At 64.6% G+C, this 183,055-nt stretch carries 187 protein-coding genes, 2 tRNA genes, 1 pseudogene and 1 riboswitch; of the genes and pseudogenes, 86 read left to right on the top strand and 104 right to left on the bottom strand.

All coding sequences use genetic code 11. The features are described 5' to 3' along the window. Positions 1-118: 118 nt before the first annotated feature. Positions 119-195, bottom strand: a tRNA-Pro gene (locus tag RFM41_RS27250). An 82-nt stretch (positions 196-277) separates the two neighbouring features. Here RFM41_RS27250 and RFM41_RS27245 point away from each other — a divergent pair. Then, a complete protein-coding gene (locus RFM41_RS27245) occupies positions 278-412 on the top strand; it encodes a hypothetical protein (RefSeq protein WP_320252308.1) in 135 nt (44 codons plus the stop codon). 9 nt (positions 413-421) lie between these two features. Here the strand turns inward: RFM41_RS27245 and RFM41_RS27240 are convergent, their stop codons facing one another. Continuing rightward, positions 422-1,597 (bottom strand): flavin-containing monooxygenase, encoded by a 1,176-nt coding sequence (locus RFM41_RS27240; RefSeq protein ID WP_320319315.1) that lies wholly within the window; start codon positions 1,595-1,597, stop codon positions 422-424. Between the two features lie 137 nt (positions 1,598-1,734). Then, positions 1,735-2,703 carry an NAD(P)H-dependent oxidoreductase gene (locus RFM41_RS27235; RefSeq protein ID WP_320252310.1) on the bottom strand — a complete coding sequence of 323 codons (969 nt, stop codon included), beginning with the start codon at positions 2,701-2,703 and terminating at the stop codon, positions 1,735-1,737. Between the two features lie 251 nt (positions 2,704-2,954). Here RFM41_RS27235 and RFM41_RS27230 point away from each other — a divergent pair, with 251 nt between their 5' ends. After that, entirely contained in the window at positions 2,955-3,260 is a 306-nt protein-coding gene (locus RFM41_RS27230) for an ETC complex I subunit (protein ID WP_112101520.1), read from the top strand. Positions 3,261-3,314: 54 nt separating this feature from the next. Then, a tRNA-Arg gene (locus RFM41_RS27225) sits at positions 3,315-3,391 on the top strand. Between the two features lie 78 nt (positions 3,392-3,469). Here RFM41_RS27225 and RFM41_RS27220 read toward each other — a convergent pair. After that, positions 3,470-4,396 carry a hypothetical protein gene (locus RFM41_RS27220; protein WP_320252311.1) on the bottom strand — a complete coding sequence of 309 codons (927 nt, stop codon included), beginning with the start codon at positions 4,394-4,396 and terminating at the stop codon, positions 3,470-3,472. Between the two features lie 28 nt (positions 4,397-4,424). Here RFM41_RS27220 and RFM41_RS27215 point away from each other — a divergent pair, with 28 nt between their 5' ends. Then, positions 4,425-4,628 carry a hypothetical protein gene (locus RFM41_RS27215; protein WP_320252312.1) on the top strand — a complete coding sequence of 68 codons (204 nt, stop codon included), beginning with the start codon at positions 4,425-4,427 and terminating at the stop codon, positions 4,626-4,628. Between the two features lie 10 nt (positions 4,629-4,638). Further along, on the top strand, positions 4,639-5,610 hold the full coding sequence (locus tag RFM41_RS27210) for a glycosyltransferase family 8 protein (RefSeq protein WP_320252313.1): 972 nt from the start codon (positions 4,639-4,641) through the stop codon (positions 5,608-5,610). Between the two features lie 286 nt (positions 5,611-5,896). Here RFM41_RS27210 and RFM41_RS27205 read toward each other — a convergent pair whose 3' ends face one another. After that, positions 5,897-6,139 carry a DUF982 domain-containing protein gene (locus RFM41_RS27205; protein ID WP_320252314.1) on the bottom strand — a complete coding sequence of 81 codons (243 nt, stop codon included), beginning with the start codon at positions 6,137-6,139 and terminating at the stop codon, positions 5,897-5,899. A 397-nt stretch (positions 6,140-6,536) separates the two neighbouring features. Here RFM41_RS27205 and RFM41_RS27200 point away from each other — a divergent pair, with 397 nt between their 5' ends. Further along, positions 6,537-6,701 (top strand): hypothetical protein, encoded by a 165-nt coding sequence (locus RFM41_RS27200; RefSeq protein WP_320252315.1) that lies wholly within the window; start codon positions 6,537-6,539, stop codon positions 6,699-6,701. A gap of 154 nt (positions 6,702-6,855) precedes the next feature. Here the strand turns inward: RFM41_RS27200 and RFM41_RS27195 are convergent, their stop codons facing one another. After that, positions 6,856-7,101 (bottom strand): DUF982 domain-containing protein, encoded by a 246-nt coding sequence (locus RFM41_RS27195; RefSeq protein WP_320252316.1) that lies wholly within the window; start codon positions 7,099-7,101, stop codon positions 6,856-6,858. Positions 7,102-7,209: 108 nt separating this feature from the next. Then, a complete protein-coding gene (locus RFM41_RS27190; RefSeq protein WP_320252317.1) occupies positions 7,210-7,404 on the bottom strand; it encodes a hypothetical protein in 195 nt (64 codons plus the stop codon). Positions 7,405-7,827: 423 nt separating this feature from the next. Here RFM41_RS27190 and RFM41_RS27185 point away from each other — a divergent pair, with 423 nt between their 5' ends. The 3 genes from RFM41_RS27185 (at position 7,828) to RFM41_RS27175 (ending at position 10,201) form a co-directional block, all read left to right on the top strand. Continuing rightward, complete coding sequence (locus RFM41_RS27185) at positions 7,828-8,187, top strand: ArsR/SmtB family transcription factor (RefSeq protein WP_320252318.1); 360 nt, start codon at positions 7,828-7,830, stop codon at positions 8,185-8,187. A gap of 207 nt (positions 8,188-8,394) precedes the next feature. Further along, complete coding sequence (locus RFM41_RS27180; protein WP_320252319.1) at positions 8,395-8,937, top strand: cytochrome b; 543 nt, start codon at positions 8,395-8,397, stop codon at positions 8,935-8,937. Between the two features lie 475 nt (positions 8,938-9,412). After that, positions 9,413-10,201, top strand: a complete 789-nt coding sequence (locus RFM41_RS27175; protein WP_320252320.1) for a 2-keto-4-pentenoate hydratase — start codon at positions 9,413-9,415, stop codon at positions 10,199-10,201. Here the strand turns inward: RFM41_RS27175 and RFM41_RS27170 are convergent, their stop codons facing one another. The 5 genes from RFM41_RS27170 to RFM41_RS27150 all read right to left on the bottom strand — a co-directional run bounded on the left by RFM41_RS27170 (position 10,202) and on the right by RFM41_RS27150 (position 15,397). After that, a complete protein-coding gene (locus RFM41_RS27170) occupies positions 10,202-11,011 on the bottom strand; it encodes an ABC transporter permease (protein WP_320252321.1) in 810 nt (269 codons plus the stop codon). Between the two features lie 5 nt (positions 11,012-11,016). After that, positions 11,017-11,850 carry an ABC transporter permease gene (locus tag RFM41_RS27165; protein WP_320252322.1) on the bottom strand — a complete coding sequence of 278 codons (834 nt, stop codon included), beginning with the start codon at positions 11,848-11,850 and terminating at the stop codon, positions 11,017-11,019. A gap of 118 nt (positions 11,851-11,968) precedes the next feature. Continuing rightward, complete coding sequence (locus RFM41_RS27160) at positions 11,969-13,081, bottom strand: ABC transporter substrate-binding protein (RefSeq protein WP_320252323.1); 1,113 nt, start codon at positions 13,079-13,081, stop codon at positions 11,969-11,971. A 72-nt stretch (positions 13,082-13,153) separates the two neighbouring features. Beyond that, positions 13,154-14,248: an ABC transporter ATP-binding protein gene (locus tag RFM41_RS27155; protein WP_320252324.1), complete on the bottom strand. Its 1,095-nt coding sequence runs from the start codon at positions 14,246-14,248 to the stop codon at positions 13,154-13,156. Positions 14,249-14,509: 261 nt separating this feature from the next. Further along, complete coding sequence (locus tag RFM41_RS27150) at positions 14,510-15,397, bottom strand: LysR substrate-binding domain-containing protein (protein WP_320252325.1); 888 nt, start codon at positions 15,395-15,397, stop codon at positions 14,510-14,512. An 82-nt stretch (positions 15,398-15,479) separates the two neighbouring features. Between RFM41_RS27150 and RFM41_RS27145 the strand changes: the two genes are divergently transcribed. The 3 genes from RFM41_RS27145 (at position 15,480) to RFM41_RS27135 (ending at position 18,931) form a co-directional block, all read left to right on the top strand. Then, a complete protein-coding gene (locus RFM41_RS27145; protein ID WP_320252326.1) occupies positions 15,480-17,072 on the top strand; it encodes a zinc-binding metallopeptidase family protein in 1,593 nt (530 codons plus the stop codon). Between the two features lie 32 nt (positions 17,073-17,104). Beyond that, on the top strand, positions 17,105-18,037 hold the full coding sequence (locus tag RFM41_RS27140) for a dimethylarginine dimethylaminohydrolase family protein (protein ID WP_320252327.1): 933 nt from the start codon (positions 17,105-17,107) through the stop codon (positions 18,035-18,037). 171 nt (positions 18,038-18,208) lie between these two features. Continuing rightward, positions 18,209-18,931, top strand: a complete 723-nt coding sequence (locus RFM41_RS27135; RefSeq protein WP_320252328.1) for a 3-keto-5-aminohexanoate cleavage protein — start codon at positions 18,209-18,211, stop codon at positions 18,929-18,931. A 213-nt stretch (positions 18,932-19,144) separates the two neighbouring features. Here RFM41_RS27135 and RFM41_RS27130 read toward each other — a convergent pair whose 3' ends face one another. From RFM41_RS27130 to RFM41_RS27095, 8 genes and pseudogenes are all read right to left on the bottom strand, one after another. Then, positions 19,145-20,203 carry a Gfo/Idh/MocA family protein gene (locus tag RFM41_RS27130; protein ID WP_320252329.1) on the bottom strand — a complete coding sequence of 353 codons (1,059 nt, stop codon included), beginning with the start codon at positions 20,201-20,203 and terminating at the stop codon, positions 19,145-19,147. 101 nt (positions 20,204-20,304) lie between these two features. Continuing rightward, a pseudogene (locus RFM41_RS27125) lies at positions 20,305-20,397 on the bottom strand (ThuA domain-containing protein); the annotation flags it as partial. A gap of 95 nt (positions 20,398-20,492) precedes the next feature. Further along, entirely contained in the window at positions 20,493-21,740 is a 1,248-nt protein-coding gene (locus tag RFM41_RS27120; protein WP_320252330.1) for a glycosyltransferase, read from the bottom strand. 244 nt (positions 21,741-21,984) lie between these two features. Continuing rightward, positions 21,985-23,517, bottom strand: coding sequence for a tlde1 domain-containing protein (locus RFM41_RS27115; RefSeq protein ID WP_320252331.1), 1,533 nt, complete (start codon positions 23,515-23,517; stop codon positions 21,985-21,987). Positions 23,518-24,192: 675 nt separating this feature from the next. Next, positions 24,193-25,428, bottom strand: coding sequence for an NAD(P)/FAD-dependent oxidoreductase (locus RFM41_RS27110; RefSeq protein ID WP_320252332.1), 1,236 nt, complete (start codon positions 25,426-25,428; stop codon positions 24,193-24,195). After that, the gene (locus RFM41_RS27105; RefSeq protein ID WP_320252333.1) at positions 25,425-26,147 is read right to left on the bottom strand and encodes a methyltransferase domain-containing protein; all 723 of its coding nucleotides are present in this window, start codon (positions 26,145-26,147) and stop codon (positions 25,425-25,427) included. Before RFM41_RS27105 ends, RFM41_RS27110 begins: the two co-directional genes overlap by 4 nt. Beyond that, a complete protein-coding gene (locus RFM41_RS27100) occupies positions 26,144-27,211 on the bottom strand; it encodes a type III polyketide synthase (RefSeq protein WP_320252334.1) in 1,068 nt (355 codons plus the stop codon). The genes RFM41_RS27105 and RFM41_RS27100 overlap by 4 nt, the downstream gene beginning before the upstream one ends. A 398-nt stretch (positions 27,212-27,609) precedes the next feature. Further along, on the bottom strand, positions 27,610-28,092 hold the full coding sequence (locus tag RFM41_RS27095) for a DUF2127 domain-containing protein (RefSeq protein WP_320252335.1): 483 nt from the start codon (positions 28,090-28,092) through the stop codon (positions 27,610-27,612). Positions 28,093-28,142: 50 nt separating this feature from the next. Here RFM41_RS27095 and RFM41_RS27090 point away from each other — a divergent pair, with 50 nt between their 5' ends. The 4 genes from RFM41_RS27090 (at position 28,143) to RFM41_RS27075 (ending at position 30,033) form a co-directional block, all read left to right on the top strand. Further along, a complete protein-coding gene (locus RFM41_RS27090) occupies positions 28,143-28,685 on the top strand; it encodes a phosphatase PAP2 family protein (protein ID WP_320252336.1) in 543 nt (180 codons plus the stop codon). Between the two features lie 161 nt (positions 28,686-28,846). After that, positions 28,847-29,041: a hypothetical protein gene (locus RFM41_RS27085; RefSeq protein WP_318014052.1), complete on the top strand. Its 195-nt coding sequence runs from the start codon at positions 28,847-28,849 to the stop codon at positions 29,039-29,041. Positions 29,042-29,140: 99 nt separating this feature from the next. After that, entirely contained in the window at positions 29,141-29,287 is a 147-nt protein-coding gene (locus tag RFM41_RS27080) for a hypothetical protein (protein WP_320252337.1), read from the top strand. Positions 29,288-29,817: 530 nt separating this feature from the next. After that, a complete protein-coding gene (locus RFM41_RS27075) occupies positions 29,818-30,033 on the top strand; it encodes a hypothetical protein (RefSeq protein ID WP_320252338.1) in 216 nt (71 codons plus the stop codon). Positions 30,034-30,151: 118 nt separating this feature from the next. On the opposite strand, the gene RFM41_RS27070 is transcribed toward RFM41_RS27075, so the two are convergent. Next, positions 30,152-30,568 carry a winged helix-turn-helix transcriptional regulator gene (locus tag RFM41_RS27070; protein ID WP_320252339.1) on the bottom strand — a complete coding sequence of 139 codons (417 nt, stop codon included), beginning with the start codon at positions 30,566-30,568 and terminating at the stop codon, positions 30,152-30,154. A 101-nt stretch (positions 30,569-30,669) separates the two neighbouring features. On the opposite strand from RFM41_RS27070, the gene RFM41_RS27065 reads away from it, so the two are divergent. Continuing rightward, on the top strand, positions 30,670-31,257 hold the full coding sequence (locus tag RFM41_RS27065) for a dihydrofolate reductase family protein (RefSeq protein WP_320252340.1): 588 nt from the start codon (positions 30,670-30,672) through the stop codon (positions 31,255-31,257). Positions 31,258-31,308: 51 nt separating this feature from the next. Here RFM41_RS27065 and RFM41_RS27060 read toward each other — a convergent pair whose 3' ends face one another. Together RFM41_RS27060 and RFM41_RS27055 are read right to left on the bottom strand one after the other, a co-directional pair. Next, positions 31,309-31,560, bottom strand: a complete 252-nt coding sequence (locus tag RFM41_RS27060) for a hypothetical protein (protein ID WP_320252341.1) — start codon at positions 31,558-31,560, stop codon at positions 31,309-31,311. A 150-nt stretch (positions 31,561-31,710) separates the two neighbouring features. Next, positions 31,711-32,949: a cytochrome-c peroxidase gene (locus RFM41_RS27055; protein WP_320252342.1), complete on the bottom strand. Its 1,239-nt coding sequence runs from the start codon at positions 32,947-32,949 to the stop codon at positions 31,711-31,713. Between the two features lie 167 nt (positions 32,950-33,116). Here RFM41_RS27055 and RFM41_RS27050 point away from each other — a divergent pair, with 167 nt between their 5' ends. The 5 genes from RFM41_RS27050 to RFM41_RS27030 all read left to right on the top strand — a co-directional run bounded on the left by RFM41_RS27050 (position 33,117) and on the right by RFM41_RS27030 (position 38,768). Then, entirely contained in the window at positions 33,117-34,649 is a 1,533-nt protein-coding gene (locus RFM41_RS27050) for an acid phosphatase (protein ID WP_320252343.1), read from the top strand. 232 nt (positions 34,650-34,881) lie between these two features. Further along, a complete protein-coding gene (locus RFM41_RS27045) occupies positions 34,882-35,304 on the top strand; it encodes an OsmC family protein (protein WP_320252344.1) in 423 nt (140 codons plus the stop codon). 6 nt (positions 35,305-35,310) lie between these two features. Continuing rightward, the gene (locus RFM41_RS27040; protein ID WP_320252345.1) at positions 35,311-35,838 is read left to right on the top strand and encodes a carboxymuconolactone decarboxylase family protein; all 528 of its coding nucleotides are present in this window, start codon (positions 35,311-35,313) and stop codon (positions 35,836-35,838) included. 267 nt (positions 35,839-36,105) lie between these two features. Further along, complete coding sequence (locus RFM41_RS27035; protein WP_320252346.1) at positions 36,106-36,849, top strand: 2OG-Fe(II) oxygenase; 744 nt, start codon at positions 36,106-36,108, stop codon at positions 36,847-36,849. 296 nt (positions 36,850-37,145) lie between these two features. Beyond that, a complete protein-coding gene (locus tag RFM41_RS27030; RefSeq protein ID WP_320252347.1) occupies positions 37,146-38,768 on the top strand; it encodes an ABC-F family ATP-binding cassette domain-containing protein in 1,623 nt (540 codons plus the stop codon). Positions 38,769-38,873: 105 nt separating this feature from the next. Here the strand turns inward: RFM41_RS27030 and RFM41_RS27025 are convergent, their stop codons facing one another. Further along, positions 38,874-39,554 carry a type 1 glutamine amidotransferase gene (locus tag RFM41_RS27025; protein WP_320252348.1) on the bottom strand — a complete coding sequence of 227 codons (681 nt, stop codon included), beginning with the start codon at positions 39,552-39,554 and terminating at the stop codon, positions 38,874-38,876. Between the two features lie 549 nt (positions 39,555-40,103). After that, complete coding sequence (htpG, locus tag RFM41_RS27020) at positions 40,104-41,990, bottom strand: molecular chaperone HtpG (protein ID WP_320252349.1); 1,887 nt, start codon at positions 41,988-41,990, stop codon at positions 40,104-40,106. Positions 41,991-42,516: 526 nt separating this feature from the next. Between htpG and RFM41_RS27015 the strand changes: the two genes are divergently transcribed. Beyond that, the gene (locus RFM41_RS27015; RefSeq protein ID WP_320252350.1) at positions 42,517-43,941 is read left to right on the top strand and encodes a coiled-coil domain-containing protein; all 1,425 of its coding nucleotides are present in this window, start codon (positions 42,517-42,519) and stop codon (positions 43,939-43,941) included. A 20-nt stretch (positions 43,942-43,961) separates the two neighbouring features. On the opposite strand, the gene RFM41_RS27010 is transcribed toward RFM41_RS27015, so the two are convergent. The 3 genes from RFM41_RS27010 to RFM41_RS27000 all read right to left on the bottom strand — a co-directional run bounded on the left by RFM41_RS27010 (position 43,962) and on the right by RFM41_RS27000 (position 47,368). Further along, the gene (locus RFM41_RS27010) at positions 43,962-44,540 is read right to left on the bottom strand and encodes a flagellar basal body-associated protein FliL (protein ID WP_320252351.1); all 579 of its coding nucleotides are present in this window, start codon (positions 44,538-44,540) and stop codon (positions 43,962-43,964) included. A gap of 187 nt (positions 44,541-44,727) precedes the next feature. Next, positions 44,728-45,609, bottom strand: a complete 882-nt coding sequence (locus RFM41_RS27005; RefSeq protein ID WP_320319314.1) for a hypothetical protein — start codon at positions 45,607-45,609, stop codon at positions 44,728-44,730. Between the two features lie 88 nt (positions 45,610-45,697). Beyond that, a complete protein-coding gene (locus RFM41_RS27000; RefSeq protein WP_320252353.1) occupies positions 45,698-47,368 on the bottom strand; it encodes an acyl-CoA synthetase in 1,671 nt (556 codons plus the stop codon). Positions 47,369-47,529: 161 nt separating this feature from the next. Here RFM41_RS27000 and RFM41_RS26995 point away from each other — a divergent pair, with 161 nt between their 5' ends. Next, positions 47,530-49,086: a serine hydrolase gene (locus tag RFM41_RS26995; RefSeq protein ID WP_320252354.1), complete on the top strand. Its 1,557-nt coding sequence runs from the start codon at positions 47,530-47,532 to the stop codon at positions 49,084-49,086. 14 nt (positions 49,087-49,100) lie between these two features. Here the strand turns inward: RFM41_RS26995 and RFM41_RS26990 are convergent, their stop codons facing one another. Continuing rightward, positions 49,101-50,036, bottom strand: coding sequence for a hypothetical protein (locus tag RFM41_RS26990; protein ID WP_320252355.1), 936 nt, complete (start codon positions 50,034-50,036; stop codon positions 49,101-49,103). A gap of 249 nt (positions 50,037-50,285) precedes the next feature. Here RFM41_RS26990 and RFM41_RS26985 point away from each other — a divergent pair, with 249 nt between their 5' ends. Next, the gene (locus RFM41_RS26985; protein ID WP_320252356.1) at positions 50,286-51,431 is read left to right on the top strand and encodes a KamA family radical SAM protein; all 1,146 of its coding nucleotides are present in this window, start codon (positions 50,286-50,288) and stop codon (positions 51,429-51,431) included. A 393-nt stretch (positions 51,432-51,824) separates the two neighbouring features. After that, entirely contained in the window at positions 51,825-52,688 is an 864-nt protein-coding gene (locus RFM41_RS26980; protein ID WP_320252357.1) for a BA14K family protein, read from the top strand. A gap of 194 nt (positions 52,689-52,882) precedes the next feature. Here RFM41_RS26980 and RFM41_RS26975 read toward each other — a convergent pair whose 3' ends face one another. The 3 genes from RFM41_RS26975 to RFM41_RS26965 all read right to left on the bottom strand — a co-directional run bounded on the left by RFM41_RS26975 (position 52,883) and on the right by RFM41_RS26965 (position 56,237). Further along, complete coding sequence (locus RFM41_RS26975; RefSeq protein WP_320252358.1) at positions 52,883-54,010, bottom strand: acyltransferase family protein; 1,128 nt, start codon at positions 54,008-54,010, stop codon at positions 52,883-52,885. Between the two features lie 294 nt (positions 54,011-54,304). After that, the gene (locus tag RFM41_RS26970) at positions 54,305-55,690 is read right to left on the bottom strand and encodes an FAD-binding oxidoreductase (RefSeq protein WP_320252359.1); all 1,386 of its coding nucleotides are present in this window, start codon (positions 55,688-55,690) and stop codon (positions 54,305-54,307) included. Positions 55,691-55,802: 112 nt separating this feature from the next. Continuing rightward, entirely contained in the window at positions 55,803-56,237 is a 435-nt protein-coding gene (locus tag RFM41_RS26965) for a hypothetical protein (RefSeq protein WP_320252360.1), read from the bottom strand. Between the two features lie 260 nt (positions 56,238-56,497). Between RFM41_RS26965 and minC the strand changes: the two genes are divergently transcribed. The 3 genes from minC to minE all read left to right on the top strand — a co-directional run bounded on the left by minC (position 56,498) and on the right by minE (position 58,601). Beyond that, positions 56,498-57,412 carry a septum site-determining protein MinC gene (gene minC, locus RFM41_RS26960; protein WP_320252361.1) on the top strand — a complete coding sequence of 305 codons (915 nt, stop codon included), beginning with the start codon at positions 56,498-56,500 and terminating at the stop codon, positions 57,410-57,412. A 104-nt stretch (positions 57,413-57,516) separates the two neighbouring features. Then, positions 57,517-58,332 carry a septum site-determining protein MinD gene (gene minD / locus RFM41_RS26955; RefSeq protein WP_201414581.1) on the top strand — a complete coding sequence of 272 codons (816 nt, stop codon included), beginning with the start codon at positions 57,517-57,519 and terminating at the stop codon, positions 58,330-58,332. Beyond that, the gene (gene minE, locus RFM41_RS26950) at positions 58,329-58,601 is read left to right on the top strand and encodes a cell division topological specificity factor MinE (RefSeq protein WP_042638296.1); all 273 of its coding nucleotides are present in this window, start codon (positions 58,329-58,331) and stop codon (positions 58,599-58,601) included. Before minD ends, minE begins: the two co-directional genes overlap by 4 nt. 178 nt (positions 58,602-58,779) lie before the next feature. Here minE and RFM41_RS26945 read toward each other — a convergent pair whose 3' ends face one another. The 4 genes from RFM41_RS26945 to RFM41_RS26930 all read right to left on the bottom strand — a co-directional run bounded on the left by RFM41_RS26945 (position 58,780) and on the right by RFM41_RS26930 (position 63,869). Further along, positions 58,780-60,552: an ABC transporter ATP-binding protein gene (locus tag RFM41_RS26945; RefSeq protein WP_320252362.1), complete on the bottom strand. Its 1,773-nt coding sequence runs from the start codon at positions 60,550-60,552 to the stop codon at positions 58,780-58,782. Continuing rightward, positions 60,549-61,559, bottom strand: a complete 1,011-nt coding sequence (locus RFM41_RS26940; protein WP_430691565.1) for a glycosyltransferase family 2 protein — start codon at positions 61,557-61,559, stop codon at positions 60,549-60,551. The genes RFM41_RS26945 and RFM41_RS26940 overlap by 4 nt, the downstream gene beginning before the upstream one ends. 61 nt (positions 61,560-61,620) lie before the next feature. Next, on the bottom strand, positions 61,621-62,730 hold the full coding sequence (locus tag RFM41_RS26935; RefSeq protein WP_320252363.1) for a glycosyltransferase family 2 protein: 1,110 nt from the start codon (positions 62,728-62,730) through the stop codon (positions 61,621-61,623). Then, a complete protein-coding gene (locus RFM41_RS26930; protein WP_320252364.1) occupies positions 62,727-63,869 on the bottom strand; it encodes an acyltransferase family protein in 1,143 nt (380 codons plus the stop codon). Before RFM41_RS26930 ends, RFM41_RS26935 begins: the two co-directional genes overlap by 4 nt. Positions 63,870-64,451: 582 nt before the next feature. On the opposite strand from RFM41_RS26930, the gene RFM41_RS26925 reads away from it, so the two are divergent. The 3 genes from RFM41_RS26925 to RFM41_RS26915 all read left to right on the top strand — a co-directional run bounded on the left by RFM41_RS26925 (position 64,452) and on the right by RFM41_RS26915 (position 67,125). Further along, complete coding sequence (locus tag RFM41_RS26925) at positions 64,452-65,339, top strand: EamA family transporter (protein ID WP_320252365.1); 888 nt, start codon at positions 64,452-64,454, stop codon at positions 65,337-65,339. 266 nt (positions 65,340-65,605) lie between these two features. Next, positions 65,606-66,211 (top strand): hypothetical protein, encoded by a 606-nt coding sequence (locus RFM41_RS26920; RefSeq protein ID WP_320319313.1) that lies wholly within the window; start codon positions 65,606-65,608, stop codon positions 66,209-66,211. A 398-nt stretch (positions 66,212-66,609) separates the two neighbouring features. Then, a complete protein-coding gene (locus tag RFM41_RS26915) occupies positions 66,610-67,125 on the top strand; it encodes a hypothetical protein (protein WP_320252367.1) in 516 nt (171 codons plus the stop codon). Between the two features lie 105 nt (positions 67,126-67,230). Here the strand turns inward: RFM41_RS26915 and RFM41_RS26910 are convergent, their stop codons facing one another. Beyond that, the gene (locus RFM41_RS26910) at positions 67,231-67,875 is read right to left on the bottom strand and encodes a response regulator (RefSeq protein ID WP_320252368.1); all 645 of its coding nucleotides are present in this window, start codon (positions 67,873-67,875) and stop codon (positions 67,231-67,233) included. After that, on the bottom strand, positions 67,872-69,269 hold the full coding sequence (locus RFM41_RS26905) for a sensor histidine kinase (protein ID WP_320252369.1): 1,398 nt from the start codon (positions 69,267-69,269) through the stop codon (positions 67,872-67,874). The genes RFM41_RS26910 and RFM41_RS26905 overlap by 4 nt, the downstream gene beginning before the upstream one ends. A gap of 559 nt (positions 69,270-69,828) precedes the next feature. On the opposite strand from RFM41_RS26905, the gene RFM41_RS26900 reads away from it, so the two are divergent. Further along, a complete protein-coding gene (locus tag RFM41_RS26900) occupies positions 69,829-70,014 on the top strand; it encodes a hypothetical protein (RefSeq protein ID WP_320252370.1) in 186 nt (61 codons plus the stop codon). 298 nt (positions 70,015-70,312) lie between these two features. Here RFM41_RS26900 and RFM41_RS26895 read toward each other — a convergent pair whose 3' ends face one another. Both RFM41_RS26895 and RFM41_RS26890 read right to left on the bottom strand, forming a co-directional pair. Next, positions 70,313-70,693, bottom strand: coding sequence for a YkvA family protein (locus RFM41_RS26895; RefSeq protein WP_320252371.1), 381 nt, complete (start codon positions 70,691-70,693; stop codon positions 70,313-70,315). Positions 70,694-70,751: 58 nt separating this feature from the next. Then, positions 70,752-70,934, bottom strand: a complete 183-nt coding sequence (locus RFM41_RS26890; RefSeq protein WP_041010878.1) for a hypothetical protein — start codon at positions 70,932-70,934, stop codon at positions 70,752-70,754. A 246-nt stretch (positions 70,935-71,180) separates the two neighbouring features. Here RFM41_RS26890 and RFM41_RS26885 point away from each other — a divergent pair, with 246 nt between their 5' ends. After that, positions 71,181-71,330 carry a hypothetical protein gene (locus RFM41_RS26885; protein WP_140831573.1) on the top strand — a complete coding sequence of 50 codons (150 nt, stop codon included), beginning with the start codon at positions 71,181-71,183 and terminating at the stop codon, positions 71,328-71,330. Between the two features lie 55 nt (positions 71,331-71,385). Here RFM41_RS26885 and RFM41_RS26880 read toward each other — a convergent pair whose 3' ends face one another. Next, a complete protein-coding gene (locus tag RFM41_RS26880) occupies positions 71,386-71,721 on the bottom strand; it encodes a hypothetical protein (protein WP_320252372.1) in 336 nt (111 codons plus the stop codon). A gap of 406 nt (positions 71,722-72,127) precedes the next feature. On the opposite strand from RFM41_RS26880, the gene RFM41_RS26875 reads away from it, so the two are divergent. After that, positions 72,128-72,385 (top strand): metal-sensing transcriptional repressor, encoded by a 258-nt coding sequence (locus RFM41_RS26875; protein ID WP_040973109.1) that lies wholly within the window; start codon positions 72,128-72,130, stop codon positions 72,383-72,385. A gap of 8 nt (positions 72,386-72,393) precedes the next feature. After that, positions 72,394-73,719, top strand: a complete 1,326-nt coding sequence (locus tag RFM41_RS26870) for a cation diffusion facilitator family transporter (RefSeq protein WP_320252373.1) — start codon at positions 72,394-72,396, stop codon at positions 73,717-73,719. A 162-nt stretch (positions 73,720-73,881) separates the two neighbouring features. Here RFM41_RS26870 and RFM41_RS26865 read toward each other — a convergent pair whose 3' ends face one another. The 4 genes from RFM41_RS26865 to RFM41_RS26850 form a co-directional block, all read right to left on the bottom strand. After that, on the bottom strand, positions 73,882-74,829 hold the full coding sequence (locus RFM41_RS26865) for an EamA family transporter (protein ID WP_320252374.1): 948 nt from the start codon (positions 74,827-74,829) through the stop codon (positions 73,882-73,884). A 69-nt stretch (positions 74,830-74,898) separates the two neighbouring features. Next, on the bottom strand, positions 74,899-75,480 hold the full coding sequence (locus RFM41_RS26860) for a hypothetical protein (RefSeq protein ID WP_320252375.1): 582 nt from the start codon (positions 75,478-75,480) through the stop codon (positions 74,899-74,901). Between the two features lie 51 nt (positions 75,481-75,531). Further along, positions 75,532-76,272 carry a CbtA family protein gene (locus tag RFM41_RS26855; RefSeq protein ID WP_320252376.1) on the bottom strand — a complete coding sequence of 247 codons (741 nt, stop codon included), beginning with the start codon at positions 76,270-76,272 and terminating at the stop codon, positions 75,532-75,534. A gap of 46 nt (positions 76,273-76,318) precedes the next feature. Continuing rightward, positions 76,319-76,528 (bottom strand): CbtB domain-containing protein, encoded by a 210-nt coding sequence (locus tag RFM41_RS26850; protein ID WP_320252377.1) that lies wholly within the window; start codon positions 76,526-76,528, stop codon positions 76,319-76,321. Further along, a riboswitch (adenosylcobalamin (AdoCbl) riboswitch) is annotated at positions 76,529-76,672 on the bottom strand. An 85-nt stretch (positions 76,673-76,757) separates the two neighbouring features. On the opposite strand from RFM41_RS26850, the gene RFM41_RS26845 reads away from it, so the two are divergent. Continuing rightward, entirely contained in the window at positions 76,758-77,327 is a 570-nt protein-coding gene (locus tag RFM41_RS26845; protein ID WP_320252378.1) for a histidine phosphatase family protein, read from the top strand. Between the two features lie 23 nt (positions 77,328-77,350). Here RFM41_RS26845 and RFM41_RS26840 read toward each other — a convergent pair whose 3' ends face one another. Then, positions 77,351-78,229, bottom strand: coding sequence for an arginase family protein (locus tag RFM41_RS26840; RefSeq protein WP_320252379.1), 879 nt, complete (start codon positions 78,227-78,229; stop codon positions 77,351-77,353). A 215-nt stretch (positions 78,230-78,444) separates the two neighbouring features. On the opposite strand from RFM41_RS26840, the gene RFM41_RS26835 reads away from it, so the two are divergent. Then, positions 78,445-78,717: a PilZ domain-containing protein gene (locus RFM41_RS26835; RefSeq protein WP_320252380.1), complete on the top strand. Its 273-nt coding sequence runs from the start codon at positions 78,445-78,447 to the stop codon at positions 78,715-78,717. A gap of 3 nt (positions 78,718-78,720) precedes the next feature. Here the strand turns inward: RFM41_RS26835 and RFM41_RS26830 are convergent, their stop codons facing one another. Together RFM41_RS26830 and RFM41_RS26825 are read right to left on the bottom strand one after the other, a co-directional pair. Next, positions 78,721-79,188, bottom strand: coding sequence for a methyltransferase family protein (locus tag RFM41_RS26830; RefSeq protein ID WP_320252381.1), 468 nt, complete (start codon positions 79,186-79,188; stop codon positions 78,721-78,723). Positions 79,189-79,459: 271 nt separating this feature from the next. Then, a complete protein-coding gene (locus tag RFM41_RS26825) occupies positions 79,460-79,987 on the bottom strand; it encodes a DUF6428 family protein (protein WP_320252382.1) in 528 nt (175 codons plus the stop codon). Positions 79,988-80,029: 42 nt separating this feature from the next. Here RFM41_RS26825 and RFM41_RS26820 point away from each other — a divergent pair, with 42 nt between their 5' ends. The 5 genes from RFM41_RS26820 to RFM41_RS26800 all read left to right on the top strand — a co-directional run bounded on the left by RFM41_RS26820 (position 80,030) and on the right by RFM41_RS26800 (position 83,112). Further along, on the top strand, positions 80,030-80,380 hold the full coding sequence (locus RFM41_RS26820) for an ArsR/SmtB family transcription factor (protein WP_320252383.1): 351 nt from the start codon (positions 80,030-80,032) through the stop codon (positions 80,378-80,380). 49 nt (positions 80,381-80,429) lie between these two features. Beyond that, positions 80,430-81,128 (top strand): MIP/aquaporin family protein, encoded by a 699-nt coding sequence (locus tag RFM41_RS26815; RefSeq protein WP_320252384.1) that lies wholly within the window; start codon positions 80,430-80,432, stop codon positions 81,126-81,128. Further along, positions 81,125-81,538, top strand: coding sequence for an arsenate reductase (glutaredoxin) (gene arsC / locus RFM41_RS26810; RefSeq protein ID WP_320252385.1), 414 nt, complete (start codon positions 81,125-81,127; stop codon positions 81,536-81,538). Before RFM41_RS26815 ends, arsC begins: the two co-directional genes overlap by 4 nt. After that, complete coding sequence (locus RFM41_RS26805) at positions 81,539-82,726, top strand: MFS transporter (RefSeq protein ID WP_320252386.1); 1,188 nt, start codon at positions 81,539-81,541, stop codon at positions 82,724-82,726. It begins immediately after the preceding gene. Between the two features lie 164 nt (positions 82,727-82,890). Beyond that, positions 82,891-83,112, top strand: a complete 222-nt coding sequence (locus RFM41_RS26800) for a hypothetical protein (RefSeq protein WP_224669944.1) — start codon at positions 82,891-82,893, stop codon at positions 83,110-83,112. Positions 83,113-83,226: 114 nt separating this feature from the next. Here RFM41_RS26800 and RFM41_RS26795 read toward each other — a convergent pair whose 3' ends face one another. From RFM41_RS26795 to RFM41_RS26755, 9 genes are all read right to left on the bottom strand, one after another. Continuing rightward, positions 83,227-84,174 (bottom strand): S1/P1 nuclease, encoded by a 948-nt coding sequence (locus RFM41_RS26795; protein ID WP_320252387.1) that lies wholly within the window; start codon positions 84,172-84,174, stop codon positions 83,227-83,229. A gap of 217 nt (positions 84,175-84,391) precedes the next feature. Further along, the gene (locus RFM41_RS26790; protein WP_320252388.1) at positions 84,392-84,805 is read right to left on the bottom strand and encodes an MAPEG family protein; all 414 of its coding nucleotides are present in this window, start codon (positions 84,803-84,805) and stop codon (positions 84,392-84,394) included. A gap of 59 nt (positions 84,806-84,864) precedes the next feature. After that, on the bottom strand, positions 84,865-85,350 hold the full coding sequence (locus tag RFM41_RS26785; protein WP_320252389.1) for an SRPBCC family protein: 486 nt from the start codon (positions 85,348-85,350) through the stop codon (positions 84,865-84,867). Continuing rightward, entirely contained in the window at positions 85,347-85,664 is a 318-nt protein-coding gene (locus RFM41_RS26780; RefSeq protein ID WP_320252390.1) for an ArsR/SmtB family transcription factor, read from the bottom strand. The genes RFM41_RS26785 and RFM41_RS26780 overlap by 4 nt, the downstream gene beginning before the upstream one ends. Positions 85,665-85,790: 126 nt before the next feature. After that, positions 85,791-86,114, bottom strand: a complete 324-nt coding sequence (locus tag RFM41_RS26775) for a DUF2934 domain-containing protein (RefSeq protein ID WP_320252391.1) — start codon at positions 86,112-86,114, stop codon at positions 85,791-85,793. Positions 86,115-86,231: 117 nt separating this feature from the next. After that, a complete protein-coding gene (locus RFM41_RS26770; protein WP_320252392.1) occupies positions 86,232-87,341 on the bottom strand; it encodes a mandelate racemase/muconate lactonizing enzyme family protein in 1,110 nt (369 codons plus the stop codon). 39 nt (positions 87,342-87,380) lie between these two features. Continuing rightward, positions 87,381-89,819: a GcvT family protein gene (locus RFM41_RS26765; protein ID WP_320252393.1), complete on the bottom strand. Its 2,439-nt coding sequence runs from the start codon at positions 89,817-89,819 to the stop codon at positions 87,381-87,383. 148 nt (positions 89,820-89,967) lie between these two features. Beyond that, entirely contained in the window at positions 89,968-90,966 is a 999-nt protein-coding gene (locus tag RFM41_RS26760; protein ID WP_320252394.1) for a L,D-transpeptidase family protein, read from the bottom strand. Positions 90,967-91,285: 319 nt separating this feature from the next. Next, a complete protein-coding gene (locus RFM41_RS26755; protein ID WP_320252395.1) occupies positions 91,286-92,173 on the bottom strand; it encodes a transcriptional regulator GcvA in 888 nt (295 codons plus the stop codon). 122 nt (positions 92,174-92,295) lie between these two features. Between RFM41_RS26755 and RFM41_RS26750 the strand changes: the two genes are divergently transcribed. Both RFM41_RS26750 and RFM41_RS26745 read left to right on the top strand, forming a co-directional pair. Further along, positions 92,296-92,781: a VOC family protein gene (locus RFM41_RS26750; RefSeq protein WP_320252396.1), complete on the top strand. Its 486-nt coding sequence runs from the start codon at positions 92,296-92,298 to the stop codon at positions 92,779-92,781. A 35-nt stretch (positions 92,782-92,816) separates the two neighbouring features. After that, the gene (locus RFM41_RS26745) at positions 92,817-93,548 is read left to right on the top strand and encodes an SDR family oxidoreductase (protein ID WP_320252397.1); all 732 of its coding nucleotides are present in this window, start codon (positions 92,817-92,819) and stop codon (positions 93,546-93,548) included. A 27-nt stretch (positions 93,549-93,575) separates the two neighbouring features. On the opposite strand, the gene RFM41_RS26740 is transcribed toward RFM41_RS26745, so the two are convergent. After that, on the bottom strand, positions 93,576-94,451 hold the full coding sequence (locus RFM41_RS26740; protein ID WP_320252481.1) for a DMT family transporter: 876 nt from the start codon (positions 94,449-94,451) through the stop codon (positions 93,576-93,578). Between the two features lie 208 nt (positions 94,452-94,659). Between RFM41_RS26740 and gcvA the strand changes: the two genes are divergently transcribed. The 3 genes from gcvA (at position 94,660) to RFM41_RS26725 (ending at position 102,395) form a co-directional block, all read left to right on the top strand. Further along, positions 94,660-95,571, top strand: coding sequence for a transcriptional regulator GcvA (gcvA, locus tag RFM41_RS26735; RefSeq protein WP_320252398.1), 912 nt, complete (start codon positions 94,660-94,662; stop codon positions 95,569-95,571). A 79-nt stretch (positions 95,572-95,650) separates the two neighbouring features. Beyond that, positions 95,651-96,016, top strand: coding sequence for a hypothetical protein (locus tag RFM41_RS26730; protein ID WP_320252399.1), 366 nt, complete (start codon positions 95,651-95,653; stop codon positions 96,014-96,016). 331 nt (positions 96,017-96,347) lie between these two features. Then, the gene (locus RFM41_RS26725; protein WP_320252400.1) at positions 96,348-102,395 is read left to right on the top strand and encodes an autotransporter domain-containing protein; all 6,048 of its coding nucleotides are present in this window, start codon (positions 96,348-96,350) and stop codon (positions 102,393-102,395) included. Between the two features lie 105 nt (positions 102,396-102,500). Here RFM41_RS26725 and RFM41_RS26720 read toward each other — a convergent pair whose 3' ends face one another. Next, on the bottom strand, positions 102,501-103,232 hold the full coding sequence (locus RFM41_RS26720; RefSeq protein WP_320252401.1) for a GntR family transcriptional regulator: 732 nt from the start codon (positions 103,230-103,232) through the stop codon (positions 102,501-102,503). Between the two features lie 185 nt (positions 103,233-103,417). On the opposite strand from RFM41_RS26720, the gene RFM41_RS26715 reads away from it, so the two are divergent. Beyond that, a complete protein-coding gene (locus RFM41_RS26715; protein ID WP_320252402.1) occupies positions 103,418-104,431 on the top strand; it encodes an SIS domain-containing protein in 1,014 nt (337 codons plus the stop codon). A 35-nt stretch (positions 104,432-104,466) separates the two neighbouring features. Beyond that, complete coding sequence (locus RFM41_RS26710) at positions 104,467-105,279, top strand: PfkB family carbohydrate kinase (protein WP_320252403.1); 813 nt, start codon at positions 104,467-104,469, stop codon at positions 105,277-105,279. Between the two features lie 3 nt (positions 105,280-105,282). On the opposite strand, the gene RFM41_RS26705 is transcribed toward RFM41_RS26710, so the two are convergent. The 4 genes from RFM41_RS26705 to RFM41_RS26690 form a co-directional block, all read right to left on the bottom strand. Then, on the bottom strand, positions 105,283-106,254 hold the full coding sequence (locus tag RFM41_RS26705) for an amino acid ABC transporter permease (RefSeq protein WP_320252404.1): 972 nt from the start codon (positions 106,252-106,254) through the stop codon (positions 105,283-105,285). 18 nt (positions 106,255-106,272) lie between these two features. Continuing rightward, on the bottom strand, positions 106,273-107,553 hold the full coding sequence (locus RFM41_RS26700) for an NAD(P)/FAD-dependent oxidoreductase (protein WP_320252405.1): 1,281 nt from the start codon (positions 107,551-107,553) through the stop codon (positions 106,273-106,275). 51 nt (positions 107,554-107,604) lie between these two features. Then, a complete protein-coding gene (locus RFM41_RS26695; protein ID WP_320252406.1) occupies positions 107,605-108,432 on the bottom strand; it encodes a transporter substrate-binding domain-containing protein in 828 nt (275 codons plus the stop codon). A 150-nt stretch (positions 108,433-108,582) separates the two neighbouring features. Next, entirely contained in the window at positions 108,583-109,476 is an 894-nt protein-coding gene (locus RFM41_RS26690) for a LysR family transcriptional regulator (RefSeq protein ID WP_320252482.1), read from the bottom strand. Positions 109,477-109,655: 179 nt separating this feature from the next. On the opposite strand from RFM41_RS26690, the gene RFM41_RS26685 reads away from it, so the two are divergent. From RFM41_RS26685 to RFM41_RS26670, 4 genes are read left to right on the top strand one after another with little or no spacing between them, the layout of a single operon-like run. Next, positions 109,656-110,855, top strand: coding sequence for an MFS transporter (locus tag RFM41_RS26685; RefSeq protein WP_320319312.1), 1,200 nt, complete (start codon positions 109,656-109,658; stop codon positions 110,853-110,855). Beyond that, a complete protein-coding gene (locus RFM41_RS26680) occupies positions 110,855-111,319 on the top strand; it encodes a cyclophilin-like fold protein (protein WP_320252408.1) in 465 nt (154 codons plus the stop codon). Before RFM41_RS26685 ends, RFM41_RS26680 begins: the two co-directional genes overlap by 1 nt. Before the next feature lie 19 nt (positions 111,320-111,338). Next, positions 111,339-111,734 carry a (R)-mandelonitrile lyase gene (locus RFM41_RS26675; protein ID WP_320252409.1) on the top strand — a complete coding sequence of 132 codons (396 nt, stop codon included), beginning with the start codon at positions 111,339-111,341 and terminating at the stop codon, positions 111,732-111,734. A gap of 29 nt (positions 111,735-111,763) precedes the next feature. Beyond that, entirely contained in the window at positions 111,764-112,780 is a 1,017-nt protein-coding gene (locus RFM41_RS26670; protein ID WP_320252410.1) for a zinc-dependent alcohol dehydrogenase family protein, read from the top strand. Positions 112,781-112,851: 71 nt separating this feature from the next. On the opposite strand, the gene RFM41_RS26665 is transcribed toward RFM41_RS26670, so the two are convergent. Both RFM41_RS26665 and RFM41_RS26660 read right to left on the bottom strand, forming a co-directional pair. Continuing rightward, entirely contained in the window at positions 112,852-113,409 is a 558-nt protein-coding gene (locus tag RFM41_RS26665; protein WP_320252411.1) for a hypothetical protein, read from the bottom strand. A gap of 12 nt (positions 113,410-113,421) precedes the next feature. Next, a complete protein-coding gene (locus RFM41_RS26660) occupies positions 113,422-113,934 on the bottom strand; it encodes a hypothetical protein (RefSeq protein ID WP_320252412.1) in 513 nt (170 codons plus the stop codon). Positions 113,935-114,091: 157 nt separating this feature from the next. On the opposite strand from RFM41_RS26660, the gene RFM41_RS26655 reads away from it, so the two are divergent. From RFM41_RS26655 to RFM41_RS26640, 4 genes are read left to right on the top strand one after another with little or no spacing between them, the layout of a single operon-like run. Beyond that, the gene (locus tag RFM41_RS26655; RefSeq protein WP_430691564.1) at positions 114,092-114,532 is read left to right on the top strand and encodes a metalloregulator ArsR/SmtB family transcription factor; all 441 of its coding nucleotides are present in this window, start codon (positions 114,092-114,094) and stop codon (positions 114,530-114,532) included. Positions 114,533-114,592: 60 nt separating this feature from the next. After that, positions 114,593-115,036, top strand: a complete 444-nt coding sequence (locus tag RFM41_RS26650; RefSeq protein WP_320252413.1) for a hypothetical protein — start codon at positions 114,593-114,595, stop codon at positions 115,034-115,036. Between the two features lie 59 nt (positions 115,037-115,095). After that, on the top strand, positions 115,096-115,626 hold the full coding sequence (locus RFM41_RS26645; RefSeq protein ID WP_320252414.1) for a cupin: 531 nt from the start codon (positions 115,096-115,098) through the stop codon (positions 115,624-115,626). A gap of 1 nt (position 115,627) precedes the next feature. Further along, on the top strand, positions 115,628-116,239 hold the full coding sequence (locus RFM41_RS26640; RefSeq protein WP_320252415.1) for a dihydrofolate reductase family protein: 612 nt from the start codon (positions 115,628-115,630) through the stop codon (positions 116,237-116,239). 21 nt (positions 116,240-116,260) lie between these two features. Here RFM41_RS26640 and RFM41_RS26635 read toward each other — a convergent pair whose 3' ends face one another. Beyond that, the gene (locus RFM41_RS26635) at positions 116,261-116,620 is read right to left on the bottom strand and encodes a hypothetical protein (RefSeq protein WP_320252416.1); all 360 of its coding nucleotides are present in this window, start codon (positions 116,618-116,620) and stop codon (positions 116,261-116,263) included. A gap of 201 nt (positions 116,621-116,821) precedes the next feature. Between RFM41_RS26635 and RFM41_RS26630 the strand changes: the two genes are divergently transcribed. Continuing rightward, positions 116,822-117,136, top strand: coding sequence for an EthD family reductase (locus RFM41_RS26630; protein WP_320252417.1), 315 nt, complete (start codon positions 116,822-116,824; stop codon positions 117,134-117,136). A gap of 14 nt (positions 117,137-117,150) precedes the next feature. Here RFM41_RS26630 and RFM41_RS26625 read toward each other — a convergent pair whose 3' ends face one another. The 4 genes from RFM41_RS26625 to RFM41_RS26610 form a co-directional block, all read right to left on the bottom strand. Next, a complete protein-coding gene (locus RFM41_RS26625) occupies positions 117,151-117,708 on the bottom strand; it encodes a DNA-3-methyladenine glycosylase (protein ID WP_320252418.1) in 558 nt (185 codons plus the stop codon). A 41-nt stretch (positions 117,709-117,749) separates the two neighbouring features. Further along, on the bottom strand, positions 117,750-118,898 hold the full coding sequence (locus tag RFM41_RS26620; RefSeq protein ID WP_320252419.1) for an amidohydrolase: 1,149 nt from the start codon (positions 118,896-118,898) through the stop codon (positions 117,750-117,752). Between the two features lie 104 nt (positions 118,899-119,002). Beyond that, positions 119,003-119,917 (bottom strand): GNAT family N-acetyltransferase, encoded by a 915-nt coding sequence (locus tag RFM41_RS26615; RefSeq protein ID WP_320252420.1) that lies wholly within the window; start codon positions 119,915-119,917, stop codon positions 119,003-119,005. 209 nt (positions 119,918-120,126) lie between these two features. Beyond that, on the bottom strand, positions 120,127-120,294 hold the full coding sequence (locus tag RFM41_RS26610; protein ID WP_320252421.1) for a hypothetical protein: 168 nt from the start codon (positions 120,292-120,294) through the stop codon (positions 120,127-120,129). Between the two features lie 334 nt (positions 120,295-120,628). Between RFM41_RS26610 and RFM41_RS26605 the strand changes: the two genes are divergently transcribed. The 3 genes from RFM41_RS26605 (at position 120,629) to RFM41_RS26595 (ending at position 126,331) form a co-directional block, all read left to right on the top strand. After that, positions 120,629-122,542: a putative bifunctional diguanylate cyclase/phosphodiesterase gene (locus tag RFM41_RS26605; RefSeq protein WP_320319311.1), complete on the top strand. Its 1,914-nt coding sequence runs from the start codon at positions 120,629-120,631 to the stop codon at positions 122,540-122,542. Between the two features lie 390 nt (positions 122,543-122,932). Then, a complete protein-coding gene (locus RFM41_RS26600; protein ID WP_320252423.1) occupies positions 122,933-125,035 on the top strand; it encodes an ABC transporter ATP-binding protein/permease in 2,103 nt (700 codons plus the stop codon). Positions 125,036-125,353: 318 nt separating this feature from the next. After that, positions 125,354-126,331, top strand: a complete 978-nt coding sequence (locus RFM41_RS26595) for a nucleoside hydrolase (protein WP_320252424.1) — start codon at positions 125,354-125,356, stop codon at positions 126,329-126,331. A gap of 25 nt (positions 126,332-126,356) precedes the next feature. Here the strand turns inward: RFM41_RS26595 and RFM41_RS26590 are convergent, their stop codons facing one another. From RFM41_RS26590 to RFM41_RS26580, 3 genes are all read right to left on the bottom strand, one after another. Continuing rightward, the gene (locus RFM41_RS26590) at positions 126,357-126,893 is read right to left on the bottom strand and encodes a hypothetical protein (RefSeq protein ID WP_320252425.1); all 537 of its coding nucleotides are present in this window, start codon (positions 126,891-126,893) and stop codon (positions 126,357-126,359) included. Then, positions 126,890-127,723, bottom strand: a complete 834-nt coding sequence (locus RFM41_RS26585; protein WP_112125397.1) for an SPFH domain-containing protein — start codon at positions 127,721-127,723, stop codon at positions 126,890-126,892. Before RFM41_RS26585 ends, RFM41_RS26590 begins: the two co-directional genes overlap by 4 nt. Before the next feature lie 106 nt (positions 127,724-127,829). Beyond that, positions 127,830-128,378 (bottom strand): hypothetical protein, encoded by a 549-nt coding sequence (locus tag RFM41_RS26580; protein ID WP_320252426.1) that lies wholly within the window; start codon positions 128,376-128,378, stop codon positions 127,830-127,832. A gap of 775 nt (positions 128,379-129,153) precedes the next feature. Here RFM41_RS26580 and RFM41_RS26575 point away from each other — a divergent pair. After that, complete coding sequence (locus tag RFM41_RS26575; RefSeq protein WP_320252427.1) at positions 129,154-129,576, top strand: DOPA 4,5-dioxygenase family protein; 423 nt, start codon at positions 129,154-129,156, stop codon at positions 129,574-129,576. 115 nt (positions 129,577-129,691) lie between these two features. Here the strand turns inward: RFM41_RS26575 and RFM41_RS26570 are convergent, their stop codons facing one another. From RFM41_RS26570 to RFM41_RS26560, 3 genes are all read right to left on the bottom strand, one after another. Then, on the bottom strand, positions 129,692-130,900 hold the full coding sequence (locus tag RFM41_RS26570; protein ID WP_320252428.1) for a M48 family metalloprotease: 1,209 nt from the start codon (positions 130,898-130,900) through the stop codon (positions 129,692-129,694). Positions 130,901-130,990: 90 nt separating this feature from the next. Next, positions 130,991-132,328 (bottom strand): AlbA family DNA-binding domain-containing protein, encoded by a 1,338-nt coding sequence (locus RFM41_RS26565; protein WP_320252429.1) that lies wholly within the window; start codon positions 132,326-132,328, stop codon positions 130,991-130,993. A gap of 139 nt (positions 132,329-132,467) precedes the next feature. Beyond that, on the bottom strand, positions 132,468-133,196 hold the full coding sequence (locus tag RFM41_RS26560) for a hypothetical protein (RefSeq protein WP_320252430.1): 729 nt from the start codon (positions 133,194-133,196) through the stop codon (positions 132,468-132,470). A 74-nt stretch (positions 133,197-133,270) separates the two neighbouring features. Here RFM41_RS26560 and RFM41_RS26555 point away from each other — a divergent pair, with 74 nt between their 5' ends. Continuing rightward, the gene (locus tag RFM41_RS26555; protein ID WP_320252431.1) at positions 133,271-133,447 is read left to right on the top strand and encodes a hypothetical protein; all 177 of its coding nucleotides are present in this window, start codon (positions 133,271-133,273) and stop codon (positions 133,445-133,447) included. Positions 133,448-134,092: 645 nt separating this feature from the next. On the opposite strand, the gene RFM41_RS26550 is transcribed toward RFM41_RS26555, so the two are convergent. The 3 genes from RFM41_RS26550 to RFM41_RS26540 are packed head-to-tail and all read right to left on the bottom strand — an operon-like array spanning position 134,093 to position 134,767. Beyond that, positions 134,093-134,281: a hypothetical protein gene (locus RFM41_RS26550; protein WP_320252432.1), complete on the bottom strand. Its 189-nt coding sequence runs from the start codon at positions 134,279-134,281 to the stop codon at positions 134,093-134,095. A gap of 11 nt (positions 134,282-134,292) precedes the next feature. Further along, positions 134,293-134,553, bottom strand: a complete 261-nt coding sequence (locus tag RFM41_RS26545) for a hypothetical protein (RefSeq protein ID WP_320252433.1) — start codon at positions 134,551-134,553, stop codon at positions 134,293-134,295. Positions 134,554-134,563: 10 nt separating this feature from the next. Further along, positions 134,564-134,767, bottom strand: a complete 204-nt coding sequence (locus tag RFM41_RS26540) for a hypothetical protein (protein WP_320252434.1) — start codon at positions 134,765-134,767, stop codon at positions 134,564-134,566. Positions 134,768-135,090: 323 nt separating this feature from the next. On the opposite strand from RFM41_RS26540, the gene RFM41_RS26535 reads away from it, so the two are divergent. Next, positions 135,091-135,222, top strand: a complete 132-nt coding sequence (locus tag RFM41_RS26535; protein WP_320252435.1) for a hypothetical protein — start codon at positions 135,091-135,093, stop codon at positions 135,220-135,222. A gap of 215 nt (positions 135,223-135,437) precedes the next feature. Here the strand turns inward: RFM41_RS26535 and RFM41_RS26530 are convergent, their stop codons facing one another. From RFM41_RS26530 to RFM41_RS26510, 5 genes are all read right to left on the bottom strand, one after another. Continuing rightward, the gene (locus RFM41_RS26530) at positions 135,438-135,683 is read right to left on the bottom strand and encodes a MoaD/ThiS family protein (protein ID WP_320252436.1); all 246 of its coding nucleotides are present in this window, start codon (positions 135,681-135,683) and stop codon (positions 135,438-135,440) included. Positions 135,684-135,744: 61 nt separating this feature from the next. Continuing rightward, positions 135,745-138,009 carry a xanthine dehydrogenase family protein molybdopterin-binding subunit gene (locus RFM41_RS26525; RefSeq protein ID WP_320252437.1) on the bottom strand — a complete coding sequence of 755 codons (2,265 nt, stop codon included), beginning with the start codon at positions 138,007-138,009 and terminating at the stop codon, positions 135,745-135,747. A gap of 2 nt (positions 138,010-138,011) precedes the next feature. Continuing rightward, on the bottom strand, positions 138,012-138,488 hold the full coding sequence (locus tag RFM41_RS26520) for a (2Fe-2S)-binding protein (protein WP_127865144.1): 477 nt from the start codon (positions 138,486-138,488) through the stop codon (positions 138,012-138,014). Then, a complete protein-coding gene (locus RFM41_RS26515; protein WP_320252438.1) occupies positions 138,488-139,348 on the bottom strand; it encodes an FAD binding domain-containing protein in 861 nt (286 codons plus the stop codon). Before RFM41_RS26515 ends, RFM41_RS26520 begins: the two co-directional genes overlap by 1 nt. A gap of 169 nt (positions 139,349-139,517) precedes the next feature. Continuing rightward, a complete protein-coding gene (locus RFM41_RS26510; protein ID WP_320252439.1) occupies positions 139,518-140,045 on the bottom strand; it encodes an imm11 family protein in 528 nt (175 codons plus the stop codon). 218 nt (positions 140,046-140,263) lie between these two features. On the opposite strand from RFM41_RS26510, the gene RFM41_RS26505 reads away from it, so the two are divergent. The 3 genes from RFM41_RS26505 to RFM41_RS26495 all read left to right on the top strand — a co-directional run bounded on the left by RFM41_RS26505 (position 140,264) and on the right by RFM41_RS26495 (position 143,845). Next, positions 140,264-141,238, top strand: coding sequence for a GlxA family transcriptional regulator (locus RFM41_RS26505; RefSeq protein WP_320252440.1), 975 nt, complete (start codon positions 140,264-140,266; stop codon positions 141,236-141,238). Positions 141,239-141,356: 118 nt separating this feature from the next. Next, entirely contained in the window at positions 141,357-142,676 is a 1,320-nt protein-coding gene (locus RFM41_RS26500; protein ID WP_320252441.1) for an aspartate aminotransferase family protein, read from the top strand. A 17-nt stretch (positions 142,677-142,693) separates the two neighbouring features. Beyond that, positions 142,694-143,845, top strand: a complete 1,152-nt coding sequence (locus RFM41_RS26495; protein ID WP_320252442.1) for an NAD(P)/FAD-dependent oxidoreductase — start codon at positions 142,694-142,696, stop codon at positions 143,843-143,845. Between the two features lie 12 nt (positions 143,846-143,857). On the opposite strand, the gene RFM41_RS26490 is transcribed toward RFM41_RS26495, so the two are convergent. Continuing rightward, positions 143,858-144,472 carry a cadmium resistance transporter gene (locus RFM41_RS26490; RefSeq protein WP_320252443.1) on the bottom strand — a complete coding sequence of 205 codons (615 nt, stop codon included), beginning with the start codon at positions 144,470-144,472 and terminating at the stop codon, positions 143,858-143,860. 348 nt (positions 144,473-144,820) lie between these two features. Here RFM41_RS26490 and RFM41_RS26485 point away from each other — a divergent pair, with 348 nt between their 5' ends. The 3 genes from RFM41_RS26485 to RFM41_RS26475 all read left to right on the top strand — a co-directional run bounded on the left by RFM41_RS26485 (position 144,821) and on the right by RFM41_RS26475 (position 147,888). Then, positions 144,821-145,102 carry a hypothetical protein gene (locus RFM41_RS26485; RefSeq protein ID WP_320252444.1) on the top strand — a complete coding sequence of 94 codons (282 nt, stop codon included), beginning with the start codon at positions 144,821-144,823 and terminating at the stop codon, positions 145,100-145,102. Positions 145,103-145,205: 103 nt separating this feature from the next. Continuing rightward, on the top strand, positions 145,206-146,162 hold the full coding sequence (locus tag RFM41_RS26480) for a DMT family transporter (protein WP_320252445.1): 957 nt from the start codon (positions 145,206-145,208) through the stop codon (positions 146,160-146,162). Positions 146,163-146,355: 193 nt separating this feature from the next. Then, the gene (locus tag RFM41_RS26475) at positions 146,356-147,888 is read left to right on the top strand and encodes a bifunctional AfsR/SARP family transcriptional regulator/alpha/beta hydrolase (protein WP_320252446.1); all 1,533 of its coding nucleotides are present in this window, start codon (positions 146,356-146,358) and stop codon (positions 147,886-147,888) included. Between the two features lie 18 nt (positions 147,889-147,906). Here the strand turns inward: RFM41_RS26475 and RFM41_RS26470 are convergent, their stop codons facing one another. The 11 genes from RFM41_RS26470 to RFM41_RS26420 all read right to left on the bottom strand — a co-directional run bounded on the left by RFM41_RS26470 (position 147,907) and on the right by RFM41_RS26420 (position 158,827). Beyond that, complete coding sequence (locus RFM41_RS26470; RefSeq protein WP_320252447.1) at positions 147,907-148,362, bottom strand: MaoC family dehydratase; 456 nt, start codon at positions 148,360-148,362, stop codon at positions 147,907-147,909. Further along, positions 148,359-149,654, bottom strand: coding sequence for an NAD(P)/FAD-dependent oxidoreductase (locus RFM41_RS26465; RefSeq protein WP_320252448.1), 1,296 nt, complete (start codon positions 149,652-149,654; stop codon positions 148,359-148,361). Before RFM41_RS26465 ends, RFM41_RS26470 begins: the two co-directional genes overlap by 4 nt. An 11-nt stretch (positions 149,655-149,665) precedes the next feature. Then, positions 149,666-150,892 carry a flavin-containing monooxygenase gene (locus RFM41_RS26460; protein WP_320252449.1) on the bottom strand — a complete coding sequence of 409 codons (1,227 nt, stop codon included), beginning with the start codon at positions 150,890-150,892 and terminating at the stop codon, positions 149,666-149,668. A gap of 60 nt (positions 150,893-150,952) precedes the next feature. Further along, on the bottom strand, positions 150,953-151,531 hold the full coding sequence (locus tag RFM41_RS26455; RefSeq protein ID WP_320252450.1) for an OsmC family protein: 579 nt from the start codon (positions 151,529-151,531) through the stop codon (positions 150,953-150,955). Positions 151,532-151,773: 242 nt separating this feature from the next. After that, complete coding sequence (locus tag RFM41_RS26450; protein WP_320252451.1) at positions 151,774-152,022, bottom strand: YjiS-like domain-containing protein; 249 nt, start codon at positions 152,020-152,022, stop codon at positions 151,774-151,776. 192 nt (positions 152,023-152,214) lie between these two features. Further along, positions 152,215-153,372: an ABC transporter ATP-binding protein gene (locus RFM41_RS26445; protein ID WP_320252452.1), complete on the bottom strand. Its 1,158-nt coding sequence runs from the start codon at positions 153,370-153,372 to the stop codon at positions 152,215-152,217. Beyond that, positions 153,365-154,507 (bottom strand): ABC transporter substrate-binding protein, encoded by a 1,143-nt coding sequence (locus RFM41_RS26440; RefSeq protein WP_320252453.1) that lies wholly within the window; start codon positions 154,505-154,507, stop codon positions 153,365-153,367. Before RFM41_RS26440 ends, RFM41_RS26445 begins: the two co-directional genes overlap by 8 nt. Beyond that, positions 154,504-155,346, bottom strand: coding sequence for an ABC transporter permease (locus tag RFM41_RS26435; protein WP_320252454.1), 843 nt, complete (start codon positions 155,344-155,346; stop codon positions 154,504-154,506). Before RFM41_RS26435 ends, RFM41_RS26440 begins: the two co-directional genes overlap by 4 nt. Beyond that, entirely contained in the window at positions 155,343-156,221 is an 879-nt protein-coding gene (locus RFM41_RS26430) for an ABC transporter permease (protein WP_320252455.1), read from the bottom strand. Before RFM41_RS26430 ends, RFM41_RS26435 begins: the two co-directional genes overlap by 4 nt. A 183-nt stretch (positions 156,222-156,404) precedes the next feature. Then, positions 156,405-157,382 carry a membrane dipeptidase gene (locus tag RFM41_RS26425; RefSeq protein WP_320252456.1) on the bottom strand — a complete coding sequence of 326 codons (978 nt, stop codon included), beginning with the start codon at positions 157,380-157,382 and terminating at the stop codon, positions 156,405-156,407. After that, a complete protein-coding gene (locus tag RFM41_RS26420; RefSeq protein WP_320252457.1) occupies positions 157,379-158,827 on the bottom strand; it encodes an aldehyde dehydrogenase family protein in 1,449 nt (482 codons plus the stop codon). Before RFM41_RS26420 ends, RFM41_RS26425 begins: the two co-directional genes overlap by 4 nt. A gap of 100 nt (positions 158,828-158,927) precedes the next feature. On the opposite strand from RFM41_RS26420, the gene RFM41_RS26415 reads away from it, so the two are divergent. From RFM41_RS26415 to RFM41_RS26395, 5 genes are read left to right on the top strand one after another with little or no spacing between them, the layout of a single operon-like run. Continuing rightward, positions 158,928-159,836, top strand: a complete 909-nt coding sequence (locus RFM41_RS26415) for a LysR family transcriptional regulator (RefSeq protein WP_320252458.1) — start codon at positions 158,928-158,930, stop codon at positions 159,834-159,836. A gap of 15 nt (positions 159,837-159,851) precedes the next feature. Next, positions 159,852-160,853 carry an Ldh family oxidoreductase gene (locus tag RFM41_RS26410; protein ID WP_320252459.1) on the top strand — a complete coding sequence of 334 codons (1,002 nt, stop codon included), beginning with the start codon at positions 159,852-159,854 and terminating at the stop codon, positions 160,851-160,853. Beyond that, positions 160,850-162,502: a hypothetical protein gene (locus tag RFM41_RS26405; protein ID WP_320252460.1), complete on the top strand. Its 1,653-nt coding sequence runs from the start codon at positions 160,850-160,852 to the stop codon at positions 162,500-162,502. The genes RFM41_RS26410 and RFM41_RS26405 overlap by 4 nt, the downstream gene beginning before the upstream one ends. Beyond that, entirely contained in the window at positions 162,499-163,080 is a 582-nt protein-coding gene (locus RFM41_RS26400) for a DUF3726 domain-containing protein (protein WP_320252461.1), read from the top strand. Before RFM41_RS26405 ends, RFM41_RS26400 begins: the two co-directional genes overlap by 4 nt. A 15-nt stretch (positions 163,081-163,095) precedes the next feature. Then, positions 163,096-164,202: a class I SAM-dependent methyltransferase gene (locus tag RFM41_RS26395; protein ID WP_320252462.1), complete on the top strand. Its 1,107-nt coding sequence runs from the start codon at positions 163,096-163,098 to the stop codon at positions 164,200-164,202. A 146-nt stretch (positions 164,203-164,348) separates the two neighbouring features. Here RFM41_RS26395 and RFM41_RS26390 read toward each other — a convergent pair whose 3' ends face one another. The 6 genes from RFM41_RS26390 to RFM41_RS26365 form a co-directional block, all read right to left on the bottom strand. Beyond that, positions 164,349-165,971: an alpha/beta hydrolase gene (locus RFM41_RS26390; protein WP_320252483.1), complete on the bottom strand. Its 1,623-nt coding sequence runs from the start codon at positions 165,969-165,971 to the stop codon at positions 164,349-164,351. A 221-nt stretch (positions 165,972-166,192) separates the two neighbouring features. After that, the gene (locus RFM41_RS26385) at positions 166,193-166,690 is read right to left on the bottom strand and encodes a hypothetical protein (RefSeq protein WP_320252463.1); all 498 of its coding nucleotides are present in this window, start codon (positions 166,688-166,690) and stop codon (positions 166,193-166,195) included. A gap of 156 nt (positions 166,691-166,846) precedes the next feature. Next, positions 166,847-168,163 carry an HlyD family type I secretion periplasmic adaptor subunit gene (locus RFM41_RS26380; RefSeq protein ID WP_320252464.1) on the bottom strand — a complete coding sequence of 439 codons (1,317 nt, stop codon included), beginning with the start codon at positions 168,161-168,163 and terminating at the stop codon, positions 166,847-166,849. A gap of 3 nt (positions 168,164-168,166) precedes the next feature. After that, positions 168,167-169,888, bottom strand: a complete 1,722-nt coding sequence (locus RFM41_RS26375; protein ID WP_320252465.1) for a type I secretion system permease/ATPase — start codon at positions 169,886-169,888, stop codon at positions 168,167-168,169. A gap of 53 nt (positions 169,889-169,941) precedes the next feature. Beyond that, on the bottom strand, positions 169,942-171,408 hold the full coding sequence (eglC, locus tag RFM41_RS26370; RefSeq protein WP_320252466.1) for an endo-1,3-1,4-beta-glycanase EglC: 1,467 nt from the start codon (positions 171,406-171,408) through the stop codon (positions 169,942-169,944). A gap of 398 nt (positions 171,409-171,806) precedes the next feature. Then, positions 171,807-172,598, bottom strand: coding sequence for a pyrroline-5-carboxylate reductase family protein (locus RFM41_RS26365; protein ID WP_320252467.1), 792 nt, complete (start codon positions 172,596-172,598; stop codon positions 171,807-171,809). Between the two features lie 466 nt (positions 172,599-173,064). On the opposite strand from RFM41_RS26365, the gene RFM41_RS26360 reads away from it, so the two are divergent. The 3 genes from RFM41_RS26360 (at position 173,065) to RFM41_RS26350 (ending at position 174,563) form a co-directional block, all read left to right on the top strand. Then, a complete protein-coding gene (locus RFM41_RS26360) occupies positions 173,065-173,508 on the top strand; it encodes a hypothetical protein (protein WP_320252468.1) in 444 nt (147 codons plus the stop codon). 294 nt (positions 173,509-173,802) lie between these two features. Further along, entirely contained in the window at positions 173,803-174,246 is a 444-nt protein-coding gene (locus RFM41_RS26355) for an SRPBCC family protein (RefSeq protein WP_320252469.1), read from the top strand. Between the two features lie 89 nt (positions 174,247-174,335). Beyond that, positions 174,336-174,563, top strand: coding sequence for a hypothetical protein (locus RFM41_RS26350; RefSeq protein WP_320252470.1), 228 nt, complete (start codon positions 174,336-174,338; stop codon positions 174,561-174,563). 51 nt (positions 174,564-174,614) lie between these two features. Here the strand turns inward: RFM41_RS26350 and RFM41_RS26345 are convergent, their stop codons facing one another. Together RFM41_RS26345 and RFM41_RS26340 are read right to left on the bottom strand one after the other, a co-directional pair. Then, complete coding sequence (locus RFM41_RS26345; RefSeq protein WP_320252471.1) at positions 174,615-175,319, bottom strand: SDR family oxidoreductase; 705 nt, start codon at positions 175,317-175,319, stop codon at positions 174,615-174,617. Positions 175,320-175,538: 219 nt separating this feature from the next. Next, positions 175,539-176,438 (bottom strand): SMP-30/gluconolactonase/LRE family protein, encoded by a 900-nt coding sequence (locus RFM41_RS26340; protein WP_320252472.1) that lies wholly within the window; start codon positions 176,436-176,438, stop codon positions 175,539-175,541. Positions 176,439-176,538: 100 nt separating this feature from the next. Between RFM41_RS26340 and RFM41_RS26335 the strand changes: the two genes are divergently transcribed. The 7 genes from RFM41_RS26335 (at position 176,539) to RFM41_RS26305 (ending at position 182,914) form a co-directional block, all read left to right on the top strand. Next, positions 176,539-177,258: a FadR/GntR family transcriptional regulator gene (locus RFM41_RS26335; protein ID WP_320252473.1), complete on the top strand. Its 720-nt coding sequence runs from the start codon at positions 176,539-176,541 to the stop codon at positions 177,256-177,258. 15 nt (positions 177,259-177,273) lie between these two features. Continuing rightward, a complete protein-coding gene (locus RFM41_RS26330; RefSeq protein ID WP_320252474.1) occupies positions 177,274-178,476 on the top strand; it encodes a mandelate racemase/muconate lactonizing enzyme family protein in 1,203 nt (400 codons plus the stop codon). Positions 178,477-178,499: 23 nt separating this feature from the next. Beyond that, positions 178,500-179,477 carry a sugar ABC transporter substrate-binding protein gene (locus tag RFM41_RS26325; protein WP_320252475.1) on the top strand — a complete coding sequence of 326 codons (978 nt, stop codon included), beginning with the start codon at positions 178,500-178,502 and terminating at the stop codon, positions 179,475-179,477. An 80-nt stretch (positions 179,478-179,557) separates the two neighbouring features. Then, entirely contained in the window at positions 179,558-180,535 is a 978-nt protein-coding gene (locus tag RFM41_RS26320) for an ABC transporter permease (protein ID WP_320252476.1), read from the top strand. 4 nt (positions 180,536-180,539) lie between these two features. Then, entirely contained in the window at positions 180,540-181,271 is a 732-nt protein-coding gene (locus tag RFM41_RS26315) for an ATP-binding cassette domain-containing protein (protein WP_320252477.1), read from the top strand. A gap of 10 nt (positions 181,272-181,281) precedes the next feature. Further along, entirely contained in the window at positions 181,282-182,037 is a 756-nt protein-coding gene (locus RFM41_RS26310; RefSeq protein ID WP_320252478.1) for an SDR family oxidoreductase, read from the top strand. Between the two features lie 4 nt (positions 182,038-182,041). After that, positions 182,042-182,914: an aldose 1-epimerase gene (locus RFM41_RS26305; protein ID WP_320252479.1), complete on the top strand. Its 873-nt coding sequence runs from the start codon at positions 182,042-182,044 to the stop codon at positions 182,912-182,914. The last annotated feature ends 141 nt before the right edge of the window (positions 182,915-183,055 follow it).

The following is a 183,055-nucleotide window of genomic DNA, read 5'->3' as shown; positions in this document are numbered from 1 at the left end:
TCGCTACATCAACATGGACGACCTGCGCGAGCACAAGAAGCTCGCCCTACGCCAAGCCGCATGACCAGCAACAGGGCCGCCCCTTTTTGCTGAACTTGACGCACACAACCTTTTAAGTTGGTCGGAGTGGCAGGATTTGAACCTGCGACCCCCTGATCCCAAATCAGGTGCGCTACCAGGCTGCGCTACACTCCGACGTCCCGCGGCGTATAGGGGGCGGACGCCCGGAAGGCAACACAAAAACGGAGGTCTTCCGATCCGGGCAGGTGCCGCTGCATTGACGAGAGCCCTGGGCCTCGATTTCGACAACGGTGCCCGGATCGCCACGATGACCCGCAAGGCGTGGCTGCAAGCAGCGCTTGAGGACTTCGCCGCCTCGGCCGGCACGTTCGCGGCTTTTATGCAGAAGTGACTGTTCAGCTCAGCGCTTCTGGCCGGCGATCTTCCTGGCGATCGCGGTGCCCTGGATTATTGCGTTGGCAAAGCAGCCGCGAATGCTCGGCCGCATGCCGGTGAACCATAGTCCGGGCAGCTTCGGATCGTTCGCGGCGCCGTTGAACAGCGGCACGCCCTTGGCGTCGAGCACGCCAAGCCCATCCAGCATCGTCTCCAGCCCGGTGCGATAGCCGGTGGCCGCAATGACGACGTCGGGCGCGATCGTCTGGCCATTGTCGAGCACGACGCCGTCGGGCCTGAATTCGCGCAGCTGCGGCACGACGATGATACGCCCGGCCTTGATGGCTTCGACCGCGCCGTCATCCGCGGCAATTGCCGTATAGTCGGAGCCGAGCCGGCTGGCGCCGCCAGCCGGGGCAGGGGGCAGGCCGTATTTCGTCAGATCGCCGAACACCAGTCGCTGCGTCGCCGCCATGACCGCGTCAGCGAGCCTTGTCGGCAGGTTGGCCATGAGCGGCGATATGCGGTGCACGGCGATCTTGCCGACGCGTTTGGGCAGCAGCGAAGGTCCGTTGCGCGCCGAAAGCCACATCTGGCCCGTCTCGACACGGGCAAGATGGTTGAGCGCGTCGAAGCCGGAATTGCCGGCGCCGACCACCAGCACCTTCTTGCCGGCATAGTCGCCCGCCTTGCCGAAATCGGCCGAGTGGATGATCGATCCCGAAAAATCCCCCATGCCCTTCCAGGCCGGAATGAAGGGCTGCCGGTCCCGTCCGGTGGCGATCACCACATACCGCGCCGCCTTCAGGCCCGCATTCGTCCGCAGCAGCCAGTGGTCGTTGCGAAATTCGATCCCCTCGACCACGACACCGAAGGAGATAGGCAGCCGGTGCGTTTTGGCGAAATCGTTGAGGTGGCGGATGACGGCGCTGCGATGCGGGAAGGCCGGCGTCCCTGCCGGATAGGAAACGCCGGGCAATGAGGAGAGGTCGCGATGCGTGTTGAGATGCAGATTGTCGTGACGGCGATGCCAGGGCTCGGCCAGCCGCCCCTCGCGTTCCAGCATTTGCACCGTCACACCGGCCCCGGCCAGCGCATGCGCGACGGCAAGCCCGGCGGCGCCCGCGCCGATGACAATCGCTCCGTCCAGTATTGCTGGCTCGCCGACCCCCGACGGCAAGGCTTTCGCTTCCGCGCCCATTCGTGTCTTTATCGTCGTCATCATGCCTTCAAGTGGCACGATCATGTATCTGACATATGCCGCCCACCGGACAAAAGGAATAGCTGGCTGTTGCAAAAACCTCCGGCATTGTGTCGCGGATTTTTTACAAGCGCTGGCTAATGAACCGGGTCGGCGTGGCGATGCACCAGCTTGAACGCGCCGTCCTCCAGCCGAAACACTTCCGTCACCCGCAAGGTCATCTCGGTCGCCTCGCCGTTCCTGCCCATGCGCGTCTTGGCATGCTGCAGGCCGGTCCAGAAGGCCAGATCGCCGCTCGCCGAAGCCTGCAGCACCTCGAGGTCGGTGCTGCCGCCCTTGTGGAAGCTCGCGGCGTCGCGTTCGTAGCGGCCCGCAACCGCCTCGGCGCCTTCGAGATGGTCGCCGCGCGGCGAAAAGAATGTCGCCGGCCCGGCATGGGTGACGATCGCCTTCAGTGAGGTGGCGTCGCCGTTGACATAGTCCTCGGCGATCTTCTCGCGCTGCTTCATGAAGGCATCGAAGGACGAGCCGCCGGGATGCACCCTCCTGATCCAGGTTTCCAGGCCGGCCATGAAATTCTCGAGGAAGGCGGCGGTGTCGGCATTGGTAACGGCGCCCTTGTCGTCGAGCAGCTCCGCGGCATTGCCGATATAAGCCTCCGGCTGCTGCATCGCCGGCATGTCGAGGAAGACGAAGGTCTGCCGAAGCGCCTGGTTGGAGCCGAAGGCGCCGATCTTGCTCGGGCTGACGCTGACGACCCCGGCGGGCAAGCCCTTGAACACGCTCTTGCCCGGCGGACGCGAGCCGACATCGAGCGCATTCTTCAGGCAGCCCGGGATCGAGCGGTTGTATTCCGGAGTGACGAACAGCACCGCGTCGCATTCGCGTATCGCCGCGCGGAAGGCCCACCACGCCGCCGGCGGGCTTTCGCCGTCGAGATCCTCGTTGTAGAGGGGCAGCTCGCCGATCTCGATGAAGCGGCAGCGCACCGAATCCGGCGCGCGGGCGGCCAGCGCCTTGGCGATCTTGCGGCTGAAGGATTGGGCGCGCAGGCTGCCGACAAGCACGGCGAGCTGCAGGACGGCATGTTCGGTTGCATCGGTCATGGCGAAACGTCCGTTTTGGTGGTGGCTCACAGGGAAGGCCGGCACGGCTCGGCCCGCCCGACGTTTCGATAATGTCGGCGGCGGAGCGAGGTTCCCCGCGCCGGCGCGGGCGCCCCCCGGCGCTTGCGGCCTTGCCGCCGCGGTGATTGCACAGTAATGACGGGTTGGCGCGAGGTTTCAGGCTCCCGATGAGGCCCTGGGACATGGCGCTGAACAAGAGTGCCCGGTCTTCGGGCGGCAAAGAGGTGGTCATGTCCGCGCGCATTTTCAGTCCAGCCAAAACCGCGATGCAGTCCGGCAAGGCCAAGACCGGACATTGGGTGCTGGAATTCGATCCCGCCCAGCGCAAGAAGATCGACCCGCTGATGGGCTACACCACCTCGGGCGACATGCTGAGCCAGGTGAAGCTCACCTTCGACACGAAGGAAGAGGCGGTCGCCTATGCCGAGAAGGAAAAGATCGCCTACCGCGTCGAAGAGCCGAAGGAAGCCAAGCGCCGGCAGATTTCCTATTCGGACAATTTCCGCTATGACCGCAGGACGCCCTGGACGCACTGACTTTCGAGTCTTGCCTCACTCGGTATGACGTATCAGCCGGCCTGGCCGGCCGACGGTCCCGTAGCTCAGCTGGATAGAGCACCGGCCTTCTAAGCCGATGGTCGCAGGTTCGAATCCTGCCGGGATCGCCAGTTTATTCAATGGTTTACGAAATCTGGCTGACCCTGGATCTAACCTTCGCCAACGGCTCGGTCGCGAAAAAAGCTCGCTCAGAAATCGCTCACGGCCCGCCCGGCCGGGCCGCCAAGATAAGTGTTCCACACATAATCCCGAAGCATTTCCCGGTGCTCCACCGTTCGATGATGACGGCTCGGTCTTTCAGGGTAAGACACGCCGGCCAAGTGAAAAAAGGCGCCGTCGATGAATTCGTGTTGTCCCACAGCGCCCGCCATCGTCATCGGCCGCTGTTCCAAAGTTGCGACGGCGACATCCGTCTCAGCGAGTTTGGAGTAGAGGATCGCCCAGTTGGCGCCGCCAGTGTCGAGGCCAAGGTTAATGCGGGGTTCGAAATTCAGTTTGTAGGCGGCTACCGCGGAGAACCGGTAGAAGCAGTAGCCTGCCCATAAATTCCAGTGCCGGTCGTCCGGCTTGGCCTTGTAGACGTGATTTTCGGTGCCGTACGCCCTGCGGCCATACACGGCTTTGCCGTTCAGCCTGGACGGGATGTCGAACGGCACGACCGGGAAGCAGTCGTGGTCGATGAAGCCGAAGAGTTCCGGCTTGAGGGGACGCACGATGTTGTGGAAGGCCCAGGTGATCGCCGTTCCGTGCGATCTCGACAGGTGCTTTTCGACCCGCATCGGCAAGGCAAGGTAGGGCACGCCGCGCATCTTGCAGATGCAGGCGATCGCCTCTCTCGCCGCAACCTTCGTCGAGTTGTCGACGACGGCCAGCGTCATTCCCGGCGGCCGCATCTCCCACGCTTTCGTCAAGGCGTCGATCACCCACGGCACATTGAAGGCGACCGTGATGCACACGCGCGACACCCCGGCGTCCTGCAGTTCCTTCGCAAAAAGGCGACCGGATGCGCGTCCCCGATATTCGAAGACCTTGTAGACGGCCTGGTTCCTGAGCGCCCTTATCCGGATCACCGTCCGGCTTCGGCTCAGTCTGTCAACCAGCGGTTTGAATGCCAAGGCTGCCTCGCGTCAGTCACAGCCCCCGATGATCTCTTTGCCCGGCGCCGCCGGAAAATCAAGCGGTCGAATTTCGCTCGCCGGCCCAAAGCACCACCGATGTCCAGTCGCTTACGTCAACTCGACGTGGCATTGGGACAATGACAAGGTCAAACGCGAGGCGGCGATGCTCACTGGTCTGATCGAGCCTTTTGTCGAGAAGCATTTTGTGGCAGGCAACGCGCCAAAATAGCAGGGGGCAGATGGCGCGAATGACGAAGTCGTGTTTCTTCCTGGCGACGGATGCCAATTATTTTGCGTATGCCTGCCTGGTCGCGCGCCGCATAATCGATGTCTCTACGCCGATCGATGGCTACCTGCTCTACACCGGTGCGCGCCATCCGGATCTTGAAGTCGGCCGCCGCCTGTTGAAGGACAGGGTTGCGCTGGTCGATGTTTCGCAATTCATGACAGATTCGCGATTTTCTCCCGGATCATACAGCATTGCCGCTTACATCCGACTCTTTACCGATCAGCTTCCAATTTTCGCACAATATGACCGCATCGCGTATACGGATTCCGATGTCCTCTTCAACAGAGACATCAATGACTTGGCTGGACAACCGCTGCGCGCTCCGCTGCTCGCCGCGCATGACGACTACATGTATTTCAGGCCTTCGTATCGACAGAAGCTCAACCTGGCCCCGGGCGCGCCATACTTCAATTCCGGTGTCGTTGTCTTCGACATGAACGCCGTCCGGGGGGACGCCCTCCTGGAGCGCACGAGACAGACCGCCATCCGCGGCAAGATGAATGACCAAAATGCCCTCAACATCGTCTTCGAGGGCAAATGGCAGACGATGCACCCGAACTGGAACCTGCAATCGCTCGGAACGAGGGAATTTCGCTTCTCCCAGGCCTGGGCCAGGCATTTCGCCGGCGGCAAGCCGTGGGGCAACCAGGTCGGGGTCGAGCTGGAAGCGCTGAGCATCTGGCGCGACCTGGCAAAGGACACGCCCTGGCGCAAGCCGTTCGAGCAGCGCATACCCTTCGAGCGCGGCGTGATGAAGCGCTTCTTCCGCCGCTTCGACGCCGTCGCGGGCCTTTTCGGCAAGGATATCCAGCGCCGCCGCGCCCGATATGACGGCGCGAAGATGCATCAGATCTACGCCCGGCAAGCGGAAGAAGGCGCGATGGCGGTCCAGTTCCCGGAAGTGCTTGGCGGCTTCGGCTGAACCATCCGTCGCCACGGCCTGTGGATAGCAACCGCCCGTTTACCATGCGCGGGCGCACGCGTTGCGGCCGGGCATCCGACTCGCCGAAATGGAGCGGCCTGAACCCGTCAGGCACCCCCGAAGCCCTGCGGCCGGCGTTTTCATGTATCCCACGGGACGCGTGCGTGAACGCGTTCCAAGTATGCGTCGGCCGTCACTGCGCCTGCATTGAAAAGCCCGCCGCGGCAATGGGAAACCGCGACGGGCTTGATGGCGTCCCTCATAGGACGCCATGGGAAAATCGGAGCTACGCCAGCAGGCCGGCGACCTTGGCGGCCTTGCGCAGCGTCTTGCGGGCCTCCACCGGGCTGCGCAGACCATCGAGCGCGTCGCGGCAGACGCGGTTCGCCGAGCGCCAGGCGCCGTCGCGCGCCTGTCCAGGCCAGCGTTGGTCGAGGCATTCCATCGCCTCGAAACAGCTTGATACCTTGCGCTGGCCGTTTGGCTGGAAATCGATCACGACCGGTTCGGAAAACCAGACATCGTTCATCACTCTCTCCATTCTTATGATTGTATTGGGGCAAGCAAGCGGCGCCGGATGGCGACGTTGCAGGCCTAGGGCGATTGCCGACCCGCGCGTTAACCAACCACCGTGCATTAGGTTCCGAAGAATTTCAGGGCCAGCGCAATTCCAGGAAAGTGTGAGCGGTCAGGCTCGACGCTTTCGCCGTAGCCTTCCGTCCGGAATTGCGTAGAAACAAAGAGATAGGCCAATGCGCCGTCTCTGTGAAACGGTGAGGCGGCCCAGGACGGGCCGCGACAGGGTCATGGGCCGGCCAACCCGCGATTGCGGACGGCTGAAAAATCGCGTGACCAAAGTCACTGCCGCACCCTCGCGGGCGGCGCTAATGAATCCGGCAGGCTGATGAAACGCGGGAAGACCTCTCATGCTTATCGCCGTGCTCGCATCCTCCATGACCGTTGCCACCTTGATGGCGACCGCTTTCGGGCTCTACGAGGAAGCGCGACTGAACCGCTCGCACACTGAGGCGGACCGTGCGCGCGCGTTTCGAACGGAGCGCCGCTTTCCCGTCAATTGGCGCGATCGGTAGGCCCGACACCGCCAGGCATGTTCACCCCGCTTCAGTTGGCCATGTTCATCTTTCGGGCCGGAATCCTGCTTTCTCCGGCGGCGTTCGCGATGCTGGTGCTTTTATGGCTTTACTATCGATAGGCAGGCCTGTGGAACGCCAGGCCCGCCATGCTCTATTCCACCAGCACATGCGCCTCGCGCGCGGCGACGACGAAGGCCTCCCTGGCATTGTCCGCCGCGACGTCGCCGCGGATCGCCCGGCGGCAGGCGCGCAGCGCCGCGCCATGCAACGCGCTGCCAGCATCGCGCCATTGGCCGGTCAGCAGTTCGACCGCCTGCTCGGCGTTGGATATGTGGCGGATCGAGCCGGAAAGCCCGACCGCCACTTCCACCGGCCTGGAAAACCATCCTTGGATCATCGCTAAAACCTCCCGAAGTATATCGTAACACGATATATTTTATCGTAGAGTTGCGTCGCGAAACGTCAACTTAACGTGAAGCCGTTTCATGAAGGTGGCGCAGGTTGCTCATCTTCCAAGCGGTCTCCGTGAAAGCTCGATCAATTCCGCCTCGTCGGTGATGCCCGCCATGTAATTGGCGATGATGCGCGAGGCGCGCGCTTCCTTCTGCTCGGCAGTCTCGCCTTCGAAATTGCCGGTTTTGTAGACACGGCCAAGCATGGCCGTCTCGTCGGGGTTGAACGTGTTGCGTATGACGGACATGGCTTCCTCCTGCCCGGCCTCTTTGCCCGGCTAATATTAGCACGAGATTGGGAGTGAGTCGCGGCAACATCGTGGCCGAGGTCCCTTCAGCCGGACACGCCGGTTGCTGCGCTTCCTTGCCTGCGCGGCTGGCCGCTGTTTTGCCGGGCTCGTTATATTCTTGCCGAATGAGCGCTGCGCTGATACGCATTAGCAGCGTGGAATTTTTCCGAGTCTGCATTGACTTGAGCACAGAAAAGCGCCGCGCGTTCTGTCCGAGACCAGCAACTCCGGCGTGGTGGCAACCGGGTTACGAAGGGGTTCTGGTCGACAAAGAAGCAGGGCAGGTCCCGCGTCCAAAACGGGGCAGGCTCGTCAACGCTCTGGAACTCTGAAGCCATTGCCCCCATGGCCTTCGGAAGAGCATGAAGCATGGGGAAATCGATGGCTACCAAGAAACTTACCGCCAACGCAGAAAGCGCGGCAGCCTTTCTTGCGGTGATGGGCAACGAGAAGCGTTTGCTCATCATGAACTACCTCGCCGAGGGCGAACTCTCGGTCGGCGTGCTCGCCGACAAGGTCGAACTCAGCCAGTCAGCGCTGTCGCAACACCTGGCCAAACTGCGCAGGTTTGGCCTGGTCGAAACCCGCCGTGATCGTCAGATGGTCTATTATTCCTGCAAGTCTTCGGCAGCGCGCGAGCTTCTGGCGCTGCTCGATGGCCTGTTGGCCATGGACAAGCCGCTTGCCGGACCGGCAAGGCAGGCCTTTGTCGAGAGGATGCGGCGGCCGCAGGCTGCTTGAACTGCCTGCCACGCACGGACGAGGCCGGGGGGCCTTCGTCCGGTGCGGCGCCTCGATGGCACGGATGCAAAGAGACGGCAATCCAAGGGCGCCATGGCGGGCATCTCGTCCCTTCGTCGAAGTCTTACGAATTCTTAATTTAGCGGTCACACGTCTGCCAGGAAAGCGTTCGAAAGGGGGAAACCTGTCAAACCGGAGCCGCGCAGCATGGCCGTCGCCACGACCTACACGTCCGCCCAGAAATTCCTTCACTGGACCCTATTCGTCCTCGTCGTCCTGCTTTATGCCCTGACCTACGGCGACGCCTTCTATTCCCGCGGGGACCCGGCGGTCGCATTGTTCTGGCGATTGCACATTTCGTTTGGCCTTCTGTTGGCCGCTCTCGTGTTCTGGCGCGTGGTGCTGCGCGGCCTTCGGGGAGCACCTGGCCTTCCGTCGGAAATGTCCGCTCCCGAGCGGGCCGCGGCGAAGGTCGGGCATCTCATCCTTTATGTCCTGCTGGTCGCAATTCCCGTCCTTGGCATTTTGTTGACCTGGTTCCGAGGCGATGCGTTGAGCTTCTTCGGCCTGTTCACGATTCCTGCGCCCTTCGCTCCGGACAGGACGACCGCGCGAACCATTCGCGAGCTTCATTCGCTATGCGCGAACGGCATACTGATCGTGGCCGGCCTGCACGCCTTGGCTGCGCTCTATCACCACTTGATTCGCCGGGACGCGATCCTGACCAGAATGCTGCCGGGAAATCGCTAGCCGGCGGGTTCCGCGCGGCGGCGGACTGGTTTTGGTCTCGCCAGTGCCCCATCACTTTTGATTGAAGGGTAATGCGCCGGCGTGGCCGCGGACGTTCGCAAGGCAATGATAATATGCCTTTTTTGCCGACGCCGATCGATCCTGCCGGCACGAAGTTTACGGATTTGTAAGTCGCCCGGCCGGGCTCCGTTGGCTAAACTTCAAAGCGATCCACACCCCCGGATCATGACGGCGCTGAACTTCCACTTCGGCTCCGTAAGAGGCTCGCCGCTCCCGGCGGGCCTCTTTCGTTTTGAGGTCCGGTGCCTTGCGGGCTCAACAGGGCGATCCCGGCTTGGTTTCGTCGGGAAGCTTCTGCCTGGCAATCTGGACTCCCGATTCCCCGTCACCTATCACATCGCGCAATGGTTCCATGCCGGGTTCCCGATCCGCGAAGCGGCGGGTAGCGTGGCATTTTTGATCTTCGGTGCTGACGATGTTCGATACGCAAAAAGCCAGGGCCGCTTCGCGCCTGTTGGTGACCCACTGGGACAATGGCACCCGTCTCGATGCAATACCCGAGACGATGCGGCCGCTGACACGCTCGGAAGGCTATGCCGTCCAGTCGCATGTGATGGACCGCTCGGCGGCGCCGCTTTTCGGCTGGAAAATTGCCGCAACCAGCCTGGCCGGGCAAAGGCATATCAACGTTGACGGTCCGATGGCGGGGCGCCTGCTGGCGGAGAAGGCGGTCGAGGTCGGCGGAGCCGTTTCGCTGGCGACGAGCAGGATGCGCGTGGCCGAGATCGAATTTGCCTTTCGCTTCGGCCGCGCCCTGAAGCCACGCGCCGAACCCTACAAGATCGCCGAAGTGATGGATGCCGTGGCGACCCTGCATCCGGCGATCGAGATACCGGACTCGCGATATGACGATTTCTGCGCGGTCGGCGCGGCGCAACTCATCGCGGACAATGCCTGCGCCAATATGTTCGTCATCGGCGAGGCCGTTGAGGACGATTGGCGCGATGTGGATCTGGCGAAGCACTCGGTGGTCGGGTTCGTCACCGGGAAGTCGCGTCATGACGGATCGGGAGCGGCCGTGCTGGGCGATCCCCGGATTGCCCTTCAATGGATCGTCAACGAATTGTCGGGCCTGGGCATCGCGCTGGAGCCGGAGCAGGTGGTGATAACCGGCACCTGCGTCAAGCCGATAGAAGTCGAGCCCGGGGATGAAGTCACCGGCGACCTGGGCAGGTTCGGCCGCGTCTCGGTCAGGTTCGTGTGATCAGGCCTTTGCGCCGCGCTGCCTTGTGATGACGCTGCGCGCGATGAGCACCAGAACGGTGATGATGATCAGGATCACCGAGAGCGCCGCGATCGCCGGATCGATGTTGTCGCGCAGGCCCATCCACATCAGCCGGGGCAGGGTGATGGCGTTCACCGAGGTGATGAACAAAGTCACGCCGATCTCTTCCCATGACAGCACGAAGGAAAGCAGCGCCGCGGTGACGATGCCGAACTTGATGTTGGGCATGATGACGCGCGTCGCGCGTTCCCACACGCTTGCGCCGAGGCCGCGCGCGGCAAGGTCGATACGCCGGTCAAGCTGGCTGAGCGACACCAGGATGAGCACCGTGGCGAAGGGCACGGTCATCACCGAATGCGCCATGGCGACGCCGAGCCAGGTATCGTAGCCGAAGAACGAGGTCAGGCCGGAGACAGAGGTGAGCAGGAAATAGAGCGTCACCGCCGAGACCACCGGCGGCACCACCATCGGCAGCAGCACGAAGCCCACGAGAGCAGCGGTAAAGCGCGGCTGGAACATCCACACGCCGAGGCTGAAGGTCAGCGCAAGCGCGGTGGAAAGGATGCTGCTGACGACGCCGATCCTGAGCGAGAGCAGGATCGAATCCAGCCATCGCGGATCCTCGATCAGCGAGCGGTAGTGGCGCAGCGACAATTCGCCCGTCGGCATGGTCAGCATGCGGCTCGGCGTCAGCGACACCGGGATGACGGCAAGCAGCGGCATCAAAAGGAAAAGCGCCACCAGCACGGCGAGGATGAGCGAGACGGGCCCGGGGCGATAAGTCGGCATCTTGGCTACACCAATTGCTTCGGTTTGACGTAGCGGAACAGAAGCGCCATCAGCGCGCCGACGAACACCACCAGCACGACGCTGATCGCCGCCCCCAACCCCCAGTCAGGGCTCTGGAAGATGCGCAGATAGATCAGCTCCGCGATCATCACGCTGCGGCCGCCGCCGAGGATCGCAGGGGTGACGAAGAAGCCGAGCGAAAAGACGAAGGTGATCAGCGCCGAGCCGATGATGCCGGAGCGCGTCATCGGCACGAATACCGTCCAGAAGGTGCGCATGCGGCTGGAGCCTAGCCCGCGCGCCGCAAGCAGCACGCGCTCGTCCAGGCTGCGCATGGCGGAAGCCAGCGGGAACACCGCGAAGGGGATCAAGAAGTGCGACATGCCGACGATGACGCCGAACTCGTTGCGCACCAAAGTCAGCGGCTCAGAGATGAAGCCGATCGATTGCAGCCAGGTGTTGATCAGACCGCGATTGGAGAGCAGCGCCACCCAGCCGAAGGCGCGCGTCAGAACCGAGATCCAGAACGGCACCAGGATGCAGAATTCGGCAAGCACGCGCTGCACCGGACTGCCGCGCACCCATACCACGGTGATGGCATAGGCGGCAGTGACCGAGACGATCGTGACGATCGCCGCGATGCGCAGCGTGCGTATGAACACCGACTGCACCAGATCGTCGGTAAGCAAGGCATGGTACTGGCCGAGCCCGGGCGTCGGCAGGGTGAAGCTCCACTTCACCACGCCCAGGAACGGCCAGGCATAGGCAAGCACGAGGAACAGGAGCAGCGGCGCCATCAACAGCGCCGCGCCCATCCTGTCGGAGAGGGGGCCTCTCATCGCCAAGAAGCTCTCGGCAGAGCATTTTGCAGCCAAGTGAAATCACTTGGCGTCGCATAAATGCGACCAACAAAAAGACAGAGCGGGATGCCCCAATCCATCAAAATGCATCCCGCTCTCAGGCCGAGATGATCTTGGTGTATTCGTCGAGCGCGGCGCCGTAGTTCTTGGCGTACCACTCCATGTCGAGCGGGATCTGCTTGGCCATGTTCGCCGGATCGACAGGGTTGATGCGCTTCTTGTCGGCCGGGATCAGCGCGTCGGCGGCCGGATTAGCCGGACCCTGTCCAAGCTTGTCGAACATGATGAGCTGCTTTTGCGGATCTTGTGCGCTGGCGATGAACTTCATCGCCGCGTCCTTGCCGCCGGGGTTGTTCTTCAGGACCGCCAGCGCGCCGGGCGAGATCAGGCCCTGGTCCCAGATGAACTTGATCTGGCCACCGGAGTCCTGCTCGATCAGCGAGGCGCGGGTCGACCACACGATCGCCATCGAGGCCTCGCCGTTGAGCAGCACGCTCTGGCTTTCGGCGCCGCCGCCCCAATATGAGACCACGTTTTCCTTGAAGGCGGCGATCTTGTCATGCGCGCGCTTCAGGTCGAGCGGGTAAAGCGAGGCCGGCGCCACGCCGTCGGCGAGAAGAGCGGCCTCCCAGCTCGACACGCCCCATTTGTAGAGCGACCGCTTGCCGGGGAACTTCTTGACGTCGAAGAAGTCGGCCATGCCGGTCGGCGCGTTGGAGCCGAACTTCTGCGAGTCGTAGGCGATCACATAGGAAAAGAAGTAGGTGGACGCCGCATACTCCCAGCCGAAGCCCGGCCGCATCTTGCTCTTGTCGACGATCTTGTAGTCGATCGGCTCGAGCATGCCCTGGCCGCCGAGCGTGATGGCCGAGAACGGATCGACGTCGACCAGATCCCAGGTCGGCGCGCCGCTCTTGAACTGCGCGGCGATCGCGCCTTCGGTCGGGCCCGAGCCGTCCATCTTGACCGGGATGCCTGTTTCCTTGGTGAAGGCCTGGCCGTAGGCCGCGTCGTAAGCGGTGATGGCGTCGCCGCCCCAGTTCACCAGCACCAGCCCTTTGGTCTCGGCTTGAGCGCCGGTCGAGCGCAACAGCATCGGCGTGCCGGCGAGCACGAGGCCAGCGAGCTGCGCGAACTGCCGGCGCGAGATTTCGCCGCGCTTGGTCCGCTCGGCGAGGGATTCGATCGTCTGTTTCTTGGTATCGCTCATGTCAGTTCCCCTTGTTGTCGTTGATTTGAACCAGAAGCCGGCGCGGCGAATTCAGGCCGCGGCGGCAGGTGCTTACTGTCCTCCGTCCGGAAGGAGGAAACCCTTTTCGGCCGGCCATGTCAGCCAGACGGAATTGCCTTTGCTCAGAGCTGCGGCGGCCACCTCGTTCGGCACCGAGACGGTGACCTTGGCGCCCTGGCGCGTGGTGAGGTCGAGCTTGGTCGCCGCGCCCAGATAGGTCGAGGCGACAGCGGTCGCGGCGATGCCGTTCTCATTGACCGACGCTTCCGGCGCGATCGACATGTCCTCTGGCCGGATGGCGAGAATGGCGTCGCCCTTTATCGCTTCCGCCTTGCAGCGCATGTTGACCGCGCGGTCCTCGCAGAGCCCGGTGGCGCCATTGTCGGCGGGGCGCACGCCCTTTACCGGCAGCATGTTGATCTCGCCGAGGAACTCGGCGACGAAGCGGTTGGCGGGCCGATCATAGACCTCGTCCGGCCTGCCCACCTGCAAGAGCTTGCCGTGATTGAAGATTGCGACGCGCGACGACAGCGCCAGCGCCTCGCTCTGGTCATGGGTGACGAAGACGAAGGTGGTGCCGGTCTCCTGGTGCAGCCGCTTCATCTCGGCCTGCATCTGGCCGCGCAGGCTCTTGTCCAGCGCCGAGAACGGCTCGTCGAGGAGCAGCACGCCCGGCTCGAACACCAGCGCGCGCGCCAGCGCCACGCGCTGCTGCTGGCCGCCCGAAAGCTGCGCCGGCAGCTTCTTCTCATGCCCCTTGAGGCCGACGCGCTCGACCATCTCGCCGACACGTTGCTTGATCTCGGAAGCGGATTTCTTGCGCACCTTGAGCGGGAAGGCGATGTTCTGCTCCACGCTCATATGCGGAAAGAGCGCATAACCCTGGAACACCATGCCGGCGGCACGCTGCTCGGCCGGCCGGTTGGTGATGTCAACGCCGTCGCTGAAAAGCTTGCCTTCGCTCGGCTGCACGAAGCCGGCCAAAATCATCAGGAAAGTGGTCTTGCCGGAGCCGGAGGGCCCGAGCAGCGTCAGGAACTCGCCGCGGCCGATATCGAGCGTGAGATTGTCCAGCGCCCGGAACGAGCCGAAGCTCTTACCGATCCCGTTCGCCTTGATTTCTGCGGCCCGGCCGGGTTGTTGCATCCTGGCTCTTTCCTCAGTTCCCAATGAAATCGTAGGCATGGCTGCGGCTCACCGCAACCGAATAGTTTTCGCCTGACCGGCAAATTTGATTCACGGGTGGCGCCAAATCTCCCCCCTTGAGGGGGAGATGTCGCCGAACGCGACAGGGGGGTCGCTGCGCGTGAAGCGCCGACGGCCAGCGCGACACCGATGGTGCTGGCGCTCTACGTGAGACGACCCCCTCTGACCGCTTCGCGGCCATCTCCCCCTCAAGGGGGGAGATTAGAGCCTGCTCTCCGACAACTTCGCCCTCAACCAGTCGCTGAAGGCGTTGAGCACCGGGTGCCCCGCCTTGGCATGCTCGAAGACCAGGAAATAGGCGCGGGGCGAGGGCACGGTCGCCTCGAATGGCTTGACCAGGCGGCCTTCGCTCAGCGCCCGGCGGCCGGTAAGCTCGTCGCCGAGGGCAATTCCCTGGCCGGCGATCGCCGCCGAGAAGACAAGGTTCATGTCGGAAAAGAAGATGCCGCCTTCGGTATCCGGATTTTCTACCTTGGACAGCGCCAGCCAGCGCGCCCAGTCCTCGGTGTCGCTGAGATGGAGCAGATTGGCGCGCAGCACGTCGGCGGGTTTGGAAAATCCGCCGATCTTGTTGAGCAGCGTCGGGCTGCACAGCGGCGTGAAGGAGACCTCGCACAGCAGCTCCACCGCCCGGTTCGGCCAGTTGCCGACGCCGAAGGCGATGAAGGCATCGGCCTCCGGATTGCTGACATCGTCGAGCCGCCTTGGCGTCAGCACGGAGAGGGCCACATCCGGATACATCTGCTGGAACTCGCCGATATGCGTGCACAGGAACATCGAGGCGAAGCCCGGCGGACAGGAGATGGCGAAGGAGCCGCCGACGCCGGTGCCGCCGCCCTGCGTCACCGCGTCGCCAAGCACGGTCAGCGCCTTCCTGACATCGGCCGCGTAGCGCTGGCCGCGCGGTGTCAGTGCCACGCCCTTGCCGATGCGCTGGAGGAGATCGAAGCCGAGGTCGCGTTCGAGCAGCCGTAGCTGATGCGAGACGGCGCTGCGGGTGAGGTGAAGCTCGTCGGCGGCGCGCCAGACGCTGCCGTGACGGGCAAAACTGTCGAGGGCGCGCAGCGCCTGCGTGGACGGTATTCGCAAGAGGCCTCAGGTGAACCGAATTTGCACGAGCCGGGAAAACATATCACTTTTTGATGAGCCGCTTCACTGCTTTCTTTGAGCCATGGACAAACCGGTGACGACCTCGGCGCAAGAAACCGCGCTTGCCTGCATCGACAGCATCCAGCCGCTGCTCTCGGCCTGGACGCGCAGCATCTTCGATTTCGGCGAAACCGCCTGGCGCGAGTACCAGTCGGCTGCCTGGTATGTGGATCGGCTGAAGCGCGAAGGCTTTTCGGTCGAGGAAGGCTCGGGCGGCATGCCGACCGCCTTCTGCGCCCACTGGACCAATGGTGACGGACCCACGATCGGCATGTATGGCGAATATGACGCCGTGCCGGGCAACTGCCAGGATGCAGCGACGGTAAAGCGGCCGCGAGAGGGCCTGGGATTCCAGGCTGGCGGCCATACCGATCCGCATTCTGGGCTCGGCATAGGCAGCCTCGGCGGGCTTTTAGCCACCAAGGCTGCGATGCTCGAGCACGGCATCAAGGGCACGCTGCGCTTCACCGGCGAGCCGGCCGAGAAGGTGAGGGGATCGAAACCGATCCATGCGGCCAAGGGCTATTATGACGGCCTAGCCGGCATGATCTCCTTCCATCCCTTCTACATGCTGCCGCTTTGCAATACCGCGCGCTGGGACACGCATTGCGGCGCCGCTTATTCGATGATCTACCGTTTCGTGTGTGACGAACCCGAAAATTGGGTTCGCGCCAGCGACGGCGCGCCGATCCCGCAGGCGCATTCGGCGGTGAGGGCGCCCGGCGCCAACGACGCGCTGATGATGATGTACATGGCCTCCAAGGCGCTGCGCGACTCCATGCTGACGCACCAGGGCGGCTGGTCGATCAGCGAGGCGATCCTGACGGCGGGGCAGGCGACCGCCGACAATCTCCCGGCCGGGCTGGCTGAAATCCAATACATGATCCGCGTGCCGACCATTGCCATGGCCGAGCAGGTGACCGCGGTGCTGGATCGCAACGCGGAAGCTGCCGCGACGATGAGCGGCTGCCGTTACGAGCGTCATTGGGTGTCGAAGTCGCGGCCCGGTCTTGCCAACCACGCCATGGCCGACATCACCTATCAGGCGCTTTCCGCCGTCGGTGCGCCACGCTGGAGCGAAGAGGCGAGGGCGATCGCCCGCGAGGTCCAGGTCAATGCCGGCGGCGTGGCGACCGAGAACCCCTTCATCGACGAGCTGGAGCGGCTGATCACGCCGCAGGAGGCCGAGGCGATCCTGCGCCGCGACCTGCCGCCGTCGCAGGTGAATTCCACCTCCGACGACTACACCGACATGAGCTGGCACGCGCCGACGTCGCGCTTCTATGTCGCGCGACCGGCGCTGCGCGCCGAGAACGGCCATGTGTATCCGTCCTGGGTGATGAACGCGCTGGGCGGCATTCCCGCCACCATCGATCCGATGGTGACTTGCGCCGCGAAGACCGTGGCGCTGACGGCACTGCGTCTGCTCGAGGACAAGGCCGCGCGCAATGCCGCCATGGACGAGTTCGTCAAGCGGACCGGCGGCGGCGTCGGCGGCTCGAACTGGATCGCGCCGCTCTGTGACTACGAACCGCCGATCAATTTCCGCTGGCCGGAATATGTCACCACGCCGCGTGGGCGCGACTGGTGGATCCCGGCCGCTTCCACCGCATGACCGATCAACAGAACAGTCCAGAGGAGAACTCCATGACCGTCCATGACCGCATCGTCGCCGAGCCGTTCTCGCTGCAGCGCCGCAATCCCAACGGCGGCACCAAGCCGTTGACCGCCTGGGGCTTCGCCAACGAAACCGATGTCTTGACCGACGTGCTGCTCGGCTCGCCCAATTTCCTGCGCCATCTCTCGACTAGCTCGCTGTCGCGGAAGCATCTGCGCGAGGCGCCCTGCAACGTCCAGATCGCGCAGGCGCAGCACAAGGACCTTGTCGCGGCCTACGAGCATTTCGGCGTTAACATCCACTGGCACGAGCCGACGCCGGAACTGCCGATGCAGGTCTATTCGCGCGACTCCAGCGTCATGACGCCTTACGGCGCCTTCATCACCGCCATGGCCAACTGGTGGCGGCGCGGTGAGAATTACGCCGCCATCCGCACCTATGAGAAGCTCGGCATCCCGATCTACGACATGGTGACCGCCGGCACTTTCGAGGGCGGCGACTTCAACGTCATCGAGGACGGCGTGGTGCTGATCGGCTGCGGCGGCGCCCGCACGCAGGAAGAGGGCGCGCGCCAGGTGCAGTCCTGGTTCGACAAGGAAGGCTGGGAGACGCGTCTTGCCTTCATCGACGAGTATTACGTGCATATCGACCTGATGGTGGTGCCGATCGCCGAAAAGCTCACCGCCGTGTGCCTCGCCTGCACCGAGCCCGGCATTGTCGACTGGCTGAAAGACAAGGGCCACGAGATCATCGACGTGCCCTTCCAGGACACGATGGCGCTCGGCTGCAACTTCATGTCGCTCGGCAAGGACAGGGTGATCGCGCCGACCTCCAGCAAGACGCTGATCGAGAAGCTCAAGGCTCAAGGCTTCGAGGTCGCCGCTGTCGACATGAGCGAGATCTCCAAGACCGGCGGCGGCATCCACTGCATGGCGCAGGCGCTGAAGCGCGTGCCGGCGTAACGGGCTTTCGAAGTTCGGTAACCACCAAAGGGAACGCCCATCCCTCTGGCCGATAGGCCGGGGGGATATTTCTATTTGGCGCCTTGGCCTGTCAGGAGATTTCGCCCGCTCCGGTTCCGACCAGTCTGATCCTGCGCTAGGCTCCCTAGCCGAAACAGGATTGCCGCAAAGATGATCGTCCAGGCCTGCATCAACGGTGCCCGACCCGCCGACTTCCGCTCCGCATTGCCGCTCGACCCCGAGGCCATGGCGCGCGACGCCACAGCCTCGATCGCGGCGGGCGCGGCCGAGATGCATGTCCATGCGCGCGGCGCCGACGGCCGGGAGAGCCTGGCGCCGGAGGCGATGGACAGGACGGTCTCCGCCCTGCGCCTTGCCTGTCCCGGCACGCTGATCGGCGTCTCCACCGGCGCCTGGATCGAGAAGGACGACCTTCGCACCCAGGTCGCCATCTCCGGCTGGCGCGAATTGCCCGACTATGCCTCGGTCAATCTCAGCGAGACGGCGGCACCCGTCGTCATGGAAAGCCTGCGCCAGCGCGGCATCGGCATCGAGGCTGGCCTAGCGTCGGTCGCCGACGCGGAACGGCTGGTCGGCCTCGATCATGGCGGTCGGGTGCTGCGCGTGCTGATCGAGATTTCCGAGCAGGCGCTGGACGAAGCCTTTGCCGTGGCCGACGGTATCGAGAAGGTGCTGGCACGCGCCGGCATCCGCCGCTCGATCCTGCTGCATGGCGAGAATGCGACCGTGTGGCCGTTTGTCGAGCGGGCGGCGGCAAGGAAGTTTTCGACGCGGGTCGGGCTGGAGGATGGCAAGGAATTGCCGGACGGCAATGTCGCGGAGGGCAATGCGGCGCTGGTGGCCGCGGCGGTGAAGATTTATCGCTCTCGGTGAAAGTGCTGGCTGGCGGGACAGCGCCCCCCTCTGGCCTGCCGGCCATCTCCCCCACAAGGAGGGAGATCAATGTCGCGCCAGCTTTCGCTATTATCAGCGTTTAGGGAAGAGCGCAGCCGCCAAGCTGCCAATCTCCCCCCAAGTGGGGGAGATGTCCGGCAGGACAGAGGGGGGCGCCGTAGAGCGCACCGCTTCCCTGGTTCCCCGCGAACCTCACTGCGTATCCGCGTTGGCCCTCAACTCCGTCCGCTTCTCGTCCGACACCACGGCGAGGTCCAGCACCTTCTGCAAACCGGCCGCGTGGCGGAAAGTCGGCTCGGTCTGCACGCCGCTCTTCACCGCCTCGACGAAGCGCTGGTAGTTGGTCGGCACTGTGCCGGCGTCGAGCTCTTCCCATTTGGCGTTCTCGACATTGCTGCCAACGCAGGCCTTCAGCAGCGAGCCGTCGAGATTGTGCACCACCTCGATGCCGCCCTTGTCGCCATAAATGCGCAGGCGCAGTTCATTGATATGGCCGGTAGCCCAGCGGCTGGCATGCACCACGCCGAAGGCACCGTTGGCGAAGTCGAGCGCCATGGTGAAGCTGTCATTGGCGTCGAGCTGGTATTCGCCGATGCGGTTGTCCGGCGCCTTGTCGAAGGCGCGCAACCGGCAGAAGACGTGGTCGATGCCGAGCGCCGCACCGTAGCTGGCGAAATCGAGGATGTGGATGCCGACATCGCCGAGCACGCCGTTGGAGCCATGGCCGCGTGACAGCCGCCATAGCCATTTCGGGTCGGTGCGCCAGTCGCCCCAGAATTTCGACACCAGCCAGCTCTGCAGATAGGACGCCTCGACATGGCGCACCGTGCCGATCTCGCCTGCCTGCACCATCTGGCGCGCCTTCTGCAGCGCGGCGACATTGCGATAGGTGAGGTTGACCATGTTGACGATGCCGGCGGCTTCCGCGGCATCGGCCATCTCATTGGCCTTGCCGAAATTTTCCGCCAGCGGCTTCTCGCACAGCACCGGTTTGCCGGCGGCGACCAGCGCCATGGTGGTCGGGTGGTGGATGCGGTCGGGCGTGACATTGGCGACCGCGTCGAAATCACCCCAGTCGAGCGCCGCCTCCAGCGAGGTGAAGCGCTTCGGGATCTTGTAGGAGTCGGCGTATTCGCCGACGCGGGCCGCATCGACATCGACCGCGCCGACGATGTCGACGCCCTCGATCGCGCTGAAGCGGCGGGCATGTTCCTGCGCCATCCAGCCGGTGCCCAGTATCAAAAGCCGCATTTTCTGCTCCTCCGAGCAAGTTGGTTCGATTCAATAATGAGGTGTGAATGTGACCCAGGCGCTGTTTCCGCGCAATCCCAACCGAAGCGGAGAGGCGCTTTTTAGCGGAAGCCGGCCTCGCCATGCGCATGCAGCTTGGGCCCGCGCTCCTCGATCGGCTACAGCGCCTTCTCCACCGGCACGTTCGGCGCGTCGGGGCTTGTAGGACATGGACAGTCCTTCTCTGGGCCGATCCAGGTCTCGCCGGCGCCTTTGCAAAGGGCGCTGGCGGAACTGACGGCGCAGTAAGTTACCTGCCGGATTGGCCCAGCAATTCGATCAGCAGCCGCGCCGCCGCCTCGGCGCCGTCGGTGCGGATCATGCCGGCGTGAGCCCTCGCGCGGGCGCTGGTCTCAGGCAGCAACGCCACCTCCAGCGCCGCCGATAATGACTTCTCCGTCGGAACCGGACCGTCATGCGCGGCCCCGATGCCCAGCTCCGCCACCCGCTTCGCCCAATAAGGTTGGTCGCCGATCTGCGGCACGATCACCTGCGGCGCTCCCGCCCGTGCCGCGGCGACGGTCGTGCCGGCCCCGCCATGGTGAATGACGGCGGCGACGCGGGTAAACAGCGCCTGCTGGTTGACCTCGCCGACGGCGAAGCAGTCGTCGCCATCGTCGGTCGGGCCGAGCTCGGCCCAGCCACGCGCGATCACCGTGCGGAGGCCTTTGGCTCGGATCGCCGCGATGGCGGCGCTACCGGCTTCGCTCGCGACCGATATCGAGCCGAAGCCGACATAGACCGGCGGCGGGCCGGCATCGAGGAAGGCTTCGAGCCCGCCGGGGAGGGGCCTATCGTCCGGCAGGATGAAGGCGCCGGTCTGCACCGCTTCGATCAGGTCCGAGCCCGGCCACGGCCCCAGTATCGGGTCGCAGGCGAGCAGGACCCTTTTCCCGTAGACATAGTCGCGGGCATCTGCCACCGGGGACAATCCCAGCGATGCGCGCTGGCCGTTGATCGCCTCGCCGAAGAGGGCGTTCTTGGTTCGGATGTCCATCTCCCACAAGAGCCGGTTGTCGGTCACGCCGGCCGGCAGCGGATGGCTTGGATATTCATGCGGCCGGTTGTGCGGCGAGGGTAGCCAGATGGGGCAGAAGGTGCCGAGCATGTAGCGCATGCCGCGCTTGTCCGCGACCATCCGCGCGGCGGCGCAGGACGGGAAGAGGCCAAATGCCACCACGGCGTCGCAGCCTTCGGCGGCCGCGCTCAGCGCCTCATATTGCCTGGCGACGATCTCGGCCGCCTGACCGGAAATGAGCCTGCCACGGTCCGCGGGCGAGGCCGATCGCGACCGGTTGATCATTTCCTTCGCCCATGCGCGCACCGGCGCGAAGGCCGGCGCTAGCGGCACGCCGGCGCGGGCCAGAAGCGCGGCAAACTCCGCGTCGGCCGGCGCGCTGACCCTGGCCTCGACGCCATATGCCTGCAAGGCCGCGCCCAGCGCCGCCAATGGCTCGACGTCGCCACGCGAGCCGTAAGTCGATAACAAGATCCGCATTCCATGCTCCGTCGTCGTTTTTCGGAGCAGCGTTGATACGCCATGGTCGGGGTCTTGCCGCAAGCCCGGGCTGCGCCATATCTACATCCTGGGAAGGGTTGCTAAGCCTCCCGGCCATGATTGTCGCCATGCCTTGATGCGGCGGCGGTATGCGACGTGACCCGGGTGCGTTGGGCGCCCGGGCTATTTGATCAGCAAGTGGGGATGACAAACGCCGGCGACCCGTTCGCCGGCCGCGTAGGATTTAACCCTGGCGGCCTTCCTGGGCCACCTGGGTGGGGGACCTTGTGAGCCGCGGCACGACGACAAGACGCTTGATCTTACCGTTCTTGTAGGCGGCAAGGAAGCGGCGATAGTCCTTGAAGACGACGCAGCCATTGGATTCCGCGCGGCCGCCGCGCAGCATGTAGGTATGCGCAAGCAGGCCGTTGCGGCCATATTTGTTGCTGCCGCTGGTCGGCGTCAGCCTGATTGCCTCGACGCCGTGGAAGCGCGATTCACGCAGCGACAGATTGTAGGTGTCAGGAGGCGTTGGACCGGTATTCTTTCGGTTGACGAAGCGCGGCTGGTCGACCATCGAGCCCAATCCCGAATGCGCCTCGAGCCTGGAGCCATCCGGCATGTAAACGGTCCTCGCCGAAATATCGTAGACGGCGACGCCATTGCCCGTGGAGGGACCGTTGAAAAGATTGCGGAAGGCGCTGCCGAGGCCGCCGCGCTCCGGCGTGTCGGGCTTAGCATAGGCGAGCATCTCGGATGCCCGTGCCTTGCGCTTGGCGGGTTGTGACTCGGCAACCATCGGCTTCGAGCCCGCCACGCCCGGCAGAGCCTGGTCGCCGGTTCTGGGCGAGGCCGCCGTCGGCGTGCTTTCCGCGGTGTCGGCCGCGGCCGGCTGCGGCTTGGCCTTGACGGTCTGCGGCCTGGCGCTGGTCTCCGGCTTCTGCGGCCTGGCCGCGTTCTGTTCGGGCGCCTCAGTAGCGCGCTCGAGCGTTGTGCGCGGGCGAAGGCCGGGCACGGCAATCGTGTCGGGCAAATCGTCTTGCGGCGGCAGCGAGGCGACCTGGTACTCGCCGTCCTGGCCATTTTGCGCATTGCCGGCGACATCAGGCGCGTTGCTGTTTTGCAGCGCGACGGCGGTCGGAACGTCGGCCGTCTCCTCAGGCGATATATTGGCGAGCGCGAGCGCCAGCTCGGAAGCGCCGGTGATTTCGGCCGGCCGCGAGCCGAAGCGGGCTTCGATCGGGGCCTCCGGCTGCGCGCCGCCGAAGCGGCTCGCCGAAGGCAGGCTGGCGAGCAGGAACGGCGCCTTCTCGGCGCGGGCAAAGGCATCGGCAAGCTTTTGCGGCGAAAGTGCCGCGCGCTTCACCACGCCGTCGAAACGGTCGGCGGCTCCGGCGGCGGAAGCCACCACCACAACCTTTTCCTGCGCGACGCTGTCCGGTACCGGCAGCTTGAGCCGCGCCATCTTGCCGTCGCGGCCTTCATTCTTCAGTTTTTCAGCAGCTTGGCCGTTATGCCTGAAGCTTGTCGCGAGGTTGAAGCAGCCGGCGTCGCAGCCGCCGATGAGCGAGCCTGCCTTGTAGCCGCCATTGGCGGCAAGGCGCGGCGCCCAGGCATTGGCGATCTGGCGGCGCTGGTCGCCAAGCGCGATGTTGCGCGGCGAAAGCAGGCCTTGCGGCAATCCGTTGGAAGCTGCGGTCAGCGAGGTGCTCACCGAATAGAGCCCCGCCAAGGTGGCGAAGGACCATAGGGCGAGGGCGGCGCCGACAGCAGGCACCACGACCCAACGATGACCAGACTTTTTCGAAGTTACCTCCCCATGAGGAGTGTCACCCCGGTTTTTCAAACGCAAAAACGCCATACGACCACTCTCAATCGGCATGCCGGTTTGCGGACCTGGCATCCGTCACGATCACAGTTCGCTGGTGCCCCCTGCACCTTCACGCGTCTGTTGCCGATTGATTCAAAAGATGGACAAAGATGGTTAACCAATCCCTCCACCAATCGCCGATTTGGCGACGGTCCATACGAAAAAAGAGCCCTCCATGGTCTTCGCCACGGTAAAAATGCTCTTCCTCACCCGCTTTGCTGCCCGTTTTTCCGGCCTCTGTCAAGAAACCGTGAAGACGGGAACCACAGCATCTTCAGCCGGCTAGAGGCCGATTTGGGTCAAAATGCGACGGCCCGACCAATAGCGGAATAAGCCAGTCGTGAAAGCTTTGGGCCAGTCGGGCGGGCTCTTGGGCGTGAGCGCCAGCCGTTTTGTTGCGAGGATCACCCCAAAAAAAGTCGCCCGCCGGCGGGGATATCGACGCTGGGTGCGATGGCCAGATCTCTGGCGGGGCTGCCCGACCGAGCCGTGACAAAGGAACGTTAGCGCCGGCCGTCCGGACTGTCGGCGACGCTCACGTGGTGGCAAAACCGACGCGCGCTCATCGAGCGGCGCGCCCCATCAGCCAAAACCCGGCACCGCTCTCGTCTTGCCGCTGAGCAGAGCCCCCAGGGTCAGCGTTCGCGGAAAACTGCGGACGACCGCCTCCATCAGCGCGGCGCCGCCAGGGCCAAGGGCGATGCGCGCGATGGCTTCGGCGGCACGGACCCGCGTCGAGAACAATTCTGCCCAGGCCGCCTCGTAGCGTCTGCCGACCGCTTCCCGTTCCGCCTGCCCACCTGCTGCCGTGCCGAGTTCCAGGGCCAGAAGCCAGCCGGATTGAAGCGCCATAGATATGCCCTCGGCGATAATCGGATGCGACTCGCCGGCGACGTTGCCGACGCGAAAGATGTCGTCTTTGTAGCCGGAGCGGATGCCTGGCCGGATCGGGCCGGCGGCGAGCCACGGACCGTCGGGGCGGGCTTGCTCCAAGGCTTCCCGCGCGCCCCGGCATGTCGCCACGATATGATGCTCGACAACTTCAGCGGCAGAGACATGGCCGCCGCGTCCGCTGGCAAGGTCGCCGCGCAGCCGGGTGAGCACATCGCGCCTTATGCAGCAGGAGATGGACATGCGGCCATTGTCGGCGAGCACCATGCCGCCATAGCCGCCAGGAAACGTCAGCAGCGGCATCAGGTCGGGCGGCAGCGACGATCCGGTGAAATGCGCCTTGAAGCCGAGCAGGTCCGAGGGGCGGCCTTTCTTCTCGAGCTGACTCGGCAGCGGCCCCGGCTCCCACGAGCCATGCGCGGCGACGATCACCGGCGCCCGCAGGATCGTCGCTTCGTCGCGGGATTTGCCGCCGATTGCCTCAACCCGCACCGCTTGGCAGTCGCCATCGCGTTCGATCGCGACTGCGCGGCAGGGTTGAAAGACTTCCGCGCCGGCCGACCGGGCCGCGTCGAGCAGCAAGGTATCCAATATGTCGCGGCCGAGCGCGCGGCCGAAGCCGTCGCCAGCCGTAGGCCCCGGTCTCGCGCCCGGCATCGGCGCCTCGGTGTTGGTGTCGCTGGAAAAGAGGGCTACCCGGCGGATCTCGGGACCGGCCTGGGAGCGCCAGGCATCGCCAATGTCCAGCCTATCGAGGAGCACGAGATTGCTTGCCGACATGTATTCGCCGCACACCTTGCGGCGCGGAAACACGCTCTTTTCCACGATCGCTACAGCCCAACCGCGGCGCGCCAGCGCCAGCGCCACCGAGGTGCCTGCCGGGCCGGCGCCGATGACGATCGCATCGTGGGTTGGTGCCGGTCTCATGGCACATTTGCGGCAGGCATCGACGCGGCGCCGACGAAGACATGGGAGAAAGGTCCCGCGCGCCGCTCCTCTAACGGCCGACCGCCGGCCGCGCTCCAGAGATCGGAAAGCTCGCTGCCGCGGAAGCCGGCGCGCACGCTTTGAGCAGCGTCATGCCTGGTGACGTCATTGGCGCCGATCGCCGGCAGAAGGCGGGTCGCGGCGAGCGCCAGGTCCGCCCGCAGCGGTTCGGTCGCCAGGATGAGCCGAGCCTTGCGCCGCAAAAGCGAGAACAGGCGCAGCAGCTCTTCGTCGTCAAGATGATGCAGGAACAGGTTGACCGTGATCGCGTCGAAGTGCCTGCCATCCGTCCCCTCCGCCCAGTCGAAGACGTCGGCGGTGACGGCTTCGACCGTCCATCCCAGTCCGGCGAAATCCGCCGCGAGCTTCGGCGTGACGAGACCGGCGCGGTCGAGCATGGTCAGGTCCACCTCGCGCCAGTCCCTTGCCATGCGCCGCGCAACCTTCAGCATGAAAGTGCCGTCGCCGGCCCCGATCTCCAGGATGCGACCCGGCGGCTCGGCCAAGAATTTCCGCAGCAGCGAGACCATGATCGGCGCCTGGAACATCAGTGCGTTGATACGGGAGAGATCGCGGCGCGAGCGGATCGCCCGCGCGTCGTCGGCCGCGAGCCGATCGAGGATTTCCGGGACGAGGCTGCGTTGGCTGAGCGCGGTCATGAGACGGTCCTGAACAGCATGGTCTCTGCCGTCAGCCCGGGTCCGAACGACATGCCGCAGCCGAGCAGGCCGCCCGGCTTCTTCAGCATCTCTTCCATCACGAACATGACCGTCGGCGACGACATGTTGCCGTATCGGCGCAGCACCTCGCGCGACGGCTCAAGCGCGGCGGGCTTGAGGCCGAGCGCTCTTTCGACGGCGTCGAGAATGGTGCGGCCGCCGGGGTGCACGGCCCAGAGGTCGATCGCTTCCGGCGGCCGGCTGCTCAGGATGGCTTCCTGGCTGCTGCGCAACGCCTGCTGCACAGCGGCCGGCACCTGGCCGGAAAGGACCATGTCGAAGCCGTGGTCGCGGATATCCCAGGTCATCAGTTCCCGCTGCTCGTCCGCGACCGCGCAGCGGAAGGAGTCGAGCTCGATGCCGGGCGGCTCGGCGGTGATCAGCGTCGCCGCGCAGCCATCGCCCCAAAGGCAGAAGGACAAAAGCTTCTCCAGCTCGGTGGTCTCTCTCAGATGCAGCGTGCAGAGCTCGACATTGACGAGAAGCACCCTGGCTTGCGGGTCGGAGCGGATGATGTGGCGGGCAAGCTTGAGGCCATTGACCGCCGCGTAGCAGCCCATGAACCCGATCATCGTGCGCTCGACGCCATCCGGCAGGCCGCAGCGCTGCACCAGGTCGAGATCGATGCCGGGTGCGGAGAACCCGGTGCAGGTGGTGACGATGAGGTGGGTAACGCGCGATGCCTCGTTGCCGAGATGGAGCCCGTCGACCGCTTTTTGCGCCAGCACGGGCGCGGCTTCGTTGAACATCGCCATTCTGGCGGCCGTTCCGGGAAACGCGCCCCGCCTGAAGGTTCCGCCAAGGTCGACCGACGGCCCTTCGGGGTCGAGAGCCGGCGCGAAGCAGGAAAAGCGGTGTTCGATACCGGCAAGGCCGGCCATGCGTTCGAATATCCGCCTGCGATTGTCGGCCAGCATCGATGCGGCATAGCGCAGGTAGAACTGATGGACTTCATGTTCCGGAACCGCTGTCGCGATCCGGTTGATATAGGCGTTCACAGGCATGTTCTGTCTCCTTGGGCGTCGGACACGGTGCAAACCGTGGCGCTGCTGTCGGAGGGTTTTTGCTCTTCACAGCCCCGCGCCTTTTCAGGCGCGCAAAGGGCGCTGTGTTTTGCGCATGATAGTTTCCCAAGGCCGGTCCGGCTGTCGGAGTCATGCGCTGGTGCCACACCGGTCGCGGACACCAGGCGTTGAGCATCGCCAATTGGATAAACGTTTTCGAAAACTGATTTCGTCCCGGGACACGTAAGGCAATGCTGCCGAAGCCGTTACGATCCACCAAGAGGCATTTCTAAGTCGGACCGCTCAATCCCGCTTGACCTTCCAGTTGCTGGAACCCCTAGCCTGGGCGAAAGGGTCGCCCGGGCGGCGCCCTCGCAACCGAGTGAGGCCGGGCTCGGTCAGGGCGCGATATGGCGGCGCACCGTCTTCCACTCCTGCCAGATCAGCCACATGACGATGGCATCGAAGACGGTCAGCACGAGCAGGCCGGGCGAATATGTGTAGGAGTAGCGATAGATCTGGTAGACCATGAAGGCGCCGAGCGCGACCAGCGAGGCCGGGTAGGACCAAAGCTTGCCGCGCAGCAGGCCAATGACCAGCAAAAGCTTAATCAGCCCGTGGCTGAGCAGGTAAAAGGCATAGAATTGCTTGCTCGCGACGGAGAACTCGGCCGCCATCCGCGACAAATGGGTGGCTATGAAGTCGTTGGGATCCTCGACCAGTTCGTCCTGGGTGAACATGTTGACCCAGGAGGCGATGGTTTGCGTGGTGACGAGGTAAAGCAGCACGCCCCCGATAGCCTCAATCAAGGCATGGGCACCTTTTAGCCATACACTGACCTCAAAGAGTTGGTGAATGCGATGTTCGTCTGCGGGCTTCAACGATCGACCTCACGATAGGCCAAGGAATCAGGCCAAGGAATCAGGCAAGAATGGACGCTTCTCTCACGCACTGGATCAACGCGGCTGCCGGCATCAGCCTGCTTCTTGATAGGACAATGATCACCATCTCACAAATCGGCGTACCGCTGATGGTGATTGCGGTCGCCCTGCAATGGTGGTCGAGGACCGATCGCTCCCATGTGCGCCATGCCTGCCTGTCCGCCGGCCTTTCCTTCCTGCTCGGGCTGGCGATCAACCAGGCGATCCTGCTGTTCGTTCACCGGATCAGGCCCTACGACGCCGGCGTCACGCATCTTCTCATCGCGCCCAGCGCCGATTGGTCGTTCCCGTCCGATCACGCGACCGCCAGCATGGCCATCGTCGCCGCCTTCGCCATGCAGGCGATGCCGCGCCGCACGCTGGCGCTGCTCGTGCTCGCGTCCGTCATCTGCTGGTCCAGGATCTTCATCGGAACGCATTATGTCAGCGACGTGATCGGCGGCGCCGCCACTGCCGCCATAGGTGCGCTGGCGGTCCGGTTGACCTATCGGGAAAATTCACGGCTGGACGCCTTCGCCACAAGGATCCTCTGAACGCCCCGACAAGGCTCCCAACTGCCGTTTCGCGAAACAGGATGATGGACGGCGCATCACAAAAGTGACGCGCTCGACCCGCTATATGCTAGGCTCCTGCCGCCAAAACAGGGTTCGTCGTTATGGATGCCAGCGAATTGCAGGCCATAGGTGATACGCTGATGCGCGTTGTCACCCCCGATATGAAACCGAAAGACCTGCTCAAGGCGGTGCGAAAACTGCATCCGGATGCCAAGAAGAAGGACATCGCCCGCGCGGCCTTCCACGCCATCATCGCCAACGCCGACCAGGACCCCGGCAAGTCGCGCAATCTCCAGGCCTTCGCGCTTGCCGAGCGTACCCAGCAATCGGAATAAATTGCCGCGAATTGTAGCGCTGGGCTTGCCGGAAACTTAATAAGCGCTTTCTAATTTAGTGGCTCGACCGGCAACTAGCCCCCAACCGGTAATGAGCCCATGACCAAAAACCTCGGCAATGCCAAACCCAGCGCTCCCGCCAAGGAGATAAACCCCTCGCTGTTCAGCAAGGCCGCGCCGGCGCTGTTTCCGCTGGTCGTCGCGGCGCTCGGCTATCTCGTTGGCCGGCATTTCCTCGGCTTTTGACACGGCCGGCCTTCGACGCGTTTTCTTCCCTGCCGGTCGAAGCGCAACTGGTCGTCTGGGCCATGCCCTTGCAGCTTTGGTCCTAGGGCCTAGGTCGTTCTTGTCCTTGGCTAGGCCCGAGCGCATGCTGATCACAGCCGGCGGCCTCGCAAACTCCGGTCAGGCCCGGCCGCCGAACCCAGTATCACCCCCCAAGGCTGCCGGGCCGTCGCCATCTGGCGAATTCGTCCGCACCCGGCCAAATGCCGGACTGCGCGGTTCGCAGTTCCAACCGGGTGCTTTCGCAATCCACCGCCGCACCGTCTCTCAGGCCGTACGGCGCAGTGAAGTCGAATTCCGCTTGCGCCAAGGTGCAGCGGCATGCCTGCTCCGCCATGTCCGTTTATTCGCGAGGCCCGCAAAATGTGCTGAATAACGGTGAGCCGCTTTGCACTAAGGCCGATAAGCCCCACTTTTCGGCAACTTCAGGCGCGCTAGATCGTATTGGGAAGGAGTTAGGCAGTTCTTCGAGCGAAGAGCAGGAGCTGTATATGGTAACGAGTGAGCCCGACAGTGTTCGCGTGAAAGCCATCAATGGCCAATGGATCGTGCGCGTCGTCGATGGCGGCCGGCTGATGCAGCAAGTGTTCGATATCCACGCGCAGGCCGAGATCTTCGCCGAGGAGGAGCGGCTGCGATTGGGGCTGCCCGGGGAGCCGCCGGCCGAGGAGCCGGCCGGGCCGCTGCGGCGCGGGCGGGCTCGCTGACAGGCGAGGGGGAGCTTCGTCCTTAGGACTTATTGCCGTCGCTGAAAATCTGCGCTGCCCCTCACGGGGAGAGGGGCGCTGTCGCTCGCGATTTCGCCTTTCGCCGAGGTTTTACCCGCTACCCCAGATGCTCCGCCCTGAGCTTCTCTTTCATCCGCTCGAGGGCCGGCTGGCCACCGGCCGCGAGCTCATTCGCTATCCGCGCGAGCTTGTCGTCCGCGTTGCGATATTTGCTGCCCCAGGCGCCCAGTGTCGCCAGCACCGGCAACAGGTCGATGCCGGCCTTGGTCAGCCGGTAGATCGCCTTCAGCCCGTGGCTCGGGTCGTCGCTGCGGGTGAGGACGCCTTCGTCGACCAGCGTCTGCAGCCGCTCGGCCAGCGTGCGTGACGAGATGCCTTCGTCGGATTGCAGGAATTCGCGAAAATGCTTTTTCCCGGCGAAGGCCAGGTCGCGGATGATGAGCAGTGTCCAGCGGTCGCCGAGTAATTCCAGCGACAGATTGATCGGACAGCCGGATCGTCCCTTGGTCGACATCGGAATGGTTCCGTTTTTAAATCACTTTACTATTGACATCATTTCCCGATCTGGGTCAAATGGTTCCGAAAGTAAAGCAATTGAGCGCGAGGAGGCCGGACATGAAGAAGCTCATCCTGCAGATGCAGATGTCGGTCGACGGTTTCGTCGGCGCCGATGAGGACCGTCGCTGGCAGCTCTGGGAGTGGGGCGATGAGAGCGCCTGGGACGAGGAGCTCAAGCGGGACTTCAACGCGGTCTTTGCGGGCATCGACACCATCCTGTTGAGCCGCAAGATGGCGGAGGAGGGGTACCTCACCCATTGGAGCAATGCCGCAAGGAAATATCCGCGGGACCCTTTCTACGCCTTCGCGCAACGTATCGTCGAGGCTGAGAAGGTCGTGGCGAGCGACAAGCTCCAGACGTCACGCTGGGAGCGCACACAGGTCGTGAGCGGCGACCTGCCGCGCGAGGTCAACGCGTTGAAGCAAGGCGCGGGCGGCGACATCGCCGTGTTCGGCGGCGCGGGCTTTGCGTCCGCGCTGATCGCCGCCGGCCTGGTCGACGACTTCCAGCTCTTCATCAATCCGGCGGTGCTGGGCAGCGGCCGCCGCATCTTCGACAGGGCCGGTTTTGGCAGGCTGAAGCTCCTCGGCTCGAAGCCCTACGCCAGCGGCATGGTGGTGAGCCGCTACGCGCCGGCGCGATGAGAGGCGCAACCAAGGCCGCGCTGCCTTGAATCAATCTGGCAGCGAGTCTTCTCAACTGCCTGTTTGGCCGTGCCTTTCCCGAATCGACTGGGAACCGCCTCCGCTGACGAGCCGCAGTTGCCCGGCTGGCCGGCCGGGGCGCGGCCAGGCTCTATGGTCGTTGCCCGCGGCGACGAACCAGCGGGCCTCGCGCCATGTCAGGCCGATAAGCACCCGGCCGGCATATTCCGCCGGCGCCCCATTGCCTGCATCGAACACCGCCCAGCTGCTCCCGGGCGGCTCCTGCACCGCGACGAACCTCATCGGAGACTCCATCTGTGAAGAGATGGGCAACATAGCAGGCGCGACTTGGCGTTCCTATGACGTGGCTCACATTGGCACACATTTATGGTGGATATCGGGATCTGGGCTGCAATCAGGCCGTGCGTCCGCCAATCTCCTTGGCCGCTTGCCCTATTGCCCCGCCTGGTCGGCGTCGGTCAGCGTGCCGAGGAAGGCGACGATGTCATCGATCTCGGTGTCGGTCAGCGCCGGCTTGTCGCCGGGCTTTTTGCCGTTGAACGGTGGGTCGGTGTTGAGGTTCGGCCAGTAAGCCTTTGGCAGGTCGTCGAATTTGTCGACCGTTCCGTCGGCCTTCTTCGGATACCAGCGCGCGGGGTCGCTGTCGCGGCTGGCATAGAAGGCGACCGCCTCGCGCAGCGTGTGGAAATAGCCATTGTGGAAGAAGCTTTTGCGCAAGGCCACGTTGCGCAGCGTCGGGGTCTTGAACAGCCCGCAATATTCGGCGCGGCCCTTGAAATCGGTGCGCAGCGGGCCGCAGAGGCCAAGGTCGACATAATTCGGGTCGGCATTGGCCGGGATCGCCGGGTTGCGCGGCACGGCAATCGCGATCAGGCCGTAGTCGGTGAATTGCGGCGGCTCGCCGTCATTGGCGGGCTCGCTCAGATGGCAGCTTGCGCAATTGCCCTTCGCCGCGTCCTCGAACAGCACGCGGCCGCGCAATTCCTGCGCCGAGAGCTGCGCCTTGCCGGCGAGGAAAGCGTCGTAGCGGCTGGAATAGGGATAGAAATCGGTGCTGCTCTGCTCGAAGGTGCCCAGCGCTTCCACCGCGGCGTCGAAGGCGTCGTGAGGATGCTCAAACACATCGGCGCCGAAGACTGCCTTGAAGGCGTCGGCATAGGGCGCCTTGCGCAGGCTGGCGACCACCTCGTCCTCGTCCTTATTGCCCATCTCGAAGGGCGACAGCAGCGGGATCTTCGCCTGGTCCTTGCCGTGGTCGGCGCGGCCGTCCCAGGTCAGGCCGCCGGTCGGACCATTGTCGACGCTTTCGTCGCCTTCGTCCTCGGAGTCGTAAAAATGCTCGGTGAAGGCGGGTGCGGCCTGCAGGTAGCGCAGCGACGGCACGGCGCGAACGCCGGGCTGGTCGAGGTTAGGTCCGCCCATCTCGACCGGCGCCGCAGAGGCCGGTCCGAAAGCGTGGTTGGGATCATGGCAGGACGAGCAGGCCTGCTTGCCTGAGGCCGAGAGAGACGGATCGAAGAACATCTGCCGCCCGAGCGCCGTCAGCGCATCGGCGCGAGCAAAGGCTTCCTGGCGCGACATCGGGCCGGGATGGACGCTGCCGGTAGGGAGACCGTCGCTTGGCCACAGGATGATGGTGGCGACAAGTGCGGCGGATATCCGGTGGATCATGGCGGTTAATCCCGTTCGCCAACGGCGTAGGGGTGATTTGCTACGGATTGATGACGCGGCCCTGTCTCCCCTCGGAGATGGCGCTCCACCTGTCACAAAGCTGACAACCACTCGCCCTAGCGTCGCCTTGTTCCTCCAGCCATTCCCCAGCCACGAGGCATTTTCCAATGATCCGGTCCTTCCTCTCGCTTTGCCTCGCTTCCACGGCGCTGGCATCGTTCTCCGCTGCTGCCCAGGCCGCTCCTCCCGGCTACGACAAGATCGACACCGTCGTCGTCATTTACGCCGAGAACCGCAGCTTCGATAATCTCTATGGCGGCTTCCCCGGCGCCAACGGCCTAGCCAACGTGTCGCCCGACCAGGCGCGCCAGCTCGACCGCGACGGCAAGCCGCTTTCCGAGCTGCCGCCGGCCTGGGGCGGGCTGACCGGCAAGGGCGTGACGCCGGCGGTGACGGAAGCGCAGAGCGCGCATCTGGCCAACGCGACCTTCGCCATCGACGATCCCAAGGGCTTCAACGAGGGCACCAACGTCGTCACGCACGATCTCTGGCACCGCTTCTACCAGGAGCAGATGCAGATCGATGGCGGTCGGAATGACAAATTCGTCGCCTGGGCCGATTCCGGCTCGCTGGTGATGGGCCATTACGATGGCTCCAACCTGCCGATGTGGGCGATCGCCAAGAAATACGTGCTCGCGGACAATTTCTTCCAGGGCGCCTTCGGCGGCTCCTTCCTCAACCACTTCATGCTCGCCTGCGCCTGCGCGCCTTATTACCCGAATGCAGACACCAGCCCGGTGAAGGGCCAGATAGCCGTCGTCGAACCGGACGGCGTGACGCTGAAATCGGCCGACAATTCGCCGCCTTCGGCGCTGGGCGGCGTGCCGAAATTTGCCAATGACGGTGCCATCACGCCCGACTTCTACGCCGTCAACACCATGCAGCCGCCTTACCAGCCGAGCGCCAACAAGCCGGCCGAGGGCGGCGACAAGGCGCTGGCCGATCCGGCTGCGCCCACCACGCTGCCGCCGCAGCACGAGATCACCATCGGCGATCTGCTGTCGCTCAAGGGTATCTCATGGGCCTGGTATTCAGGTGCCTGGCAGGCGGCGCTCGACGGCAAGAACGCCACGCCCGTTCCGAATTTCCAGTTCCACCATCAGCCCTTCAACTATTTCGCCGCCTACGCGCCGGGCACGGCCGCGCGCGCCGAGCACATCAGGGATGGCGGCCTCGACGGCGTCGAGTTCATCAAGGCGATCGACGACGGCAAGCTGCCGGCGGTCACCTTCTACAAGCCGCAGGGCAACCTCAACGAACATGCCGGCTATGCCGATGTGACGTCCGGCGACCAGCACCTGGCCGACCTCGTTTCGCATCTGGAGAAGAGCCCGCAATGGGCTCACATGCTGGTCGTCATCACCTATGACGAGAATGGCGGCTTCTGGGATCACGTCGCGCCGCCCAAGGCCGATCGCTGGGGCCCCGGCAACCGCATCCCGGCCTTCATCATCTCGCCCTATGCGAAGATGGGCATGGTCGACCACACGCAGTACGACACCACCTCGATCCTGCGTTTCATCACCAACCGCTACGACCTGCCGGTGCTGCCCGGCATCGTCGCCCGCGACAAGGCGCTGCGCAACAACGACCAGCCGCCGATGGGCGACCTGACGGCGGCGCTCGATCTGACGAAGTAGCGTCTCGGAACTTGGGTTCCTCGCCCCCGCCAGAGGCGGGGGAGAGGTGTCCGCGAAGCGGACGGAGGAGGGGCTTTCGTAGGGCGCTCCCCTCTCTGTCTCGGCTTCACCGAGCCACCTCTCCCCCACATTCATGGGGGCGAGGAAACGCCAGTCGCCCAACGCCTTGCCCTTGACCATTTGCCTTAGCTGTCCGCTATCTGTTGCCATCAGATCAGACGAAGGACATCCAATGGCGGACCTCAAAGTCAGAACCCGAAACGTCGGCGCGGTTGCCGTCCTGCCGCCGGGTGGCCTGCCCACCATAACCACCCCGACCGGCGGCGCCGTCGATGTGGTCACGCAGGTCAGCGCGCCCGGCTTCAGCCCGCTCGACCTGCTTTACGCGTCTCTGGCCGCCTGCATGGTGCTCAGCGCCCGCATCGCCGCCACGCGTCTCGGCGTCGCCGACCGGCTCGGAGAGGTGAGGGCGGATGTCACTGGCGAGAAGGCGAAGGACGAGCCGTCGCGGGTCGAAACGTTCGCCATCAAACTGGAGATCGCCGGCGACCTAAATGCCGCCACCAAGCAGCGCATCCTGGCGGATGCCGAGGACATCTGCACCGTCTCCAACACGCTGCGCGGCGCGCCTGCGCTTCACGCGACGCTGGGGTGAATCGCGATGGCGCATCTTTCGCCGATCGACTACGCCACCACCTCGGAAGACATCCGCGCCGAGCACGACCGCGAGCTCGCGCTGCGCGGCCGCATGACCAACATGAAGCGCATCCTGCTGCATTCGCCGGCCGCACATCGCATCTACGCCGAATGGTTCACGCTGCGCGATCTTCTCAAGCCCACGCTCGACGACCGCGCCATCTGGCTGATCTCGAAGGCAATCGCCGAGACGATGCGCGCCGAAATCCCGATGACCTTCTTCCGCCGCGCGCTGATCGACAATGGCCTCGATCCCGATGCGGTCGAGCCCACCACCGACGAAGCGCTGCTGATCGGCTTCGGCAAGGCGGTCGCAGCCGATGCCAATACGGTTACCGATGAAACCTGGGCCGCGCTCAAAGCGCGCTATGACGAGACGTTGCTCGTCAATCTCACCGCCTTCGCCGGCATTATGGTCGCGACCTGTGTGTTCACCAACGCGGTGAAGGTCGATCTCGATCCGGAGCTGGAGAGGTATCGCAGAAAAGGCTGAGGCCGAGATCCTTCGCGCCCTCTGTCCTGCCGGACATCTCCCCCACAAGGGGGGAGATCGGCTGTCGCCGCCGCTTTCGCCAATCTCCGGTGTCGCAAGAACGAGCGCCGTCGCCAAAGCTGCCAATCTCCCCCCAAGTGGGGGAGATGCCCGGCAGGGCAGAGGGGGGCGCTGTCCCGCCGACTTCTCCACGACCCGCCTCCGCAGGAATCGGGTGGTTCCCGCATCGCCTTCGCACCATTTTGCGGGCAAGCAAGGAGCCAAGCCATGACCGTTCACTCCCTCGACACCAAGCGCGCCAGCCGCTCCGCTGAATCCCGTGTCGAGGCACAAGACTGGCGCAACCTCGTCTCTGACCTCAGCGCCCATGGCTGCGCCGTCATGCCCGGCCTGCTGTCGGCGGAAGAATGCGCCCAGATCGCCGGCCTCTACCCGCATGAAGAGCATTTCCGCAGTCATGTGGTGATGGCCCGTCACGGCTTCGGCAAAGGTGAATACCGCTATTTCAGCTACCCGCTGCCGGACCTGATCGAGGGGCTGCGCACGGCCCTCTATCCGCGCCTCGCCACGGTCGCCAACGACTGGAACGAGAAGATGGGGGTGGCGCAACGCTATCCCGCCGACCACGCCGCGTTCCTGAAGCGCTGCCACGCCGAGGGCCAGGTGAGGCCGACGCCGCTTCTCCTGCAATACGGCCCAGGCGACTTCAACTGCCTGCACCAGGACCTCTATGGCGCGCTCGCCTTTCCGTTGCAGGTGGCGATCCTGTTGTCCGAGCCCGGCGAGGATTTCACCGGCGGCGAGTTCGTGCTCACCGAGCAGCGCCCGCGCATGCAGAGCCGCGCCGAGGTGGTGCCGTTGAAGCGCGGCGACGCGGTGATCTTCGCCGTGCACAACCGGCCGGTGCAGGGGACAAAAGGCTTTTATCGGGTCAACCTGCGCCACGGCGTCAGCCGGCTGCGCTCAGGGCGTCGGCATACGGTGGGTATCATCTTCCACGACGCGAAGTAGAGCGGGGCCAATCTCCCCCCTCGAGGGGGAGATGTCGCCGGAGGCGACAGAGGGGGTCGCTGCGCATGGAACGCCAGCTTCTTCCTTGCTTAGGACAAGGCGTCGGCGCTCCATGTGAGACGACCCCCTCTGGCCTGCCGGCCATCTCCCCCTCAAGGGGGGAGATCAGCTGTTGCGCCGCCTTAGCCAACCTCCATCGCCCCATCTGCGGCGCTTCTGCCTCTTCCCTCCGCATCTTCATTCGCGTACACGCCCGGGCAATCCCGCCATCCCAGCGCAGTTTCCCGGACCGCCCCATGATCCGTCTTGAAAATATCGGCAAGCAGAACGGCCGACAGATCGTCTTCATCGAAGCCTCGGCCGCCTTGCAGAAGGGCGAGAAGGTCGGCCTGGTCGGCCCGAACGGCGCCGGCAAGACGACCTTGTTCCGCATGATCATCGGCCAGGAGCAACCGGACGAGGGACAGGTCTCGATCGATCGCGGCGTCACCATCGGCTATTTCAGCCAGGATGTCGGCGACATGGGCGGCTTGAGCGCCGTCGCCGAGGTCATGGAAGGGGCGGGGCCGGTGAGCGCGGTGGCCGCCGAGATGCGCGAGCTCGAGCATGCCATGGGCGATCCCGGCCGCGCCGACGAGATGGATCAGATCATCGAGCGCTATGGCGAATTGCAGCATCGCTTCGAGGAGCTCGACGGCTATGCGCTGGACGGCCGCGCCCGTGAGGTGCTCGATGGCCTTGGCTTCTCCCAGGAGATGATGGACGGCGACGTTTCAAAGCTCTCCGGCGGCTGGAAGATGCGCGTGGCGCTCGCCCGCATTCTGCTGATGCGGCCCGACGTCATGCTGCTCGACGAACCGTCGAACCATCTCGACCTCGAAAGCCTGATCTGGCTGGAGAAATTCCTCAAGGATTACGACGGCGCGCTGTTGATGACCTCGCACGACCGTGAGTTCATGAACCGCATCGTGACGAAGATCATCGAGATCGACGCCGGCGCGCTCACCTCCTATTCCGGCAACTACGAGTTCTACCAGGAGCAGCGCGCGCTGGCCGACAAGCAGTTGCAGGCGCAATTCGAGCGCCAGCAGGCGATGCTGGCCAAGGAGATCGCCTTCATCGAGCGCTTCAAGGCGCGCGCTTCGCATGCCGCGCAGGTGCAGAGCCGGGTGAAGAAGCTCGACAAGATCGACCGCGTCGAGCCGCCGAAGCGCCGCCAGACGGTGGCCTTCGAGTTCCAGCCGGCGCCGCGCTGCGGCGAGGACGTGGCGACGCTGAAGGGCATCCACAAGGCCTATGGCAGCCGCAATATCTATTCGGGCCTCGACTTCCAGATCCGCCGCCGCGAGCGCTGGTGCGTGATGGGCGTCAACGGCGCCGGCAAGTCGACGCTGCTGAAGCTGGTCGCCGGCGCCTCCGAGCCGGACGAGGGCACCGTCGCGCGCGGCCCGAGCGTCAAGATGGGCTATTTCGCCCAGCACGCCATGGAGCTGCTCGATGGCGAGCGCACGGTGTTCCAGACGTTGGAGGACAATTTCCCTCAGGCCGGCCAGGCGCCGCTGCGCGCTTTGGCCGGCTGCTTCGGCTTTTCCGGCGACGAGATCGAGAAGAAGTGCCGCGTGCTGTCGGGCGGCGAGAAGGCGCGGCTGGTGATGGCGCTGATGCTGTTCGATCCGCCCAATCTCCTGGTGCTGGACGAGCCGACCAACCATCTCGACATCACCACCAAGCAGATGCTGATCGAGGCGCTGTCACAATATGAGGGCACGATGCTCTTCGTCTCGCACGACCGCCATTTCCTGGCGGCGTTGTCGAACCGCGTGCTGGAGCTGACGCCCGAAGGCATCCACACCTATGGCGGCGGCTATACGGAATATGTCGCCCGCACCGGCCAGGAAGCGCCTGGGCTGAGGAGCTAAAGCATGTCTCCCGAAAGTGGGAACCGGTTTCGGGAGACATGCGTAAAATCGAAAACCTAAAGCGCATGGAGCGAATCTGAAAGATCGCGACGCGCTTTAGGTGCCTCAGCCGAAAAGCTTCGTCACAAAGCCGCTGAACCAGGCAAGCTGTGCCGCGTGGTGGGCTTCCATCAGCCGGTCCTGCTCGTCCCGCTCCTGCGCGCCGAGCGTTCCGTAGGGCGCGCCTTGCCGTTCCTGCCAGCGCCGGAAGCCGACTGGACCCTGCTCGGCATGGAACTGCAAGGCGTAGGTCTTGTCGCCGATCCGGAACGCCTGGTTGGGGAAGGTCTCGCTCGAGGCAAGATGCACCGCGCCAGCCGGCAGGGCAAAAGTATGAAAATGGTTCTGCGGCAGGAAGAGCGGCCGATCGAGGAAGTCGCCGGCCTCGGCGGTGGGCGTGATCTCGAAATAGCCGAACTCCCTGATGCCGCTTTCCACCGGCCCGACATCGGCGCCGAGATGCCAGGCGATCTGCTGCGCGCCCTGGCAGATGCCGAGCAGCGGCAGGTCGTTGTCCAGGCAATGCTCGATCAGCGCGGCTTCGTGATCGAGGAACGGATGCTTGTCGGTATCGAAGACGTTGAACGGGCCGCCATAGATCACGGCCCCGTCGACATTTTCGAGATCGATCGCCTCGCCCTTGAACGGCACCGCGGTCGTGACCGCATGGCCGTTGGCCGTGAGCGTCGTCTGGACATGATCGTCGCCCGGCTCTTCCGAGTGCCTGACCAGAACAATGCGCTTCATCAGGGAGGCTCCTGCCGCTTATCCGTGGGAAACGATAAGGCTAAGCGGCTCGTCGGAAATGTGCCAGCGCCCAGTTACCGCTGGACGCTGGCGTTGTGACGGCTGAAACTCATTCAGCACACGACCCATTGCGAACAAGCAGGGTCTTAGGGCACATTGCAATCGGTTACGCTAAGTATCTGGGACGGCCTTCCAAGAATGATACTTTCGGCACTTACATACCAGAATTTCGTCATCGTAGTCGTACCATTCCTTATTGGTCTGCTGCTCGTAGCAAAGTACGGTCCGCGGCTTGGAATTCCTCTTGGCGCTCTTGTCGCAGCGCTAGCTGTCTTCGGTCTTGTGCCAGGACATGCGGCCACCGGTGAATTGACTGCCTATGAACTTGGTTACATTTCTGGCCGGTTCATTAAACTTTCGGTCATATGGGCTCCGTCGCTTGTTATAGGCATGACCATTGGATGGGCGGTATGGCGCAAACGCCAACAAACCGCCGGTGATTGAACCACGGTTTTCCGCTTGGCACGTATTTCAAGTGTTCGGCGCCCATCACCCCTTCGCCAAGCCGCGATCTATCAGCCGGGCAAGCCGCGCCGAGAAGGCCTTGGCGTCCGCCGGCTTGTCACCGTCGAGCACGCGCGCTTCGTCGTAAAGCAGATGCGCGGCGTCTTCCTTGAAGGCCTTGTCGTCGTCGCCGAGTTTCGCCAGCGCCGCCACGCGCTCGTGGCGGGGGTTGATCTCGAGGATCGGCTTGGCGGCCTTGTCGAGCCGGCCGGCGGCGTTGAGCAGCCGCTCGAACTGACGATCGGGGCCATGCTCCGGCGCGACAAGGCAGACGGCGCTTTCGGTCAGCCGGTCGGAAGCCTTCACGTCCGACACCTCCTCGCCGAGCGTCGTCTTCACGAAGGCGAGGAACGTCGCGATATCCGATGACGTCTCGGCGTCGGGCTTCGCCGCATCCTCGGGCAGCGCGACATCGGCAAGCTCCGCCGCGCCCTGCGTCACCGACTTGAACGACTTGCCGTCGAATTCCGGCCCCATCGTCACCCAGAAACTGTCGACCGGGTCGGTGAGCAACAGCACCTCTATGCCGCGCGCCCGAAAACCTTCGAGCTGCGGCGAGGCTTCGAGCCGCGCACGGTCGTCGCCGGCCATGAAGAAGATCGCCTTCTGGCCTTCCTTCATCGCTCCAACATAGTCGGCCAGGCTGCGCCAGCCCTCGCCCGAAACGGTCGAGCGGAAGCGGGCAAGCTTCAGCAGCTGCTCGCGCCGCTCGTAGTCCTCATAGAGGCCTTCCTTGAGGACGACGCCGAAGTTCTCCCAGATTTTCGCATAGGTTTCGGCATCGTTCTCGGCCGTTTTGGCGAGGTCGCCGAGAACGCGGTTGGTCACGCCCTTGCGGATCGCGGCGAGCAGGGGGCTTTCCTGGATCATTTCGCGCGAGACATTGAGCGGCAGATCGGCGGAATCGACCAGGCCGCGCACGAAACGCAGGTAGCGCGGCAGGAGATCGGCATCGTGGGTGATGAAGACGCGCCGCACATAGAGCTTCATGCGGCCCTTGCGGTCCTGGTCGAAGAGGTCGAACGGCCGCGATCCGGGCACGAAGGCGAGCACGCTGTATTCCTGCCGGCCCTCGGCGCGGAAATGGATGGTGGAGGCCGGCTCATCATACTGGCCGGCGATGCTGCGGTAGAAATCGGTATATTCCTCCGGCTTGATCTCGCTCTTCTGCCGTACCCACAGCGCCGTGCCGTCGGCGATGTCGCGCGGCTCGGCGCCGGGCTTTTCGACAAGCGTGATCGGCACCGGCACATGGCCGGACTGCGACTTCGCCAGCCCTTCGAGCCGGTAGGGCGTGGTGTAGGAAGAGGCGTCCTCCATCAGATGCAGCACGACGCGCGTGCCGCGCTTGGGCGCCGCCTCGAGCGGCGCCGGCGCGATCTCATAGGTGCCCTTGCCGTCGGATGACCAGCGGAAGGCCTCGTCGCCGCCGGCCTGGCGGCTGATGACGTCGACACGGTCGGCGACCATGAAGGCCGAGTAGAAGCCGACGCCGAACTGGCCGATGAGCTGCGTGTCTTCTGCCGCCTTGCCGGCCTCGACGCGCTCCAGGAAGGCGCGCGTGCCGGAGCGCGCGATCGTGCCAAGCGCCTCCGCCATCTCGTCGCGGCTCATTCCGATGCCGTTGTCCTCGACAACAAGCTGCTTGTTGTCCGGATCGGCGGCGATGGTGATGCGCGGCTTCGGATCATCGCCCAGAAGCTCGGGCCGGCTCACGGCCTCGAAGCGCAGCTTCTCACAGGCATCCGCCGCGTTGGAGATCAGCTCGCGCAGGAACACGTCGCGGTCCGAATAGACCGAATGCACCATCATGTGCAGCAGCCGCGATACATCCGCCTCGAATGTCCTGGTTTCCGTCTTCTGATCCGTCATCTCGACTTTCCCAAATCTCCATTCTGCCTGACGCGCCGGAAGCGTTCAGGGGTTTATCCTGCGGTTGTTTCAATTGTGTCCGAGGTCCGGATGGGACCGGCTTCGGCACGGACAATATCGGGATGGCACGGGAAGGCAACAAGAGGTGCGGAGAAGGACGGCTCCATCGAGCGCCGTTCAATCGCGAGGCTTCGGCGGGGCGGGAGGCTTCACTTTTAGTGCTCGTTTGAGGCCTTGAAAATCTTCGCATCGGTCATGTGAATGATGACAAGCAGCTCGCCGTCTTTCCCTTTTGCGACCCGGGCTTTCAGCATCCATCCAGAGACGAAATTAACATATGTTACGAACGGGCGAGAGATCACCAGGCAGCGGATCCGCGCAAGATTGGGACCAGCGATAACCTTAATTTCGGTTTCCTTTGCATAGGCTTCCCGAACGGAAGGTAAAGGGATAGATTAGCAATTCGTTAAGTACGCCCGGGGGCGAGCGTAAAAGGTGTGTCGTCGAGCGTAAGGGATGTGCCGTGATGAATTTCAAGTCTCTGATCAAGCGGGCCGAGGACGTCGACAAGGAGTTTCAGGAACTCCAATCGGATCTGGCGGAAGCATTCGAGGATGTTCTTAAAGATGATGAACGGCCGCCGGCGGAGGACGACGCCGTTGCCGGCCAGGAACTGGTGGCAAGCGACGAGAACCCGCCGCCCGAAGAGCAACCCGAAGCAGCTCCATCGCGGCTGACGCCGCACACCCAGACGCGGCTGGCGGCCCTGGAGGCCGTCGCCGGGCTTTTCCGCGACGGGCAGGGGCATCTGCAGGAGATCGAGGCGAAGCTGGCGGAGATTGCCACCGCGCATCATATGACGCGTGAGGTCCTCAACGTCTTCCATAGGGACGTGTTACGCTCCAACGAGCTGGAGCTGGCAAACTTCGCTCTCAACACCGAGCACAAGGCGCTCTCGGAACAATTGCTCGACGCCGCCCGCAAGCAGCGCGAGCGTGACGGCGCGGCCGAGGCCTGGCAGCAGCGCGAGGCGAGCCTCGTCCAGGACCGCGAGCAGCTGCGCTCGGCGCTTGCCGCCGTGCGCCTGGAGCTGGTGGAGATGAGCAATGAGAGCGCCAGGCGCGAGACGGAGTTCGGCGAGATCGTCAAGGCCCTGACCGCCAAGACCGTCGAAGTCGACAGACGCGGGGCTGAGAACAAGCTGCTGCGCGAAAAGCAGGTCGGCCTCTCGGTCGATCTGGAGCAGGCGCAAAAGCGCGAGGCCGAGGCCCGGCACAAATTCGATGAGTTCGCGGCGACCCACGCCGGCGAAACCGCCCATATCGCCGAGCTGATGGCTCAACTCGGCAACCACGAAAAAGAAGAGACCCGGCTGCAGAAGGCGCTGGAGGCAACGCAGACCAAACTTGCCGAAACAGCAGAGGCGGCGCGGATCGCCGAAAGCGACGGTGCCGCCGAATTGGCGCGCAGCCAGGCGGAAATGCGCGGTCTGCGTGCCGAGATCCAGGAATTGCAGTCGCGTTTGGATCATGTCTCGACCGACCATAGCGAAGCCACGGCCGAGATCACCAGGCTCAAGGGCCAGCTGAACGATGCCGTGACCGAACGCCAGATTGCGGAGGAAAGGCTCGCCGTTCTCAGGGACGAGAGCGAAGCCGACAAGAAGAACCTGTCGGTGGTCAACACTAACCTCTCACAGCTTTCGCTGCAGCAGGCGTCCGAGCAGATCCAGCTCGATATCCAGAAGCAGGAATGCGAGGATTTGCGCGCCGAAGTCGAAGCGCTCAACGCCCGCATCCGGGAATTGCTGCCTTACGAGCGCCTTCACAGGGTAACGGACGCAAGGTCGCGCAAGGACGCCGCGCCCCAGGCCAACGGGATTATCGCGGAAACGGTGCGCCCCGCCGCACGGCGTGTCCCCCGGCGCAACATGCGGGCGAACGGAGGCTGAGGGATCGGTTCGGGGACCGCTCAGTCCGCCAGCTTTTCGCTCATGATATGTTCCGAGCCAGGGATGAGCTTGCCCGCCTGATCGAAGCGAAGCACCACTACCCAGTCGAAGACATCGCCGGGCCACTTGCCGCCGGGCAGCAGCGCGTCGGGATCGGCGCCGAAGGCCTTGATCAGCTTGGCCAGCTCGCCATGGTGCCAGGCGATCAGGATGGACTTGCCATGGCTTTCACTCGACAAAGCCTTGACCAGCGCCTTGACGTCCTTGTCAGCGAAGCGCTGGTCGATGGGCAGGTTCAGCGCCTCGCCCAGCGGCGTCAGCGTCAGCCGCTCACGCGCGCTGTTGTGGGAATCGGCGCTGGCCACCAGCACGTCCGGGCGAAAGTTCGTGCCGTCATCGAGCCTGAGCGGCTGGAAGTAATGCACATAGGCCTTCGCGCGGGCCTCGCCGGCCGGAGAAAGTCCGGTGCCGCTGTCTGGCTTTTCGCCGTGCCGGACGATCAGCACCGTGGCGTCGGCAAGCCCTGCGGTCGCTCCGCCGGCATGGGCCGGAAGCGCCAGCATCGCCACCCACAACATTGCGAGAATAAGCCGCGTCATTCCGGTACCTCCGACCGCAAGCCTTCCGCCAAGTCAGGCTCATCAATTCGACGGAAAAAGGGCCGCCGAGCCGCTAGAGCAATTCCAGGAAAAGTGTGAGCGGTTTTCCGTTCGGAATTGCGTAAAAACAAAGAGATAGTGCATTTCACCGTTTCCGCGAAACGGTGAAATGCACTAAGGCAGTTTCCTACTGCCCCGCCATGCTGTCGGCGAGGTCCTGCGCCTGCTTGAGCAGCGCCGGGAAGGACGGATCGTCGGGCAGGTGTTGGGCCATGCAGGCGCGGTAGTCGGCGTCGCCCTTTTCCCAGGCGGCGTTGGCGGGATCGGAAGCCTGCGGGTTGTCCTGATCCGAGCCCTGATCGGCCTGCTGGGCTTTCTGGGCGGCGGCGTCGGCGGCTGCCCAGATCGAATCGCAGGCCGCGATCTTCGGCACGGCGGGCGAGGCAGGCGCCTCGGCGATCAGCACCCGGTCGCCTTTCACGATCGCCACCACCACATGCTGGTCGTAGATCGGCCCGACATCCTGTGTCCAGCCGCCGAGCCGCGCGATGGCCATGTCGGCGCCGTCAGGCTTCTTCAGCGAAAAGTCGAGTGTGCCGGAGAATGCGGCGTCGCTGCCTATAGCCTGGGTGTAGAAACCATCGAGCTTCAACGCTGCGCCGATGTCGGTGGGCAGCTTGAAATCCGCTTCCGTCTCGGCTGATTTGGACTTGAGCCAGCGCTCGGTCAGCCCGCGCGTCGAGGCGACGATGCTCGGGCCGTCATCGCTCTGGGCATACCGCAAGCCGTCGAGCATGCCGTAGCCGATATCGGAAGCATTGAGGCTTTCGATATTGTTGGTGCCGGTCGCTGGAAAACCCTTGACCGAAAGCGGACCGAGAAGGGCGGTGAGACGCTGCTGGAGATCGGCGAGCGCCTTCTCGTTCTGCGCATCGATGGTTTCGATGGCGGTGTTGGCGCTTTCCTGCGCCGTGATATCGGCGATCGCCTTGTCGCGCGCGGCGATATAATCGTCTTCCGGCGAGGCGGCGAGTGCCGTGCTGCCCGCCAGCGTGAGGAGAAGTGTCAAGACCAACCGCATGCTGCAACCCCCAAGGTTAGCGATCAAATGCCCATGCGAGCCATCGCCCGACTTGGCGGCTTTTGCGTGGCGGAAATCAGGGTGGGAGCAAATCTTTATTCCGCTTCCCCACCTCGGCCTTGCGCAGCAGGAACCGCTGGATCTTGCCGCTCGGCGTCTTCGGCAATTCGCTGACGAACTCCACCTCGCGCGGGTAGGAGTGCGCCGACAGCCGCTTCTTCACGTGCTGGGCGAGCTCCTCGGCCAGTGCTTCGCTGCCCTGGAAGGCGGGCGCCAGCACCACCAACGCCTTGACGATCTCGGTGCGCTGCGGGTCGGGCACGCCGACCACCGCCGCCTCGTTGACGGCCGGATGCTCGATCAGCGCGCTTTCGACATCGAACGGCCCGATGCGGTAGCCGGACGAGGTGATCACGTCGTCGGCGCGGCCGATGAAGGAGACGGAGCCGTCCGGCTCGTATTCCACGGTGTCGCCGGTGCGGTAATAGCCGCCGGCAATCGCGGGCGTCTCCGCCTCGTGGTAGCCGCCGAACCAGCGCAGCGGTGAGTTCGCGATATCGACCGCGAGCACGCCGGGCTGGTTGGGGCCGAGCTCTTTGCCTTCGTCATCCAGCACCACCATGCGGTAGCCCGGCATGGCGAAGCCGGCGGATCCCGCTCGGACAAGATGCGCCAGCCCGTGATGGTTGTTGACCATCATGCCGTTCTCGGTCTGGCCATAATGGTCGTGGATCGGCGCGGCGAGGTTGGTGTCGAACCAGCGGATCACTTCCGGGTTGAGCGGCTCGCCGGCGCTGCTCACCACGCGCAGTCTTCCTTTGACGCGCGCGGCCGCCTCCGGCCCTTCCGCCATCAGCAGGCGATAGGCCGTCGGCGAGCCGGCAAGGCTGGTGACGCCCAGGCGCTCGATGATGTCGTAGGTCGATTTGGCGTTGAAGGCGCCTTCGTAGAAGGTGGTGGCGATGCCGAGCTGCAAGGGTCCGGTGATGGCGTAGTAGAGTCCATAGGCCCAGCCGGGATCGGCGATGTTCCAGAAGATGTCGTCAGGCGTGAGCCCGATCGCGTCGCGCATATAGGCGCCGAAAGCAAGCAGCGCGCTGAGCGGCACCGGCACGCCTTTCGGATGTCCTGTCGTGCCCGAGGTCGACATCATCATGAACAGGTCCGAGCCCTTGCGCATCACCGGTTCGCAATTAGGGGAGGCGGCGGCAAGGGCGGCGCGGAAATCGATATCGCCGGCGGGCAGCATATCGCCGGGTCCAAGAAGGGTGGCGATGCGCGGATGATTTTCCACCTCGTCGAGCTTGCCTCGGTTCGCGGGGTTGGTCACCACCAGCTTCGCCTTGCTGTAGCTGAGGCGATGCTCGACCGCTTTCGGCCCGAAAGCGGTGAACAGAGGCTGGTAGACCGCGCCGACGCGCCATGTGCCGAGGATCAGCGCCACCAGCTCGGGAATGCGCGGCAGCATGCCGGCCACGACATCGCCGGGGCCGACGCCGACACTTTTGAGCAGGGTGCCGACGCGGCCCGCCATGTCGGCCAGATCGTCGAAGGAATATTCGCGCAGTTCCCCGCCGGCCGAGATCGCGCGCAGCGCCAGCCGGTTTTCGCCGGTATAGCGGCCGCAACACTCGACATAGGCGTTGATGCCGGTGGCGGGATCGCCGTGAAGGCGCGCGATCTCGTCCTCGATGCGAAATTGCGCAACGGCGTCTTCGTAGCGCGGCAGCGCTTGCATCTTGGTCATGGCAATCCTCCCTCGGCGGCGGATCATCTCCCCATGATCGCCGCCCGATGAGATTGCCCGAAAACGCCGCACCGGTCGATTGCGGCGAAAGTCGGAGGCGGGTTGGCCTTATCGATGCCTGGCTGTACGATTGTCAATGAATGCAGGCAGGGGAGGCGCGCATGCGGCTTGTTTGGAGTGTCTGCCATCAGGGGATTTGGGCCCTTGCCGCCGTGATGGCGCTTTGGCCGCGTGCAGCGTCGGCCGATCCCATCACGCCCGAGCGCGTCGCGGCGGCCTTGCCCAAGCTCGAAGCCCTGGCAGACGGCGTCATCGCCAAGGGTGGCGTGCCCGGCCTCGCCATTGCCGTCGTGCATGACGACAAGGTGGTCTTCCTCAAGGGTTTTGGGCATCGCGAGGCCGGCAAGCCGGAAACCGTCGATGCCGACACCGTGTTCCAGATCGCCTCACTCTCCAAGCCGGTCTCCGCCACTATCGTCGCGGCGCTGGTCGGCGACGGCATCGTGTCGTGGGATTCCAGGATCGCCGACCTCGATCCGGCCTTCCGGCTGGCCGATCCCTATCCCACCAGCCAACTCACGGTGCGCGACCTCTTCGCGCATCGCAGCGGGCTGCCGGGCACCGCCGGCGACGATCTCGAAAACATCGGCTACGATCGCGCCACGATCCTGCATCGGCTGCGCTTCGTGCCGCCGTCGTCGAGCTTTCGCTCCGGCTATTCCTACTCCAATTTCGGGCTGACCGAGGGTGCCGTCGCGGCCGCCAAACCGACAGGCAAGTCCTGGGAAGATGTCGCCGAGGAAAAGCTCTACCGCCCGCTCGGCATGGTTTCGACCAGCTCGCGTCATGCGGATTTCGTCAAGCACGCCAATCGCGCCGCGCTCCACGTCATGGTCGATGGCGCCTGGGCCCCGAAGGTCAAGCGCGAGCCGGATGCGCAGGCGCCTGCCGGCGGGGTCAGTTCCACCGCGCGCGATCTCGCGCAATGGATGCGCCTTGTGATCGGCGACGGCGTCTATGACGGCAAGCCGCTGATCTCAGCCGACGCCATGGACCAGATGCATGTGCCGCTGATGACGCGGGGCAAGAACCCCGTCTCCGGCGGCGAGTCGTTCTACGGCCTCGGCTGGAACGTCGAATTCGGGCGGCACGGGCTGAGCTGGGGGCACTCCGGCGCCTTCAGCACCGGCGCGCGTACCGTGGCGACGGTCTTCCCCAAGGAGAAGCTCGGCATCGTCGTCCTCGCCAATGCCTTTCCGTCCGGCGTGCCGGAAGGGCTGTCCGACAGCTTTGCCGACCTCGTCTTCGACGGCAAGGTGGAGAAGGACTGGGTCGGCGCATGGGACAGCATCTATTCCGGCATGTTCGGCCCCGGGATCGCGGCGGCCAAGGCGACCTATGCCACGCCGCCGTCTCCGCCAAGGCCGGCCGCCTCCGCCGGCGCCTATGCCGGCCGCTATGCCAACGACTTCATTGGCGAAGCCGTGGTATCGGGCGCCGGAGACGGCCTCATGCTCAAGGTCGGGCCGGCCGGGGCGCGGTCCTATCCGCTGAGGCATTTCGATGGCGACCAGTTCCTGACCTATCCCGACGCCGAGATGCCTGACAGGCCGGCGGCTGTGAGCTTCGTCGTCGGCCCCAACGGCAAGGCGTCGGCGATGATCATCGAATTCCTCGATGACAATCATCTGGGTACGCTGCAGCGTATCCCCGATTGAAAACGGCCGGGCCGTCAGGACACTCGCTTATACTGCAGCAGCGCGAAACAGTCGCCGCTGCCTGACCTGGACTGCGTGAGTACCGGCTTCGACCGGTCGAGCCATACCTGGTGCGATTTGGCGTCGGCCTCGATCTCATCCACCGGCACAGCTTTGACGAAGCCGCGCCCTTGGCCGAAAAGCCAGCAGGCTCGGGCCAGCTGCCTTCTGGCACGCTGGCGCAGCAAGTCGGCATCGTAGAAGATGTCGAGCACTTCCTGCTTGATCCTGCGCCCCTTTTCGGGGTCGGCTACCACTGTCTCCGCTGGCCCGCCGCCAATCGTCTGCTGCAGGTCCTTGTAGTCGAACGCAAGCTGGGTGGTAGCGTATTTGATCTCGCTCTCGTCGCGCACGATGTCGAACCACAGCCTGGGATCAAGCTCGTTGAGGACGAAGGAGGATTCGAAATCGCGCGACAGGTTTAGTGCTTCGAAGTCCCCAAGATCGATGTCGCGCTCGACCAGAAGGATCTTGGCGGCCTGCTTGCCGAGCTCTGTCCCCTGGAGGGTGACGGCGGTGTTCTTGCCGCCGAGATCGGGGCTGAGATAGGGCCCGCCCTCGTCGAGCAGCTCGTCGAATTCATCGAGCGACTGCATGACCGGCGCGCCGCGGGCCACGCGTGCGGCGAGCTTGGCGAGCACCTGCTGCAGCTCGGTCTCGCGTTTGCGCTGGTCCTGGTAGTTCTGCTGGAAGAAGAAGATGAACAGCGAGACGCCGATGCCGATCAGGATCACCCCCAGCTGCGAGAAGATGTTGCGATAATATTCCAGCAGTTTTTCGCGGTGGCGCACGTCGTCGCGCACGCTGTGCGCCACGCGCAGATTGACGATCAGCGAAATGATCAGCAAGCCGGCCCCGATAAGGATGAGGCCGCCAATGAGGAGGTAGCCATGGCCTGCGCTGAAATCCATTTGTGTCGCCCCGAAGCCCCGGACAGCGCAGACTAGTGCATTTCACCGTTTCACGGAAACGGCGAAACGCCCTATCTCTTTGTTTTTGCGCAACTCCGGACGGAAAACCGCTCACACTTTTCCTGGAATTGCTCTAATGGTACTTCGCTCAAATACCTATGGTGCACGTCGGACACCGCGACCTCGCTCGCCATTGACCCCGCCGTCGATCGGGCCGATATCCCGCGCGAATTGCCACCCGAGATCCCGATGACCTCAGACCTCAGAGAACCGGCCGCCGCGCGCGATCCTGATTCTGCCCGAAAGAATGGCGACGCCTGGCAGGACGACGTCCGCGCCGGCGTGCGCCATGTCCGCGACCTCGCCTCCCTGCCGCTGTCGCCCGCCGAGCGCGAAGCCGCGCAGGAAGCAGCGGCCGCCCACAAGGTGCGCGTGCCCAAACCTTATCTCGACCTGATCGACTGGAACGACCCCGACGATCCGATCCGCGCCCAGGTGATCCCGTCGCCGGACGAGCTCATCATCGCCGAAGGCGAGCTCGACGATCCGATCGGCGACCACGCCTTCAGCCCGGCGCCCAGGCTGACACACCGCCATGCCGACAGGGTGCTTTTGTTCCCGACCTATCAGTGCGCCGTCTATTGCCGTTTCTGCTTCAGGAAAGAGTCGCTGACGTCGATCGGCCGCGGCTACACGCGCGAAGCGCTGGAACCGGCGCTGGCCTATATCGTCGGGCACCCGGAAATCCGCGAGGTGATCCTGACCGGAGGCGATCCGCTGTCGCTGCCCGACAAGGCGTTGGCCGAAATCCGCGCCCACCTGGAGGCGATCCCGCATCTGCGCCTCCTGCGCATCCACACCCGCGTGCCGGTGGCGCTGCCGTCGCGCATAACGGCCGGCATGGTCGACGCGCTGCAGGGCCGGCTGATGGTGAGCGTGGTCACTCACTTCAACCACCCGCGCGAGCTCACCGCTGAAGCCGAGGCGGCTTGCCGCGCCATGCGGCAGGTGGGCTTCGTGCTGCTCAACCAGAGCGTTCTCCTGAAAGGCGTCAACGACAAGGTCGAGGTGCTGGAGGAGCTCTGCCGCGAGCTGATGTATCGGCTGGGCGTAAAGCCCTATTATCTGCATCACGGCGACCTCGCGCGCGGCATGGCGCACCGCCGCACCACGATTGCCGAAGGCCAGGCGCTGGTGGCCGAGCTGCGCCGGCGGCTCTCCGGCATCTGCAACCCGACCTATGTCATCGACCTGCCCGACGGTGGCGGCAAGGTGCCGCTGGCGGCGAGCCATATCGAGAGCCGCGACGGTGGAACGTGGCGCATTCGCGGCCAGGACGGCGAGGCGCGGGAGTATCGCGAGGTGGTGGCGGGCCTGTCGGAACCGCATCTGTGAGCTAAAGCATGTCTCCCGAAAGCGGGAATCGGTTTCGGGATAAAGACATGCGTAAAATCAAAAACCTGAAGCGCATGGAGCGAATCTGAAAGATCGCGGCGCGCTGTAGGGATCCGCCTGGCCCTTCGTTTGCATGATGCAGCGGCCCGCAAAAAGCCCGATACTGCAGATGATCCGGGTGGATCATCATTGATCCTCCTGGATCATTAAAAAGTCTGCAACTGAGTAAGTCCCAAGCTAGGTCCCTACTAGCGATCCTTGAGCCTCGCCTGCCTCTCCCCGGGGCATGCGGGGCTCTCCCGCTGTTGCCGGCGGGTCTCAACATTGCCCCCTTCTCGTGGGAACTGGAGCCTGCGCCCCGCATTCTATGAGCGGGGGCTGAAGGAGCGTTGCGTGAAGGCTTTGTTGGGAATTGCCGGCGGCTTCGTGCTGACCTTGGCCGTGTTCGCCAGCGGGCTTGCCTTCGCGACCTGGTTGCTCGCCGCCAAGCCGGTGCGCCAGGCAACGCCCGCGATCGGCGTTTCCGAGCTCTGGACGAAGGACGCCCAGCCGGTCGATCCGCAGAAGCAGAACCTTGAACGCATTCCCGCCCAGCAGGCGGCGGCCGCACCGGCCAAGGCCGGCGAACCAGCCAAAGCGGATGGCGGAACGCAGCCGACCGCGCTTGCGGCGCCAGCGCCGCCGGCAGCGCCGCGACTGCAGCCATTGCCCGGCGTCCCTGGCCCGGGCCAGCCCGCGCCGCCTGACGCCGGCGCAGCCCAGCAGCCGGCAGCGGCCGATCAGCAGGCGCGGCAACAGCAACTGCCCGTCGCCCACCTGCAATGGTGCGCCGCCCGCTATCGCAGCTACCGCCCGGCAGAAAACAGCTACCGTTCCTACAGCGGCGAGTTGCGCCCCTGCATCTCGCCCTATTACGATCCCGGCAGCGACCGCACCGCCTCGACCGGCGGTGGCCAGAATGACCAGGCAGCAGCGAACGATCCCCAGGGCGGCCCAAGTGACAACCGGATGAGTGACGGCCAGATGAGCGACGATCAGGCCGAGATGGAAGGCTACGCGCCGTCCGGCGACGGCTACGCCACCACCTATGGCGGCCCGCCGGAAGAGATTTCGCCCGAGGCTGAGGCCGCCCAGGCCGCAGGTCGCCCGGTCTCGGGCGATCATGTTGACTATTGCTTTAACCGCTACCGCTCCTACGATCCGCGCGACAACACCTACCAGCCCTTCGACGGCGGCCCGCGCCGGCAATGCGAGTGAAGGGCGAAGTTTCGATCGCGATGCACCTGTCGCTAGAGCAATTCCAGGAAAAGTGTGAGCGGTTTTCCGTCCGGAATTGCGCAAAAACAAAGGGATAGAGCGGTTCGCCGTTTCCGTGAAACGGCGAACCGCTCTAAAAGCATGTCTCCCGAAAGTGGGAACCGGTTTCGGGATCTGAAAGATCGCGACGCGCTTTAGGCAGGCGCGGCGCCGCCGGGTGGCACCGGTTTGCGCCTGACAGTAAGCCGCCCCAGCCGCATCGACGGTAGCTCCACGTTGCGATGGAAGATCTCCGCCACCGGCAGCATCAGCGCAAGCGACAGAACGAGGATGACCGGCAGCGGGGCGCGGTCGCGCAGCAGGTACATAAGCGCCAGCATGACCGGCAGATGCGTGAGATAGAGCGAATACGAGACTTTGCCGGCCCAGCGCAGGCTCGGCCGATCGAGCACCGCCGTCTGCAACGGAAACGCGATGCAGCAGATGATGATGTAGCCGGCCACCAGCGCATAGGTAAGATCGCCGATCAGGTAGCTTTTCTCCACCAGCGCCTTCGGCGCCAGGATGAAGCCGGCGATGATCGCCAGGTGCAGCGAGCGCGGCATCTTCTTCACCAGCGCGATCACGTGGTCGAGGTTCTTGGCGAGAAGCACGCCGAAGGCGAAGAAGTAGAGGTAATAGGCGGTGAGCAGCAGGCTGCCGAGCGCCGATGAGGAAACCTTGTCGCCGAACGGCTCCCCGATCAGCGCCGGCGTCTTGGTGGCCATCACCGCTATGAGGAAGGTGACGGCGACGCCTTTCCAGGAAAGCCGCATGACGGCGAGCGCAAGGAGCGGGAAGACGAGCGCGATGCGCATTTCCTGGATCAGCGTCCACATTGGCGGATCGAGCGAGATGCTCGCATAGCCGATGCCGGTCATCAGGAAGTGCGCGAGGATCAGGGGAAGATCGATGGGGCTCGCCCAGTCGGCTTCGGCCGCGGCCCATTGCGGCTTGGGAAAGGCGAGCATCGAAGCCAACCCCAGGGCCAGCACTATGGCAACGGCGAACGGCAGGTAGATACGGCAGAACCGCCGGAATACGAAGCGGCCGTAGGAAATCCGCTGCCCTTTCAGGAAGGGAAGCGCCAGCACGAAGCCCGAGAGGACGAAGAAGACGATGACGGCGACGCGGCCGTTCACAAGATGGCTGAGAGGCGTGTAGTCGAGCTTCCAGTCGTGCCAGTCATGCCCCGGCGTGAAATTGTACGCATGGTTCAAAACAACGACGAAAGCCGCGACGCCGCGCACGACATCGAGCTTGTTGAAGCGCATCTGCTCCATTGTCACCCCGTAAGGTCAAACGTGGTTTTACGAAGTCTCGATGCTGAAATTCATTTGGCGCGCCGGGTGGCGTCGAGCCGGGGCCATAACTATTCACCCGCGCATGGCCCGGCTTCTTTGCCGGCCATGCAACGCCACCCAAGCAATTGAGGCATTACTAATTAAGCTTAAGCTGCACTGCAGCAAAACATCAAGCGTTTATTGTGCGTCGCGGAAGAAAAGTCATGAAAAAAGCCTGACGCCTGGCGACGCGCGCCGGCGCATCGCAGGGCTGCAGGGAGACAAAGCGCCACCTCAGCCCACGACCTTCCCCGGATTCATTACGTTACCCGGATCGATCAACCCTTTGATCGCCTTCGCCAAATCCCGCTTCACCGGGTCGGCGTGGCGCTCATAGGCCTCGCGTTTCTCCAGCCCGACGCCATGCTCGGCCGAGAACGAGCCGCCGGCTTGGCGCAGACCCTCATAGAGCACGTCTTCGATCGCTTCGTGCCGCTCATGCGGGACCGGCCCTTCGCAATTGATGGAGATGTGCAGATTGCCGTCGGCGAGATGGCCGTAGACATAGGGCGCGTATGAGGCGTCGATCTTCTTCAATCCGGCCTCGATACGCGCCGCATAGGCGTCCAGCTCGCCGCCCGGCACGGACACGTCGAAGGAGGGCGCCATGGGATGCGCGCGCTCGATTTGCTCGGTCTCCTCGCGCAGCCGCCACATAGCGGCCGCTTGCGCTTCCGAGCTTGCGACCAGCCCGTCGACGATGCCGGCCTCTTCCCAGATCGCCGCCAGCCCGTCCTCCAGCACGCCTCTCGCCGCCTCCATCGAGTCGGCGCCGAGCCCCAGCACCAGCAGGCAGGGCGCGTCGAGCGGCAGGCTGCCCGGCGCATAGTTCAGCGCCCGCTGCATGAGCGAGGCAAAATTGCGCCACAGGATCTCCGCGGCGGTGAGCCGCGCGCTGGTCGAGGTCAGGAAATGCCGCACGATGCGCTGGGCGCTCGCCGCATCCGGCACGCCGACAAGCGCTGTGGCGCTCGCCCCTGCCACCGGATCGAGCCGCACCGCCACGCGGGTGACGATGCCCAGCGTGCCTTCCGCGCCGATGAAGAGATGCTTCAGATCATAGCCGGCGCTGGTCTTCAGCACCCGGGTGAGATCGGAAAACACCCGCCCGTCCGGCAGCACGGCTTCCAGCCCAAGCACGCGATGGCGCATCGTGCCGTTGCGAAACGCCATGATGCCGCCGGCATTGGTGGAAACCATGCCGCCGATCGTGGCGCTGCCACGCGCGGCAAGGTCGATACCCGGATCGAGCCCATGCCCAGCCGCAGCCTCCTGCAGCGCCCCCAGCGTCACGCCCGCCTGCACGATCGCCACCCGCGCAAACGGATCGATCTCCTCGATTTGGTTGAGCCCGCCGAGATCGCAGATCACCTGACCGGAGGAAGTCGCCGCTCCACCCGCCAGCCCCGTGCGCCCACCCTGGGCGACAAGGCTGACGCCTTGCTCCGCGCAGAACTTCACCAGCGTTGCGACGCTCTCGACATCGCGCGGGCGGATCAGGGCGGAGGCGCCGAAATTGCGGGCGTCGAAGCCGGGATCGCGCGAGGCAAGCTCGGCGGCATCCCAGATGGTGGCTGTGGGGAGGGCAGTGCGGAGGGAGGGGAGGAATGCGGCGGACATAGGCGGCTCCGGGAAGCGGACGAGCTCTATCCTATAGATGCGCGAGCGCGCTAGGGCCACGCCGAATGCCGGGACATCAGCCTCCCAGTGCCGTTCCCATTGTCAAAGGGGTCTAACCCGTCCACACCGAGCACCCGACCTTCTGCCCCGTCGCCGCATCCCGCGTCGCTTTCGCGAACACCCGCCGCAGCCCAACCCTGTTGGCCTTCACTTCATCGCTCGCGAGATAGGTCGGGTCGCCGACCTCCCAATGGTAGCGTGTGTTTGCCGGTGCGCGTTTCCAGGTGAACTTTGACACGTAGGCGACCTGGCCCGGCGTGGTGTCGGCGAACCGGCAGTCGATGGTCGCCGGCATCATGCCCTTGGCGCTCATCGAGCTGACCACCTTGTCGGCGTCGGCGGTCGTGAGCCATTGGTTTATGCCGCTCGTCTGGTAGGGATCTATGCCGCTCGGCTGGTGCGTCATGCATCCCGCAAGCAGCATCAGGGTCGCCATTGCGGCACCTGTCTTGCCCGCTCGCTTGCTGTCTTTCCGATCGATGCCCATGCCCGTCTCCTTCTCGAAGAGAGTGGAAAGTCTCGGACAAGAGGATGGTCCGCGCGCATCGCTTCGTATATTAGGCGCTTCACATGCTTGGCCTGGCGAGGCCCTGGTTTTCGGCGGACCGCGGGCGGCGACAGGCGCTGTGACCGCACGGCCACAGAAGTTAGCCGCGTCAGCTGTTAACGGCTCCAATCCTCAAAATTAACCTTTTGTTAACCATTCGCCGGGCACCCTTTAACCATTGAGTAAGGATTCGCTTGGACGTGACCTTCGCCGCCCCTTTGCACAACAAATCGATCCGCTTTCGCGCCCGTTCCTTCGTCGCTTTCACGCTGACGCCGGAGGCGCCGATCGCCGACTGGCTGGAGGGGTTGGATCACTGGATCGCCAACTCGCCGGGCTATTTCAACGGGCGCCCGGTGGTGCTGGATCTGAACGTCCTGCAGCCGGGGCCGGAGGAGATCGGCGCGCTGGTCGGCGTGCTCGGCTCGCGCGGCATCCGCGTCTATGCCGTCGAGCTCGAAGGCGCCGAGCTCGGGCCTGAGCTGCCGCCATTGCTGGCCGGCGCCAAGGAGGCGACGGCCGAGGGACTGCTGGGCCGTGCCGCGCGCAAGGCGCGGGCCGAGGAGCTGGAAGCCGCCGCCGAGGAGCGGGCGCAGGCGACCCAAGCGGTCGCTCTGGCCGCGGAGGCGCCGCAGGCGGAAATTTCCCCCATAGAGATGTCCGCCGACGAGCCGGTGGACCCCGAGCTGGCAAGGCTCGAAGCGGTCCGGATCGAGCCGGCGCAGAGCGATGCGGCCCAATCCAGGTCGACGAATGCAGGGCAGGGCGCAGCGGAGATGCCTGCCGCCGGCACCCTGATGATCAAGGCGCCGATCCGCTCGGGGCAGTCGGTGTTCCATCCGCATGGCGACGTCATCGTGCTGGGCTCGGTCGCGTCCGGTTCCGAAATCGTCGCCGGCGGCTCGATCCATGTCTATGGCACGCTGCGCGGCCGCGCGATCGCGGGCTCGGAAGGCAATATTTCGGCGCGCATCTTCTGCCGCAAGAACGAGGCCGAGCTGCTCGCCGTCGACGGCTGGTACACCACGGCCGAGGAGATGGAAGGCACCTCGCGCGGCAAGGCCGTGCAGGCCTTCCTCGACAATGATGCGCTGTGCGTGGTGCCGCTGGGCTGACGCGCAAGCTTCGGACCGGTTTCGCGTGCAACTGTAGCTGAGAGTCGGCCGTGTCCCAAGCGGCCGGACCAAACATAAGAATCGCCAACGGAGGCTGGATGAATATGGGCAAGGTAGTGGTGGTCACTTCGGGCAAGGGGGGCGTCGGCAAGACGACCTCGACGGCCGCGCTCGGCGCTGCCGTGGCCAAGACCGGCAAGAAGGTGGCGCTGGTCGATTTCGACGTCGGCCTGAGGAACCTCGACCTCATCATGGGCGCCGAGCGCCGCGTGGTGTTCGACCTCGTCAACGTCATTCAGGGCACCGCGAAGCTGTCGCAGGCGCTGATCCGCGACAAGCGGCTGGAGACGCTCTATCTGCTGCCCGCCTCCCAGACGCGCGACAAGGACGCGCTGACCGAAGAGGGCGTGGCCGAAGTCATCGCAAGGCTGCGCTCGGTATTCGACTACGTCTTCTGCGACAGCCCGGCCGGCATCGAGCGCGGCGCCCAGCTCGCTATGCGCTTCGCCGACGAGGCAGTCATCGTCACCAACCCGGAAGTCTCGTCGGTGCGCGACTCCGACCGCATCATCGGCCTGCTCGACGCCCGCACCATGAAGGCCGAGCAGGGCGAGCTGATCCAGAAGCATGTGCTGGTGACCCGGTACGACGCCGCCCGCGCTTCGCGCGGCGAGATGCTGTCGATCGACGACGTGCTGGAGATTCTTTCCACGCCGCTGCTCGGCATCATCCCGGAAAGCCAGGATGTGCTGCGGGCCTCGAACCTGGGCTCCCCGGTCACGCTGTCGGAGCCGATCAATTCCGCCGCCAAGGCCTATCTCGAAGCGGCAAGACGCCTGGAAGGCGAGGACCTGCCGGTGGTCGTCCCCTTCGAACGCAAGGGCTTCCTCGACCGGCTTCTCGGAAGGAGGGCCGCATGAGCATCCTCGACCTCTTCAAGCGGCGCACCAGCGCGCCGGTGGCGCGCGAGCGGCTGCAGCTGCTGCTCGCCTATGAGCGCCAAAGCCGCGGCCAGCCGGACCTCGTCTCCATCCTGCGCGAGGAGATCATGGCGGTCATTGCCAAGCATGTGCAGATCGACCAGGACTACCTGCAGGTCTCGATGGATCGCGGCGCGACCATGTCGACGCTGGAGATCGACATCCAGATCCCCAACAAGAGCGCCGCGCCGCTGGCGATGGCGGGGTGAATAGCGCCAGCTAATCTCCCCCCTTGAGGGGGAGATGGCCGCAAAGCGGTCAGAGGGGGTCGTCTCACGTAGATCGCCGACCTCTTCTCCGGGCGCGCAGGGCGTCGGCGCTCCACGCGCGGCGCCCCTCTCTGTCGCCTTCGGCGACATCTCCCCCTCAAGGGGGAGATTCCGGCGCTCACTCCGGCCGGTACAGCTCATCCATGCTGCGCGTCGCGAGCGCCGCGAACGGCGCCTGCTTCTTCACCCGTCCATGCTCCAGGATCACCAGGTCGTCGCAGAACGAGATCGTCGAGTGGTGGTGGCTGATGACGATCGTCGTGCGGCGGCCGGCGCGCGACTTTAGTGTTTCCACGATCGCCGCTTCCGAGAGCCCGTCCACCGCGTTGGTGGCCTCGTCGAGGATCAGGATGTCAGGATCGCGCACCAGCGCGCGGGCGAGCGCGATGCGCTGCCTTTGCCCGGCCGACAGGTTGACGCCACGATAGCCGACGACCGTCTGGTAGCCTTGCGGCAGGCTTTCGATGAATTCATGCGCCTCGGCAAGCTCGGCGGCGCGCCGCGCCTGGTCCATGCTCGCCGCGTCCTTGCCGTAGGTGATGTTGTCGAGGATGGTGCCGTCCACCAGCTCCAGCTCCTGGCTGGCCAAGGCGATGTGCGCCCGCCATGCGACCGGGTCGATCTCGCCGAGTGCCGTGCCGTCGACGAGAATCCGGCCCTCGTCCGGGTCGACGAAGCGGCAGAGCAGGTTGACGATGGTGGTCTTACCGGCGCCGGAGCGGCCGATCAGCGCCGTCGAGCGGCCGCTTCGGATGTCGAAGCTCGCGGCATGCAGCACCGCCGAGCGCTGCTCCTCATTGGCATAGCTGAAGCTCACGCCCTCGAAGGCGATTTTTCCGCGCAAGGCGGCGAAAGCTCGGCTGCCTTGCGGGGGAGCCGGCTTGCCCGTTGGGTCGAGCAGCCACGTCACCTCTTCCAGCGAGCCGGAAAGCCCCTGCAACTGGCTCCAGGTCATCTGCAGCGCCCGCACATGCGGCTGTAGTCGGTAGAGCAGGACGAGGAAGGCGGCGACCAGTGGGAAGCTCAGGCCCGCGAGCCAGGCGCCGACCACGACCGCCAGGAACAGCATGGCGTGCAGCACTTCGGTGAGCGGACCCAGCGCGCCCTGGCGGTTGGCAAGCTGGAAGGCGGCCCGGCGCACGCTGTCCGACGCCGTCTCGAATGCCGCCTTCTCGCGCGCTTCCTGGCCGAAGATGCGGATCAGGCGGCCGGCATGCACCAGGTGCAGCATCCGCGAGGCCAAAGCGCTGTTGCGCGCCGAGACACTGCGGCTGGGGGCCTTCAGGTGCGCCGACAGCGTCATATGTGCCGCTTGCACCAGCGCCAGTCCGATCATCACCAAAAGCGTCATCTGCCAGGAGAGCAGCAAAAGGAAGGCCAGCAGGATGAGTGCGGCCGAGGCGCTGACGATCGAGCCCAGCATCGCCTGGATGGCGTCGGAGGCGCGCCAGGATTCGTTGGAAATGATGTTGAGCAGGCGTCCCGGGCTCTCCTTCAGGAAGAATGGATAGCCGACCTCGAGCAGCCGCCCGGCGAGCGCCCCACGGATCGCCTGGCTGGCCTTGCCGTAGATATGGGCGGTGAGCACCGAATTGGCGAAGGCAAGCAGGTTCTTGAGCAGGATCGAGCCGAGGATCGCGGCCGCGATCGCGATCAGCCGCTCGCGCTCGCCAAGCCCGGCGCCGACCCTCTGCAGCAGAGCTGAGAAGCCCGCCATGCCGGCGGTGTCCCCATGCCCCATGATGATGCCGAGCAAAGGGATGATCAGCCCGATGCCGAAACCTTCGAGCGCCGCGCTTGCGAGCCCGAGCGCGACGACGATCGGCAGCAGGCTGAGCTGCCGGCGGCCGAGCGCCTGGCGCAGCATCGACAGTGTCGCTCGCTCGCTCATCGCGCGCCGGCCTCTGCCTTGGCCTCGGGCGTTTCCTGGGCACGCCGCGCGCGTCGCGGCGGCCGCCTGGCCAGCACCAGAAACGCGAATTTCGCCGCGCCCGCAAGGTTCATCAGAACGATTGGCCAATGCGATAGCCTGAGATCGCTATCGAATCTGGGGCCGCCGGCAAGCTCGCGCAGAGCGGCGCGCGCGGCCCAGTAGAAATGGCGAAGCAGCCAGGGCGCACGGCGAAAATGCTTGAGGCAAAGCGCGCCGTTGCCGAAATGATAGTCGCGGTGCAGCCGGTCGATCGCCGCGCGGTCGCGCCGGCCATGATGGTGGAAGATCGTCATGTCGGGCACGTATTCCACTGCCATACCGGCAAGCATCGCTCGCACCAGATAGTCCGTGTCCTCGGCCGAGCGCAGCGCCCCGCCGGCGCCAAAGCGCTCGTCGAAGGGACCGATGCGGGCGGCGACCTCGCGGTGCATGGTCATGTTGCAGCCTAGCACGAAGCCGCCGGGATGGACGGCCTGCGTCAGCCCTTCGCGTCTGTCGCAGCGCTTGATGGTGAAGGGCAGGTCGCGTGCGTCGCCGATCTCGACGCGGCCGCCGCGGATCAGCCATTTCTCGCCGCTCGCATAATGCCGTTCCAGGTCGACGAGGTAGTTGCCGTCGAGCCGGCAATCGTCGTCGACGAACACCAGCACCCGCCCGCGTGCCCGCGCCAGCCCCGCATTGCGGGCCGCCGCCAGCCCGGGCCGCGTCTCCGAGACTGCCGTCAGCGCGATGTCCGAGGTCCTGGCGGCCGCCGAAAGGTACTTGGCCGTGCCATCGCGCGACCCATTGTCGACCACCACCAGCTCGGCCGCGAAGGCCGGATGCGCCCGGCAGGCGGCGCGGATCGAGTCGATGCAGGCTTCGAGCACCGCGAGGCGGTCGCGCGTGCATACAATGAAGGAGACCTCCGGCCGCTGCCCGAGCCAGCGAGGGACGGGCAAGACAGGGCGAAGATGCCGAAGCAGCGGATGACGCGGATCGCTCACGGCGAGGCCTCGGCGCCAAGGCGCTGCAGGACGTCCGCTCTCATGCTGCCTCCATCCTGTAGGGCGCGAGCACCGCCGCCGCCGGCGCGGATTTGAAGCGGTAGGCCACCCAATCGGCGCGCTTGCCCGCCCACATCGAGGCGTGGCTAAGCCAGGGCGCCCGGGCGCCGGGGCTGAGCGCGTATTTCTCGCGGCGGCGGATCGCGTTCCATTTCCCCGTTAACGTCAGCAATTCATGCGACAGCGCCGGCTGCTCCTCGTCGTTGACGAGCCGGTAGAGGAAATAGAACAGATTGAGCGCGCCGGCCTCGAAGCTCGGTCGGGTCGTATCGGGCAATGTCGCAATCCGCGCCTCGAGCTTGCGGATGAAAGTGGCTGCCCGCTGCACGGTCTCCAGGCAGGCGCGGTCGCCGACGGCGCGCAGGTCCTCGCAGTCCTGCGCCAGCCCCGAGCACACGAGGTTCTCGCCGACAATTCTGAGATGCGTGCGTCGCATCTCCTTGCTGTGCAGGCTGGTCACGCTGCCGGGATGGACGCGGTAGACCAGCAGGCTTTCCGGGATCAGCGCCGCCGGATAGCGCTCGGCCAGCCGCCGGAAGAGATCGAAATCCTCGGCATGCTGGTAGAAGCCGTCGTAATGGAGATCGGCCTGGCCGATGACCTTGCGATTATAGACCACTGTCGGATGCATGAAGATGGTGAAGAATTTCGACAGCACGGGCAAGCCGAAACGAAACACCGGATCGAGCCGGCCCCGGGCGATGCGGCCGTGCAGCAGCGTATCCACGAGCGCGCCGCAGAAGCCGAGCTCCGGCCGCGCCGCAAACAGCGCCGCCTGGCGTGACAGCCGCCAGGGATAGGCGAAGTCGTCTGCGTCCATGCGCGCGACGAGCTCGCCTCGGGCGATCGCCAGTCCCTCATTGAGGCTGGCGACAAGGCCGCGGTTTTCGCGTGAGATGATGGAAACGCGACTGTCGTCCCGGCGGCAGCGTTCGAGGATTTCCAGCGACCTGTCGGTCGATCCGTCGTCGATGGCGATGACCTCGAGCCTGTCGTAGTCCTGCCGCAGGATCGATTGCATCGCGGCAGCCACATAGGGCCCTGCGTTGTGGACCGGCAAAAGCACGGAGATGAGAGGCGCCGCGGTCATGGCCGGCTCCGATCCGTCGGCTGCAGATCGAGCGCCGGGGTGGTGCCGAACCGGCGCCCCTCGCTCGCACCGCGCGGTCGCGAGGGCTCGACATAGGGGAAATAGCGCTTGAGACCGTTGAGCGGCTTCTCGAAAAACACCCAGGAGAGCGAGGCGACAACCAGCGTGGCGGCGCCTGCGACAAGGAAACGCCCAGGCCCCTGTTCCGAGACGTTGACCGGGATCCATGACTGCGCCCTGACGGTCAAGGCGAGGAGGATCGAATGATAGAGGTATACGCCGTAGCTGATGCGGCCAAGCCACAGCAGCGGGGGGAGCTCAGCCAGCCTGCCCGCCACGCCGCCGAAGCCGTTCGAGCACGCGGCGACGATGGCCAGCATCGGCACCAGCGGCAGCACCTGCACCAGCGTCCAGCGTGGCCACTCCCAGGCGGAATTCGCCGGCCCAGGATCTGACCAGACGACGAGCAGGAACGCCGCGGCCAAGGCCGGCCAGGCGAGCCTCATCCACTGCGGCGCATCCGCGCCCCTGGCGCGGCGCACGGCAAGCAGGGCGCCGCAGCCAAGCGCGTCCATCGAGGCCGGCGGAAGCAGGTCCCGGGCGAGCGCCGGATTGGCGGCAATCGGCCCGTAGAACCGGTAGGCGAGCGAGAAGGCGATGACGCCGATTGTGATCGCCTCGATGCGCCGGCGCGGCGCGAGAAGCACGATCAGCGGCCAGACCAGGTAGAACTGCTCCTCGATGCTCAGGCTCCAGAAATGGCAGAGCAGCCAGGGCGTCCAGTCGTTGTGCCGCGCATACCAGAAATTCGAGAGGTAGAGCGCGTGCCAGGCGAGCGAGGGCCTGGATTGTTCCGAGGCGAGCCATACGAGCCCCAGCACCGCGAAGTAGGGCGGGAATATCCGGATCACGCGTCTGGCGTAGAACGAACGCAGCGCCGGCCCGGCGGCGAATGCTCCGGTGTCACGCGCGTCCAGCAAAAGCCGGGTGATCAGGAAGCCGGAGAGCACGAAGAACAGCCTGACCCCGAGATGGCCGACGAATGACGAGCCGCCTGCAGCGAAGAAATGCGAGTAGAGCACCAGCGTCACGGCAATCGCCCGCAATGCGTCCAACTGAATGTCGCGCGCGTTCGCCATCAGCGGCATCCGCCAGGTCGGTCGCACCACGCGGCAGAGGTCGAGCAAACCTCACCGCTGCGGGCCGACGACTCGCCGTCAGGGCCGAGGGCGCAATCCTTGCCGGCCAGCGGAATCATAATGGCATCCTCCAACAGGCATGCCCCCGGTCCACGATTGTCGTGGCTGATGTTGCGGCGCAACACAAAATGCTTACGGCCGCGAAATAAGATGTGATGCCATGGCGTGACGTAAATAGTTGTGTCCTGAAAATATCTACAGAGACGTCCGATGGTCCTATGCAGTCATGGGCAATTGGTCTGAATTCTGAAAAGTATTAATCGCCAAGGGTGCCGGAGAATTATCCCGACAACCGCAGCGGGTGGTGGGGAATATTGCGGAAAGGCTTGATCGCAACGCAAAAATTCTATGAGAGAGCCTCCGAAAATATCTTGCTTTTCAAGATCTTGTGCGGTGCAGCAGGCTTGCCGCCCGAGAGGCGGGACCGTCTTGTCCCACCATCCGCCGGCCGCTGCCTCACGACGGCGCTGCTGCTAAGGCCTTATCTCCGATCTCGACCAGGGCAGGGGGGACGGAGAGAAAGTGACGTCGACGCCAATTGCAAAACCGGAGACCCATGTCGGCGCCATGCCCGTGCTTGGCCTGCTCGGCGCAATGCTGTCGGTGCAGGTGGGTGCTGCCTTCGCCAAGGGCCTGTTCCCGGTGCTGGGGTCGGAAGGCACGACCGTGCTGAGGCTCGCCATCGGCGCGCTGATGCTGGCGGCAGTGCTGAGGCCCTGGAAGGTGCTGCCCTCGCGGAAAAGCCTGCCCTGGCTCGCCGCCTATGGCGTCACGGTCTGTGCCATGAACATGCTGTTCTATGCCGCCCTCCAGCGCATTCCGCTCGGCATCTGCGTGGCGCTCGAATTCACCGGGCCGCTGTTTGTCGCCACCCTCGGCTCCAGGCGCCTGCTCGACCTTGTCTGGGTGGCGCTGGCCGTCGTCGGCATCGTGCTGCTTTCGCCCTTCGCCGATGCAAGCCGCGGGCTCGATCCGCTGGGCGTGGCGCTCGCGCTCGCGGCCGGCGCCTGCTGGGGGCTCTACATCATCTTCGCGCAGAAGGCCGGCGCCGAGCTCGGCGTGCGCACCTCCGCCTATGGCATGGCGATCGCCGCGGTGCTGGCGCTGCCCTTCGGCTTCAGCGCTGCGCAGCCCTATCTCACCGACCCGCATATCATGGCGGGCGCGGCGGTGGTCGGCCTGTTCTCCAGCGCGCTGCCCTTCTATCTGGAGATGCTGGTGCTGGCCCGTATGCCGGCCAAGGTCTACGGCATGCTGGTCTGCCTGGAGCCGGCTGGCGGCGCGCTGACCGGCTTCCTGTTCCTGGCGGAGAAGCTCAACCTTTTGCAATGCGCGGGCATCGCCGCCGTCATTGCCGCCGCCTTCGGCGCGGCGGTTGCGGCGCGGCGGCCGGTGCCTTTGCCGGCCTGAGCGCGCTTAGCGACCATGCCGCGAGCGCGGACCCATTGACCGTTTGGTCGGCCTAAAAAAATGACCCCGTGGCAGCAATGTCCGACCACATCCGGTGGTTGAAATAAGACTTAGGTCCTAGAGATAAAACGCAATAAGTCCGAGTGGACAAGACAAGGGTCGTGGGCCACTTCCTTATGGTCTGCTGATTGGGGATGCTTATGCTGCGAGATTGCCGGTGGGGTAGCTCGGCCGACGGGCCGAAGGGCTGGCATGGGGAGAGCGGTATGCGCTTGAAGCGCAGGGGCTGCAGGCTGGTCTTGCGAGCGCTGATTGCGTTGGCGCTTGCTGTCGCGCCTTTCAGTCTCTCCGTCGATGGTCTGGTCGTGACCAAAGCCTATGCCGGCAAAGGCGGCGGCGGTGGAAGCGGCGGCGGCAAGGGTGGTGGAAACAGCAACGGGGGCGGCAATAGCGGAGGCGGGAACAACGGCAACGGGAGTGGCGGCAATTCCGGCTCGGCCGGCGGCTCCAATTCCGGTTCGGCTGGTGGCTCGAATTCCGGCAATGGCGGCAACAGCGGAAACGGCAATAGCGGCGGCGACAACGGAAACGGTAATAGCGGCGGCAACAGCGGGAACAACGGAAACGGGAACGGCGACAACGGCAAGAGCAGCAGCGCCAGCGCGGCAAGCACCGCCGATGTCGATAGTCATGTGAACGCCCTGACGGGCGACAAGGTTGAGGCCAGCCGCACCAAAATCCAGGTCACGCACCGCAATGGAATGAAGGAGAAGATCGAGAACGGCCGGTTCAGGATGGAAGACAAATACGGGCGCACCATCGTCGACCGCAAGGCCACCGTGGCCGATCTCGATCGCCTGAAGAGTTTGTGAGAGCGAGGTTTTATCCGGATTAGATCTTAAGGGACCGAAGGTCAGCGCTGCAAAATCAGGTTGCCACCTTTTGCTTCGTCTCTGCGGTCCTGATCGTCTTGCGGTAGAACTTGGCTACTCACCTTACCCCCGCCTTCGTGCGGGGGTAATTTTTTTCAAGCTCGGCGATGTCCGCCGCCTGCGACATTGGTCAGTCATGCCGGCGGAAATGGTCCGACCGGCCGGGGCATGAGTCGTGGGCCGCTTTCGTCGTCTGCCGGAATGTGAACCCTTGCCGCGTCAAGACACAAGACACTGGTTCCGTTGCGCCTTTCCCGTAAGCGGAACTTCGGCCATGCCGAGACGGACCCGCAAAGGACGGAATGCACCAACCCGCCTGCAAAAGGCCAGCCCACCTTGTGCTGCGCGTCGTTGCCGCGCTGGCGATTGTCGTCGCGCCTTGTCTGGTGGCGCCGGGCTACATGACCAAGCTCGTATCCACCGCCTATGCCGGTAACGGCAATGGCAATGGAGGCGGGAACGGCGGCAACGGCAATGGCGGCAATTCGGGTTCTGCCGGGGGCTCGAATTCCGGTTCGGCCGGCGGCTCGAATTCCAGCAATGGCGGCAACGAGGGCAACAGCAATGGCCAGGGCAACAACGGCAACAGCAACGCCGACGGCGGCAATCCCAATGCCGGGCCTGGTAACAACAGCGGCAAGGGCAATACCAATCCCGGCAACAAGAACAGCTACACCAACGCCGCGACTGGCGACACGCTCTCGATCGACGGCGACAAGATCACCGTCGTTCATCGCAACGGCATGAAGGAGGAAGTCCAGAACGGCCGTTTCGAGATGAAGGACGCGCAAGGCCGCACCATCATAGAGCGGCAGGCGACGGAGGAGGATATGTCACGCCTGCTGAACCTGTGAAGGGGAACTGAGGAATTGGAGAATTGAAGAAAAGGGAAGCTCGGCCTATAGCCGTTCCCCAGTTCCCCAGTTCCCCAGTTCCCCAGTTCCTCAGTTCCTCAGTCCTCAGTTCCTTTCCCTCGCCTCATGCATCAGCAGCGCCGCCTCGGTGCGGTTGCGCACGTTGAGCTTGGCGAGCACCCTGGTCATGTGGTGCTTGACCGTCTTCTCCTGCAGCGACAGCCGGGCGGCGACTTCCTTGTTGCTCAGCCCCTCCGCGACCAGTTTCAGGATCTCGGCCTCGCGGCCGGTGAGCTGGCTGAGCGGATCGGGCTTGTTGCCTGTGGGCTGCAGAAGGTCGGAAAGCAGCCTCGCCGAGAGGCTCGGCGATACGTAGCTCTGGCCGTTGGCGACGTCGCGCAGGATCTCGGCCAGCGCTTTGGAGCCGACGCCTTTCAGCACATAGCCGCGCGCGCCGGCTTTCAGCGCCTGGGCTACGTCGGCATTGGTCTCCGACACGGTGAGCATGACGATCTTCTGGTCGGGCATCGTTGAAAGGATGCCGGCGAGCGCGTTGAGGCCGCCGCCCGGCATGCTGATGTCGAGCAGGAGGATATCGGGCGTGCTGGCGCGCGCCAGCCTCTCGGCGTCCTCGGCGCTGGAGCCTTCGCCCACGAGTTCGAAGCCGCCTATTTCGCCAAGGCTGCGCGCCACGCCTTCGCGAAACAGGGGATGGTCGTCGACTATTGCGATGCGGATGGACGTGCTCACGGTTGCTCCTCGACAGACAAGGTGATCACCAGTCTTGTTCCTCCGGGGCCGGTCAGCGTTTCGAACTGCCCGCCTATGCTTTCGATACGTTCCCTCAGGCCCGCAAGCCCAAGGCCCTCGCTTCGGGCCGGGTCGAAGCCGGGGCCGGCGTCCACAACCTCGACGAGGAGCTTGCCGCCTTTCGTCGTGGCTCTGACCTGCTGGCCCTTGCCCTTGCCGTGCCGGAAGGCGTTGTTCAGGCCTTCCTGCACGAAGCGATAGATGCTGATCTTTTCCGAGGTGCCGAGTTCGGGCAAGCGCTCGGGCAGGGTTAGCAACACTTTGGTGTCGGTGCGTCGTTCATGCTCGGCCACCGCGAGCCGCAAAATGGCGGCGACGGCCTGCGTCTCGATCTGCGGCAGCACCAGCCCGTTGCAGATGCCGCGTATCTCGCGCATTGCTTCGCCGAGCGTCTTGTGGATGCCGGCGATCTCGGCCTCGCGCAGCGTGCTCGATGTGGTCGGGTCGACCAGCACCGGGCTGTCCATCCTCAGCGCTGCGAGCGCCACCAGTTGCGCCGGCCCGTCATGCAGGTCGGCGCCGATGCGCCTCAGATACCGCTCGTTGATGGCGGTGGCGCGGCGCGAGGCGCGCTGCACGCGCTGGCGCAGCGACGAATTCTGCGCCAGCGCCGCCTGCAATTCGCGAACCTTGGCCTCGAGCGCAGCCTGTTGGGTGACGATGGTGCGGCTGCCGCGGAAAACGATGCCGGAAAGCAGCGCCAGCGCCGCCGCCGTGGCGCCCGCCACCACCAGCCAGGTCCATAGCAGGGCCGAGTGCAGCGATTCCTCGAAGTCGCCGGACAATTCGTAGAATTCGGTCACCGCCACGACCTCGCCCGACCAGGGCTCGCGCACCGGGTTGTAGATTTCCAGCAGCGGAACGCCCATCGACCGCTCCTTGTCATCTTCCTCGTCTTCGAGCCTGTTGTATTTGACCATGACATTGCCGGCGAAGGCGGCAAGGAGGTTGGCATTGGGCTTGACCTGCCTGCCGATGAGGTTGGCGTCCTTTGAATAAAGAATCGTGCCGTCGCGCCGCCACAGCTTGAACGACACCAGCCTTTTCCCAAGCGCGCCCTGGCCGAGCGTCTCGTCCAGCGCCCGCTTGACCGTGTCATCGAGTTCCTGGCTCTTGCGCATGTCTGGCAACAGCGGCGCGATCACGCTGTCGACATAGAGTGCGGTGGTCGCGGCGGAATTGTGCAGGACGCCGTCACGGATCTGCGATGTCACCCACAGCCCGACCACGAGCATCACGGCCAGAAGGCCGATGCCGCCCGCGATCACGAACTGCCAGGCCAGCGACAGCCCGCTCCAGATTCGTGCAAGTCGTTTTAAATACCTCCCAAACATCGGCACCGCTCACCCACCCGTCGACCAGAGTATAGGCGAGGGGAGGCAATTGCGACACCGACCTTGGTCCGTGCCCGTAGGGAAGGTTAATGGCGAGGCCGTTTGCCTGCCCGTTCCGGCGGGTCCGATTCGCGGCCTGGGAAGGCTGCTCATGCTTCCCGATGGCAAAAGCCCGCGCCACTCCTGTTGACGGGGAAGACGCGGGCCGGTTGCCACCTGGAATTGGGTCATCTCTTGCGGCTCTGCGTCGCAGAGACAATCACCAATCGGGCCTGAGGTCCAGATCAAAAGACATATGCTTCGGCGGATACAGCGCTACATGGCAGCCGATGCCAGCCGCTCGCGGTCTTCCCGCTGTTCGTTATGGATGAAAACATATAGCGGCTGGTCCTTCGAATGGCGCGGCCCGTGACCCCGCACCCTGCCGGCCGCTCCATCCCGACATAAGCCGCTGGAGTCGCAGCAAGATTTGCCCCCAAAAGAAGTCAGGGCCAAGCTGTTGATGGGTCGAACAACCGCCGGATATATAATGGGCTAAAACCTTGCGGGTCTTGGCAACGTGGACGCCGGCACAAAAAAGCAAAAAAGAAATCAGCGGTTGTCGATCTTTGAGCTCGAGGCGCTGCGGGAAGCCTTCAAGCAGTCTGTTCGTGAGAACGATGTCGCTGAAGCGCAGTGGGCGCAGCACGCCGAGCTTTTCGTCAAAAGAACACGGCAAAAAGGCAGCCGACCCACGCGGGCTTGACGTTCGGGCGCTCCGGCGCTGGGTGGATTTCATTGGCGCCCGCTGGTCGGACCATTGCGTTTGCGCATAGGACCTCAGCAACAATTGCGGGCGCAACGGGAACCGGACAGTCTGACCCTGCGCCGGCTCCCCCCAAGGAAACCCAATGGTCGGCGCTTTAGCCCGGCTTGCCTGTCAAAGAGCCGTACTCTTTTACCGCCAAGGCAAGCCGGGCTACCCCAACCGCCGGTCCGGCGTCCTCCCGCGTTCGATATCACTCCGCTGCTGGCGCATGCGCGACCACGCTTGGCTGAAACATCTACGCCGGGTTCGGCCAGAACAACCAGGTGAGCCACAGCGCGGCCAGCACCCAAAGCGCGATCATGAAGGCAAGGCCGGCCTTGCTCACCGGCTTCTCGCGTCGCGTCGCCTCTTCCCGGAATTCCTGCATCAGATCGGCCGGGACCAGCTTGACCGCGAGCATGATGCCGACCGGCACGATCAGCAGGTCATCCAGATAGCCGATGATCGGGATGAAGTCCGGGATCAGGTCGATAGGGCTCAGCGCATAGGCCGCGACGGCGCCCGCGGTGGCCTTTGCATACCAAGGCACGCGCGGATCGCGGGCGGCAATCCAGAGCGCCACCACATCGCGCTTGATCTTGCGCGCCCACTGCTTTGCCGCATCGAGCATAGACATACCGCTTATATACGGGTGCGCTGGCCTTCAGGCCATTTGCGATCGATGGTTTGGCCGCTCAGGCGCAATCCTTCAATTCCACGACCTCGACGCCGAGGCGGAAGGCCTGGCCATCGGCATAGGAGCGCGCGTGCTGCTCGGCTTCGAAAGGAAAGATGAGCGTCGTGCCGTAGGCGGTGACGCGCACCGTCCACTTCTGGCCCCTGACGAGTTCAACACCGTGAAGCTTCGCCGTAACCATCTCACCCTCCTCTGATCCGGCACTTCAGCGACATCCGCATAACGTCGCGAAAGTCATTTGAATACAAATAATCCGACCAAATCGTGTCGTTGCGGTGTCGCTTCCGACATTGGGTCGTTTGCGTCCGTGAAATGGTTCACCGACAGCGACGCTTTTTTTCGGCCGGGCCGCGAGCGGGCGCGATGGCCAGTCTGGAACCGCGGCGGCCTCCGGCGGGTTAGAGCCTTGGTTCACAAGGAGATCGCCATGATCCGCAAGCTGAAATCCGGCGAGTACCGGCTCTATTCGCGCAAAACCGATCCGAGAACCGGCAAGCGCCGCAATCTGGGCACCTTCAAGTCGCGCGAAGCGGCGGAAAAGCACGAACGCGAAGTGCAGTATTTCAAGCGCCATTAGGCGCTTCGCTTTGTCAGGATGCGAGGGGCGCGAGGAAAGGGCAGAGATTCCCCGTTCACCCGTGCGGTGTCGGCGGAGTGCGCGGACGCGGGTGGCCAGGCACGTTCGACCCGATATGGTCGAGGTCGCAACGTCTCGTCACCATTTCGACCGACTTGGTGTCGACGCTCACGCGCCCCAGCACCTGCACGGTCGTGCGTCCGAGCTCCTCGTCGACATGGACGACGTCACCCTCGAGCCTGAGCTTGTCGCCCGGCTTGGCATTTGGCTCGACCATCGAGTAACTGTGGCTGTCGCCGTCGAGCCTCAACATCACGCGGTCCTCGGTGCGCGCGACCACCGTGGCGATGACCGCAACCCTGTCGCCTATCTCCACTGCCGGCCGTGTCATAGCGGCCTCCTTTCCGCCCCGCGCGGCATCTCGCCGGCGGAATCGGCTGGCGCCAAATCGAGCGCCGCCAGCCACTGAAACAAACGCCAAAACAAGCATTTGGTTGCTGCCGGGCTGCCTGCCGCCGACCGCTGCCGATCACATCAAGCCGGGATTTCGCGGCCGATAATTGGGTCCGGTCGCCATAGCCATGCGATGCCATCAACAGCACCGCGAGGCCAAGCGCGCTCTCGCACGTACCCGGCAGGAAGGCCGATACCTTTTCGGCCGGGCGATCCGCCGCCAACCGCAACGCCGTTGCGAAGGCATCACGAAGAAAATCCGGCCGCATCACCACCAGGGGGCCGATATGACCGCTGACGCTTTGCTGTTTGCGTTATCCTACCCTGGAGGATAGGATAACAGCATGACGATACACAGCTCCCATCCCGATATCATCGCCCGGCTCAAGCGCGCGCACGGCCATCTCGCCGCCGTGCTCACCATGTTCGAGCAGGGCCGCTCCTGCCTCGACCTTGCGCAACAACTCCATGCCGTCGAAAGCGCCGTCGGCAACGCCAAGCGCGAGCTGATCCACGACCATATGGAGCATTGCCTCGTCGAAGGCGGCGAGCCGACCAGGGATACTCTCAAGGAGCTGAAGCAGCTCACCAAGTATCTGTGAGGCGTTTGATGTGGGAAAAAGTTTTGGACTGGTTCGGCTTCGGCGCGCATGGACATGGCCCTGGCGGGCATAACCATAGCGGCGGCCATCACGAACCGCACGGCCACACGCATGGCGTGATCGACGCCACCATCGCCACCACCGATCGCGGCATCTGGGCGATCAAGTGGTCGTTCGCGATACTGGCGATCACCGCCGCCTTGCAAATCGTCGTCGTCATGGCTTCGGGCAGTGTGGCGCTGCTTGCCGATGCCATCCACAACATAGCCGATGCGACCACGGCCATTCCGCTCTGGATCGCTTTCGTGCTGGTGCGGCGCAAGCCGACCCGCACGTTCACCTATGGCCTCGGCCGGGTCGAGGACCTTGCCGGCATCATCATCGTGCTCATCATCCTGGCAAGCGCGCTCGTGGCCGGATATGAAGCTGTCAACCGCCTGTTCAATCCGCGTCCGGTCCAGTTCCTGGGTTGGCTCGCAGCGGCCGGCGTGATCGGCTTCCTCGGCAACGAGGCAGTGGCGGTGTTCCGCATCCGCGTCGGCCGCCAGATCAACAGCGCCGCCTTGGTCGCCGATGGCTATCACGCCCGCACCGACGGGCTCACCAGCCTCGCGGTCGTTGCCGGCGCGGTCGGCGTCTGGCTCGGCTTGCCGCTGGCGGACCCGATCATCGGCCTCATCATCACCGTCGCCATCTTGGGCATCGTGTGGCAATCGGCGCGCTCGGTGCTGACGCGCATGCTGGACGGCGTCGAGCCCGGCCTCGTCGACGAAATTCATCACGCCGCGGAGCATGTCGCCGGGATAGAAAAAGTGGTCGGCGCCAACGCCCGCTGGCTCGGCCACAGGTTGCATGTCGATGTGGAGATTGCAGTCAATGACGGGCTGTTGCTAGCCGCCGCGAACAACATCGCCGCATCGCTCAAGGCCGGGCTCTTCGCGCACATCCCCGCGCTCGATGTCGCCACGGTGCGCTTTGCCGAGCCGGAGACGCAGAGCGGCCACCATCATGCGCCCGATCCGTTCCTGGTCTCGGGCAAGCTCGCCAGCGGGCTGCTCGAGATTGTCGACACGCCGCAGGGCGAGCGCATGCGGCTGCGCCTGTCGCGTCACGCCGAGGGGCTGCGGGCGAACGTCGCCATCGAAAGGGCGGACGGTGCGGTCGAAAGCTTACTGCTGTCGCCGGTCGGCGGCGATCATCACTATCTGCAAAGCTTGGTCGCCCCGGCCGAGCCGCATGAGTTCAGCGCCAGGCTGCAACTGGCGGCTGGTCAGGACAGCGAGGATTTGCCCTTCGCCATGGCGGAGCCGGACCACGGGCACGCGCATGGGTGATGCGGGCGACATTTGTGTGCCAGCGTGAATCTGCCTGACGACAACGCGACACCTGGGCGCGCTGTGTCGGTGTCCGCCTTCCGCCTAGTTTGACGCTAAACGGACCAATGTAGCTGGCCTTCGGATCGAAGTGACTTCGGCGCGAGCCTCACGCGCAACCCATCACCTCACGCTGATCAGCGCCGTGCCTGCGATGGCCAGCAGCGCGCCCGCCCAGGCAGCCGCGGTCGGCCTTTGTCCGCTGCGCAGCCACACCATCGGCAGGATGATGACCGGCGTCATTGAGGACAGCGTCGAGATGATGCCGACATTGCCGGTGCGCAGCGCAGCCATCAGGCAGGACATGCCGAGCGAGGTGCCGACGAAGGCGGAAAGCACGGCGAGCCCGACCGTGCCGAACTGGACAGCCTCGCGCTTGCCCCTGCCGAACGGCGTCGCGGCAAGGGCGATGAACAGGATCACGGCGAGGCCCGAGCGCAGCGCCATGGCCGTGAATGGCTCGACGCCGGCAGCCATTGCCGGGCGCGCCAGAAGGGTGCCGGTCGCCTGGCCGAGCGCCGTCGTCACGCCGAGCACGATGCCTGGTCCGAGTCGCCCGGTAAGCGGCGGGCCGGGCGCCGTGCTCACCGGCACGGTGGAAGGGGTGACGACCGGCATGGCCGGCGCCAGGTGGCCGCGCTTGAGGAAGCGTCGCGGCATGCCGATGGCAAGCACGATGCCTGCAAGCACCAGCGCCACGCCCAGCGCCTGCCAGTGGCTGACGGTTTCTCCGAGCACGAGATAGCCGAGCGCCAGCGCGAAAGGCGAGGTGAGTGAGAAGAGCAGCGCGGTGATGCGCGGGCCGACCGAATAGATGGTGGCGAAATAGGTCGTGCTGGCGATGCTGATGCCGGCGAAGCTCGATCCCGCAAGCAGCCAGAACTCCCTTGGTCCGATCGTGTGCCAGCCGCCGATCGCCAGCGACACCGAGCCGGTCATCACGAAGGTTGCGAGCATCTGCCAGCGGGCGAGCTGGAGGAGGGGAACGCGGCCCTTGAGCTCGCTCAGGAACATGGAGCTCAGCGCGCTGCATAAGGCGGCGGCGAGGGCGAGGCTTTCGGAGACCAACATGGCTGGTGATTGCGGGTCCGTGCGGACGTTGGGTGGATGGCGCTTCTTACGCCGGCTTGCAGCGGACAGCTAGGCCACGCGACTACGCGGCGCACCGAAGATCGACCATCCGGCCGCGATAAGCGCAGCAATGGTCGCAAGCAGGACCGCCAGGCTCGGCAAGTGGAAGAACATGTCTCGCCACCGGGGCTCGACGACCGCGCCGGTGCTGAAAGCCTCGCCGCTATATTGGCAAAGGATCCAGGAGGCGCCGCTGCGCACCATCTCGGCATCGATGTCGGAGATCAACGCCTTCGCGTCGCGCTCGGCTGAGGGCATCGTCGCCATATACGTCAGCAGCGCCTTGGCGGTGGCGAGATAGGCATGGCTGCATTCGTTGAACGGGCTCTCCTCGTCGCCAAGACTTCCCGGCATCAGGCCCCAGAGGCAGTAGGTGAATTGCAGATTGCCGTGATTGTAGAGTCGCCGGAAGGTCGGGTCGGTCAAGGTCTGTGCTTGCGCGAGTGCAAGAATGTCGCCGCGGTAGCGCGCGATCACCGCCATCTGGCCGTGGGTCAGGCTGGGGATCTGGATGCCGGGGGGAGGCGGCGCCGACGAGCCGCTATGCGCTTGCGCGGATGTGGCCAGCATGACCAGCAGGGCGGTCGTCAAAAAGCAATTGGCCGCCAGGGCAAGGAACCGTGGCGGCCAACGCATTTCAGTTCAGGCGTAGCGGCGTGCCGGGCTGCGCTGGTCGCGCACCGCGACGACGCGCTCGGCAACCGCGCCGAAGCCCAGCCCGACGACGGTCCACAGCACGAGCTGGATGCCGAGCGAGGCGACGCGGAACTGCCACAGCACGGTCGCCGAGAAGTTCTCCGGCACTTCGTTGATGTCGGGCAGCGCCGCCTTCACCAGCGCGAAGACGACGAGGAAGGCAAGTGCCGCGACGATCGACGCGTTCCAGGCGCCAAGCTGCTTCCATAGCCTTTGGGCCAACCCGACCGCCGCCACCATCGCCGCGATCGAGACCACGATCATGATGAAGAACAGCTCGGTGCGGTAGCCGATGGTCTCGGCATTGCCGACCGCGGGCGGGTTTGCGGGGTATTTGAGGCCGGGAACCACGATCACGGCAAGGAAGCCGAGCAGCGCGATGAGCGCCGAAGTGCCGCGCGGACCGAGCGAGCTCAGCCGGCCATAGGCGTAGGCGAAGACCAGCGAGAACAGCCCGCCAAGGGCGGCGCCATAGACCAGCACGCCGGTCGCCAGGCCAATGCCGGCCTGCGTGGCGCGGCTGACCATCTCTGGCTCCGGCGCCTCGCCGGCGGCCTGGGCCTGCTGGTCCTCGAAGGCGATCGCCTTGTCGACCTGCGGCTCGCCATAGACGCGGGCGAAGGCGAATGCCAGAATCCCCGCGACCAGCCCGACAAGCATGCCGCGCAGCAAAAGTTTTCCAACCATGTCACTAACCCTTTATCGAAAGCGGGTTCGGCGATGCCGAACCGCTTTAGTGGCAGGGGAAGCCGAGCAGGTGGCGGCCGTCATGCACGAATTCGTGCACCGCCGTGCCGCGGATCAGCGACGTCGCGCCTTCTTCCGCGCCGACGAAATAGATGGCCAGCATCAAGAGCAGGCCAGCGAAGATGGCCCAGGGCAGAAGCTCGCGGACCGGAATCGCAACCGGACCGTAGCTGGGGGTGAAGGTGGTGTCGGACATATTGACCTCCCGTGGGATACTGCGTCCCGTTGATCGAACAATGCTGCGGAATAAGGCCTGACTTTCGGCTGGTGCCGATCACAGTGGCGCGACCGTGCCGGACTCGCACCGGCTTCCAATCCCGTATAGCGCTAAAACACTTGTCAGCACTTCGTTCGCCTGTCAACGACATGTAATGGCCAACGCGGCTTCGCGCGGCCGAAATTTCACTGGACCAGGGAGTTTTGGGATGCTCGCCCGCCTGACGATGATCGCAAGCGGCGCGACGCGGGCCACGCGCAAGGGTCGCTTTCCGAATGACGAGGCGCTGGAGCCGCAAGCCATCGACCGCGCCGCCGCGCTGGCCGCTTCGCTGCGCCGCGCCGACCACGTCTGGACGAGCCCGGCGCTTGCCGCGCGGCAAACGGCCGAGGCGCTCGGCTTTGATGCGACGGTCGAGCCGCTGCTTGCCGACCAGGATTTCGCGCGGTGGGCCGGCAAAGGTTTCGAGGAAATGCAGGCCAAGGACCCGGAAGGCATGGAGGCCTGGCTTTCCGATCCGGATGCCGCACCCCATGGCGGCGAATCGCTTGCCGCCGTCGCCCGGCGCGTCGCCGCGTTGATCGAGCGCCTGGGCGCTGAGAGCGGCCACACCATCGCGCTCACCCATGCCGTGCCGATCCGCGCCGCCATGGTGCATGTGCTGGGCGCGCCGCTTTCCTCGATCTGGAAGATCGACATCGAGCCGCTATCGCTCACCGAGTTCCGCAGCGACGGCCGCCGCTGGGTGCTGCATGCGAGCGGCGTCGTCGCCGGCTGAACGCTGCGCAAGATCGCCCGCGTTCAATTGCCGACGAGCGGCAGCCGGCGCAGCAACCTTTGCGTCTGGACGGCATCCCAGGACATGTATTCCGTGATGGCGAGCCCGACAATATTGCAGGCGCCAGCGACATCATCGAGCAGCCGCAGGACATGCTCCGGTTCCAGCCGGCCGCGCGGAACGCCTTTGAGAAAGTCCGTTCCGGTCCCGGGCTTGTTGAACAGGATCGGCCGGAAGCTCTGCGGCCTGATGACATCGACATCGAAATGGACGGCAAGCTGCTCGATGCCTTGCCGTTCGAGCCACTGCAGGACCGTGGAAGAACTTTCGGCAACCTCGCCGGAGCCGGCGCTGCGCAAGCCCATGCGGACGAGAAATTCGTTCTCGGCCGGCGACCATTCGTCCAGTCCGGCATACATCACCCTGGCCGGATCGAGCGGAACGTCGACTTCGGCGACGAAATCCGGATCGCCTTCGCCGAGCAGCATGCCCAGCACTTGCGCGTGGCCGTGAGGGGTTTCCTCCGGCGTCTGCACGTCCGGATGCGCATCGATCCAGAGCACGCCGATATTCCCGCTATAACGCTTGTTGAGGTAGGCGATGGGCGCTAGATCGACCAGGCAGTCGCCGCCGATGGTCAGGACCTTGTCCGGCTGGTGCCGTTCCACGGCGGCTCGTGCCGCGCGTGCCTGAGCGAGCAGGGCCTGCTTTGCCAGGATGCCGTCTTCGATGTCGAGAGCAGGACCGTCGCCGGGAGGGGGAACGGTGACGGTCTCCTCAGGTCCTTGGGCTAAGGGAAGCAGCCACGACAGCAACCTTGAGCTGAGATGGTATTCCTCGAGGTTGCCGCCCTGCCACTGAGGCATATGCAGCCGCAGTGTCTTACCGTTGGTGGTCGTCATCGTCGGCTCCAACACGTCCGCAGGCATCATGCTTCGGTTGAGCATCGCGGCCTAGGGAAGGTTCGCAGACGGCCTATGTCAAGCTTCGAGCCGTACGGCATAACCAGGATATCAAGGCTTCTGCCGTTTCAGCGATCGCTAACGGAACGGAAACGCCTCGCTGCTATGGTGCCGCCCCGTGGCGAGGAGAGCCTCGCCTGAGGAGCCTGCCGGACATGGCCGAATATCCCGAGACCGAGCGCCGTCTTCATGTACGCGAATTCGTGCTCAAGGAAGCCACGATCATTGCCAACGGCGTCCGGATCGGCTGCTCCGTCAGGAACCAGCATGAGCAGGGCGCGGAATTGCGCGTCGGTGCAGATGTCGCCCTCCCGGAACGCTTCCTGCTCGAGGTTCCAGCCGACGATATGGCCTATCGCGCTTTGGTGCGGTGGCGGCGCAACGATCGCGTCGGCGTCGCGCTCTACAGCAACGCGCCGAAGGGCTGACGCTCAAAGATAGCGGCGCACGCTCGCCTTGTACGAGCGGTAGGATTCGCTGAACTTGCGCTCCAGATAGGCTTCCTCGCGCAGCACCACGCCATAGTGCAAGATGGGGAAGCTCGCGATGAGGGCGATAACGGCCCACCAAGTGTCAAACAGCAGGCCGATCCCGAGAAGCAGCCCCATCAGGCCGATATAGAGCGGATTGCGGGTAAAGCCGAACGGCCCGCTGGTGATGATCGCGGTGGTCGGCAAAGTCGGGTTCACATTGGTGCCGCCGCGCAACATGGTCGAGCGTCCCCAGGCGATGATGGCAATCGCAAGCGCTGCCAGCACGATGCCGAGCACAATGGTGAGCGGACGGCCGCCGATCGCCAGCGGCCGGACATAGCGCAGCGCCAGCATCACGATCAGCGCCACGAGAAAGAGCGGCGGCGGGAACACCGCGACCCCCGGATTGTCCGCTTTGTTGTCCATGGTCAATTTCGCCGGTCCTCAACCAGGCGCCATCGCAACCACTATGCACGGTCGCGCGCCACTCAGCAATTCAGGATTTGATCCGGCCCGGGATGATTTGCGACACGGCACATGGGGAACGCAGTCGCAGCGCGTTCATCGCTGCCGATCAACGGGGAATTCTCGCACGAGCAGGACAGCCGTTTGGGTGGCGCTGATCGCGATCGTACTCGTGGGGCTGTATCTGCTGGAGGCAAATGGCATGATCAGATTCCAGGCCGGCGGCCCAGCGCTAGCAGCAGCGGCTCGCTCCGCAGCACGGCTGGCTTGTCGCCTTCTGTTCCTTCAGCCAGCGGTCGCGCGGCTTGCAGCTTGCCGGCCGTGGTGTCAGCTCGACCTCGATGACACCGCCAACGATGCTTGGCTGAGCCGCCCGGTGCAATTCCATGGGGCGGACGCCGTCACTGATCTCGAAGGTCAGCTTGGCCGATTGGTCGAGCGCCACGTGATCCGCCACCTTGCGTATGATCGCCGCGAACTTCCCCGCCAGCATGTGAACCGGGCCGCCTTCGTCCACGTCCCACAACTGAATGAAGATTTCCGACCAGGACTCGGGATTCGCCTCGCAATCGAGCGCCGAGAACTCTCCCGCCTTGACCTCTGTCACGTGGTAGCCCGGCTTCACCGGCCGGCCGTCATAAACAAACACCAACGGCTTGTCCCCGTGTTCGGCCAGCGCGCCGAGAAGGTCACCGATGGTCAGATCCGATGGGGCCATCGGGAGCGCGGCATCGATTTTGTGATTGTCAGAAGAGAGCATGTCGGCTATTCCTCATTTCAACATTTCAAGGATTATTGAAACGTGGATGAACGTCAAGCCCTGATCGCCTTTGGCGCGCTGTCGCAGGAAACGCGCCTGCGCCTGTTGCGCCTGTTGGTCGTTGCCGGACCGGAAGGCATTGCCGCCGGTTCGCTCGCCGAACAAGTCGAGGTCTCGCCCTCCAATGTCAGCTTCCATCTCAAGGAATTGGAACGGTCTGGCCTCGTGACCGCGAGGCGTGATGCCCGCTCGATCGTCTACAGCGCCGAGTACGACGCGCTATCCGGACTGATCCGCTTCCTGATGGAGGATTGCTGCTCGGGCCGCCCGGAAATCTGCGCACCGGCGCTTGCGGCACCTTGCTGCCGGCCGGGCGAGGGGACCCGGCAATGATCGACGTGCCCGCCGCCCAGCTCCTCGTCGCCCAACCCAAGGCCAACCGATGAACACTTTCGATCTCTCGCGCCGGTTCGCGGCCGAAGCCCTGGGCACAGGTTTGCTTGTGGCGACGGTCGTCGGCTCCGGCATCATGGCCGAGACGCTGACGCATGACACCGCGCTGGCGCTGCTTGGCAACACGCTTGCGACCGGCGCGATGCTGGTAGTGTTGATCACCATCCTCGGGCCGATCTCCGGCGCGCATTTCAACCCAGCCGTCTCGCTGGTGTTCTGCATCAACCGGTCGCTGCCGGCCCGCGATCTTGTCGCCTATCTCGCCGCGCAGGTCGCCGGCGGCATTGCCGGCACGATGGCGGCGCACCTCATGTTCGCCCAGCCAATGCTGGAGGTCGCAACGAAGCTGCGTGCCGGGCCGGCGCAATGGTTCTCGGAGGTTGTCGCGACATTCGGCCTTGTCGCCGTCATTCTCGCCGGTCTCCGTTTCGAGCGGCGGGCCGTGCCGTGGCTGGTCGGGCTCTATATCACGGCTGCCTATTGGTTCACGGCGTCCACTTCTTTCGCCAATCCCGCCGTCGCCATGGCGCGCTCGCTCACCAACACCTTCTCCGGCATCAGGCCGGTCGATCTGCCGGGCTTCATCGTCGCCGAACTGCTCGGCGCCTTGATCGCGCTCGCGCTGATGGGCTGGCTGCTTAAGCCCGAAACCGTTCAGCAGTATCAGCCACTGAAAGCAGAGCCATGACGGTCACGATCTATCACAATCCCGCTTGCGGAACCTCGCGCAACACGCTTGCCATGATCCGCGCCAGCGGCGAGGAGCCGGTTGTGGTCGAATATCTGAAGACGCCGCCGAGCCGCGAGCGGCTGCTCGAACTGATCGGGGCGATGGGCATCGCCCCGCGCGAGTTGTTGCGGGAGAAAGGGACGCCTTACGCCGAACTCGGCCTCGCCGACCCGAAATGGAGCGACGGCGAGCTGATCGATTTCATGCTCGTCCATCCGATCCTGATCAACCGGCCGATCGTCGAGACGCCGAAAGGGACAAAACTCTGCCGGCCGTCGGAAGCGGTGCTGCCGCTGCTCGACAATCCAGTGCGCGAATTCGTCAAGGAGGATGGCGAGAAGGTCTCCTACGAGCCGGGGCAAGTCTGATTGGAAGCCACGGCACCGCTCGCCCGCAGCCGCCATCTCCTCGTCTCGGCTCTCGGCATCACGCAGATTCTTGCCTGGGGATCGTCATACTATCTGCCCGCTGTCCTTGCCGCGCCGATTGCCAGGGATACCGGCTGGTCGCTCGCCTCGGTCGTTGCTGGATTGTCCTGCGGGCTGCTGCTTGCCGGGCTGGTGTCTCCCGTCACCGGGCGGCTGATCCAGCTCCACGGCGGCCGGCCCGTGCTTGCCGCGAGCTCGTTGCTGTTGGCGGCGGCGCATTTGCTGCTGGCGACGGCAACCGCCTATCCCCTTTACCTGATTGCCTGGCTGCTCATGGGCCTGGGCATGTCGAGCGGTCTCTACGATGCCGGCTTCGCGACGCTCGGGCGGCTTTATGGTCAGGGCGCGCGCGGCGCCATCACCAACCTGACGCTGTTCGGCGGCTTTGCCAGCACCGTCTGCTGGCCGCTCAGCGCCCTCCTTGTCGAGCATGGCGGCTGGCGCGTCGCCTGCCTTGCCTATGCCGCGATCCATCTGGCGGTCTGTCTGCCGCTCCATCTTTGGGTGATCCCACCACCTCCGCCCGTGGCACCCGCGCCGGTGAAAGACAGGTCGAAGGAGGCCTCGGCCACGGGCGGGGCGCGGGCACGCTTCGTTCTGCTGGCCTCGATCCAGACATTGGCCGCGATGATCGCATCCATGCTCTCCGTCCACCTGCTGACGCTGCTGCAGTTGCGCGGCGTGGGCCTGGCGGCCGCCGTCGGCCTTGGCGCATTGGTTGGCCCGTCACAGGTTGGCGCGCGGGTGGCCGAGCTGCTGATCGGCCGCAACCGGCATCATCCAATCTGGACGATGCTGACATCCGTATCGCTGCTCGCGGCCGGGATCTGGCTGCTCCTGGCGAGCCAGACCTTCGTTGCCCTCGCTTTGATCCTCTACGGCGCGGGCAACGGCATCCACACGATCGCGCGCGGCGCGCTGCCGCTGGTGTTGTTCGACCCGCAGCAATACGCAGCGCTGATGGGCAAGCTCGCAACGCCCAGCCTCATCATCCAGGCAGCTGCCCCTTCCATCGGCGCGCTTCTTCTTGGCATGGGCGGCGGCAATCTCGTCCTGACGACGCTTGCACTGGCGGCGACAGTCAATGTTGGTCTCTGCGTCTGTCTCATCTCGGCAGTGCGCCGATAGCCTCGTCGCACGCCGCCCTTGCGGCCCTGCCGAACTTTACATTTTTGTAAATTGCCCGCGTCGGTCAAATCGCGATACGGCTCGCCAGTGGTTCGGCTCGGCTATCCGCGTGATGGGCACTTCCGGATGAATGGGCCGAGCCGAATTCAACTTGGGAGAACGCTATGATTCGCAAGGTTTTGGTTGCAGCTTCGGTTGTTGCGCTTTTCAGCATGCCGGCATTTGCGGCCACGCAGTATTGGGTGGCGAAGGACGCCACCACCAAGAAATGCTCGGTGGTTTCGACGAAGCCGGACGGCAAGAAACTGACCGATGCCGGGACGAAGGCCTACACGTCCCAGGCCAATGCCGAAAAGGCGCTGAAGATGCTGAAGGACTGCAAGTAAGCTTGCAGCCTTTGAATTTGCACCCGCTCCGGCATGCCGGAGCGGGCTTTTTTCGCCTGAGCCGTCTTCGGGAAGCAGCGTCGGCGAACCGCCGGCCAGGGCGGTGGCGCTCGCTCATTTATCTACCGCCAGCGTCTCGTTGAGCACGGCGGCCAGATGCAGGCCGCCGAGCGCGAGCTGCTCGATCGCCACCGGTGAGAATTTGTCGAAATAGGCCTGGTCGAGGATCACGGCGTGCGGGTTGTCGGACTTGATCACCGTCCCTTGCGGCAGCGCGCGATAAGCGTCCTCCGCCTTCTCATGACATTCGGCCAACCATTTTTCCGGCGTCTGGTTTGCGGCAGGCATGGCAGGGAGATGGGGGATGACGTCGCTCTCGAGGTCGAGCGCCACCTTGCCCCAGTCATAGTATTTGAACAGGATCAGGCTTGAATCCCACACCGCATGGAAGGTGGTGAGGTCGCGATAGGTCGAGCCGTCCGGCTTCGGCCGGTAGACGTTGAAACTCACCGTCAGCGTGTTTCCGCCCTGGTCGCCCTGGCTGCCGTCCAGGCGCTCGACGCAATGCAGCGGCTGCGAGAGATCGCCGACCAGATGAATGACAAAGGCCAGCGCCTGCCAGCGCTCCTCGTCGCTCTTTGCCGGATCGGCCAGGATTTTCTCCTGCGCCGGAAGCGCCCGCATCAGGCAGACGCCGAAACTCTCATTGTCCTTGCAGTCGCGCGCGGGGTCGTAGGCGGTTGTGCTGGCGGTCGCATCGCCGGGCTTTGACGCCAGCGGAATGTCGATGAAGTGCCAGTTCGACGTCTCCTTGTGGTCGGCGCGATAATCGTCGGCCCAGCTTGCCACCGAGGGCAGCGAGACGGTGGCGGGCGGTTGCAGCTTCAGATGCGAACGCAAAAGCTGCTCGATCACGTCATGGGCGTTTTGGCTGAGCCTGTGCTGTGCGATCTCCGCGATCACCGCATGGCCTTCCTGGCCCCAGGCCAACGCCTGGCCGCACATCGCCCCACCCGTCACCGTTGTCGCCAGGCAAAATGCCACCGCGGCTTTCAGGTTCATCGCCCTGTCTCCTCCAGACCAGAAGTTCGGCATGCAAGTACAATGAAAGCTTGTGACACAGACATGAACAATCTCACGGATGCGAGATTGGTCTGAAGCGGATGCGGCAAGTGGTCGGCGTTGAGGCCGGCAACCCTATTTGCCGCGCCGCGCAAAAAACCGACCTGGGAATTGTCGGGCCGAGGGTTCCGCCGACGGAGCGAAAAGCGGGCGCTGCTCAGCGAAGCGCCGCCCATCCCGTCACGAGGATGAGGACAAGCGTGACCACCGCGCCCGAGACATAGAGGATCGTCCTGACGTTGCCGCCCTTGGCGGCGTTCCCGCCACGCAGGTAGATCGCCATATGTGTGAGGCGTATCGCCAGATGAACCCAGACAAGCACGGCAAGCGTCACCGGCCCGACGCCGACCATCATCGCCAGCATCGCGGGTACGACGAAAGGGGCCAGCGCCTCGACCGAATTCATGTGGACGCGATCGATCCGGTAGAGCGGATTGTCGTCGTCCGCCGGGATGACCGGGCCCGAGAGCTTGCCCGCAAATCCCTTGGACGAGCCGGAATAGACCGCCAGCGCCACCGACAGGAGGCATAGCGCAAGAACACCGAGGCTGCTCAGCCAGTAGCTTCCCATCTTCTTCGTTCCTCCAATCGCTGTCGTGCGGGCAATGGTCTCGGTGCTGGGCGCTGCTATCAGGTTGCCCGGGAAAAAAGCTGCTGGTACCGCTGCAGGTAGAGCGGCCAGCCCTGATCGCTGTCGGCCCCGCCACGCACGCTTTCCCAGCCCTGGCCGTGGCGCTCGATATGGCGATGCTCGATTTCGACGCGGGTGCGGTTTTCCGCCTCGGCCGTGAAGCGGACTTCCCACTCGCTCGTCCTGGCGAGATCGGTTTCGATCTGCCAACGTGGGTTGATGTCCCAGCTTAAGAGCAGCCGGTTCGGCGGCTCGTAGGCAAGTACCCGGGCGAAGCGGCACTCCGAGCCGTCGACGCCACGGTCATAGACATGGCCGCCGACCCGCGGCTCGAAGATCGTTTCCGCGATCGGCACGGCAAGCAGATTGTGCTCGCGCGGCTTGAAGTTGCCGAAATCCTCGGTGAACACCTTGAAGGCGCGCGCGATCGGCGCCGAGACGACGACGGAATGCCTTACAGGAGCGGGGGCGGGTTGCTTGATCATGTTTCGTCCTCCGTCGGTTGCTCGACGAGCTGTGCGTAGGCCGCGAGCGATTTTACCCAGAACCGATCGATCTCCGCCCGCAAGGCCGCAAGGCCGTCCGGATCTATGCGGTAGATGCGTTCCTTGCCCGAACGCGTGTCGGTCACCAGCCCCGCATCCTTGAGCACCTTCAAGTGCTGTGAGACGGCCGGCCGGGTCACGGGCAACGCACTGGCCAGCCCGCTGACCGAACTGGGACGGTCGACCAGCAGCTCGAAGATCGTGCGCCGTGTCGGATCGCCGAGCGCCGTCCAGTATTTCGCGTTAGTGGCCACTAACGCGAAAGCTAGGGCGCGATGATTGTCCTGTCAACCCGGATGGAGAGCGCATGCCGCGCGCAGGCGCAAAGAGATGCGCCTGGGGCATGCCTGTCGTTCTGATCCTGGACCGCAGCCAGCGCGTCAACCGCGCCGCTTCGCCTTCAGGCTCCGCGCCGCCTGCTCAATCGCCGCGCGATCGTTGCCCAGCCGGTCGAGCAGTTCCTGCGCCTCGTCGCCCGAGATGCCGGTGCGCATGGCCAGCGCCTCGACCGTCAGCACATCCGTGCTGTCGATCTCGCGCGTTTCGGGCAGTGCATCGCCCGCCGTCAGCGGCAGCGCCGCCTCGCGGTCGATCTCCAGTTCGGCCTGATGCCAATGCCGTTCATGGTTGCCGAGGATGCCGCCCTCGCGTTGAAAGATCTCATAGGCACGCTGCCTGATCTTCTCGGTTCGATCGTCGTCCATCGCCGTTCCTCCTTGCGTGTCACAAGAACGCGGGACAGCGCGGAACGATCCGGGCCGTTCACGAAGTGATCGCCGGCACAGATCCGGGCCACCACCGCGCAGGTTTTGCGCGTGGGGTTACGGCCCGTAGATGGCCACCGGCTTGCCGAACATGCCGGGCTCCGGTTTCACGCCAAGGCCCGGCCGTTGCGGCACGGCGATGTGGCCTTGCTTGATGACGACCGGGTGCTTCTGGTCGAAATGGCCCTTGATGTATTCCTGGGCGATCCAGGCGCCTTCCATGCGGCGCGGCTCGACGGTTGCCGCCAGATGCACGCAGGCCGCCGCGATGATGTCGCCGCCCCAGGCATCGTCGCAGCTATGCGGTAGCGAGCGGATGGCGCAGAGGTCGCGCACCGTCGTCATCTTGGTGAGGCCGCCAAGGCGCGTGACCTTGAAGCCGAAGCCGTCGGCGATGCCCATCGAGATTGCCCTCAGCACCGCGTTCTGGTCCTCGGTGCTCTCGTCGAGATAGACCGGATGCGTGACGCGGCCCTTCAGCGTCGCGATCTCGTCCATCGTGTTGCAAGGTTGCTCGAGGACGAAGGGGATGGCTTGGCAGAGCCGGTCGAGGTGGATCGCGGCGGCGACCGTCAGACCGCGATTGCCGTCGACCGCGATGCGCGCTCCGTAGCCGACCGCTTCCCAGACCTTGTGGATGACGGCGACGTCTTCTTCGAGATCGCGCCCGCCGATCTTGACCTGTAGGCGCGGATAGCCGGCCTTCACCTTGTCTGCCGCTATCCTCGCCGTCTCGTCCGGCGCGCCGACGATCAGCGAATAATAGGCCGGCACGCGGTCGGTCAGCGCGCCGCCCAAAAGCGTCGAGACCGACACGCCGAGTTTTTGGCCAAGCAGGTCGAGGAACGCCATATCGAAGGCGGCCTTGGCATAGCCGTGGCCGTTGAGGCGCTCGTCCATCTGCCTCGACAGCAGCCTGATCGAGGCGATCTCCGAACCGATCAGCCCGGGCGCGATCTCGGCGATCGCGGCGCGGGCGCCGAGCGCATGATGAGGCTGGTAGACCGGGCCGATCGGGCAGGTCTCGCCCCAGCCGACGAACCCGTCATCCGTTGCGATCTCGACAAGTGTGCTGTCCAGCGCTTCCACATCGGCGCTGGCCATGCGGTAGACGCCGCCTTTGACCGGCAGCTGCGCCGAATAGACGTTGATCCGATCGATGCGCATGCTCGGCTCCCCTCGAAGAATGCATTCGGCGGTCGACGGCTACATCCGAGCCCTTGCCGAGGTGGGATCGTAAGGCGAATCCGGAACCACCTCGGCGATCTTCCATTCGCCGAGGATCGCCACGTCGAGCTTCGTGCCGGGCCTGGCAAAACGCTCAGGCAGCAGGGCTAGCGCGATGTCATGCCCGAGCGCGTAGCCATAGCCGCCCGAGGTGATGCGCCCGACCAGCTTGCCGTTGCTGTAAAGCCCTTCATTGGCCAAAGTGCTGGCGCCGTCGGTGTCGATCCTGAGCGTCACCGAGCGCCGCTGGTCGTTGCGCTCCTTGTATTTCTTGACCGCATCGCGCCCGACGAAGTCGCCCTTGTCGAGACGGATGAAGCGCTCCAGCCCGCTCTCCAGCGCGTTGAGCTCCGGGTTCATGTCGCGATACATGGCGCGATAGGATTTCTCGAGCCTGAGCGACTCCAGCGCGTGCAGGCCAACCAGCCGCATGCCATGCTTCTCGCCCTCCTTAAGGATCGCGTCGAGCAATTGCCGCTGGTAGGGCAGGGGGTGATACAGCTCCCAGCCGAGCTCGCCCTCATAGTTGACGCGCAGCAGCCGCACGTCGCTGGCCAGGGCTACGCTGCCGGTCTTGACGCCGAACCACGGAAAATTCTCGTTGGAAAGGTCGATCTCGGTCAGCGGCTGCAGCACCTCGCGCGCCTTGGGTCCGACGACGGTGAAACAGCCGCGATCGTTGGTGACATTCTTCAAGGATACGCTGCCGTCGGCGGGCAGCAGTCTGGACAGATCGTCGAAGTTCCAGCGCTCGGCGCGCGGCGTCGAGATCAGGTAGAACAGGTCTTCGGCAAGCCGGACCACCATATATTCCGCCTGCACGCCGCCGCTGGGGGTCAGGTGATGCGCCAGCGTCACCTTGCCGACCGCCGGCAGGCGGTTGGCGATGATCCTGTCCAGCCATTGGGCCGCGCCTTTTCCCGACACTTCGAACTTGGTCATCGGCGTCATCTCGACCAGGCCGACGGCATTGCGCACCGCCAGCACCTCCTCGCCGACGAGGTTGCCCTTGGGCGTCCAGCGCCAGCTATACTGGTCCTTCGCCTCGATTCCGCTGCGCGCGAACCAGTTGGGCATCTCCCAGCCATTGAGCACGCCCCAGACGGCGCCGAGCTCCGTCAATCGGTCATAGGAAGGCGCGGTCTTTTGCGGCCGGGCGGCTGGCATGTCCTGCCCGGGATATTTCTGTTCGGCATGCGTGCCCCAGGCCTCGCGCACCTTCTCCCGCGTCCAGGCCTTGTTGGCGTAGTCGCCGAAGCGGCGCGGGTCGAGGTCGGAGGTGTCGAGGCTGTTGCCGCCCTCGACGATCCGCTCCGACAAATAATAGCCGATCGTGCCGCCCCACAGGATGCCGCCGGGCACGCCTTCGGCGAGCCAGACATTGGGCAGGCCCCAGGCCGGTCCCATCAGCGGCAGCTCGTCCGCCGTCATCTGGAAGGGACCGCGTACATTGGCCTTGATGCCGACGCGCCCCAAGGCCGGGACCAGTTGCAGCGCCTGCTCCCAGTTCCACGACACCGCCTCGAAATCCTCTTCGAGCAGGTCGGCGCCGAACCAGGAGGGAACGCCGTCCTCGGCAAACAGCTTCAGATTCGCCGTGCGTTCGTAAGGCCCGAACATCAGCCCGTCGCCTTCCTCGCGCAGATACCCTTCGAAACCCTCGTCGCGCAGGATCGGCATTTCGGGCCGGCCCGCGCGCTTGCGCTCCACCACTTCCGGCACGGCTTCGGTGATCCAGTACTGGTGCAGGATCGGGATCGCCGGGATGTCGAGGCCGAGCAGCGCGCCGGTCTGGCGCGCGTAATTGCCGGTGGCGCAAATCACATGCTCGCAGGTGATGTCGCCCTGGTTCGTTTGGACCAGCCACTCGCCGCCCGGCGTCCGCTTGAACCCGGTGACCTCGGTGTTGAGATAGACCTTGGCGCCGAGGTCGCGGGCGCCCTTGGCCATGGCGTGGGTCACGTCGGCCGGCGCGATGTGGCCGTCGTCGGGATGGTAGAGCGCGCCGAGCATGTCCTTGTTGTCGAGCAGCGGCCAGAGCTTTCGCGCTTCGTCGGGCGTCAGCAACTGCGCCCGCATGCCTTGCACCTCGGCGACACTCATATAGCTCTTGAACTCGTCGAGCCGGTCCCTGGAATTGGCGATGCGCAGCTGGCCGCATTTGTGCCAGCCGACCGGCTGCCCGGTCTCCGCCTCGAGACCTTCATAGATCTCGATTGTCTTGTTGATCATCCGCCCGACATTGATGTTGCGGGCATAAGAGGGGATGAGCCCCGCCGCATGCCAGGTCGAGCCGGCGGTGAGCTGCGTGCGCTCCAGCAGCGCCACGTCCGTCCAACCGCGCTTGGCCAAGCCATAAAGGATACCCGCGCCGACGCAGCCGCCGCCCACGATCACCACCCGCGCATGTGTCTGCATCAAACCACCAATCCAACTGTTCAGAGCAAAAGTGCCGCTGAAAGCTACAGGCGGCGAAAGACCGTGTAACGTCTTCAAAAACTAGGGGTGACGATAAATTGGGCTTATGCAGCGGTTACGCGCGCGGCAGGGCGCGAGCCTGCGGCGCTCACCTGGTTTGCCCCTCTTGCGCGGCCTCGTCCTTGAAGTCGACCTTCGTGCCCGGCTTGACCATGGCGGCGAGGTCCTCGGCGTCCCAATTGGTCATCCGGATGCAGCCGTGCGAGAAGGTGGTGCCGATCTTGCCCGGGTCAGGTGTGCCGTGGATGCCATAGCTCTCGATCGAGAGGTCGATCCACACCGATCCGACGGGATTGTTGGGTCCCTTGGCGATGGTGAAGGGGCGCTTGGTCTTCACCCCCTTGAAGGCGAATTTCGGATTGTAGTGATAGGTCGGATCATGCACCACGCGCCTGACCTCGGCCGTGCCGCTCGGCGCTGGCTTTTCCTCGCTGCCGATCGAGGCCGGATAGACCGCAATCGCCTTGCCCGACGCATCGAGCGCGCGCACCTGGCGGGATGCCTTGTCGACCTCGACGCCGCCAATCTGCGAAGGAGGATCGCCGCGGCCGACATCGGGCACCACCAGGGTCGTGCCGGCCCTGCTCAATCCCGCGCGGAGGTTGAGCATCCTCAGCAATTGTTCGCTGACATGGAAACGCTCGGCCAGTTTCTCCTGCGCGTTGCGGTAGCCGAGGTATTTCAGGCGGGCCATGCTCTCCATGCGAACCGGAATGCGCCTGGTGAACGGGCCGCGCACATCCCTGGCCGTGACTTCGTATGTCGTCAGCACAGGGCCGGCGAAAGTTGCCGCGAGCTTGTCCCAGGTTTCCCGCGTAAGCTTGCCGTCGGAGGGCAGCCCGTTCGCCGCCTGGAAGGCCGCGACGGCCTTGGTGAAATTATCGGAGAGGCGGCCGTCGATCAGACCGGGCGAGAAGCGGGCGCGATCGAGAAGGATCTGCGCCTTGAGCAGCATCGGATCGATGCCCTTCGGCCCGTCTTCGCTGAATTGCACCTGATTGACCGTATCGATGTCCAGCTTCGCGGCCTGCGACCCGCCGCACGCCAGCGCGAGCGCCATCGCAACGACAAGAAGGAGCCTAACCATCGACGTCTCTCCCGAACCGAGACAAGAACCTGTCTCTATGACGCGGGACAGCCGATCCGGTTCCTGTCGCGTGCAGCCGCGCGAAGATCTTGTGTATGCGTTCCCTCCCATATCTGTTTGAATTTCAAGTCAGAAAACACTTACCCTGCGCGCGGATAACTGGCATAATCGCATAAGGGCCTATGCATTTTCTGATTCCATGGCCCCTCGTCCTGGTAACCGGCGGCTCCCCAACGCCCCCCCGCCCATGCCGTCGGTTGCCCATTCGAGGATCAAAGCCAAGTCTTGAAGACAGCACACGCGCAAGGCGGTGTAGATGTCAGCCCGGCCCGATCTCCGAAAACAGCCAGTCGCGAAACGCTTTTACCTTGCGCTGGCGGATCGCCTCTGGCGGATAGACCAGGTAGAAGCTCGACACCGCCTTCAGCGCGTGATCGAACGGCCGCACCAGCCTGCCGGTGGCGAGATCGGCTGAAACCAGCATGGTGCGGCCAAGCACCACGCCTTCCCCCTGGACGGCGGACTCCACCGCGAAGGTGGCGGAATCGAAGGTGAGCCCGCTGTTCGGATCGACGCCTTCGACGCCGGCGCTGGCGAGCCACGCCGCCCAGTCGATGCGGTAGCCGTCGCGGATCAACGTGTGGTGCTTGAGGTCCTGCGGGGTCCGGAGCGGGTGCGGACCCTCCAAGAGCTTCGGGCTGCAGACCGGAAACACTTCCTCGCCGGTGAGGAATTCCGAGGTCAGTCCGTGATAATGGCCGGCGCCGTAGCGGATCGCGACATCGATGCCGTCGCCGCGGAAATTGGTCAACCTGCCGGTGGTCGAGACGCGCACGTCGATATCGCCATGCGTGCGGTGAAAACGATACAGCCTCGGCACCAGCCATTTTCCGGCAAACCCGTCCGACGTGCTGACATTGAGCGTCGAACCCGAGTGGCGCGACGTCGCGGTTTGCGTCGCCAGCGCGAGCTGGTCGAGCGCCTCGCGCACGGCCACCGCATAAGGTTCGCCGACCGGGGTGAGCCGCACGGAACGGGTCGCGCGCTCGAAGAGCTGCACGCCGAGCTGATCCTCCAGATGCTTCACCGCCCGGCTGATCGCGCCATGCGTGAGGTTTAGCTCGTCGGCGGCTCGCGAAAAATTCAGATGTCGAGCCGCGGCCTCGAAGGCCGGCAAGGCGTTGAGTGGAGGCAGTTTGCGGATCATGGCACGATCATTTGTGAGTTATGGTAACAAATACTTGCCAAACTTTGGTTTGTCCGTCGAGCTTTTTCCAACCAAAAATCCTCACAGAATTTGTGATCAAAGCTCAACGCAGTGAGGACGCCATGGCCACCGTTCATCCCTTTCTCTGGTTCAACCTCGATGCCGGGGCCGCGCGGGATTTCTATCTTTCGGTCTTCAAGAACAGCCGCGCGCTGGGCTCGATCGAATTCACCGACTTCGTCGGCGGCACCAACAAGACAGTTCCGCACGCGATCTTCGACTTCGAGCTCGAAGGCCAGCGTTTCACCGCGCTCAATGCCGGCCACGTGCCGCCCTTCAACGAGCGGATCTCGCTTTATATCGAGACGAAGGACCAGGCCGAGACCGACTATTTCTGGAACGCACTGACGGCCGGCGGCGGCTCGGAACAGCCCTGTGGCTGGCTGAAGGACAAGTTCGGCGTCTACTGGCAGGTCATCCCGAGCGAGGCCTTGCGCTTGATGAACGACCCGGATCGCGAAAAGGCCGGCCGGGCGCGGCAGGCGATGTACTCGATGCGGAAGATCATCCTCGCCGACATCGAAGCGGCTTACGCCGGCAGCGCCTGAATTCAACCCTGATCACTGGAGGACGGAGAAGACCCATGGCCAATCTCACGGGCAAGAAGATCATTGTCGTCGGAGGCAGTTCCGGCATCGGCTTCGGCGTCGCCGCGGCTGCATTGGAAAGCGGTGCAGAGGTGGTGATCGCCGGCCGTTCGGCGGACAAGCTGAAGACCGCAACGGAGAGGCTCGGCGGGGCAGGGCGCGTGACCAGCCTAGCCGCCGACATGGCGAACGAGGCGGACGTCGCCCGCCTGTTCGACGCGGTCGGTGGCTTCGATCATCTGGTCGCGACCGCCGGCTCGCCGCCGCCCAATTATCCGATCGGCAAGACCGACATGGATTTCGTCCGAGGCTTCATCGACGGCAAGCTGATCGGCGCCGTGATGCTCGCCAAGCACGCGGTGGGCACGCTGAACAAGGGCGGCTCGATGATCTTTACTTCCGGCATCAACAAGGACCGCCCACCGATCCCCGGCGGCTCGGTCGTCTCGGCAGTCGCCGGCTCCTTCACCTATTTCGCCCGCGCGCTGGCGCTGGAGCTTGCGCCGACTCGCGTCAACATCGTCTCGCCAGGCTGGGTCGACACCGAGATGTGGGACGAGATCGTCGGCGACGCCAAGACAGGCTATTTCGAGCAGATGGGCGCCCGACTGCCGGCCGGAAAAATCGCCAGGCCCACCGACATCGCGCCGGCCTATCTTTACCTGATGCAGAACGAATTCATGACCGGCGAGACCATCCACATCGATGGCGGGCAGCGGCTGGTTTGACGGGCCAGGCGTGAGGCCAGCGTGACGCTATTCGTGCGTCACCGCCGCTTCGGGGGCGGGCCTCTTGTTGGCTACGGCCAAGGCAAGGCCGCCCAGGATCAGAACGACGCCTGCCGCGAACATCAGGCCGAGTCTGTCGCCGAAGAGAACGGACGCGGCGGCAATCCCGAAAACCGGCTGGATATACTGGACGCTCGCCGCGATCCGGGCCGGGACCGCTCGCAGGAGATAGAGCCACAGCAGCAGCCCGGCGACGGTCACCAGGACGCCGAGATAAACGACGACCCATATTGCCTGCATGGTGATGTGCACGGGCGTGTGGGCCAACTCCCAGCCGGACAGGGGCAGGATTGCGACCAGTCCCGCCAGTGCGTTCCATGCGGCCACCGGCAAGGTGCCGTGCTTGGCTGTGAGCTGTGCGCTCCAGATGTAATAGAACGCAATGGCGACAGCCGAAACGAGCATCCAGACCACGCCGACGAGCGTGGTTTTGGACAGGTCGTCAGCTCCCGATCCGCTTCCGATGGCCACCAAGGCGATACCGGCAAAGGCGGCGAGCAGGCCGAACCATTGCCGGCCGGTCACGGGCTGGTTGAGGCGGATCGCCGCGAAGATGACGATGAAAATGGGGATCGTCGCTGAAATGATCGTGCCGGCGGATGCAGACGTGCCCTGCACGCCGAACGACTGCGCGACATTTCCAAGCGTGATGCCCATCACGCCGAGCGCGACGATGTTGGGGACGGCTTGCCACGGCACGCGAAGCCGGCCCGCCGCCAGGACCAGAAACAGCGGCACCGCGACGAGGAAGCGCATCGCCGTCAGCGTCAAAGGTGGGATCGTTTCAAGGCCCAGCTTCGTGATCGGGATCGAAAGACCCCACATGATCGCAAGCAAGAACATTGCGCCGAGGCTCCTCATGGACAAGGACCGGGCGGATATGTCGACGGGCGAGAGGGCCGCGGAGTTGGTGGCGTTCTGCGTCATGGGCTTCACTTGATGCGATTGGCAGGTGCGTGCATCCATGTCATGTCTACAAGTCGTCGAACGCTGCCGACAAACCATTTGTCCTCACAGGACGTGTGAATAGATCTCACGCGTAAGGAGCCAGATGCCTGAACAACTTCCGCCGCTGCAGACCTTGCGCGCCTTCGAGGCGACAGGCAGGAGGTTGAGCATGACGCTGGCGGCACAGGAGCTGCATCTGACCCATGGCGCGGTGAGCCGCCAGATCAAGGCGCTGGAAGATCATCTGGGGGTTCAGCTCTTCCGCCGCATGACCCGCAGGATCGAACTGACCGAGGCGGGCGTCTCATTCTTCGGCGCCGTCACCCGTCTGCTTTCCGAGCTCGCGCGCGAGGCGGAAAACATTCGCCGCAGGAATGACGAGACGCGCCTTGTCGTCAACTCGGGGGTCTCCTTCGCAAGCAAATGGCTGACATCGCGCCTGCACAAATTGATGGCGCGCTATCCGGATCTCGCGGTCCATCTCGAGGTGACTGACGCGGTGTTGGATTTCGCGACCGGTCACGTCGACGTCGCCCTGCGCTATGGAAATGGCCAGTACCCTTTCGCGGCGGCCGAGCGCATCATGAACGAAACAGTCTCCCCGGTCTGTGCGCCGGACTATCGCGACCGCATGGGCGGGCTTCGATCGCCTAGCGAGCTGGCCAAATGCCAGCTCATCCATGAGATCGGCATGAACACGACTTGGGAACGCTGGTTCTCGATGATGGAATTGCCCTATCCAAGGACGCGGGGGGCCGGCTACAGCCTTGGCAGCATGTCCATCGAGGCTGCGATCCGGGGCGAGGGCGTGGCGCTCGGGCGAAGCGTGCTGGTCGCCGAGGACCTCGCAGCAGGGCGCCTTGTGGCGCTGTTTCCACAAGCCAGGCTGGACGTCGAATGGGGATACGATCTTGTCTATCGGATAGGCAATCAAGACCACCCCAAGGTTCGCGCGTTCAGAAACTGGATCGCTGACGAAGTGCGGGAATTCACGAGCGCCAACTTCTCGCGTTGATTGCGAGCTCCGCTTCTGGCGTTTGCCGTTCGCACGCCAATGGCGTTTCCGGCGGAACGCTAATATAGATGATGCTCGAATGAGCAGCGCCTCCGCGTCGTCGAGGAATGCCATGCGAAGGGTCATCGTCACAGCCATTTGGATCGCGGCCGCGACAGGCGCCGACGCCCATGACTGGTACCAAAACAAGGTCGATCCGGTAACCAACTTCAAATGTTGCGGCGGTACGGACTGCCGCCCCATACCGCAGTCCTCGGTGCAGCCCAGGGCCGACGGTGGCTATGTTTATCTGCCCGATGGTTTCAACATCCCGCCGGACCGCGTGCAGGAATCGCCGGACGGCCGATACCATATCTGCGAGAACCGCTACGTGATAACCAACCAGCCTTATTTGCGCTGCTTCTTCGCGCCGCGTCTCAAGGTCTCGCGGCTGCTCCCGCGCTGACGGCGAGCCCCTCGACACTCGCGTTGCAGCCGCTCGAACTGATCCTTGCAGGAAACCAAGGTTTAGCCCGTAGCCTATGCTTTCAGGCGCAAAGCCATGGGTATTGTGAAATGCCCAAACCAGCCCGATGCTTTTTCGATCTGCTTCACCTCGGCTCGATATTTTAGGTCGCCTTAATATGTTGCTCGATTTCATCACGGTCACGCAGAATATCTGGACCGATCATCTGTTGATCAAAAGTACTTGCCCGGTAATAGCATGTCGCTAAGAATGCCGCGCAAATCATCCGGTTGACGGGCCAATCGGATGTTCAGGGGTGGACTGCGGCGCGATGAATTTCGGTTGCTTGGGGGTTCGGCGCGCCGGCGCCGGGCAAAAGATTGTTCTGGCGCTGCTGCTGAGTTCCGCTAGCCCGGCCGCTTATGCGGCTTGCACCACGGCCGGCACGACGATCACCTGTGCCACCGGCTCCAGCACGGACAACTTGGCGAGTTTCGCCAACGGCGTGACGCTCAACGTGGATGCAGGTGCCGTGTTGAGTGTGCCGTCGGGGCCATTTAGCAACGCGCTCACTCTGTCCGGCAACGGCATAACCCTGAACAATCTGGGCACTATCGATCCCGTCGTCGACGGCGGGATCGCCCTAGCGGCCAGTGGCGCGATGCTCGGCAACAACACGGCGGGCGGCAACACCATCATTGTCAACAACCAGTCGGGCGGGGTCATCAACGGTCTGGCAAACAGTGCATCCACGACGCCCGGCGGTCAGGCGCTTGTCGTGCAGAATGCCACAGGCGGCACAACCACGATAAAGAACGCCGGCACGATCGGCATGTCAGTGCCTGATACAGGCATGTCGGCCGACGCAGTGGCCATATTCGTTTATGGCGGCAGCCAGGTCAATTTCACCAACACCGGCACCATCACCGGGCGTATCGGCTTCGCCGCATCCGGAACCGCCGGTGTCGGAAACAGCTTTCTCAACGCCGGGATCATCAACGGCAGCGTCTATCTCGGTGACACCGCAACGGGCAATGTTTTCACGGCCGTGTCCGGATCGAGCATCACCAACGTCGGCAGCGCCGGCGCGGGCAGCGTCGCGGGCGTTGCCGTCAATCTCGCCGCGGCAGGCATCGTCGATGCCGGATCGGGCAACAATAACCGGCTCGTGCTCCAGAATTCGGCGACCGGGCCAGGTTCGGGCACCACTGGCGCCGTCACGACGATCAGCGCCTCATCCTACCAGCATTTCCAGCACCTCACGGTCAACAGCGGTACATGGAACCTGCAGGGCATGGTCGTCAGCGGCGACGCAACGATCAATGACGGCCTCGTCAACATCGACAATCCAAATGCCTTCGGCTCGGGCCTTCTCAACGTCAATGGCGGCGCCCTCGCGGCTTCGGTCGCGAATCTGCCGCTCGCCAACAGCATCTCGTTGAACGGCAACAGCCGCCTGACTCTGACCGGAACGAATGCCTTGGCGTTGACGGGCATGATTTCAGGTTCGGGCGGACTGACCATCAACGACATCGGCGTGGTGACGTTGACGGGTACCAACCTGTTCTCCGGCGGCGTCAACCTCAATGCAGGCGGTGTCAAGCTCGGCAATGCCATGGGGCTTGGTTCGGGCACGCTGACCGTCGGCGGCACCGCCTTGCTTGACACGACGGCAGCCAATTTCAACGTGGCCAACAGTATAGTGGTCAGCTCCGGCGCCACGCTGAATTTGCTGGGCAGCAACGCGCTGACCCTCAACGGCAGCATATCGGGCGCGGGCAACCTGACCAAGGGCGGTGCAGGCACGTTGACGCTCGGCGGCGCCAGCTCCTTGAGCGGCAGCTTCAATATAGCGGGCGGAGCCGTGGCCGTGGGCGCCGGCGGCAGCCTTTCGCCGAACAGCACGGTCACGCTCGCTTCCGGCACGAATCTCGATATTTCGGCGGCGACAAGTCAGACGATCGGCGCCCTGGCCGGCGCTGGCGGCAGCATCAACCTCGGAGGCACGACTCTCGCGGTCGGCGGCCTGGGCACCGACACCGGGTACAGTGGAACGATCAGCGGCACCGGCAAGCTGGTGAAGGCCGGCACCGGCTTGCTGACGCTGAGCGGCAACAACAGTCTTTTCAGCGGCGGACTGACCATTTCCGGCGGCGGGATTCTTCTCGGAGGCGCCAACGCGGCCGTCACGGGCACCATTACTGCCGCGGGTGCCGTTTCGATCGATTCGACGGTCGCGTCTCTCAGCCTCAGCAATCAGGTTTCGATCGACGCGGGCGCCTCGCTGACCGTGCTGGGCGCCAACCCTCTGACCCTCAACGGATCGACTTCCGGCGCCGGCACGCTGATCAAGAAAGGCGCAAACACGCTGACGCTTGGCGGCGCCAGCTCCATGACGGGCACCCTGGACATCGAGGTTGGGACGGTGGCGGTGGGCGCCAACGGCAGCCTTTCGCCGACAGGTGCTGTCACGCTCGCCGGATCGGGAGCCACTCTCGACATTTCGGGCGCGACGGCCGATCAGGCTATCGGTTCGCTCGCCGGTTCGGCGGGCACCAGCGTCATGCTCGGTAGCAGAACGCTGACCCTGGGCGGTCTGGGTGGCAACACCACGTTTGGCGGAACAATCAGCGGCAATACGGCCAAGCTGGTCAAGGTCGGCACCGGTATCCTGACCTTGAGCGGCGCCAACAGCTTTACCGGCGGAACGACGATCTCGGCCGGCGAGGTCACAATGGGCAATGCGGGCGCGCTCGGCAGCGGCGCCGTCGCCATGGCGGACGGATCGGCACTTAGCTTCGTCGCCAACTACGCTATCGCCAATACATTCACGATCAGCGGCGATGCGACGTTCGATCTGGTCGCTACCAATTCCGAGACGCTTTCGGGCCCTGTCGGCGACGGCACCTTGGCCGGCGCGCTGATCAAGGCAGGTGCGGGTACGCTGACACTTTCCGGCGCCAACACCTATTCCGGCGGCACCACGATCGATGCCGGCACGCTCAGGCTTGGCCGCGCCGGCGCCCTCGGCAGCGGCGGCCTCGACACCACCGATGCCGGCACATTCGATCTTCGCGGTTTCGACCAGACGGTCTCGACGCTGAACGGTGAGGCCGGCAGCTTCATCACCAACTCGTCGGGTACTGCCGGCACGCTTACGGTCACCGGCTCCGGTCAATTCGGCGGCATCATCAACAACGGCTCGGGCGGCGGGTCGGTGGCGCTGGCCAAGACCGGTTCCGGCACGCTGACGCTCAACGGTGTGAACACCTATACCGGCCTGACAACGGTTTCAGGCGGCACGCTGATCGTCGGCGGCGATGGCCATTCGAGCGCGGCGATCGCCGGCAATGTTTCGGTCGGCAGCGGCGGTACGCTCGGCGGTCATGGCACCGTCGGCTCAACCGTGATCAATTCGGGCGGCACGCTGGCGCCGGGAGCCTCGATCGGCACCTTGGCGGTCAATGGCGACTTGACCATCGGCGACGGGGCGACGCTTGATTTCGAATTCGGCGCGCCGGGGGCGAACTTCAACACGCCCGGCCAAAGCGACAGCGTCGACGTCACCGGGAACCTGTCCATCGGCAGTTCCACGCTAAAGGTCACCGACACCGGCAATATGGGGCCGGGTCTGTACAACCTGTTCGGTTGGGGCGGCACGCTGGCCATCACCGGAGGCGGTTTTGCTCCGCCCGCCGGCGATACGCTTCAGATCCTGACCGTCGACAAGAAGATCAACTTGATCAGGACAGCCGGTTTCGAGCTCAATTTCTGGAACGCGAACGGCGAGGCGGACGCAACCCATATGGGCGGCGGCAGCGGTACCTGGTCGATCTTCTCGCCGTTCTGGGCGACTGCGGATGGCGCGTTCACCGGCCCGATGGCTCCGCAGCCCGGTTTCGCCATTTTCGGCGGCACGGCAGGTACCGTGAGGGTGGATGATACCGACGGCGCCGTCGCCGCGACCGGCATGCAATTCGCATCTGACGACTATCATCTCATCGGCGACAGCCTGGACCTCGTGGCCGATGCCGACCATCCCGCGCCGGTAGAGATCCGGGTCGGCGACGGCAGCGCCGGCTCGGCGGCCTGGACGGCGACGATCGACAATGTGATCGCCGGCAGCGCGGGTCTGCGCAAGACCGGCGCCGGCACGCTGGTGCTAACCGGGGCGAGCACCTATTCCGGCGGCACGACGCTGGAAGCCGGCACGCTGTCGGTCTCGTCGGATACGAATCTGGGCGACACCTCCGGCGGGCTCACCTTCAACGGCGGCACGCTCAAGATCACCGGCACCGCCTATACCGGCACGAGCCGCGCGGTGACGCTGACCGGCAACGGCACGATCGACATCGCCGATGTGGGCAACCAGTTTGCGCTGAACCAGGTCGTCGGCGGCGCCGGCGGGCTGACCAAGCAGGGCGGCGGCACGCTGCAGCTCGATGCCGCCAACACCTATACCGGCGCCACGACGATCGCCGCCGGCACACTTGCGCTGACGGGAACCGGATCGATAGCGCAGAGCTCCAGCCTGACGATCATCGGCGGCGCCTTCGATCTTACCGGCCTCGCGGGAGATACCAGCGTCAACAATCTCTCCGGCACCGGCGGCGCGCTGAAACTCGGCGCCGGCACCCTGACCGTCGACCAGAGCGTCGATGGTTCGTTCGCAGGCACGCTCTCCGGCGCCGGCGGATTCACCAAGAGCGGCTCGGCCAAGCTTACCTATGACGGCGACGGCTCGGCCTTCACCGGCTTGACGACGGTGGCCGGCGGCACGCTGATCGTCGGCTCGGTCGCGGGCAGCACGGCACGGCTCGGCGGCTCGCTTATTGTCGGCGACACGGCAACGCTCGCCGGCCACGGCAAGATCGGCTCGGGCGCCGGCAGCGTCGTCACCGTCGCATCCGGCGGCACGGTTTCGCCGGGCAATTCGATCGGCACGCTGACGATCGACGGCGACTATGTGCAGAAGGCGGGCTCCACCTATCTGGCCGAGATCGCGCCGGACGGCACCTCGGACCTGATCTCGGTGACCGGCAAGGCCACCATCGAGGGCGGCACCGTCTATGCGTCGAAGGAAACAGGCAGCTACGCGCCCGGCACCGTCTACACCATCCTGACTGCGGCGGGCGGCGTGAACGGCACCTATGACACGCTCGACCAGAACACGCCCTTCGTCGATCTCAAGCTGACCTACGATCCGACCGCGGTCCATATCAGGGCCGTGCGCAACAATGTCGACTTTTGCGCCGTGGCGAAAACCGCGAACCAGTGCGCCGTGGCCAACGCGGTGGAAGGTCTCGGTGACGGCAACACGCTGTTCGACGCGGTTGCCGGCGTGCCCGGCGCCGATGTCGCGCGTTCCGCTTTCGACCAATTGTCGGGCGGCATACATGCTTCGGGCAGGAGCGTGCTGATCGAAACCAGCCAGCTCATCGGCGACATCATCGACGCCCGCCTGCGTTCGGCGTTCGGCGCGGTGGCCGCCGATTCATCGCCCGTGATCGCCTATGGCGAGGATGGTACCGACAATCGCGCAACGGCCGCGATCGATGCCGCGCTCGCTCCGGCCGATACGCTGGCGCCCGAGGCCTGGGGCAACGCCTTCGGCGATTGGGGGCATCTGGACGGCGGCGTCTCCTCGTCGACGGGCGGCTTCCTCACCGGCATCGATGCAGCGCTTGGCCGCGGTTGGCGCGCCGGCGTCGTCGCCGGCTACAGCCACACCAGCTTCGACGCCGACATGTCCTCGGGAAACAGCCAGAACTGGCATCTCGGCCTCTATGGCGGCGGCCAGTGGGGCGCGCTCGGATTGCGGGCGGGCGCGGCCTATACCTGGCACAACATATCGACCGCGCGTGGCGTCGATTTCCCTGGCTTCAGCGACCGTCTGTCGGCCGACTACGATGCTGGCACGGCGCTGGCCTTCGGCGAGCTTGCCTACGGCATGAAAGCGGGATCGGTCGGCCTCGAGCCCTTCGCCAACCTCGCCTACGTCAACCTGCGCAGCGACGGCTTCACCGAGAAGGGCGGCGCGGCGGCGCTCATCAGCCCATCCTCGACCACCGACGCCACCTTCACCACGCTCGGCCTGCGTGCTTCGACCAATTTCAACCTCGGCTCGATGATGGCGACCGCGCGCGGCACGCTGGGCTGGCGTCACGCCTACGACGCCAGGGCCGAAGCCGTCTTCACCATCGACGGCTCCGATCCCTTCGCCATCACCGCTCCGATCGCCAGCGATGCCACCCTGGTAGAGGCCGGCCTCGATTTCGCGCTGTCGCCCAATGCCACGCTGGGCGTCAACTATCGCGGCCAGCTCGCCTCGGGCGCCAGCCAGAACGGATTCAATGCAAGGCTGGACGTGAGGTTCTAATGCAAGTCGTCCACAGGCGCGTAGCGATGGCGAACAGCTGATTGCCGCTGACGGCGCGGTGTCGAAGCGCCTCGACGATCACTATCATCGCAACCGGTCGAGCCGTCACTTTCGTGCGAAGCTGAAGGCGAAGTGGCTGCCGCGATGATAGACGGCGGCATGGACGACCGGGGTTCCGGTTCCGTCGAAACAGGTTTCCGTGATGAGCAGGGCCGGCCCGAAGTCGCGCAGGTCGTTACGCTGCACGATTTCGTCCGGCAGCGTTACGGCTGCAACCGAGGCAGCAGACATACGCGGCTGGTGACGGTGTCTTTCCAGCAATGCGAGCAGCGAGCCGCTCCATTCAATGTCGAAAAGGCGGCCCGGCAAGAGGTTCCGCGGCACGTAGTCCAGTGAGTAGATCAGGGGCAGATCGTTGTGCAGCCGCAGCCGTTCAAGCCGGATGACGCGCTCTCCGTCCGCCAGCCCCAATTGCTGCTGGATCAGCGGCTCTGGCGTCTCCTCAGCGATGGAAAGAACCTTGTTGACGGTGTCATAGCCGTAATGGCGCGACATGTCGGTCACGCTCTCGAAGACCGTGATGGGGCGATCGATATGGACGGCGGAGTTCGCGGTGACGAAGCGGCCGAGACCATGGGTGACGGAGATGACGCCGTCCTGTTCGAGGAGCTTCAGCGCTTCGCGCAGGGCAGGGCGCGAGATGCGGAAGCGCTGCGTCAGCTGCGATTCCGTTGGCAGCCGATCGCCAGGCTTGAGCCCTTCGGTCCTGATGAGGTCGGCCAAGCGGTCGCGGAGCTGGACCGCCAATGTGCGCGCATCCCGAAGCGGCTCGTCCAAGTCCCTCTTCCCCATTGTGCCAACTCCCCCTTTGTTGTCGGACAATTGCGCCCGGGTCAAGCGGATGCATGCCGCGGCGATCACATGGTGTACGGGAAACGCCCGCAAGCCGATCGGCAAAATTTCTCTTGAAATGCCCTCCTCAAGATGTCAGTTGTCTTACAACTTAACCGATCGAGGGAACCATGCTCAATTTCGATGAAGCCCGGTTTATGCGTATCCAATCCGGGGCGGTGGCTTTGCGCCAGCGCATTGACGCCGTCGTGGCGCAATGCCTCGCTGCCGGAGCGCAAAACATCTTCTTTCTCGGCACTGGCGGTGCGGCGATCCTGATGCATCCGGCTGCGCAACTGCTCCAACGCCGATCCCGCTTTCCGGCCTTCGTCGACATCACCGCCGAGCTGCAGCTTGTCCAATCCGTGCATCTGACCGACAAATCGATCGTCGTGTTGCCCTCGCTCTCCGGCACCACCAAGGAAAGCGTGGCGCTGCTGTCCAGGATCAAGGAAGTCGGGGCGACCGTGATCACCTTGGTCGGGCACCAGGAGACGCCGCTCGGCAAGGGCGGAGACCATGTCTTCGTCAACTTCGCCGAGGACGACACGTCCTGCGAGTCCTTCTATCTCCAATCCCTGTTCATCGCGCTGGCAGTGCTGAAGCATCGCGGTGAGCTGGCTGAATCCGAGCGGATTCTCGTCGAGCTGGAGCGATTGCCGGGGCTACTGCTGGAGGTGAAGCGGAGCTATGAAAAGGAAGCCGCCGGTTTCGCGCAAAAGCTGGCCGCCTCCGACTATCACATCATAACCGGCGCCGGGAATGTCTGGCCGCAGGCTTGGTACTACGGCATGTGCATCCTGGAGGAGATGCAGTGGATCCGGACCCGCCCCGTGCATGCTTCCGACTTTTTCCATGGCACGCTGGAGCTGGTGGACAAAGACGTCAGCTTGGTGCTTTTCAAGGGCGAGGACAGCGCCCGGCCGCTGGCCGATCGCGTCGAGAAATTCGCGCCTGGCTACACGGACAAGTTGACTGTGCTCGACGCGGCCGATTTTGAACTGCCCGGCATTTCGCCGGATGTTCGCACGCTGGTTTCGCCGATCGTGCTCGCGACCGCGCTCGAACGGGTCAGCGCTCATCTCGAGGTGATCCGCAACCACCCGCTGACGACGCGCCGCTACTACAAGCGCGTTGCATATTGAACTGAAGCCCAAGGCGCCGGCGGGTAGCACAGCATATGAGCAGCTTTCGATTCGCGGCGGTGGGCGACAATTGCATCGATCGCCTCGGAGCGCCGATCGGTCGCTCGCTGGTCGGCGGCAACGCGCTCAATGTCGCCGTCCAAATCGCCCGGCTTGGCCACGACAGCTTCTATTTCGGCGCCGTCGGCCGCGACGCCGAGGGCGAACGCACCCGCGCCGAGCTCGAGGCCAATCGGGTAGCGGTCGAGCACCTGCGCGTAGGCCAGCGCAACACCGCCTGGACCGACATCAAGGTCTTGCCGTCCGGCGAGCGTTTGATTGCCGCCGAGGATTTCGGCGCCTGCGCCGGCTATACGCCGGACGAGGCCGAACTGGCGGTCCTGGGGAGGATGGATCATGTCCATATCGGCTGGCTGGACGATGGCGGCGCCTTGCGCAGGCGCTTGTCGCGGGCAGGCGTCAGCGTCTCGCAGGACATTTCGGTCAACGCCGATCTCGCCAACATCGGTGTGCAGGGCTTAAGTATTGCTTTCTGCTCGACGGACCGACCCCGCGATGCGTCGGAAGCGATGGCGGCGGATCTCCTGTCGCGCGGCGCAGGTTGCGCCGTCGTCATGCGCGGTGCCGATGGGTCGATGGCGCTGACGGCCCGCGAGCGCGCCGAGACCGGCATCCGTCCGGTCGAGGTCGTCGACACGACCGGCGCCGGAGACAGTTTTATCGCCGGTTACCTGCATGCCTGGCTGGCCGGGAAGCCGCTGTTGCTATGCCTCGAAAGCGGTCGCGATCATGCCGCTGTGGCCTGCCGCCATCTTGGCGGTTTTTCCCAGGCGGGGATGCCGCATTGAAGTTCAGCGTTTGAGCGATCGGCCGAACCGTTCCTCGATGCGGGACTGCAGGAATTCGAGCCCGATGGACAAAAGCCAATAGATCATCGAGGCGGTGATCAGCATCTCGATATGCCGGAACTCGGTCTGGCCCTGCGTGCGCGCCAGATACATGATCTCCCAGACCCCGACCACCGAGACCAGGGAGGAATCCTTCAGCATCGCGATGAACTGATTGCCTGTCGGCGGCACGATGACGCGCATCGCTTGCGGCAGGATCACCAGGAACATCGTCTGGTTGGGGCTGAGCCCAAGGGCGGTGGCGCCTTCCGTCTGGCCGCGCGGAATGCTTTCGATGCCGGCCCGGAAAATCTCGGTCATGTAGGCGCCGTAGCAAAGTGACAGCGCCATGATGCCGGCGGGCACGGCCCCGATCACATAACCGACCTGCGGCAAGCCGAGATAGATGATGTAGATCTGCATCAGCAGTGGCAGCCCGCGAAACAGCGAGGTGTAAAAGGTGGCCAGGCCATAGATCGCACCATTCTTGGAAAGCTTGGCTATGGCGCCGACGAAGGCAATGACTGTCGCGATGGCGATCGAAATCGCGGAAATGTAGAGTGTGGTCACCACGCCTTGCGAAATAAGGAACCCGATCTTCCTGGCGATGAAAGAGAAGGATAGGTCGAAGGAGTAGAAGAACAGCATCAGCAGCACGAACAGCTCGATCCAAACGGCCACGATCTGCTGCTTGCGCCCGAGTTGCTGCAGCGCCTTCCAGTTGACGGCCACGATCAGCGCGATCAGCACCGCCGAGACGCCTCGCGCCACCACGGGATTGGCCGTAAGCCATTCGATCGAGCCGGGGATCAGCTTGCCGATCCAGTCTGCCTTGATGCCGAGACCGTAGAGGCCCGCGGCGAAGGCGGCGAGCGCCAGGCACGCGCCGATGCGGCGCGCGGCGTCCGGATAGTTGAGCAGCAGTCTGCCGATCACCTGTCGATCTCCCTCTGGTCAGCGGGGGCGTTCGCGCCACCAATCTTGCGCCTGCAGCTTCCAGTAAGTGAGCCGCGCCGCGGCAAGCCCCACCGGTCCGCCCGCCCAGGCCAGTCCGAACGGCGCGAACAGAAGGTAGCGGTCAGACTGCCTGAGTATCGCCTCGGCGATCACCTTGCCGGCTATCGCAGTCGTGTTGATGCCGTGCCCGCCAAACGCGGTGAGATACCAGGCGCCTGGCTGCAACTCCCCGATCTGGGGCATCAGGTGGCGGGCGTAGGCCATCAAGCCCGACCAGGCGAGCTCGGTCCTGAGCGCCTCGAGCCGGGGATAGGTTCCCACCATCTCACGGCGCAATTCCCTGGCCAGCGCCGCCGGCGAAGCGGCCCGCGTGGTGATGCGCCCACCCCAGAGCAGCCGTTTTCCATCCTCCACGACACGGTAGTAGTCGCCGGCCCGGCGGTTGTCGCCGACGGCGTCCGTCGTCGCGACGGCGCCGGCGATGAGATCGGGGGCTTCCTCGCTCAGCATTACATAGGTCGCGATCGGCAAGATGGCCCGCTTGAGCCGGCCGACCAGCGGTCCTGTATAGCCACCGGTGGCAAACACCGCTTGCCGCGCGCGTACTTCGCCGATTGCGGTTCTTATGGTCTTTTGCGGGTCGTCAAGCCTGGCTTCGATCGCTACGGAGCCTTCATGAATCCTGCCGCCCAGCCGCTCGATCTCCACGGCGACGGCGCGCAGATAGTTCAGCGGATGGATGTGGAAGGCGTTCGCGTCGCGCAGGCCCTGGTAGTAGCGCTCGGAATGCAGCACAGCGCGCAACTGGTCGCGCTCGAGATATTCGAGCGGATAGTTGAAATCCCGCGCCAGCCTGTCCGCATGTGCCTTGAGTTCGGCGCCGCCGTCATGGCGCAGCACGCCCATGATCCCGGCGCGAGGCTTCGCTGCCGTGATGTCGAGGTCCCTGATCGTCTGCCGCACGAAATCGACGCCTTCGATCGACAGCCGATGCAGCTCTCGTGCCGACGCCGCGCCGGCCATCGCGGCGATCTTGTCGCTGCCGGTCGCGAAGCCCGGGCTGACGAAGCCTCCGTTGCGCCCCGAGGCGCCGAAGCCGATGCTCTCGGCTTCGAGCAGCACGACCTGCTGCCCGGCGCGCGCCAGCTGCAGCGCCGTCGTCAGACCGGCCAGTCCGCCGCCGACGACAACCGTGTCGCATTCGGTCGGACCCGCGAGTGGTGGTCTGACCTTCTCGTCGGCAAGCGTGCGGCGATAATAGGTATCGGGATAGGTCATGGTGGGTTCTAATGAGGGCGGGCGGCGTTGAGGGGCCGCCCGCGATGAGCGTCAATCGGCGCTGTAGTTCTTGCCATACCACTTGGTGGTCAGCGTGGCGAGCGTGCCGTCTTTCTTCATCTGGTCGATAATGCCGCCGATCTTGGTGGTCCACTCCGCATCGCCCTTATCGGCGATCACCACCAGCGGCTCGCGGAACGCGTAATCGCCCTCGATGATGCGCAGCGGATAGCCGTTCTTGATGGCGTTTTGAGCGGTCTGCTCCGGCGCGATGACTGCGTCGAGCCGCACGCCGTCCCCAAGTCTCAGATCGTCGAAGGGCAACATGGAATCGGCGAAGGTCCGGATCTCGCCAGGCTGCAGCTTGTATTCGATTGGCGGAAGGCCGGGAGCGTCGATCTCCAACTGGCGACGGATGAAATCTTCCGAGGTGGTGGCGGTCTCGACGCCGATCACCTTACCGTTCAAGTCGTCCACGGATTTCGCCTTGCTGTCCTTGTGCACCACATAGACATAAGGGCTGTAATAATAGATGCCGGCGAAATCGATCACCTTGGCTCGGGCCTTGGTCGGCGTCACCGACCCAACGCCAAGATCATAGCGGCCTTGCCAGTGGCCGCCGGTCATGGTGGCCCAATCGGGCGTCTCGAAGCTGACTTCGACGCCCAAGCGTTTGGCGATCTCTTTCGAGACGTCGATATCGAAGCCGACCAATTGGTTGCTCTCGTCGAGAAAGCTCTGCGGCGGCCAGCCGCTGTTGGTCGCGACCACCATGGCCTTCTTGGATGTAACGCGATCCAGGGTTCCTCCCGCCCACGCTGCCGACGCGAATGCGAGCGCGCCGGCAGCGAGCGCGAAGCAAGCGATAAATCTCCTCACGAAACCTCCCTCTCGTATGTAAGATGTCTGACAACGTAACTTGTCCGTAAGGGAGAGGATGAGTCAAGCGTCTTTATATGCGCATCGTCGAGTTTCGGCCTGCGATCCGCGTTCCCGGCATTGGCCGGATCGGCCTGGCCCGCGCCGGCCTCAACGTCGATGCCGGAGCGCCTCGACGATGACCGCCATCGACGGCGAGAGCTGTCGCCGGCTCGGGTAGTAGAGGTGGTAGCCCGGGAAGGGCAAGCTCCAGTCGTCGAGCACGAGCCTCAGCCGGCCCTCGGCCACGTGCTGGCTGACGAGGTCTTCCGGGACGTAGGCGATGCCATAGCCGTTCAGCGCGGCGTCGACCATTGGGATGGTGGTGTTGAAGGTCAACTGACCGTCCACCCGGCCCCTGAGCTCGCGGCCCTTCTTCTCGAACTCCCAGGCATAGAGCCCACCGAAGGTGGTCTGCCGCAGGCAGATGCACTCGTGCCCGACGAGGTCCTGCGGAATTTTCGGAACCGGGCGGCGCGAAAAATAATCCGGTGAGGCGACGGCCACCAGCCGCCAGTCGGGGCCGATGCGCACCGCGATCATGTCCTTGTCGACGCTTTCGCCGAGGCGCACGCCGGCGTCGAAGCGCTCCTCGACGATGTTGCGCATGCCGTTGTCGCTGTGGAGCTCGACGCGCAGATCCGGGTAGTCGCGCAGCACCGGCTCGAGCTTCGGCCAGACGATCATGCGCAGCGCATGATCGGACAGCGTGATGCGCACCGTGCCCGCGGGCCTGTCGCGGAAGGCCACCAGGCTCGAAAGGTCGGACTCGATGCCTTCGAACCGCGGGACGAGCGACTGGTAGAGCCGCTCACCCGCTTCCGTCGGCGCCACGCTTCGCGTCGTGCGGGTGAGAAGCCGCACGCCGAGCCGCGCCTCCAATTGCTTGATCGTATGGCTGAGCGTTGACTGCGACGTGCCGAGCTCGGCCGCCGCCCTGGTGAAGCTGCGCTCCCTGGCCACCGTCAGGAACCACAGCAAATCCTTCAGATCCTCGCGCTGCATGGCGGCACCATCCTGGCCCGGCCGCTCGTTCAAGCTGTGACGGTTCGTGGCCATCAACCATCAATTCATATCAAGAATGGATAAGTTCATGCAGATTGCAATGGCTAATCGGAATAGTGCCGGTGATTTATATAGCCGCCAGCGAAATGACTGGAGGGCTCGGCAACGGGCCGCGGCACATGGAAACGACATACGGCAGCCAATTGGCGAAAGCCCAAGCGGTGAAAGAGCCGAGCGCCTGGGGAGCGGTGACGTGCCTGTCGCTGCTCACCTTCGTGCTGGTGGCCTCGGAGTTCATGCCGGTCAGCCTGCTGACCCCCATCGCCAATGAGCTCGCCATCTCCGAGGGGCAGGCCGGCCAGGCGATCTCCGTCTCGGGCTTCTTCGCGGTCCTGACCAGCCTGTTCGGCAACGCGTTTCTGTCTCGGCTGGACCGGCGCACGGTCGTGCTTCTCTACACCGTTGTCCTCGTCGTCTCCGGCCTGGCGATCACCTTCGCGCCGAACTACCTGGTCTTCATGCTCGGCCGGGCACTGATCGGGGTTTCGATCGGCGGCTTCTGGTCTTTGTCGACCGCCATCCTCGCCCGCATCGTGCCAGGCGCCGACCTGCCCAAGGCGATCGCCATGCTGCAGGGCGGGACGGCCTTCGCCTCGGTCATCGCGGCGCCGCTCGGCAGCTTCCTCGGCGGCCTGATCGGCTGGCGCGGCGCCTTCTTCATCGTCGTTCCGATCGGCCTTCTTGCGATCGTGTGGCAGCTTGCCGTCCTGCCGAAAATGCCTGCCGGCGAACAGGCCTCGGTTGGCAAGATGTATGGCTTGCTCGGCAATCGCGTCTTCGCCATCGGCATGGCGGCCACCACGCTCGCCTTCATGGGGCAGTTCGCGCTCTCGACATATCTGCGCCCCTTCCTCGAAGGCGTCACCGGCCTCGACGTCAACACGCTGTCGATGGTCCTGCTCGGGCTGGGGCTTGCGGGCCTGGTCGGCACGTCGGTGGTCGGGTTCCTGCTACGGTCGCATCTTGCGGCCGTGCTGATCGGCCTGCCGACGGTTCTGGCGATCATCGCGTTGTTGCTGATCGCGCTCGGTCCGTTCGCCGTCGCAACCGCGACCCTGCTGATCGCCTGGGGCCTGTGCACAACGCCGATCCCCGTCGCCTGGAACACCTGGATGACCAGGGTGATCCCCAACGATCTCGAGGCAGGCGGCGGGCTGCAGGTGGCGCTGATCCAGTTCGCCATCACCTTCGGCGCCTTCGCGGGCGGGCTGCTGTTCGACGCCGCCGGCTGGTGGAGCCCGTTTGCGCTCGGCGCCGTGCTGCTTCTCGGCTCGGCGCTGCTTGCCGCTGCGGCGACAACACGCCGGAGCAGCCATTGATGAAGCGACAACCGATCAGCCGGAGAGCGCTGCTCTGCGCCGCGCTTGCAACCGTAGCCTCGGCGCAGCCGGCCAACAGCCAACAGGGCAGGGACCCGACCAGCCAGGAGCCGACCGATATGCGGATCAGGATGACCTTCGACGGCCGCATTATGACGGCCAGGCTCTACGACAATCCTTCGGCGCGGGATTTCTTTTCCATGCTGCCGCTCCATCTCACCATCAGCGACTACGCCCACAATGAGAAGATCGCTTACCTGCCGCGCAAGCTGACCGAGGAGGGCAGCGGTCCGTTCGGCAACGAACAGCCCTACGACCTCTGCTACTTCATGTCCTGGGGCAACCTGGCGATGTTCTACGCCGACTATCGCCATCCCGGGCTGATCAGGCTCGGCCGCTTCGACGAGGGCGAACAGGCGCTGCACGTGCGCGGCGAGTTCCCGCTTCACATAGAACGTATCTGAGAACGCACAGGAGAACACCATGGACATTCTTCGCGCAGGCAGCAGGCCTTCCGGCAAAGGTCCGGCAAGCTGGTTCACCGGGACGGTGCGGATCGATCCGCTCTTCAATCCTTTCGACGCGGAGCGCGTGCAGGGAGCGCAGGTCACCTTCGAGCCGGGCGCCCGCACCGCCTGGCATACGCATCCGCTGGGGCAGACGCTGGTCGTCGTCTCCGGCCTCGGCCGCGTGCAGCGCGAGGGCGGCCCGGTCGAGGAGATCCGGCCCGGCGACGTCGTCTGGTTCGGACCCGGCGAAAAGCACTGGCACGGCGCATCGCCCCAAACCGCCATGACCCACATTGCCGTCCAGGAGACCAAGGACGGCAAGGCCGTGGACTGGCTGGAACATGTCAGCGACGCCGACTACGGCGCCTGACACCCGACATTCCAACGAAAGGAAGAAAAATGCTCGCAACCGTTCTTCACAAGCCCGGCGACATCCGCTGCGAGGAAGTCGCCGACCCGAAAATCCTGCGCCCGACGGACGCCATCATCAAGCTCTCGGCAAGCTGCATCTGCGGCTCGGACCTGTGGCCTTATCGTGGGCTGCAGCCTGTGGAGGGCCCGCAGCATATGGGTCATGAGTATTGCGGCATCGTGGTCGAGGTGGGCGCCGAGGTGCGCAATGTCCGCCCCGGCCAGTTCGTCGTCGGCTCCTTCTGCCTTTCCGACAACACCTGCCCGCATTGCCGCTTCGGCTTCCAGTCGTCCTGCGAGCAGCGCGAGTTCATGAGCGGCGCCCAGGCGCCTTACGCCCGCGTGCCGTTGGCAGATGGGACGCTGGTGGCGACGTCCGAGGTTCCGCCGGCCGGGCTCATCCCTGACCTGTTGGCCGTCTCGGACGTGCTCGGCACAGGCTGGTATGCCGCCGATGCTGCCGAGGTCCGCGAAGGATCGACGGTCGTGGTCGTCGGCGACGGCGCCGTCGGCCTGATGGGCGTGCTCGCGGCCAAGGAGATGGGCGCCGAGCGCATCATCGCCATGAGCCGCCACGCGAGCCGCCAGAAGCTCGCCAGCGAGTTCGGCGCCACCGACATTGTCGCCGAGCGCGGCGAGGAAGGCATTGCGCGTATCAAGGAACTGACCGGGGGCGTCGGCGCGGATTCGGTGCTGGAATGCGTCGGCACAGGAGAATCCTTCGACCAGGCGCTGGCCTGCTCGCGGCCCGGCGGCACGATCGGCTATGTCGGCGTGCCGCATGGCGTGAGCTTCGACGGCCAAAGACTGTTCTTCGGCCAGAAGCGCATGCTGGGCGGTCCGGCGCCGGTGCGCCGCTTCCTGCCCGATCTGATGGAGCGCGTGCTGCAAGGCCGCATCAAGCCCGGCAAGGTCTTCGACCTCAAGCTGCCGCTGGCCGAGGTGGCGGAAGGCTACCGCGCCATGGACGAGCGCCGCGCCATCAAGGTCATGCTCGAGGTCTAGCCGCCAGCGAGTTGAACTCTTTGCCGCCGCCGGTCGCGGCGGCGGCAAAGGCCCTTGTGGCACCGGCCGTCTCAGGGTTTAGGCACTTCGGCCCACAGCTTCGTGGCGAAGCCGCGCTTGTCGAGCGCCCACACCGTGCCGCTGACCACCGCCTTGCCGTTCTGGCAGGTATAGGCATAAAGGGCATCGTGGCCGGTCGCCGCCATTGGCGGGGTGTCGCCGTTCTTCGCGGTCTTGCAATAGTCGGCGGCGCCGGGATTGTTGCGCTGGGCATTGATCTTGACGCAGGGCAGGTTGGCGCCGATGAAGCAGGTCAGCACCTTCCCGTTCATGCAGCGGTAGTTGGCCTCGGTCTGGAGCTCGGATTCCTCCGGCGCCGATTTGGCATCGGGGAACAGCTTCTTGAATGCCTTGACCGTTCCGGCATGGAGCGCGTGCGAGTAGGGACGGACCGTGTCGTCGTTCTTCACCTGCCGGCAGAGCTTGTAGAGGTCTTCCGCAGGCGCGGCGTTTGCCGTCGCAGGCGCGGCCTTGGCCGTCGCAAGCGCGGCCGTGCCGGCGGCGAAGGCAAGCAATGCGAATGCCGACATCGCGATGAATCCGAGCGTCGAAAAGCGGAACACAATCATTTTGACCTCCTTTTAGGAAAACAGGCAGGAATTGGCGTCGGGGCCGCACGTCAAGCGTCTTGCGGATTGGATGAGCACGGCGCGCAGCCTGATCGTCACCAGCCAGTAGCCGGCGCCGACGGCGGCGGCCATTATCAGCGGCAGCGCAACGGCGAATGCTTTCGACGGGCCTGAAGCGGTGGATGTCGGGCTTATATAGACGGCCATGGTGACAAAGGCGCCGACGACATAGAGCCAGATCGATTTGGATCCGACCAGCCGTCGCACGATCTCGATGCCGATGGCGAAAAACAGCATCAGATAGACCATGCTCAAAGTGTAGAGCAGTGCGCCCGTCAGGAAAGATTGGTCCACGGACCGGCCGAAATCTCCAGACAGCCCCGGCACGAGCGAGATGAGATGGACGAGGCCGGCTGCGGGAAAGCCCACAGCATAGGGCACGAAGAGCAGGGCGAGGTAGAAGAACGCGATCGTGGCGACGATGTCGAAGCAGACCTTGAACAGGGTTATCAAGACCGGGCGCATCTGGTCCTCCTTTGTCGTCCGCCACCGGCAGACGACCTTGTCTTAAGCCCCTTCGCCCTGGTTCGAGTTGGTTCGTCATTTAGGTAATCAGCTTATCGTCTACGCGTCAACGATTAATTGATTGCCTAACTGACTTCATATCGTATAGCATTGTCGCATGTCGATCCAATTGATCTTCGAGGCGCTGTCCTCGCCGGTACGTCGCAAGATCCTCGCTTATGTCGCGCATCACGAATTGAGCGCGGGCGAGATCGCCGCGCGTTTCGACATGTCGAAGCCCTCGATCTCGCAGCACCTGCAATTGCTCGAGCATGCCGGCCTGGTGCAAAGCGAGAAGCGCGGCAAGTTCGTCTATTACCGCCAGATGCCCGATCGGCTGGCCTCGACGCTGACGGGCTTCGTGCAGGAGATCTGCCCGGTCGGCCGGCCGATCCGCCGCGAGAGCAAGGCGCTGGCGAAGAAGGCGCAAGGCGCGAAGGCCGGAGTGAAAAAGGCGCCGGCCGCCAAACCGAAGGCAATCGAGGCGACCGCAGCAAAGACGAAGGCAAAAGTCGCCAGGACGAGGGCCGCAAGGGTGAAGGCGCAAAACATGGCGTGATCGATGCCGCCGGTCCTTGGGCGGGCCGGTGGCGAAGGGGCGGGGCAGGAAGGAGAAACCATGCTTACGACCAGATCGGCCATGCCGCAGAACCAATCCGGCCCGGCCCGGAATCGCGTCGCGAAGGGAGGACGTCTGGCCGCCGCCCTTGTTGCGCTGGCGGCGTTGCTGCCCGTTGCCGCGCAAGCCAAGATGCCGGCGGATTTCATCGGCAAATGGTCGACCGACCCGGCGCGCTGCGAGCAGGTGAACGGCGAGGTGGATATGCTCGAGGTCCTGCCGGACGGCCTGACCTTCTATGAGATCGGCTGCGAATTCGACGAGCCGACGGCGGGTGGGAAAAGATTGCGCATAGCCGCGCAGTGCTACAAGGGCGGCAGCCCGATGACCGCGGGCGAGGTCGAGCTCTCCCGCTCGAAGCCGGACAGGATCAGCGTGTCGCTGCACGGGTTCTTCTGGACAGCCGAGACTCCGGAAATCTTCCAGCGCTGCCATGAGCAATGAGCTGGAGCAAAATCCGGGCAAGGGCGTTTAACAGCGAATGATCCCGAAGGAGCGAGAAGGTGAAACAGCGCGTCAATCCGATCGAGCCTCTCGCTTTCCGCTTCGCCGATGACGGGCTGGTGCCCAATCATCCGTGTTGGCCGATGCTCGTCTATCCCGGCGCGGTGCCACTGCCGGACGACGTCGATCCGGCGGCCGTCCTCGAGGATATTTTCGCCGCCAATGGCTGGGGCGACAGCTGGCGCAACGGCATCTACGGCTTCGTCCACTACCACTCGCGCATCCACGAGGTGCTGGGCATCGCGCGCGGCGGCGCCGAGGTTCGCTTCGGCGGCGACAAGGGCAAGGTGCTGGAGGTCAAGGCTGGCGACGTGGCGGTTCTGCCGGCAGGCACAGGCCACCAACGCTTGTCCGGCTCGGCCGACCTTCTGGTGGTCGGCGCCTATCCGCCCTTCGGCACATACGATCTGTGCCGGAGTCCCGAGCAGCACGCCGAGGCGCTGCGCACCATCCCGCGGGTTGGCCGTCCGGACAAGGATCCGCTGTATGGTGGCGATGGCCCGTTGCTGAAAGCATGGAGCCAAGACTGAAATGGCAAGGATCGTCGCCATCGAGCATCTGACGCTGGACGGTGTCTTCCAGGCGCCGGCGCGTGCCGATGAAGACACGCGCAACGGTTTCGGACACGGCGGCTGGGGGATTCCAGGCAGCGACCCGAAGATGCAGGAGGTCATCGGCCGCGCCATGACCGGCGGCTGGTCGCTGCTCGTCGGTCGGACGACCTATGAAGATCTTCACGAAGCCTGGGCTGTCCGCCAGCCGGCCAATCCGATGACCAAAGCGCTGACCGGCGCGCAGAAATTCGTCGCCTCGCATGACGGCGGCTACGAACCGCGCTGGGAGAATTCCACGCTGCTTGCCGGCGATGCCGCCGAAGCAGCGCGCGAGCTCAAGCAAGGTCACGACAAGACGCTTGTCATATTCGGCAGCGGCAAGCTGTTGCGCGCGCTGATGCGGCACGGACTCGTCGATGAGCTGGTGCTGATGGTCCACCCGCTGGTGCTGGGCGAAGGCTTTCGCCTTTTCGAGGCGGGGCAGCCGCCGTCGACGCTGACACTGTCCAGCCAGGTATCGACCGCAACCGGCGTGGCGATCCTCACCTACGCATTCGACGGGAAGGATACGGCGGCACGCTCGGTGTGAAGGCGGCGCGCTTTGCGCTGCTTACGGATAGTGCGTCTTCTTCGGCGCGTCGGTTTGCGGGTCGACGTCCAGCTCTTTCGGCAATGGCTGGCTCGAACATTGCAGATGCACATTGCGGGCGTACAGCTTTCGCTGCTGCCGCTCGTGCTCCTTGACGGCCGCCACGAGCCCCATGCTGTAAGGGCCGAACAGCACACCGAAGCCCCAGCCGGGATGCTCCTTCTCGCGGGCAGCATAATCCGAAGCAGCTATGCGGGCCTGCTGGCATTCCGGCGACGCCCATTTCGGATCCTGCTGCGAAAGCGAGGCGCCATAGTCGACCGGGGAGGACGCGCACCCAGCCGCTGCCGCGCAGAGCGCGACGACCACCTCAATTCTCATCGTTTGAGTCCCCACTGGTGTAGCGCAGACAGAACACGGAACGCATCTTCGCGCAAGCGGGACTACCGCTAAGGCGGAAGGAACTGGACCGTCGCCGTCGCACTCTTCGAGGCGCGCCCCCGAAATTTCTCCAACGCCTCGTTCCGTTTTCGCCAGCCGTATCGTCCTTGGTTTGTCCGTTACGAAAAAAGGAGAGCCGCAATGGCTGGAATGGTCGTCATCTACAAGCAGCCGGCTGACGTGAATGCGTTCGACAAGCACTATTTCGGGACGCATATACCGCTGGCCAAGAAGATACCGGGTCTGAGGAAATACGAGGTCAGCAGGGGGCCGATCACGACCGTGGCCGGGCCATCCGATATCTATCTGATCGGGGTGCTGCATTTCGACGATCTCGACGCCATGAAAAAGGGGATGGCGAGTCCCGAGGGAAAAGCGGCCGGAGCGGATCGCCGGCTCTATGCGCCCGACGAGTCGGGCATCCAGATGTTCCTTTTCGACAGCAGGGAAGTCTGAGCCACCGACGCGGCTCAAAATTTCCGGCTGAGATAGGCCGATCCGCCGAGACCGAAGCGCCACTCGGCTTCCACGCCTTTTGTGAGGCCGATCCGGCGTCCGCTGACGATAGCTGCCGGATCGGTCTGAGATCGCGCAAATTCGAAGGGCGGCGCGGCGAGCGAGAGCCCGTTGTGCGAGGCGTCGATACCGAGCGCCTGGCAAAGCTTGCCGGGGCCGGAGCAGAGCAGCCTGTCGTCATCCGTTCCGCGGCGGCCGCGCATCGCGGCGACGCCCGATTGCGGCTGGATCGCGCGGATCAGCACGGCGCTGCCCGGCAGGCACACCGCGTTCAGGCACCAGTGCAGGCCGTAGGAGCGGTAGATATAGGCGGTGCCGGGATCCCCATACATCGGCGCGTTGCGCGGCGTGCGGCCGCGAAAGCTGTGCGAGGCGGGGTCGTCGGGCCGGTACGCCTCGGTCTCGACGACGATGCCACCGGCACCAGCGAGCGCAAGCCTCGCGCCGATCAGCGCGCGTGCCACCACGAGCGCGTCGCGCGCGAAGAAATCGGAGCCGGTCTTAGACGGCATGGCGATTGGCGACGATCGGCCCGCCCATCATTGGCCTTCGTTCAACCAAGCAGATTGCGCGCCGTACGCATGAAGATTCGCGAGCCAATCGGGATCAAATCGTCGGGAAAGTCATAGTCGGGATTGTGCAAAGACGGGTGGCGCTCGCCGGCGCCGAGGAAGAACATCGCCGACTTCGCATTGTGGCCGAAAATGCCGAAATCCTCCGAGGCGCGCATCGGCAGTGTCTCTTCGCTGCGCGCAACACCTTCCTCGTCGAGCGCCCGGTTGAGATGCTCGACCGCGTCCGGCGCGTTGACGCTGGCGACGAAGATCTCGTGGTAGTCGAAGCGCACCGCGAGACCGTGCTTGGCGGCGATCTTCGTGGCAAGCGCCTCCGCGGCGGCAACCATCTCGGCCATGCGCTCGTCGCGGCGGGTGCGCAGCGTCGCCCACACCTCCGCATAGCCGGGCGCGATGCCGAACACGGCTTCGCCCATCGCGCAATGGGTGACGGTCACCATGCCGAAATCCTCGTCCGCGAAGGTGCCGCGCCCGAGCGCGGGCAGCGCCGGCATCAATTCGCTTACCGCCGGCATGGGCGATACGCCTGTCTCCGGCATCGAGGAATGCGCGGTCTTGCCTTCGAGCATGATGCGCATGCCGCGCGAGGCGCAGTTGACGGTGCCGTCCTTCAGCCGCACCTCGCCGAACGGCACGCCCGGCAGATTGTGCAGTGAAAACGCGAAATCCGGCTGGATTTCGCCAAAGCGCGGATCGGCGACGACGCCGGCCGCGCCGTTGCCGGTCTCCTCCGCCGGCTGGAACATCAAGACGACGCGCCCGCGCGCCGGCCGTTCGCGCCCGAACTGGCGGCCGAGCGCGGCAAGGATCGCGGTGTGCCCGTCATGCCCGCACATATGCGACTTGCCCGGCACCTGAGAGGAATGCTCGACGCCCGAAAGCTCCTCGATCGGCAGCGCGTCGAGTTCCGAGCGAAACAGCACCGTCGGTCCGTCCCGCCCGCTGTCATAGACCGCCGCCACACCGTGACCGCCGAGCCTCGTCAGCACCTTGTCCGGCCTAGTATCGGCGAGGAAGTTCACAACCTCCTTCGCGGTCTTCTCCTCTTCGTTGGAGATTTCCGGATGCCGGTGCAGCTTGCGGCGCCATTCGGTCAGCTCGATAAGGTCGCGATTGGTCAGGGTCATGAACTGAGACTCCGGTTGTGCTTGCCGGTCACACAAACACGATAGGGTTTTTCCCGCGCCGTGCCATGGCGATCAATTCGGATAGGCCATTGACCTCTGCAAAATCAATACCGCTGTCTGGCGACCTTCACCTGCGGCAGGTCGCGGCTGATCGGGCGGAAGCCGACGCCGTAATACATGTTGCGGGCAGCCGGATCCGCCGGTGCGCCGCGACAGGCGACCAGCATGCGCGTGGCGCCGGCCGCCCTGGCAAGCTGCATGCCGTGCAGCTGCAAGGCGGTGCCCAGTCCAAGCCGGCGGAAGTCGCGATGCGTGCCGACCGGCTCGAATTCGGCCGTTCGCGTCGCCTCGTCCAGCCAGATGATCGCGGTGGCGGCCAGCGTGCCGTCGGGCGCGGCGATGAGCGCATGCAGGTCGCCCCGGTACGGCCAGGTCCGCCGCACCCGCTCGAACGCCGACTCGCTGAAGCGCGACGCATGCCAGGCGTCGCGATGCGCCTTGACCGCGTCAGCTGCCGAAACGTCGTTGACATTAAGGAAGCGAAACCCTTCGGGCAGCGCCGGGTCGGGCACATCAGTCAAGTCCCGCGTGTTGAACTGCACCCAGGATCCGTCATCCGCGCCCGCCTCCGCATCGAAAGCATAGCCATGCGCGGCAACAATTCGCTGCGCTTCAACGTCCGCGGATTGCACCGTCAGCAGCCGTGGGACATGTCCGGCCACGGCGTCATACCAGCCGAGGATTTCGCCGAGCATCGCGGCGCGATCGGGATGCGTCTGCCAGATCAGATTGGCGCCCTTAACCTGAAGCACGGTGCCGTCGCCGCGCGGCACCTGATGGGGCAGGCAGGCCCATCCCCACGCCGCCAGCCGCCCCTCCGCGAACCACATCCGGTGCCGCCAGAACCGCCCGAGCGCGTCGAAATCCTTGGCCCAGACCCAGGCCAGTTCGCCGACCGTCGCGTCGCCGTTGAGCAGCTCCGGCCGGAGCGCGGTCACCTCCTGGGCGAGGCCCTGCATCAGCCTGAGCCCGGTCGGGCCAAGAGTTTCCTTGCGAGCAGTTTCCGTGCGAGCAGTTTCCATGCCGGCATCATTCGCGAAGGCGACCCGTCCCGCAACAGGTCACGCATCCGCGCGCCTTCCGCCCAGGCATCGGGGCCACGGGTACAGGCGCCGAGTGATCGGCGGCCTTCGCCGTCGCGTCGGCCGGCCGGCGAGGCCTGCCGCCTTCAGCCGCGCCTGAGGAAAAGCAGATAGACGGCCCCGAACACGACGACGATCGCAGCATTCGCGGCCAGCCGTTCCCAGAACCGGTCTCTGAGGAACAGAAAATCGACGCCGACGATGACGACAACCATCGCCAGCACACAAAGCACGGCAGCGACACGACCGCTCATTTGCGGAACCTCTTTTGCGGCCCACTCGCGCATGGACATAGCGCCCTGACGAGGCTCTGCAATACGCTCGGGCGCGCTGGCGGATAGGTCGCATCGGTCCGTGAGAGCGCTGTGGAGGCCGCAAGGCGCGCGTTCCCGGATCCGTGGCGTCCATGTCACGACCGCCGCGCAGAGGCCTGGAACCGGGATTGCCGCATGTTTAATCGGCAAATGCTCCGTAAACCGCTGAAATCCTTAACACGATTTTCATCCCGCTCGCCTACCCACTAGGAACATGAAAAAGCATGGCGAGCGGCTGGTTGCGGGTCCCTCTACCGAGGGGCGGAGCGAAGCCGTGGAAGCCGGCATCCTGCGCGATCAACTCGCCAATCTGGCCAAGGGTGTCTTCATCTCGATGCCCATCGGCACGGTGCTCTCGGCCCTGATCCTGGCCGTGCAGCTCTTGTCGGGCCGCGGCCCCGCGGCGGTGCTGTGGTTTATCGCGATCGCCCTGATAAATGGCGCGCGCGTGGTGCTTGCGCTCGCCCGATCTGAAGCGGCCGACGACCGGCCTCGGGCGATCGGCGCCCGGCTTTCCGTCTACGGCCTGCTGGCGCTTGCCTCGGGCGTCGCCTGGTCGTTCCTGGCACTGCTGAGCGACGGATACACGACCAGCCAGGCGCCGCTCTATCTCATCGTGCTTGCCGGCATTTCGGCCGGTTCGGTCACCTACGGCGCCTGCTACGCGCCGGCCTCGATCAATTTCATCACCCTACCGCTCCTCACCGCCGTCGGCTGCATTCTGGCCAAGGGCGGCGTTGAAAATTACGTGCTCGCCTTCACCATCCTGCTTTTCCTCGGCGGCATGATCAGGAGCGCGCTGCTCGGACAGTCCCGCTTCCGCGAGACGAGCCGCCTCAAATACGAGGCACGTGAATTCGCCGCCGAGATGGAGCGCAACTCGAGGCGCGACCCGCTGACGAATCTGCTCAACCGCTACGGGCTGGAGCAGGCGATCGCCAAGCTCGGGCCTTCCGACGGCCCGTTCGTGGCCATGCTGATCGACCTCGATGGCTTCAAATCCGTCAACGACACCTATGGCCACACCATCGGCGACGGCCTTCTGGTCAAGGTGGCGCGCCGGATCGAGGATCACGCCCCGCAGGGTGCCACGATCGCGCGCATCGGCGGCGACGAGTTCGTGCTGCTGTTTTCCGCCGGCAGGTCGCGGCAAGCGGCCGGCGCGCTTGCCTCCGCCATCATCGCGGCCATCGCCAATCCGGATCCGGAGTTGAATTCGGTGCGCGTCGGCGCCTCGATCGGCATCTACCAGTCGGAAAAGCCGCGCTTGACCGAGATGCTGCTCAAGGCGGATTTCGCGCTCTACGCGGCCAAGCGCGGCGGCCGGAACGAACATTGCCTCTTCGACGCCGGGCTGGACGCCGCGCTGGAACGCAAGAACCGCATCGAGCGCGACCTGCGCGGCGCCATCGAGACTGGCCGGCTCTGCTCCTGGTTCCAGCCTTTGGTGCGGCTCGACACCAATGCGGTCGTCGGTTTCGAGGCGCTGCTGCGCTGGCATCACGATGTCCATGGCGCCATCTCGCCGCCCGAGATCGTCACCGCTGCGCGCGAAACCGGCCTGCTTTCGCTGCTGACCGAAACGGTGTTCCTCAATTGCTGCGCCATGATCGGGGAACTGATGAGACATGGGCGCCAGGACGTCCGCGTCGCGATGAACCTCTCGCCGCGCGAGCTCGAGGCCGGCAATGTCGACGACATGATCCTCACCGGCCTGAAGGCGAAGAATGTGCCCGCCGCGATGCTGGAGATCGAGATCACCGAGGAGGCGCCGGTCGACCGCGCCCGGGTCGACGAAAAGGTTGGGCACCTGGCAGATGCCGGCATATCGATCGTGCTCGACGATTTCGGCACCGGCTTCTCGACCCTGGTTTCGCTGAAGGACAGCCGCATCCGCAAGATCAAGATCGACAAGGATTTCGTACGAAACCTGGCGAAATCCGTGGAGGACCAGGCGCTGGTCGAGGCGGTCATCGGCCTTGGCCACACGCTGGGGATAGAGGTGATGGCCGAGGGCGTCGAGACCGACGCCGACCGTATGATCCTGCGTTCGCTGGGCTGCGTGATTGCGCAAGGCTATCTGTTTTCGGCAGCGCTCCCGATGCCCGATGCGCTCGCCTTCGACGCCGCAGGCGCTGAGGTCATTTTCGAGCCGCTGCGCAATCCCCGCAGCGGCAACGCCGCCTGACTTGCCTGCGCGGGCATTCACCGTGATCCGGCTTGGAAGCAACCGCGAAAGGGCAGGGTAGCCGAGACGTCCAGCAACGCTCCCTTCCTTTCCCTCCGGAGGGGGGAAAGGTGGCGCTGCGAAGCAGCGACGGATTGGGGGAACCACGTGGCAATCAAGCCTCAGGTCGATCAGTCAATCACAGAAGATGTGTGCATAGCGTAGCCACTTGGTGGGCGAGGAAACGCTAGCCGCTTAGGGCCGCGGCCTTCACAAGCTTGGGTTTCTCGCCCCCGCGGGAGCGGGGGAGAGGTGGCTCGGCGAAGCCGAGACGGAGAGGGGGAGCGCCCTATGCGATTGGCCTGGGCGGCCCGCATGAAACCTTTTGATTTTTAGGCCGTTGTCGGCGCGATGCCCAAGGCCAAAGCCAAATCGAAGCCCGCCGAAACCGTCACACCGCGCGCGGTCCGCCAACCGCGCCCACAGAAGCGAGCGGGGAAGCCGAAGCCACGGCTGGAGAAGCCGCCCAAGCGTGCGCCTAAGCCGGCCGAACAGCCGCGCAAACCGCCCGAAGCCGGGCCCAAGCCGCCCGAGGAGAAAGCACCCGCCGATGCCGCGCCGGAGGCCATCGGCCATGCCGGGTCGCCGCCGCCCGAGGCCGCCGAGCCTGGTCCCGCGCTTTCGCCCGAGGAGGCCGAGCGGGCGCGCAAGAAATACCTGCTGCGGCGCTTCTGGATCAGCGGGCGCAGCTATTGGGGTTTGCGTGGCGACAGGCTCGCCTGGCCGCTGACGATCGGGCTGCTCACGCTGATCTGCGTCAATGTCGGTTTTCAATACGGCATCAACCGCTGGAACCGCGCGATCTTCGACGCCATCGAGCAGCGCGACGCCCACACCGTCTATGTCTTGAGCGCCATCTTCCTGCCGCTGGTCGCCAGCAGCATCAGCCTGGTCGTCGCGCAAGTCTATCTGCGCATGACCATGCAGCGTCGCTGGCGCTCCTGGCTGACCACGGCGGTCATCCAACGCTGGCTGGCCAGCGGCCGCTATTACCAGCTCAACCTCGTCAAGGGCGACCATGCCAACCCCGAGGCCCGCCTGACCGAGGATCTGCGCATCGCCACGGAGTCGCCCGTCGATTTCATCGCCGGCGTCCTCAACGCCTTCCTGTCGGCCTCGACCTTCATCGTCGTCTTGTGGACCATCGGCGGCGCGCTGAGCTTTACGCTGGGCGGCTCGGCCATCACCGTGCCCGGCTTCCTCGTCGTCACGGCGGTCATCTATGCGGCGATAACCTCGACGTCGATGTTCGCCATCGGCCGCCGCTTCGTCCAGCTTTCCGAAGACAAGAACCAGGCCGAAGCCGAGTTCCGCTACGTGCTGACCCGCGTGCGCGAGAATGGCGAGAGCATCGCGCTGCTGGGGGGCGAGGAAGAGGAGAATGCCGGCATCGACCGCACCTTCGCCGGCGTGCTCGGCCGCTGGGCGCGGCTCACCGGCCAGCACATGCGCACCACGCTGGTCTCGCAAGGCTCCAGCCTGTTCGCGCCGGTGGTGCCGGTGCTTCTATGCGCGCCGAAATTCCTCGACGGCTCGATGAGCCTTGGACAGGTCATGCAGGCAGCCTCCGCCTTCACTCTCGTGCAGGGAGCGTTCGGCTGGCTGGTCGACAATTATCCTCGACTCGCCGACTGGAACGCCTCGGCCCACCGCATCGCCTCGCTGATGATGTCGCTCGACGGGCTGGAGCGCGCCGAGCAGAACGACCGGCTGGGCCGCATCCAGCGCGGCGAGACCGAGGACGGCGCCATGCTCAGCCTCAGCGATCTTTCCGTGACGCTCGACGACGGCACCTCGGTGGTCAAGGAAACCGAGGTGGAGATCGAGCCCGGCGAGCGCGTGCTGGTCTCGGGTGAATCCGGCACCGGCAAGTCGACGCTGGTGCGCGCCATCGCCGGCCTGTGGCCCTGGGGCAGCGGCAGCGTCGATTTCCACCCGGGCAAGCGGCTTTTCATGCTGCCGCAGCGCCCCTACATCCCGTCCGGCACGCTGCGCCGCGCCACCGCCTATCCGGCCGCTGCCGACAACTGGAAGACGAAGGAGATCGACGCTGCCCTCGACAAGGTCGGCCTCTCCTATCTGAAGGACAGGCTGGAGGAAGAGGCGCCCTGGGACCAGACGCTGTCGGGCGGCGAAAAGCAGCGCCTGGCCTTCGCGCGCCTGTTGCTGCACGCGCCCGACATCGTCGTGCTCGACGAGGCGACCTCGGCGCTCGACGAGAAGAGCCAGGACAAGATGATGCGGACGGTGATCCGGGAGCTGCCCAGGGTCACCATCATCAGCGTCGCCCACCGCGCCGAGCTGGAGGCCTTTCATACGCGAAAAATCACGCTGGAACGGCGCGAGGGCGGCGCGCGGCTGGTGAGCGATATCGACCTCATGTCGCGCAGGAAGAAGCGCAGCATGCTGCAGCGGGCGTTGTGGGGGAGTGGGGCGAATGGCGGTAAGGGGTAGGGGTGCGCTCCAACGTTGTGGGTAATCACCAGCGGTGCTCCCCCGCTCCGTCTCGGCGCTGCGCGCCGAGCCACCTCTCCCCCACCTTTGGCGGGGGCGAGGAACCCAAGCTTACGAAGGCTGCGACCGTTGCAATTGGCGTTTCCTCGCCCCCATGAAATGGGGGAGAGGTGGCTCGGCGAAGCCGAGACGGAGAGGGGGCAGCGCCGGCGTCCGCGATGTTGCACCCGTCTTTGTGCCAACCGACGAACCTTGACGCCGTAAGCCGCCCCAGTCTGTAATCGCGCCAGACCAGGCCGACAGGGAGGACGCCACCCAATGGAAAAGATCATCCTCGACTGCGATCCGGGGCACGACGACGCCATCGCCATCCTGCTGGCCGCAGGCAACCCGAACATCGATCTGCTCGGCATCACCACGGTTTCGGGCAACCACAATGTCGAGAACACCACGCGCAACGCGCTCTCCACCTGCACGGCCTACGGCATCAAGGTGCCGGTGGCGAAGGGCTCGCCCGGCCCTTTGGTCAGCGACCAGGTGCTGGCCGTCGAGATCCACGGCGAGACCGGGCTCGACGGCCCCGAGCTGCCGCCGGCCTCCTTCGATCTCGACAGGCGGCATGCCGTCGACTTCATCATCGAGACGGTGATGGCGCATGAGCCGAAGACCGTCACGCTGGTGCCCGTCGGTCCCTACACCAACATCGCCTTGGCCATCCGCAAGGACCCGCGCATCATCGGGCGGGTGAAGAAGGTAGTCGCAATGGGCGGCAGCTACACGCGCGGCAACATCACGCCGGCGGCCGAGTTCAACGTCTATGCCGATCCGGAGGCCGCCGACGTGGTGTTCCGCGCTGACTGGGACGTCACCATGGTCGGCCTCGACCTTACACAAACCCAGGCGCTGGCCACTCCCGACCTCCAGGACAGGGTGCGTGCCGTCGGCGGCCCGATCGCCAAATTCATCCTCGACATCTGGGCGTTCATCGCGACCACGCATGGCGGCCTGCTGCAGATTGCGTATCCCGCCATCCACGATGCATGCTGCGTCGCCGCCTTGATCGATCCCGCAATCATCACCACCGAGAAGGCCGACATCCGCGTCGAGACTGCCGGACGCTGGACCAAGGGCATGACGGTCTGCAATTTCGAGAAGATGGGCGGCATGCGCCATTTCGGCGGCACTGCGGGCGAGCAGGTGAACTTCCGCCACACCGTGGCGATGAAGCTCGACCATCAAAAATTCTGCGACCTGATCGTCGACGCGCTCGAGCGGCTGAGCAGAAACAAGGCGTGACGACCCGGCCGAAGCCGGGCCACCCTCACAGCAAAAAAGTCTGCCGGTCGCGCAAGGTGGTCGCGATGGCGGCGATGCCGGTCTCGATCTCGCTTTTGTTGGCCAGGATCGCCTCGCTAGTCGCGCCCTCGATCAGCGAGCGCAGCAGTTCCGCCTGGCCGACCAGCACCGCGTCCTTTTCGGCCAGCGTGGCGAGCGTCGCGGCTTCCTGCCGGTAGCGCTGCGCCATGCGGTCGTTCTCCGGCACCGGCTGGTGGCGGATCAGCCCTTCCAGCCCGCCCACCTCGCTGCCCAGCCGCTCCAGCGCCTGGGCGTTGGCGACCACGGCCGGATCGGGGAAGGGATTGGCCCGCGTCGGCGGCGCGATCTTCTCGCGCCGGTAGCGGCCCTCGGCTTCGCCGAGCCCGGCCCGTGCCCGGCCGAGCAGCGAGCACGCCATCTGGCGCACCCGCTGGTCGTCGGCGCGAAGCTGGTTCTCCTGTCGGTAGAAATTGTAGCCATAGCCGTAGAACAGGTTGATGCCGACCTGCGCCAGCGGCCCGGCCTCGTAGAAGCGGCTCATCGCGTCGCGCCCACTTCGTCGCCCAGCGGATAGAAGCCGGTCGGCTGGCCGCCGATCTGGAACGGCACGCCGGCCGCCGCGTTGGGCGCCGAGACCAGGCCCTTGTCGGCCATACGCAGCGCCAGGTAATAGCGCACTGCCTCGATGGGGCTCAAACCGATCGCCTGCAGCGAGATCAATTCGCGCATGCGCTCGTCGCGCGGCATGATCAGCACCTTGAGGTCGTTCAGCATGATGCCGTAGACCTTGAGGAAATCGGTGAGATGCGCCTTCACCGCCTCGCGCACGTCGCTGATGCGCTCGTTGACGTTCTCCATCTTGGTGACCTGGATGATCTGGTTGATCGCCTGCTCGATGGCCGGGCCGGCATAGTCGGCGATCTCCTTGGTGTCGATCACCGCGCCCGCGAAGGGCATGTGGGTGATGAGGTCGAGCGCCTCTTCCTTGCTGTCGATGTGGATATAATAGTCCACCACATAGGACATCTCCGCCATCTCGGCGCTGGTCGCCACGCCCTCATTGCGCACCAGAAGCTTCGAGCGGTTGATGTAGATGACCTCGTAGACCCAGGGCGAGGAGCCGCCGAAGAAGCCCTGCACGACCGAGCCGACCAGCGGCTTGTCCGGCGTCTGCAGCGCATATTGCCCGGTCTCATAGACGTTGAGCACCGCGCCGCGCGACTTCAGGATGCAGAAATGGTTGCTTTCGACGGTGAGCAGCGAGCCCGAGACGATGCTCTCGTCGACGATCTTCATCGCCACGGTCCTGGTGCCCAGCGCATCCGTGCCGTCGCGCTGCAGAGACGTGATGACCTGCCTGGTGATTGCCATTGCATTTCCCTCGCTTGGTTGGAGGCGCGCCCCGCGCGTGCCTCATGGATTTACGACGTCAAAACAAAGAGTTGGAGCGGATAGGCGATTCAGCATGGCAGCCGCGCTAACGCGGCGAGCAGAGGCCCTTGCCCCTGAAGGATTGTTCGAGCCGCGCGGTGCGGTCGCTGCGCTGCCGGAAGCCGCCGTCGCCGTCGAGCAGGTATTTGGCCCGCTGCTTGCCCGGCGCCTGCGCCGCCGCCTTCTTCGAGGCCTGCTTGGCCGCTTGCCTGAGCGGCTTCAGCACCTCGGCCGCCTTGCGCTCGACCTCGGTGGCGACGCCAGGTTCTTGCAAGACGCGTGAGTCCTGCAAGGCGCGGCTGACGGCCTGGCCGAGCAGCTCCCGCCCCGTCTCGCCAAGCAGCGCTTCGCCAAGCAGGCCTTTTTCGCCCAGAAAACCCTTCTCGCCGAGAAAGCTCGAAACCGCCTTGGCGACATCGGCGATCTCGCCGCCTTCGCCGTCACCATCGTCGGAGGACGCGACCCGCGACGAAGCGCGCCGCCCGCCTTCCGGGCGCCCCAGTCGAGCTCGAGCGCCTTTTGCCTCGCTTCGTCCCTTGGCGAACCACTGCCAGGCGACGAAGCCGAGCGCGAGCAGAAACAGAAGATGCGACATGCCAAACCCCGCTCAAAATCTCAAATCGAAGGAGAGGGCAAAACAGACCCGTCACGCCACCCCGGGACAGCGCCCCGGGGTGGCGTGTTGGTGTTGAGCGTGCCGCTGCCCGCTCGGTGGTCCGCCTTGATTGCCCGCTTTGAAGATGCCGGAACGCGCCCGCTTCAGCGCGCCTTGCCGCCCGTTTCCGGTCGTCAACGGCCACGCCTGAGGCGTGTCAAAGACCGTTCCGTCGCCTATCCCCCTCCATCCCTTGCCTCATTTACAAAGACGTCTTCTTCGCCGGACGGGGCTGTCCGGGAACTCTGGATGGCATGCTGCCACCGTTGATAAGCGAAGACTGAAATGGCGGCCATACACATTGTCGCGAGCGGCCGGCGGCGGCCCTTTTCCTCGCCCCCGCAAAGCGGGGGCGAGGTGGCCGCGCAGCGGACGGAGAGGGGGCTGCGCCGGCGTCCGCGATTGCCTTCTCCCGGCGGTAGAGCAATCGCGAATATCGGCACTGCCCCTCACCCAGCCTCCGCTTCGCTCGGCTGACCTCTCCCCGGCGGGGAGAGGAGATTGTCAGCGCCGGCGCCAACCTCTTCTCCCCACCGGGGAGAAGGTGGCCGCGCAGCGGCCGGATGAGGGGGCAGCGCCGGCGTCTGCGCACCGCGCCCACCACGCAGCCGCTAAACAGTTTGTAGAGTGGCGCGGCGTTTCCAGAAAACGAAGAACCGCCTACAATTCCGCCACGCAAAACAGACTGGAACCACCGGGAAAGGGGAGCATCGCGATGAACGAAACCACGCCACTTGATCCGAGACCGCTTGCGGAGATCGCCAGCTATCACGCCCACATCTATTACGGCGGTGCGGCGCAGCGCCGGCAGGCCGAATGGCTGCGCGAGCGCATCGGCGAGCGATTTCGCGTGCGCCTCGGCAACTGGCGCGACGAGCCGGTCGGCCCGCACGAGCAGGCCATGTACCAGGTCTCCTTCGCCACCGAGATCTTCGCCACACTCGTCCCCTGGCTGATGCTGAATCACGGGGGCCTCAGCATCCTCATCCATCCCAACACCACCAACCCCAAGCGCGACCACCTGATCGACCCGATCTGGATCGGCCGCGCGCTCGGCGTGCATGGCGACGTGCTCGGCGAGGAGGACGAGGCGGAAGAGGCGCTGGAGGTGAACACGGAGCCGACGCTGGGGGTGTAACGGCGATGACGCTCTCCAAGGTGGAGCTTGGCTACCGAGCGGTTCGGCGGAGGACGAGGCGCCTTGAGCCAAGCGGCCTCAGGCTGCGAAGGGCGGCGGGAGTCAGGGCATTATATCAAATAGAGTCTTGAAGTCCGCCCGGGACAAGTGAGCGCGTGAGCTTCTGTTGGGCAACCTCCCAATCATCCGGCAGTTTGGAGGATAATTCCTTGAAGGGCCAAACCCTCATAATTGGCTCCAGTTCCAGCAACACGCACCTGAGTATATTGCGCGCAGAACTACAGAAATCTAGTCGGGTTTCGTAGCTCGCAATTTCCAGAACGTTCCTGTGAATAATCTTATCCGCACGATCGGCAAATTCAGGATGAGTGTCGAACCGGGGATTGTAGAAAATCTTCTCTTTAACCTTCCTAAAAATCTCGATCGATCCAAGAAGTAATATGCCGCCCGCTCCACTCCATAGGTATGGGTTTTGAAAAAAATAACCCTGCATCTCCTGATATTCTGCGGTTCTTTCGATGGTCTCGCATAGCTTCACGGCAAATAAATCCGCTTCAAACTCTTCGCTTCTAGAGTCATGTAATGCGTTGAATTTTCGACCGTGAGCGAGGCAGTGGTGTCCAAGTTCATGAGCGAGAGCGAAAATCTCCATCGCCGCAGCCATCTGTTCCATCAACAGCACCTCACTCCTAGTTGATGGCTTAAATTCCGTAAGACAATGAGTTCCCGTTAGTGCGTATGAGGTGAAGATGCTCCACCAGTAGAACAGCAAGTCTGGATTCCGGCGCAATTTGAGGCGCAGATCACTCTCTTTGTACAGGGTTCCTGTTGCGAAGGGCTGCAGGTTACAAGTTCGAACATACGCTCTGGCGATCAGTCCACAGTAGCGCGTAAAGTGTGTTCCCATCGCAATGATAGACTCACTGGTCATCGGAACGTTGATCGTGGAAACCAATGGGCCAGCTTTTGGTTCTACGACGAAATGTGCCTCTTCCGCCCGCAATCGATCCGTCGGCGATAAGCCACCCATCAGTGGTCTGACTAGCCGTCCCAACATCACCTCAGAGTTGCGATTTACACCTTCACTTGTAATCGGCGCAGATACTGCGAGTTGACGATTTCTTTCTCCGAGAATCTTTATCTCATCTAAATGCCACCCGGCATCCAGATAAGCTTGCGTAACGCGCTCTCGGTCCGTGTCGGTGACGGCATACTCCGGGTCTTGGAATGATGACCACTCATTGGCTCTGGCTCTATCTAAGAGCTGATTCCATAAGTCGACTGCCGCAGCCTTTTTCATTTCATCAGTAACTCGTTTGGTCATGGTTCGCTCAGCGGATTGCCGAATCGGAAAGCTTCGGCCGCGGTGCCGGCTCGGCTAATTTCCCTTGCTGATTTGTAGTCCTCCGAGTGATCAGAATCGGCCGTTGCGAAGACGCCCGAGCTCGGTGTCTACGAGTTCCACTGATAAAGCCAAGAAGTCGAAGCGTTCGTAAAGTGGGGCCATTAGTTGATGCATAAACTCAGTTAAATTGTCACGCAATTGAACAAGTGTCGCTTGACCAGTAAGCGTTATCTCTGCGGTATGGCTCACGCGGTCATCAAAGACCGCACGGTCATGATTTAGGCTCGTGAGATAACGATTGTTAAGCCCGGTAAAGCGGCACTCCACCGCGATAGCCTCAACATCTTCGAATGTCTCAGCAAAGCGCGTCGCAAAAAGAATACCTTCGCCAACGCGCCATACGGGCAGCGTAACGTCAATCGCGCTGCCGGGTGCGACCCGATCCGCCACGCTATCCTCGGTATAGCCTCGAATGGTGTAGAGCTTTCCGTCGCGCGAGGCTCTCCAGAAATCGGTATGCGCTGAATCTTCGAAGTTGCGGTTACGCGCCGATGGGCGACCGACCCACGCTTCCACGAAGTTCTCGTGAGGATAGGGAGCCCATTCCGGAGTAGCCATGCTAAGGAAGGCGGGCCACCCTGTGAGCCTAATCCGTCGCGCCACTTCCAATCTCCGCTGAAGTTCTACTAAGGTCGGCGCAGGCTGGCTGCCGACGAGAGAAAATCCCATTTCATAGTAGCCATGGGTGAAGAGACCCGGCGAATTGGCGGGCAACTCCTCGGCGAGTTCAGACCAGCGGGCGCGTGCTGCTTTGCAGAAGGTATGGAGCTCATCTCTCGCATTCGGCGGCAACGGCATAGTCTCGACGCGTCCCGAGACGATGGAGCGGATTGCCTCCAACATGTCTTCGCGTCCCGCCAGCACGCAGCGACGTAGAAGTGCCCTCCATTCCTCAACCGTCTGCGGTTCCTCGCTGCGTGGTCCGGGCTTCCGAACGTAGCAGCGGTTTTGTGAGATCACGCCCGGACTGTCCCTCCTGCTCATAACGGGCTCGGTCATATTTCCCGGGACTACAATGACTGGATGCGCGACCTGAGTAGCGGGGTGCGGGACGTTATAAAGTTCGCAATGAAATTCGGGCGTCGCGAAGCGGTGGATGGCAGCATTGACGATATCCTGCGAGATCTCAGGTACATTTGCCGGACGTGCAATCGGCGCGAGTTGGTGACCTTGATCCTCAAAGCCAAGTATGATGTAGCCTCCACCATGGTTGGCTAACGCAATAGCTGCTTTTGCCAAAACGGCCTTGTGTTCATTCGTGGTCAGGTCGAGCCAGTTCTTGTATTCGGCAGCGAGGTCCTCGCGCGGTTCGGTCAGGAGCGGCTGAAGTTCTTGTATTGTCGGCATAGATATCCTCGTGAAAGGAATTATTTTGATGCGGGAGCATGAAGGTTCGACTCGGCCAGCCGTTGAGTCCGTTGTTAAATGCCAGTTTGCCCTAGCTTATTGATCGTAGTCGGATCGCCTCGGGAAGTTTTCCAAGAATTTAGAAGATTGCTTTGGGAGGAGGCGGTATCTTGTCCCATCGCTCGGCAATCCCGAGGCATTCGGCCTCCAAGTGCTTGAACTTGGTCAGGCTATCGGTTGGCGCGCAATAAGAGACACCACCATAGATATCGACGGTAATGCATAGTTTATGCTCCGGTTCGGCGCCTTCTTCCGTGCTCGTCAGGCCAAGATAGCCCATCAAGAAGGCCGATTGCCAAACACCTGTCTCTGGCTTAAGGGCCTTGCCCTTTGAATAGCGAAGCATCAGTGCACCGATCTTGACCTTGTTGGTTTTGGTTAGCCGTCGCAGACGCATCTGAATGTCGGCCGTGACCTTAACGTTACCAAGGGTGATCGAAGGGCTCTTGCCGGGTACCAAGCGCTCAACATCTAGCGGCAGTTCGATCTCATCGACCTTTTTCACAAATTGGTCGATGTAGTCAGCGTTGTGATCATAAAGATCGCGCTCGAAATCGTCGTCGGCCAGTCGCGACCTCAGCTTGTTGGCAGTATTTTTTAGGTCTGAAATCTGGGGATTCTCAGTTCGCAGGAATTTGGATATACTTTGCTTCGCTTCGTCGTGCTGGACGACCCGAGCGAGCGATTGATACTTGCAACCTGTAATGATCGAACGTCGTTTGATCGGAGAAGACGACATGTAGTCGGCTAGGAAGCGTGCAGAAATTTGGGGTCTTTCGACAAGCCGATGTGTCTTTTGTTCAATCATGATTCGCCCTCCAGTGCCCGATGATGGACGAATTATACTTTAGCGTAAATATTGAAGAGGGAAGGACGTTGTGCTTGGCACCACTGACCGAGCGGCGCATTTCCATGTCCGGCCAAGAACTAGCTGATACGAGCGGCTATTTTCTGTTTGAGCAGCGCGGCGCCGGAGAATTTGCGACTGTCGAGATCATTGCTCAGATTCTGTCAGACGACGCCGTTTATCGACTGCGCGACGTTTTTAATATGAGTTAGGCAGTTCATTCGCATAGGGGGTCGCCAGAGTTTGAGCAACTGCTCGGCCTTCACCCGATCATTGTTGGGATGGACAGGTTGTGTCGTCATCAAACAACGAGATGCTCCGGTGCCTTTTGCCGGGACGCGCTGAAGGGTGCGCTGTCGTCGCTGCGGTTTCGTCAGTCACCTTTGTGAATGCCGCGCGGAAGTGGGCCTGGATCGTCCCAGTTCGCGCAGTAATGCAAACAGTTACTGCGACGTTGAGGCACGAGCGACAAATTGCCGGACGCGAAGCCCGGTCCTCGATTTATGATCGCCCTCGGTATCGCAAGCGAAGGTCTAGATGGTTCCGAAACTCTCCTCGGCGACTACGATTCTAGCTATCGGGCGGTGTGGTGGCAGGCCTTAGTTGTCACCTCCCGGCCAGCCGCGGCAGCAGAAAAATCTCCGCGCCCTTCGGCAGCTCCTTCCCCCACGTATCCCGATAAATCGTCCCATCGATCGCCACCGCGATCCCGCGGTCGATCCACGGCTCGATCCCGGGATACTATTCCGCCAGCCCCCTCATGCCCTTGGCCTCGATGTCGCGCTTGGCCATGCCTCCGGCGACAGCGCTGAGCGAACCCCAGACTTCGGCCAGACCGGGCCAGACTCGGCTCGCCCTCAACCCTCGTCCGGCACCACAAACGAAAGCGCGATCAGGTCGTCGACGTCGATGCCGCCATGGCCGTTGTCCAGCACGTCCGCGACCTTTTGAAAGGCCAGCATGTCATCCCTGCCGAGGTTGGCTTCCCTCAGCCTGTCCTGCAAACCCGCCACCTTGGTTTCCAACGTCGTGGACGTCTCGATCATGCTCGCCTCCGTTACTGTCCAACGGCCGCGTTCCAGATGCCCAGCATCAGGCACGTGAACACCACCGGGCCGATGAAAAGGCCGATTGCTATGCCCACGGCCACCGCAAAGCCCATGCGCTCCGCTTTCGCGGCAACCTTCGCAAGTTCGTCATCGGCCGGGATGGGATTGAGCATGGATAGATCGCGGAGCGCGCCGTTGTCGTTTGCGGGCACTTCGAACGGTTCGCGAAAAAGGAACTGCTGCTCGGGAAAGGGTTCGCTGGAGCTCATCCACATAGGGTCACGCTCCCGAAAACGGCGCCTTGTCGTGTCGTTCGAAAAGCGCCAGCTTGGCGGAATAGCCAAGCCTGAGCTTGGTCTTGCAGGCGTCGCATTGGAAGGTGCTCACCGCCTTGAACCATGAGCCATTTCTGATGATCGGCTGGTGGCAGTTTGGGCATTCATAGCGAAGACTGGCGTCCCGCAGCTCATCGGAAATCGACATTGTTCACCTCTGCCCCGGTTCTTGTTCTTTCATCGGATGCCCGCCAACTGTGGGCAGGTGGCGGGCGATCCGGCAGCCTGACGATGAAGGGACTGATTGCTCGTCAGTGCAGCCCTAATGTGATCGCGGGGTTAATGTTTCACGCGATGGACCAATGCGCCGGGGAGTGGGACCTCAGTCGGATCGGGAGCCGTATCAGTGGACCCTGATGCTGCCGAGGCATCGAAAGGGAGGGCGCTGTGTTGCCGATCGGCGCTGGCCGTCAGGAACATTAGCGCGCGCCAAGGGTTCTCTCAGGAAGCATCGCGCAGCCAGGTGGAATTATGGCCGAGTTGGCATTTGCTTTCGTGTATTGCTCGGGGCTGACCGGCCACGACATGGTGGGCGCTGTCGTGTCCTTGATGGCGGGGCTGCTTCTCTACAACGTCGTGCGCGAAGACCGGCCAAACCGATAACAATCCCGACAGATAACCGGCCCCGACGGATAACCAGAGTGTGCGGCCCGGCTCGAAAGCGGGGGGTGCCCTCGAGCCGGGTCTGACCGGCGGGGCGCACGGAGTAGGTACTAGGCGCCGGCTGATAGTAGTATATAAGTTATTGCTAAACTATCGCCATCCGATCGAAGGACGCTTCGGTCTCCCGCGCGCAGGGCGGCGAACCGAAAGTTCCATCATCCGCCAGCCAGCCGCGGCAACAGAAAAATCTCCGCGTCCTTCGGCAGTTCCTTGCTCCACGTATCGCGATAGATCGTCCCGTCGATCGCCACCGCGATCCCGCGATCGATCCAAGGCTCGATCCCGGGATACTGTTCCGCCAGCTTGCGGAACAGCTCCCTGATGTCCTTGGCCTCGATCTCGTGCTTGGCCTTGCCCCCGGCGACGGCGCTGAGCGAGCCCCAGAGGGTGACCTCGACCATTACCCCCAAATCCTCGTCGGGGTGGTGATGTCAGCTGAAAAACGCTTCGCGCTTTTCAGCATTAGCCTTCCCGCTCCGCGTCGAGCGCCGCGAGAATCCGCGGCGGCGACATCGGGATGTGGGTCATGCGCACGCCCACCGCGTTCGACACCGCGTTGGCGATCGCCGCCAGCGGCGGCACGATCGAGGTTTCGCCCACGCCGCGCACGCCATAGGGGTGGTTGGGGTTGGGGATTTCCAGGATCTGCGTGTCGATCATCGGGAGATCCGAGCAGACCGGGATGCGGTAGTCGAGGAAGCCCGCATTCTGCAGCCGCCCGTCCTTGCCGTAGATATACTCCTCGTTGAGCGCCCAGCCGATGCCTTGCGCCGCACCGCCCTGGTACTGGCCCTCGACATAGGTCGGGTGCACCGCCTTGCCGGCATCCTGCACCACCGTGTAGCGGATCACGCGGGTCGAGCCGGTCTCGGGGTCGACCTCGACGTCGCAGATATGCGTGGCGAAGGAGACGCCCGCGCCGTCGGCGACGAGCTCGCTATGGCCGGCGATCGGCCCGCCCGTGGTGCCCGACTTGGCCGCGATGTCCTTCAGCGACAGCGGCGACAGGTTGCCGTATTTCTCACCCTTGGCGATCGCGTGGCCCTTTTCCCAGACTACGTCGTCGACCGGGATATCCCACATCTGCGCCGCGCGATCGCGCAGGATCTTGATCGCGTTGCGCGCGGCCGAGATCGTCGCCATCGAGGAGGAGAAGGTGCCGCGGCTGCCGTCGGTCATGTCGTTGTAGCCCAGCGAAGAGGTGTCGGCGACGATCGCCTTGACGTTGCTGTAGTCGATGCCGAGCTCCTCCGCCGCCACCAGCGACAGCGACGCGCGCGAGCCGCCGACATCCACCGTGCCCACGGCCAGCGACACCGAGCCATCCATGCCGATGTTGAGGTCCGTGCAGGTCTGGCCGCCGAAGTTGAACCAGAAGCCGCAGGCCATGCCGCGTCCCTGGTTTGCTTTCAGCGGCGCCTTCATGTGCGGATGGCTCTTCACCGCCTCCAGCGTCGGCCCGATGCCGATCGGCCCGTAGACCGGACCGTAGGACGAGCGCGTGCCTTCCTGCGCGGCGTTCTTGATGCGGAACTCCACCGCATCCATGCCAAGCTCCTTGGCGAGCTCGTCCACCACGCTTTCCACGGCGAAGGCCGCCATCGGTGCCGAGGGCGCGCGATAGGCTGCCGTCTTCGGCCGGTTGACCAGCACCTCGAAGCCGACCGTCTTGACGTTTTCGAGCTTGTAGCAGGCGAACGCGGTCATCGCGCCGATCTCGGCCCAGGAGCCGGCATAGGGGCCGCAGCTATAGCGCAGCGTCGCTTCCGCGGCGGTGATGGTGCCGTCCTTCCTGGCGCCGATCCTGACGTCGATCGAGGTGGCGCTGGTCGGGCCCGAGGCGCGGAACACCTCGTCGCGGGTCATCACCAGCTTCACCGGGCGGCCGGCCTTGCGCGACAGCGCGAGCGCCACCGGCTCGGCCCAGACATGGGTCTTGCCGCCGAAACCGCCGCCGATCTCCGACGAGGTGACGCGCAGCTTCGAGGCTTCCAGCCCAAGCAACTGGGCGCAATGCTGGCGATAGACGAAATGGCCTTGCGTGCAGACCCAGAGATCCGCCGTGCCGTCCGGGTTGACGCTCGCCACGCAGGCATGCGGCTCGATATAGCCCTGATGCGTCTGCTCGGTCTTGAAGGAGCGCTCGACGACGAAATCGGCCTGGGCAAAGCCCTTGTGGACATCGCCATGGCCGAACTGGGTGCGCTTGGTGATGTTGGAGGGTTTCGCCGGCTTTTCCTCGAGGCCTTCGGTGAAGACCTGGTCGTTGATCAGCGGCGCATGATGCTGCGCGGCCTCGTCGACATCGGTCACATGCGGCAGCACCTCATAGTCGACCTCGATCAGCTTCAGCGCCTGGCGGGCGGTGCGGGCGTCGATCGCCGCCACCGCGGCCACCGCGTGGCCGTCATAGAGCGCCTTCTTGCGCGCCATCGAGTTGTCGAGGATGTCGTACATGGCGGCGTCGCCGTCGGTGAGGTCCGGCAGGTCCTTCGCCGTGATCACCGCCTTCACGCCGGCGAGCTTTTCCGCCTTCGACGTGTCGATCTTCTTGATCACCGCATGCGCGTGCGGGCTGCGCAGCACCCGGCCGACCAACTGTCCGGCCATGTTGAAGTCGGCGCCGTAGCGGGCGCGTCCGGTCACCTTGTCGATGCCGTCGGGGCGGATCGGGCGCGTGCCGACGGAAGAGAACTTGCGTCCCGAAAAGCGCGGATCGAAATTCATGATCAGGCTCCCTTCATCACTTCAGCCGCGTCCTGGACGGCGCGCACGATCTTGTCATAACCGGTGCAGCGGCACAGATTGCCGGCCAGCCCGAAGCGGATTTCCTCCTCGGTGGGCGAGGGGTTCTTGGCCAAGAGGTCCTTGGCCGCAATCAGGAAACCTGGCGTGCAGATGCCGCATTGCAAGGCCGCATGCTCCAGGAATTTCTGCTGCAGCGGGTGCAGCTGGTCGCCATGCGCCATGCCTTCGATGGTCTCGACCTTGCGGCCTTCGGCTTCCGCGCCCAGCACTAGGCAGGAGCAGACCAGCCTGCCGTCGACGATGACGCTGCAGGCGCCGCAGTCGCCGGTGCCGCAGCCTTCCTTGGCGCCGGTCAGGCCCAGGCGATCGCGCAGCACTTCCAGCAGCGTCTCGTCGGGCTGGCACAGATACTCGACGGCATCGCCGTTGATCGTGGTTGATACAGCTACACCGGCCATTATTTGCCTCCCGCACGCTTGTAGGCGATTGCCGCGACGCGCCTTGCCAGCACGCCCGCGACCTTCCGTCTGAATTCGATGGTGCCGCGCTTGTCGTCGATCGGGCGGCAGGCGCCGGCGCAGATCTTCGCCAGCCGCTCCAGCGTTCCTTCGTCGAGCTTCGAGCCGACCAGCACCTGGCCTGCTTCCTCGACCAGCAGCACCGTCGGTGCGGCGGCGCCCAGCGCCACGCGCGCGGTCTTGATCGCGCCCTTGTCGTCCAGCGTCAGGTTGACGCCGGCGCTCACCACCGCGATGTCCATCTCGGTGCGCGGAATGAAGCGCAGATAGGCGTCGCCCCCATGCTCAGGCCGCTTGTCGAGCAGGATCGCCTCGATGATCTCGCCCTTGGCAAGCGATGTGCGGCCCGGTCCCGTCGGCACACTCTCCACGGCAATGGTCCGCTTGCCCGAAGGTCCGGCGACGACCGCTTGTGCCGCGGCCGCCACCAGCGCCGGCACGCTGTCGGCGGCGGGTGATGCGTTGCACAGATTGCCGGTGATGGTGCAGCGGCCCTGCACCTGCTTGGAGCCGATCAAATTGGCCGCCTCGACGACGCCCGGCCATGCCTTGCGCAGCGCCTTGTTCTCGCCCAGCACCGCGCAGGGCACCGCGGCGCCGATGCGGAAACCGTCAGCCGTTTCGGTGACGTCGGCCAGGCCGCCTATGCGCTTGATGTCGACGATCAGTTCGGGCTCGATGAAGCCGCCCTTCATCCTGACCAGGAGGTCGCTGCCTCCGGCCAGGATCGCGGCCGGTCCTACCGCCTTGGCGAGCTCGCCAACGGCATCTTCGATTGAAAGCGGACGTATGTAACGCATCGTCTCCCCTTGGTGATCGCCATGTCGCCGGCCGTTATGAGGGGCCGGGTGATAGCGACCGTTATAAAGCGTCTGGTTATAATGGCCATCCCGTTCGTGCATGTCCGGGTTGGGCCAGAGCCCTGTTCCAGATGCGCCCAGCGGGCGGGCCAGGGCGTTGCGGCCGTGGTTAGTCGCCCGACCTCCATACCGGCTCGAACGACACGTTGCGCAACCCCGCCTTGCCCACCCGCTCGACGAACACGTCATTGACGAAGACCGGGGAAGCCCGCATCGGCAGCTTGAACACTTCCGCCGTCCCGATCTTGGCGGCATCGAAAGCGTATCGCTCGATCGCCAATATGTCGCCGTCGTCGAAACGGACGATCTGCGAGCGCGCCTCGTCCAGCGCGTCGATCACATTGGTCACATTGAGCAGCCAGACCTTCTCGCCGCGCAGCGGGATCAACTCGCCATAAGGCCGCAGCGTCGCCGCCAGCGCATCAACGGCCGGCTGGCGCAACAGCGGCGCATGCCCACCGAGCCACGGGAAATCGGAATAGAGCCGCTCGCCTTCCTCGATATGCCGCATCACAGGCGGCTCCCTGCCTTCCAGCGAGCGCCCGTCGAGGCTGAAGAAGACCTCGTAAGTGTCGTCATCGACCGGCAGCACCCATTCCTGCCCCTCCGACACCGCGAATTGATGGATGGTCGTCATTGCCTGGTGGCTCCGCCGCTTTCGATGAAGGTCCGGCGATGACGGCGCTGTGCCGGATTGCGACGCCCGGCGGCCGCCGAAAGCGCGCGAGGAATCATGCAACGGTACAAATCGCTATTCAAGGCCGCGCTATCCAGTCCGCTCGCCGGTTGGTAAACGTCGCGGCCGGTGCTCCGGGGATAGCGCCTGGCTCGAATGAAAGGTCGGATCGCGAAAGAATGGCCAAGAAGTTCGCTTTTCTCCTGGTGCGCGATTTCACGCTGTCGCCGCTGTCGCTGTTCATCGACACGCTGCGGCTCGCCGGCGACGAGGGCGACCGCAGCCGCAGGATCGAATTCGACTGGGAGATCGTCGGCGAGCGCGGCCTGCCGATCCGCGCCAGCTGCGGCGTCGAATTGCTGCCGACCCGGGCGATGGGCAATCCTGAGGATTTCGACAATGTCGTGGTGGTCGGCGGCCTGCTCGACACCAACCGCAAGCTGAGCTCGGAAAAGGAGGCGTTCCTGATGCGCGCGGCCGCAAAGGGCGTGCCGCTTACCGCGCTCTGCACCGGCAGCTTCGTGCTGGCGCGCTACGGTCTGCTCGACGGCTACAGCGCCGCGGTCAGCTGGTTCCACATCAAGGATTTTCGCGCCGAGTTCCCCGATGTGAATGCCCATGCCGACAGCCTCTATTCCGTCGATCGCGGCCGCGCCACCTGCGCCGGCGGCACGGGTGCTGCCGACCTCGCCGGCTATTTCGTTTCGCAATTCATCGGCCAGAAGGCGGCGGAGAAGGCCGCCAAGATCCTGGTGCTCGACCGCATCCGCTCCAGCCGCGACGTGCAGCCGGTCGGCGACCTTTTTCCTGCCGCCGCGAGCCGCGCGGTGAAGCGGGCGCTGCTTCTGATGGAAAGCAATCTGCTGGAAACGCTCTCCGTGGCCGAGATCGCCGCCCGGCAGAACTGCTCGCGCCGCCAGCTTGAGCGCCTGTTCGGCGCCGAGCTCGGAATCGGCCCGATGGCCGCCTATCTGGCGCTCAGGGTGCATTACGCCAGGTCGCTGCTCGAAGGCAGCGACCTGCCGATCGGCGAGATCGCCTATCGCTGCGGCTTCCCCAATGCCGGCCATTTCAGCCGCGTCTTCCGCCAGCAGACCGGCATCACGCCGACCCGTCTCAGGCACCCGAACCGCGCGGTTGCTGCCGCGAAATGATCGGGATCCGCGATGACCCTGGTCGCCTCGCATGACCGGTCTGGCCGATTGCGCCGGCAATGGAGCGGACCATAGCATCCCGTCCAGGTGCCGCCGCCTTTAACGCCTTCGGAGAGCCATGCCGCATTATCCCGACGCCATGCCCGGATCGAAAACCCTGTTCGAGCGCGCCAGGAAGGTGATGCCGGGCGGCAACACGCGCACCACGGTCTTCGTCGATCCGTTCCCGATCTATGCCGCGCGCGGCGAAGGGTGCAGGGTCTGGGATGTCGACGGCAATGCCTATTACGACTGCATCAACAATTTCACCTCGATGATCCATGGCTACGCGCACCCCGATGTCACAGCGGCCGTTGTCGAGCAGTTGCCGTTTGGCACGGCCTTCGGCGCCCCGACGCTGAGCGAGGTCGAGCTTGCCGAGTTGCTGGTCGAGCGGCTGCCCTCGGTTGACCAGGTCCGCTTCACCAATTCCGGCACCGAAGGCGTGATGATGGCGATCAAGGCCGCGCGCGCCTTCACCGGCCGGCCGAAGATCGTCAAGATCGAGGGAGCCTATCACGGCTCCTACGATTTCGCCGAAGTGAGCCTGGATTCCTCGCCCGCCAACTGGGGCGACCTGCCGAGGTCGACGCCCTATGCCAAGGGCACGCCGCGCGGCGTGCTGGACGACGTGATCGCCGTGCCTTTCAACGATACAGAAGCGCTGCGCGCCGTCTTCGCCGCCGAGGGCGACAGCATCGCGGCCGTGCTGATCGACCCGATGCCCAACCGTGCAGGCCTCATCCCGGCGCGCCGGGACTATCTCCACGCCATGGCCGAGATCGCGCATGCGGCGGGCGCACTGGTCATCTTCGATGAGGTCATCTCGTTCCGCCTCGGATGGTCGGGCGCGCAAGGCTTGTGGGGCATCGAGCCCGACCTGACGGCGTTGGGCAAGATCATCGGCGGCGGCTTCCCTGTCGGCGCCGTGGGTGGCCGCGCCGATGTCATGGCGGTGTTCGATCCGACCGCCGGCAAGCCCGCGCTTCCGCATGGCGGCACCTTCACCGCCAATCCGGTGACCATGCGCGCCGGCCTTGCCTCGATGCGGGCACTGACGAAGGACAGCTTTGCCCATCTCGATTGTCTCGGCGCATCCTTGCGCGAAGGGGTCACCGCCTCATTCGAGAAGCATGGGCTTGCCGGCCAATGCGTTGGCCTCGGCTCGCTGTTCAAGATTCATTTCACCTCGCACCCCGTCACGGATTACCGCTCCATCTATCCCGGCCAGGCCGAGCGGAAAAAATTCGACGTCTTCCACAAGGGCTTGCTCGGCCGAGGCGTGCTGTCCGCCAGCTACGGCCTGTTCGCCCTGTCGACGCCGATGACCGAGGAAGATGCCGGCGCCATCCTCCAGGCGATCGACGAGACCTTGGGCGACGTCGCCGCGCAGTCCTGAAGCAGGCGGACCATAAGATGACAGCTTCCCCTCATGTCGTGGTGATCGGCGCGGGCACGCTGGGCATGTGCACGGCGCTCAACCTCGTCGAGCAGGGCGCGCGCGTCACGGTGCTCGAGGCGCAGTCGATTGCCTCGGGGTCGAGCGGCAGGTCGGTCGGCGTCGTCGGATCGCAGCTGACCGACCCGTTCGAGATCATGCTGCGCGTTCACGCGCTGCGCTGGTTTCGCCAATGGGAAGGCGAGGGGCTTCGCTTCAACCATATCGGCTATCTGCGGCTGGCGCGCACGCCGGCGCAGATGGCGCTGTTCGCGAGATCGGTCGAGATCCAGGGCGAGGCGGGTTTGAGATCGCGCTTGGTCCGCGCGAACGAGCTGAGGCAGCTCGTCCCGCACATCAATCCTGATGGGCTCGAAGGCGGATTGTTCGGACCCGACAACGGCTTCCTCGATCCGCACGAGATGTGCAATTTCCTGGCGGGCATCGTCCGCGCCAAGGGCGGCGAGATCCGCCAGTACCGCAAGCTGCTCGGCGCACTGAGGCGCCCGGGCGGTTATACGCTGGAGACCGGCGGCGGCTCGGTTGACTGCGACGCCGTCGTCAATGCCGGCGGCGCCTGGGCGCCGCAGGTGGCTGCGCTGTTCGGCCAGCACCTGCACATCTGGCCCGAGCGCCACGAGGCAGTCGTCATCCATCTCGACGAGCCGCTCGATTACATCATGCCGATGGTCATGGACCTTGTGAACGGTGAGGGCAGCGGCCTCAACTTCCGCCACGAAAAGCCGGGCGAGTTGATCGCCGAGATCCACAAGGTGAACTCGATCGCGCCGGAAGACCCCGACAATTACAACGACCAGTGCGAGGAGCAGTCGAAGGTCGATCTGGCCGAGTTGCTGCTGGAACGCGTGCCCGATCTGCCGGGCGCGCGGCTCGGCCGGGGCTGGGCGGGCCTTTACCCGGTCACCGCCGACCATCGCCCCTTCGTCGGACCGATCGACCCCTCGGAACCGTCACTGATCACCGCCGCCAGCGCCGGCGGCTACGGTATCCAGCTTGCCCCGGTGATCGGCCAGATCTCTGCGGACTGGGTGCTTCGGGGCTCACCTGTTTCGGTGCCCGGTTCACAGAGCCTCGCGCCGTCGGCTGAGCGCAACGTCCCCGGTCACTGATCGATGATCCTGTCAGATGCCGGTCGTGGGCCAGCTTGAAACTTGAAGCAACGCCAATGACCCGGCGTCGTATATGATGAAGGCGCCGATCGCGATCAGGGCGAACGGCACAAGCCAATGGCCGTAGCGCCGGATCGGCGCACCCAAGGCCGGGTGGTTCACCAGCCAGTGCGCGAAGATCAGCCAAACCGCCACGCCTGTTGCGAAGACCGCAAGCGTAACGCCAATTTCGGCCTTGGTGCTAGTGGCAAAGACCGGTGTGTAAATGCCGATATTGTCGCTGCCGTTCGCCACCGTGACTGCCGCCACCGCAAATATGTTTCCCAATCCGGGCTTGGGAGTGCTCGCTTCGTCGTCATCGCCCCCGCGCCAAAGGTCGTAGAGTTTTTTCAGGCCTATCAGGATCGGCAGGAAGCCGAGCAGGCCGACATACGCCGGCGCGAGCACCAGCGAAACGAGAGATGCAACAAGGCTGACGGCAACCAGCACCGCGAATCCCAGGCATTGCCCAATGACGACTTGATGGGCGTGGAACTTGCGATGCCCAAAGAAGCCAAGCAGGACGAAAATGTCGTCGATGTTGGACGCCGCAAACAGGGTGGCGGCCACGCCGATGGTGCTGAGCATGTGGAGTTTCCGGCTTCATTGGCGAAGCTTGTCGCCTACCGCCAGGGCTTCGGTCAATGCGCTGCCGAGAAGCTTCGCGTCGCGGACAATGTCGCACCGGTCGAAGCCGGGAAGTCACACAACGCTTAGCCGTCAAACGGGCCCATCGAGATCGGGTCAGACGCCTAAGATGCGACCCTTCCCGTTAACCATCGATTAACTATCCGGTGGCCTTTAATAAGATTCTGGAGGATACTGATTTTGGCCGCGAACAATGACCTCGCAGCTGCCGAAATCAGAAAAGAAGCGGCGGATCATCGCCGCCGTCTGCCGGGGAGGCGCCCAGCATCTTTGATGAGGAGCGCCGGCATGAATATCGAGGAAGCAGTCACCGCGGCGACGGCGGGATCCGGCGCGCTCCTGTCCTGTCTTGGCCAGCCCGTCATTGCCTATCACGTCACCGCCATCATGCGCGAAACCGACAAGCGTCATGCGCGCCAGATGCAGCTTGCCTTGCTGCGGCGAAGCATCGAGGCGCTTGTCGACGACGGCCTCGAAGACATCGAAGCCGAACGCTTCGCGTCGCAGCTCCACGGTCGCGTCGGCTCGGCCTGGGACCTGCTGCATCCGGCCAGCGACACGCCGCACTGATCCTTGGTCCATGGCTCTCCATCGCCGGCCATATGTAACAACCCGGAGATGAGGTAGACTGCCGCTCACGTCTGGGCTGCGTTCATCGAGCGGGGGGCATGCGATGCAGGCGATACCGATCATGCATCCGGCGGGGCAACCTGCCGCGATCTCGATACCCTCACTGGGCGGTTATCCCACCGCCGTGCTGTGCTGGCTGCTCTCGGCCGGCGTCTATATCGCGGCCAAGTGGGTGGCGCCGGAAATGCCGCCCTGGGGGTTGTGTTTCTGGCGGCTCTTGCTCGCCTGCCTTATCCTCTTGCCGATCGTGCGCCGCCATCACGGCGCGATGATTGCGCTCCTCAAATCCCGGCCCCTGGAGCTCGTCGCCGTGGGGGCCGTCGGCCTGACGCTCTGCCAGGGCATGATCTACCATGGCCTGAACGACACCGATGCGACCACGGCCGGCATCATCATGGCGATGTCGCCGATCATGACCATGGTGCTCGCGCGTTTCGTGCTGGGCGAGCCGCTCGGGTTCTGGAAGTCGCTCGGCGCGGTTGCGGCGCTGGCCGGCATGCTGGTCATCGTCGCGCATGGCAATCTCGGCGCGCTGGTGCAACTGCGCTTCAACATCGGCGAATTGTGGATCGTCGGCAGCGCGTTCTGCTGGGCGCTCTACACGGTGCTGCTTCGCCGCTCCAGATTCGGTCTCGAGCTCCTGCCGCTGGTGGTCCTTCTGCTCGGCGCGGGCGCGCTGGTGGCGCTGCCGTTCCATCTGTGGGAAATCTTCAACGACGAGCGTTCCGCCCTGAATGGCAACGGCCTGCTCGCGCTCGCCTATCTGGCCGGCCCCGGCGGCGCGCTGATGTATTATCTCTACAACAAAAGCGTGGAGACGCTGGGCGCCAGCAGGGCAAGCATGCTGCTCTATCTGCAGACATTGTTCGTCGCCATCCTCGCCTATCTGCTGCTCGGCGAGAGCCTGCATGACTACGATCTGCTCGGCGCCGCCTTCATCGTGGCCGGGGTCGTGCTGGCGACGGTCATCAAGCCGAGGGCGGTGGCGGCAAAGGCGTGACGGAGCGGCAAATGGCGTCGATCGGCTATTCGCGCCGCCAAGCCGATTTCGTTGCTCGGGTCGTGAGCCGTCCTAACCAAGCTTTCCTAAATTAGCCGATTTTGCTATTGGCTGCCCCTTCGCAGCGGCGGCCGGGGCCGAAGGGGATCATGGCGATCGACAAGCGCGTGGACGCATGAACGGCGGTCGGCACATGCTTGAGCTGCGCGTGCTTGGCGATTTTCAGGTCGTGCGCGACGGCGCGCCGCTTGACCTGCCGCCATCCCGCAAGACGCGGGCACTGCTCGCCTATCTTGCCGTCACCGGCAGGCAGCACCAGCGCGCGCGACTGTGCGAAATATTCTGGGACATCCCCGACGATCCGCGCGGCGCCTTGCGCTGGAGCCTGTCCAAGATCCGCCAGGTGCTGGGCGGCGGCGAATCCATTCTTGTCGCCGATCGCAACGCCGTCGCGCTCGACCTCGGGACGGACTATGCGCGGCTGGCGCCGCTGGTGAAGGCCGACCTTTCATCACACTCGATCGAGGAGCTCGAAGCCGTCCTGGCGTCGATCCGCGGCGGCTTTCTCGCTGATCTCTCGCTCGAACGGTGCTTCGACTATGAAGCCTGGCGGCAGGCCATCGCCAGCGAAGTCGAGATCGTCGAGCTCGGCATTTTGCGCGAGTTGGTCGAGCGTTTGGCGGACCAGCCGCGGCGGGCGCTACCGTTAGCGCAGCGCCTGCGCCGCCTCGCGCCCGACGATTCCAGCCTCGCCGCCGAGATCGAGGCGCTGGAGGACAAGGTCCGGTCGGCGGCTGCCCAAGCAACCGGCCGCGCGCCGCATACGGCTTCCCCCACGCCGCCGCAGGCGTCGAAACCCGCTGCGTCACCGCAGGATCCCGGCCGCGCCGTGCAGTTCTGCCGTGCTCTCGACGGCACCAGGCTCGCCTATGCCAGCGCCGGCAACGGTCCGGCGATCCTGCGCGCCGCGCATTGGATGTCGCATCTCACCTTCGACTGGGACAGCCCGATCTGGCGGCACTGGATGCGGGAACTGTCGCGCGACAACCGGTTGGTGCGCTATGACGAGCGCTGCAACGGCCTTTCGCAAAGGCATGTCGTCGATATCTCGTTCGAAACAATGGTGTCGGATCTCGAATGCGTGGTTGAGGCGACAGGGCTCGACCGCTTCACCTTGCTCGGCCTGTCGCAGAGCTGCGCGGTTTCGATCGCCTACGCCCTCCGCCACCCCGAGAAAGTGTCGGGGATGATCCTCTATGGCGGCTACGTCAAAGGCTGGCGGGCGCGCGGCGACGCCGGCGAGATCGCGACGCGCGAGGCCGTGGCGACGCTTATGCGCGAGAGCTGGGGCAAGCCAAACCCGATGTTCCGCCAGGCCTTCTGCTCCATGTTCATCCCCGGCGCCACGCACGAGCATTTCGCCTGGATGGACGATCTGATGCTGCGCACCGTCTCACCCGACGATGCCTGGCGTCTTCAGAGCGCCTTTTCGGTGATCGACGTCAGCGACTTGCTGGAGAAGGTGCGTGTGCCGACGCTGGTGCTGCACGCGCGGGACGACAACGTGGCGCCGGTGGAGTCGGGCCGCACCATGGCCGCTGGCATTCCCGGCGCGCGCTTCATCGAGCTCGATAGCCAGAACCACATACTCCTCGAAGGCGAGCCCGCCTTCGAGGAGTTCATCGACCACGTCCGCGCCTTTATCGCCGAGACGGCGGGCGCATGACGGGGCTTCGAAGAGATCTCAGCCCTTGGCCAAAGGCACCGTGAACACCGTCGCGGTGCCGGTGAGGCAAAGCTCGCCGGCTTCATTGCGCACCGATGTCTCCAGCTTGGTGATCGGCTTGTCGGCACGCACCTCCTTGACTTCGACGCGGCCGGTGATCAATTCGTCGACGCCGACCGCCTTGACGAATTTCCACGAGACTTCGAGGAACACCGAGCCGGGGCCGGGCAGGTCTTCCGCCACGATGGCGTTCAGGATGCCTGAGGTGACGCCGCCCTGCACGATCAGCTTGCCGAACACCGAAGCCTCGGCCAGCGCCTTGTCGTAATGCAGCGGGTTGCGGTCGCCGGTCATGTCCGCGAACGCGTCGATATCCTGAGGCTGTGTGCGCCGCGAGCGCTCGGCGAAGGCACCCACCTGCGGGCGCCCTTTGATGACGCCGACCCACCCGTTCTTCATCACATGCACAGTCATGGTCTTGCTCCGGTTCGGTTGCGGTTGGGGTTCGAGCCAGCCGAGGCTGGCGGCTCGTCCTGGTTGGCCGGCGCACGGTGGGCCGTAGGCCGCGATGCAGCGGAAGGGGTGCGGCGGATCGGCAGGGGCTGCCCGGCCAGAGCCTGCACCTCGGCCTTCAGGACAGCGCTGAAGCGGCGATGCCGTTCGCCAAGATCGTCGAGCGTCCAGTCGAAGCCGGCGATGGCGTCGGTGGTATCGAGAATCTGGTTGGCGATCATGTCGCGCTGCTGCTGCCAGACCGAGAATGCCGCATCGGACCCATCGAGGATGGCGCGCGCGAGGCTCTCGGCATCGCGCAGCGCATCGGAAATGCCATGCGAGGTGATCGGATCGCGAAAGAAGCCGGCATCGCCCACCAGCGCCCAGCCCGGGCCGTGCGGCTGGCGGATATAGCCCGGCACGCCGCGAAACGCCTGCAGGCGCGCATCCTTCGGCGCGCGGGCCGCCTGCGCGGCCAGGGCCGGCGAAAGCGCCTCGAGCACATCCATGCGGGCGCGAGCGTGGCCGAGGCGGAAGCGCCGGTCGAACAGGCCTGTCGGCACCGAAGCGACGATGCAGGCGAGGCCGTCATTGGTCGGGATGAATGAGCCGGCGATCCCGTCGCGGAAATACCAGTGATAGCCGGCGCCGGGCTCGACCGGCGCATAGCCATAGACGTGGGCAGCCGAGACCGCGCCGCGTCGCAAGGTCTGGGCGTCGACGCATTTTGCCACCAGCGAGCCGATGCCATCGGCGCCGACCACGATATCGGCGCTGACCCGCACGGCAGCACGGCCGGCGGCGCGGATCTCGATGCCGCGCACGCGGCCACGCGTGTCGGCGAAGAGATCGCCGACCGCCACTTCGTGCAGGATCTCCGCGCCGGCCTTGCGCGCCGCATCGACCAGGATGCGGTCGAGCACGGTGCGCCGCGGGGCGATCAGGCCGGGGAGGTCAGGACCGGCGGCGAGCGGGATGGTGATCGCCTCGTCGCCATAATGGAAGGTCGTCGTCTCGATGAGCGGCGTGCCGGCCTTAAGCAGCGGCTCGAGCAGACCCCAGCGCCACAGCTGCAATATGGCCGGCCGCATCAGCGCATGCGTCGACAGCGTGTCGGATCCATAAGGCTTGCGGTCGATCGCAAGCACCTTGAGGCCCGCGCTGGCGAGCAGCATCGCGGTCGCCGCGCCCGCGCAGCGCGCGCCGACGATGATGGCGTCGTAATGGCCGCGCTTGGGCGGGGCCATGAGGGAGATGAGGTTGCTTACCATGTTCGTGGTCCTCAGGCCGCCTTGCGGCCGTTGCAGTCGAGATAACGGGAGACTTCGGCGGCGATCGCCTCGGCATCGGCCCCGACGCCGCCGATGAAGTTGGAATCGCGCTTGCGTAGGAAGCGGAAGCCGAGCGCGTAGAGGCCGGGCACGCTGGTGACGCCGCCCTGATGGGCGAGCTCGCCATCGGCGCCGAGCGCCAGCGGCTCCAGCCAGCCGAACGACCGCGCATAGCCGGTCGCCCAGATGATGGTGCGGATCGATCCGTCGGTGAGCGAAAGCCGCTCAGCGCACGTCGTCGGCATCGCCACCGGCTCGGGCCGGTATGGCGTCGCCGAGCCTGCAAAGCGGTCAATCTGGTCGAGCAGGCGCGCCTGCTTCGCCTCTGCCGCCGCGATGTGTTGGCCGAGATCGCCGGCGAAGGCGATCTCGCGGTCGCCGACGCGGAGCATCCGCCCGGCCAGTTCCACGCCGAGCGCCTGCAGTGTGGCGAGGTCGACATCGGCCCTGTCTGGCCGCCCAGCGAGCTGCAGCGAAGGCTGGCGCCGGGCGCTTCCCGGATCGGCGAGATCTTCCTGGCGCTGCGCCATCAGGCCCATTGCGCAAAGCCAGAAGAAGATGTCCTTGCCGCGCCATGTTCTGGGCAGGCGCGTATGCTTGCCGACCGAAAGCACCACGCGCCGCCCGGAGCGGGCGAGCTCTTCGGCGATCTGCACGCCGGAGGACGAGGCGCCGACGACCAACACGCCGCCGCCCGGCAGCTCGCCGGGTGAACGATATCGGGAAGCGTGGATGCTGAGCGGTCCGCGAGGGGTCTCAGCCGAAAACGGGACGACCGGCCGGTCGCAATGTCCCGTCGCGACGACGACCGAGCGCGCCGACCAATCGCCGGCGCTGGTGCGCAAGGCAAAGCCGTCGCTGGTCCGGTTGGCAGAGGTGACCTCGACGCCTGTCTCGACGGGCGCATGCCATTGCCGGGCGTAGCGCTCCAGGCTTTCCACGAAAGCCCCCTTGGCCATGAAGCCGTCGGGATCGCCGCCCTCATAGGGCGAGCCGGGGAGGGCGTTCAGCCAGTTCGGCGTAAGCAGCCGGAGCGAGCGCCAGCTCTGCGAGCGCCAGCGCTCGCCGATGCGGCCGCGCTCCAGCACGGCATGGTCGATGCCGGCCTGGCCGAGGCAATGGCTGAGCGCAAGCCCGGCCTGGCCCGCGCCGATGATGACGACGTCCGCGCGTCTCATATTCTGTTCCGTCAATGGGGTGGGGAGGCGGCCCGGATCGGCTCCGGACCGCCTGCCGGCTTACTGGATGGTCTTGATGCCGACGGTGACCGGCACACCCTTGGTCAGCACGTCGAACACGGCCGAACGGGCACGCGACTGCTCGACCAGCTGCTGCAGCTTTTCGGCAGGCGCGTCGCCCTCGATCTCGAACGACACCTGGATATTCTGGAAGCCGTTGCGGACCTCGTCGGAAATGCCGAGGATGCCACGCAGGTCGATGTCGCCGTCGATCGAGCACTTCACCCTGGTGAGCTTGATGCCGCGCGCGGCGGCGATGTTGGCGACGCCCGCCATCAGGCAGCCCGCCAGGCCGTGCAGCAGCCACTCGACCGGGGTCGGCGCATTGTCGGCGCCGCACAGGATCGCCGGATGGTCGGCGTCGGCATAGTGCGGCTTTTCATGCTTCTGCTCCTGGCCGGCGCCGAAGAAGCCGTTCATGACCGTCTTGCTGTGCGTGCCCTCGATCCACTCGTTGTGGGCGCGGAACTGGAATTTGGCCAGTTCCGGTTGCCCGGCGACGAAATTGATCGTCGCCAACAGGTTCGGCGTGTCGACGCCATTGAGCGGAAGCCGTGCAGGTTTGGTGCTGGGTTGCATCTTTATCTCCAAAGGTTGGTTTACGGCTTGGTGCCGTGACGGCCTCTGTTTGCCGATGGAGCGTTTGAACGAGAGTGGATGCGACCGTGGAATTTTTCATACGCCTAGCGTGGAAATTGACGTGGACGTATCGTTTGAAACGACATGGCCCACCGCTTGAACCGAATGCGCCGGAACGAAAAACCCAGGCGTTGGGAAGCGCCCGGGGCATGTTGGGGCGTGGCCACGCTGGCCATGGGCAGTCATCTGACGTTTCTGATGTCCGTCCCATCGACGTCGGACGCGGCGTAGCGCATCGAGGTGTAATGGTCGATTTCCGAACGGGCGATGCCCATGTCCTTGAGCAGATAGTCGGGCATGGCCTGCATGGCGGCGCGGTCGCTGCGCATCCTCATCGCCTGATAAAAATGCCTGAGCGCGCGGCTGGCAAAATCGATCAGGCCGAAGCCCGATCGGCCGGTTTCATAAGCGGTGCGTCCCAAAGTCGTCATCGTCGTCTCCATCTTTTGCGGCGCGACCGTTCGCGTCGTCGATGGCAGGACTTGTGGCTTACGACCGGGGGAGCCAGCGTTGGAACGGACGTCGAATTTGCCGTGGAAATCGAGATTTCGCGACTGACGCCCTGCCAGTCGGAACCGGGATGGTAGGTAACTACCGAGGCTTGCGCAGCGCGGCAGCGGCCTTCAGGAAATCCGCTGCCCGGCCTCGTCCAGCAAGACGCAGTCGTCCGGGTCGAAGCCGAGTTCGATCGCTTCGCCTTCGCCGAGCACCCGGCCGTCTATCGCGGCGTTAGCGCGGATGTTCGTCTTGCCCCCGATGTCGACCTCGTAGATGGCGCTGCCGCCGAGATAGGAGGCCGACACGACCCTGCCGGGCAACCGGTTGGCGCTCGCCGAACCGACCGACAGTTTCTGCGGCCGCACCACAACGGTGACGGCGCTGCCCTTCGCCAGCGGCCTGGGCGCCAGCACATTGACTGTCTGGCCGCTGGCCAGCGTGACAATCGTCGGTCCTTCGGACCGGCTCACGGTGCCTGGAAGCATATTGGCCTTGCCGAGGAAGTCGGCGACGAAGGCGGTAGCGGGTCGCTCATAGACCTCCTCCGGCGTGCCGATCTGCTCGGCCGAGCCTGCATTCATCACCACAATGCGGTCCGACATGGACAGCGCTTCCTCCTGGTCGTGGGTGACGAAGATGGCGGTGATGCCGGTCTCCTTCTGGATCTTCTTGATCTCGACGCGCATTTCCTCGCGCATGTTGGCGTCGAGCGCCGACAGCGGCTCGTCGAGCAAGAGCACCTGCGGCTCGAAGACGATGGCGCGGGCCAGCGCGATGCGCTGCTGCTGGCCGCCCGACAGTTGCGAGGGCAGTTTCTTCTCGCTGCCCGGCAGCCGCACCATGTCCAGCGCCTGGCTCACCTTGCGCCTGATCTCGGGCTTGGCCACGTTGCGGTATTTCAGGCCGAAGGCGACATTGTCGAACACGGTCTTGTGCGGGAACAGCGCATAGCTCTGGAAGACCAGGCCGATGTTGCGCTTGTAGATCGGCACGTCGTCGACCCGCCGGCCGCCGATCATGATCTGGCCGGCCGAAATATCGACCAGCCCGGCGATGGAGCGCAGGATCGTCGTCTTGCCGCAGCCGGACGGCCCGAGCAGCGTGACGAAGCTGCCCTTGCGGATCGACAGCGAGAAATCGCGCACCGCGACGAACTTGCCATAGGCGATGTCGATGTTGCGGAACTCGACCGCCGGGCTGTTTGCTCCGGCGGTCGAGTTCGCAACGGTTGCCCCGGCCGAAGCCGGCCGGGGATTGGATAGCGTGTCCTGGCTGTCAGGCACCTTTCGAGATCCTGTTCCACTGCTTGGTCCAGGCGTCCTCGTTGGTCGCCCAATAGGTCGGATCGGCGAAGGTCAGCGCCTTCATCGTGCCGGTCTTGTCGAAGGCCGGCAGCTTCTCGATCTTCTCCGTGAGCTTGACCTTGGTCGGATCGAGCGACGGCGGATAGCTCTGGCCCTCGGCCACCGCGATCGAGGTCGCCGGATCGAGCATGAAGTTGATCAGCTCCTCGCACTCGGCCATCGGCGAGCCTTTCAGGATCAGCATGTCCTCCATCCAGGCATAGGAGCCGGCCGGGTCGAGATAGCCGATCGGATGGCCCTGGTCTTGGAGCGCCGCGACGCGGCCCGACCAGGCGTCGGTCACCACGATCTCGCCCTTGGAAAGCAGGTCCATCAGCTCGGCGCCGGAGCTCCAGAACTTCTTGGCGAGGTCGCGCGTCTCGCGCACCTTGGCCCAGATCGTGTCCATGTCCTTGAGATTGTTGGGATCCTGTCCGGTCGCCAACGCCGCGTACCAGACGCGCGTGGTCATGTCGGAATAGCCGCCGACCTTGCCGGCATATTTCTTGTCGAGCAGAAGCTGCGCGCCCTTTTCCTTGGCCTCTTCCGGCGAGATCACCTTGGTGTTGTAGGCGATGCCGGTGGTGCCGTAGTCGTAAGGCACGGCCGACAGTTTCGGCGTCAGCTTGCGGAACGGGTCGATCATCGGCTGCAGCACATTCGCCATGTTGGGAATGTTGGCCTCGTTGATCTCGGAGGTCAGGCCGCCATTGACGTATTTGATGTAGTAGTTGACGCCGGAGGAGTGGATCACCTGGTAATCGCCGGGTTTCGCCGTCTTGATCTTGGTGATGATCTCGTCCTCGTCGCCGAACGTGCCTTGGACCACCTTGATCTTGGTCTTGGCCGTGTAGGGCTGGAAGGCATATTTGTCGATCGCGTCCTGCACCGTGCCGCCCCAACCGTCGAAGCGGACCTGCTCGACCGCGGCCATCGCCCGGCGCATCCAGGGCATGTCGAGGCCTGCCGCGGCGGCGGCCGCCGCCGTCAGCGTCAGGAAGGTGCGGCGGCTGAGATCGCCGTTCGCGTACCGGTCGTGCAGCCTTTCAAGCCGCTTGGTAGTTGTGAGTTTCATGTCGTCTCCTCCTTTGGTTCGCCACGTTTTTTCAATCGGGTCAGGCTTTGCAGGATCAGGCCGCCGGCAAGCGGAATGCCGACGGTCACCAGGATCATCACGGTGCCGAGCGCATTGATCTCCGGGCTGATCGAAATCTTGAGCATGGACAGGATCTGTGTGGGCATGGTCTCCACGCCCGCCGGCCGCCAGAACAGGCTGGCCGAGGTGTTGTCGAACGAGATGGTGAAGGCGAGGAGCGCGCCGCCAACGACCGCCGGGATGAGCAGCGGCAGCGTGATCTCGCGGAAGGAGGAGAAGCGCGAGGCGCCGAGCGAGAGCGCCGCCTCTTCATAGACGCGCCTTATGCCCACCATGCGCGCCTGCGCGATCAGCACCACATAGGGCACGGCCAAAAGGATATGGCCGAGCACCAGAAGCAGCATGGTGCGCGGCTGGTCCACCGCCTTGATCAGCACCAGGAGGCCGACGCCGAGGATGGTTTCAGGCACCAGCGCCGGCAGGATCACCAGCGTGCTCAGCGCCTGCTTGCCCGGAAATTCGAAGCGCACCAGCGCGAACGCCGTGACGACGCCTATCGCCGTGGTGACGGCTGCGGTGACCAGGGCGATCCACAGCGAGGTGCGGAAGGCGGTCAGCACCGCGTCATTGTTCATCAGCTTGGCGTACCATTGTAGCGAAAAGCCGGTCATCGGGAAGCCGCCGAACATCGAGGCGTTGAACGACAGGATGACGGTCGCCATGATCGGCGCGAACATGAAGATGTAGACGCAGAGCGTGACGAAGCCGGTCAGCCGCCACGCCCATTTGCCCTCCTTATTCGGCCGCGCAGCCTTCATCCGCCCAATCCCTTCACAATCTGGGACATGCCCATGTAGCGGGTGTAGATGGCGGCGAAGAAGCCGAGCACGAGGAACAGCACGATCGACAAAGTAGCGCCCATCGGCCAGTTCAATTCGCCCATGATGGTGTCGTAGATCAAATTGCCGAACAGCGCGTCGCGCCCGGACCCGAGCAGTTGTGGCGTCACGTAGCTGCCGGCCGCCAGCACGAAGCAGAGCAGCAGGCCTGCGGCGAGGCCGGGCAGCGACAGCGGCAAGGTCACCTCGCGGAACGCCTGCGCGCTGGTGCAGCCCATCGAGCGCGCCGCCGCAATCAGCGTGCGGTCGATACCCTCGAGGCTCACATAGACGTTGAGGATCATGTAGGGCAGAAGGAAGTGCAGCAGCCCCAGGATCACCGCGCCCTCATTGTAGAGCATCGGCAGCGGCTCGCTGATGATGCCCATTTTGAGCAGCGCGACGTTGATGACGCCCTGTTCGCCCAGGATGTTGATCCAGGAAAAGGTGCGGATGGTGAAGCTGATCCAGAACGGCACGATCAGCAAAAGCAGCAGCAGCCATTTGTGCTTGAAGCTCGTCGCCCAGATGAAATAGGCCGGGAAATAGCCGAGCACGCCGCACAGCAGCGCGGTGATCGCGCCGACCCTCAGCGTCTTCAGAAGGAAGCCGGCATAATAGCTGTCGGTGAAGAATTCCTGCCAGTTGGCGGTGGTCAGCGCGCTGGTTTCGACGCCGGCGGTAACGAAGGTGAAGAACGTGTAGGTCGCCATCACCGCGATAGGCAGCAGCAGGAAGAAGATCAAGAGCAGCAGCACCGGTGCAACGAGCATCCAGGCCAGCCGTGGATCGTACAAGGTCCAGCGATTGTTCATGCGCACCCGAGGTGGGCGCCTTCTTCGAGGCGCTTTTTGTTCCCGCAGTGAAGATTGTTTCATTACCGCCGCGATGTCTACAGGCGCTGGCCCAAATTCGATTCTGCCAGGGGATGTGGACGCGATTGAGTGGATGGAATCCGCGTGACGAGGGTCGGTCCGATCGCACCGGCAAAATGGCGCTCAGCTGGCAGCAGGCAGGCTGGCAGTCAGGAAGCGATGCCAGGCGCCGCCGAGCACGAGGGAGGTTTCGGCCTCGTCGAAGCCCGCCGAGAGGAGGCCTTCCGAGAGCCCGGGAAAGTCGAGGTTCGACCTGAACCAGGATGGCTGCGACGGGAAACTTGCCGCCGCCTGGATATCACGGGTCCAGCGGCCCTCGCGCATCCAGCGCACGACGCTGTCGGGCTGGTCCTGGCAGAGATCCGAGCCGATGCCCAGATGCTCCGCCCCCATGATCCCGGCGGCTTCGGAAGCCATTTTGCCGAACTGCGCGAGCGTCGTGTCCGAACCGTTCGGAAGATGCAGCGGATAGAGCGACAGGCCGAGCAGTCCCTGCTTTTCGCGCAGCGCCTGCATGACGGCCCTGGAGACATTGCGATTGCTGTCGCGCAGCCAGCGCGGATTGGCATGGCTGACGACCACCGGGCGCTCTGATAGCGCGATCGTTTCCAGCGCGGTCCGCTCGCCGGCATGCGACAGGTCGATGATCATGCCCAGCCGGTTCATCTCGGCGATCGCCTCGCGCCCCATCCGCGTCACGCCGCTATCCTCCTGTTCCATCCAGCCGCAGCCGAGCAGCGACTGGTTGTTGTAGGTGAGCTGCATGAAGCGGATGCCGAGATCGAACAGCATCTCGATCAGGCCGATATCGTCCTCGATCGGCATCGGGTTCTGCAGGCCAAGCAGGATCGCCGTCCGGTTCGTGGCTCGCGCCCGCTCGATGTCGCCGGCATCGCGTGCCAGAAGGATCAGGTCCTCATTGTCGCGAAAACGCGTGCGCCAATCGACGAGGTGGCGCACCGTCTCGCGAAAACCCTCGTGATAGCCGACCGTGGCGTGGACCGCGGTCAGGCCGCCCTGGCGCATCTCCTCGAAGATTGCGCGCGACCAGTTGCAATATTGCAGCCCGTCGATGAGCACTCGCGGCGCGCCGGTGGTCATTCGGCCGCGCCCGCATGGATGTAGGACGTCTTGACCTGGGTGTAGAACTCGACCGCCGAACGGCCCTGCTCGCGCGGGCCGTAGCTCGAGGCGCGGACGCCGCCGAACGGCACGTGATAGTCAGTGCCGGCGGTTGCTAGGTTGACCATGACGCAGCCGGAGCGCGACGCGCGGCGGAATTTGGTGGCGCGCGCCAGCGAGCGAGTCGCGATGCCCGCCGTCAGCCCGTAGGGCGTATCGTTAGCAAGGAAGATCGCCTCGTCGAGATCGTCGGCCGGAATGACGCAGGTGATCGGCCCGAACATCTCCTCCTGGTTGATGCGCATGCGCGAACGGCCATTGAGGAACACGGCCGGCGCCATGTAGTGGCCGCGATGCGCGAGATCGAGCGCCTCGCCGCCGGTCGCAAGCTCGGCCCCTTCGCTGATGCCCAGCGTCACATAATCGAGATTGGCCGAGAACTGCTCGGCGCTGACGACCGGCCCCATCTGGACGCCGGCCTCGAGCGCATGGCCGACCTTCAGGGCCTTGGTCTTCGCCAGCAGCTTCTCGACGAAGGCGTCATGGATCGGCCGGTGCACGATCAGGCGGGACGAGGCCGTGCATTTCTGACCGGTGCCGCCAAAGGCGCCGTTCACTGCAAGGTCGACTGCGCGATCGAGGTCCGCGTCGTCCATCACGACGAACGGATTCTTCGATCCCATTTCGAGCTGCAGCTTCACGAAGCGCGCTGCGGCAAGTGCTGCGATGCCGGAGCCGACAGCGCCGGAGCCGGTGAAGCTCAATCCCTGGATGTCGGCATTGGCGGCAAGCTCGCGGCCGATTGTCGAGCCCGATCCCATCACTAGGCTGAACAGGCCCTTCGGGATCGCCTGCCGGCTGATGATCTCGGTCAGCGCCCATGCGCTCGCCGGCGTGACGCTGGCCGGCTTCCAGACCACGGCATTGCCGAAGGCCAGCGCCGGCGCGATCTTCCAGGACGCGGTGGCGATGGGGAAATTCCAGGGCGATATGATCGCGACCACGCCGAGCGGCTCGCGCTCGATCAGCACGTCCACGCCGGCCCGGACCGAATCGGCCGAGGCACCCAGGTTGCGCAAGGCCTCGGCGGCGAAATAGATGAAGAACTGCCCGGCGCGATAGACCTCGCCGACACCTTCGGGAAGCGTCTTGCCTTCCTCGCGCGACAGCAGCTCGCCAAGCTCCTTCGAGCGCGCCATCAACTCACGCCCGATGGCGTCGAGAACGGCGGCTCTGGCTTCCAGCCCCGCCGCCGCCCATTCCCGCTGCGCGCCTTGCGCTGCAGCCACGGCGTCATGGATGTCTAAGGTGCGCGCCTGCGCGAAGCGCCCGACGATGTCGGTCACATCCGATGGATTGACGTCCTCGACCCAGCCGGCGCCGTCGCGCCATTCGCCTGCAACGAAGTTCTGACCGTTCAGCATCGCGTTCGCCCTGCATCAATTCGGTTGACAACGACCTAACCAATGCTGTGAACTTCAATCAAGCTCAATTTTTGACGCAAATGTTCAGGCAAGCTTAACAGTGACCAAAACCATCAGCCTGACCGGCATGCGCAGCTTCGTCGCGGTCTGCGAGACCGGCGGCGTGCGTGCCGCCGCCGACCAGATCGGCCGCACGCCGTCGGCCGTATCGATGACCCTGAAGCAACTGGAGGACGATGTCGGCGCGCCGCTGTTCGAGAGCGAGCGCAAGGGCGCGCTTTCGCCGGTCGGCCGCATCGTGCTCGACGAGGCGCGCGCCATGATCGCGCATTACGACCGCGCCTGCCTGGCGATGACCAGTTACGCGGCGGACCGGCAGGGGCGCTGCGACGTGGCCAGCGTGCCTTCGGTCGCGGTGACCCTTCTGCCGCGCGCCATCGCCCGACTTCGCGCCGAGGGCGGCCAGTTTGACATTCATGTGCGCGACAGCGATTCCAGCGCCATCGTCGAGGCGGTCGAGAATGGCATGGTGGAAGTGGGCCTGTGCGTGCTCGCCACCAAGCGGCCGCAGCTCCGTTTCGAGCCGCTGTTCCACGAGCCGCTCGATTTCGTCTGCCCGGTCGACCATCCCCTGGCAAAATCGAAGCGTCCGTTGAAATGGACGCAGCTCGACGGCGAGAGCTTCATCCGCAACGGCGCGGCGGCTGCCCTCGGCATTGCCGAGGTCGAGTCGCTTGCCGCCGGCTCGAAGCTCACCGCGACCAATGTGAGCTCCAACCTGGCGATGGTGGAGGCGGGCCTCGGCGTGACGGTCCTGCCCAGGCTCTGCCGCTGGAAATCCAGCCACGCGGTGCGCTTCCTGCCGCTTGCCGATCCGCGCTCGAGCCGCACCGTCGGCTGGATCGCCAAGGAGGGCCGTAACCTGCAGCCGGCGTCGCTGCGCTTCATCGAATGCATTCGCCTGCAGACGCGGGCGAGCGAGGGAGAGTTCGGCTATGCCGCGGCATGATCGGTGGGTGAGGGGATGACACGTCTGGCGCAAGCCCGCATCGAAACGCTCGCCCGCGAGGCGCTGATGCGCCACGGCGCCTGCGAGGATCAGGCTGGGGCGCTGGCCGCCGGCATCGCGGCGGCGGAACGCGACGGCCTGAAATCGCACGGGCTGATGTATCTGCCGACCTATTGCGAGCACCTGACCTGCGGCAAGGTGCTGGGACAGGCCGAGCCGCGCCTGTCGCGGCCGGCTGCGGCGGTCGTCGCCGTCGATGCGGCGAACGGCTTTGCGCATGCGGCAATCGCGCTCGGCCTGCCGGCGTTGATCGAAGCGGCGCGCTCGCAAGGCGTGGCGGCGCTCTCCATACGAAACTCCTACAATTGCGGGGCGCTTGGCTATCACACAGAACGGATCGCCCGAGACGGCCTGGTCGGACTAGGCTTCACCAACGCGCCGGCCTCGATCGCGCCCTGGGGCGGCCGCAAGGCGGCCCTCGGCACCAATCCCTGGTCGTTGGCCGTGCCGGACGGGCAGTGCGGCGCGCGCTTCGTCATCGACCAGAGCGCCAGCGTCGTCGCCAAGAGCGAAGTCATGAAGCGAGCCCGCGCCGGCGAGCCGATCCCGCCCGGCTGGGCCTTCGACGCAACCGGCGAGACGACCACCGACGCCGCCGAAGCGTTGAAGGGCACGATGGCGCCGGCGGGCGGCTACAAGGGCGTCGGCTCCGCATTGCTGGTAGAGATCTTCGCCGCCTGCCTGACCGGAGCGAACCCTGGTCTTGTCGCCAGCCCCTTCTCCGGCACCGCCGGCGGGCCGCCTGGAACCGGCCAGTTCTTCCTGGCGGTCTCGCCCGACGCAACGTCGGCCGGCGCGTTCGCGGGGAATCTGGAAACCGTCGCAGGCGCCTTCGCCGGCGAGGCGAGACTTCCGGGCACGCGGCGTTTCGGCGCGCGCGAACAGAATGGCCAAGGCATCGAGGTGGCGGCCGAAACGCTCACCACGCTCGAAAAGCTCGCGGGCACCGCCGCATGACGGCGATCGCGCTGCGCCCGCCGGAGGTCGTCATGCGCCTGCAGCGGTTGGGCGCGGCGCATCCGACGCGACTTAGCTTCCTGCGCCAGCTCATCCGCCGCGCCACCAGGGAAAAATGGCGTGTCCGCAAGCACCTGTTCGACCTCGACGACAACGGGTTCGGGCGCGTCGTCTATGCGGTCGAGACGCCAACAAGGATCTACAGCCTGGTCGCGTTCTCGACGCCGCTCGACGACGAGCAGCGTTCCGACCGGGTGATCGCGCAGGCCTGGGACACGAGCTACGTGCTTTACGACGGACTGCCAGACCCTGCGGACATCGCACGGCTGGAGGCGAATGCGCCGCTGCAGGAGGCAGGCCGCTACACCAGAAGCGAACTGGTGCTGGCGCGCGCCAACAAAAGCGTGCGGCTGTTCGAGGAAGTCGCCGCTGCACTCGCGCATGGACGGCAGCCGGATGCAGAGCAATTGCTCGGCGTCGGCTACCTGCTGCGCACCACGGCGGTCTACGGCAACGGCAAGTTCGGCGTCGTCGATCGCGACGAGATCGCCGCGCGTCCCGAGCTTGCCGGATCCTTCCAGGCCGAGATGCTCACCGTGTGGCTGATCCGCTCCTTCACGCTCGATCTGGTCGACCACATCGCGCATCGCCGCAACCCGGGCGGCGCGGCAAGGCTGGCGCCGGAACTGCGCCGGGCGCTCGGCGTGGGTAACGCCACGGGGCTCGGCATGGCGCCCTTCCTCGTTCGCCACCCGCTGTTGACGCATAGCTGGTTCCTGGCCCGCGAGACCGCGCTGTCGCGGGTTCGCGCCGAACCACATGCCGGCGAGGCGGAACGGAGAGTTTTCGCGCAGGCGCTTGCCGATCTGCGACAGCGCGTCGCCCGCTGGCACAGCGACGATGACCGCCAGGCCGCCGCGACCCGGTCCCTGGCCGCCGATCTTGATATGCTGGCCGAAAACCTCGATCGGCTTCTGGCGAAACCGCAGCCCTGGGATGCGCTCTATCGCTTCGCCGAAGAAAACTTCTCGCTCGAAGGGCAGGAGGCCTGCGTCTCCCTGATCCTTGAGCCGCATGGCGCCCTGGTCGACGAGCTCGGTGACACGATGAAGGCCGACGAGACGCCTGGACATGCCATCGACGGCAGCGTCACCTGCGGCTCGCTTCGCCAGGCACTTCTCGATGCCTACTCCTGGGCGGATATCGACTTCGCAGACCCGGCCGCCAATGCGCGCTTCTGGTATGTTTCGGCGGAAAAGCTCGAGCCCCGGCTTGGCGAACGTTTCGAGGAGGACGGCGCCGAGCTCGAACAGCCTTTGGCCACTGCGCGCGACGCGCTCGGCCTGGCCGCTGCGTTGGCGCAGGAGCCACCCTCGGCCAGTGTCGCGGACTTTCTGCTGCGCCGGCCCGAATGGCGCCACGCGGTGCGACGCGCCCAGATCGTCGCCAAGTTTCCCTATGCCGAGATTCACGACAATCTGATCGGCGCCGAATTGCGGCCGGTCGACATATTGCGCGCCAAGCTGGCGTTCTTCGGCGCGCGCAGCTTCGATCCCCGCTCGGACCGCTGGCTGCGGATCGCGCTGTTCAGCGGCGAGCCCCTGATCGAGGAAGTCGCGACAGCGGCGTCGGCCGGAGAAGCCGCGTGATCGACCTGTCGCTCAACGAGGTGGAGACGCTCAGCGCCAAGGCCGCGCGAGGCGCCGGATTTTCCTGGGGACTGGCCGAGGATATCGGCCGCGCGGCGCGCCGGATCGCGGTCAAGGACGAGAATTGGGGCATGGCCCTGCTGAGTCTGCTCGAAAATGCGCAGTCCTTCGCGCCGCCCGATCCTGCCCGCGCGGCGCGCTGGCGAAAAGGCGAGGCCGACAAGCCCGCCGAAACGCCGCTCTGTCCGATCCAAACCGCGGCCTTGCTGCTCGACGATCCGCTTCCAGCAAGCGTGCTGCCGCTAACGATCATTGGTGTTGGCCTGCCTGTCTGGCTCGATGCCATGCTGGGCCGCTCGGCCGTGCGCGTGGCGCATCCGGCGCCGCTGCGGACGCCAAGCGCCGATGTCGTCATCGAAGGCCGCGCCGCGATCGCAGCGCCGGTTACGGGCCGGCGCGGCGCCATCGACGGGGACACGCTTGCCGCGCTGAATGCCTTCGCGGCTAGGACCTATGTGCCGGAAAGCGAAAGATCGCGCGTGCGCGGCGCCGGAGGCGGCCGGGTGGACGATGAATAACAAGGGGAGGAAAAAATGAGCGCAGCCGACGGCCAGAAGATCGCCATGCGGGGAGCGGGCTATTATTCCGCCAACACCGTCGGCGCCAAATACGTCATCGACAAGGTCGGCGATCTTGTCGTCGAAGCCGTCGCCAGGATGCCACGATTGGCCGAGGGCCAGCCTTTCGCCATCGCCGATTTCGGCGCGGCGGACGGCGGCACCTCGATGGGCATGATGCGGCGGCTGGTCGGCGCCGTCCGGGAGAGGGAACCGCAGCGGGCGATATCGATCACCTACACGGACCTGCCGCACAATGATTTCTCGACCCTGTTCCGGCTAAGCCAGGGACTGCTGGGAACCTCCACCGAGGTTCCGCTGGCCGAGACGCCCGGGCTCTACATCTTCGGCAGTGGCACCAGCTTCTATCGCCAGATCCTGCCGGACAATTCGCTCTCGTTCGGCTTCTCCGCCACCGCGATGCACTGGATCAGCAAGCGGCCCTGCATGATCGCCGACCATGTCCAGGCGGTCGGCGCGACCGAGGCCGAGCGGGCGCAGTTTCGCGCCCAGGGCCTGCGCGACTGGGAGACGATCCTGCTTGCCAGAGCCCGCGAGCTCAGGTCCGGCGGCAGGTTGGCGCTGGCCAATTTCTGCGTCGACGAGGAAGGGCGCTATCTCGGGCATACTAAAGGGGTCGACATGTTCGACGGTTTCGCCCGCCACTGGCGCGATCTGGCGCGGGCAGGGCGGATCAGCGAGACGGAATATGTCAACGCGACGTTCCAGCAATTCTACAAGACGCCGGATGAGTTCGCCGCGCCCTTCCGCGATCCGGCTTCGCCGGTGTCGCAAGCCGGACTGCGGCTGGAAAAGATCTTCACCATGGTCACGCCGTGCCCCTACGCCGAGGCTTTTCGGGTCCACGGCAATGCGCAGGATTTCGCCAAGGCCTATGTGCCGACGCTCCGCTCCTGGTCGGAAACCGTCTTTGCCAACGCGCTCGATGCCTCGCGCCCCGCCGACGACCGCTCCGCAATCGTCGACGACCTTTACGGCGCCTATGAAGCCGAGGTGGCACGCGCCCCCGAAGGCCACCGCATGGACTACGTCCACTGTGTGACGGAGATCGTCAAGTCGTAAGGGGGCGGGGTCCGCAGGCAACCTTGCAGATCACCGTCGACGGCATCGTCTGTCTCGGGCTGTCCGCGGCCTCGATGGTGCTCCTTTCCGTCCGGAATTGCGTAAAAACAAGGAGGTAGAGCGGTTCGCCGTTTCGGTGAACCGCTCTACCCGCCTCTGTTGGCCTCAGCCGCGACCTTGGCGGCAAGATGGGCCTTGAGGGCGGCGAGATCCTGTCGTGACCAGTCCTTCACGCCCAGCACCGCGCTCCAGGCTTCCACATAGTCCTGCGGCGCATAGACATGGCCGTGGCCGATCGGCGTGGTTGTCGCCACGGCCATGTCGAGGCCGAGCTGCAGCATGGTCACCACCGGGTACCAGCTCAGTTGCGGCGAGACGTCCGGCCCGCGCGGCGCCTTCATCCAGTCGGGCTGCCGGTAGGCGTCGCGGTAGTCGAAGAACACGATCGGGTCGCTGGCATATTGCAGATAGACGACCCTCAGCGGTCCCCAGGGCGTGTCGGGCGCCACCGCCGGGCCGCTCTGGTTCATGAACCGGACCAGGCTGCTGTCGCGGAAGATCGGCAGCCACTGCGGCGAGCCGTTGTTGCGCGTGTCGCTGACCGAGCGCCAGATGCGGCTTTCGAAAGGCGGGCCGCTCCAGAGCGCGCCGCTGATCGGGTCGCCGAAAATCTCGAACAACCCGGCGGACCGTTCGGAGTTCATGGCGCCGAGGCTGAGCCCATGCAAGTAAAGCTTCGGCCGCGACTGTTTCGGCAGGTTCGTCCAGTAGCCATAGATTTCGAGGAACAGCGCGCGGGCCGCCTCGGCGCCGTATCCTGGCTGCGCCAGCAGCGAAAGCGGGCTGCTCAGATACGAATACTGGGTGGCGACGCTGGCGACATCGCCGCGGCACAGATATTCGAGCGCGTCCATCGAAGCCGGATCGATCCATCCGGTGCCGGTCGGTGTGATGACCACGAGCGTGGACTTGTTGAAGCCGCCGGTTCGCTTCAGCTCCTCAAGCGCAAGTTTTGCGCGGGCTTGGGGGTTGTCCGCCGCTCCGAGTCCGACATAGACGCGGACCGGCTGTTGCGCCGGGCGCCCGGTGAAGGCGCCTATCTCGGCGGCGGCGGGACCGTCCGCGATGAACTCGCGGCCGGCGCGGCCGAGCTCGTCCCACTTGACCAGCGAGGCGGGGCTGCCGGTCCTCGACGCCTCGCTCGGCTGCTGGCGCTCCGGTTCCAGCAAAGCGTCGAACTTGGCGTAGGAGGAGTCGAGCGTCTTGAAGATCGCGCGGACCGCGACGTCGCTCACCAGCGACCAGACGAGCAGCGCGGCGATGGCGGCGCCGGCCACATTCGCCAGGCGCCGGGGGATGTAGCGCCTCAATGCCGCGGCTATGGCGCGGATCAGCCAGGCGACGAGGCGCGCCAGCGCCAGCATCACGATGAAGGTGCAGATGGCCAGGGCGCAGACATTGACCGGATGAGCGCTGTCGACGGCGGGCATGCCCATCACCGCGCGAATGGAGTTCTGCCAGGCGCCGGATCGCCACAGCGCCACGATGGCCAGGCCGAGGCAGGGGACCATGATGACCGCCTTCGACAGCGAATGCGCCGGTGCTGGCAGCTCCGGGATCTCCAGATATTTCCACAACCACCGCAAGGCGACGCCAAGTCCGTAGCCGATGGCGAAGCACGCGCCCGCCAGCACGCCTTGCGTCAGATCGGTGCGGGGAACCAGCGTCGGCGTCAGGGCGGCCGCGAAGAACAACATGCCCAGGGCCATGCCGACACCCGACAGCGATCGCCAGACATGAAGCAAACGAGCAGTTGTCACTTGGGCCTTACGTGTCGTGTTGGAGGCCTTACGTGTCGTGTTGGACTGCCGCAGCGTAACGTCGGCTTTCCGATTCGCATATCCCCGGCGCCGCCGGTTCGCTATCGGCCCGGACATCGCCGAAGCCCTGACGCCAAGACATTGTCTGGCTCGCAAGAGCCCGGGTGGACCTATCCCTTCGTTGGCTCTTCGTAGATGCCGACGATGAGGAGCCATGCGCCGGAAATGAGGAAGGCGAACAAAACGATGGTTCCAATAGCCGCGATGTAAAGCCCTATGCTGCGCCCGAGAATAAGCAAGACTGCGCCCAGGACCTCGGCAAGGTAACAAAGTGTGCCGCCCGCAAGCCGCGGCGGGGTCAATCCGATGGAACTCATTCCCGATATGATGGCCACGACATAGCCCCTGACGAATATGAATGTCGCTATGACCCAGAGGAAAAGCCATTCGAAGCCCAGCGCCGGAAGATACTGGTTTCCCAGCAGCGCAAGGCTGCATGCCATGAAGATTGCGCTGAAGCCCGACAGCATGTTGATCGCCCGGTTCTTATGTGTCGTGTTCCGGACGATGCGTTCGGGGTTGATCGAGATCGCGACGAAGATCAACCCGGCTAGACCTGCCGCGCCGCCGCCCACCATGACAAAGAAGTTATCCCATTGCTCCAGCATGATTTGCCCCTCGGGTCCCGAGCTTCGGCCGGCTCGATGGACGCTGGGGTCAAGCTAGCATAGCTGCGCTCCCGAACTCCACGGGGCGAATAGGCGATCGCGCAACTCCTTTCCTTCGAGACGGCCCATCCTTCGAGACGGCCAGTGTCGATGCGCCTACCGCTCCCTGAACGCCCGTGCGAACGAGTCCATCATCGGGCGCACCAGATATGCGAAGAAGGTCCGGTCGCCGGTGCTGATGAAGGCGTCGACCGGGGTGCCGGGATAGAGCTGTTCTCTCTTCACGCCCGCGGGCAGGGCATCGGTGATCTTCAGCTTGGCGCGGAAATAGGGTTCGTGTGTGGCTTGGTCGATCAGCCGATCTGCCGAAATCTCGCTCACGGTGGCCGGCACTTCCGGCGTGAGCCGCGTGTTGAGCGCGGAGAGCCTGAGCTTTGCCGGCTGGCCGACATGCACCTGGTCGATGTCCTTCGGTCGCAGCCTGGCGTCCACCACGAGGCCGGCTGAAGTGGGCAGGATCTCCATGATCTTTTCGCCGGGCGCCACCACGCTGCCTTGCGAATTATAGGCCGAGGACACCACGATGCCCGCCGCCGGCGCAGTGATCGTCGTGCGCTTCAGCACCGCTTGCGCCGCCCGCATCTGCTCCTCGATGTCGGCGAGCTTGGTGCGCACCTCGTCGAGCTTGGTCAGCGCGTCCTCGACGCGCTGGGTGGTGGCGCGTTCGGTCTGCGCCTCTGCCTCGATGATCTGCGTGTTGGCCGAGGCGAGGTCGGCCTCCAGCGCGCCGGCCTGTCCGACGAGGTCGGCCTCCGAGCGCAAGAGCTGCGAATATTCGTTGCGGTCGGTAAGGCCCCTGTCCAGCAGGTCGGTCTTGATGCCGAGCTCCTTCTTCACCACCTCGGCCTGCTGGTCGATGGCCAGCTTCTGCGCGTTCAATCCTTTCACCGACTCGCGATGCATGGCGACGCGCTGCGTCAGGATCGACTGCTCCGAGCGGAATCGCGCCAGCCTGGCGTCGAACTCCTTCTGCTGTTCGCGGATCAGGTTTCCGAACTCCTGCTGGAACGGCGACGGCGCCGGCTCGGCGATCGGCGCCAGCCTGTCCAACCCGTCGCGCTCGGCCTCCAGCCGCGCCGCGCCCGCCTTGAGCGCGATCCATTGTCTAGTCAGCCGGTTGAGATCGGCCTCCGCGGCGGTCCGGTCGAGCAGGATGAGATCCTGGCCTTCGCGCACACGGTCGCCTTCATGCACCAGCAATTGCCTGATGATGCCGCCCTCGCGGTGCTGGATCAGGATGTTGCCGCCGGTCGCCGCGATCGTGCCTTGGGTGATCACCGCGCCTGCCAGCGGTGCGCTCGCTGCCCAATAGCCGAAGCCGCCGACAAGCAGCGCGGTCGCCGCATAGCCGGCAAAGGCGGTGCGGCGGAAATCGGTGCGTGGTCGGCCTTCGAAGGCGAGGCTCTGCGTCATCGTTCAGGACCCGTGGCGTATGGTCGGCGCGGCGCGGATGGTCGGCGCGAACGATCCGGTCACCACCGTGCTCCGCTGCGCCGCTTTAGCCGGCTGGCGCAGCACCTCGGCGCTCGGCCCGAACGCCTCGATCACACCGCCGCGCAAGACCATCACGCGGTCGCAAGCCGAGGCGATCGAAGGGCGATGCGTGATCACGATCGTGGTGACGCCCGCGGCGCGCGCGGCGGCAAGCACGGCTTCCAGCGCGGTCTCTCCGGCGCCGTCGAGATGCGTGCTCGGCTCATCCAGCACCAGGATGCGCGGATTGCCGTAGACGGCGCGCGCCAGCCCGATCCGCTGCCGCTCGCCGCCCGACAGCGTGCCGGCGATCGTCGTCTGGTAGCCGTCGCGCAGCGCAAGGATCAGCTCATGCGCCTCGGCGCGTCTTGCCGCCTCCACGATCGCGGCGTCGTCGGCCTGCGCGTCGAAGCGGGCGATGTTGTCGGCGATCGAGCCGGGGAAAAGCTCCACCTCCTGCGCCAGATAGCCGATATGCCGGCCGAGCTGGTTTTCGTCCCAGGTCCTGAGCTCGGCGCCGTCGATCCTGACCGAACCGCCGCTCGGTTGCGCAGCGCCGACAAGCAGTCGCGCCAGCGTCGATTTTCCGGCGCCGCTCGGGCCGACGATCGCTACCGCTTCGCCGGCGGCAATCGCGAAGCTCAACCGCTTCAGGATAGGCTCGGCGCCGAAGGTGGCATTCGGCGCGATGAAGAAAAGATCCTGCGCGGAGATCGCGCCGGTCGGTTCGGGCAGGAGGAGCTTGCTCGCCTGAGCCGGTTGTGCCGCCAGAGCTCCTCCGAGCCGCGTCCAGGCGCGCCTGGCCTCGCCGAGCTGCCGCCAGGAGCCGATCAACTGGTCGAGCGGCTGCAGCGCGCGCGACGACACCAGCGACGAGGCGAAGATCATGCCGGCCGTCATCTCGCTTTTGAGCACCAGCCAGGCGCCGGTGCCGAGGATCGCCAGCTGCAGCATCATGCGCAGCGCCCGTGAAGCGCCGCTGAAGATCGCGTTGGCGCCGGCCGAACGGTCGTGCAGGACAAGCGCTTCCGCCACATGCCGGCCCCATGCGCGCGCGGCGTTTTCCACCATGCCCATGGCCCGCAGCGTCTCGGCGTTGCGGGAAAAGGCCTGCTCGGCCTGGCTGGCCAAGGCCGAGCGTTCCGCCGAGAGCGCATCGTTCCTGCCGATGGCGGACTGGTTGGCGAAGACCAGAACCACGAGCAGCGCCGCGCCGCCGAGCGTGACCCAGAACAGCAGCGGATGGATCAGGTAGAGCAGGGCGAGGAAGACCGGCGCGAAGGGCAGGTCGAACAGCACCGAAACGCCGCGCGAGCGGATGAAGGCGCAGACCGAGGCGAGGTCGGTGAGCGGCGACGGCGCGCTCCTTGCGCCGAGCGAGGCGGCGAACGTTCTCGCGCCCAGCCTGTCATTGACCGTCGCGGCGATGCGCTGCGTGTAGACGGCGCGGACGGCGTCGAGGAAGCCAAGGAAGCCAAGCGCCGCGACCGCGATGACCGACAGATAGACGAGCGTCTCGACGCTGGAGGAGGGCAGCACCCGGTCATAGACCTGGAGCAGGTAAAGCGGGATCACCAGCAGCAGGAGGTTGACGAGCAGCGAGAACAGCCCGACATCGACGATGGCGCGACGCAAGACGGGCCGCAATCCCGATTGTCCGGTCATTCCCGCACTCCCTCTCGAAGCCCGGATCACGGGCCGTCGCCTAAACGTCTGATTCAGGCATGCCCGTTTGTCGTGTCGAGATGGTGCTGCGTGCTGCTTGTGGTGTTGCTGGACAGCGCCAGCGCCTGGCTTGGCAAGTCGTTCAGCGTATAGGCCTTGATATAGTCGATCTTCATTTCGGCCGGTGTGGCGAGATGGTCTGGCGGCGCGCCTGCCTGGCCGCCCACCGCGAGATCGACCAGCATGTACATCGGCTTGTTCATGTCGGACGGTGTCGCCGCTTCGGCGACCTGCACGCCGTCATAGGTCCAGACCAGCTTGTCCGGTGTCCACAGCAGGCCATAGGTGTGGTAGCCGGCGGTGTCCATGACGTTCACCGTGGATCCGACCGTCGTGTGCTGGCCCGTCTGGTTGGTATGCGCGGTCACCAGCAGCGAATTCGGGTTCTGGCCATACATCTCCATCACGTCGAGCTCCGGCGGCCAGGAGCCGTCTTCCGGCAGCAGCCAGAAGGCCGGCCAGGCGCCGGCGTTTTCTGGCAGGTCGGCTTTCATTTCGAAATAGCCATAGGTCTGCCAGAAGGAGTCATGCGTGGTCAGGATGCCGGAGGTGTATTCGTAATTGTTGATCAGCGGCTTGATGTCGGCCGGCGCCTGCGCCGCGGTGATGGAGAGGACCCCGTCCTGTACGCTGAACGGATGCACCGAGCTGGTCGGGCCGTAATTGGCGTCGATATACCACTGCAGCTCGCCATTGCGGGTGAGCGTGCTGCCGTTCGGCTGTCCCCACCAGAAGTTCGTGTCCCAGACGCCATTGTGGCCGTTCCACAGGCTGAGCGAGTTGAAGTCGTCGCTGAAGGACAGCGTCATGCCGGACTTGTCGATCGGCAGCTCGAACTGGTGAGGCTGCAGCTTGTCGATCGTCGTGTTCTTGAATTCGAGGATTTCGCCCGATCCGAGGTTCAGCACCACATTGGATCCAGCCTGGATCAGGTTCTCGTGGATCGCGGCGAACGACGTGAACCCGTAGCCGTCGAGGCGCACGGTATCGTTCGAGGCGAAATTGACGATCGAGTCGCTCCCGTTGCCCTTCGCGATGATGAAAGTGTCGGCACCGCCGCCACCATCGATCAGGATATCGTTGCCCGGCCCGCCGTCCAGGGTCTGGCCACCCGCCGTGGCGGTGATGATGTTGTCCAGCGCATTGCCGAAGGCGTAATTGTGGGCGTTGGTGACGATGAGGTTTTCGACATTGTCCGGCAGCGTGTAGTTCATCCATGTGCTGATCGTGTCGATACCCTCGCCAGGGTTCTCGACCACCTTGTTGCCCGCCGAATAAAGGTAATAGATGTCGTCGCCGGCGCCGCCATACATGGTGACGTTGACGCCGCCGGCGCCCCATATGGAGTCGTTGCCGCTGGTGCCGTTCAATATCGGCCCGGACGAGGACGCCGAAAGCCAATGGTTGGAAGCGCCGCTATAGTAGAGAGGAACGCCTACCGCGTTGACGACGAAGCTCATCGGACAATCCTTCCGCGCTGCCCCGCCCGGATGGCTTGCTGCAAGGTTCCAGCGATCGCTCCGAACCAACTTGCAACACGGATTATCGTTCCCTAAAACAAACAAATAGTACAGAGAAAATTGCTAATATTTTTATCGATATTTTGAGAAGATAGAATAAGAGGCGTCTAATACAATTATGGCGTGAGAAGATCTCAATTTTACTTAATTTTGCAAGATTTTCTGCCAAAAGTTTGTGCAGGTAGCCGTGGGTGGATGCATTTGTCGCAGCGGAGGCGTCCGCACCGGCCAGCGGTCCCAACCCGCGTCGAGCGAGCGGAACCGAAGTGGAATTGCAGTAAGCCCGGGAGCTGGTGGAGTCGATCGGATTTTGGATCTTTCGAGATCGAATCGCACGCTCACGCCTCGCCCATCGCGATCGACTTTTCGAACGCAGCCGTCAGACCCTTTGCGACGGCCTCGTCGAAGCCTGCTTCGCGCATCATCTCGATCGCGGCGGCGGTGGTGCCGCGATAACCGAGGAAGGCTTCGACCGTGTCGGCGGGAGAGGCGTCCTTCACCTCGAGCATGCGGCCGGTGCCGGTCAGCACCGTGTTGACGGCGCGCTGCGCGACTTCGGGTTTCAGGCCAAACGCAATGGCGTGGCGCATCATGGCGTCTGCCAGAAGGGCAGGGAAGGCCGGGCCCGAGCCGGTCAGGCCGGTGAGATAGTCGATGTCGCGCTCGCTGCCGACCTCGTCCTGAAGGCCGCAGGCGGAAAAGATCGCACGCACGACGGCGCGATCTTCTTTGGTCGTGTCGCTGCTCGCGATCCATGGCGTGTAGGATTTGGCGACCTCGGCCGCCGCGTTGGGCAGCGTGCGCACGACGCGGCGCGTGCCGTGCTTCTGGCCGATCTCGGCAAGGCGGATGCCGGCCATCACCGAGATCACCAGCTTGTCCTTGGCGTCGATGGCAAGCTCGGGCCAGTCCTGCGGCCGCACCGAAAGCAGGATCACGTCCGAGTGGTCGGCGAGCGACTGGTTGTCGTCGGTCCAAAACGCGCCCGCAAAACGATCCGGCCTCGTGCTCCGGTAGGAGAGGGCGAGGTCCTGCGCCTGAACGACGCCGGCTTCCAGGGCGGCGCCCGCGATGGCGCCGCCCAGCCAGCCCGCGCCGCCGACGATGCCCAACCTGATCGAAGCGCTCATTGGTTGCCTCCTTGCCGAGTGCCGCAGCTTGGCGGAGGCAGCCCGTGCTTTCAAGCGCTCATGCGCCGCGCGATGGCCGGCCGGGACGCGGCGCTCCGACATCGTTCAAGCCGCGATGCCTTGTCCGATGTCAAGCGGCGCTGCTGGCCGTGAGAGCAGGCCATGACGGGCCTTTGCCCGCGACAGCCAGAGGCTGGCTGGTCGGAAAATTCTCCAGGGACTCCAATGGCTTGGTTAAGATGCGGTAAAGATCTTACCCGGAATTTCAGTGGATTCAGCCCACACTGAACCGACCCTTGCGACTTTGGACCCCAGACGGCGCTTAAAAGGTCCGGCAAGGCAAGGCAGGGGTCGTGGGCCGCTTCCGGTACTGGGCAGGCTGTGAACCCTTGCGTCCGTTTCGTGCTGATTCACAGGCATCCATTCGGCCGGACCAAGCGGCCGGATCCATAAGAAGGAGAATCGGATGACCAGAGTTCCCCTCAACAGGCTTGCCTGGCTTACGTTGCGCGCCTCGACGGCGCTGGCGCTCACCATCGCCCCCTATCACATGACGCTGGACGGATCGGTCAAGCTCATTCCGGCGGCGGCGCATGCCGAGTCCGAAGGCGGTGGCGGTGGTGGTGGCGGCAGCGGTGGTGGCGGCGGCGGCGAGGGTGGCGACGGCGGTCATGATGGCGGTGACCATGACGGCGGTAACCACGACAGCGGTGATCACAACGGCGGCGATGATCACGGCGGTGGAACCACGGGCTCCGGTGGAACCGGCGGCAACCACGACGACGACCAGGGCGACGACAACGACGACCAGGGCGAGGATCACACTGGCACGTCAGGTACCGGCACGGGCTCCGGCTCCGACGAGACCGATGGCTCGTCTTCGACCACGACGACAGAGACGGACGACTAAGCAATTTCCGGAAAGTGCATTCGCGGGGCGCCGGCGCAACAACATGCGCGGCGCCCTTTGCCATGTGCCAGCCGTTCACTGGTTCGAGGCGATCGCGAAAGGGAGCATTTCCGGAGTTCCCGGCGGCTATCCGATCCATCGTCTGTTCATCGATCGTCGGTTGCCCGATGGCCCTTTGCGCCATTGCGGAGGCGGCGCTGTGGCCTGCAGGCAAAATTTTTGACAACCTTTGTCGGATCGATCCAAGCCCGCCCGTCCTTGGGGCATCGATCAACAAAGGAAGGATATCGAGATATGCCGAGCACCATCCAACTGCACCGCGTCCTGGCGACCAAGCCGGAGAAGGTCTACCGCGCATTCGTCGAGGCCGATGCGCTGGCGAAGTGGCTGCCGCCGAACGGCTTCACCTGCACGGTGCACCAGTTCGAGGGAAAGGTCGGCGGCAGCTACAAGATGTCCTTCCGCAACTTCACCACCGGCGACAGCCACGCCTTCGGCGGCGAGTTCGTCGAGCTCGTTCCGGGCGAGCGCCTGCGCTACACTGACCGCTTCGACGATCCCAACCTGCCGGGCCAGATCGAAGTGACGGTGACCCTGAAGAAAGTGTTGGTCGGCACCGAGATCAACATCACCCAGGCCGGCATTCCGGACGCCATCCCCGCCGAGGCCTGCTATCTCGGCTGGCAGGAATCGCTGCGCAACCTGGCCAAGCTCGTCGAGCCCGAGATCAACCAGTAGGTCCTGACAGCGGGCGGCGGCCGGTGCACCGGCCGCCGCCTTACCCAAGGTAAGCAAAACTTCACCAAGCGCTGATAAAAGCCGCTGCCATGGACCGTAAGATCAACTTCGTCATTGTCCTGATGGCCGCGCTCGCCGCCTTGGCTGCGTACAATATTGCCTACGGCCTGAAGATGGGCGAAATCCGCGGCAGATTGCACTGGGTCGCGCTCGCCGACGATCCGACGCGCTTCTGGAACGTCGTCGTCGGCAACGCGCTGAACATCGCGGCATCGCTGGCCATAATGTGGCTGCTCAATTCGCGCAGCCGCAGATGACGTGAGAGCGGCGTCCTGTTGCCTCACGCCGTTCCTTTCCTACGGCCCCGTCTACACCGCCCTTGTGATGCCGCCGTCGACGCGGATGTTCTGCCCCGTGATGTAGGCCGCCCCGTCCGAGGCCAGGAAGGAGATCGTCGCGGCGATCTCCTCCGAGGTGCCGTAGCGCTTCATCGGCACGCTGTCGCGGCGCTCGTTTGTCGTCGGCAGGCTGTCGATCCAGCCGGGTAGCACATTGTTCATGCGGATGTTGTCGCCCGCATAGGTGTCGGCGAAGATCTTGGTGTAGGCGGCAAGCCCGGCGCGCGCCACGGCCGAGGTCGGGAACATCGCGCTTGGCTCGAACGCCCAGGCGGTCGAGATGTTGATGATGACGCCGCCCTTCTGCTTCTGCATCACCGGCGTCACCAGCCGGGTCGGGCGCACGGCGTTGAGGAAATAGGTGTCGATGCCCTTGTGCCAGTCCTCGTCGCTGATCTCGATGATCTGCGCGCGCGGCCCGTGCCCGGCGCTGTTGACCAGCACGTCGATGCGGCCCCAGCGTTCAATCGCGCCATCGGTGAGGCGCTTCAGGTCTTCGTTCGACTGGTTGGAGCCGGTGACGCCGAAGCCGCCGAGCTCCTTGCCCAGCGCCTCGCCCTTGCCGGAAGAGGAGAGCACGCCGACCTTGAACCCATCCGCCGCAAGGCGCTTCGCCGCCGCAGCGCCCATGCCGCTGCCGCCCGCCGTCACCAGAGCTACCTTTTCGCCTGCCATGTCGCTGTCCACTCGTTGGAATTGTTGGAAGCGCCTCTGTTAGCACGAAGCAGTGCGGGGCACGAACCGGATTGGATTGCACCAGCGAGGGTGACGTGGCGAAAGCGGCGGAGCGACTAATCTCCCCCACGAGGGGGGAGATTGGCGGTTCGCGCGCCGGCTCACATCCTAACGGCGCTCATCGCTACATTCGACGGCCACGTGCCGGCCGCTGGGAGTTCATCCGAAGCGGTTGGCTGGCACGCCATGTACGCCGGGCTTCAGCGAGAACAGACCGCCCTCGAAGGGGTTGGCGGCAAGATGCTCAGCGCTCATCGTGAAGCGAGCGGAGGTCACGAACAGCGTGTCGAGGTCCGCGCCGCCGAAGGCGCAGCTCGTCGGCCAGCTGCAGGGCAGCTCGACGATCCGGTCGAGCCTGCCGTCGGGTGCGATACGGGCGAGGCAGCTTCCGCCAACCACCCTGCAGTTCCAGACATAGCCCTCGGCGTCGAGGCAGGATCCGTCCGGCAGGCCTCGCTCGAAGCCGGTGAAGAAGGGACGTGCTTCGCCGAGCCGTCCAGCCTTCCGGTCCCACCCATAGCTATAGAGCGCGTTCTTCATCGTGTCGGCGGTGATGAAGCGTCCTTCGGACAGCCATACCATCGTGTTGGTGATGCCGAACCGGTCTTCGTTGAGGCGCCTCACATTGCCGCTTGAGCCGACCCGGTAGAGCCGGCCCTCGTCGCTTGCGATGGCCATAGGCGCGTCGTCCGGTCCGATATTGTTGGCCATCGTGCCGACCCAGAACGAGCCGTCCGGCGCCACCACGCCTTCGTTGAGCCTTGTGCCTGGCCGGTCGGCCTCGATCGTCGCCAGCGTCCGGAATGGCCCGCCGAAATCCCAAAGCGCGATGTCCTTGCGCAACCCGACGACGGCGCCGCCGTCGGCGCGCAGTCCGACCGAGGTGACGAGGTCGCCCGTCGGCCAGCTCTCATGCGCTCCGGTGGACGGGTCCAGCCGATGGATCCGGCGACCGATGATGTCGACCCAGACCAGCCGGCCCCGCCGCTCGTCCCAGATCAGGCTCTCGCCGACCACGTCGCGCGCGTCGAAGATCAGGCCGGCTTTCGTTTCACTCATCAGTTTCCTCCGGGTCTGGGAATACGCTTGACATATATCTTTGGTCTGAAATATGAGCAATTGAATAACAACCTGTCATACAGGTTTAGGGGAAGCGGAAATGCAGGAGCAGACAGACCCGCCGGGCGAACCGAACCCTGGCCTGGTCAGCACGGCGATCCAGGCGATCACCCAGCACATCCGCTCTGAAGGCTTGGCGCCGGGCGATCCGTTGCCCAGCGAAGCTGCCATGACGCGCCAGCTCAACGTATCCCGGACGGTCGTGCGCGAAGCCTTCCGCTCGCTGTCGGCGATGCGCCTCATCGACATGAGCGCCGGGCGCCGCGCAACCGTCGCCAAGCTCGACACCGGCGCGATGTCCATGGTCATCGAGCATGGCATCACCACCCAGCAGATCAGTGTCCAGCAGGTCTATGACGTCAGGCGCACCATCGAGATGCGCACCGTGGCGCTTGCCGCGCTCCGCCGCACCGACACCGAGGCTGCGGCCATTGCCCAGTCGGCCAGGCTGATGCGCGAGAATTTCAGGAACCCAGAGGCCGTCATGGAGCATGACATCGCCTTCCACGAGGCGATCGCGGCGGCCTCGCACAATCCGGTCTTTTCGCTGATCGTCACTGCCTTCAGCGGCGTCACGCGCCGCACCTGGGTGATCGGCTGGCGGACCCGCTCCTCCGACGAGGCCCAGCTCAAGATGATCAAGGGCCATGAGGACATCGCCGGCGCCATCCTCAAGGGCGACCCGCGGCTGGCGGCCGAGCACATGGCCGAGCATTTCGACAAGAGCGTCAAGGCGCTCATCGATGCGGGGATTGCCTAGGATGGGGATATGCCGATGAAGATCACCGCCATCGAAACAATCCGCATCGAGGAGCGGCCCAACCTGCTCTGGGTCGAGGTCCATACCGATGAGGGCCTCACTGGGCTTGGAGAGACCTTCTTTCTGTCGCGCACCGTCGAGGAATACCTGCACGAATATGTCGCGCCCAGGGTGATCGGCCGCGACCCGCTGCAGATCGACCTGCTTGCCGCCGACCTCGTCGGCTATCTCGGCTTCCGCTCCAGCGGCGTCGAGGTGCGCGGCAACTCGGCTTTCGACATCGCGCTGTGGGACATTTTCGGCAAGGCCACCGGCCAGCCGGTCGCGCAATTGCTCGGCGGCTTCAGCCGCCGTTCAATCCGCACCTACAACACTTGCGCCGGCACCGAATACATCAAGGACGCCAAGGGCCAGACGACCGCCAATTACGGCATCGGCGCCGGGCGCGACTATGACGACCTCAACGCGTTCCTCACCCGGGCAGGCGACTTGGCCGGGGAACTGCTGGAGGAGGGCATCACGGCCATGAAGATCTGGCCGTTCGACCATGCGGCCGAAAAGACGCGCGGCAACGACATCCCGGCGGCCGACCTGAAGGCGGCGCTCGAACCGTTTGAAAAGATTCGCAAAGCCGTCGGCGACAAGATGGACATCATGGTCGAGTTCCATTCCATGTGGCAGCTTCTGCCGGCCATGAAGATCGCGCGTGCTCTGAAACCCTACGCGACTTACTGGCACGAGGATCCGATCCGCATGGACAGCCTCGGCGACCTGAGGCGCTACGCCGCTGCAAGTCCGGCGCCGATCTCGGCCTCGGAGACGCTGGGCAGCCGCTGGGCATTTCGCGACTTGTTGGAGACGGGAGCGGCCGGCATTGTCATGCTCGACATCTCCTGGTGCGGCGGCCTGTCGGAAGCGCGCAAGATCGCCTCGATGGCCGAGGCCTGGCGGTTGCCGGTCGCCCCGCATGACTGCACCGGTCCGGTCGTGCTTGCCGCCTCGACGCACCTGTCGCTCAACGCGCCCAACGCGCTCGTCCAGGAAAGCGTGCGCGCCTTCTACCGCACCTGGTACCGCGACCTGGTGACAGCGCTGCCGGAAGTGAAGGACGGCATGATCACCGTGCCGCCCGGGCCGGGACTGGGGCTGGCGCTCAATCCGGAACTCGGCCGTTTCTACACCGTCCACCGTCGCGTCAGCGACGGGACAAGCATCTGAAAGATCCAAAGGGAGGAACAGACATGAAGAAACTCACTGCAATGCTATTGCTCGGCGTCGCCCTGATCGGCGGCCAATCCGCGGCCCGCGCCGACGGGCTCAACATCGTCTTCACCCATCATTCGTCGGCCTCGAACACGTTCTGGCAGGCGGTGAAGAAGGGTTTCGACGACGCCTGCGGCAAGGTGGAGGCGACCTGCAACATGGTCTTCACCCAGACCGAGGGCTCGGTCGAGCAGCAGGTCGCCAACATGCGCGCAGCCCTTGCCGCCAAACCTGACGCGCTTTTGACCTCCATCGTCGACGACCACGCCTTCGACGACGTCATCAAGGAAGCACGCGACGCCGGCGTGCTGGTGATCGCCGTCAATGTCGACGACACCGAAGGCGCCAAGGGCAATGCGCGCCAGGCCTTTGTCGGCCAAGGCTTCAAGCCGGCCGGCTATTCGCTCGCCAAGGCGATTTCCGAGAGCTTCCCGAAGGACGGCCCGATCAAGGTGCTGGTCGGCATTTCGGCACCCGGCCAGAACTGGTCCGAAAGCCGCGGCGCCGGCATCATGCAGTTCCTCGAGGAATACAAGGCCGCTCATAAGGACCGCGACGTGTCGTGGGAGCGCATCGACAGCGGCACCGACCTCGCCATCACCTCCGACCGCGTCGGCGCCTATTTGAACGCGCATCCAGACACCACGGCCTATTTCGACACCGGCTTCTGGTGCGCCGGCGTGGCGCGCGTGCTGGCCGATCGGGGCGTGGCGCCGGGCAAGGTGCTGCTCGGCGGCTTCGACCTGGTGCCCGAGGTGCTGCAGCAGATGCAGAAGGGCTATGTACAGGCTCTCGTCGACCAGCAGCCCTACATGCAGGGCTTCATGCCGGTGATGGAGGCCTATCTCAACAAGAAGATCGGCCTTGCCCCGTCGGACATCGACACCGGCCAAGGCATCGTGCGGCCGAACCAGGCCGACAGCATCATGGCGCTCTCCGCGCAAGGGATGAGGTAAGCTCTCTAAATAGCAAGACTTGCATCGGCGGCGCCCGCCGTCGCCGATGCGTCTGAATCCCGAACGACCGGAGCCTTTAATTGAAGCGCCTGTTCAAGACCTATCTCGAAAAACCGGAACTGGCCGGACTGATCCTTCTGGTGCTGCTGATCGTCCTGTTCCAGATCCGCTCGCATGGCGTGTTCCTGAATGCCGACAATCTGCGCGGCATCCTCGGCATCCTGCCGGAGGCCGGCCTCGTCGCCATCGGCGTCACCATCCTGATGATCAGCGGCGAGTTCGACCTCTCGGTCGGATCGGTCTTCGCGCTGATGCCTATGTCGATGGCGGTGCTGATAGTGCATGGCTGGCCGTTCCCGCTGGCGCTGCTCGCCGGACTGCTGGTCTGTGCGGCGATCGGCTTCATCAACGGCTACATCACTATCCGCTTCGCGATCCCCAGCTTCATCACCACGCTCGGCATGTTGTTCATGGCGCGCTCGCTCACCGTCGTGGTGTCGGGCGGCTTCCCGCCGCTGCTGCCCATCGACCTGCCCAACTGGCTGTTCACCTCCTTCGTCGGGCCGGGCAACATGTTCCGCATGTCGTTCCTGTGGTTCGCGGCGGTCGCGGTGCTGACTTCGCTGATGCTGTCGCGCACCAATTTCGGCAACTGGATCAAGGCCACCGGCGGCTTCCTGCCCGCCGCCGCCTCGATGGGCATCCCGACCGCCAGGGTCAAGATCGTCTGCTTCATGCTCTGCTCGGTGCTGTCCGGCTTCGCCGGCATGCTGCAGGTGTTGCGGCTGGGCTCGCCGCTGCCCTCGATCGGCGAGGGGATGGAACTGCAGGCAGTCGCGGCAGCCGTCATCGGCGGCGCCTCGCTCACCGGCGGCATCGGCACCGTGATGGGCGGCATCATCGGCACGACGCTGATCCGAGTCATCGACAACGGGCTGGTGCTCAGCCATGTCGACGCCAACTGGTTCAAGTTCGCCATCGGCTTCCTCACCATCTTCGCCGTCGTCGCCAATGCCTGGATGCGCAAGCGCGCCAAGGCGATCAAGATGGAGGGCTGAAGCGGTGAGCGACGCGATCATCTCGGTGCGCGACCTGCACAAATGGTATTCCGGTGTGCATGCCCTCAAAGGTGTCACGCTCGACTTCAAGCGTGGCGAGGCGCTCGGCCTTGTCGGCGACAACGGCGCCGGCAAATCCACGCTGATCAACATCCTGTCTGGCGTCCACCGCGCCGACAAGGGCGAGATCAAGGTCGAGGGCAGGGAAGTCAGCATCGCCACGCCGCGCGATGCGATGGATCTCGGCATTGAGACCATCTACCAGTACAACTCCATGGTCCCCACCATGTCGATCGCCAGGAACCTGTTCATCGGCCGCGAGCCGACGCGCTTCTCGGTTTTTGGCGTCGGCATCCTCGACCAGAAGAAGATGGCCGAGGAAAGCATCCGGGCGATTGCCAATGTCGACCTGCATCTGCGCTCTCCCGACGCGCTGGTCGGAGAGTTGTCGGGCGGTCAGCGCCAGGGCGTGGCCATCGCGCGCGCCATGCATTTCAAGTCGAAGGTGATGATCCTCGACGAGCCGACCAACCATCTGTCGGTCAAGGAGACCAACAAGGTGATCGGCTTCGTGCGCGGCCTGAAGGAGCAGGGGGTGACCGGCGTCTTCATCAGCCACAACATGCATCACGTCTTCGACTGCTGCGATCGCGTCGTGGCGATGGCGCGCGGCGAGGTGGTGCTGGACAAGCGCGTCGCCGACACCTCGATCGACGAAGTCCACTCTGTTTTATGAGGAGGAGCCGATGAAGACGCTCGCTGGTCGCAAGGTGCTGCTGACGGGCGGCTTAGGGTCGCTCGGCCGGGCCCAGGCGGTGACGCTGGCGCGGGCCGGCGCGCGCGTGCTGGTGCTCGATCGGCCGGAGGCGGAGAACGGGCCGGGCATCGTCGCCGATCTGGCCGGCGAGGCCAGCGGCGACATCGCCTTCGTCGGCTGCGATCTCAACCGGCTGGCCGAGGCGGAAGCGGCGGTCGCCGCGCTGGCGGCGAAGGAAGGCGGCATCGACATCCTGATCAACAACGCGGCGCTGATCATCAACCGGCCGTTCGAGGAATTCTCGCTCGTCGAGTATGAGGACCAGATCCGCGTCAACTCTTCGGCCGCCTTCGCGCTCGCGCGGGCCTGCGCTCCGGGCATGAAGGCCAAGGGCTACGGCAAGATCGTCAACTTCTGCTCGATCACGCTCAATGGCCGTTGGGATGGCTACGTGCCCTATGTTGCATCGAAAGGCGCCATGCTCGGCCTCACCAAGTCGCTGGCGCGCGAGCTCGGGCCGCATGGCATCAGGGTCAACGCCGTATCGCCGGGCGCGGTGGTCTCCGAGGCGGAAGAGCGCGTCTTCGGCGACCGGCTGCAGGAGTACAATGACTGGATCCTCGCCAACCAGAGCCTGAAGAAGCGCATCGAGCCGGGCAACATCGCCGATCTCGTGCTGTTCCTCGTCTCGCCGGCTTCGGACATGATCAGCGGCCAGAACATCGCCGTCGACGGCGGCTGGTGAGGGCATGGTCGGCGCGATCGAGCTGAACGACGGGCAGTCGAGACTGGCCCTGGCGCCTGAGAAGGGCGCTGCGATCGCCCGCTATGACGCTCTGGTCGTCGGCACCGCGCCAGTTCCGCTGCTGAAGCCAGGCGATGGCACCGGCGCGTCCGGCTGCCAGCTCCTCGTGCCATGGTCGAACCGCATTTCCGGCGGCGGCTTCACCTTCGACGGCCGCTTCCATGCCGTCCAGCCGAATGTGCCAGACGAAGCCTTCCCGATCCATGGCGACGGTTTCCAGAAGCCGTGGCGGCTTGTCCGTCAGACCGACATCGATGCCGAGCTGGTGCTCGACGACGGTGCGATCGGCCCTTACCGCTATTCAGCCTCCGCCACCTATGCGCTGCGCGACGGCGCGCTAAACGTGCGCCTGACGGTGGAGAACCGCGCCGGCATGCGCCTGCCTTATGGTCTCGGTTTTCATCCCTGGTTTCCGCGCGGCGAGAAAACCGCGCTGCAGGCGAAGGCGAAGCGTGTCTGGCTGGAGGACGAGCGCCATCTGCCAACGGGCGTGGTGCCGGTGAGCGAGCATCCGGGCTGGGATTTCTCGCGCCCCGTCCCGCTGCCGCAGGGCTGGGTGAACAACGCCTTCGATGGCTGGGACGGCCGCGCCTTGATCGTGCAGCCGGAGGAGGGGATCAAGGTCACGCTGAACGCCTCGCCGGAGCTCGACGTCTATATCCTCTATTCGTCATCCTCCGACGCCGGCTTCTTCTGCTTCGAACCGGTCTCGCACCCGGTCGACGCGCATCACGGCGAGGGGCTTACGGCGCTGGACCATGGGCAGACGATGAGCGCGACGATGCGGCTGGAGTGGGAGATTGCGCAGACTGATTGAGGAAGCGCCGGCAGCGAAACAGCCAATCTCCCCCCTTGTGGGCATAGGCGCTAAGATAGGGATTGCGGCGCGGAATCGGTTGTGATTCTACGCTGGGGATGACACACGAATCGCTTGTTGATGACGGCTGGGCCGAGACGA

Source organism: Mesorhizobium vachelliae, assembly GCF_033977325.1.
Lineage (GTDB): Bacteria > Pseudomonadota > Alphaproteobacteria > Rhizobiales > Rhizobiaceae > Mesorhizobium > Mesorhizobium vachelliae.
This window is presented reverse-complemented; position numbering and strand designations above follow the sequence as displayed.

What these genes read in the sequence shown, in the direction of transcription:
- RFM41_RS27240 (WP_320319315.1), bottom strand. Translation starts at nt 1,597, where the DNA reads ATGGGCGCGGAAGCGAAAGCCTTGCCGTCGGGGGTCGGCGAGCCAGCA.
- RFM41_RS27235 (WP_320252310.1), bottom strand. Translation starts at nt 2,703, where the DNA reads ATGACCGATGCAACCGAACATGCCGTCCTGCAGCTCGCCGTGCTTGTC.
- RFM41_RS27230 (WP_112101520.1), top strand. Translation starts at nt 2,955, where the DNA reads ATGTCCGCGCGCATTTTCAGTCCAGCCAAAACCGCGATGCAGTCCGGC.
- RFM41_RS27215 (WP_320252312.1), top strand. Translation starts at nt 4,425, where the DNA reads ATGATCTCTTTGCCCGGCGCCGCCGGAAAATCAAGCGGTCGAATTTCG.
- RFM41_RS27210 (WP_320252313.1), top strand. Translation starts at nt 4,639, where the DNA reads ATGGCGCGAATGACGAAGTCGTGTTTCTTCCTGGCGACGGATGCCAAT.
- RFM41_RS27205 (WP_320252314.1), bottom strand. Translation starts at nt 6,139, where the DNA reads ATGAACGATGTCTGGTTTTCCGAACCGGTCGTGATCGATTTCCAGCCA.
- RFM41_RS27200 (WP_320252315.1), top strand. Translation starts at nt 6,537, where the DNA reads ATGCTTATCGCCGTGCTCGCATCCTCCATGACCGTTGCCACCTTGATG.
- RFM41_RS27195 (WP_320252316.1), bottom strand. Translation starts at nt 7,101, where the DNA reads ATGATCCAAGGATGGTTTTCCAGGCCGGTGGAAGTGGCGGTCGGGCTT.
- RFM41_RS27190 (WP_320252317.1), bottom strand. Translation starts at nt 7,404, where the DNA reads ATGTCCGTCATACGCAACACGTTCAACCCCGACGAGACGGCCATGCTT.
- RFM41_RS27185 (WP_320252318.1), top strand. Translation starts at nt 7,828, where the DNA reads ATGGCTACCAAGAAACTTACCGCCAACGCAGAAAGCGCGGCAGCCTTT.
- RFM41_RS27180 (WP_320252319.1), top strand. Translation starts at nt 8,395, where the DNA reads ATGGCCGTCGCCACGACCTACACGTCCGCCCAGAAATTCCTTCACTGG.
- RFM41_RS27175 (WP_320252320.1), top strand. Translation starts at nt 9,413, where the DNA reads ATGTTCGATACGCAAAAAGCCAGGGCCGCTTCGCGCCTGTTGGTGACC.
- RFM41_RS27170 (WP_320252321.1), bottom strand. Translation starts at nt 11,011, where the DNA reads ATGCCGACTTATCGCCCCGGGCCCGTCTCGCTCATCCTCGCCGTGCTG.
- RFM41_RS27165 (WP_320252322.1), bottom strand. Translation starts at nt 11,850, where the DNA reads ATGAGAGGCCCCCTCTCCGACAGGATGGGCGCGGCGCTGTTGATGGCG.
- RFM41_RS27160 (WP_320252323.1), bottom strand. Translation starts at nt 13,081, where the DNA reads ATGAGCGATACCAAGAAACAGACGATCGAATCCCTCGCCGAGCGGACC.
- RFM41_RS27155 (WP_320252324.1), bottom strand. Translation starts at nt 14,248, where the DNA reads ATGCAACAACCCGGCCGGGCCGCAGAAATCAAGGCGAACGGGATCGGT.
- RFM41_RS27145 (WP_320252326.1), top strand. Translation starts at nt 15,480, where the DNA reads ATGGACAAACCGGTGACGACCTCGGCGCAAGAAACCGCGCTTGCCTGC.
- RFM41_RS27140 (WP_320252327.1), top strand. Translation starts at nt 17,105, where the DNA reads ATGACCGTCCATGACCGCATCGTCGCCGAGCCGTTCTCGCTGCAGCGC.
- RFM41_RS27135 (WP_320252328.1), top strand. Translation starts at nt 18,209, where the DNA reads ATGATCGTCCAGGCCTGCATCAACGGTGCCCGACCCGCCGACTTCCGC.
- RFM41_RS27130 (WP_320252329.1), bottom strand. Translation starts at nt 20,203, where the DNA reads ATGCGGCTTTTGATACTGGGCACCGGCTGGATGGCGCAGGAACATGCC.
- RFM41_RS27120 (WP_320252330.1), bottom strand. Translation starts at nt 21,740, where the DNA reads ATGCGGATCTTGTTATCGACTTACGGCTCGCGTGGCGACGTCGAGCCA.
- RFM41_RS27110 (WP_320252332.1), bottom strand. Translation starts at nt 25,428, where the DNA reads ATGAGACCGGCACCAACCCACGATGCGATCGTCATCGGCGCCGGCCCG.
- RFM41_RS27105 (WP_320252333.1), bottom strand. Translation starts at nt 26,147, where the DNA reads ATGACCGCGCTCAGCCAACGCAGCCTCGTCCCGGAAATCCTCGATCGG.
- RFM41_RS27100 (WP_320252334.1), bottom strand. Translation starts at nt 27,211, where the DNA reads ATGCCTGTGAACGCCTATATCAACCGGATCGCGACAGCGGTTCCGGAA.
- RFM41_RS27090 (WP_320252336.1), top strand. Translation starts at nt 28,143, where the DNA reads ATGGACGCTTCTCTCACGCACTGGATCAACGCGGCTGCCGGCATCAGC.
- RFM41_RS27085 (WP_318014052.1), top strand. Translation starts at nt 28,847, where the DNA reads ATGCGCGTTGTCACCCCCGATATGAAACCGAAAGACCTGCTCAAGGCG.
- RFM41_RS27080 (WP_320252337.1), top strand. Translation starts at nt 29,141, where the DNA reads ATGACCAAAAACCTCGGCAATGCCAAACCCAGCGCTCCCGCCAAGGAG.
- RFM41_RS27075 (WP_320252338.1), top strand. Translation starts at nt 29,818, where the DNA reads ATGGTAACGAGTGAGCCCGACAGTGTTCGCGTGAAAGCCATCAATGGC.
- RFM41_RS27070 (WP_320252339.1), bottom strand. Translation starts at nt 30,568, where the DNA reads ATGTCGACCAAGGGACGATCCGGCTGTCCGATCAATCTGTCGCTGGAA.
- RFM41_RS27065 (WP_320252340.1), top strand. Translation starts at nt 30,670, where the DNA reads ATGAAGAAGCTCATCCTGCAGATGCAGATGTCGGTCGACGGTTTCGTC.
- RFM41_RS27060 (WP_320252341.1), bottom strand. Translation starts at nt 31,560, where the DNA reads ATGAGGTTCGTCGCGGTGCAGGAGCCGCCCGGGAGCAGCTGGGCGGTG.
- RFM41_RS27055 (WP_320252342.1), bottom strand. Translation starts at nt 32,949, where the DNA reads ATGATCCACCGGATATCCGCCGCACTTGTCGCCACCATCATCCTGTGG.
- RFM41_RS27050 (WP_320252343.1), top strand. Translation starts at nt 33,117, where the DNA reads ATGATCCGGTCCTTCCTCTCGCTTTGCCTCGCTTCCACGGCGCTGGCA.
- RFM41_RS27045 (WP_320252344.1), top strand. Translation starts at nt 34,882, where the DNA reads ATGGCGGACCTCAAAGTCAGAACCCGAAACGTCGGCGCGGTTGCCGTC.
- RFM41_RS27040 (WP_320252345.1), top strand. Translation starts at nt 35,311, where the DNA reads ATGGCGCATCTTTCGCCGATCGACTACGCCACCACCTCGGAAGACATC.
- RFM41_RS27035 (WP_320252346.1), top strand. Translation starts at nt 36,106, where the DNA reads ATGACCGTTCACTCCCTCGACACCAAGCGCGCCAGCCGCTCCGCTGAA.
- RFM41_RS27030 (WP_320252347.1), top strand. Translation starts at nt 37,146, where the DNA reads ATGATCCGTCTTGAAAATATCGGCAAGCAGAACGGCCGACAGATCGTC.
- RFM41_RS27025 (WP_320252348.1), bottom strand. Translation starts at nt 39,554, where the DNA reads ATGAAGCGCATTGTTCTGGTCAGGCACTCGGAAGAGCCGGGCGACGAT.
- htpG (WP_320252349.1), bottom strand. Translation starts at nt 41,990, where the DNA reads ATGACGGATCAGAAGACGGAAACCAGGACATTCGAGGCGGATGTATCG.
- RFM41_RS27015 (WP_320252350.1), top strand. Translation starts at nt 42,517, where the DNA reads ATGAATTTCAAGTCTCTGATCAAGCGGGCCGAGGACGTCGACAAGGAG.
- RFM41_RS27010 (WP_320252351.1), bottom strand. Translation starts at nt 44,540, where the DNA reads ATGACGCGGCTTATTCTCGCAATGTTGTGGGTGGCGATGCTGGCGCTT.
- RFM41_RS27000 (WP_320252353.1), bottom strand. Translation starts at nt 47,368, where the DNA reads ATGACCAAGATGCAAGCGCTGCCGCGCTACGAAGACGCCGTTGCGCAA.
- RFM41_RS26995 (WP_320252354.1), top strand. Translation starts at nt 47,530, where the DNA reads ATGCGGCTTGTTTGGAGTGTCTGCCATCAGGGGATTTGGGCCCTTGCC.
- RFM41_RS26990 (WP_320252355.1), bottom strand. Translation starts at nt 50,036, where the DNA reads ATGGATTTCAGCGCAGGCCATGGCTACCTCCTCATTGGCGGCCTCATC.
- RFM41_RS26985 (WP_320252356.1), top strand. Translation starts at nt 50,286, where the DNA reads ATGACCTCAGACCTCAGAGAACCGGCCGCCGCGCGCGATCCTGATTCT.
- RFM41_RS26975 (WP_320252358.1), bottom strand. Translation starts at nt 54,010, where the DNA reads ATGGAGCAGATGCGCTTCAACAAGCTCGATGTCGTGCGCGGCGTCGCG.
- RFM41_RS26970 (WP_320252359.1), bottom strand. Translation starts at nt 55,690, where the DNA reads ATGTCCGCCGCATTCCTCCCCTCCCTCCGCACTGCCCTCCCCACAGCC.
- RFM41_RS26965 (WP_320252360.1), bottom strand. Translation starts at nt 56,237, where the DNA reads ATGGGCATCGATCGGAAAGACAGCAAGCGAGCGGGCAAGACAGGTGCC.
- minD (WP_201414581.1), top strand. Translation starts at nt 57,517, where the DNA reads ATGGGCAAGGTAGTGGTGGTCACTTCGGGCAAGGGGGGCGTCGGCAAG.
- minE (WP_042638296.1), top strand. Translation starts at nt 58,329, where the DNA reads ATGAGCATCCTCGACCTCTTCAAGCGGCGCACCAGCGCGCCGGTGGCG.
- RFM41_RS26945 (WP_320252362.1), bottom strand. Translation starts at nt 60,552, where the DNA reads ATGAGCGAGCGAGCGACACTGTCGATGCTGCGCCAGGCGCTCGGCCGC.
- RFM41_RS26935 (WP_320252363.1), bottom strand. Translation starts at nt 62,730, where the DNA reads ATGACCGCGGCGCCTCTCATCTCCGTGCTTTTGCCGGTCCACAACGCA.
- RFM41_RS26930 (WP_320252364.1), bottom strand. Translation starts at nt 63,869, where the DNA reads ATGGCGAACGCGCGCGACATTCAGTTGGACGCATTGCGGGCGATTGCC.
- RFM41_RS26920 (WP_320319313.1), top strand. Translation starts at nt 65,606, where the DNA reads ATGCGCTTGAAGCGCAGGGGCTGCAGGCTGGTCTTGCGAGCGCTGATT.
- RFM41_RS26905 (WP_320252369.1), bottom strand. Translation starts at nt 69,269, where the DNA reads ATGTTTGGGAGGTATTTAAAACGACTTGCACGAATCTGGAGCGGGCTG.
- RFM41_RS26895 (WP_320252371.1), bottom strand. Translation starts at nt 70,693, where the DNA reads ATGTCTATGCTCGATGCGGCAAAGCAGTGGGCGCGCAAGATCAAGCGC.
- RFM41_RS26890 (WP_041010878.1), bottom strand. Translation starts at nt 70,934, where the DNA reads ATGGTTACGGCGAAGCTTCACGGTGTTGAACTCGTCAGGGGCCAGAAG.
- RFM41_RS26885 (WP_140831573.1), top strand. Translation starts at nt 71,181, where the DNA reads ATGATCCGCAAGCTGAAATCCGGCGAGTACCGGCTCTATTCGCGCAAA.
- RFM41_RS26880 (WP_320252372.1), bottom strand. Translation starts at nt 71,721, where the DNA reads ATGACACGGCCGGCAGTGGAGATAGGCGACAGGGTTGCGGTCATCGCC.
- RFM41_RS26875 (WP_040973109.1), top strand. Translation starts at nt 72,128, where the DNA reads ATGACGATACACAGCTCCCATCCCGATATCATCGCCCGGCTCAAGCGC.
- RFM41_RS26870 (WP_320252373.1), top strand. Translation starts at nt 72,394, where the DNA reads ATGTGGGAAAAAGTTTTGGACTGGTTCGGCTTCGGCGCGCATGGACAT.
- RFM41_RS26865 (WP_320252374.1), bottom strand. Translation starts at nt 74,829, where the DNA reads ATGTTGGTCTCCGAAAGCCTCGCCCTCGCCGCCGCCTTATGCAGCGCG.
- RFM41_RS26855 (WP_320252376.1), bottom strand. Translation starts at nt 76,272, where the DNA reads ATGGTTGGAAAACTTTTGCTGCGCGGCATGCTTGTCGGGCTGGTCGCG.
- RFM41_RS26850 (WP_320252377.1), bottom strand. Translation starts at nt 76,528, where the DNA reads ATGTCCGACACCACCTTCACCCCCAGCTACGGTCCGGTTGCGATTCCG.
- RFM41_RS26845 (WP_320252378.1), top strand. Translation starts at nt 76,758, where the DNA reads ATGCTCGCCCGCCTGACGATGATCGCAAGCGGCGCGACGCGGGCCACG.
- RFM41_RS26840 (WP_320252379.1), bottom strand. Translation starts at nt 78,229, where the DNA reads ATGACGACCACCAACGGTAAGACACTGCGGCTGCATATGCCTCAGTGG.
- RFM41_RS26835 (WP_320252380.1), top strand. Translation starts at nt 78,445, where the DNA reads ATGGCCGAATATCCCGAGACCGAGCGCCGTCTTCATGTACGCGAATTC.
- RFM41_RS26830 (WP_320252381.1), bottom strand. Translation starts at nt 79,188, where the DNA reads ATGGACAACAAAGCGGACAATCCGGGGGTCGCGGTGTTCCCGCCGCCG.
- RFM41_RS26825 (WP_320252382.1), bottom strand. Translation starts at nt 79,987, where the DNA reads ATGCTCTCTTCTGACAATCACAAAATCGATGCCGCGCTCCCGATGGCC.
- RFM41_RS26815 (WP_320252384.1), top strand. Translation starts at nt 80,430, where the DNA reads ATGAACACTTTCGATCTCTCGCGCCGGTTCGCGGCCGAAGCCCTGGGC.
- arsC (WP_320252385.1), top strand. Translation starts at nt 81,125, where the DNA reads ATGACGGTCACGATCTATCACAATCCCGCTTGCGGAACCTCGCGCAAC.
- RFM41_RS26800 (WP_224669944.1), top strand. Translation starts at nt 82,891, where the DNA reads ATGATTCGCAAGGTTTTGGTTGCAGCTTCGGTTGTTGCGCTTTTCAGC.
- RFM41_RS26795 (WP_320252387.1), bottom strand. Translation starts at nt 84,174, where the DNA reads ATGAACCTGAAAGCCGCGGTGGCATTTTGCCTGGCGACAACGGTGACG.
- RFM41_RS26790 (WP_320252388.1), bottom strand. Translation starts at nt 84,805, where the DNA reads ATGGGAAGCTACTGGCTGAGCAGCCTCGGTGTTCTTGCGCTATGCCTC.
- RFM41_RS26785 (WP_320252389.1), bottom strand. Translation starts at nt 85,350, where the DNA reads ATGATCAAGCAACCCGCCCCCGCTCCTGTAAGGCATTCCGTCGTCGTC.
- RFM41_RS26775 (WP_320252391.1), bottom strand. Translation starts at nt 86,114, where the DNA reads ATGGACGACGATCGAACCGAGAAGATCAGGCAGCGTGCCTATGAGATC.
- RFM41_RS26770 (WP_320252392.1), bottom strand. Translation starts at nt 87,341, where the DNA reads ATGCGCATCGATCGGATCAACGTCTATTCGGCGCAGCTGCCGGTCAAA.
- RFM41_RS26765 (WP_320252393.1), bottom strand. Translation starts at nt 89,819, where the DNA reads ATGCAGACACATGCGCGGGTGGTGATCGTGGGCGGCGGCTGCGTCGGC.
- RFM41_RS26760 (WP_320252394.1), bottom strand. Translation starts at nt 90,966, where the DNA reads ATGGTTAGGCTCCTTCTTGTCGTTGCGATGGCGCTCGCGCTGGCGTGC.
- RFM41_RS26755 (WP_320252395.1), bottom strand. Translation starts at nt 92,173, where the DNA reads ATGATCCGCAAACTGCCTCCACTCAACGCCTTGCCGGCCTTCGAGGCC.
- RFM41_RS26750 (WP_320252396.1), top strand. Translation starts at nt 92,296, where the DNA reads ATGGCCACCGTTCATCCCTTTCTCTGGTTCAACCTCGATGCCGGGGCC.
- RFM41_RS26745 (WP_320252397.1), top strand. Translation starts at nt 92,817, where the DNA reads ATGGCCAATCTCACGGGCAAGAAGATCATTGTCGTCGGAGGCAGTTCC.
- RFM41_RS26740 (WP_320252481.1), bottom strand. Translation starts at nt 94,451, where the DNA reads ATGTTCTTGCTTGCGATCATGTGGGGTCTTTCGATCCCGATCACGAAG.
- gcvA (WP_320252398.1), top strand. Translation starts at nt 94,660, where the DNA reads ATGCCTGAACAACTTCCGCCGCTGCAGACCTTGCGCGCCTTCGAGGCG.
- RFM41_RS26730 (WP_320252399.1), top strand. Translation starts at nt 95,651, where the DNA reads ATGAGCAGCGCCTCCGCGTCGTCGAGGAATGCCATGCGAAGGGTCATC.
- RFM41_RS26725 (WP_320252400.1), top strand. Translation starts at nt 96,348, where the DNA reads ATGAATTTCGGTTGCTTGGGGGTTCGGCGCGCCGGCGCCGGGCAAAAG.
- RFM41_RS26715 (WP_320252402.1), top strand. Translation starts at nt 103,418, where the DNA reads ATGCTCAATTTCGATGAAGCCCGGTTTATGCGTATCCAATCCGGGGCG.
- RFM41_RS26710 (WP_320252403.1), top strand. Translation starts at nt 104,467, where the DNA reads ATGAGCAGCTTTCGATTCGCGGCGGTGGGCGACAATTGCATCGATCGC.
- RFM41_RS26700 (WP_320252405.1), bottom strand. Translation starts at nt 107,553, where the DNA reads ATGACCTATCCCGATACCTATTATCGCCGCACGCTTGCCGACGAGAAG.
- RFM41_RS26690 (WP_320252482.1), bottom strand. Translation starts at nt 109,476, where the DNA reads ATGCAGCGCGAGGATCTGAAGGATTTGCTGTGGTTCCTGACGGTGGCC.
- RFM41_RS26685 (WP_320319312.1), top strand. Translation starts at nt 109,656, where the DNA reads ATGGAAACGACATACGGCAGCCAATTGGCGAAAGCCCAAGCGGTGAAA.
- RFM41_RS26680 (WP_320252408.1), top strand. Translation starts at nt 110,855, where the DNA reads ATGAAGCGACAACCGATCAGCCGGAGAGCGCTGCTCTGCGCCGCGCTT.
- RFM41_RS26675 (WP_320252409.1), top strand. Translation starts at nt 111,339, where the DNA reads ATGGACATTCTTCGCGCAGGCAGCAGGCCTTCCGGCAAAGGTCCGGCA.
- RFM41_RS26670 (WP_320252410.1), top strand. Translation starts at nt 111,764, where the DNA reads ATGCTCGCAACCGTTCTTCACAAGCCCGGCGACATCCGCTGCGAGGAA.
- RFM41_RS26665 (WP_320252411.1), bottom strand. Translation starts at nt 113,409, where the DNA reads ATGATTGTGTTCCGCTTTTCGACGCTCGGATTCATCGCGATGTCGGCA.
- RFM41_RS26660 (WP_320252412.1), bottom strand. Translation starts at nt 113,934, where the DNA reads ATGCGCCCGGTCTTGATAACCCTGTTCAAGGTCTGCTTCGACATCGTC.
- RFM41_RS26655 (WP_430691564.1), top strand. Translation starts at nt 114,092, where the DNA reads ATGTCGATCCAATTGATCTTCGAGGCGCTGTCCTCGCCGGTACGTCGC.
- RFM41_RS26650 (WP_320252413.1), top strand. Translation starts at nt 114,593, where the DNA reads ATGCTTACGACCAGATCGGCCATGCCGCAGAACCAATCCGGCCCGGCC.
- RFM41_RS26640 (WP_320252415.1), top strand. Translation starts at nt 115,628, where the DNA reads ATGGCAAGGATCGTCGCCATCGAGCATCTGACGCTGGACGGTGTCTTC.
- RFM41_RS26635 (WP_320252416.1), bottom strand. Translation starts at nt 116,620, where the DNA reads ATGAGAATTGAGGTGGTCGTCGCGCTCTGCGCGGCAGCGGCTGGGTGC.
- RFM41_RS26630 (WP_320252417.1), top strand. Translation starts at nt 116,822, where the DNA reads ATGGCTGGAATGGTCGTCATCTACAAGCAGCCGGCTGACGTGAATGCG.
- RFM41_RS26625 (WP_320252418.1), bottom strand. Translation starts at nt 117,708, where the DNA reads ATGCCGTCTAAGACCGGCTCCGATTTCTTCGCGCGCGACGCGCTCGTG.
- RFM41_RS26620 (WP_320252419.1), bottom strand. Translation starts at nt 118,898, where the DNA reads ATGACCCTGACCAATCGCGACCTTATCGAGCTGACCGAATGGCGCCGC.
- RFM41_RS26615 (WP_320252420.1), bottom strand. Translation starts at nt 119,917, where the DNA reads ATGCAGGGCCTCGCCCAGGAGGTGACCGCGCTCCGGCCGGAGCTGCTC.
- RFM41_RS26610 (WP_320252421.1), bottom strand. Translation starts at nt 120,294, where the DNA reads ATGAGCGGTCGTGTCGCTGCCGTGCTTTGTGTGCTGGCGATGGTTGTC.
- RFM41_RS26600 (WP_320252423.1), top strand. Translation starts at nt 122,933, where the DNA reads ATGCCCAAGGCCAAAGCCAAATCGAAGCCCGCCGAAACCGTCACACCG.
- RFM41_RS26595 (WP_320252424.1), top strand. Translation starts at nt 125,354, where the DNA reads ATGGAAAAGATCATCCTCGACTGCGATCCGGGGCACGACGACGCCATC.
- RFM41_RS26590 (WP_320252425.1), bottom strand. Translation starts at nt 126,893, where the DNA reads ATGAGCCGCTTCTACGAGGCCGGGCCGCTGGCGCAGGTCGGCATCAAC.
- RFM41_RS26585 (WP_112125397.1), bottom strand. Translation starts at nt 127,723, where the DNA reads ATGGCAATCACCAGGCAGGTCATCACGTCTCTGCAGCGCGACGGCACG.
- RFM41_RS26580 (WP_320252426.1), bottom strand. Translation starts at nt 128,378, where the DNA reads ATGTCGCATCTTCTGTTTCTGCTCGCGCTCGGCTTCGTCGCCTGGCAG.
- RFM41_RS26575 (WP_320252427.1), top strand. Translation starts at nt 129,154, where the DNA reads ATGAACGAAACCACGCCACTTGATCCGAGACCGCTTGCGGAGATCGCC.
- RFM41_RS26570 (WP_320252428.1), bottom strand. Translation starts at nt 130,900, where the DNA reads ATGACCAAACGAGTTACTGATGAAATGAAAAAGGCTGCGGCAGTCGAC.
- RFM41_RS26565 (WP_320252429.1), bottom strand. Translation starts at nt 132,328, where the DNA reads ATGCCGACAATACAAGAACTTCAGCCGCTCCTGACCGAACCGCGCGAG.
- RFM41_RS26560 (WP_320252430.1), bottom strand. Translation starts at nt 133,196, where the DNA reads ATGATTGAACAAAAGACACATCGGCTTGTCGAAAGACCCCAAATTTCT.
- RFM41_RS26550 (WP_320252432.1), bottom strand. Translation starts at nt 134,281, where the DNA reads ATGATCGAGACGTCCACGACGTTGGAAACCAAGGTGGCGGGTTTGCAG.
- RFM41_RS26545 (WP_320252433.1), bottom strand. Translation starts at nt 134,553, where the DNA reads ATGAGCTCCAGCGAACCCTTTCCCGAGCAGCAGTTCCTTTTTCGCGAA.
- RFM41_RS26540 (WP_320252434.1), bottom strand. Translation starts at nt 134,767, where the DNA reads ATGTCGATTTCCGATGAGCTGCGGGACGCCAGTCTTCGCTATGAATGC.
- RFM41_RS26535 (WP_320252435.1), top strand. Translation starts at nt 135,091, where the DNA reads ATGGCCGAGTTGGCATTTGCTTTCGTGTATTGCTCGGGGCTGACCGGC.
- RFM41_RS26530 (WP_320252436.1), bottom strand. Translation starts at nt 135,683, where the DNA reads ATGGTCGAGGTCACCCTCTGGGGCTCGCTCAGCGCCGTCGCCGGGGGC.
- RFM41_RS26525 (WP_320252437.1), bottom strand. Translation starts at nt 138,009, where the DNA reads ATGAATTTCGATCCGCGCTTTTCGGGACGCAAGTTCTCTTCCGTCGGC.
- RFM41_RS26520 (WP_127865144.1), bottom strand. Translation starts at nt 138,488, where the DNA reads ATGGCCGGTGTAGCTGTATCAACCACGATCAACGGCGATGCCGTCGAG.
- RFM41_RS26515 (WP_320252438.1), bottom strand. Translation starts at nt 139,348, where the DNA reads ATGCGTTACATACGTCCGCTTTCAATCGAAGATGCCGTTGGCGAGCTC.
- RFM41_RS26510 (WP_320252439.1), bottom strand. Translation starts at nt 140,045, where the DNA reads ATGACGACCATCCATCAATTCGCGGTGTCGGAGGGGCAGGAATGGGTG.
- RFM41_RS26505 (WP_320252440.1), top strand. Translation starts at nt 140,264, where the DNA reads ATGGCCAAGAAGTTCGCTTTTCTCCTGGTGCGCGATTTCACGCTGTCG.
- RFM41_RS26500 (WP_320252441.1), top strand. Translation starts at nt 141,357, where the DNA reads ATGCCGCATTATCCCGACGCCATGCCCGGATCGAAAACCCTGTTCGAG.
- RFM41_RS26495 (WP_320252442.1), top strand. Translation starts at nt 142,694, where the DNA reads ATGACAGCTTCCCCTCATGTCGTGGTGATCGGCGCGGGCACGCTGGGC.
- RFM41_RS26490 (WP_320252443.1), bottom strand. Translation starts at nt 144,472, where the DNA reads ATGCTCAGCACCATCGGCGTGGCCGCCACCCTGTTTGCGGCGTCCAAC.
- RFM41_RS26485 (WP_320252444.1), top strand. Translation starts at nt 144,821, where the DNA reads ATGAATATCGAGGAAGCAGTCACCGCGGCGACGGCGGGATCCGGCGCG.
- RFM41_RS26480 (WP_320252445.1), top strand. Translation starts at nt 145,206, where the DNA reads ATGCAGGCGATACCGATCATGCATCCGGCGGGGCAACCTGCCGCGATC.
- RFM41_RS26475 (WP_320252446.1), top strand. Translation starts at nt 146,356, where the DNA reads ATGCTTGAGCTGCGCGTGCTTGGCGATTTTCAGGTCGTGCGCGACGGC.
- RFM41_RS26470 (WP_320252447.1), bottom strand. Translation starts at nt 148,362, where the DNA reads ATGACTGTGCATGTGATGAAGAACGGGTGGGTCGGCGTCATCAAAGGG.
- RFM41_RS26465 (WP_320252448.1), bottom strand. Translation starts at nt 149,654, where the DNA reads ATGGTAAGCAACCTCATCTCCCTCATGGCCCCGCCCAAGCGCGGCCAT.
- RFM41_RS26460 (WP_320252449.1), bottom strand. Translation starts at nt 150,892, where the DNA reads ATGAGACGCGCGGACGTCGTCATCATCGGCGCGGGCCAGGCCGGGCTT.
- RFM41_RS26455 (WP_320252450.1), bottom strand. Translation starts at nt 151,531, where the DNA reads ATGCAACCCAGCACCAAACCTGCACGGCTTCCGCTCAATGGCGTCGAC.
- RFM41_RS26450 (WP_320252451.1), bottom strand. Translation starts at nt 152,022, where the DNA reads ATGACGACTTTGGGACGCACCGCTTATGAAACCGGCCGATCGGGCTTC.
- RFM41_RS26440 (WP_320252453.1), bottom strand. Translation starts at nt 154,507, where the DNA reads ATGAAACTCACAACTACCAAGCGGCTTGAAAGGCTGCACGACCGGTAC.
- RFM41_RS26435 (WP_320252454.1), bottom strand. Translation starts at nt 155,346, where the DNA reads ATGAAGGCTGCGCGGCCGAATAAGGAGGGCAAATGGGCGTGGCGGCTG.
- RFM41_RS26430 (WP_320252455.1), bottom strand. Translation starts at nt 156,221, where the DNA reads ATGAACAATCGCTGGACCTTGTACGATCCACGGCTGGCCTGGATGCTC.
- RFM41_RS26425 (WP_320252456.1), bottom strand. Translation starts at nt 157,382, where the DNA reads ATGACCACCGGCGCGCCGCGAGTGCTCATCGACGGGCTGCAATATTGC.
- RFM41_RS26420 (WP_320252457.1), bottom strand. Translation starts at nt 158,827, where the DNA reads ATGCTGAACGGTCAGAACTTCGTTGCAGGCGAATGGCGCGACGGCGCC.
- RFM41_RS26410 (WP_320252459.1), top strand. Translation starts at nt 159,852, where the DNA reads ATGACACGTCTGGCGCAAGCCCGCATCGAAACGCTCGCCCGCGAGGCG.
- RFM41_RS26405 (WP_320252460.1), top strand. Translation starts at nt 160,850, where the DNA reads ATGACGGCGATCGCGCTGCGCCCGCCGGAGGTCGTCATGCGCCTGCAG.
- RFM41_RS26395 (WP_320252462.1), top strand. Translation starts at nt 163,096, where the DNA reads ATGAGCGCAGCCGACGGCCAGAAGATCGCCATGCGGGGAGCGGGCTAT.
- RFM41_RS26390 (WP_320252483.1), bottom strand. Translation starts at nt 165,971, where the DNA reads ATGGCCCTGGGCATGTTGTTCTTCGCGGCCGCCCTGACGCCGACGCTG.
- RFM41_RS26385 (WP_320252463.1), bottom strand. Translation starts at nt 166,690, where the DNA reads ATGCTGGAGCAATGGGATAACTTCTTTGTCATGGTGGGCGGCGGCGCG.
- RFM41_RS26380 (WP_320252464.1), bottom strand. Translation starts at nt 168,163, where the DNA reads ATGACGCAGAGCCTCGCCTTCGAAGGCCGACCACGCACCGATTTCCGC.
- RFM41_RS26375 (WP_320252465.1), bottom strand. Translation starts at nt 169,888, where the DNA reads ATGACCGGACAATCGGGATTGCGGCCCGTCTTGCGTCGCGCCATCGTC.
- eglC (WP_320252466.1), bottom strand. Translation starts at nt 171,408, where the DNA reads ATGAGCTTCGTCGTCAACGCGGTAGGCGTTCCTCTCTACTATAGCGGC.
- RFM41_RS26365 (WP_320252467.1), bottom strand. Translation starts at nt 172,598, where the DNA reads ATGAGCGCTTCGATCAGGTTGGGCATCGTCGGCGGCGCGGGCTGGCTG.
- RFM41_RS26360 (WP_320252468.1), top strand. Translation starts at nt 173,065, where the DNA reads ATGACCAGAGTTCCCCTCAACAGGCTTGCCTGGCTTACGTTGCGCGCC.
- RFM41_RS26355 (WP_320252469.1), top strand. Translation starts at nt 173,803, where the DNA reads ATGCCGAGCACCATCCAACTGCACCGCGTCCTGGCGACCAAGCCGGAG.
- RFM41_RS26350 (WP_320252470.1), top strand. Translation starts at nt 174,336, where the DNA reads ATGGACCGTAAGATCAACTTCGTCATTGTCCTGATGGCCGCGCTCGCC.
- RFM41_RS26345 (WP_320252471.1), bottom strand. Translation starts at nt 175,319, where the DNA reads ATGGCAGGCGAAAAGGTAGCTCTGGTGACGGCGGGCGGCAGCGGCATG.
- RFM41_RS26340 (WP_320252472.1), bottom strand. Translation starts at nt 176,438, where the DNA reads ATGAGTGAAACGAAAGCCGGCCTGATCTTCGACGCGCGCGACGTGGTC.
- RFM41_RS26335 (WP_320252473.1), top strand. Translation starts at nt 176,539, where the DNA reads ATGCAGGAGCAGACAGACCCGCCGGGCGAACCGAACCCTGGCCTGGTC.
- RFM41_RS26330 (WP_320252474.1), top strand. Translation starts at nt 177,274, where the DNA reads ATGAAGATCACCGCCATCGAAACAATCCGCATCGAGGAGCGGCCCAAC.
- RFM41_RS26325 (WP_320252475.1), top strand. Translation starts at nt 178,500, where the DNA reads ATGAAGAAACTCACTGCAATGCTATTGCTCGGCGTCGCCCTGATCGGC.
- RFM41_RS26310 (WP_320252478.1), top strand. Translation starts at nt 181,282, where the DNA reads ATGAAGACGCTCGCTGGTCGCAAGGTGCTGCTGACGGGCGGCTTAGGG.
- RFM41_RS26305 (WP_320252479.1), top strand. Translation starts at nt 182,042, where the DNA reads ATGGTCGGCGCGATCGAGCTGAACGACGGGCAGTCGAGACTGGCCCTG.